General features: G+C 70.7%; 189 protein-coding genes, 5 tRNA genes and 7 pseudogenes (2 of these 201 cut by a window edge). 80 read left to right on the top strand and 121 right to left on the bottom strand.

Annotated elements, in window-relative coordinates; all coding sequences use genetic code 11:
- Positions 1 to 244 (top strand): annotated as a pseudogene (locus IG99_RS20200) (PIN domain-containing protein) (its annotated part extends 80 nt beyond the left edge of the window); the annotation flags it as partial.
- 583 nt (positions 245 to 827) lie between these two features.
- Here IG99_RS20200 and IG99_RS20195 read toward each other — a convergent pair.
- Entirely contained in the window at positions 828 to 1,550 is a 723-nt protein-coding gene (locus tag IG99_RS20195; RefSeq protein ID WP_158973208.1) for a hypothetical protein, read from the bottom strand.
- Positions 1,547 to 2,929 (bottom strand): right-handed parallel beta-helix repeat-containing protein, encoded by a 1,383-nt coding sequence (locus IG99_RS20190; protein WP_199815560.1) that lies wholly within the window; start codon positions 2,927 to 2,929, stop codon positions 1,547 to 1,549. Before IG99_RS20190 ends, IG99_RS20195 begins: the two co-directional genes overlap by 4 nt.
- 53 nt (positions 2,930 to 2,982) lie before the next feature.
- Here IG99_RS20190 and IG99_RS20185 point away from each other — a divergent pair, with 53 nt between their 5' ends.
- On the top strand, positions 2,983 to 4,230 hold the full coding sequence (locus tag IG99_RS20185) for a Dyp-type peroxidase (protein ID WP_063768321.1): 1,248 nt from the start codon (positions 2,983 to 2,985) through the stop codon (positions 4,228 to 4,230).
- A 74-nt stretch (positions 4,231 to 4,304) separates the two neighbouring features.
- On the opposite strand, the gene IG99_RS20180 is transcribed toward IG99_RS20185, so the two are convergent.
- The 7 genes from IG99_RS20180 to IG99_RS20150 all read right to left on the bottom strand — a co-directional run bounded on the left by IG99_RS20180 (position 4,305) and on the right by IG99_RS20150 (position 18,844).
- Positions 4,305 to 6,440 carry an SdrD B-like domain-containing protein gene (locus tag IG99_RS20180; RefSeq protein ID WP_051865621.1) on the bottom strand — a complete coding sequence of 712 codons (2,136 nt, stop codon included), beginning with the start codon at positions 6,438 to 6,440 and terminating at the stop codon, positions 4,305 to 4,307.
- Positions 6,441 to 7,578: 1,138 nt separating this feature from the next.
- On the bottom strand, positions 7,579 to 10,263 hold the full coding sequence (locus tag IG99_RS44235) for a glycosyl hydrolase family 65 domain-containing protein (protein WP_158973207.1): 2,685 nt from the start codon (positions 10,261 to 10,263) through the stop codon (positions 7,579 to 7,581).
- A gap of 392 nt (positions 10,264 to 10,655) precedes the next feature.
- Positions 10,656 to 12,920, bottom strand: a complete 2,265-nt coding sequence (locus IG99_RS49615) for a discoidin domain-containing protein (protein WP_051865616.1) — start codon at positions 12,918 to 12,920, stop codon at positions 10,656 to 10,658.
- A gap of 107 nt (positions 12,921 to 13,027) precedes the next feature.
- A complete protein-coding gene (locus tag IG99_RS20165) occupies positions 13,028 to 13,897 on the bottom strand; it encodes a carbohydrate ABC transporter permease (RefSeq protein WP_037675877.1) in 870 nt (289 codons plus the stop codon).
- Between the two features lie 7 nt (positions 13,898 to 13,904).
- A complete protein-coding gene (locus tag IG99_RS20160) occupies positions 13,905 to 14,882 on the bottom strand; it encodes a carbohydrate ABC transporter permease (protein WP_037675875.1) in 978 nt (325 codons plus the stop codon).
- 31 nt (positions 14,883 to 14,913) lie between these two features.
- Positions 14,914 to 16,212 carry an extracellular solute-binding protein gene (locus tag IG99_RS20155; RefSeq protein WP_037675874.1) on the bottom strand — a complete coding sequence of 433 codons (1,299 nt, stop codon included), beginning with the start codon at positions 16,210 to 16,212 and terminating at the stop codon, positions 14,914 to 14,916.
- 76 nt (positions 16,213 to 16,288) lie between these two features.
- Positions 16,289 to 18,844, bottom strand: coding sequence for a beta-glucosidase family protein (locus tag IG99_RS20150; RefSeq protein WP_037675872.1), 2,556 nt, complete (start codon positions 18,842 to 18,844; stop codon positions 16,289 to 16,291).
- A gap of 155 nt (positions 18,845 to 18,999) precedes the next feature.
- On the opposite strand from IG99_RS20150, the gene IG99_RS20145 reads away from it, so the two are divergent.
- Positions 19,000 to 19,656 carry a TetR family transcriptional regulator gene (locus tag IG99_RS20145; protein ID WP_267882543.1) on the top strand — a complete coding sequence of 219 codons (657 nt, stop codon included), beginning with the start codon at positions 19,000 to 19,002 and terminating at the stop codon, positions 19,654 to 19,656.
- Between the two features lie 73 nt (positions 19,657 to 19,729).
- Here the strand turns inward: IG99_RS20145 and IG99_RS20140 are convergent, their stop codons facing one another.
- The 3 genes from IG99_RS20140 to IG99_RS20135 all read right to left on the bottom strand — a co-directional run bounded on the left by IG99_RS20140 (position 19,730) and on the right by IG99_RS20135 (position 21,233).
- Positions 19,730 to 20,107, bottom strand: coding sequence for a hypothetical protein (locus tag IG99_RS20140; protein ID WP_037675870.1), 378 nt, complete (start codon positions 20,105 to 20,107; stop codon positions 19,730 to 19,732).
- A 28-nt stretch (positions 20,108 to 20,135) separates the two neighbouring features.
- On the bottom strand, positions 20,136 to 20,318 hold the full coding sequence (locus tag IG99_RS48775) for a hypothetical protein (RefSeq protein ID WP_158973206.1): 183 nt from the start codon (positions 20,316 to 20,318) through the stop codon (positions 20,136 to 20,138).
- Positions 20,319 to 21,014: 696 nt separating this feature from the next.
- On the bottom strand, positions 21,015 to 21,233 hold the full coding sequence (locus IG99_RS20135; RefSeq protein WP_158973205.1) for a hypothetical protein: 219 nt from the start codon (positions 21,231 to 21,233) through the stop codon (positions 21,015 to 21,017).
- Between the two features lie 240 nt (positions 21,234 to 21,473).
- On the opposite strand from IG99_RS20135, the gene IG99_RS20130 reads away from it, so the two are divergent.
- Positions 21,474 to 21,989, top strand: a complete 516-nt coding sequence (locus tag IG99_RS20130) for a MarR family winged helix-turn-helix transcriptional regulator (protein ID WP_037675867.1) — start codon at positions 21,474 to 21,476, stop codon at positions 21,987 to 21,989.
- A 78-nt stretch (positions 21,990 to 22,067) separates the two neighbouring features.
- Here the strand turns inward: IG99_RS20130 and IG99_RS20125 are convergent.
- Positions 22,068 to 22,492, bottom strand: a pseudogene (locus IG99_RS20125) (PPOX class F420-dependent oxidoreductase).
- Positions 22,493 to 22,567: 75 nt separating this feature from the next.
- Positions 22,568 to 22,960 (bottom strand): nuclear transport factor 2 family protein, encoded by a 393-nt coding sequence (locus IG99_RS20120; protein ID WP_037675866.1) that lies wholly within the window; start codon positions 22,958 to 22,960, stop codon positions 22,568 to 22,570.
- Positions 22,961 to 23,718: 758 nt separating this feature from the next.
- Between IG99_RS20120 and IG99_RS20110 the strand changes: the two genes are divergently transcribed.
- Positions 23,719 to 24,600 carry an SPL family radical SAM protein gene (locus IG99_RS20110; RefSeq protein WP_037675864.1) on the top strand — a complete coding sequence of 294 codons (882 nt, stop codon included), beginning with the start codon at positions 23,719 to 23,721 and terminating at the stop codon, positions 24,598 to 24,600.
- Positions 24,601 to 24,753: 153 nt separating this feature from the next.
- On the opposite strand, the gene IG99_RS20105 is transcribed toward IG99_RS20110, so the two are convergent.
- The 3 genes from IG99_RS20105 to IG99_RS20095 form a co-directional block, all read right to left on the bottom strand.
- Positions 24,754 to 27,912 (bottom strand): DUF1349 domain-containing protein, encoded by a 3,159-nt coding sequence (locus IG99_RS20105; protein ID WP_078947797.1) that lies wholly within the window; start codon positions 27,910 to 27,912, stop codon positions 24,754 to 24,756.
- A 326-nt stretch (positions 27,913 to 28,238) separates the two neighbouring features.
- On the bottom strand, positions 28,239 to 31,382 hold the full coding sequence (locus IG99_RS20100; protein ID WP_051865611.1) for a hypothetical protein: 3,144 nt from the start codon (positions 31,380 to 31,382) through the stop codon (positions 28,239 to 28,241).
- 211 nt (positions 31,383 to 31,593) lie between these two features.
- The gene (locus tag IG99_RS20095; RefSeq protein WP_037675863.1) at positions 31,594 to 32,361 is read right to left on the bottom strand and encodes a FadR/GntR family transcriptional regulator; all 768 of its coding nucleotides are present in this window, start codon (positions 32,359 to 32,361) and stop codon (positions 31,594 to 31,596) included.
- A gap of 128 nt (positions 32,362 to 32,489) precedes the next feature.
- Between IG99_RS20095 and IG99_RS20090 the strand changes: the two genes are divergently transcribed.
- The 11 genes from IG99_RS20090 (at position 32,490) to IG99_RS20040 (ending at position 43,328) form a co-directional block, all read left to right on the top strand.
- On the top strand, positions 32,490 to 33,605 hold the full coding sequence (locus IG99_RS20090) for an enolase C-terminal domain-like protein (RefSeq protein WP_037675861.1): 1,116 nt from the start codon (positions 32,490 to 32,492) through the stop codon (positions 33,603 to 33,605).
- Between the two features lie 107 nt (positions 33,606 to 33,712).
- Complete coding sequence (locus IG99_RS20085) at positions 33,713 to 35,077, top strand: ABC transporter substrate-binding protein (protein WP_037675860.1); 1,365 nt, start codon at positions 33,713 to 33,715, stop codon at positions 35,075 to 35,077.
- A 12-nt stretch (positions 35,078 to 35,089) separates the two neighbouring features.
- On the top strand, positions 35,090 to 36,010 hold the full coding sequence (locus tag IG99_RS20080; RefSeq protein WP_037675858.1) for a carbohydrate ABC transporter permease: 921 nt from the start codon (positions 35,090 to 35,092) through the stop codon (positions 36,008 to 36,010).
- 77 nt (positions 36,011 to 36,087) lie between these two features.
- Entirely contained in the window at positions 36,088 to 36,972 is an 885-nt protein-coding gene (locus tag IG99_RS20075) for a carbohydrate ABC transporter permease (RefSeq protein ID WP_037675855.1), read from the top strand.
- A 113-nt stretch (positions 36,973 to 37,085) separates the two neighbouring features.
- On the top strand, positions 37,086 to 37,424 hold the full coding sequence (locus IG99_RS20070; protein ID WP_078947796.1) for an L-rhamnose mutarotase: 339 nt from the start codon (positions 37,086 to 37,088) through the stop codon (positions 37,422 to 37,424).
- 67 nt (positions 37,425 to 37,491) lie between these two features.
- Positions 37,492 to 38,343: a fumarylacetoacetate hydrolase family protein gene (locus tag IG99_RS20065; protein ID WP_037675851.1), complete on the top strand. Its 852-nt coding sequence runs from the start codon at positions 37,492 to 37,494 to the stop codon at positions 38,341 to 38,343.
- A gap of 67 nt (positions 38,344 to 38,410) precedes the next feature.
- Positions 38,411 to 39,169: an SDR family NAD(P)-dependent oxidoreductase gene (locus IG99_RS20060; RefSeq protein WP_037675850.1), complete on the top strand. Its 759-nt coding sequence runs from the start codon at positions 38,411 to 38,413 to the stop codon at positions 39,167 to 39,169.
- Entirely contained in the window at positions 39,166 to 40,233 is a 1,068-nt protein-coding gene (locus tag IG99_RS20055) for an aldo/keto reductase (protein ID WP_051865607.1), read from the top strand. Before IG99_RS20060 ends, IG99_RS20055 begins: the two co-directional genes overlap by 4 nt.
- Positions 40,205 to 41,116: an amidohydrolase family protein gene (locus IG99_RS20050; protein ID WP_234311899.1), complete on the top strand. Its 912-nt coding sequence runs from the start codon at positions 40,205 to 40,207 to the stop codon at positions 41,114 to 41,116. The genes IG99_RS20055 and IG99_RS20050 overlap by 29 nt, the downstream gene beginning before the upstream one ends.
- Positions 41,107 to 41,847, top strand: coding sequence for a (Fe-S)-binding protein (locus IG99_RS20045; protein WP_037675849.1), 741 nt, complete (start codon positions 41,107 to 41,109; stop codon positions 41,845 to 41,847). The genes IG99_RS20050 and IG99_RS20045 overlap by 10 nt, the downstream gene beginning before the upstream one ends.
- Positions 41,844 to 43,328, top strand: coding sequence for a LutB/LldF family L-lactate oxidation iron-sulfur protein (locus tag IG99_RS20040; RefSeq protein WP_037675848.1), 1,485 nt, complete (start codon positions 41,844 to 41,846; stop codon positions 43,326 to 43,328). Before IG99_RS20045 ends, IG99_RS20040 begins: the two co-directional genes overlap by 4 nt.
- 423 nt (positions 43,329 to 43,751) lie before the next feature.
- Here the strand turns inward: IG99_RS20040 and IG99_RS20035 are convergent, their stop codons facing one another.
- Positions 43,752 to 44,450: an ABC transporter permease gene (locus IG99_RS20035; protein ID WP_234311894.1), complete on the bottom strand. Its 699-nt coding sequence runs from the start codon at positions 44,448 to 44,450 to the stop codon at positions 43,752 to 43,754.
- A 146-nt stretch (positions 44,451 to 44,596) separates the two neighbouring features.
- Between IG99_RS20035 and IG99_RS50370 the strand changes: the two are divergent.
- The 5 genes and pseudogenes from IG99_RS50370 to IG99_RS50360 all read left to right on the top strand — a co-directional run.
- A pseudogene (locus IG99_RS50370) lies at positions 44,597 to 45,217 on the top strand (glycoside hydrolase family 32 protein); the annotation flags it as partial.
- A gap of 580 nt (positions 45,218 to 45,797) precedes the next feature.
- On the top strand, positions 45,798 to 46,958 hold the full coding sequence (locus IG99_RS50365; protein ID WP_051865599.1) for a glycoside hydrolase family 32 protein: 1,161 nt from the start codon (positions 45,798 to 45,800) through the stop codon (positions 46,956 to 46,958).
- 147 nt (positions 46,959 to 47,105) lie between these two features.
- Entirely contained in the window at positions 47,106 to 47,831 is a 726-nt protein-coding gene (locus IG99_RS20025; protein WP_037675846.1) for an alpha/beta fold hydrolase, read from the top strand.
- Between the two features lie 39 nt (positions 47,832 to 47,870).
- Positions 47,871 to 48,851, top strand: coding sequence for a transposase family protein (locus tag IG99_RS20020; RefSeq protein ID WP_051865596.1), 981 nt, complete (start codon positions 47,871 to 47,873; stop codon positions 48,849 to 48,851).
- 388 nt (positions 48,852 to 49,239) lie between these two features.
- Positions 49,240 to 49,492: pseudogene (locus tag IG99_RS50360) on the top strand (PfkB family carbohydrate kinase); the annotation flags it as partial.
- Between the two features lie 271 nt (positions 49,493 to 49,763).
- Here the strand turns inward: IG99_RS50360 and IG99_RS20015 are convergent.
- The 3 genes from IG99_RS20015 to IG99_RS20005 all read right to left on the bottom strand — a co-directional run bounded on the left by IG99_RS20015 (position 49,764) and on the right by IG99_RS20005 (position 50,177).
- Positions 49,764 to 49,837, bottom strand: a tRNA-Ile gene (locus IG99_RS20015).
- Positions 49,838 to 50,026: 189 nt separating this feature from the next.
- Positions 50,027 to 50,099 (bottom strand) — tRNA-Asn (locus IG99_RS20010).
- Between the two features lie 5 nt (positions 50,100 to 50,104).
- A tRNA-Asn gene (locus tag IG99_RS20005) sits at positions 50,105 to 50,177 on the bottom strand.
- 158 nt (positions 50,178 to 50,335) lie between these two features.
- On the opposite strand from IG99_RS20005, the gene IG99_RS20000 reads away from it, so the two are divergent.
- The 4 genes from IG99_RS20000 (at position 50,336) to IG99_RS19985 (ending at position 55,915) form a co-directional block, all read left to right on the top strand.
- Positions 50,336 to 50,641 carry a hypothetical protein gene (locus IG99_RS20000; RefSeq protein ID WP_037675950.1) on the top strand — a complete coding sequence of 102 codons (306 nt, stop codon included), beginning with the start codon at positions 50,336 to 50,338 and terminating at the stop codon, positions 50,639 to 50,641.
- A 51-nt stretch (positions 50,642 to 50,692) separates the two neighbouring features.
- Positions 50,693 to 52,147 carry an FGGY family carbohydrate kinase gene (locus IG99_RS19995; protein WP_078947795.1) on the top strand — a complete coding sequence of 485 codons (1,455 nt, stop codon included), beginning with the start codon at positions 50,693 to 50,695 and terminating at the stop codon, positions 52,145 to 52,147.
- 106 nt (positions 52,148 to 52,253) lie between these two features.
- Positions 52,254 to 53,987 (top strand): ABC transporter ATP-binding protein, encoded by a 1,734-nt coding sequence (locus IG99_RS19990; protein ID WP_037675842.1) that lies wholly within the window; start codon positions 52,254 to 52,256, stop codon positions 53,985 to 53,987.
- The gene (locus tag IG99_RS19985) at positions 53,987 to 55,915 is read left to right on the top strand and encodes an ABC transporter ATP-binding protein (protein ID WP_037675840.1); all 1,929 of its coding nucleotides are present in this window, start codon (positions 53,987 to 53,989) and stop codon (positions 55,913 to 55,915) included. Before IG99_RS19990 ends, IG99_RS19985 begins: the two co-directional genes overlap by 1 nt.
- A 47-nt stretch (positions 55,916 to 55,962) precedes the next feature.
- Here IG99_RS19985 and IG99_RS19980 read toward each other — a convergent pair whose 3' ends face one another.
- Entirely contained in the window at positions 55,963 to 57,156 is a 1,194-nt protein-coding gene (locus IG99_RS19980; protein WP_037675838.1) for an RNA polymerase sigma factor, read from the bottom strand.
- Positions 57,157 to 57,377: 221 nt separating this feature from the next.
- On the opposite strand from IG99_RS19980, the gene IG99_RS19975 reads away from it, so the two are divergent.
- Positions 57,378 to 58,010: a hypothetical protein gene (locus IG99_RS19975; RefSeq protein ID WP_051865647.1), complete on the top strand. Its 633-nt coding sequence runs from the start codon at positions 57,378 to 57,380 to the stop codon at positions 58,008 to 58,010.
- Positions 58,007 to 59,023, top strand: a complete 1,017-nt coding sequence (locus IG99_RS19970; protein ID WP_037675836.1) for a nucleotidyl transferase AbiEii/AbiGii toxin family protein — start codon at positions 58,007 to 58,009, stop codon at positions 59,021 to 59,023. Before IG99_RS19975 ends, IG99_RS19970 begins: the two co-directional genes overlap by 4 nt.
- On the opposite strand, the gene dnaG is transcribed toward IG99_RS19970, so the two are convergent.
- The 4 genes from dnaG to IG99_RS19950 form a co-directional block, all read right to left on the bottom strand.
- Complete coding sequence (gene dnaG / locus IG99_RS19965; RefSeq protein ID WP_037675834.1) at positions 58,994 to 60,895, bottom strand: DNA primase; 1,902 nt, start codon at positions 60,893 to 60,895, stop codon at positions 58,994 to 58,996. The genes IG99_RS19970 and dnaG overlap by 30 nt on opposite strands.
- A gap of 43 nt (positions 60,896 to 60,938) precedes the next feature.
- Positions 60,939 to 62,204, bottom strand: coding sequence for an NAD(P)/FAD-dependent oxidoreductase (locus IG99_RS19960; RefSeq protein WP_037675832.1), 1,266 nt, complete (start codon positions 62,202 to 62,204; stop codon positions 60,939 to 60,941).
- A 135-nt stretch (positions 62,205 to 62,339) separates the two neighbouring features.
- Positions 62,340 to 63,593, bottom strand: a complete 1,254-nt coding sequence (locus tag IG99_RS19955; RefSeq protein ID WP_037675830.1) for a deoxyguanosinetriphosphate triphosphohydrolase — start codon at positions 63,591 to 63,593, stop codon at positions 62,340 to 62,342.
- A 163-nt stretch (positions 63,594 to 63,756) separates the two neighbouring features.
- Positions 63,757 to 64,596 carry a sirohydrochlorin chelatase gene (locus tag IG99_RS19950; protein ID WP_037675829.1) on the bottom strand — a complete coding sequence of 280 codons (840 nt, stop codon included), beginning with the start codon at positions 64,594 to 64,596 and terminating at the stop codon, positions 63,757 to 63,759.
- Positions 64,597 to 64,806: 210 nt separating this feature from the next.
- Between IG99_RS19950 and IG99_RS19945 the strand changes: the two genes are divergently transcribed.
- Positions 64,807 to 65,490 carry a SanA/YdcF family protein gene (locus tag IG99_RS19945; RefSeq protein WP_037675828.1) on the top strand — a complete coding sequence of 228 codons (684 nt, stop codon included), beginning with the start codon at positions 64,807 to 64,809 and terminating at the stop codon, positions 65,488 to 65,490.
- A gap of 30 nt (positions 65,491 to 65,520) precedes the next feature.
- Here the strand turns inward: IG99_RS19945 and IG99_RS19940 are convergent, their stop codons facing one another.
- From IG99_RS19940 to IG99_RS19930, 3 genes are read right to left on the bottom strand one after another with little or no spacing between them, the layout of a single operon-like run.
- The gene (locus tag IG99_RS19940) at positions 65,521 to 66,288 is read right to left on the bottom strand and encodes an enoyl-CoA hydratase-related protein (protein WP_037675826.1); all 768 of its coding nucleotides are present in this window, start codon (positions 66,286 to 66,288) and stop codon (positions 65,521 to 65,523) included.
- A gap of 42 nt (positions 66,289 to 66,330) precedes the next feature.
- Positions 66,331 to 67,578 carry a ferredoxin reductase domain-containing protein gene (locus IG99_RS19935; RefSeq protein ID WP_037675825.1) on the bottom strand — a complete coding sequence of 416 codons (1,248 nt, stop codon included), beginning with the start codon at positions 67,576 to 67,578 and terminating at the stop codon, positions 66,331 to 66,333.
- On the bottom strand, positions 67,575 to 69,101 hold the full coding sequence (locus tag IG99_RS19930) for an amino acid adenylation domain-containing protein (protein ID WP_037675823.1): 1,527 nt from the start codon (positions 69,099 to 69,101) through the stop codon (positions 67,575 to 67,577). Before IG99_RS19930 ends, IG99_RS19935 begins: the two co-directional genes overlap by 4 nt.
- Before the next feature lie 366 nt (positions 69,102 to 69,467).
- On the opposite strand from IG99_RS19930, the gene IG99_RS19925 reads away from it, so the two are divergent.
- Entirely contained in the window at positions 69,468 to 71,612 is a 2,145-nt protein-coding gene (locus IG99_RS19925) for a molybdopterin oxidoreductase family protein (RefSeq protein ID WP_037675822.1), read from the top strand.
- A 43-nt stretch (positions 71,613 to 71,655) separates the two neighbouring features.
- On the opposite strand, the gene IG99_RS19920 is transcribed toward IG99_RS19925, so the two are convergent.
- Entirely contained in the window at positions 71,656 to 72,066 is a 411-nt protein-coding gene (locus IG99_RS19920; RefSeq protein WP_037675820.1) for a gamma-glutamylcyclotransferase family protein, read from the bottom strand.
- Between the two features lie 153 nt (positions 72,067 to 72,219).
- On the opposite strand from IG99_RS19920, the gene IG99_RS19915 reads away from it, so the two are divergent.
- Both IG99_RS19915 and IG99_RS19910 read left to right on the top strand, forming a co-directional pair.
- Positions 72,220 to 73,872: a M4 family metallopeptidase gene (locus IG99_RS19915; protein WP_037675819.1), complete on the top strand. Its 1,653-nt coding sequence runs from the start codon at positions 72,220 to 72,222 to the stop codon at positions 73,870 to 73,872.
- A gap of 91 nt (positions 73,873 to 73,963) precedes the next feature.
- On the top strand, positions 73,964 to 74,698 hold the full coding sequence (locus IG99_RS19910; protein WP_037675817.1) for a TetR/AcrR family transcriptional regulator C-terminal domain-containing protein: 735 nt from the start codon (positions 73,964 to 73,966) through the stop codon (positions 74,696 to 74,698).
- A gap of 36 nt (positions 74,699 to 74,734) precedes the next feature.
- On the opposite strand, the gene IG99_RS19905 is transcribed toward IG99_RS19910, so the two are convergent.
- Positions 74,735 to 75,325, bottom strand: a complete 591-nt coding sequence (locus tag IG99_RS19905) for an NADPH-dependent FMN reductase (protein WP_037675814.1) — start codon at positions 75,323 to 75,325, stop codon at positions 74,735 to 74,737.
- A 253-nt stretch (positions 75,326 to 75,578) separates the two neighbouring features.
- Here IG99_RS19905 and IG99_RS19900 point away from each other — a divergent pair, with 253 nt between their 5' ends.
- Positions 75,579 to 76,103 (top strand): hypothetical protein, encoded by a 525-nt coding sequence (locus IG99_RS19900; RefSeq protein ID WP_037675812.1) that lies wholly within the window; start codon positions 75,579 to 75,581, stop codon positions 76,101 to 76,103.
- A 120-nt stretch (positions 76,104 to 76,223) separates the two neighbouring features.
- Positions 76,224 to 76,841 carry a class F sortase gene (locus tag IG99_RS19895; protein WP_037675810.1) on the top strand — a complete coding sequence of 206 codons (618 nt, stop codon included), beginning with the start codon at positions 76,224 to 76,226 and terminating at the stop codon, positions 76,839 to 76,841.
- Here IG99_RS19895 and IG99_RS19890 read toward each other — a convergent pair.
- The gene (locus IG99_RS19890; RefSeq protein ID WP_037675809.1) at positions 76,779 to 77,192 is read right to left on the bottom strand and encodes a winged helix-turn-helix transcriptional regulator; all 414 of its coding nucleotides are present in this window, start codon (positions 77,190 to 77,192) and stop codon (positions 76,779 to 76,781) included. The genes IG99_RS19895 and IG99_RS19890 overlap by 63 nt on opposite strands.
- Before the next feature lie 104 nt (positions 77,193 to 77,296).
- Here IG99_RS19890 and IG99_RS19885 point away from each other — a divergent pair, with 104 nt between their 5' ends.
- Positions 77,297 to 78,190 (top strand): NAD(P)-dependent oxidoreductase, encoded by an 894-nt coding sequence (locus tag IG99_RS19885; protein WP_037675806.1) that lies wholly within the window; start codon positions 77,297 to 77,299, stop codon positions 78,188 to 78,190.
- Here IG99_RS19885 and IG99_RS19880 read toward each other — a convergent pair.
- On the bottom strand, positions 78,187 to 78,969 hold the full coding sequence (locus IG99_RS19880; RefSeq protein ID WP_037675947.1) for a sulfite exporter TauE/SafE family protein: 783 nt from the start codon (positions 78,967 to 78,969) through the stop codon (positions 78,187 to 78,189). The genes IG99_RS19885 and IG99_RS19880 overlap by 4 nt on opposite strands.
- A gap of 219 nt (positions 78,970 to 79,188) precedes the next feature.
- On the opposite strand from IG99_RS19880, the gene IG99_RS19875 reads away from it, so the two are divergent.
- From IG99_RS19875 to nirD, 3 genes are read left to right on the top strand one after another with little or no spacing between them, the layout of a single operon-like run.
- Positions 79,189 to 80,403, top strand: a complete 1,215-nt coding sequence (locus IG99_RS19875) for an NAD(P)/FAD-dependent oxidoreductase (protein WP_037675804.1) — start codon at positions 79,189 to 79,191, stop codon at positions 80,401 to 80,403.
- Positions 80,403 to 83,012: a nitrite reductase large subunit NirB gene (gene nirB / locus IG99_RS19870; protein WP_037675802.1), complete on the top strand. Its 2,610-nt coding sequence runs from the start codon at positions 80,403 to 80,405 to the stop codon at positions 83,010 to 83,012. The genes IG99_RS19875 and nirB overlap by 1 nt, the downstream gene beginning before the upstream one ends.
- Positions 83,009 to 83,359, top strand: coding sequence for a nitrite reductase small subunit NirD (nirD, locus tag IG99_RS19865; RefSeq protein ID WP_037675800.1), 351 nt, complete (start codon positions 83,009 to 83,011; stop codon positions 83,357 to 83,359). Before nirB ends, nirD begins: the two co-directional genes overlap by 4 nt.
- A 106-nt stretch (positions 83,360 to 83,465) precedes the next feature.
- On the opposite strand, the gene IG99_RS19860 is transcribed toward nirD, so the two are convergent.
- The gene (locus tag IG99_RS19860) at positions 83,466 to 84,965 is read right to left on the bottom strand and encodes a sensor histidine kinase (protein WP_037675799.1); all 1,500 of its coding nucleotides are present in this window, start codon (positions 84,963 to 84,965) and stop codon (positions 83,466 to 83,468) included.
- Positions 84,962 to 85,876 carry a response regulator transcription factor gene (locus IG99_RS19855; RefSeq protein ID WP_037675798.1) on the bottom strand — a complete coding sequence of 305 codons (915 nt, stop codon included), beginning with the start codon at positions 85,874 to 85,876 and terminating at the stop codon, positions 84,962 to 84,964. The genes IG99_RS19860 and IG99_RS19855 overlap by 4 nt, the downstream gene beginning before the upstream one ends.
- Before the next feature lie 246 nt (positions 85,877 to 86,122).
- On the opposite strand from IG99_RS19855, the gene IG99_RS19850 reads away from it, so the two are divergent.
- Complete coding sequence (locus IG99_RS19850) at positions 86,123 to 86,728, top strand: carbonic anhydrase (RefSeq protein ID WP_037675797.1); 606 nt, start codon at positions 86,123 to 86,125, stop codon at positions 86,726 to 86,728.
- A gap of 404 nt (positions 86,729 to 87,132) precedes the next feature.
- Positions 87,133 to 88,809, top strand: coding sequence for a SulP family inorganic anion transporter (locus IG99_RS19845; RefSeq protein WP_051865644.1), 1,677 nt, complete (start codon positions 87,133 to 87,135; stop codon positions 88,807 to 88,809).
- Between the two features lie 133 nt (positions 88,810 to 88,942).
- On the opposite strand, the gene IG99_RS19840 is transcribed toward IG99_RS19845, so the two are convergent.
- The gene (locus tag IG99_RS19840; protein ID WP_037675794.1) at positions 88,943 to 89,869 is read right to left on the bottom strand and encodes an oxidoreductase; all 927 of its coding nucleotides are present in this window, start codon (positions 89,867 to 89,869) and stop codon (positions 88,943 to 88,945) included.
- Between the two features lie 216 nt (positions 89,870 to 90,085).
- Here IG99_RS19840 and IG99_RS19835 point away from each other — a divergent pair, with 216 nt between their 5' ends.
- A complete protein-coding gene (locus tag IG99_RS19835) occupies positions 90,086 to 90,511 on the top strand; it encodes a TIGR03668 family PPOX class F420-dependent oxidoreductase (RefSeq protein WP_037675792.1) in 426 nt (141 codons plus the stop codon).
- Between the two features lie 136 nt (positions 90,512 to 90,647).
- Here the strand turns inward: IG99_RS19835 and ppdK are convergent, their stop codons facing one another.
- Entirely contained in the window at positions 90,648 to 93,368 is a 2,721-nt protein-coding gene (ppdK, locus tag IG99_RS19830) for a pyruvate, phosphate dikinase (protein ID WP_037675790.1), read from the bottom strand.
- 407 nt (positions 93,369 to 93,775) lie between these two features.
- Positions 93,776 to 95,005: an ROK family protein gene (locus IG99_RS19825; RefSeq protein WP_199815559.1), complete on the bottom strand. Its 1,230-nt coding sequence runs from the start codon at positions 95,003 to 95,005 to the stop codon at positions 93,776 to 93,778.
- Positions 95,006 to 95,125: 120 nt separating this feature from the next.
- Here IG99_RS19825 and IG99_RS19820 point away from each other — a divergent pair, with 120 nt between their 5' ends.
- From IG99_RS19820 to IG99_RS19810, 3 genes are all read left to right on the top strand, one after another.
- Complete coding sequence (locus IG99_RS19820; protein ID WP_051865594.1) at positions 95,126 to 96,583, top strand: MGH1-like glycoside hydrolase domain-containing protein; 1,458 nt, start codon at positions 95,126 to 95,128, stop codon at positions 96,581 to 96,583.
- Entirely contained in the window at positions 96,580 to 98,523 is a 1,944-nt protein-coding gene (locus tag IG99_RS19815; protein WP_037675785.1) for an amylo-alpha-1,6-glucosidase, read from the top strand. The genes IG99_RS19820 and IG99_RS19815 overlap by 4 nt, the downstream gene beginning before the upstream one ends.
- 597 nt (positions 98,524 to 99,120) lie before the next feature.
- Positions 99,121 to 100,683: an LTA synthase family protein gene (locus IG99_RS19810; protein ID WP_051865642.1), complete on the top strand. Its 1,563-nt coding sequence runs from the start codon at positions 99,121 to 99,123 to the stop codon at positions 100,681 to 100,683.
- Between the two features lie 12 nt (positions 100,684 to 100,695).
- Here the strand turns inward: IG99_RS19810 and dusB are convergent, their stop codons facing one another.
- Positions 100,696 to 101,862 (bottom strand): tRNA dihydrouridine synthase DusB, encoded by a 1,167-nt coding sequence (gene dusB, locus IG99_RS19805; RefSeq protein ID WP_037675784.1) that lies wholly within the window; start codon positions 101,860 to 101,862, stop codon positions 100,696 to 100,698.
- A gap of 96 nt (positions 101,863 to 101,958) precedes the next feature.
- Between dusB and IG99_RS19800 the strand changes: the two genes are divergently transcribed.
- On the top strand, positions 101,959 to 103,404 hold the full coding sequence (locus IG99_RS19800) for an MFS transporter (protein WP_037675782.1): 1,446 nt from the start codon (positions 101,959 to 101,961) through the stop codon (positions 103,402 to 103,404).
- Positions 103,405 to 103,517: 113 nt separating this feature from the next.
- Here the strand turns inward: IG99_RS19800 and IG99_RS19795 are convergent, their stop codons facing one another.
- Positions 103,518 to 104,666, bottom strand: a complete 1,149-nt coding sequence (locus tag IG99_RS19795; RefSeq protein ID WP_037675781.1) for a hypothetical protein — start codon at positions 104,664 to 104,666, stop codon at positions 103,518 to 103,520.
- 111 nt (positions 104,667 to 104,777) lie between these two features.
- Here IG99_RS19795 and IG99_RS47650 point away from each other — a divergent pair, with 111 nt between their 5' ends.
- The gene (locus IG99_RS47650; RefSeq protein ID WP_037675779.1) at positions 104,778 to 105,062 is read left to right on the top strand and encodes a hypothetical protein; all 285 of its coding nucleotides are present in this window, start codon (positions 104,778 to 104,780) and stop codon (positions 105,060 to 105,062) included.
- A 428-nt stretch (positions 105,063 to 105,490) separates the two neighbouring features.
- Here the strand turns inward: IG99_RS47650 and IG99_RS19785 are convergent, their stop codons facing one another.
- The 3 genes from IG99_RS19785 to IG99_RS19775 form a co-directional block, all read right to left on the bottom strand.
- Positions 105,491 to 105,751, bottom strand: a complete 261-nt coding sequence (locus IG99_RS19785) for a DUF6221 family protein (RefSeq protein WP_037675778.1) — start codon at positions 105,749 to 105,751, stop codon at positions 105,491 to 105,493.
- A gap of 71 nt (positions 105,752 to 105,822) precedes the next feature.
- On the bottom strand, positions 105,823 to 106,041 hold the full coding sequence (locus IG99_RS19780) for a bacteriocin immunity protein (RefSeq protein WP_037675777.1): 219 nt from the start codon (positions 106,039 to 106,041) through the stop codon (positions 105,823 to 105,825).
- The gene (locus IG99_RS19775; RefSeq protein ID WP_051865581.1) at positions 106,038 to 106,943 is read right to left on the bottom strand and encodes a helix-turn-helix transcriptional regulator; all 906 of its coding nucleotides are present in this window, start codon (positions 106,941 to 106,943) and stop codon (positions 106,038 to 106,040) included. The genes IG99_RS19780 and IG99_RS19775 overlap by 4 nt, the downstream gene beginning before the upstream one ends.
- A 111-nt stretch (positions 106,944 to 107,054) precedes the next feature.
- Here IG99_RS19775 and IG99_RS19770 point away from each other — a divergent pair, with 111 nt between their 5' ends.
- From IG99_RS19770 to IG99_RS19760, 3 genes are all read left to right on the top strand, one after another.
- Positions 107,055 to 108,485, top strand: a complete 1,431-nt coding sequence (locus tag IG99_RS19770; protein WP_107055972.1) for an MFS transporter — start codon at positions 107,055 to 107,057, stop codon at positions 108,483 to 108,485.
- Positions 108,486 to 108,568: 83 nt separating this feature from the next.
- Positions 108,569 to 108,787, top strand: a complete 219-nt coding sequence (locus tag IG99_RS19765) for a hypothetical protein (protein ID WP_037675935.1) — start codon at positions 108,569 to 108,571, stop codon at positions 108,785 to 108,787.
- 66 nt (positions 108,788 to 108,853) lie between these two features.
- Positions 108,854 to 110,008 carry a serine hydrolase domain-containing protein gene (locus IG99_RS19760; protein ID WP_037675776.1) on the top strand — a complete coding sequence of 385 codons (1,155 nt, stop codon included), beginning with the start codon at positions 108,854 to 108,856 and terminating at the stop codon, positions 110,006 to 110,008.
- Here the strand turns inward: IG99_RS19760 and IG99_RS19755 are convergent.
- Together IG99_RS19755 and IG99_RS19750 are read right to left on the bottom strand one after the other, a co-directional pair.
- Positions 110,005 to 110,598: a TetR/AcrR family transcriptional regulator gene (locus IG99_RS19755; protein WP_037675774.1), complete on the bottom strand. Its 594-nt coding sequence runs from the start codon at positions 110,596 to 110,598 to the stop codon at positions 110,005 to 110,007. The genes IG99_RS19760 and IG99_RS19755 overlap by 4 nt on opposite strands.
- A 25-nt stretch (positions 110,599 to 110,623) precedes the next feature.
- Complete coding sequence (locus IG99_RS19750) at positions 110,624 to 111,640, bottom strand: aldo/keto reductase (protein ID WP_037675772.1); 1,017 nt, start codon at positions 111,638 to 111,640, stop codon at positions 110,624 to 110,626.
- 179 nt (positions 111,641 to 111,819) lie between these two features.
- Between IG99_RS19750 and IG99_RS19745 the strand changes: the two genes are divergently transcribed.
- Positions 111,820 to 112,926: an endonuclease/exonuclease/phosphatase family protein gene (locus IG99_RS19745; RefSeq protein ID WP_037675769.1), complete on the top strand. Its 1,107-nt coding sequence runs from the start codon at positions 111,820 to 111,822 to the stop codon at positions 112,924 to 112,926.
- A 111-nt stretch (positions 112,927 to 113,037) separates the two neighbouring features.
- On the opposite strand, the gene IG99_RS19740 is transcribed toward IG99_RS19745, so the two are convergent.
- Positions 113,038 to 114,420 (bottom strand): glycine--tRNA ligase, encoded by a 1,383-nt coding sequence (locus tag IG99_RS19740; protein WP_037675768.1) that lies wholly within the window; start codon positions 114,418 to 114,420, stop codon positions 113,038 to 113,040.
- A gap of 184 nt (positions 114,421 to 114,604) precedes the next feature.
- Here IG99_RS19740 and IG99_RS19735 point away from each other — a divergent pair, with 184 nt between their 5' ends.
- The 4 genes from IG99_RS19735 (at position 114,605) to IG99_RS19720 (ending at position 117,729) form a co-directional block, all read left to right on the top strand.
- Positions 114,605 to 115,561, top strand: coding sequence for a metal ABC transporter substrate-binding protein (locus tag IG99_RS19735; protein ID WP_037675765.1), 957 nt, complete (start codon positions 114,605 to 114,607; stop codon positions 115,559 to 115,561).
- 17 nt (positions 115,562 to 115,578) lie between these two features.
- Positions 115,579 to 116,355, top strand: coding sequence for a metal ABC transporter ATP-binding protein (locus IG99_RS19730; protein WP_037675764.1), 777 nt, complete (start codon positions 115,579 to 115,581; stop codon positions 116,353 to 116,355).
- Complete coding sequence (locus tag IG99_RS19725) at positions 116,355 to 117,257, top strand: metal ABC transporter permease (RefSeq protein ID WP_037675762.1); 903 nt, start codon at positions 116,355 to 116,357, stop codon at positions 117,255 to 117,257. Before IG99_RS19730 ends, IG99_RS19725 begins: the two co-directional genes overlap by 1 nt.
- A gap of 61 nt (positions 117,258 to 117,318) precedes the next feature.
- A complete protein-coding gene (locus IG99_RS19720; protein ID WP_037675761.1) occupies positions 117,319 to 117,729 on the top strand; it encodes a Fur family transcriptional regulator in 411 nt (136 codons plus the stop codon).
- 30 nt (positions 117,730 to 117,759) lie between these two features.
- Here IG99_RS19720 and IG99_RS44210 read toward each other — a convergent pair whose 3' ends face one another.
- The 4 genes from IG99_RS44210 to IG99_RS19700 form a co-directional block, all read right to left on the bottom strand.
- Positions 117,760 to 118,581, bottom strand: coding sequence for a glycosyltransferase family 2 protein (locus IG99_RS44210; RefSeq protein WP_267882545.1), 822 nt, complete (start codon positions 118,579 to 118,581; stop codon positions 117,760 to 117,762).
- 91 nt (positions 118,582 to 118,672) lie between these two features.
- Complete coding sequence (locus tag IG99_RS19710; RefSeq protein ID WP_037675759.1) at positions 118,673 to 119,548, bottom strand: isoprenyl transferase; 876 nt, start codon at positions 119,546 to 119,548, stop codon at positions 118,673 to 118,675.
- A 29-nt stretch (positions 119,549 to 119,577) separates the two neighbouring features.
- Positions 119,578 to 120,327 carry a DNA repair protein RecO gene (gene recO, locus IG99_RS19705; RefSeq protein WP_037675758.1) on the bottom strand — a complete coding sequence of 250 codons (750 nt, stop codon included), beginning with the start codon at positions 120,325 to 120,327 and terminating at the stop codon, positions 119,578 to 119,580.
- Positions 120,328 to 120,353: 26 nt separating this feature from the next.
- A complete protein-coding gene (locus IG99_RS19700; protein WP_037675757.1) occupies positions 120,354 to 120,980 on the bottom strand; it encodes a DUF1266 domain-containing protein in 627 nt (208 codons plus the stop codon).
- A gap of 144 nt (positions 120,981 to 121,124) precedes the next feature.
- Between IG99_RS19700 and IG99_RS19695 the strand changes: the two genes are divergently transcribed.
- Complete coding sequence (locus IG99_RS19695; protein ID WP_037675756.1) at positions 121,125 to 122,615, top strand: alpha/beta hydrolase; 1,491 nt, start codon at positions 121,125 to 121,127, stop codon at positions 122,613 to 122,615.
- 25 nt (positions 122,616 to 122,640) lie between these two features.
- Here IG99_RS19695 and IG99_RS19690 read toward each other — a convergent pair whose 3' ends face one another.
- Positions 122,641 to 123,072, bottom strand: a complete 432-nt coding sequence (locus tag IG99_RS19690; protein WP_037675755.1) for a protein-tyrosine phosphatase family protein — start codon at positions 123,070 to 123,072, stop codon at positions 122,641 to 122,643.
- A 79-nt stretch (positions 123,073 to 123,151) separates the two neighbouring features.
- Here IG99_RS19690 and IG99_RS19685 point away from each other — a divergent pair, with 79 nt between their 5' ends.
- The 3 genes from IG99_RS19685 to IG99_RS19675 all read left to right on the top strand — a co-directional run bounded on the left by IG99_RS19685 (position 123,152) and on the right by IG99_RS19675 (position 125,855).
- Complete coding sequence (locus IG99_RS19685) at positions 123,152 to 123,700, top strand: SigE family RNA polymerase sigma factor (RefSeq protein WP_037675753.1); 549 nt, start codon at positions 123,152 to 123,154, stop codon at positions 123,698 to 123,700.
- On the top strand, positions 123,697 to 124,710 hold the full coding sequence (locus IG99_RS19680) for a hypothetical protein (protein ID WP_234311892.1): 1,014 nt from the start codon (positions 123,697 to 123,699) through the stop codon (positions 124,708 to 124,710). The genes IG99_RS19685 and IG99_RS19680 overlap by 4 nt, the downstream gene beginning before the upstream one ends.
- Before the next feature lie 209 nt (positions 124,711 to 124,919).
- Entirely contained in the window at positions 124,920 to 125,855 is a 936-nt protein-coding gene (locus IG99_RS19675) for a dihydrodipicolinate synthase family protein (protein ID WP_037675752.1), read from the top strand.
- A 17-nt stretch (positions 125,856 to 125,872) separates the two neighbouring features.
- Here the strand turns inward: IG99_RS19675 and IG99_RS19670 are convergent, their stop codons facing one another.
- The 5 genes and pseudogenes from IG99_RS19670 to leuA all read right to left on the bottom strand — a co-directional run bounded on the left by IG99_RS19670 (position 125,873) and on the right by leuA (position 132,015).
- Positions 125,873 to 126,535, bottom strand: a complete 663-nt coding sequence (locus tag IG99_RS19670) for a response regulator (RefSeq protein WP_037675750.1) — start codon at positions 126,533 to 126,535, stop codon at positions 125,873 to 125,875.
- Positions 126,532 to 127,779 (bottom strand): sensor histidine kinase, encoded by a 1,248-nt coding sequence (locus IG99_RS19665; protein WP_037675749.1) that lies wholly within the window; start codon positions 127,777 to 127,779, stop codon positions 126,532 to 126,534. The genes IG99_RS19670 and IG99_RS19665 overlap by 4 nt, the downstream gene beginning before the upstream one ends.
- A gap of 265 nt (positions 127,780 to 128,044) precedes the next feature.
- Positions 128,045 to 129,175, bottom strand: a pseudogene (locus IG99_RS19660) (MMPL family transporter); the annotation flags it as partial.
- Between the two features lie 224 nt (positions 129,176 to 129,399).
- Positions 129,400 to 130,095 carry a TerB family tellurite resistance protein gene (locus IG99_RS19655; RefSeq protein WP_037675745.1) on the bottom strand — a complete coding sequence of 232 codons (696 nt, stop codon included), beginning with the start codon at positions 130,093 to 130,095 and terminating at the stop codon, positions 129,400 to 129,402.
- 198 nt (positions 130,096 to 130,293) lie between these two features.
- Complete coding sequence (leuA, locus tag IG99_RS19650; protein WP_037675744.1) at positions 130,294 to 132,015, bottom strand: 2-isopropylmalate synthase; 1,722 nt, start codon at positions 132,013 to 132,015, stop codon at positions 130,294 to 130,296.
- A gap of 319 nt (positions 132,016 to 132,334) precedes the next feature.
- Between leuA and IG99_RS19645 the strand changes: the two genes are divergently transcribed.
- Genes IG99_RS19645 through IG99_RS19630 form a run of 4 tightly spaced genes read left to right on the top strand, consistent with a single transcriptional unit; the run spans position 132,335 to position 136,330 of the window.
- Positions 132,335 to 133,405, top strand: coding sequence for a M4 family metallopeptidase (locus IG99_RS19645; RefSeq protein ID WP_037675741.1), 1,071 nt, complete (start codon positions 132,335 to 132,337; stop codon positions 133,403 to 133,405).
- Positions 133,406 to 133,426: 21 nt separating this feature from the next.
- Positions 133,427 to 133,693 carry a protealysin inhibitor emfourin gene (locus IG99_RS19640; protein ID WP_037675740.1) on the top strand — a complete coding sequence of 89 codons (267 nt, stop codon included), beginning with the start codon at positions 133,427 to 133,429 and terminating at the stop codon, positions 133,691 to 133,693.
- A gap of 58 nt (positions 133,694 to 133,751) precedes the next feature.
- The gene (locus tag IG99_RS19635) at positions 133,752 to 135,074 is read left to right on the top strand and encodes a GH1 family beta-glucosidase (RefSeq protein ID WP_037675737.1); all 1,323 of its coding nucleotides are present in this window, start codon (positions 133,752 to 133,754) and stop codon (positions 135,072 to 135,074) included.
- Positions 135,071 to 136,330: an MFS transporter gene (locus tag IG99_RS19630; RefSeq protein ID WP_037675736.1), complete on the top strand. Its 1,260-nt coding sequence runs from the start codon at positions 135,071 to 135,073 to the stop codon at positions 136,328 to 136,330. The genes IG99_RS19635 and IG99_RS19630 overlap by 4 nt, the downstream gene beginning before the upstream one ends.
- A gap of 14 nt (positions 136,331 to 136,344) precedes the next feature.
- Here the strand turns inward: IG99_RS19630 and IG99_RS19625 are convergent, their stop codons facing one another.
- Positions 136,345 to 137,199, bottom strand: a complete 855-nt coding sequence (locus IG99_RS19625) for an NAD-dependent epimerase/dehydratase family protein (protein ID WP_037675733.1) — start codon at positions 137,197 to 137,199, stop codon at positions 136,345 to 136,347.
- A 119-nt stretch (positions 137,200 to 137,318) separates the two neighbouring features.
- On the opposite strand from IG99_RS19625, the gene IG99_RS19620 reads away from it, so the two are divergent.
- From IG99_RS19620 to IG99_RS19605, 4 genes are all read left to right on the top strand, one after another.
- Positions 137,319 to 138,191, top strand: coding sequence for a helix-turn-helix transcriptional regulator (locus tag IG99_RS19620; protein ID WP_037675731.1), 873 nt, complete (start codon positions 137,319 to 137,321; stop codon positions 138,189 to 138,191).
- 192 nt (positions 138,192 to 138,383) lie between these two features.
- A complete protein-coding gene (locus IG99_RS19615; protein WP_037675728.1) occupies positions 138,384 to 138,860 on the top strand; it encodes a hypothetical protein in 477 nt (158 codons plus the stop codon).
- Between the two features lie 197 nt (positions 138,861 to 139,057).
- The gene (locus IG99_RS19610; RefSeq protein WP_037675727.1) at positions 139,058 to 140,386 is read left to right on the top strand and encodes a WxL domain-containing protein; all 1,329 of its coding nucleotides are present in this window, start codon (positions 139,058 to 139,060) and stop codon (positions 140,384 to 140,386) included.
- A 94-nt stretch (positions 140,387 to 140,480) separates the two neighbouring features.
- Positions 140,481 to 141,494, top strand: coding sequence for a WxL protein peptidoglycan domain-containing protein (locus tag IG99_RS19605; protein ID WP_037675724.1), 1,014 nt, complete (start codon positions 140,481 to 140,483; stop codon positions 141,492 to 141,494).
- On the opposite strand, the gene IG99_RS19600 is transcribed toward IG99_RS19605, so the two are convergent.
- Entirely contained in the window at positions 141,388 to 141,726 is a 339-nt protein-coding gene (locus IG99_RS19600) for a P-II family nitrogen regulator (RefSeq protein WP_037675722.1), read from the bottom strand. The two genes, IG99_RS19605 and IG99_RS19600, sit on opposite strands and share 107 nt — an antisense overlap.
- Positions 141,723 to 143,033 (bottom strand): ammonium transporter, encoded by a 1,311-nt coding sequence (locus IG99_RS19595; RefSeq protein ID WP_037675720.1) that lies wholly within the window; start codon positions 143,031 to 143,033, stop codon positions 141,723 to 141,725. Before IG99_RS19595 ends, IG99_RS19600 begins: the two co-directional genes overlap by 4 nt.
- A gap of 165 nt (positions 143,034 to 143,198) precedes the next feature.
- On the opposite strand from IG99_RS19595, the gene era reads away from it, so the two are divergent.
- Positions 143,199 to 144,167, top strand: coding sequence for a GTPase Era (gene era / locus IG99_RS19590; protein ID WP_037675719.1), 969 nt, complete (start codon positions 143,199 to 143,201; stop codon positions 144,165 to 144,167).
- Between the two features lie 584 nt (positions 144,168 to 144,751).
- Here era and IG99_RS19585 read toward each other — a convergent pair.
- Together IG99_RS19585 and IG99_RS19580 are read right to left on the bottom strand one after the other, a co-directional pair.
- Positions 144,752 to 145,105 carry a cytidine/deoxycytidylate deaminase family protein gene (locus IG99_RS19585; RefSeq protein WP_037675718.1) on the bottom strand — a complete coding sequence of 118 codons (354 nt, stop codon included), beginning with the start codon at positions 145,103 to 145,105 and terminating at the stop codon, positions 144,752 to 144,754.
- 28 nt (positions 145,106 to 145,133) lie between these two features.
- Positions 145,134 to 145,958 carry a helix-turn-helix transcriptional regulator gene (locus IG99_RS19580; protein ID WP_051865636.1) on the bottom strand — a complete coding sequence of 275 codons (825 nt, stop codon included), beginning with the start codon at positions 145,956 to 145,958 and terminating at the stop codon, positions 145,134 to 145,136.
- Between the two features lie 142 nt (positions 145,959 to 146,100).
- Between IG99_RS19580 and IG99_RS19575 the strand changes: the two genes are divergently transcribed.
- Positions 146,101 to 147,564: an MFS transporter gene (locus IG99_RS19575; protein WP_037675715.1), complete on the top strand. Its 1,464-nt coding sequence runs from the start codon at positions 146,101 to 146,103 to the stop codon at positions 147,562 to 147,564.
- Here IG99_RS19575 and IG99_RS19570 read toward each other — a convergent pair.
- The 7 genes from IG99_RS19570 to IG99_RS19540 form a co-directional block, all read right to left on the bottom strand.
- Entirely contained in the window at positions 147,526 to 147,885 is a 360-nt protein-coding gene (locus IG99_RS19570) for an MmcQ/YjbR family DNA-binding protein (protein WP_037675712.1), read from the bottom strand. The genes IG99_RS19575 and IG99_RS19570 overlap by 39 nt on opposite strands.
- Positions 147,882 to 149,192, bottom strand: coding sequence for a hemolysin family protein (locus IG99_RS19565; protein WP_037675711.1), 1,311 nt, complete (start codon positions 149,190 to 149,192; stop codon positions 147,882 to 147,884). Before IG99_RS19565 ends, IG99_RS19570 begins: the two co-directional genes overlap by 4 nt.
- Positions 149,189 to 149,686 carry an rRNA maturation RNase YbeY gene (gene ybeY / locus IG99_RS19560; RefSeq protein WP_037675709.1) on the bottom strand — a complete coding sequence of 166 codons (498 nt, stop codon included), beginning with the start codon at positions 149,684 to 149,686 and terminating at the stop codon, positions 149,189 to 149,191. The genes IG99_RS19565 and ybeY overlap by 4 nt, the downstream gene beginning before the upstream one ends.
- 13 nt (positions 149,687 to 149,699) lie before the next feature.
- On the bottom strand, positions 149,700 to 150,773 hold the full coding sequence (locus IG99_RS19555) for a PhoH family protein (protein ID WP_037675708.1): 1,074 nt from the start codon (positions 150,771 to 150,773) through the stop codon (positions 149,700 to 149,702).
- 138 nt (positions 150,774 to 150,911) lie between these two features.
- Positions 150,912 to 152,027 carry a carbohydrate kinase family protein gene (locus tag IG99_RS19550; RefSeq protein ID WP_037675928.1) on the bottom strand — a complete coding sequence of 372 codons (1,116 nt, stop codon included), beginning with the start codon at positions 152,025 to 152,027 and terminating at the stop codon, positions 150,912 to 150,914.
- Between the two features lie 103 nt (positions 152,028 to 152,130).
- Positions 152,131 to 153,426 (bottom strand): glucarate dehydratase family protein, encoded by a 1,296-nt coding sequence (locus IG99_RS19545; RefSeq protein WP_037675706.1) that lies wholly within the window; start codon positions 153,424 to 153,426, stop codon positions 152,131 to 152,133.
- Positions 153,423 to 154,370, bottom strand: coding sequence for a 5-dehydro-4-deoxyglucarate dehydratase (locus IG99_RS19540; protein ID WP_394298039.1), 948 nt, complete (start codon positions 154,368 to 154,370; stop codon positions 153,423 to 153,425). Before IG99_RS19540 ends, IG99_RS19545 begins: the two co-directional genes overlap by 4 nt.
- A gap of 94 nt (positions 154,371 to 154,464) precedes the next feature.
- On the opposite strand from IG99_RS19540, the gene IG99_RS19535 reads away from it, so the two are divergent.
- Both IG99_RS19535 and IG99_RS19530 read left to right on the top strand, forming a co-directional pair.
- Positions 154,465 to 155,247, top strand: coding sequence for an IclR family transcriptional regulator (locus IG99_RS19535; protein WP_037675704.1), 783 nt, complete (start codon positions 154,465 to 154,467; stop codon positions 155,245 to 155,247).
- Positions 155,248 to 155,447: 200 nt separating this feature from the next.
- Positions 155,448 to 156,776: an MFS transporter gene (locus tag IG99_RS19530; RefSeq protein ID WP_037675703.1), complete on the top strand. Its 1,329-nt coding sequence runs from the start codon at positions 155,448 to 155,450 to the stop codon at positions 156,774 to 156,776.
- A gap of 13 nt (positions 156,777 to 156,789) precedes the next feature.
- On the opposite strand, the gene IG99_RS19525 is transcribed toward IG99_RS19530, so the two are convergent.
- From IG99_RS19525 to IG99_RS19505, 5 genes are all read right to left on the bottom strand, one after another.
- Positions 156,790 to 157,782, bottom strand: a complete 993-nt coding sequence (locus IG99_RS19525; protein ID WP_037675702.1) for an adenosine deaminase — start codon at positions 157,780 to 157,782, stop codon at positions 156,790 to 156,792.
- 34 nt (positions 157,783 to 157,816) lie between these two features.
- A complete protein-coding gene (locus IG99_RS19520) occupies positions 157,817 to 158,722 on the bottom strand; it encodes a ribonuclease Z (protein ID WP_037675699.1) in 906 nt (301 codons plus the stop codon).
- A 6-nt stretch (positions 158,723 to 158,728) separates the two neighbouring features.
- Positions 158,729 to 159,082, bottom strand: coding sequence for an HIT domain-containing protein (locus IG99_RS19515; RefSeq protein ID WP_037675697.1), 354 nt, complete (start codon positions 159,080 to 159,082; stop codon positions 158,729 to 158,731).
- Positions 159,083 to 159,231: 149 nt separating this feature from the next.
- Complete coding sequence (locus IG99_RS19510; protein WP_078947792.1) at positions 159,232 to 162,447, bottom strand: S41 family peptidase; 3,216 nt, start codon at positions 162,445 to 162,447, stop codon at positions 159,232 to 159,234.
- Positions 162,448 to 162,540: 93 nt separating this feature from the next.
- Positions 162,541 to 163,086 (bottom strand): hypothetical protein, encoded by a 546-nt coding sequence (locus tag IG99_RS19505; protein WP_037675693.1) that lies wholly within the window; start codon positions 163,084 to 163,086, stop codon positions 162,541 to 162,543.
- 123 nt (positions 163,087 to 163,209) lie between these two features.
- Between IG99_RS19505 and IG99_RS19500 the strand changes: the two genes are divergently transcribed.
- Positions 163,210 to 164,724: a hypothetical protein gene (locus tag IG99_RS19500; RefSeq protein ID WP_158973203.1), complete on the top strand. Its 1,515-nt coding sequence runs from the start codon at positions 163,210 to 163,212 to the stop codon at positions 164,722 to 164,724.
- Between the two features lie 7 nt (positions 164,725 to 164,731).
- Here IG99_RS19500 and IG99_RS19495 read toward each other — a convergent pair whose 3' ends face one another.
- From IG99_RS19495 to hrcA, 5 genes are all read right to left on the bottom strand, one after another.
- Positions 164,732 to 165,124, bottom strand: a complete 393-nt coding sequence (locus IG99_RS19495; RefSeq protein WP_037675691.1) for a VOC family protein — start codon at positions 165,122 to 165,124, stop codon at positions 164,732 to 164,734.
- 21 nt (positions 165,125 to 165,145) lie between these two features.
- Positions 165,146 to 165,886, bottom strand: coding sequence for a 16S rRNA (uracil(1498)-N(3))-methyltransferase (locus IG99_RS19490; protein ID WP_037675690.1), 741 nt, complete (start codon positions 165,884 to 165,886; stop codon positions 165,146 to 165,148).
- The gene (locus IG99_RS19485; protein WP_037675688.1) at positions 165,883 to 167,010 is read right to left on the bottom strand and encodes a nitronate monooxygenase; all 1,128 of its coding nucleotides are present in this window, start codon (positions 167,008 to 167,010) and stop codon (positions 165,883 to 165,885) included. Before IG99_RS19485 ends, IG99_RS19490 begins: the two co-directional genes overlap by 4 nt.
- 150 nt (positions 167,011 to 167,160) lie before the next feature.
- A complete protein-coding gene (dnaJ, locus tag IG99_RS19480; protein WP_037675686.1) occupies positions 167,161 to 168,297 on the bottom strand; it encodes a molecular chaperone DnaJ in 1,137 nt (378 codons plus the stop codon).
- Entirely contained in the window at positions 168,298 to 169,314 is a 1,017-nt protein-coding gene (hrcA, locus tag IG99_RS19475; protein WP_037675682.1) for a heat-inducible transcriptional repressor HrcA, read from the bottom strand.
- A 161-nt stretch (positions 169,315 to 169,475) separates the two neighbouring features.
- On the opposite strand from hrcA, the gene IG99_RS19470 reads away from it, so the two are divergent.
- Both IG99_RS19470 and IG99_RS19465 read left to right on the top strand, forming a co-directional pair.
- Complete coding sequence (locus IG99_RS19470; RefSeq protein ID WP_037675681.1) at positions 169,476 to 170,201, top strand: MBL fold metallo-hydrolase; 726 nt, start codon at positions 169,476 to 169,478, stop codon at positions 170,199 to 170,201.
- Positions 170,202 to 170,232: 31 nt separating this feature from the next.
- On the top strand, positions 170,233 to 171,045 hold the full coding sequence (locus IG99_RS19465) for a DUF3097 domain-containing protein (protein WP_037675679.1): 813 nt from the start codon (positions 170,233 to 170,235) through the stop codon (positions 171,043 to 171,045).
- Here the strand turns inward: IG99_RS19465 and IG99_RS19460 are convergent.
- The 3 genes from IG99_RS19460 to IG99_RS19450 all read right to left on the bottom strand — a co-directional run bounded on the left by IG99_RS19460 (position 171,023) and on the right by IG99_RS19450 (position 175,102).
- Positions 171,023 to 171,613, bottom strand: a complete 591-nt coding sequence (locus IG99_RS19460) for a Uma2 family endonuclease (RefSeq protein ID WP_037675677.1) — start codon at positions 171,611 to 171,613, stop codon at positions 171,023 to 171,025. The two genes, IG99_RS19465 and IG99_RS19460, sit on opposite strands and share 23 nt — an antisense overlap.
- Before the next feature lie 103 nt (positions 171,614 to 171,716).
- Positions 171,717 to 172,949, bottom strand: a complete 1,233-nt coding sequence (gene hemW / locus IG99_RS19455; RefSeq protein ID WP_037675676.1) for a radical SAM family heme chaperone HemW — start codon at positions 172,947 to 172,949, stop codon at positions 171,717 to 171,719.
- A 41-nt stretch (positions 172,950 to 172,990) separates the two neighbouring features.
- Positions 172,991 to 175,102 (bottom strand): ATP-binding SpoIIE family protein phosphatase, encoded by a 2,112-nt coding sequence (locus IG99_RS19450; RefSeq protein WP_037675675.1) that lies wholly within the window; start codon positions 175,100 to 175,102, stop codon positions 172,991 to 172,993.
- A gap of 102 nt (positions 175,103 to 175,204) precedes the next feature.
- On the opposite strand from IG99_RS19450, the gene IG99_RS19445 reads away from it, so the two are divergent.
- Both IG99_RS19445 and IG99_RS19440 read left to right on the top strand, forming a co-directional pair.
- Positions 175,205 to 179,365: a HAMP domain-containing protein gene (locus tag IG99_RS19445; RefSeq protein WP_199815558.1), complete on the top strand. Its 4,161-nt coding sequence runs from the start codon at positions 175,205 to 175,207 to the stop codon at positions 179,363 to 179,365.
- Positions 179,358 to 179,801, top strand: a pseudogene (locus IG99_RS19440) (response regulator); the annotation flags it as partial. The gene IG99_RS19445 and the pseudogene IG99_RS19440, both read left to right, overlap by 8 nt.
- Before the next feature lie 103 nt (positions 179,802 to 179,904).
- Here the strand turns inward: IG99_RS19440 and IG99_RS19435 are convergent.
- Complete coding sequence (locus tag IG99_RS19435) at positions 179,905 to 181,779, bottom strand: AMP-dependent synthetase/ligase (RefSeq protein ID WP_037675672.1); 1,875 nt, start codon at positions 181,777 to 181,779, stop codon at positions 179,905 to 179,907.
- Between the two features lie 270 nt (positions 181,780 to 182,049).
- Complete coding sequence (gene lepA, locus IG99_RS19430) at positions 182,050 to 183,918, bottom strand: translation elongation factor 4 (protein ID WP_037675671.1); 1,869 nt, start codon at positions 183,916 to 183,918, stop codon at positions 182,050 to 182,052.
- 220 nt (positions 183,919 to 184,138) lie between these two features.
- On the opposite strand from lepA, the gene rpsT reads away from it, so the two are divergent.
- On the top strand, positions 184,139 to 184,405 hold the full coding sequence (rpsT, locus tag IG99_RS19425) for a 30S ribosomal protein S20 (protein ID WP_030042978.1): 267 nt from the start codon (positions 184,139 to 184,141) through the stop codon (positions 184,403 to 184,405).
- Positions 184,406 to 184,647: 242 nt separating this feature from the next.
- On the opposite strand, the gene IG99_RS19420 is transcribed toward rpsT, so the two are convergent.
- The 10 genes and pseudogenes from IG99_RS19420 to leuS all read right to left on the bottom strand — a co-directional run bounded on the left by IG99_RS19420 (position 184,648) and on the right by leuS (position 195,878).
- Entirely contained in the window at positions 184,648 to 185,046 is a 399-nt protein-coding gene (locus tag IG99_RS19420; protein ID WP_037675668.1) for a nuclear transport factor 2 family protein, read from the bottom strand.
- Positions 185,047 to 185,057: 11 nt separating this feature from the next.
- Complete coding sequence (locus tag IG99_RS19415) at positions 185,058 to 185,453, bottom strand: nuclear transport factor 2 family protein (RefSeq protein ID WP_037675666.1); 396 nt, start codon at positions 185,451 to 185,453, stop codon at positions 185,058 to 185,060.
- A gap of 67 nt (positions 185,454 to 185,520) precedes the next feature.
- Positions 185,521 to 186,510, bottom strand: a complete 990-nt coding sequence (gene holA, locus IG99_RS19410; protein WP_199815557.1) for a DNA polymerase III subunit delta — start codon at positions 186,508 to 186,510, stop codon at positions 185,521 to 185,523.
- Between the two features lie 84 nt (positions 186,511 to 186,594).
- Complete coding sequence (locus IG99_RS19405) at positions 186,595 to 186,840, bottom strand: hypothetical protein (RefSeq protein ID WP_037675923.1); 246 nt, start codon at positions 186,838 to 186,840, stop codon at positions 186,595 to 186,597.
- A gap of 155 nt (positions 186,841 to 186,995) precedes the next feature.
- A pseudogene (locus IG99_RS47640) lies at positions 186,996 to 187,127 on the bottom strand (arylamine N-acetyltransferase); the annotation flags it as partial.
- A 4-nt stretch (positions 187,128 to 187,131) separates the two neighbouring features.
- Positions 187,132 to 189,708, bottom strand: coding sequence for a ComEC/Rec2 family competence protein (locus IG99_RS19400; protein WP_051865575.1), 2,577 nt, complete (start codon positions 189,706 to 189,708; stop codon positions 187,132 to 187,134).
- Positions 189,705 to 190,505 carry a ComEA family DNA-binding protein gene (locus IG99_RS44815; RefSeq protein WP_394298038.1) on the bottom strand — a complete coding sequence of 267 codons (801 nt, stop codon included), beginning with the start codon at positions 190,503 to 190,505 and terminating at the stop codon, positions 189,705 to 189,707. Before IG99_RS44815 ends, IG99_RS19400 begins: the two co-directional genes overlap by 4 nt.
- A gap of 686 nt (positions 190,506 to 191,191) precedes the next feature.
- Positions 191,192 to 192,037 carry a DegV family protein gene (locus IG99_RS19390; RefSeq protein ID WP_037675660.1) on the bottom strand — a complete coding sequence of 282 codons (846 nt, stop codon included), beginning with the start codon at positions 192,035 to 192,037 and terminating at the stop codon, positions 191,192 to 191,194.
- A gap of 72 nt (positions 192,038 to 192,109) precedes the next feature.
- Complete coding sequence (locus tag IG99_RS19385; RefSeq protein ID WP_037675658.1) at positions 192,110 to 192,844, bottom strand: hypothetical protein; 735 nt, start codon at positions 192,842 to 192,844, stop codon at positions 192,110 to 192,112.
- Between the two features lie 163 nt (positions 192,845 to 193,007).
- Positions 193,008 to 195,878 carry a leucine--tRNA ligase gene (gene leuS, locus IG99_RS19380; protein ID WP_037675656.1) on the bottom strand — a complete coding sequence of 957 codons (2,871 nt, stop codon included), beginning with the start codon at positions 195,876 to 195,878 and terminating at the stop codon, positions 193,008 to 193,010.
- Between the two features lie 414 nt (positions 195,879 to 196,292).
- On the opposite strand from leuS, the gene IG99_RS19375 reads away from it, so the two are divergent.
- Positions 196,293 to 197,630 (top strand): cytochrome b/b6 domain-containing protein, encoded by a 1,338-nt coding sequence (locus IG99_RS19375; RefSeq protein WP_199815556.1) that lies wholly within the window; start codon positions 196,293 to 196,295, stop codon positions 197,628 to 197,630.
- A complete protein-coding gene (locus IG99_RS19370) occupies positions 197,627 to 199,237 on the top strand; it encodes an NADH-quinone oxidoreductase subunit NuoF family protein (RefSeq protein ID WP_037675654.1) in 1,611 nt (536 codons plus the stop codon). Before IG99_RS19375 ends, IG99_RS19370 begins: the two co-directional genes overlap by 4 nt.
- A 135-nt stretch (positions 199,238 to 199,372) precedes the next feature.
- Here the strand turns inward: IG99_RS19370 and IG99_RS19365 are convergent.
- The 10 genes from IG99_RS19365 to IG99_RS49600 form a co-directional block, all read right to left on the bottom strand.
- Positions 199,373 to 199,445, bottom strand: a tRNA-Ala gene (locus IG99_RS19365).
- Positions 199,446 to 199,552: 107 nt separating this feature from the next.
- Positions 199,553 to 199,786 carry a hypothetical protein gene (locus IG99_RS19360; RefSeq protein WP_003976229.1) on the bottom strand — a complete coding sequence of 78 codons (234 nt, stop codon included), beginning with the start codon at positions 199,784 to 199,786 and terminating at the stop codon, positions 199,553 to 199,555.
- Between the two features lie 3 nt (positions 199,787 to 199,789).
- Complete coding sequence (locus IG99_RS49610; RefSeq protein WP_199815555.1) at positions 199,790 to 199,963, bottom strand: hypothetical protein; 174 nt, start codon at positions 199,961 to 199,963, stop codon at positions 199,790 to 199,792.
- 325 nt (positions 199,964 to 200,288) lie between these two features.
- A tRNA-Ala gene (locus IG99_RS19355) sits at positions 200,289 to 200,361 on the bottom strand.
- Between the two features lie 119 nt (positions 200,362 to 200,480).
- Entirely contained in the window at positions 200,481 to 201,143 is a 663-nt protein-coding gene (locus IG99_RS19350; RefSeq protein ID WP_037675653.1) for a histidine phosphatase family protein, read from the bottom strand.
- A complete protein-coding gene (rsfS, locus tag IG99_RS19345) occupies positions 201,140 to 201,583 on the bottom strand; it encodes a ribosome silencing factor (protein ID WP_037675652.1) in 444 nt (147 codons plus the stop codon). Before rsfS ends, IG99_RS19350 begins: the two co-directional genes overlap by 4 nt.
- 69 nt (positions 201,584 to 201,652) lie before the next feature.
- Complete coding sequence (locus IG99_RS19340) at positions 201,653 to 203,377, bottom strand: LCP family protein (protein ID WP_037675650.1); 1,725 nt, start codon at positions 203,375 to 203,377, stop codon at positions 201,653 to 201,655.
- Positions 203,378 to 203,393: 16 nt separating this feature from the next.
- Positions 203,394 to 204,086, bottom strand: coding sequence for a nicotinate-nucleotide adenylyltransferase (nadD, locus tag IG99_RS19335; protein ID WP_037675648.1), 693 nt, complete (start codon positions 204,084 to 204,086; stop codon positions 203,394 to 203,396).
- A 79-nt stretch (positions 204,087 to 204,165) separates the two neighbouring features.
- Positions 204,166 to 204,330, bottom strand: a complete 165-nt coding sequence (locus IG99_RS49605) for a hypothetical protein (protein ID WP_037675646.1) — start codon at positions 204,328 to 204,330, stop codon at positions 204,166 to 204,168.
- 128 nt (positions 204,331 to 204,458) lie between these two features.
- The gene (locus IG99_RS49600; RefSeq protein WP_037675644.1) at positions 204,459 to 204,620 is read right to left on the bottom strand and encodes a hypothetical protein; all 162 of its coding nucleotides are present in this window, start codon (positions 204,618 to 204,620) and stop codon (positions 204,459 to 204,461) included.
- Positions 204,621 to 204,778: 158 nt separating this feature from the next.
- Here IG99_RS49600 and IG99_RS19320 point away from each other — a divergent pair, with 158 nt between their 5' ends.
- Positions 204,779 to 205,873 carry a M48 family metallopeptidase gene (locus IG99_RS19320; protein ID WP_037675642.1) on the top strand — a complete coding sequence of 365 codons (1,095 nt, stop codon included), beginning with the start codon at positions 204,779 to 204,781 and terminating at the stop codon, positions 205,871 to 205,873.
- 6 nt (positions 205,874 to 205,879) lie between these two features.
- Here IG99_RS19320 and IG99_RS19315 read toward each other — a convergent pair whose 3' ends face one another.
- The 16 genes from IG99_RS19315 to IG99_RS19240 all read right to left on the bottom strand — a co-directional run bounded on the left by IG99_RS19315 (position 205,880) and on the right by IG99_RS19240 (position 227,351).
- Positions 205,880 to 206,950 carry an SCO2583 family membrane protein gene (locus IG99_RS19315; RefSeq protein WP_037675640.1) on the bottom strand — a complete coding sequence of 357 codons (1,071 nt, stop codon included), beginning with the start codon at positions 206,948 to 206,950 and terminating at the stop codon, positions 205,880 to 205,882.
- Positions 206,951 to 207,039: 89 nt separating this feature from the next.
- Complete coding sequence (locus IG99_RS19310; RefSeq protein WP_037675639.1) at positions 207,040 to 207,606, bottom strand: SCO2584 family spore wall biosynthesis protein; 567 nt, start codon at positions 207,604 to 207,606, stop codon at positions 207,040 to 207,042.
- Between the two features lie 87 nt (positions 207,607 to 207,693).
- Positions 207,694 to 208,980, bottom strand: coding sequence for a glutamate-5-semialdehyde dehydrogenase (locus tag IG99_RS19305; protein WP_037675638.1), 1,287 nt, complete (start codon positions 208,978 to 208,980; stop codon positions 207,694 to 207,696).
- Between the two features lie 70 nt (positions 208,981 to 209,050).
- Positions 209,051 to 209,527, bottom strand: a complete 477-nt coding sequence (locus tag IG99_RS19300; RefSeq protein ID WP_078947789.1) for a hypothetical protein — start codon at positions 209,525 to 209,527, stop codon at positions 209,051 to 209,053.
- Between the two features lie 160 nt (positions 209,528 to 209,687).
- On the bottom strand, positions 209,688 to 210,791 hold the full coding sequence (gene proB, locus IG99_RS19295) for a glutamate 5-kinase (RefSeq protein ID WP_037675631.1): 1,104 nt from the start codon (positions 210,789 to 210,791) through the stop codon (positions 209,688 to 209,690).
- A gap of 123 nt (positions 210,792 to 210,914) precedes the next feature.
- Positions 210,915 to 212,147, bottom strand: a complete 1,233-nt coding sequence (locus tag IG99_RS19290) for a glycosyltransferase family 2 protein (RefSeq protein WP_037675629.1) — start codon at positions 212,145 to 212,147, stop codon at positions 210,915 to 210,917.
- A 178-nt stretch (positions 212,148 to 212,325) separates the two neighbouring features.
- The gene (locus IG99_RS19285; RefSeq protein ID WP_037675627.1) at positions 212,326 to 214,428 is read right to left on the bottom strand and encodes a hypothetical protein; all 2,103 of its coding nucleotides are present in this window, start codon (positions 214,426 to 214,428) and stop codon (positions 212,326 to 212,328) included.
- Between the two features lie 154 nt (positions 214,429 to 214,582).
- Entirely contained in the window at positions 214,583 to 216,082 is a 1,500-nt protein-coding gene (locus IG99_RS19280) for a bifunctional cytidylyltransferase/SDR family oxidoreductase (RefSeq protein ID WP_037675625.1), read from the bottom strand.
- A gap of 324 nt (positions 216,083 to 216,406) precedes the next feature.
- Positions 216,407 to 217,966: an alkaline phosphatase D family protein gene (locus IG99_RS19275; protein ID WP_037675623.1), complete on the bottom strand. Its 1,560-nt coding sequence runs from the start codon at positions 217,964 to 217,966 to the stop codon at positions 216,407 to 216,409.
- A gap of 184 nt (positions 217,967 to 218,150) precedes the next feature.
- Positions 218,151 to 219,587, bottom strand: a complete 1,437-nt coding sequence (gene obgE, locus IG99_RS19270; RefSeq protein WP_037675621.1) for a GTPase ObgE — start codon at positions 219,585 to 219,587, stop codon at positions 218,151 to 218,153.
- Between the two features lie 126 nt (positions 219,588 to 219,713).
- Entirely contained in the window at positions 219,714 to 219,968 is a 255-nt protein-coding gene (gene rpmA, locus IG99_RS19265) for a 50S ribosomal protein L27 (protein WP_030317577.1), read from the bottom strand.
- A 14-nt stretch (positions 219,969 to 219,982) separates the two neighbouring features.
- The gene (rplU, locus tag IG99_RS19260) at positions 219,983 to 220,303 is read right to left on the bottom strand and encodes a 50S ribosomal protein L21 (RefSeq protein ID WP_007381993.1); all 321 of its coding nucleotides are present in this window, start codon (positions 220,301 to 220,303) and stop codon (positions 219,983 to 219,985) included.
- 203 nt (positions 220,304 to 220,506) lie between these two features.
- Entirely contained in the window at positions 220,507 to 220,746 is a 240-nt protein-coding gene (locus tag IG99_RS19255) for an SUKH-3 domain-containing protein (RefSeq protein WP_037675617.1), read from the bottom strand.
- Between the two features lie 125 nt (positions 220,747 to 220,871).
- Positions 220,872 to 225,200, bottom strand: a complete 4,329-nt coding sequence (locus IG99_RS19250; RefSeq protein WP_037675616.1) for an Rne/Rng family ribonuclease — start codon at positions 225,198 to 225,200, stop codon at positions 220,872 to 220,874.
- Positions 225,201 to 225,472: 272 nt separating this feature from the next.
- Positions 225,473 to 226,237 carry a TIGR03936 family radical SAM-associated protein gene (locus IG99_RS19245; RefSeq protein ID WP_037675615.1) on the bottom strand — a complete coding sequence of 255 codons (765 nt, stop codon included), beginning with the start codon at positions 226,235 to 226,237 and terminating at the stop codon, positions 225,473 to 225,475.
- Between the two features lie 46 nt (positions 226,238 to 226,283).
- Positions 226,284 to 227,351, bottom strand: coding sequence for a hypothetical protein (locus IG99_RS19240; RefSeq protein ID WP_037675613.1), 1,068 nt, complete (start codon positions 227,349 to 227,351; stop codon positions 226,284 to 226,286).
- 275 nt (positions 227,352 to 227,626) lie between these two features.
- On the opposite strand from IG99_RS19240, the gene IG99_RS48770 reads away from it, so the two are divergent.
- On the top strand, positions 227,627 to 227,845 hold the full coding sequence (locus IG99_RS48770) for a hypothetical protein (RefSeq protein WP_037675612.1): 219 nt from the start codon (positions 227,627 to 227,629) through the stop codon (positions 227,843 to 227,845).
- A 217-nt stretch (positions 227,846 to 228,062) separates the two neighbouring features.
- On the top strand, positions 228,063 to 229,070 hold the full coding sequence (locus IG99_RS19230) for a hypothetical protein (RefSeq protein ID WP_037675610.1): 1,008 nt from the start codon (positions 228,063 to 228,065) through the stop codon (positions 229,068 to 229,070).
- A gap of 18 nt (positions 229,071 to 229,088) precedes the next feature.
- Here the strand turns inward: IG99_RS19230 and IG99_RS19225 are convergent, their stop codons facing one another.
- Positions 229,089 to 230,540 (bottom strand): Yip1 family protein, encoded by a 1,452-nt coding sequence (locus IG99_RS19225; RefSeq protein ID WP_037675608.1) that lies wholly within the window; start codon positions 230,538 to 230,540, stop codon positions 229,089 to 229,091.
- Between the two features lie 72 nt (positions 230,541 to 230,612).
- A protein-coding gene (locus IG99_RS19220) for an ATP-binding cassette domain-containing protein (protein ID WP_037675607.1) crosses the window boundary here: on the bottom strand, positions 230,613 to 230,686 show its 3' end. It continues 2,305 nt past the right edge of the window; 74 of the gene's 2,379 nt are visible here — the last part of the coding sequence; its start codon lies off the right edge, out of view; it ends in the stop codon at positions 230,613 to 230,615.

Below are 230,686 nucleotides of genomic sequence, written 5' to 3'. Positions count from 1 at the left end.
GGAGAACGAGTTCGACCCCATCCCCTTCGACTCCGACGCCGCCCGCGACTACGGCCGCGTCTGCGCCGCCGTCATCAGCACCGGCCGCCAACCCCGCCGCCGCATCGCCGACCTGATGATCGCCTCGATCGCCATCGCCGAAGATCTCCCTCTGTTCACCACCAACCCTGACGACTTCAAGGGCCTGGACGACCTCCTCACTGTCGTCCCCGTAACTCACCCGAAGGTGCTCCACGACCGGTAGAGGCAGACGTGAGCCGTGCGTTCGCTCCGACCATCACGACCAGCAACCACCGCTCTCGAGACGTTGGGGTGAGCGCCGCGGGCATGCCCAGGGTCCAGCAGGGGGCCTCACTCCGACCGGCCACCCTTCGCAATGCCTGCGTCCCCACAGCGTCCTCAAGTTCGCCTCCGGCTCCCTCGCGGAGGCCGTTGGTGCGACTCGACCACACCATGGTCCGACACATTCACGCTGGTCAGCGCAGTGCCGAACCTCACCGGCGCAGGAACCCTGAACTCATGAGCAGCGGATTCGATCCGTCGAGCCCGAGTGGGGGTTTTGGCGCCCCGGAAGGGACGATTGCGCAGGTCAGAGACATGCACTGGTGGGGCGGGTGGGACTCGAACCCACGGCCGACGGATTATGAGTCCCTTGGGGATCTTGGCGGTCCTTGCGTTTGTAGGCCGATCCATGACGTTCTTGCAGGTCAACTGGGTGGAGCGGGGTCGGCACTCTCCCGTCTTTGTCAGTCTGTTCCTGTCCTTGTGTCCCCAAACCGTCCCCAACAGGCCCTGACGCGGGCCTGCGGAGGGAGGGCGGCAAGAGGTCATGCAGTGAACGTCGCCACCAACCAGCCGCCGGCGCCGCCCGGTCGGGCGGAGAAGCGGCGCAGTCCTCCGTTCCCGTCGATCCAGTAGAGGGTGCGTCCAGGTGTGGAGCGCACTGCACCAGGGGCGGTGACGGACGGGCCCGCGAAGACCGTGACGGGGACGCCTGCCACTTTCTCCTGGCTGAGACGGCGTGCACCGCTGTGGAGCAGCAGTTGGGCGTTGTCGGGCCGGTCTGCGGCCAGGTTGAGCAGCAGGAGCAGGCTGGTGTCCATGGGGGACGCGTGGGCGGTGAGCGCGCGCTCGGTCCAGCCGTCGCGGGGTGGATGCGTGGGGAGGGGGCCGGTCCAGTCGTACTGGACCGAGACGGTGCTGCGGTCCCAGCGCAGCAGGTGGCGTCCGTGTTCCAGTACGCCACCCTTGCCTTGAAGGACGGCGAGCCCGGTCCCGTGGCGCCAGTCGAGGCGGCCGGTGAGCTGGGCGGAGTGTCCCTGGACCGGGATGTCGGCTGTGACCTGGGTGGAGCCGCGCCGGTAGTTGGTGAACCGGGTCAGGGCGAGCAGTTCGGCCTGAGGGATGGTCAGGGCGGGGGTGGTCGTCGCGGAGACGGGGGCGGGGGGCTTGTCCTTGGTGCAGGCTGTGCCGCCGAGGAAGACCATCAGGGTGAGCGCGATACCCCAGGCGGAAACGGCGTGCGGAGCGTGTCGGCGTGGAAGTCTCATCGGGCGGTCGCGTCGTGGCGGGGGCGTGTGGCGAGCAGATCCGGGGCGGGGAGTGGTACGTGGTCGGTGTGGACATCGCCGGGCAGGTGAAGGGCGGGGTCAGGGGGTGCGCTGCGGGCGCGCGGGAGTTGTGGCTGGGCGGGGGGCGGGGCCACGTCCAGGAAGGCGATTCCGGCTGGCGGCGGTGCGGTGCGAGTGGAAGACGCCGTTGCGGAGGTCCGGCTGTTTCCAGCGGGGCAGGGCGCGGTGCGGGTGAGGTCTTCCGGGAGGGTCCGGTGGAGGGTGTTGCCGTGCAGGCAGTTTCCCTGGCCGGGGGCGCGGGCGGAGGCCTGGTAGGTGATGTCGACCGCGTTGGCGGACAGGCTGTTGTCCTCCAGCCTGTTGCCGAGAGGAGGTACGTCCTCGTGCGAGGTGAGCACGATGCCGGCGTGTGAGTTGCCGGTGACGCGGTTGCGGAGAAGCGTGTTGTGCTGGCCGCCGGCGATGCCGATGCCGATCCCGAATCCGCCGTCGGCCTGCTCGGGGGTGTCGGGGGCGTTGTTGTCGGAGACCAGGTTGCCGGCGACCACGCCGCCGGTTTGCGGTACGTAGGCTTCCTGGTAGTCGGTGTCGACGGTCATGCCGACCCGGTTGCGGGTGAAGCGGTTGCGCAGTACCCAGATGGGTCCGCTGGCGTTGGTGCCTTCGTAGCCGATGGCGTTGTGGTCGGCGATGTTGTCCTGGACGAGGATGTGGCAGGGCTTGCACTGGCCCACGTAGAGGCCTGAGTCGGCGCTGCCGGAGGCGTAGTTGCGCTCGAGCACCCCGTGCCGGGCGTTGAAGGCGTAGATGCCGTAGAGGCCGTTGGCGTGGGCTGTGACGTAGCGGACGCGGAAGCCGTCGAGGGGAGGGAAGCGGGCCGGGTCTAGGTGCTGGTAGCCGTCGCTGCCGCGGGCGAGTCCGCCGGCGGCGTCGCTCATGCCGGTGACCAGGACTCCGTTGAGGAGGTGGTTGCGGACAGTGAGGTTCTCCACGGAGACGCCTTCTGCGGTGACGACGATGCCGTTGGAGCGTCGGCCCTGGCCGTCGATGACGACGCGGTTGCGGTCGGTGCCCCGGAGCACCACGCGGTCGGTGCGCACCTGGACGCTCTCGTGGTACACGCCCGGTGAGACGAGCACCAGGTCGCCAGGGCGGGCCCGCGTGAGGGCGGCGCTGATCGTGGCTGCCTGCGCAGGCACGCGGATGGTGGCGGGCCGGGCCGAGTGGGCGGGAGCGTGACCGTCGTCGGTTGTGGACGGTCCCGAGCAGCCGCCGCACAGGAGCGCGGCAGCCAGCGCGCCGCCCAACGTCGCGGCGCGCCAACGGCCATGCGCCCGGCGGGCGATGAGCGGCATCATGTGCGGTTTCTTCCGATCCGTAAGGACAGCGACCTTTAGCTTAAAGTGCTCGAATGACCACTGACAGTACTCGCCTGGGTGAATCAGGTACGCAACAGCGGCTGCCGCGGCGCAGGGCACTGGTGAGGGCCACGGCGGCCACGGTGGCTGCCGGGATCACCGGATTCGTGGTCGGTGCGCGCGGACGGCCAGCCGCTTCCCCGGACGACGCCTCCCCGGCGTCTTCCGCGCCGGAGATGACCGTGTCCGCTCGGGGCAGCCGCCAGGCCGGGGTGGACCGTCCGGTACAGCCCCAACAGCACGTGGCCCTGTCGGTGTACGACCTGCCCGCAGCCGCACACCCGAACGCGCCTGGCAGTGACTTCGTGCGCCGGAACGGGAGGCTGCTCGCCGAGCTCGGCACCCGCGTCCTCACGCTCACCACGCACGGCGGCGATGCCGCCCTCGGCGGCTTCCCGCCAGGGGACCTGACGGTCACCGTCGGGGTGGGTCCACGCGTCGTGACCGCCGTGGACAAAGGCCTGCCCGGAGCCCGCGAACTCCCCCGTTTCACCCGGGAGGAGATGCCGGACTCGGCCCGGGGCGGGGACCTGATGGTCCAGGTCTGCGGGTCCGACCCGCAGGTGGTGACGCTGGCCGACGGCGCCCTGAGAGCCTGGCTTGTCAAGCACTCGGCGGCACCGAGCTGGGCCCAGCACGGTTTCCGGCCTTCCGCCCGGCCCGGACGTGCCGGGCAGCGGGTGCTGATGCGCAACCTGCTGGGCTTCCTGGACGGGATCGTGGTGCCGCGCACCCCTGCGGAGTTGGAGCGAGAGGTGTGGCTGCCCGGCCCGGCCCGGGTGCGGGGCGGCACGGTCGCGGTTGTGCGACGCCTGCGGCTGGACGTGGCACGCTTCCTCGCCCAGGACCTCGCGCACCAGGAACGGGTGATCGGTCGGCGCCGCGAGGACGGTGCGCCGCTCAGTGGCGGCGGCCCGGATGCGCCCATGGATCTGGGCGCGAAGTCCGCGCAGGGCCGGTACCTGGTGCCGGCCATGGCGCACGCGCGCCGCGCCAGCCCGAACGGCACGGGCAGCGGGCTGATGCTGCGGCGTGGCTACAGCTACGCCAACGGGCCGGAGGACCGCGGGCTGCTGTTCATCTGCTTCCAGCGTGAACTGCGCACCTTCGTGGCAACGCAGCAGCGGCTGGACGACGGCGACGACCTGTCCGCCTTCGCCACGGCCACCGCCTCCGGCACCTTTCTCGTGCTGCCGGGCTTCTCGGCCGAGCGTCCGCTCGGCGCCTCGCTGTTCCCATGACCGGGGAGAACCGGAGGATCCGGGCCGCGCCGGTACTCGCGCGGCCCGGAGCTCCCGGCTGACGTGGGTGGCTATCAGGTGCCCGCCCACATCCCGGCGTCCAGGTCGTGGTCGACCGAGCCGGGCGGACCGGTCGTCACCTTCGCCACGGCCGTCGCGGCTTGTTCGTCGCCGCCGGCCGGCTCGGCGTCCGAGTTGGTCGCCGGGTCACGGCCCGTGGTGCGCGTCCACATCAGGTCGGCGATGGTGATGCCGCCCGGCAGGTTGCTGGTGTCGGCGGTGGTCTTGTCGAACTCGACCGTGTAGTCGGTGTTCGGCAGGAGTCCGTCGCGGTGATCGAAGTAGTACTCGCCCTTGACGTCGGTCTTCTTCGTCGCGATGACCTTGCCGGACGCGTCCTTGAGGGTGACGGTCACGCCGGGGATGCCGAGGGTTTCGTCGTACCTGGCGTTCTGGCTGCCGCCACCGTCATCCAGCCAGACCCGGTTGCCGATCTGCACCGGCGGGTCGTCACACAGCAGTTCCAGGTCGCCCAGACCATTGGCCTTGCCGAAGCCGCCGTCCGTGGCGTAGACGACCCCGAACCCGTCCCGGGTCGCGTCACGGTGGCCCGTCGTGCGGTCGAACCACCCGGTCCCGCCGGAGTTGACGGTTCGATACGGGTCCAGGAAGGTGCTGGCGATCGTGTCCTGCTGCAGCGGCAGCGCGAGCGCCCCCCACGCCGCCTCCCGATGGCCGGTCCCGGTGTGATAGGTGTCGCCGGTGAACCACTCGTTGCCGCCGCGGGGACGGGGACAGTCGGTGCTGCCCTCCCAGTGGTAGGTGCTGTCGGACTTGCGGCAGACCTTGATGATGTCGCCGCCGGTGACGGTGCTCTCGACGGGTCCGCTGGGGTTGGCGTTGGGAATCACCAGCCCGGACTGGTCGCCGAACCGGTCGCGGAAGCCCAGGACCAGGCCGCCGTCGCGCTCGATCTCGATGTCGCTGAGCATCGGCTGCGGGTAGGCCACGTTCCCCATGGGGAACTGGGCCAGGTTGTCCCGCGTCCACGGCTTCCAGTCGCCCGGCGTGGGATCGTTGGCCGGGTCGCGGGGAAAGTTCAGTGGTTCGTCGACGATGGGTGCGGCGCCGAACGTGGCAGTGGCCGGGTTGTACGTCCACACCACCGCCCGCAGCTTGGTGACATCCTGCGTGCTCTCGGCGGAACAGACGCCGCCCACATACACCACACCGTCGCGCACACCCAACCCCATCGGCCGCCAGTCACCGGGAGGAGAACAGGCGGAATCCGGGATCTGGATCGGCGCGCGCTTGGGTGCGCCGGCGGTGGCCTGCGTCGCGTCGTAGGTGTAGAGGTTGCCGTCGTTCATGTTGACGACGTACAGCTCGGAGCCGTCCGAGGACATCTCGATGTCGCCGAGGGACTCCTTGCCGGGCCGGTTGGCGAACGGGGCGTCCACCCGGTTGCCCTGGTTGTGGGCGGTGGTTCCCGCATTCGGCACCCTCGTGAACACACTGGTGGCGCCGGTGGTCCGGTCGGTCACGTAGATCGCGCCCTGGCCGCCGGGGCCGTACTCGGTGTGGCGCTTGGCGTAGGCGCCGGAGAAGATCCGCTTGTCCTTCTTGCGGTAGGCCAGCCCGTACACGGCGCCGGTGTCCTGGACGGTGGCGATCGGCTTCGGGTTCGTGGTGCTGCCCTGGGTGTCACCGCGGGAGTTGTACGGGAAGGTGACCAGGGTCTTCTGGCCCGGCTTCGTCGCTGCCTGCTGGCAGGCCGTGACCAGGGTCGGGTTGTCCTGGCAGTAGTCGTCGGGATTCCACACGGCCAGGTTGAGCGTGGCGTCCTGCCCCTCTTCCAGGTTCACGTAGTTGAGGTGGGAGGACAATCCCGTGCCGGCGAACGCCGGTTGCAGGAACCCGGTGCCGGTGGCCGGGTCGTACTTGTTCGGCCAGTCGATCAGCTCGACCTTGTACTTCCCCCTGGAGCCCGGCCAGTTGGTGAAGTCGATGGTGATGGTTCCGTTGGGACCGACCGTGTAGGTCTGTGGCGGCACCCTGCCGTGGTCGCTCGTCACGCGAATGGTCGCGCCGGCCAGGGCGGTCTGGATCTGCGGATCGAGAGTGCCCTTCGCGGCGAACTCCCTGAACACATTGACCGTCAGCTTGCCATCGCCAGGTTGGGCGGAGGCCGGGGTAACGGGGGCCAGCATGAGGCCGGCACAACTCAGTGCCAACACCGCCCGCCAGGCTGTTCGTCTGATCACGTAGTTCCCATCTCTGCCTCGCACTTGCCATGGAGCGGGACCCAAAGCGGCTTGCGCTCGGAGCACCGGGTTTCAGTGGCCTTCGGCAGGACAGGAGCAGGTCAGGCCTCCGATTCCAGGCCGGTCATACGCCCCGGGACAACGCGACCACTCGCGCCCCACCACAGCCGCATCGCTAGCTCAGAGTAACAAGACGCATACAGATTGCGACTATAGGCCGGGTGGGTGACGCATTGCCGTGTTGAGCTGAAGGGTGCCAGGGGCGACTGCCCGACGCCTTATAGATCACGCGCCTCTTCACGACCGTGTCTCATGGTCCTCGCGCGCCCGCCGAACCGGAACTGGCCGACCCGCCGGGTCTGCAGTGTTCTGGCGGTGCGCACGGACGCAGCTCCTTGCTGAACGGGCTGTGAGGAACGAGAGGGTGGCGGAAATGAAAGGGATGGGACCGGTGGGTGGTCGAGGCCGTGCCCTGGCTTCCCGTGCCTCGCTGGGAGCGGTCCTCAGCGGTCGGCCCTTCGCCGGCAGGGAGTTCTGCCGAACCGCGAGCGAGGTCATGTGCAAGGCCACCGACCATCGACCACAGACCACAGACCAGGCAGACCACCGCATCGGCAGTGAGGAGGTCGAACGCAGCTCTGCCATCGTCGCGTTCGACGTCGTTCAGGCGGCAGCCGCCATCGACTGCGAAGGCGGCTGCCGGAGGCGAACACGTGTGGGGAGAACCAGGCGAGCCGGTCGCCGACGGGCGATCACCTGTCGCTCGTCGCACGACGCTGTCCTCGGTGGTGACCGGTTCGCTAACCACCGCAGATGCGGCTGGCCGCCGGGCAGGGCGGTGGCCCAGTGCGGAGACGCGCTCGCGGTCAGGTCGCCACCGAGTCTGCAGCGGGCTGAGGACCGGCGGGCACTCGCGGCGCGGACGCCGTGGTCGGACACCGAGCCCTCAGCATCCCCCACGGCCGGAGAGCGGGGACGCTACCGGCCGAGGGGGACGGTTCTGGCCGGCCCGGTCTGCCCTGACGTACAGACCGGGCCGACGGTTACGGCGACTGCGCGTCGGTTGGATACGCGCTCGCCATGTTTACGAGTCGCACTGCGTCGCGTCGCCCGCCGGATGCCTGGTGGGCACGTTCAGCGGTGTGCCGGACTTGACCTCGCGCACGTCACCGCTGCCGACGCGTACCGGGAGTGACTTGCCGGAGCGCAGGGTCAACTTGGTGGTCTGCCGGCCGACGGTCACGTCGAAGGTGCGTCCGTGCCACTTCACCCCGGTGATGTTCACCCCCGGCAGCTGCGGCGGCAGGAACGGGTCGATGGTGATCACGTTGGTTCCCCAACGCATCCCCGTGAACCCGTACAGGAACTCCTGCAGGTAGCCGCCTTGGCCGGTGGTGAAGTTGAACGCTCCGCCGTTGCGGGTCTCGTACCACTGGTTGAACGGTGCGGCCTGGTACGGGTCCGCGCTGTTGCGCAGGTAGTCGTAGACCTGGCAGCCGGGCGATCCGAGGGCCGCGCCGTTGATGGCGGCGATCGCGTCCGTCATGGACGGGCCGCCCGGGTCGGTGCGCTCCTTGTAGTAGTCGAGGTCGTTCTGGGCCAGGCTCGGCGACATCGGCACAGCCCAGGGGTACTGCAGCAGGGTGACGTCGGCCTGCTTGACGGTCCGCCCGTCGTAGCCGTCGAACTCGGGGTGGATGTTGTTCTTGGTGTCCACCGGGATCTTCAGGCCGTCGGCGACCTTCTTCCACGCCGGGTCGGCGGTCCGGCCCACGAGTTGGGCGGCGCGGATCGCGATACGCAGTGACGCTTGCGCGCCGGCGTTGGTGGTCGCGCTGTTGTCGACCGGGTAGTTGTACTCGTCCGGCCCCATGACGTCGTTGATGTCGTAGCCGCCGGAGGAGTTGGGTACGGCGCGGGTGGCCCAGTAGTCGGCGATGCCCTTCAGCACCGGCCAGGCCTTGTCCCGCAGCCACGCCGTGTCGCCGCTCGCCTGGTAGTACTGCCACTGCGCAAGGGCGATGTCGGAGTTGATGTGGATCTCGTATGTGCCCCAGGGGTCGGGGGCGGTCTCCTTGCCGGTCAGCGCGCTCTCCCAGGCGAACTTGGCGCCCTTGATCGGCTGGCTGGGAGTGGACAGTTTGGCGGCGTTCGCCTCGGCCGCGGACAGCAGCTTCTGCCGGTAGGTGTTTGCCCCGTTGGCGATGTCGGGGTACTGGGCGAGCAGCGCCGGGTACATCCAGGTCTCCATGTCCCAGAACACGTGACCGCTGTAGCCGTCCGAGGACAGCCCGCCCGGGCTGGTGCTCCAGGTGACACCGGGTCGCATGCTGGCGAGCAGGTAGAACATCGACGCGTGGATCTGCGCGGTCATGGCGCTGTCACCGGGGATCGAGATGCTCGACTGCCACAGCCGTGACCATTCCTTGTTGTTGCGGGCGAGCAGCTGCTGGTAGCCGGTCTCGGCGGCGCGGGCCGCGGTACTCGCTGCGGCCTGCTGCGGGGTCGCGTCCTTGAGCGATCGGTCGGTGTCGACGCTGGAAGCGATGCCCACGTACTTGGTGATCCGGTACGTCCGACCGGCGCGGACCGGGAACACGGCGCGCTGTGCGGCGCTGCCGTCGGGTACGTCCATCGACTTGGTCGGCACGGCCTTGTCGTTGACGCGCAGTACCGAGTTGAGCCCGGCGGTGGCGAGTTTTCCGTCGGTGACGACGGTCTGCGAGAGGGCCGCGTTCTTGCCGTCCACCTGCGGGTCGGTGGTGGAGGCGCGGTGCAGGCCCCGGCCGTCGAACTCGTCCACGACGGTGGCCGTTCCGCTCCAGTGCGGTACGGCGCGCACGGTCACCGTCCCCAGATGGCCCTCCGCGCGGTTGGCGTTGACCTCGTAGGCGAAGCTGGTCGTGTCGCCCGCGGGCGAGGTCCAGTCGAACGACGTGCTCAGCACGCCGGTGCGCAGGTCCAGCGACTGCCGGTACTTGCTGGTGGTGCCGACCGTCCGGGGGGCGATCTCCGTAGGTGACTGTGAGCCGTCCGGATACGCCGCGAGGTAGTCGACGTTCACCCGCGCCGTGTCACCCTCCTTGACGGTGATCTCGAGTGTGTTGTCACCCGCCGTCAGCGTCACCGGCACGGTCATCACCGCCCAGTCGTCCCAACTGCCCGTGCTGGGCACGGTGAGTTGCTGGAGCGTGCCGTTGACGCCGAGGTGGATCGTCTGCGGGTCGCCGCTGCCGTTGGAGTACCGGATGGCCAGCGTGGCCTTGCCGGCCGGCGCGTCACGAATCGGAACGACGCCGGTGCCGCCGACCGTCGGCCCACCGGTGTTCAGGCCGGCCAAATAGCCGCCCACGATCCCGCCCGGATGGGAGTTCTCGACGAACGCGCCGCCGGAGATCTTCCCGTACGCGGCCGGGCACAGCTGGTTGAATCCGCAGGACCAGCTCCCGATCCCGTAGACACCGCCGCTGCCACTGCCGCCGAAGCCGAGCGTGGTCCAGCTCGGCAGGCTGGCTCGCTCCTCGGCCCCGCTCCAGGGCGCGCCGTAGAAGCCGGCCAGCTGGGACTGGGTGACGATGGGCGTGCTGCTGTATCCGTGACCCGCTGCAGGCACCCGCGCGGCAAGGTAGCCGTTGCCGACGAACGTCGGAGAGTAGTTCTTCGAGGTGTCGGTCGTGCTCAGCACCCAGCCGTCGTTCCCGCCGGTCTTACCCGGTTCGGGGGTGGACGAGGCGGGCACGACTGCCGTGCCCAGGAGCAGGCCGGCCAAGGCCAGCCCGATCGACGCTGTCCTCCCGAGGGTGCGTGCGCGGGCACCTGGCCGGACGGTCGCCGACGGGATCGTGGACTGTACGGTCCGCGAGTGGACCGGGGCGCCGGCTCTGGCACGGGCATCCGGGCCGATCACCACGGAAACCGCTGACACGACGGATGTCGCCGCGCCCGTGAAACGAGCCCAGGCCGACCTGCGGCGCGAGGTACCGAGCCTCATTCCCATGTCGCCTTCGGCCTCGCCGTATTCCTTTTCCTTCATCGAAACGCCACCTCCTCGGGGTGGTATGCGTGGCTGGTTCACGACGGCCTGCCGATGCGGCTCGCAGAGCGGCGTCGCGGTGTATGACCCAGATCACGAGGGGGAGTTGTGGGGGGTGAGGTTCGGGTTCAGGCCGAACGGGCGGTGAAGATCGCTGCGGCACCGGCGGGCAGGCGGTAGCTGTACGTCGTGTCGCCCCACGGGACGTCGAACGTGGCGATGCTGCCGCCGGAGTTGTAGACGGCTGTCAGCCGGGTGCCGTCGGGCATTGCCGCGCTCTTGCGCTGAACGCCCCCGGTCTCGCTCGCACTTGTGGTGGCCTTGCCGTAGGGAGCGAGGACGGTCAGGTCGTGTATGGACCACCAGCTGCCGGAGCCGGCCTCGTTGGTCACCCGGATGTAGCGAGCGGTGGTGGTGGGCAGCAGGATCCGGGCCACGGTGCTGCCCGCCCCGGTCGCGATCGGCTTGCTCCACGTGATGCCGTCGTCGGAGGTGGACACCTCGTACTGGCGGACGTAGTCGCCGGACGAGGTGGTGGTGTCCAGGACGACCTGGTCGAAGGTCTGGGTGGAGCCGAGGTCGACCTGGAACCAGTCGCCGGGCTGCATGCCGTGGCCCAGGCTCCAGCGGGTGGACGCGTCGCCGTCGATGGCCTTGGACGGCGGGTCGTCCGAGCTGCTCGCGGACGCCGAAGCCTGCCAGCCGTCGCGGGACAGGGCCACGTCGCCGGTGGGCGGGGTGAGCGAGGCACCGGTGGGCAGGGTGTAGCCGAGCCACTGGTCGCCGACGCGCACCTGGGGCTGCTCGGCGAGCATGCTGCTGTCGTAGCTGATCAGGGCCTGGCTGCCGTCGGAGTTGCGGAAGGGGATGTCGACCGAGCCGATGGCGGACGGCGCGGTGCTGCCACGCTGGGTGCCGTTCCAGGTGAAGGTGACGGCTGCTCCCGCGGCGAGCGTGTAGGTGAAGGCGCGGTCGCCCCAGCTGACGGTGAAGGTGCGCTCTGCAGTGCCGGAGTTGTAGGCGATCAGCGCGGTGGAACCGTCGGGGTTGGTGAAGGCGACGTCCTCGAGGTCGCCCTTGCCGAAGGAGTTGGAGGCGACTCGGCGGGCGCCGGGCTGGACGAACTTGCTGGCCTGGGCGAGGCCCCAGTAGTCGGCCGTCGGCTTGTACGAGTAGGTGCCGTCGGCGTTCTGGGAGACGGTCACCACCGGGCGGCAGCCCTGGCAGCCGTTGTTCGTCGGGCCGCTGGAGCCGTCGAGGGCGATGTTCCAGCGGATGATGCTCTTCGCCCAGTTCCGCGGGCCGTTGATGATGTTGTCCATCGTTCCGGCGAAGGTGGCGCCCGCGTCGGTGCCCTCCCAGCTGCCGCCGGAGCACTCGCTCTGGAAGGCGGGCTTGTTCGGGTAGTCGTTGTGGACGACGGACTGCGCCGAGACGTCACCGGCATAGCAGTGCCAGGCCGTTCCGGCGACGTTCTTCGCGCTCGCCGCGTCGCTGTACAGGGACTCGGGGTAGCTGGTGACGTCCCAGTTGTGGTCGTAGCCCAGGATGCCGGTGGACAGGTGCTGCTTGCGCAGGGTCGGGGCGAGGTAGTCGTTGATGAAGGTCTTGGCCTGGTCCGCCGTCAGGCTCGTGCTCGGGTAGGCGGAGGTGTTGTTCAGCGGCTCGTTCTGCGGGGTGACGTAGCGGACCGGGACCCCGGCCGCCTTGTACGCCTTGAGGAACTTGGCGAAGTAGTCGGCGAGTTGCTGGTAGGCAGCGGGCTTGATCTGGCCGCCGTTCATCGTGTCGCCGGTCTTCATCCACCCGGGCGGGCTCCACGGGGTGGCCATGACGGTCAGCTGCGGGTTGAGCTTTCGGGCCTGCTTCAGCAGGGGGATGGTGTACGACCGGTCCTGGTCGATGGAGAAGTTGGCGAGCGTGGGGTCGCTCCCGCCGGTCGGCATGTCGTCGTAGGAGTAGTTGCCGTTGACCGTGAAGTCGGTGGCGCCCATGGGCTGGCGCAGGAAGCTCAGACCGATGCCGTCGCTGCGGCTGAACAGGTCGCGCATCAGAGCGTTGCGCTGCTTGGTGGTGAGTTTGGTGCCGACCAGCCAGGCGGAGGAGTCGGTGAAGGAGGCTCCGAAGCCGGTCATCTGCTGGTACTTGCGGGTGGTGTCGACCGTGATGGTCTTGGTGCTCGTGGATGCCGCGCTGGTCTTCCAGGTCACCGGCGACTGCTTGGAGAGGTAGGTGCCGGTGGACGGGTCGGTCAGCCAGACCGACGCCGTGCCGGACGTGGGGGTGGCGGAGGCCGGGGTGGCGGCCGGAAGGGCGGGGAGGGTCGCGAGCACGGCGGCGGCGACGGTGGTGGTCAGGGCGGTCCGGCGCCATTGCCGGGTGGTGCGGTTCATGGTGCGGCTCCTTGCGGGCATGACGGCCATGCACGGCGGCGCGCGTGCATGACGGGGGTGGTGCGGAACCGGCGCGTGGGGCCCGGGTAAGGGCGCCGGGGCTGATGTCACTTCAGACCGGTCGTGGCGATGCCGGCCACGAAGTGGCGCTGGAACAGAAGGAAGACGATCGTCACCGGCAGCAGGACGACCACGGCTCCGGCGAGCAGGACGCCGAAGCGGGTGAAGTCCTGTCCGCTGCTGGCCAGAGCGAGGCCGACGGGGAGGGTGTACTGGCTCTCGTTCTGGGCCACGACCAGAGGCCACAGGAAGTTGTTCCAGGAGCCGAGGAAGGTGATGATCCCCAGGGTGGCGAGGGCCGGCCTGGTCAGCGGAAGAATGATCTTCCAGAAGATGGCCAGTTCACGGCAACCGTCGACGCGGGCGGCGTCGATGAGTTCGTCGGGCAGGGTGGAGATGAACTGCCGCATCAGGAAGACCCCGAACGGGGTGGCCAGGAACGGCAGGATCAGCCCGAGCAGGGAGCCGGTCAGCTTCATGTTGGCCACGAGTACGTACAGCGGTACGAAAGTGACCAGGCCCGGCACCATCAGCGTGGCCATGACCAGGCCGAACACCGCGCGCTGCCCCCGGAACTCCAGTTTGGCCAGGGCGTAGCCCAGCATGGAGCAGAAGATCAGGTTCCCGGCGGTGACAGCCAGGGCCACGATCACGGAGTTGGCGAACATCGTCGTGAAGTCGAGGCTGCTGAACAGCTCGCGAAAGTTCGCGAGCGTGGGGCTGGTGGGAATCAGGTCCGGCGGAACTCTGCGGATGTCGCCCTCGGACTTGAACGCGCTGGACAGCATCCACAGGAACGGCGTGATCATGAGCAGCAGCAGGCCGGTGAGCGGCAGGTAGAGCCAGGGGCGACCCCATTCCTGCCGGATGCGGCGGCGTCGTAGCACCTTGGCGGTGTTGATCGTGGTGGTGGTCATCGGGGCATCAGTCCTTGTCCCGCAGCATGCGGAACTGCAGCACGGTCAGGGCGATGATCAGGACGAAGACGACGTAGCCGGCGGCCGAGGCGATGCCGTAGTTGCCGTTGCCGAACTGCTTGTAGGCGTACAGCGTGGCCGACAGCGTGGAGTCCAGCGGTCCGCCGTCGGTCATGACGAAGGGTTCGTCGAAGAACTGCAGGTAGCCGATGCCGGTGGTGACAGCGGTGAGGAGGAGGGCGGGACGCAGGAGCGGGAACGTGACCCGCCAGAACCGCTGCCAGGCCCCGGCGCCGTCGAGTTCGGCCGCCTCCATCAGGGACTGGGGGACGGACTGGAGCCCCGCCAGCATGATGATCATGACGGTGCCGAGGTTGCGCCATACGGCCAGCACGATCATGACGGGCAGGGCGAAACGGGTGTCGGCCAGCCAGGCCGGGCCGTCGATCCCGAACCAGGCGAGGACGGTGTTCACCAGGCCCGCGTGGGGTTCGAGGAGGGTCTTCCACACCACGGCGACGGCCACGATGCTGGTGATCACCGGCAGGTAGAAGCCGACCCGGAAGAGGGCACGGAAGCGGCGGATGCCGCTGTCGAGGGCGACCGCCGCAGCGAGTCCGGCGGCCAGCGTCAGAGGCAGGGCCACCAGGACGAACACACCGGTGTTGCGCAGGGCGGTGAAGAACTGAGGGTCCTCAAAGAGCCGTACGTAGTTGTCGAAGCCGGTGAACGACACGTTCAGCGGTGTGCGCAGGTCGGCGCTCTGGGTGTCGGTCAGGCTCATCAGCGTCGACCAGACGACCGGCAGCAGCATGAAGGCGAGGAACAGGGCGAGGAACGGGGCGGCGAGGACCCAGGCGGCGCGGGTCTGGCGGCCTCGCGCGGTGCTGCGCCGCAGCGAGGGAGTGGCCGCCGGCCGCTTGCCGACGGTGTCTCCCTCCTGGGCGCCCTGCCCCGCGAGAGTGGTCGTGGGCATCGTGGTCATCCGTCCGTACGAGGGATGCGGGCGTCGGCGCTCAGCGGCCGGCGCCGATGCTGGTGGCCTTGGACTGCAAGGTCTTCTGCACGTCGGCGACGGTGGTCTTGCCGTAGGCGAGCTTTTCCAGCTCGGAGTCGATGGCGTCGGCGACCTGCTGCCAGGTCGTGATGGCCGGCGGGGCCTTGGTGACCTTCAGCTGGGTCTCGAAGGCCGCCATCTTGGTGTTCTCGCTCAGCTCGCCCTCCGACCAGGACTGGACGGCGGCGGGCAGGTTGCCGGACGCCTGCCCGTACGCGGCCAGGTTCTTCGGCTCGGTCAGGAACTGGACGAACTTCCAGGCCGCGTCGGCGTTCTTGGCGTCCTTGAAGACCGCCAGGTCGCTGCCGCCGGCCAGGCCGGCCGCCTGCGTGCCCTTCGGCAGCGGCATGGTCTGCCACTTGCTGTCCAGGTCGGGGGCGTTCTTGTGGAGGTCGCCGCCGGTGCTGGCGCCCTGCTGCACGGTGCCGATCAGACCGTTCTGGATGTTCTGGCGGGCGTCGGTCTTGTCGTTCGGCGAGAGCTTGTCCTTGAAGACGCCGCTGTAGTACTCCAGGGCCTTGGTGACCGCGGGCGTGTCGAACGTGAACTTCTTCGCGTCGGCGTCGTAGATGTCGCCGCCCTGCTGCCAGACCATCGGCAGCCAGAACAGCCAGGAGTTGAAGCCGACCTGGAGCTGGGTGGCGTTGCGCAGCTTGGGGTTCTGCTTACCCGCGGTGGCCTGGATGGCCTTGAGGTCCCTCAGATATCCGGCCCAGTCGCCGGCGGGAGCGCCCTTGATACCGGCCTTCGTGGTGATGTCGCTCCGGTAGTAGATCACCGACGTGTCGGCGATGAACGGGACGCCGTAGGAGGTGTCCTTGTACTTCGTGGTGTCCCACTGGCCCGGGAAGAACGCGGACGACTTGAAGGACGCCGGGGTGGCCTGGAAGCCGTTCATGGCGGCCATCTCGGCCATCCAGGTGGAGCCGATCAACGACATGTCCGGGGTGTTGCCGCCGGCGATCGCGGTGGTCAGCTTCTCGTGCGCGGCGTCCCACGGCACCGCGGTGATCTGCACCTTCACGCCCGGGTTCTGCTGCTCGAACTTCTTCGCCAGGCTCTGCAGGTCCTTGTCGGCCTTGTCGCCCATGGACCACATGACCAGCGTGCCCTTGGCCTTGCCGCTGCCGATCTTGGCCGGGGCGTTGTCGGCGGCCGAGGAGTCGTCGCTGCGGCCGCAGCCGGTGGCCAGCAGAGCCGCCGCGATGGTGGCACAGGCGATCTGAAGGGTTCTGGTGGCGGGACGGATGGTGCTCATGGTTGCGGCTCCTTGCGGTCGTGCTGATGAGGGTGAGGCCGGGGCGGGGCAAAAGGGTTGAGCAGCCGGGGGTGGCTCAGACTGCGGGGTGCCGGCGGCCGTCGTCGACGGTCACTTCGGCGGTGAGACGCGGCTCACGGCTGGAACGTCCGACATGCAGGCGGTAGCGCCCCGGCGGAGTGCGCCACGCACTCGCCTCGCCGTCCCAGATCTCGAAGGCGCGGGCGGGCACGCGTACCTCGGCGGTGACGCGTTCGCCGGGCGCCGCCTGGATCGTGGCGAAGCCGGCGAGCAGGCGCACCTGCCGGTCGGAGCCGTCCTGCGGTGGCTCCAGGTAGACCTGGACGACCTCACGGCCGGCCCGGGGGCCGGTGTTGGTCAGTGCCACGGTCAGATTGAGCCCGTCTCCGCCTGCGGGGCTGGTCGGGGAGGCGGCGGAGACGGGAGTCGGGGAGAGGGTCACGGACTCGTACGCCCATCGGGTCCAGCCCAGACCGTGACCGAACGGGAAGGCGGGGACGAGCCCGTCCCGGTCCCAGGCCCGGTGACCGACGTGGACGCCCTCGGCGTAGTCCACGATTCCGTCGCGGGGGCGGGCGTCGGGAACGGGGACGTCCTCGGCGCGGGCGGGCAGCGTCCACGGCAGTCGGCCCGACGGCTCGGTACGGCCCAGCAGCACATCGGCGAGCGCGTGACCGGCCTCCTGGCCCGGCAGCCACGCCCACAGCAGGGCGGGGGCTTCATCGGCCCAGGGCAGCAGCACCGGGGCACCGGCGTTGACGACCACGATGGTGCGCGGGTTGGCGGCGATCACCTTGCGGACCAGTTCGTTCTGGTGGCCGGGCAGGTCGAGGCCGGTGCGGTCCCAGCCCTCGGACTCGACCTCCTCGTTGGTGCCCACCACGACGACGGCCACATCGGCCGCCTGAGCTGCCGCGGCGGCTTCGGCGATCTCCTCGTACGGGGTCGGGCCGGGCGGGGCGTGCCGGACCTGGGCGGTGACGAAGCGGCCGTAGCCACCGGCGTCCACGACGGTGAGGTCCAGGGCGAGGGCGAGCTTGCGCCCTTCCGGCCCGGCCTCGATGTCGATCCCCCGCTGGGGCGGGTGGTTGTGGCTGGACTCCAGCACCAGCTCCACTCCCCGGTCGTCCTCGCCGGCCAGGACCTCCTCGCCGTCGACGCTCACGCTGAAGCGTCCTGAGCATCCGAATTCCAGGCGGTGCGTGCCCGGTTGGGTGAGGGTCAGCTCCGTGCGCAGGAGCACCCGGTCGATCGCCGGGCCGAAGCCGTCGTACGTGGTCCAGTCGCCGGTGGCACGGATCTCGCCGCCGATGCGGTTGCCTTCGGCGTCCAGGTGGTCGGCGCGTATGCCCGTCGCGCCGCTGTCGGGGTCGGTGAGCAGCTCGGCGGAGGCGTACGGCAGGCGCAGGCGGGCGTCGCCGCCCCGGTGCACGGTCAGCTGGACGTCCTCGGGGAGTGCGGCGCGCAGTCCTTCCTCGTAGGACACGGTGCGTACCGCGGGGACGTAGGCGCTGCCGCCGCCCTGGAGGTACGGTGCGACGGCGTTGGGGCCGATCAGCGCCACGCTGCGGATGCCGTCCGAGGTCAGCGGCAGCAGGTCCGCCTCGTCGCGGAGCAGCACCGTGCCCCGTGCGGCGACCTCGCGCAGCAACCGGAACTCCTCCGGAGTGGGCGCGGTCGAGACGGGGGGCGCGGTCGGGACGGAGGCCGGCCCCGGCTCGTCGAGCCGGCCGACGCGCGAGGCCAGCCGCAGCAGCCGGAGCACCTTGTCGTCGACGAGTTGCTCGTCCACCTCGCCCGCACGCACGGCCTCGGCGAGAGGGCGGCCCCACAGGGGCTCGGGGCCGGGCATCGCCAGATCCAGTCCACCCACCGCCGAGGCCACGGTGGAACGGGTCGCGGCCCAGTCACTGACCACGGGCCCGTCGTACCCCCACTCCCCCTTCAGCACCTCGCGCACCAGCCGTGTGTGCTCGGTCATCCGCGCGGACTCGGTCCCGTCGTCGACGCCCGAGTACGCGGCCATGACGCTCCACGGCTCGGCCTCGGCGAGGACCTGCTGGAAGGGGGCCAGGTAGACCTCCCGCAGCGTCCGCTCGTCCAGCCGGGCTCGGTACTCGGTGCGGTCGGTCTCGGAGTCGTTGGCCACGAAGTGCTTGAGGCACGCGCCCACGCCCCGGCTCTGCAGACCGCGCACGACGGCGGCGGCCAGCGTGCCGGTGAGCAGCGGGTCCTCGGAGAAGTACTCGAAGTGGCGCCCGGCGACCGGCGTGCGCTGGAGGTTGACCACCGGCGCCAGCACCACGTCGACCCCCTTCCGGCGGGCCTCCGTGGCGAACAGCTCCCCGAGCCGCTCCGCGAGCTCGGTGTCCCAGGCCGCCGCCAGCGCACTCGGCGCGGGCGCCAGCAGGCCGGTCTCGTCCGGGTCGTCGCCGGTCCCCCGTACGCCCTGCGGGCCGTCGGACATCGTCACCGCGGACAGACCGAGCCGGGGCTCTGCCGGGAGTCTCCACAGGCCGGCGCCGGTCAGCAGCCGGACCTTGGAGTCCAGGTCCAAACCGCGGACGCGGTGACGGAGTTCGGTGTCATCGGGGAGGGCGGGGCGGCTCATGCTCGTCCTTCCAGGCCGGGGCGCGGCACGAATCGGGCGGAACGGAGAGCAGAAAAGCACACTTACTAAGTACTTAGTAAGCCCTTGTGCGTAAGTTCTTTCTCGGGTTTGATCGGAAGGTGACCACTGACAGACAGCCCCGTAGACTCCGCATGATGAGCGAGAGCACGCCGAACGGGGAGCGGCAGCCCCGCGCGGGAAAGAGCCTCAAAGCCCAGCAGCGACGGCAGGAGATCCTGCGGATCGCCATGGACACGTTCGCGGCGCGCGGCTACAACAACGCCTCACTCCAGGAGATCGCCGACCGCGCCGGAGTCACCCAGGCCGGCGTCCTGCACTACTTCCGCTCCAAGGCCCAGCTGCTCACCAGCGTGCTGGACCTGCGCGACGCGACCGACATCGAACAGCTCGGCCCCGACCGCCCCCGCGGCCTGGCCTTTCTGCGCCACCTCGTCGACACCGTCCGCCGCAACACCGAACGCGAAGGCATCGTCCGGCTGTACGCGGTCCTCTCGGCGGAGAGCGTCACCGAAGGCCACCCCGCCCAGGACTACTTCCGCGACCGCTACACCGGCCTGCGCACCTTCGTCACCGACGCTCTCGCCGAAGCGTGCGAACTCGGCGAGACGCGCCCCGACCTCGACCTCGAAGACGCGGCCAACGCCATCATCGCCGTCATGGACGGCCTTCAGATCCAGTGGCTCCTCGCCCCCGACTCCGTCGACATGGCCGCCTCCACCGAGCGGGCCATCAACGCCCTCTTGGGCGGCTTGGCCGACAAGCCCGATCAACAGCGGTCAGAGGCCTTGTGAGGGGTCGCGCATGCACGTGCGCGGACACGGAGACTCTGCTGATGCCCTCCGTGCCCGCGCTCGGGTGGCCTGTTCAGGGGGTGGCCACGAGTGCGTAGTCGTTCGTGTACGCCTGGAGTTGGTCGCTGGTGCCGGTGTACAGGAGTTTCGTCTTGGTGGTGGAGGAGTCGAGGACGATCTTGACGTCGAGGTTGGCCTTGATGTTGTTGGTGGCCAGGTAGTTGCGGTCGCCTCCGGCGACGAGAACGAGTGTGGGGTCGGCTCCGGACGGCGTGATGTTGCCGGCCGGGACGGAGAAGGAGAACTGGTTGGCGGTCACGCCGGGTCTGGTGCTCTGGGTGGTCTGCTTCGACTTGATGCCGGCGATGATCTCGTTGATCACCTTGCCGACGTCCTTGTACGGGGAGACGCTGCCCTTGAAGGTGGTGACGTCGTAGACGGTGTGCGCCACGGACGTCCTTCCGGTTGAGGGTTTCTGCTCAGAGGAGGCCGACGATCGGGGCGTAGGACGGATGCGGCTCGTCGCCGGGCTCTGCGGATCGCGGGCCTTCCGGGACGGCTGCGGCGGCCTGCTGCGGCGGTGCGGCATCGGGATGGCGCCCGCATGGATGAACGGCCACCGGCTGATCTTCGAGATGTCGAAGCTCGAAGGAGATCAGCACGATGACCGCACCAGACAGTCTGCCCCTGCACGCCCTCGCCGAGGACAACCTCGCCGCGGCGAGTCCCGACCTGCCATGGGCTGCTCGGGGCGACGCCGGCACCCCACTCGAGCAGCTCATCGAACAGACCGGGCCGTTTTCTGTTCGGGCAGTTCCCGCGCACCGCGTACCGGACCCTCACGCCCCGGTGCCGACGCGATGGAGTACCTCGAAGGTGCGGCCGAACTCGGTCAGCAATCCCGCACGGAAGCTCCCGGGCGGCCGGACAGAGGGTCATCGCGGACGGTTGTCAGCAGGCCCCTTCGGAACCCCGCGTCCCCAACACGTCCCCAGGATCATGAAATGAAGCCGAGGGGATGCTGCCAGCTCGCCGACACAGTTGCTGATCATCAGCATTACCGCAGGTCAGCGCGGCATCTGCTCGGCATGGGAGTAAGAGTCTCGCCCCGCTCAGAAGTCGCGAGCAGCGGATTCACTCCGTTCAGGCGAAGTTGACGCGCCGACAGGACAAAATGAACGTTTCCGCAGGTCAGAGACATGCACTGGTGGGGCGGGTGGGACTCGAACCCACGGCCGACGGATTATGAGTCCTTTGAGGATCTTGGCGGCCCTTGAGTTTCTACGCTGATCCGTGACGTTCTTGCAGGTCAGATGGGGTGAACCGTGTTGACGCTCCCCTACCTTTGTCGGTCTTTCCTATCCTTGTGTCCCCAACGGGTCCAGATTGGACGACTTCACGGGGCGTGAGGCCGATCCCGCCAGGCCGGAAACCGGTCTTGAACCCACCCGCAGCGGATTGCCCTTCCATCGCGCAGCGGCCAGCATGTCCAGCAGCAACTGGCCCCACTCGGCGCGCGCTCCGACGGCCAGCCTGTCCAGGTCGGAGAGGAGCAACTGTCGATTGGGCTCACTCATCTGGGATTGGATGGCACTGCTGGCGACATCCTCCAGGACGATCCGCATGACCCTCTGAGCATGGTCCGACCCCACCGGCGCCTGCGGGAGCAGCGGCGTCGAGAGCACCGCCCAGCCCGGCAACGTCGGAGTTCAGCAACCAGGTCGGGCCGCACGGGGAGGGACTCCGGTCCGCAGGACGGGGACGGCAGTAGCCTACAATTTACTGTCCATGGAAGATGGTTCTTCGGAAGATGAGTGATGGCTGACGCTGACCTGAAGCTGCTGTACCGGGAGCTGGTTTCCCTGGAGATCGAGCTGTGGGATGGCATCGAGGGGCGATTGAGGGCGGAGTACGACCTGCCGCTGACCTCGTTCGAGGTGTTGCACCTGCTGCTGCAGCACCCAGGGCGGCGGATCCAGGACATCGCGGAGGAGTTTTCGATCACGGTGGGTGGAACGAGCAAGGTGGTCGATCGCCTGGAGGCGGCGGGCCTGTGTGGGCGGCGGGCCAATCCGAACGACCGCCGTTCCTCGATCGTCGAGCTCACGCCCGAGGGGCGGAAGCTGGTAGACGGGGCGTTGAAGGTCTTCGAGGAGGAGCTGGAACTGCGTATCGGGTCGGTGATTCCTGAGCAGTCCGTCCGCGAGGTGACTGCGGTCCTCAGCACGCTGCGCGCGGCCGGGCGCGCCTTGGAGGCGGAACGGAAGGCCGCCGCACAGACGCCGGTGCCGGCCAAGCGGGCGCCGAGGCAGCCTGGCCGACCGGCATCGTGAGGCGCGACGGCTCGGCAGTGCTCATGGGTTGATCGGCCAGGCCGGATGATCGCAGTCCCCGGCCCGTCGGCAAACGCTTCAGTCGGCGATACCGGCGAAGGCGATCACCTTGTCGATGCAACCCCGGACGAGGAGGTTGCCGGGGCCGCCGTTTCGTGCGGCGTACTCTTCGGTGCGGTCGTCGCCCATGTACCGGGTACCCAGAAGGCCGCTCCAGCGCAGCATGTCGTCCGGGTCTTCGGAGATCGTCGCGCGGCCTTGGAGGAGGACGAACGCGTACGGGGCCGGTCCTCGTCGACGCACAGGGCGAACCGTCCGTCGCGGGCGAGGTTGCGGCCCTTGACCCCGTTCTTCTCGGTGGTGAGCACGATGTCGTCGCCGTCGAGGAAGAACCAGACCGGTGTGACATGGGGGCTGCCTTCGGCGCGGGCGGTGGACAGCTTGCCGGTGCGGGTGCCGTACGTGACGAACGCCCGCCAATGCTGCTCGGTCATCTTCCGCATGCGGGTGCCTTTCGCGTGTGTACGGATCGGTTCATGGGTGTCCGGGGCCGAGTTCAGCCCCGGACACCGCGGGTTCTAGCCCCAGAAGGCGTCTTCGGCGGCCGGGTCGGCGGAGAAGAGCCACATCTCGGTGATCTTGCCGTTCTCGATACGCAGGAGGTCGACGCCGTCCATGCTCATCGACGCGTCGTCGCGGCGGCCGGTGAAGTGGATGGTGGCAGCAACCAGGTCGCCGTTGCCCGTGAGGCTATGGATCTTGTCGATGGCGAAGGTGCCCTGGCTGGCCTCCATCATGCTGCCGAGCATCTGGAAGACGGCGCCTTGACCCTTGTGTTCGCCGGAAAACTGGTTGGCACCGGGCTGGTGCCAGACGATGTCGGCGTCGAGGAGTTCTCCGAGAGTGGCCATGTCTCCAGTCTGGACGGCCTGGAAGTAGGTGCGGGCGATGTCGATGTGTGAACTGGTCATGTCGCTTGCTCCTTGGGTTCTTGCGCGGGGCAGTGGTGAGCGGGCGAAGTCGAGGCGATCGGCGAGGCCGGCTTCGGTGAACGCGGCCTCGACCTCGTTTCGGCCTTTTTGGAGTGGTCCCAGCTGTCGAAGCGGGCGGGGACGGCCTGGCGGGCGCCGAGTATCTGTGCGGTCTCGGCGCCCTGGGCGCTGTCGAGGGCGAACAGAGCGTTGTCGAAGGCGAAGGCCATGCCTGCGCCGCCGAGGACGGGGGTCGCGGTGTCGACTCGAGCGAACCTCCCAGGAATCTTCTCGACGTGCTCCAGGACGGCGTTGTCGCCGCTTACGTCAGGGCGGTCGGGCGGCCGTAGACGTGGGCGGGGATCTCTTCGCGCTGGTGCCGGGCATCGAGCCTCCCGGTCGGGGAACAGTGGGGGCCCTGCGGGAGTGGGCGACCGAGTTGAAGGCGGGGACCGTCATCACACCCGCTCCTTGAAAGTCTCGTATCTGGACAAAGTAACCCTTCGGAGTGCGCTCGATCAGGAGGTCGATGGCCGCGCTCCGCCGGAACGGCTCACGGGGCCCGCCTGTCGGAGGCGGGCAATCAAGGGACCGGATCAGCCGCCCATCCAGCAAACCATTTAGATTCCATGGAATCAACTTCCAGAGATTATTGTTCCATGTGATGCAGGTTAGGCGTCCAGTCGCCTCGCCCCGCGCACAGCACAGGAACGAGGCCGCCCGCGCGCGGGCGGCCGACACCGGAGAGGACTCCCGTCATGGAACCGGTCGAGATCGAGGCGAAGACCCTGATCCAGAAGTCGAAGACCCCGTCGAACGACTACGTGATCAACCCCTACACCGGCTGCGTTCTGGGCTGCGCGTACTGCTTCGCCTCCTTCGCGGGGCGGCAGTTCGGCCGGTCGGTCACGGAGTGGGGCGACTACCTGTACGTGAAGAAGAACGCCGTCGAGCTGGCCCGCAAAGAACTGGCCAGGATGCCTGAGCACAAGCGCCACGGCACGATGCTGCTCAGCTCGGTCACCGACCCCTACCAGGGCCACGAGACCAAGTACCGGCTCACCCGCGGCATCCTGCGCGAACTGAAGACCGTCGAGTACCCGGGCCTGGTCCGCATCCTGACCAAGTCGCCCGTCGTCACCCGCGACATCGACCTGCTCATCAGCCTGCCCCGGGCGGAGGTCGGCATGACCGTGACCACCGCGGACGACAAGGTCAGTCGCTGGCTGGAGGTCCGTGCCCCGCTCGCCTCCCGCCGCCTGCGCACCCTCACGGAACTACGCGAGGCCGGCATCCCCACCTTCGCCTTCGTCGGCCCGCTCCTGCCCCACTTCGCCGCCCAGCCCGAACTCCTGGACCAACTCTTCGGACAGCTCGTCGAAGCGGGCATCACCGAGGTGTTCATGGAACACATCAACCTCAAGCGGTACATCCGCGAGCGCATGGACCAAGTCCTCGCCGACGAACCCGACGAGGTGCGCGAGGCGTACGTACAGGCCCGATCCAACGAACACCGCGAACAGCTCGACGCGATCGTGGCCGGCCTACTGGCCAAGCACGGGCTGCGGCTGCGTTTCGACGAGGTCGTCCACCACGACGACAATGACGCCCTGCGGCAGAGGCTGGCCGGCTCGGCGTGAGCGCGTCGCAGTGGCAGCGTTCAGGCGATGGAGCGCCAACCAGGTACCCAACTGGCCACCCTTCATGTGGACATGGCGAGTCTCCGTGTGCCGGTGAGGAGGCCGCACCGGCACACAGAGCTCGTTTCGGAGATCGTGACCCGGACCGCTTCGTCAGCTGACGGAGAACTGGCTGAAGTTGGTGGTGCCGATGGTTCCGGCGTGGGCCGTGGAGAACATGCCCGCGTCCTCCGTGCTGTTCGCCCCGGTCAGTGTCGCGGTGCCGACAGTGGTCCAGGTGGTGCCGTCGACGGAGTAGGAGCCGGTGACCGACGTACCGCTCCTGACCAGGCGGAGCCAGACCGGTGCGACCGTGGCGCTTCCGGTTTTGATGGTGTTGGCGTCGAGGTAGCCGTCACCGTTGGAGTCCGACGACAGGGCGATTCCGTTGCCGGGGGTGGTGGCGAGGACGAGGTACCCGGCGGACGAGCCGGCGGAGGCGATGTTGTTGCGCAGCATCAGGCCGGCTTTGGCCCAGCTGTTGGTCTTGTCCTGACTGGCGACGCGGACGGTGACGGTCGAGGACGTTCCAGCGGCCCCCGTCTGGTAGGCGGCGGCATACTCGTCGTCGTATGCCGTGCCGGAGCGCCATACGTCGATGCCCGCGCTGGTCAGGGAGGTCACTCCGCCGCTTTGGCTGACGGCGGCCGGAGTCGAACTGTAAGCCCTGAAGGGAGAGGTGACGATCTGCAGGTTGCTGAATGTCGCGCTGCCGGCGGCGGTGCTGTGGGCCGTGTGGATGACACCGGCGTCCTGGGTGGACGCCATGGACGGCAGGGTCACCGTCGAGCCGACCTGGGTGAAGGTGGATCCGTCGGTGGAGTAGTAGGCGGACACCGTGGTGGCGGTGCGGGTGAGCCGCACCCAGACCGGCGCTTTGACGGCGGAAGCCGTGGAGGTGAGCTGGTCGAGGTAACCGTCGGCGTTGGAGTCCCACTGGAAGTTGACGCCGTTGCTCGGAGTCGCCGTGACGACCGTGTATCCGGCGGAAGAGCCTTTGCCCGGTAGGTCGTTGCGCAGGACGACGCCGGCTTTGGCCCAGCCGTTGCTGTTGTCCAGGTTGTCGACCTGGGCGGTCACCGAGGTCCCGTTGGCGGCCGCCCCGTTTCGGAAGACGGTGCCGTAGGCGTCGTCGTGCTGTCCGCCGGCTCCCCAGATGTCCGCGCCCGCGTCGGTGATGGTGAAGCGGCCGCCGCTCTGGCCGGTGTTGGCCGGAGTGGAGGAGTAGGCGCTGTAGGGCGAGTTGACGGGATCGGTGGCCATCGGACGGTACAGCGGCTGGATACCGGCACTGTCCATGACCGTCTTGGCACCTGACGGCCAGCTGCCGTTGCTGACGACGACGGTGCCGCTCACCACGTCACCGCGGCCGTTGGTGTTGGTGATGTTCGCGGAACTGTTGTTCGTCCAGTTGTCGGTGAGGGTCAGGGCGCCGGTGTTGTTGGTCGAGCTGGCGTTCTCGTGGCCCCAGCTGCCGGTGTTGCGGAAGACGTTGTTGGTGTCCGTGAAGTTCCGTGAGCCCTCGTCGTGGTAGAAGCCGAAGTAGCCGTTGTTGGTGTGGCAGTAGTTGCGTTCGAAGGTGCTGCCCGGTGACGCCGACAGGGTGTACATGCAGCCGCCGTCGGTCATCTGCTGCATGATGTCGTGGATGTAGTTGTCGGTGACGTGGTTGTTCGCGGCGGTGGTCGCCGTCGTGTAGGTGGGCTGGTAGTTGTACAGCCCCCGGTTGACGTAGTCCTGGCTGCCGCCGACGTCGTTGACGCCCCAGCCGTAACCGATGGTGAGGCCGGAGTAGGGCAGGTTGTACACCTCGTTGTGCGAGACGGTCGCGCCGTTCACGTACGTGACGAGGATGGCCGACATGTCGCGGTACTCCAGCGCCACGTCGTGGATGAGGTTGTTGCTCAGCGTGATGTTCCGGTTGGCCATCCGGCTGTCACCGGGGTGGTGCGCGTCCGCCTGAAGACCGCCGACGACGATGCCGCCGCCCGCGTCCTGGGTGAAGACGTTGCCGGTCGCGGTGACGGTGTCGGCGCCGAGACCCACGCCGGTGGTGTGGGCGTTGGCGTCGTTGCCGATACCGAGGCCGCTCTGTCCGAGCTGGGTGAACCGGTTGCCGGTGAACGTGATGTGGTCGGCGGCCGAGACCTGGACGGCGGAGGGCATCTGCTCCCAGTGAGGGCGTGTTGCTTCGAAGAGCTGGCAGCCGCTCTGGCAGGAGGTCAGCGCGTCCGACGGACGGTCCCAGGTACCGGTGAGGTAGGCGCCGGTCTGCTGGCTGGCGTAGCCCTGGGTGGTGGGGTCCAGCCAGCTGGTGCCCGAGAACTGAAGCCCTGAGAAGGCGATGTGGGTGGCGGGTGAGGAGTAGGTCCCCCCGACGTTGATGATCGACTGCAGCTTCGGCACCTCGACATCGGCCGTGCTCATGTCCTGCCCGGAGAGCGGCTTGTAGTACAGGGTGCCGGTGGTGGTGTCGAGGTACCACTCGCCGGCCGCGTCGAGGAACTCGTAGGCGTTCTCGATGTAGAGAGGGCCGGACCGGAAGGGGCTTGTCAGGGTGTCGTAGCCGAACGTGTTGTTGTCCCACGAAGGCTGGGCCATCGTGATGGTGCCGCTGCTGATGCCAGTCACCGGCGCATAGCGGTCGGTGAAGGATCCGATGCCGTGGATCTCGGTCCGGCCGGGCTGGGCAAGGCTGTTGAGGTAGCTCAGCGAGCTGTTGGTGAACGTGTAGCCGCTGCTGGTCGCGGTCAGGTAGGAGCGGGTGAGCGCGGTGCGGGCCCGGGTGGCCAGGACGCCGTCGACGGACAGATGGCGCGCGTCGAAGCCGGTGCCGACGTTGGTCTTCCAGATGTTCTTGGCCGAGTCCTGCACGGTCCAGCCGGTGGCCTTCTGCGCTCCGGTGATGACGGGACGGGCGCCGAGCGCGGCCTTCCAGTTCACCGTGTAGCCGCCTGTGCCCGAGTCCGCCGAGGTGAAGGTGAGCGGCGCGGAGAGCCGGTAGGTGCCGTCGGCGAGCTCGACGGTGATGTCGGCCGTCATGGAGCTGTTGATCGCCCGCACATTGGTCTTGGCCTGGGTGATGGAGCACGGCTGGCTCGCGGAGCAGGCGGTGCCGGAGCCGCTCGGCGCGGCGTAGAGCGTCGTGCCGGCCGCGAAGGCCGGTCCGGCCTGGACGAGGACCGCGGCGGTTGAGGCGGTGAGCACGGCGGCTGTGGCCAGCCATGATCTGAGCCGGTTGGGAACCGAGGGACGAATGCGGGTTGTTCGCACGTGACACCTTCCGGGTGGTTCAGGGAGCCTGCGGTGCCCATCGCGGGCGGGGGAGAGCCCAGCGGCACAGGAGGGGAAGGGAAATAGGGCTGTAACATTAGACGTCATATGAATTTCGTCAATAGATTGCGCACGCGGAATTGGCCGGGGGTCAGCACGGCCATGCGAACGCCCCCGGGCCGGTCGGCGCGGGGGCGAGGCGATATCGCGGCTCAAGGTTCGCTGGCGTGATCCCCTTTTGCCGAGCCTGCAACGTTGGTGGCCGGCCGCCGACCAGTATCTGGTCGGCCGCCGCCGTCGGGGCTCCGCCCCTGTCCACGGTCGGTTCAGGTGATGGTGAAGTGGCTCATGTCGGCGGTACCGGCGACACCGCTGTGCGCGGTGAAGAACATCCCGGCGTCCTGCGTGGCCGCCGCTCCGGTGAGGGTTGCCGTCGAGGACATGGTGGTCCACGAGGTGCCGTCGGTCGAGTACGAGCCGGTCAGGGTGGTGCCGTCGCGGGTCAGCCGGAGCCATACGGGTGCCGTCGTGGTGGACGCGGCAGAGGTGTACTGGTCGAGATAGCCGTCGGAGTCGCTGTCCCACTGGAGAGTGACGCCGTTGCCGGGGGTGAGGGCGAGCACCGCGTATCCCAGCGAGGAACCCGTGCCGCTGACGCTGTTGCGGATCATGATGCCGGCCTTGCTCCAGCCGCTGCCGCTCTTCTGGCTGTCGACGCGAACCGTCACGGTGTTGCCGCTGGCGAAGGCCGCCGGACGGTAGATCGCCCCGTACTCGTCGTCGTACTGGGTGCCGTATGCCCAGGTGTCCACTCCCGCGCCGGTCAGCGAGTAGCTGCCGCCGTGGTCGACGAGGGTCGCAGGGATGGAGGAGTACGCCTGGTAGGGGGAGGTGGTGACGGTCAGGTCGCTGAGTACCGCACTGCCCACAGTGCTGGAGTTCGCCGTGTGGATCACGCCGGCGTCCTGAGCGGTGGCCGCCGAGGCGAGGGCGACGGTGCGGCCGACCTGGGTGAACGTGGTGCCGTCTGTCGAGTAGAACCCGCTGACCTTGCTGCCGGTGCGGGTCAGGCGGACCCAGACTGCGGTCGGGGTGCCGGAGACCGTGGCTCTCTTGTCGAGTCGCCCGTCGCCGTTGGAGTCGTACTGGAAGGCGACTCCGTGACCGGGGGTCGACACCATGACCGCGTAGCCGGAAGCGGAGCCGCTGCCGCGCAGGTTGTTGCGCAGGACCACACCTGCCTTGGCCCAGGGATCGGTGGCATCGAGGTGGTCGACCCGAGCGGTGATCGTGGTGCCCGAGGTGGCGGCCTTCTTCAGGTACGCGGTGCTGTAGGAGTCACGCTTCGCCCAGATGTCCCTGCCTGTGTCGGTGAGGGTGAGGGTGGTGCCGGACTGGCCGATGTCGGCGGGTACGGAGGAGTAGGTGGAGTAGGGGGTGGTGACGGGGCCCGCGGTCATCGCCCGGTAGGCGGGCTGGACTCCGGCCGCCGCCATGGCGGCCCTGGCGCCGCTGGGCCAGTTGCCGTCGGTGACGTTCACGGTCCCGGTGACCGTGTTGCCGCGCTGCCCGTCGAAGACGTCGGTGCCTGTGTTGGAGGTCCAATTGCCGGTCAGTGTGAGGGCACCGGTGTAGTTGCCGCCCTGGTTGTTCTCATGCGCCCAGGTGCCGGTCTGGCGGAAGACGTTGCCGCTCGCGCTGTAGTGCCGGGAGCCTTCGTCGAAGTAGAACCCGAAATAGTTGTCGTTGATCGTGCAGTAGTTGCCATCCAGGGTGCTGCCCGGCGAGTCCGACAGGGTGTACATGCAGGCGCCGTCGTTCATGGACTGCATCACGTCATGGATGTAGTTGCCGTCGATGTGGTTGTTCTTCGCCGTGGTGGGCGTGGTGTAGACGGGCTGGTAGTCGTACAGGCCCCGGTTCTGGTAGTCGGGACTGCCGCCTGGGTCGTTGGAGCCCCAGCCGTAGCCGATGGTGATGCCCGAGTAGGGCATGTTGTAGATCTCGTTGTGCGTGATGTCGATCGTCGAGACGTAGGTGGCCAGCACCGCCGACATGTCGCGGTAGTCCAGCGCGATGTCGTGGAAGACGTTGTTGGAGACGGTGATGTTCTGGTTGGTCATCCGGCTGTCACTGGGGTGATGGGCGTCGGCCTGTACGCCCCCCACGGCGACCCCGCCGCCCGCGTTCTGGGTGAAGACGCTGCCCGTGACACTGACGGTGTCGGCGCCCAGCCCCACTCCTGAGGCGTGGGCATTGGCGTCGTTGCCGATGCCCACCGCGACCTGGCCGAGCTGGGTGAATCGGTCACCGGTGAAGGCGATGTCGTGGGCGGCCGAGACCTGCACCGCGGCCGGCATCTGGTGCCAGCGCGGGCGGGTGGCCTCGAAGAGCTTGCAGCCGGACTGGCACGAGGCCAGCGCGTCCGAGGGCCGGTCCCAGCTGCCGTAGATGAAGGCGCCGGTCTGCTGGCTGGCATAGCCCTGAGGGCCACTTGGCTGCAGCCAGCTGGTGTGCGAGAACTGGATTCCGGAGAACGCCAGGTCGTGCGCCGGTTTCGCGTACGTGCCGCCGATGTCCAGCAGGGACTCGAGCCGCGGCAGTTCGACGTCCGCGCTCGACATGGTCTGCCCGGGCAGCGGCTTGTAGTACAGCGTGCCGGTCGTCGGGGCGAGATACCACTCACCGGCCGTGTCGAGGAACTCGTAGGCGTTCTCCAGATAGAACGCGGTGTCCTGGTACGGGCTCGTGATCGTGTCGTAGCCGAAGGTGTTGTTGTTCCAGGCCGGCTGCTCCATCGTGATCACGTTGTCGCTGATGCCGGAGACAGGCGAATACCGGTTCGTGAAGGAGTCGGCGCCCTCCACCTCGACCCGGCCGGGCTCGGCGAGGCTGTTCAGGTAGCTCAGCGAACTGCTGGTGAAGGTGTAGCCGGTGGTGGTGGGCGTCAGACTGGAGCGTGGCACAGCGGTGCGGGCGCGAGTCGCCAGGAGCCCGTCCACGAAGAGTTGCCGGGTGTCGATCCCCTGGCCGACCGAGGCCTTCCAGATGTTCTTGGTGGAGTCCTGCACGGTCCAGCCGCCGACCTTCTTCGCTCCGGATATCACCGGGTGCGCGAAGGGTGCGGCCTTCCAGGTCACCGTGTGGCCGCCGGTGCCGGAGTCCGCCGAGGTGAAGGTGAGCGGCGCGGAGAGCCGGTAGACGCCGTCGGCGAGCTCGACGGTGATGTCGGCCTTCATCGAGTGGTTGATCGCCCGCACGGTGGTCTTGGCCTGGGTGAGGGAGCACGGCCGGCTCGCGGAGCAGGCGGTGCCGGAACCGCTCGGCGAGGCATAGAGCGTCGTGCCGACGGCGAAGGCGGGACCGGCCGGGACGAGGACCGCGGCGGCCGAGGCGCCGATCAAGGCGGCCGCGGCCAGCCATGATCTGAAACGGTCGGGAACCGCGGGGCGGAGGCGGTCTGTTCGCACGTGACACCTTCCTGGTGGTTCAGAGGGACTGCCGTGCCCATGGAGCCAGGGGAAGAGCCGAGGACCCAGAGGGGAAGGGAAATAGGGCTGTAACATTAGACGTCATACGAATTTCGTCAATAGATCGCGCGCACAGAGGGAGGCCGCAGTCGGCTCGGGTACGCGAAAGCCCCCGGCCGATCGGCACGGGGGCGGGGTGGGCGGAGTGCCCTCAGGAGACGGGGGAACTCACATTCGGCAAGCGGCGGCGGCTCCACGCGGTCTGGATGTGTGCCGCCATGGCCTGCGCGGCGCCGTCGGAGTCACGGTCCAGCAGCCGCTCGGCGACCGCGCGGTGCTCCGCGTTGGCCCGCTCGCACGCGGTCGCGTCCGGTGTGCCGTTGTAGAGGTACGTCGTGCGCGCCTGGGCGTGCAGGATCCGGATGATGGAACGCCCGAGCCTGTTGCGGGATGCCTGCATGATCCGGTCATGGAAGACCACATCGGTCTCGATGAAGCGTGCCGGGACGGTGGCCTCCTCGTCGAGCCGGGCGAGCAGCCGCTCGATGGCGCGCAGGTCGTCGTCGGTGGCCAGCTCCGCGGCCTGTGCTGTCATTTGGGCTTCCAGCGTCGAGCGGATGTCGACCAGTTGGTCGAGGACGACGAGCTGGTCGTCGTGCTGGACGGTGGCGGCGAGCACGACGGGGTCGAGGAGGTTCCATTCCTCGGGCGGGGTCACGGTGGTGCCGGAGCCCTGCCGGGCGAGGACCAGCCCCTTGGCCTCCAGGGACTTGACCGCCTCGCGGATGGTGATTCGGCTGACGCCGAACGTCTCACAGAGCTCGGGTTCGACCGGCAGGGTCGATCCGGGAGGAATGGCGCCCGACACGATCGCGTCGGTAAGGCTTTCCATGACGGCCTGCGCCAGCCGGGCCGGACGCTTGGGCCAGGGCTTGAGAACGGCTGGCTCCTCTGCTCTGCCGACGTTGTCCTTGGCCATGCGGACCCCCTTGCTGCTGCGGATGACGGCGAGTCTACTGGGCGGAACTTCTTGACAGCATTCGTATGACGACTTACGTTACACGAAAATTTCGCAGCAGTACTTCCCGCTCCCAAGGAGTGCAAGCCGTGCACATCACCGCAGTCGAATGCCATCCGGTCCGGGTGCCGGGAGCCAGCCCGTCCTTCGTCTGGCGGGACGGACTCCTGGGCAGCCCGGCCGACGGTGAGGCCGCGGTGCTGCGCATCCGCACGGACGACGGGGCCGAGGGGGTGGCAATGGCCCCCCGGCGGGGCAGCGGGGTCATCCTGGCGGACCTGCTGAACCGGGTGCTCCGCAATGAGCTGGTGGGGCAGGATCCCCTGCAACGGGAATGGCTCTGGCACCGCATGTGGGAGCTGGACCGCACGGAGGAGCTACCGCTCTACCTGCTGGGACTGGTCGACACCGCGCTGTGGGACCTGGCCGGACGGCTCGCCGACCGGCCCACGTGGCAGATGCTCGGCGGCTACCGCACCTCCATACCGGCGTACGCCTCCACCGTCACGTACTCCTCGGTGGAGGAGTATCTGGACATCGCCGACCAGGCCCTGGAGCTCGGCTACCCCGCCATCAAGCTCCATGCCTGGGGTGATGCCCGCCGAGACGCCCGCCTGTCGGTGGCACTGCGCGAGCATGTGGGCGACGACGTCCCGCTGATGTTCGACGGGTCGGCGGGCTTCGACCTCCCCGACGCCATCTATCTCGGGCACGCCCTCTCGGACGCCGGCTACCTCTGGTACGAGGAGCCGATGAGGGAGTTCAGCGTCACCGCGTACAAGCGTCTCGCCGACGCGGTGGCCGTTCCCCTCCTCGTGGCGGAGACCTCCGACGGGGCGCACATGAACTCGGCCGATTTCATCCAGGCCGGCGCCGCCACTTTCGGAGTCCGCGCCTCCACCCAACTGCGCGGCGGCTTCACCGGCGCGATGCGCACCGCCCACCTCGCCGACGCCTACCGGCTGCGCGCCGAGGTGCACGGGCCGGAGATCCCCAACCGGCACCTGTGCATGGCCATCTCGAACACCACCTACTACGAGTCACTGGTCATGGGCAATCCCATCAGCCGTGAAAGCGGCATCGACGCCCATGGCCTCGTTCACGCTCCCACCGGTCCGGGCGTCGCCCTCCCGGCGGGGTTGGATTACCCTCCCGCCCTCCAGTCATTTGTCGACAAGGAGACCGTCACTCCACCCCGGGCATGACGACCGGAACTCCAGGCCCGAACTCCAGGCCGACCGCCCGTCCCCAACACCCCGAACGCTGCGCCCCTCACCGCAGTGCGCCACTTTTCCAAGATCCGAGGTCAGTCATGAACAACGACGTTCCGGTTTCCTCCCGCCGTCAGCTCAGACACGCAGCCGTCGCCGTCCTCGGCGCCGTCTCCCTGCTCGGGCTCGCCGCCTGCGGCAGCGCGGACCCCACCCCCGCGGCGACTTCCTCCCCGGCGGCCTTCAAGCCCGTCGCCCAGGAGAAGGGCAGTGAGATCACGGTCTGGGCCGACGCCACCCGCGTGCCGGGCGTGCAGGCGTACCAGAAGACGCACCCGGACGTGAAGCTGAAGATCGTCACATACAGCGGGGACGCCAACGGTGCCAACGACCTGCAGACCAAGGTCCAGCTGTTCGATCGCACCGGCAGCGGGTGGCCCGATGTCGCCTTCAGCGCCAACGTCAACGACGGCACCTGGGCATCCCAAGGCAAGACCCCCTACGCCGCGCCCGTCAACCAGGACGTGATCCCCCAGTCCACGCTGAAGGGCTTCGCGGACGGCGCGCTGAACCCCTGCACCTTCAACGGCAACACCTACTGCGTTCGCAACGACCTGGCGCAGAACGTGCTCTGGTACAACAAGAAGCTCATGGACGATTTCGGGTACTCCGTCCCGACCACCTGGGAGGAGTACCAGGCACTCGGCGAAAAGGTCGTCAAGGAGCACCCCGGCTACCTGGTCGGAACCGCCGGGGACGCCTGGAGCGCCGAGGTGTACTTCTGGGCGAGCCAGTGCCCTGCCAGCACGGCGACCGGCGCCAGGAAGGTCAAGGTCGACCTGCGGGATTCCAAGTGCACCCGGATGGCCAAGCTGCTCGACAGCCTGATCGCCAAGGGCTCGGTCTCCAAGGACACGGTCTTCAGCGCCGGCTTCGTCAAGAACGAGGCGAGCAAGGTCCTCATGCTCCCCGGCCCCTCCTGGTTCGGCCAGGTGCTCTTCAACTCCACCTTCAAGATCCCCAAGGGGCAGATCGCCGCCGCCTCGCCACTGAAGTTCGAGGGCGACACCAAGAACTACACCGGCAACGTCGGCGGTGGTCTGTGGTTCGTCTCCTCCCACAGCAAGAACCTCAAGGCAGCTTCCGACCTGGTGACCTGGATGGCGACCTCCGACGCCTACCAGGGCACCGCGGGCACCTACCCCGCGTACAAGAAGGCCGCGGTCACCTGGCTCGCCAACCAGAAGAAGACTGGCTACTTCGCCGAGGACGTCAGCCCCGTTTTCATGGAATCCGCGGAGCTGATCTGGCCCGGCTGGTCCGCCACCCAGTACAGCCAGGAGGCGATCTACTCCTCCACCGTGATCCCGGCCCTGAACTCCGGCAAGACCCTCACCGACACCCTGGACACGTGGCAGACGGCCATCACCGACAAGGCCAAGTCCCTCGGATACACCGTCAACTAGCGAAGCGGACCGATGACCACCCACCCCGCAACGGAGCGGAGCGGCGGCCGCGGCGGCCGCTCGGCCCGCAACCCGGTCGGACGCGCCGGTTACGTCTTCGTCTCCGGCTACGTCCTTCTCCTCCTCGCCTTCGGCGTCCTGCCCACCGGTTACGCGGTATGGCTGGCGCTGTCCAACTCCCGCAACCAACTCGTCGGAATGGGCAACTTCACCCGGACGTTCGCCGACTACCGCTTCGGACCGGCCTTCCTCCACATCGGCCTGTACCTGGTGGTGTGGCTGGCCAGCCTGATGATCCTGGTCGTGCTGCTCGCCCTGATGCTGCACGGCCGCATGCGCAGGACCTCCACCAGCCTGCGGTTCCTGTTCTACCTGCCGGGTGCCCTCGCCGGAGTGGCGAGCGTACTGCTCTTCCTGATCCTCCTCGACCCGGCCGCCAGTCCCGTCGGATGGCTGCTGAAGAGCTTCGGCTGGAACACCCTCGCCCAGGTCAACGCCCCCGGTCACCTGCCGGTGCTCTTCACCATCATCGCCTTCTGGACCGGAGCCGGCGGCTGGATCGTGGTCATGTACGGCGCGCTCAACAGCATCCCCGACGAGATCCTGGAAGCCGCTCGCATCGACGGCGCCAACACGCTCCAGATCGCCCTTCGCATCCAGATCCCGATGATCACCAAGTGGATCGCGTACATGCTGATCCTCGCCTTCGCGGCCGGCACCCAGCTCTTCGTCGAGCCGCAACTGGTCTCCCTCGCCAGCTGGGGCATGATCCCCGACAGCTGGTCACCGAACCAGCTCTCCTACCAGTACGCCTTCCAGGCAGGCGACTTCAACGGCGCGGCGGCGCTCTCCGTCGACCTCCTCGTCCTGGGCCTCGCCTGCGCGGCACTCGTCGTCTTCCGCACCGGCCTGTTCGACAGGGACAAAGGATGACCACAGCTCCCACCACCACAGCCCGCCGAACCCCGCCGGGCCACCGTGCCGACGACCGCACCAGCCCGAGGAAACCCATGCGCCGGACGCGCCGCCCACGCTCACTGGCCGCCCGGCTTGCCTGGCTCATCGTCATGGGCCTGTTCACGCTGTTCTTCTGCGTACCGGTGGTGTGGCTCCTGCTGGCCACGACCAAGACCGACAGCCAGATCGTGCGGGACAACCCGTTCTCGTTCGGCTCGCTCGGCGAGGTCGCCGACGCCTGGCACCACCTGTACGCATTCCAGGACGGCGCGATCCTCACCTGGCTGCAGAACTCGGCGCTCTACACATTCGGCGCACTGGCCATCACCCTGGTGACATCGATCCCCGCCGGGTACGCGCTGGCCCTCACCCAGTTCATCGGGCGCCGGATGCTGCTGACCATCACCATGCTCGTGATGCTCATGCCGACGGCCGCGATGGTGTTGCCCCTGTACCTGGGGATGAACGCCGTGCACCTGGACGGCACGATCTGGTCGGTGATCCTGCCCTTCTCCTTCTTCCCGTTCGGGGTCTACCTCACCTACATCTACTTCTCCTCCAACGTCCCATCCGACCTGCTGTCCGCCGCACGGATCGACGGCTGCTCGGAATGGCAGGTCTTCCGTCTCATCGCGATGCCGCTCGCCAAGCCCGTGATCGCCCTGGTCGGCTTCTTCAACTTCGTCGGCAACTGGAACAACTTCTTCCTGCCGTTCGTGATGCTGCCCGACAGCTCCCAGTATCCGGCGCAGGTGGGGCTGAACAACCTGCTCGCCGCCTCCCCGCTGTTCAACACCTCCAGCGGCACGGGAAACCAGATCATGCGGCCCGAACTGGCCCTGGCCACCCTCGTGACCATCGTGCCGGTCCTGATCGTCTTCCTCTTCTCCCAGCGAGCCCTGGTGGCCGGCATGCTCGCCGGCGCGACGAAGGAGTGAACGCGACCAAGGACTGAGGCAGCGGCCACTCCCCTGGCGCCGCCCCTGTATGCGACCGGCGTTCCGCGGCGGGCTGCCCGGCAACGCCGCCCACACTCACCGGAAGGAACCTGATGAAGCGGGTTGCCCAGACGGTCCGCCTGCGGCCCGAGCACCGTGAGGAGTACCTGCGCCTGCACTCAGCGGTCTGGCCGGGCGTCGAGGCCGCGCTGCGGGCCGCGAACATCCGCAACTACACCATCTTTCTGCGTGAGGACACGCTGTTCGGCTACTTCGAGTACCTCGGCGACGACTTCGAGGCCGACATGGCCACCATCGCCGCCGATCCGGCGACTCAGGCGTGGTGGAAGCTCACCGACCCCTGCCAGGAGTCCTGGGCCGACACCGGCACCGGGGGCACCTGGTCGGACCTGACCGAGATCTGGCATCTGAGTGAGTCCGGCACATCGTGACGGTCGTCCCCTGTCCTCCGTCTCTCGCCCGAGCCACCTGACACCCACCCATGGCAAGGAACACCCAGTGAGACTTGTACGAGTCGGCGCGCCCGGCGAGGAGCGGCCCGCCGTCCGCACCGAGGAGGGCCGGCTGTTCGATCTGTCCTCCGTCACCTCCGACATCGACGGCGCCTTCCTCGCCTCGGACGGAATCGAGCGGGCCCGGGCGGCGGTCGTGGCGGGAAGTCTGCCCGAGCTGGACACGGCCGGTGTACGGGTCGGAGCACCCGTGGCTCGCCCCGGCAAGATCGTCTGCATCGGGCTGAACTACCGCGACCACGCCGCCGAGACGGGCGCGGCGATCCCTCCACGGCCGGTGGTGTTCATGAAGGACCCGGGCACGGTGGTCGGGCCGTACGACGAGGTGCTGATCCCCCGCGGCTCCGTGAAGACCGACTGGGAGGTCGAGCTGGCGGTCGTCATCGGACGGCGGGCCCGTTACCTCGGCGGTCCTGAAGCGGCGCGGTCCGTGATCGCGGGGTACACGATCAGCCACGACGTCTCCGAGCGCGAATACCAGCTGGAGTACTCCTCGCAGTGGGACCTGGGCAAGTCCTGCGAGACCTTCAACCCGCTCGGCCCGTGGCTCGTCACCGCCGACGAGGTCGGCGATCCCCAGGATCTCGGACTGCACCTGAGGGTCAACGGCGTGAAGCGGCAGGACGGGCACACCGGCGACATGATCTTCCCGGTGGAGTACCTCGTGTCGTACCTGAGCCAGTACATGGTCCTGGAGCCGGGCGACGTGATCAACACCGGGACGCCCGCGGGCGTGGCCCTCGGCCTCCCCGGCACCCCCTACCTCCGTCCCGGCGACACCGTCGAGCTCTCCGTCGACGGCCTCGGCGCCCAGCGCCAGACCTTCGGCCAAGGGTGAAGGGCGCCCCGTGAGCAACTCGAGCAACGTGAGCGGTGCAAGAGGCATGAGCGGCATAAGGGGCGGCATGAGCGGTTTGTCAGGGCTCAAGGCCGTCGTCACCGGTGGCGCGTCCGGCATCGGGCTGGCCACGTCCCGGATGCTGGCCGAGCAGGGAGCCACGGTGGCCGTCATCGACCTCGACCCCTTCGGCGTTCCCGAGCCGCTGATCGCGCTCCAGGCCGACCTCCGCGACGACGCCTCGGTGTGCGCCGCCGTGGAGGCCGCTGCCGGGCAGCTCGGCGGCTTGGACATCCTGGTGAACAACGCGGGCATCGGCGCCGTCGGTACCGTCGAGGACAACCCCGACGAGGAGTGGCACCGCGTCCTGGACGTCAACGTCCTGGGAACGGTGCGCACGACGCGCGCCGCCCTGCCGTACCTACGGCGTTCTTCGCACGCAGCGGTCGTCAACACATGCTCCATCGCGGCCACCGCGGGCCTCCCCCAGCGCGCCCTGTACTCGGCCGGCAAGGGCGCCGTGCTGTCGCTGACCCTGGCGATGGCCGCGGACCACGTCCGTGAGGGCATCCGCGTCAACTGCGTCAACCCCGGCACCGCCGACACGCCCTGGGTGACCCGGCTCCTGGACGCCGCCGACGACCCGGAGGCGGAACGCGCCGCCCTCGACGCACGCCAGCCTCTGGGCCGCCTGGTGACCGCGGACGAGGTGGCGGCGGCCGTGGTCTACCTGGCGAGCCCGGCGGCTGGGTCCGTCACCGGCATCGCCCTGGCCGTCGACGGTGGCATGCAGGGGCTCCGGCTGCGCCCGGCGGCCGGCGCATGAGAGAGACGACGCTGGGCAGCACCGGTGTCAAGGTCACCGAGCTGTCGTTCGGGGCCGCCGGCATCGGCAACCTCTTCCGCCCGGTCACCGACGAGGCCGCATTCGCCACGGTCGAGGCGGCCTGGGACGCGGGTGTACGCACCTTCGACACCGCCCCCCACTACGGACTCGGGCTGTCCGAGCAGCGCCTGGGTGCCGCGCTGCGCGGACGCGACCGCGACGCGTACACCGTCTCCACCAAGGTCGGACGGCTGCTCGAACCCAACCCGGAAGGCGGCCGCGGCGACGATCTCGCCCACGGCTTCGTCGTGCCCGACGCCCACCGGCGGGTCTGGGACTTCAGCCGCGACGGAGTCCTGCGCTCCCTGGAGGCGAGCCTGGACCGGCTCGGTCTGGACCGGGTGGACATCGCCCTGCTGCACGACCCGGACCATCACGCCGAGCAGGCGCTCACCGAGGCGTACCCCGCGCTGGAACGGCTGCGCGGTGAAGGCGTCGTCAAGGCGATCGGCATCGGCGTGAACCAGTGCCCACTCCCCGCCCGTTTCCTGCGTGAGACCGACATAGACGTGGTCCTGCTCGCCGGCCGTTACACCCTGCTGGAGCAGGAGGGGCTTGTGGAGGTGCTGCCGGAGGCCGCTGCCCGGGGAAAAAAGGTCATCGTCGGCGGGGTGTTCAATTCGGGCCTGCTCACCGACCCGAAACCCGGGTCCATGTACGACTATGCGCCCGCCCCCCAGCAGGTACTGGACCGGGCCCTGCGGATGAAGGCGGTCACCGAACGCTACGGCGTACCGCTGCGCGCTGCCGCTCTGCGCTTCCCGCTCGGCCATCCCGCGGTCGCGAGCGTACTGTCCGGCGCGCGTTCCACCGAGGAGGTCCGCGACACGGTGGACCAGATGCGGCGACCGGTACCGGCCGCGCTCTGGGACGGACTGAGCGCCGAGCGACTGCTGCCGCCGCACGTCCCCGCCCCCGTATCCACACCGGTCGGCGAAGCCGGTCGCCCGGCGCAGGAGTCGAGCAGTCGTGGAGGTGACCGCTGTGGAGGAGACCATCGCTGAGGGTGTCATCGACGCGCACCACCACGTGTGGGACCTCTCCGTCCGGGACCAGGGCAGGATCACCGGACCGGAACTCGCCCCGCTGCGCCGCGACTTCCTGCTCGCCAACCTGGAGCCCAAGGCCCGGGCGGCCGGCGTCACCGCGACGGTCCTGGTCCAGACGATCGACGTGCCGGAGGAAACGCCCGAGTTCCTGGCGTTGGCGAAGAACAGCGACCTGGTGGCCGGCGTCGTGGGCTGGACCGACCTGACCTCACCTGATGTCGCCCGCGCGCTCGCGGCGCTGCGGGAGGGGCCGGGTGGCGAGCACCTGGTGGGCATCCGCCACCAGGTACAGCAAGAATCCGATCCACGCTGGCTGCTGCGGCCGGACGTACTGCGCGGGCTCGCCGCGGTGGCCGAAGCGGGACTCGTGTACGACCTCGTCGTCAGGCCTTACCAGCTCCCGGCCGCCCATGACGCCGCCCGACTGCTTCCCGGTCTCACCTTCGTGCTCGATCACGCGGGCAAGCCCCCCATCGCGTCGGGCGAGCTGCGGCCATGGGCGGACGCGGTGCGCCTGCTGGCCTCGCTGCCCAACACCGTCTGCAAGCTCTCCGGCCTGGTGACCGAGGCCGACCCGGACCGGTGGAGCGTCCAGGACCTCCGGCCGTACGCCGACACGATCCTGGATGCTTTCGGACCGCGGCGGCTGATGTTCGGCTCCGACTGGCCGGTCTGCCGACTGGCCGCCACCTACGCCGAGGTCATCGCCGCGGCAAAGGAGTTGACAGCCTCCCTCGCCCCCTCCGAACGACACGAGATCTTCACCGGAACCGCCCTGCGGACCTACGGTCTGACCGTCACCGGCCCCCCGGCCACCCAGGAAGCACCATGCGCATAGCTCTCTTCATCACCTGCTTCAACGACATGATGTTTCCCCGCACCGGCCAGGCGGTGACCGAACTGCTGGAACGGCTCGGCCACACCGTGGAGTTCCCGCAGGGCCAGACCTGCTGCGGCCAGATGCACTTCAACACCGGCTACCGCCCCGAGACGCTGCCGATGGTGCGCCGATTCGCTGCGGTGTTCGCGGGTTACGACGCCGTCGTCGCCCCCTCGGGGTCCTGCGCGGGGATGGTGCGCGACCACCATCGCGTGGTGGCGGCCCAGTACGGCGACGCCGCACTCGCCGAGGCGGTCGAGCAGGTGGTGCCGACGGTGTACGAGCTGTCGGAACTCCTCGTGGACGTCCTCGGCGTCACCGACGTGGGCGCCTGTTTCCCGCACCGCGTCACCTACCACCCGACCTGTCACTCGTTGCGTATGCTCCGCGTCGGCGACCGACCGCTCAGGCTGCTGCGCGCCGTGAAGGGCATCGACCTCGTCGAACTGCCCGCCGTGGAGTCCTGCTGCGGCTTCGGCGGCACCTTCGCGCTGAAGAACGCCGACGTCTCCAACGCCATGCTGGCCGACAAGATGCGTCATGTACAGGAGACCGGCGCGGAGTTCCTGTGCGCGGGCGACAACTCCTGTCTGACGCACATCGGCGGCGGCCTGTCCCGGCTGCGTACCGGCGTCGCCACTCTGCACCTGGCCGAGATCCTGGCCTCCACGGAAGGAGACGGACGATGAGCGGCGCGGACAACGTCGTATGGCTGGGTACCCCGGCCTTCCCCGAGGCGGCACGCACCGCGCTCGCCGACAGGCGTCTGCGGGCGAATCTGCGCAGGGCTACCGGCACCATCCGGGACAAGCGGCTGGCGGCCACCGCCGAGCTCGACGACTGGGAGGAACTGCGGGAGACTGCGGCAGCCCTCAAGCGCCGCACCCTGCGTCACCTCGACCAGCATCTGCTTCGGCTGGAGGAGACGGTGACCGCCGCCGGCGGCACGGTCCACTGGGCGTCGAACGCGGCCGAGGCGAACGCCATCGTGACGCGCCTGGTTCAGGCGACCGGCGAGAGCGAGGTCGTCAAGGTCAAGTCGATGGCCACACAGGAGATCGGCCTCAACGAGGCGCTCGCCGAAGCGGGCGTCCGCGCCTACGAGACCGATCTCGCCGAACTCATCGTGCAGCTGGGCGGCGACCGGCCCTCGCACATCCTCGTACCGGCCATCCACCGCAGCCGCTCCGAGATCCGCGAAATCTTCCAGCGGCAGATGGGGAAATGGGGCCGACCCGCCCCCGAGGGACTCACCGACGACCCACGCGACCTGGCCGAAGCGGCCCGTCTCCATCTGCGGGAGAAGTTCCTGCGGGCCAAAGTGGCTGTCTCCGGAGCAAACTTCGCCGTCGCCGACACCGGAACGGTGATGGTCGTGGAATCGGAGGGCAACGGGCGGATGTGCCTGACCCTGCCGCAGACCCTGATCACCGTCATGGGCATCGAGAAGGTCCTGCCCTCCTTCGCCGACCTGGACGTCTTCCTTCAACTGCTGCCCCGCTCGTCCACCGGCGAACGGATGAACCCGTACACCTCGCTGTGGACCGGCGTCACCGACGGGGACGGGCCCCAGGACTTCCATCTGGTCCTCCTCGACAACGGCCGTACCGCGACCCTGACCGACGAGGTGGGCAGGCAGGCACTGTCCTGCATCCTCTGCTCGGCCTGCCTGAACGTGTGCCCGGTGTACGAGCGCACGGGCGGCCACGCCTATGGCTCGGTGTACCCCGGCCCGATCGGCGCCGTACTCACCCCGCAGCTCGTGGGCGTGGAGAACGCGGCCTCGCTGCCCTTCGCCTCCACTCTGTGCGGGGCGTGCTACGACGCCTGCCCGGTCAAGATCGACATTCCGGAGGTGCTGGTCCACCTGCGGGCGAAGGCCGTGGAGGCCAAGCGGCGGGACCGGCTACTACCCACCTCCGAGGCTCTCGCCATGAAGGCCGCGGGCGCGGTGCTGTCCTCCCCCAGGCTGCTGGCGGCCCTCGAGCGACTCGCCGCCTCGGGTGCCCGGCTGGTGGCCCGCGACGGCCGGATCGGAGTGCTGCCCGGCCCGTTCGCCCGCTGGTCCGGCACCCGCGACACCCCCGCACCGGCCCGCGAGCCCCTGCGCGCCTGGTGGCGACGGACCAGAGGAGAAGGCCGTACGACGACGGAAGGGACGGGTCGATGAGCGGCCGAGACACCGTACTGCGCGACATCCGGAGCGCGCTGGCCGACGTACCGGATTCCGAGGCCGGCGCCGAAGACGCCGTCGCGCAGGATCCGCGCTCCCACCCGGCAGGGCCGGACGTCGTCGAGCTGTTCATCGAACGCGCGACCGACTACCGCCATCGTCGTCCGTGTTCCGGCGTCCGACGCCGTGGCCGCCGTGGCCCGCGCGCTGACGCGCACCGGAGCGAAATCCCTCGTAATGCCCCCGGGATACCCCGCAGACCTGGTGCCCGAAGGACCCTGGTCCCGCAGGATCAGCCCGGCAAGCGCCTTCTTGCTGTCGATGAGCTGGCGCAGCAGTCCGCGCCGGCGGGACGTGGGCGTGGTGGCGGTCGGCGTGGTGGCCGTCGCGATCTCGATGGCGGTCATGTCGGCAACCTCCTCAGCGGACGCGGACGCGCGGGTCGAGACGGACGTAGACGAGGTCGACGAGAAAGTTCGCGAGCAGCACCGCCGCCGTGATCGTCAGGAAGATGCCCTGCATCAACGGGTAGTCCAGGCCCTGGACGGCCATCAGCAGCTGGTAGCCGATACCGGGGTAGGCGAACACGACCTCGGTGAGCAGGGCACCGCCGACGACGAAGCCGAGCGCCATGCCGAAGTTGGTGACGGACGGCAGCAGCGCGTTGCGGGCGGCGTAGCGGAACATGATCCGCGAGGGGCTGAGCCCCTTCGCCTCGGCCATCGTGATGTAGTCCTCGGCCGCCGTTGCGATCATGGTGTTGCGCATGCCGAGCATCCAGCCGCCGATGGAGACCAGCACGATGGTCAGCGCGGGCAGCACCAGGTGGGTGACGACGTTCGAGAGGAACTCGCCGTTGAAGCCGGGGGTCAGACCGACGTCGTAAGCGTGCCGCATGGGGAACCAGCCCAGGCTCACCCCGAACAGGTACAGCGCGCCCATGGCCAGCCAGAAGTACGGGAACGAGCCGACGAAGATCAGCAGGGGCGGGAAGGCGGAGTCGAGGACGCCGCCGCGCCGCCAGGCGGCGACGATGCCGAGCAGGTTGCCGAGGACGGCGGCGATGACCAGCGCGACCCCACCGAGGAGCAGGGTCCAGCCGATCTGCGAGCCGATCACGTCGGAGACCGGGGTCGGGAAGCGGCTGATGGAGATGCCGAGGTCGCCGGTGAAGACGCTCTTGACGTAGGACGGCCGCGGCCGACACCGGGCTCTACCACGAGCAGTACCGGCCCCAGTTCCACTTCACCCCGGCGGAGAACTGGATGAACGACCCCAACGGCCTGATCTGGTACAAGGGTCAATATCACCTGTTCTTCCAGTACAACCCGTCGGGCGACACCTGGGGCAACATGTCGTGGGGTCACGCGGTCAGCACCGACCTGGTGCACTGGAAGCAACTCCCGCTGGCCATCCCCCAGGACGACGACGAGATGGTCTTTTCCGGCAGCGTCGTACTCGACAAGAACAACAGCACCGGCTTCGGCACCAAGTCCAACCCGCCGCTCGTCGCCGTCTACACCAGCCAGCAGAAGGCGACCGGCAAGCAGGAACAGGCCCTCGCCTTCAGCACCGACGGCGGCACCACCTGGACCAAGTACTCCGGCAACCCGGTCCTGGACATCGACTCGACGAACTTCCGCGATCCCAAGGTCTTCTGGTACGCCCCCACCAAGAGCTGGCTGATGGCCGTCGCCCTCGCGGACCAGCGCAAGGTCTCCTTCTACTCCTCGCCCGACCTCAAGAAGTGGACCCACCAGAGCGACTTCGGCCCCGCGGGCGCCACCGGCGGCGTGTGGGAGTGCCCCGACCTGTTCCCGCTTCCGGTCGACGGCAACCCCAAGAAGACCAAGTGGGTGCTGGTCGTCGGCACGCAGTCCATCGCCGGCGGCACCGGCACCCAGTACTTCACCGGCGACTTCGACGGCAAGCACTTCACCTCCGACGACCCGTCCGGCTACACCGCACCGAGCGGCACCACCCTGAACGATTTCGAATCCCTCCTACGGCGACTGGACCACCACCGGCACCGCCTTCGGCTCCGCCCCCGCCACCGGCACCCTGCCCGACCAGCAGACCGTCACCGGCTACCAGGGAACCGGCCTGGTCAACAGCTACAACGGCGGCGACGGCACCACCGGCGCCCTCACCTCACCCGACTTCATCGTCAGCAAGCGGTATCTGAACTTCCTTGTCGGCGGCGGCAACCACCCCTACATCGAGGGCGCCGGCGACGGATCGGCACCGCCCGGGCAGGTCTTCGCCGACTTCTCCGGGGACACCTACGGCGACGGCTGGACCGCGACGGGCTCGTTCGCGAACTCCGGACCCACCACCGAAAGCCTCCCCGGCCAGCTCGGCTACAAGGTCCTCGACACCTACAACCCCGACGGCGACCCCGGCACCGGCACCATCACCTCGCCCACCTTCACCATCACCAGCAAGTACATCGACCTCCAGGTCGCCATGGGCCGCCACCCGAACGACCAGCCGGCCCCGACCGCCGTCAACCTCATCGTGGACGGCAAGGTCGTGGCCACCGCGACCGGCGCCAACAGCCCCGACCTCATCTGGAACTCCTGGGACACCAGCGCCTACCTCGGCAAGGAGGCGCAGATCCAGGTCGTCGACGACAACAGCGGCGGCTGGGGCCACATCGCCGTCGGCAACATCGTCTTCTCCGACCAGCCCGCGGCTCCCCTCGACAACCAGACCGCCGTCAACCTCCTCGTCGACGGCAAGGTGGTGCGCACCGCGACCGGCTCCAGCAGCGAGACGCTGGACTGGAACTCCTGGGACCTGCGCGACCTGATCGGCAAGAAGGCACAGATCCAGGTCGTCGACCACAACAAGGGCGGCTGGGGCCACATCCTCGCCGACGACTTCACCCTCGCCGACGACCCCGCCCGCAACAGCCTGCAGCGCGCCCACTGGATCGACTACGGCGCGGACTTTTACGCCGCCGGCACCTTCAACGACGCCCCCGGCGGCCGCCGCGTCATGCTCGCCTGGATGAACAACTGGAACTACGCACAGGCGATCCCCACCTCCCCGTGGCGCAGCGCCGACACCTTCCCACGCCAGCTCGCCCTGAAGACGGTCGACGGCCGGGTCCGGCTGGTCCAGCAGCCCGTCGGCGAACTGAGCACCCTGCGGGGTAAGGAAACGGCCCTCGGCGCCACCACCATGGACAACGCCGTCACCGCGCTCTCCGTCTCCGGCGGCACCCTGGAACTCCAGGCCGACCTCACCGCGGGCACCGCCGCCCGCTTCGGCCTGGACGTCCGCACCGGCGGCAAGGAGCGCACCCGCATCGGCTACGGCACCGCCACCGGCGAGGTCTACCTGGACCGCACCGCCTCCGGCAAGGTCGACTTCGACCCCAGCTTCCCCGGGGTCCATCGGGCCCCCCTCGCGCTCAAGGACGGGCGGCTGCATCTGCGCGTGCTCGTCGACGAGTCTTCCGTCGAGGTCTACGCCGACAACGGGCACGGTGGCCAGGTCGTCCTCACCGACCAGATCTTCCCCGACCCCTCGAGCACCGGTGTCGACGTCTTCGCCGAGGACGGCACCGCGACCCTCAGCAATCTGCGGGCCTGGAATCTGAACTCCGCATGGAAGAAGTAGCCGCAGTGGGTAACGACGTGGTCGGCTATTGAAGACCGGAGGCCGGGCCGTGCGGCTCAGTCCCCCGAGGTCTCACCGTGGTTGGTGTTTTCGGCCGTTGGTGAACGTCGGAACTCCGGCAGGACTGTTCCGCATATCGTCCGGGACATGGTTGATCAACGCTCGGTCGACGTAGGAGGGGTCCGGCTGGCCTATCAGGTGTCGGGTCCGTCGGATGTTCCGCCGCTCGTCCTGTTGCACGCGCTGGGCGAGGATGCCACCGACTGGGAGACGGTGGTGCCCGTCCTCGCCCGCAGCCGACGGGTGTACGCCCTCGATCTTCGCGGTCATGGCCGAAGCGACTGGCCGGGGGATTACTCGCTCGAACTCATGCTGGCCGACGTGCTTCGGTTCCTCAACACGCTGGGGCTTGGTCAAGTGGAACTGATTGGGCACTCCATGGGCGGGATCGTGGCCTACATGCTCGCGGAGGACCATCCGCAGCGGGTGAGCCGGCTCGTCCTGGAGGACGTTCCGATCCCGCGCCCCCGGGAGCAGACCACCCCGACCAGGCCGGACGGGGACCTGACCTTCGACTGGGAGATGGTGCTGGCCATCAGGCGCCAAATCGACATGCCTGACCCCAGGTGGCTGGAGCGACTCAGCGAAATCACCGCCGAGACCCTGGTGGTGGCCGGCGGCCCACGCAGCCATGTGCCCCAGGACGGTATCGCCGAGCTGGCCCGGCGTATCCCCGGCGCGCACACGGTCACCATCCCGGTTGGCCACCTGATCCACCGCGCGGCGCCGGAGGCGTTCTTGGAAGCGATTTCAGCGTTCCTGCTGACGGAGCAGGAACGCCGCCCAGGCCCGCCGACCAAGGACGCACAGTGACAGGCCGTGACGTGAGACAGCCGCACGGGTTCTTCGGGTGTGAGTACGAAGTGGGCCCGTGCGGCCTCGTCCCATCCTGTCTTCACCGGCATCTCCCGTGCACATCTCGGCGGTTTGATCGAGGAGTTGGCTCCTGCCTGGCGGGCCCGTCGGGAGTCCGCACTGCGTGAGCGTCGGGGCGGCGCGCGGCGCCGTGCCGCCGGGGCCGGGCGCAAGCACGAGCTGGTCTTCACCGACCGGATCCTGGTCACGCTGGTCCATCTGCGCACACAGCTCCCGCATGCCGCGCTCGCCGAGCTGTACTCGGTGGGCCGTCCCACCGTCACCGAGGCCATCGGAGAGATCCGTCCTCTGCTCGCCGACCGGGGCTTCGCCGTCCCCGACCGGCCCGGCCTGCGGCTGTGCACTCTCGCGGATGTGTTCGCCTATGCCGACGCTGAGGGCGTGAAGCTGCGGATCGATGGCACCGAGACCCAGGTCCGGCGCCCGAAGGCCCACCACCCCGGCCGCTGTGCGTTCGTCTCCGGCAAGAAGAAGCAGAACACCATCAAGACCACCACGATCAGCGACCACCAGGGCCGCACCCTGTGGTCCGGCGCCGACCGGCCCGGAAGAATGCACGACCAGACGGCCATGCGCACCGAGGGAATCGCCGAACAGTTCCGCCTCCATCCGGCCGTGAAGGCCGAGGTCGACGAGGGCTACCGGGGCCTGGCCAACGAGTTTCCCGAACAGATCAGCGCGCCGCCGAGGAAACCGAAGGACAACGACCCACCGCTCGGCGAGCAGTACGCCTGGCGCGAGTGGCGCCGCCGCCAGTCCTCACGCCGGACCTGCGTCGAACACGCCAACGCCGAGCACAAGCAATGGCGTCCGCTGCAACGCTTCCTCGGACGCCGCGAACACTACGCAGCCACCCACCGGGCCGTCGCCAGCCTGATCTCGGACCGCGCCGCCCAGCGGCCCACCCGGCACAAGCCGAGCACCGAACTCGTGCCCGTCAGCCCGATGGCCTGCTGAATCACCTACCAGCCGAACCCCCGGGCCAGCACGCCTCAACATCAACTGCCGACAAAGCCGTAAGCCCTCCGGAGGATGATCAAGGGAGTCCTCCACCGCCAGGACAACATCGACTGATCCATGGAGCACACCAGCCCCGCCCCGGCGAACGACTCGCACGCTCCCGGGGCGAGCTGAGCTTCCTCCTGCCGTACGGCTGGCCGCGCCCCTGTGCCTGCGCGAGTACCGGACCACTCTGGCTCGCGATCCACCCCGCCAGACCGTCTTCCTCACGAGTGTTCTCACGAGCCGCCGGTGAGTACGACGTGGAACGCGCCGTCGCCGAGGATCTTCGTGTCGATGGAGCAGAAGTCGCGGACGATCTTGACGTCGAGGTCGGCCTTGGTGTCTCTTGCCGGGCATCCCGCCCGAGCAGGCGTGCAGCACCTGGCACACAGCCGGCGGTACGGCTCGCGGTGATCACCCTCGGCGCCGACGGCACCCTGGCCTCACTCGACGGAGAACGGATGCGCGTGCCCGCAGTGACCACGAAGGTCGTCGGCACGGTCGACGGGGGCGACTCCTTCGCCGCCAGGCTGCTCCACGTTTTGGCGCCCGTGGGCTTGCTCGGAGGTCGGCTTGTCGGCCTCGGGCTCCTTGATCGCAGAGCTGGGCCGTATCAGCCGGAGGTAGCCGCTTCCGCTTCCCTGCGTCCCATCAGCGTCCCAACCATCGCTCTCGCCCGCCGATCAGACCGCCCGCTCCAGCCCACAAGGGCCACCGCACAATTCATAACCGCAGGTCAACGAAGCGCCCAACTACTCGTCACCACATCAGTGTTGAACTCACGAGCAGCGGATTCAGTCCGTTGTCCCAAAGTCCTGAATCTGCACGCCCGAAGAGACGTTTCCGCAGGTCACAGCCCTGCACAGGTGGGGCGGGTGGGACTCGAACCCACGGCCGACGGATTATGAGTCCGCTGCTCTAACCGGCTGAGCTACCGCCCCATAGCGGCGTGTCGCGTACATGCGTGCGCGCCGTCTGCCGCAGCATAGCCGCTCATACGATCTCCTGCTTCGGATGGTCGGCTTCGTGCGGCCTTCATGACCTTGAGGACTGCGTCGCACGTCGGCGCGGTTCCCAGGACATGAGGTCGGACATGAAAAAGGACCCCCAAGGGGTCCTCGTTCAGCATGCTCCCCCGACTGGACTCGAACCAGTAACCTGCCGGTTAACAGCCGGCTGCTCTGCCAATTGAGCTACGGAGGACCGAGCTCCCCCGACTGGACTCGAACCAGTAACCTGCCGGTTAACAGCCGGCTGCTCTGCCAATTGAGCTACGGAGGAATGCCTCGTTGCATCGAACGTACCCACCTGGGTATCTGCCAGGGGGCGGGCGCTCGCTGCGACACATACATTAGCGCAAGCAGGGGGGTGCTTTGCCAATCGGCTCCCCCGGCGCCGACGCCGCACCAGATATCTACACAAGGGAGAGGGTGGCCGTCATGCGCTACCGGCTCACATTCGTCGCCGGAATCGTCCTGGGCTACGTGCTGGGCACACGGGCCGGACGCGAGCGCTACGAACAGTTGAAGAAGTCCGCACGCCGGGTCGCCGAGAACCCCGCGGTCCGCAACACCGCCGAGTCGGCGGCCCAGCAGAGCCGCCAGTTCGCGGGCAAGGCGTACCACGCGGTGAGCGACAAGGTCGGCGACAAGGTCCCGGAGTCGGTCGCGGGCCGGGTGCGTTCGCTGCGGGAACGCAGCGCGCACGACGGCGGCGCGGACGACTGGGGCACGAGCAACACCTAGCGGCCGACGAGCCGACACGCTCACCCCCCGAAGTGCGGCAGAATTTTCGCCATGGGGATAGTCGCCGGGTTGGACAGTTCGCCCGATTTCACTCGTATCGTCGTCTGCGACGCGGACACGGGGGCCGTGCTCAGGCAGGGCTACGCGCCGCATCCGCTGGAGGGTGCCGAGGGTGCGGGCCGTCCCTCCGATGTCGATCCGCAGGCCTGGCTGCTCTCCCTCGGGGAGGCGGCCGGCGGCGGGCTGCTCGAGGGCGTGCAGGCCATCGGCGTGTCCGCGCAGCAGAACGCGGTCGTGCCGCTGGACTCGCAGGGCAACACCGTGCGGCCCGCCCTGGTCGGCGGTGACAGGCGGGCGCAGGTCGCGGCCGCGGACCTGGTCGACGCGCTCGGCGGGCGTGAGGCCTGGGCGCAGGCCGTGGGATGCGTGCCGCAGGCCGCGCAGCCGGTGACGAAGCTGCGGTGGCTGGCGAAGAACGAGCCGGACGCCGCCCTGCGCTCGGCGATCCTCATGCAGGCCCACGACTGGCTGGTGTGGCAGTTGCTCGGCCGGCCGGTGCGCAGGACCACCGATCGCGGTGGTGCCTCCGGGACCGGCTACTGGTCGGCGGCGACCGGCGGCTACCGGCCCGACCTGGTCGAGCTGGCCCTCGGGCACCAGGCCATGCTGCCCGAGGTGATCGGGCCGTCCGAGGCGGCCGGTACGACGCCCGAGGGGCTGCTGATCTCCGCCGGGACCGGCGAGACCATGGCCGCCGCTTTCGGGCTCGGCATCGGGCTGGGTGACGCGGTGGTGTCCCTGGGCGCCTCCGGGTCGGTGATGGCCGTCCACCCCGAGGCCCTCGTCGACAACACCGGCATGATCACCGCTCTGGCCGACGCCACCGGCATGCACCTGCCGGTCGTCACCACGTTGAACGCCGTACGGACCCTGCGCGGCACCGCCGAGCTGCTCGGCGTGTCCGATCTGGAGAGCCTGTCCGACCTGGCGATGAAGTCGACGCCGGGGTCGCACGGGCTGGTGCTGCTGCCCTATCTGGAGGGTGAGCGCACGCCGAACCTGCCGCACACCGCCGGCACCCTGGCGGGGCTGCGGCGGGAGTCGATGCGGCCCGAGCACCTGGCCAGAGCCGCGTTCGAGGGCATGCTGTGCGGGCTCGCGGACGCACTCGACGTGCTGCGCGGCCGGGGCGTGGAGGTGCGGCGGATCTTCCTGCTCGGGGCGGCCGCCGAGCTGCCCGCGGTGCAGGCGGCGGCGCCCATGCTGTTCGGCGCGCAGGTCGTGGTGCCGCAGCCCGCGGACTACGCGGCCATCGGCGCCGCCCGGCAGGCCGCCTGGGCGCTCGGCGTCTCCCAGGGCACCCTCGACCCGCGCAACCCGCCGCCCTGGCAGGGCGCGGCCGCGCAGGTCCTGGAGCCCGGCGAGGAGCTGGCGGTGGGGCAGGCCGTACGGCAGCAGTTCGTGTCGGTACGCGAGCAGACCCACCCGGGGGCGTTCCGGGCGTAACCGTCACCGCTCTCGGCTTAATCGGTTGAGGTAACACGGGTGGAGTGTCCGACGATAGGGGCCAGGGGCAACCAATCGCCCCACCGCCGACTCCGAGAGACGCAGCGTGCTGATACGACTTCTGAGGACCTACCTCAGTCCCTACCGAAAACCCATCGCCCTGCTGGTACTGCTGCAGTTCCTGCAGACCTGCGCCACCCTCTACCTGCCCACGCTGAACGCGGACATCATCGACAGCGGTGTCGTCAACGGTGACACCGGCTACATCCTCAGCTACGGCGGCCTGATGATCGGCATCTCGCTGGCGCAGGTCGTGTGCAACATCGGCGCCGTGTATTACGGCGCGCGGACCGCTTCGGCGCTCGGCCGGGACATCAGGGCGGCCGTCTTCGACCGGGTGCAGTCGTTCTCGGCGCGTGAGGTCGGCCAGTTCGGCGCGCCCTCGCTGATCACCCGGACGACGAACGACGTCCAGCAGGTGCAGATGCTGGCTCTGATGACATTCACTCTGATGGTGTCGGCGCCGATCATGTGCGTGGGCGGCATCGTGCTGGCGCTCGGCCTGGACGTGCCGCTGTCCGGTGTGCTGGTCGCGGTCGTGCCGGTGCTGGGCATCAGCGTGACGCTGATCGTGCGGCGGCTGCGGCCCCTGTTCCGGGCGATGCAGGTGCGCCTCGACACGGTGAACCGGGTGCTGCGCGAGCAGATCACGGGCAACCGCGTCATCCGTGCCTTCGTCCGCGACGAGTACGAGGAGCAGCGCTTCCGCAAGGCCAACGCGGACCTGACCGAGATGGCTCTGGGCAGCGGCAATCTGCTCGCGCTGATGTTCCCGATCGTCATGACCGTGGTGAACCTGTCGTCCATCGCGGTGGTGTGGTTCGGCGCACACCGCATCGACAGCGGCGGGATGCAGATCGGCGATCTGACGGCGTTCCTCGCCTACCTCATGCAGATCGTCATGTCTGTGATGATGGCCACCTTCATGTTCATGATGGTGCCGCGCGCGGAGGTGTGCGCCGAGCGCGTCCACGAGGTCCTGGACACCTCGTCCAGCGTGGTGCCGCCGGTCAGCCCGGTCACGGAGCTGCGCCGGCACGGCCACCTGGAGATCCGGGCCGCCGGCTTCCGCTACCCGGGGGCCGAGGAGCCGGTGCTGAAGGCCATCGACCTGGTGGCGCGGCCCGGCGAGACGACCGCCGTGATCGGCTCGACCGGCAGCGGCAAGTCGACCCTGCTGGGGCTGGTCCCGCGGCTGTTCGACGCGACCGACGGCGAGGTGCTCGTCGACGGCGTCGAGGTCTCCGAGGTCGACCCGAAGCTGCTGGCCAGGACGGTCGGCCTGGTGCCGCAGCGGCCGTACCTGTTCGCGGGGACGGTGGCGACCAACCTGCGCTACGGCAACCCGGACGCCACGGACGAGGAACTGTGGCACGCGCTGAAGGTGGCCCAGGCCAAGGACTTCGTCGAGCGTCTCGAGGGCGGGCTGAACGCGCCGATCGCACAGGGCGGGACGAATGTCTCCGGTGGTCAGCGCCAGCGCCTCGCGATCGCCCGCACCCTCGTGCAGCGGCCCGAGATCTACCTCTTCGACGACTCCTTCTCCGCGCTCGACTACGCCACCGACGCGGCCCTGCGGGCGGCGCTCGGCCGGGAGACCGCCGAGGCGACCGTCGTGATCGTCGCCCAGCGGGTGGCGACCATCCGGGACGCCGACCGGATCGTGGTCCTGGACGAGGGCCGGGTCGTCGGCACCGGCACCCACCGGGAGCTGATGGCGGACAACGAGACATACCGGGAGATCGTGCTCTCCCAGCTGACGGAAGCGGAGGCTGCCTGATGGCGGGGCCGATGGGGCGGATGATGGCCGGGGGCGGCCCCGACAGCCGTTCGCTGGACTTCAAGGTGTCGGGCAGGCGGCTCGTCGCCCGGTTCAAGCCGGAGCGGCTCACCATCTACGCGCTGCTGCTGTGCGTGGTGGTCAGCGTGGGCCTGAACGTCGTAGGGCCGAAGATCCTCGGCAACGCGACCGACCTCGTCTTCTCCGGCATCATCGGGCGGGAGATGCCGGCCGGGGCGACCAAGGAGCAGGTCCTCGACTCCATGCGGGAGCGCGGTGACGGCGGGGTCGCCGACATGCTCCAGGGCACGGACTTCACCCCCGGCAAGGGCATCGACTTCGGTGCCGTCGGGCACGTCCTGCTGATCGCGGTCGGGGTGTTCGCGGTGGCCGGGCTGCTGATGGCGGTGGCGACCCGGCTGGTGAACCGGGCGGTCAACCGCACGATGTACCGGATGCGCGAGGACGTGCAGACGAAGATGTCGCGGCTGCCGCTGTCGTACTTCGACAAGCGGCAGCGCGGTGAGGTGCTCTCGCGCGCGACCAATGACATCGACAACATCGGGCAGACGCTCCAGCAGTCGATGGGCCAGCTGATCAACTCGGTGCTGACCATCATCGGTGTGCTGGCGATGATGTTCTGGGTGTCGTGGATCCTGGCCCTGGTCGCCCTCGTCACCGTGCCGCTGTCGGCGGTCGTCGCCACGCGGGTGGGCAAGCGGTCGCAGCCGCACTTCGTGCAGCAGTGGCGCTCCACCGGCAAGCTGAACGCGCACGTCGAGGAGATGTACACCGGGCACACGCTGGTGAAGGTCTTCGGGCGCCAGGACGAGTCGGCGCAGCAGTTCGCCGAGCAGAACGAGGCGTTGTACGAGGCCGGGTTCAAGGCGCAGTTCAACAGCGGGGTCATGCAGCCGCTGATGATGTTCGTGTCGAACCTCAACTACGTGCTGGTCGCCGTGGTCGGCGGTCTGCGGGTGGCGTCCGGTTCGCTGTCGATCGGTGACGTGCAGGCGTTCATCCAGTACTCGCGGCAGTTCTCGATGCCGCTGACGCAGGTCGCGTCGATGGCGAACCTGGTGCAGTCGGGTGTGGCGTCGGCCGAGCGGATCTTCGAACTCCTCGACGCGGAGGAGCAGGCGGCCGATCCGGTGCCGGGAGTCCGGCCGGAGGAACTGCGCGGGCGGGTCGCGCTGGAGCACGTGTCGTTCCGGTACGACCCCGAGAAGCCGCTCATCGAGGATCTCTCGCTCACTGTGGAGCCGGGGCACACGGTGGCCATCGTGGGACCGACCGGTGCCGGCAAGACGACGCTCGTGAACCTGCTCATGCGGTTCTACGACGTCACCGGCGGGCGGATCACCCTCGACGGCGTCGACATCGCGCGGATGTCGCGGGACGAACTGCGTGCCGGGATCGGCATGGTGCTCCAGGACACCTGGCTGTTCGGGGGCACGATCGCCGAGAACATCGCGTACGGGGCCTCGCGGGACGTCAGTCGCGGGGAAATCGAGGAGGCAGCCCGGGCGGCCCACGCGGACCGGTTCATCCGTACGCTGCCCGACGGGTACGACACGGTGATCGACGACGAGGGCAGCGGGGTCAGCGCGGGTGAGAAGCAGCTGATCACGATCGCTCGGGCGTTCCTGTCCGACCCGGTGATCCTGGTGCTGGACGAGGCGACGTCGTCGGTCGACACCCGCACCGAGGTGTTGATCCAGAAGGCGATGGCGAAGCTCGCGCACGGGCGGACGTCGTTCGTGATCGCGCACCGGCTGTCGACGATCCGGGACGCGGACACGATCCTGGTGATGGAGAACGGGTCGATCGTGGAGCAGGGCGCGCACGCCGAGCTGCTGGCGGCCGACGGGGCGTACGCGCGGCTGTACAAGGCGCAGTTCGCCCAGGCCGTGGCCGAGGTGGACTGAGCGGTTGCCCGGCGTCGGGGTGCCGCTGCCGCGGCGGCACCCCGCGTTCAGTCCAGGTAGCCCCTCAGCTGGTCCGCGAAGGCGTGGTCCCTGAGCTTGTTCAGGGTCTTGGACTCGATCTGGCGGATGCGTTCGCGGGTCACGCCGAAGATGCGCCCGATCTCCTCCAGGGTGCGTGGGCGGCCGTCCGCGAGTCCGTAGCGGAGTTGGACCACCTTGCGTTCGCGTTCGCCGAGGGTGGAGAGCACCGCTTCCAGGTGCTCGCGCAGGAGCAGGAAGGCGGCCGACTCCACCGGGCTCGCCGCGTCGCCGTCCTCGATGAGGTCGCCCAGGGCGACGTCGTCCTCCTCCCCCACCGGCGCGTGCAACGACACCGGTTCCTGGGCCAGCCGCAGCACCTCGCTGACGCGCTCGGGCGGGAGTTCGAGGTGGGCGGCGACCTCTTCCGGCGTCGGCTCGTAGCCCCGCTCCTGCAGCATGCGGCGCTGGACGCGGACGACCCGGTTGATGAGCTCGACGACGTGGACCGGGACGCGGATGGTGCGGGCCTGGTCGGCGAGCGCGCGGGACATGGCCTGGCGGATCCACCAGGTGGCGTACGTGGAGAACTTGTAGCCGCGGGCGTAGTCGAACTTCTCGACGGCCCGGATGAGGCCGAGGTTGCCTTCCTGGACGAGGTCGAGCATGGTCAGGCCGCGGCCGACGTACCGCTTGGCGACCGACACGACGAGGCGCAGGTTCGCCTCGATGAGGCGGCGCTTGGCGACGCGGCCCAGGACGACCAGCCGGTCGAGGTCCAGCGCGAGCCGGGTGTCCAGGTCGGGCGTGCGCAGCAGTTTCTCCTCGGCGAACAGCCCGGCCTCGACACGGCGGGCGAGGTCGACCTCCTCGGCCGCCGTGAGCAGCGGGATGCGGCCGATCTCCCGCAGGTACTGGCGGAACAGGTCGGAGGACGGGGCGCCGTCGGCACGGGCGGGCCGCGCCTCGACGGGCTCGGGGGCCTCTTCGGCCTCGGCGGACGCCTCGGCGGGCACGGCCTCCACGGCCTCCAGCGCCTCCGCCGACGGCTCGGCCGGCTCGGCCGGGACCTCCGCCTCCGTCCCGGGCTCGGGCTCCGGCTCCGTCTCGGGGTGGTGCGAGAGACGGCTCTGTGGGGGCACCGCGGGGAGGACGTCGGTCTCGGCGTCCGGATCCATGCCGTCCGTACTGATGTCGGTCTGTGTGAGCGTCTGGGTCTGCACGGGGGCGACCTCCAGGATGATCGCTGCGAGGGGGTAGCGGCAGCGGCACTTCGGGGGCGGAGTCGGCGGCGAGGACTCAGGCACCGGAACCCAGTGTGGAGTACGACACATCGCCGCCACGAGGGGCGTGCGGTGACTTTTTGCGCCCAGCCCGTGACCACTTGGTGATCCGGGCGGAAACCGAGGTGCCCGTCCCGCCCCTGATCTGGCACGATCCCCGGGTGTCCGGATCTTTGTACGAAACCCATGTGACCGTCCGCTGCGACGGCCCCGACGAGTCCGAGCGGTTGGGCCGTTGGGCTGCCGGGGCCGGTCTCAAGCTGACGCACATCGTGCTGGCCCGGGGGAAGACGCGGGATCAGCCGATGCTCACCCTGCCCGGTTCACCGTCGTACGCCGAGGAGTTCGCGCAGGCCGGTGAGGTGGCGGCGCGGCTGCGGGCGGACGGCTTCGAGCCGCTGCGGGTGAAGATCGAGTCGGCGCCGTGGGCCCCGGAGGTCCCACTCCGGCCGTGCACGGACGAATACGACGAACGGTACTTCGAGCACCACGTGAAGCTGCTGCTCCCCGCCGGCACCGATCTGGCCGGCCTGGCGGCACGGGTCGTACCGCACGGCGCGCATCTGTCGTGGAACGCGCGGCGGGTGCGGGACGGCGGACGGCACGAGCGGTTCGTGACGCAGCGCTGCCGAGGGGTGGACGCCGAGGGCGCGGGCCGGGTGCTGGAGCGGTTGCTGGCGGAGCTGGACGGCTTCGAGGTGCTGGGCGTGGAGCGGGAGTTCGTGCTCCACGACAGTGACGTGTCGGTGGACGACGGATGGCTCGACGAGAAGACGGTGGGGGCGGGAACATGACCGGGCAGTGGCGGGGACACCGCTGGATGGGCACGGAGATTCCCAGGGAGCCACTGGACGACGCCACGCGTGCGGCGGCCGATCTGCCGCGCACGCTGCGTCCGGTGCCGGGCGACGACGTCGTGCAGCGCCCCGTGTTCGACCCGGCCCTGAAGCACCGTCGGAACGCCTACCGGGCCACCGACCCCGCCTTCGCCGATCCCACCCGCGGTGACGCCTGGCGGGCGGCCCGGCGCCGGGCCCTGGACCTGGTGCTGGCAGCGGTCGCGGGATCGGAGTGGGTGGAGTCGCTGGTCCTGCGGGGCAGCGTGCTGATGTCGGCGTGGTTCGGGGAGGCCGCGCGCGAGCCCGGCGACCTGGACTTCGTCGTCGTACCGCAGGACTGGAACATCGACGAGCCGCAGACGGAACGGATGCTGGCGGGGATCGCCGAGGCGGCCCAGGCGCTCGCCGACGCGCGCGGGCAGGGCATCCGGATCTCGGCGGCCGGCGCGGTGGCCGAGGACATCTGGACGTACGAGCGGGTGCCGGGGCGGCGGATGGTCCTGCCGTGGGACGCGCCGGGGCTGCCGGGCGGCCATGTCCAGCTCGACTTCGTCTTCAACGAGCCGCTTCCGGCCGAGCCCGTCCCGGTGGAGGTGGCGGGCGGCGCGGTCGTGCACGGGGCGACACCCGAACTGTCGCTGGCATGGAAGCTGATGTGGCTGATCAACGACATGCACGGACAGGGCAAGGACCTGTACGACGCCGTGTTGCTGGCCGAGCGGCACCCGCTCCCCCACGCGCTGCTGCACGAGGTGTTCCGGATCTCGGGCGAGTGGCCGTACCCGTACCGCCAGAGCGTCCTGCTGGAGGACGTGGTGGAGGGGGTCGGGTTCGTCGAGTGGGATCACTTCGTCACCGAGTACCCGCAGTTCGCGGACGCCGAGCAGGAGTTCGTGGAGCGGCTGGTGCGGGCGGTGACGCCGAGCTTCGCGGGGCGGTCAGAGGGCGGCGGCGCCGTGCTCCCGTAGCGCCTGGTCGTACTGCTGCAGCACCCACAGCTCGTTCTGTACGGCGGCCAGCTGGGCGGGGTCACCGCCGGCTGCCAGGCGGGTGAGCTGGGACTGGATGTCGCGGATGCGGCGCTCGACGGCGCGGCGGCGGACGGTGACCAGCTGTGCGCCGGCGTACACCTCGTCCACCGTCTTGCGCATGATCGCCTCGACCGCCAGCTCCGTCACCATCGCGCGGACGGTGTCGTCGGGGGCGGCCTCGCGGACCCGGACGAGGTAGTCCTGCGGGTCCTGAAGGCCGTACTCGGCGCCGCCGGCGTCCAGGATCGCCTGGCGTACAGCGGCGTACGGGACGGCGGTGAACTCGTCGGCGCCGTACGCGTCGAAGGCCGGGGAGACCAGTTCGGGGCGCTGGAGGGCGAGCTTGAGCAGCTCGCGTTCGGTGGCGTAGACGGGGTTGCGCAGTTGCAGGGCCGGGCCGGAGTTCGCGGGCCGGGGAGCGGCGTCGTAGTGCTGGGCGCCCCGGGCGGACGGCGTGGGGGCCTTGCCGCCGCGCTCGCGGGCCCAACGGGCCAGCTGGGCGACCCGCTTGACGACGAACTGGGTGTCGAGGATGCCGAGCATGCCCGCGAGCTGCACGGCGACCTCGTGCTGGGCGCCGCTGTTCTTGATGCGGGCGACGATGGGTGCGGCCTCGTCGAGGGCGGCGGCGCGTCCGGCCGGGGTGTCGAGGTCGTAGCGGACGACCATCTGGCGCAGCGCGAACTCGAAGAGGGGCGTGCGCGGTTCGACCAGGTCCGCAACCGCCTCGTCGCCCTTCATCAGGCGCAGGTCGCAGGGGTCCATGCCGTCGGGGGCGATGGCGATGTAGGTCTCGGCGGCGAACTTCTGGTCGTCCTCGAAGGCGCGCAGGGCCGCCTTCTGGCCGGCCGCGTCGCCGTCGAAGGTGAAGATGACACGGGCGGAGCCGTTGTCCATGAGGAGACGGCGGAGGATCTTGATGTGTTCGCCGCCGAACGCGGTGCCGCAGGTCGCGATCGCGGTGGTCACACCGGCGAGATGGCAGGCCATGACGTCCGTGTAGCCCTCGACGACGACCGCGCGACTGGACTTCGCGATCTCCTTCTTCGCGAGGTCGATGCCGTACAGGACCTGCGACTTCTTGTAGATCGCCGTGTCGGGCGTGTTGAGGTACTTGGGCCCGTTGTCCGCCTCGTACAGCTTGCGAGCGCCGAAGCCGACCACGTCGCCGGCGATGTCGCGGATGGGCCACATCAGACGGCCCCGGAAGCGGTCGATGGGCCCCCGGCGCCCCTCCTGGGAGAGGCCGGACAGCAGCAGCTCCTTGTCGGTGAACCCCTTGCCGCGCAGATAGCGGGTGAGGTGGTCCCAGCCCTGGGGGCTGTAGCCGACGCCGAAGTGGACGGCGGCGGCCTGGTCGAAGCCGCGTTCGGCGAGGAAGACCCGGCCCGTGTCGGCCTCGGGGCCGGCGGCGAGCTGTTCCGCGTACCACTCGGCGGCGATCTTGTGGGCCTCCACCAGACGGATGCGTTCGCCGCGCTGGTGGGACGGGTTGTACCCGCCCTCCTCGTACCGCAGGGTGATGCCGGCCTGCGCGGCGAGGCGTTCGACCGCCTCCGAGAAGGAGAGGTGGTCGACCTTCATCACGAACGTGATGGTGTCGCCGCCCTCCTGGCAGCCGAAGCAGTGGAAGAGCCCCTTGCTCGGGCTGACCTGGAAGGACGGCGACTTCTCGTCGTGGAACGGGCACAGCCCCTTGAGGTTGCCGCCGCCCGCGTTGCGCAGCTGGAGGTACTCGGACACGACGGCGTCGATCGGAACCGCGTCCCGAACCGCCTTCACATCCTCATCATTGATCCGTCCAGCCACGCGTGAATTCTACGGGGGCCGGCTGACATCCCCGGGCGACCGGTCAGGCGCCGAGGCTCTCCAACGGCACATGAGGATCCGCCAGAGCCTCCGTGTCCACCGCCGCCCCCGACCGGATCAACGCCTGAATCCCCTCTGTGACATCCCACACGTTCACATTCATCCCGGCCAGCACCCGCCCCTCGCTCACCCAGAACGCGATGAACTCCCGCTTCCCCGCGTCCCCCCGGATCACCACCTGGTCGTACGTCCCCGGCGGCGCCCACCCGCTGTACTCCATCCCCAGGTCGTACTGGTCGGTGAAGAAGTAGGGCACCCGGTCGTAGGTGACGTCCTGCCCGAGCATCGCCCGCGCCGCCGCCGGTCCGCCGTTCAGCGCGTTGGCCCAGTGTTCGACCCGCAGCCGGGTGTCGAACAGCCCGTGCGGGAAGGACGCGACGTCCCCGGCCGCGTAGATGTCGGGGTCGGACGTGCGCAGCCGCGCGTCCACCACGACACCGCCGCCGTGCGCCCGGTCGGCGATCTCCAGCCCCGCCGCCTCCGCCAGCGCCGTACGGGGAGCCGCGCCGATCGCCGCCAGGACGTCGTGCGCCGGGTGCTCCTCTCCGTCGTCCGTGCGCGCCGCCAGCACCATGCCGTCCTGGCCGACGATCTCCGTCAGCCGGGCGCCGAAGTGGAAGCGGACACCACGCTCGCGGTGCAACTCGGCGAAGACGTTGCCGAGCTCCGGGCCGAGGACGCCGTACAACGGGGTCGGGTGGTGCTCGACGACGGTGACCTCCGCGCCGTACCCACGGGCCGCCGCCGCGACCTCCAGGCCGATCCAGCCACCGCCGGCGATCACGATGTGGCCGTTGTCACGTCCGAGTGAGGCCAGGACGCCTTTGAGGCGCTCGGCGTGCGCGAGGCGGCGCAGATGGTGGACGCCCGCGAGGTCCGTGCCCGGGACGTCCAGCCGGCGTGGCTCGGCGCCGGTGGCGAGGAGCAGCTTGTCGTAGTGGACGAGGGTGCCGTCGTCGCCGAAGCGGACGGTCTTGGCCGTACGGTCGATGACGTCGACCGTCTGGCCGAGGTGCAGCTCGATGTCGTTGCGCGCGTACCAGGCGGGCTCGTGCACGAAGACGCTGTCGCGGGCCTCCTTGCCGAGCAGATAGCCCTTGGACAGCGGCGGTCGCTCGTAGGGGTGGTCGCGTTCGTCGCAGATCAGTATCACGCGGCCGGTGAAGCCCTCCGCCCGGAGCGTTTCGGCCGCCTTGGCGCCGGCCAGGCCTCCTCCGACGATGACGAATGTCTGATCCGCGTCGACCACTTGATGCCTCCTCTTGAGGGTGTCGCCACATGCGAGCGTCCCGCACGGAGCGTGATGGGGGAAGAGGGAGTGGCCCGATCAGGCCACGGAGGGTCACCTTGGCACCCGTTTTTCGTCACCTCCGCCCCATGAGACTCATGCATTCCCCGTAAGGCGCGCGTGAAGCGAGCGGGCCGAGGCGTCGGTGAGCGACGCGATCTGGTCGACGATCGCGCGCTTGCGGGCACGGTCGTCGGGGGCCGCGTCGAACAGGGCGCGGAACTGGGGGTCCAGCCCCTCGGGGGCGCGGGCGGTGAGCAGCTCGGCGAGCTCGGTGACGACGATCCGCTGGTCGGCGCGGAGCCGGGCCTGCTCGGCGCGCTGCATGACATACAGGTCGGCGACCGCCTTGAGGACCGCGCACTCCAGGCGGGTCTCGTGCGGTACGACGAGTTCGGCGCCGTAGCGGGTGAGGCGGCCGTTGCCGTACGCCGCTCGGGTGGCGCCCTCGGCGGCGAGGCAGAAGCGGCCGATGAGCTGGCTGGTGGCGTCCTTCAGGCGGGCCTGGGCCACGGCCGAACCGTCGTAGCCGTGCGGCCACCACGGTTCCTGCTGGAGCCGGTCCAGGGCGGCGGACAGTTCGGCCGGGTCCGTGTCCTCGGGTACGTACCGGCCGAGGGCCACCGCGAAGACCTGCAGGCGTTCCGGTTCGGCATGCAGGCAACGGGGGTCGATGTGGCCCGCGTGCAGGCCGTCCTCGACGTCGTGCACCGAGTAGGCGACGTCGTCGGACCAGTCCATGACCTGGGCCTCGAAGGTGGTGCGGGTGCCGGGAGCGTCCTTGCGGATCCAGTCGAAGACGGGTCTGTCGTCTTCGTACACACCGAACTTCGGGGACTTGCGGTCGGTGGGATGCGCGCCTCGGGGCCAGGGGTACTTGGTGGCGGCGTCGAGGGTGGCGCGGGTGAGGTTCAGGCCGACGGAACCCTCTTCCGTGAACCGTTTGGGTTCGATGCGGGTGAGGAGCCTGAGGGACTGGGCGTTGCCCTCGAAGCCGCCGCAGTCCTCGGCGAATTCGTTGAGGGCCTGTTCGCCGTTGTGGCCGAACGGGGGGTGGCCGAGGTCGTGGGAGAGGCAGGCGGCTTCGACGAGGTCGGGGTCGCAGCCGAGGGCCGCGCCCAGCTCGCGGCCGACCTGGGCGCATTCCAGGGAGTGCGTGAGGCGGGTGCGGGGAGTGGCGTCCCAGGCCGGGCTGTGTTCGCCCGGTGTGACGACCTGGGTCTTTCCGGCGAGTCTCCTCAGGGCGGAGGAGTGCAGGATGCGGGCCCGGTCGCGTTGGAAGGCGGTGCGGCCGGGGCGTTTGTCGGGTTCTGGGGCCCAACGTTCTGTTGACGGCAGGTCATAGGGCATGTGTCGACAGTAGGCGGCGGTGGTGACAAATGGGTGCCTACTGGGGTGGCGGGTTCTCAGGTGCGGCGCGTGCGGGTGGTGTGGGGCTGGTCGCGCCCACGCTGCGGAGCCGCATGTCGATACAGCCCCGCGCCCCTGAAAAGCGACTGGGCGCCCCACGTTCTCAAGCTGACGCCAGCTCCGGAGTCGTCGTCGCCGGCGTCGCCAGGCTCTGGTCGTAGCGGTGCAGGAGCAGGTGGGCCATCGCCGGGTGCGTGCCCAGGGGGGCCGCGGCTATCCACGGGGACCACTCCGCGCACTCCGTCGCGAAGCGGCCCGGGGCCGTGAAGTAAGAGGCGATGGCCACTCGGTCTCGGCCCCTCGCTGCCAGCGCCTGGATCGCCGTCGGGACGGTGGGGGTGGCTGTCGAGGCATACGCGGGAACCACCGGCACTCCCAACCGCTCCGACAGGAGGTGAGCCGTGCGGGCGGTGTCGACGGCCGAGTCCGGGTCGCGGGAGCCCGCCGCCGCGAGAACCACCGCGCTGGAGCGGCGCTCGGCATCGGCCATACGTGTGCGCCAGCCGGCCTCGACGAGACGGGCGTGGAGGGTCTCCGCGAGGAGGGGGTGCGGGCCGAGGGGCGCCGCGACGCGGGTGCGGACGCGGGCCGCCGCCGCCATCTCGGGGATGTCGCGCTTCACGTGGTAGCCGCGGCTCAACAGCAGGGGGACGAGGACGGCGTCCCGGGTGCCGCGGGCGTCGAGGTCGGCGAGGGTGTCCGTCAGCAGGGGCTCGTTCAGCTCGATGTGGCCGAGGTGAACGGGCAGGCCGGGGCGGAGCGCGCGGACGCGGTCGAGGAGCGTACGGACGGTGCTCAGTGCGCGCGGGTCGCGGCTGCCGTGGGCGACGACGACGAGGGCGGGCGGCTCGGGGCGGCGCCTGCCGTCGAGGGAGACGAGGCTGAGCCGGCCGGCCGGGTGGCTGCCGATCCGGTTCATGGGGTGCGCCGTACTGTCCGTCATGCATCGATGGTGGAGGCAGGACGTTGCCTTCCCGTTGCGTGAGAATGACGGGTGTTTTCCGGGGGTTCACCGTGGGGTGCCATGGGTGTGTGAGGTGCGTTGACCTGCGGCTTCATCGGGACGAGTGAAGCTGGTCACATGGCTCGGGACGAACCGGGGGGCCCGACGGCACGTCCCTGAGGGCGTGAACCGAACGGGGAGGGCCGTCCGATGCGCCAGTTCAGACCGGGCAGACCGCGGCTGCCGCGCACCCGCGCCGGGCAGCGGAGGCTGGTCCAGGTGGTGATGGCGGTGTGCGTGCTCGCGCTGCTGCCGTCGACGTGGATGTACGTCGTGACGGCCGGCCGGCTGCGCACCACGGCCGACGCTCCGCGCACCGACGTGGCCGTCGTCTTCGGCGCGGGTCTGTGGGACGGCGAGCCGTCGCCGTACCTGGCGCACCGGCTGGACGCGGCGGCCACGCTGTACCGGGAGGGGCGGATCAAGGTCGTCCTCGTGACCGGTGACAACAGCCGCGAGGACTACGACGAGCCCGACGCGATGCGTGCCTATCTGACGCGGCACGGGGTTCCCGACGCGCGGATCGTCAGCGACTACGCCGGGTTCGACACCTGGGACTCGTGCGTGCGGGCACGGAAGATCTTCGGCGTGGACCGGGCGGTGCTGATCAGCCAGGGCTTCCACATCCGGCGGGCGGTGGCGCTGTGCCGGGCGGCGGGCGTGGAGTCGTACGGCGTCGGTGTCGACGCCAAGCACGACGTCACGTGGTACTACGGCGGCGCCCGGGAGATCTTCGCGGCCGGCAAGGCGGCCCTGGACGCGCTGTTCGAACCCGACCCGCGCTTCCTCGGCCCGAAGGAGCCGGGAGTGGCGCGGGCCCTCGCCGCCAGGTGAGCCTCTCTCCCCGGCCGGTCACCGTCGCCGTCACCGCCCCCGGAACACCGGCGGGCGCTTCTCCATGAAGGCCGTCATGCCCTCCTTCTGGTCCTCGGTGGCGAACAGGGCGTGGAAGACCCGGCGTTCGTAGAGGATGCCGTCGCGCAGCCCCGTCTCCAGCGCGCGGTCCACGCACTCCCGGGCCGCCGTGACCGCCGCTCGGCCGTAGGAGGCGATCGTCGCCGCCGCCTCCAGCGCCTCGGGCAGGACCCGTTCGTCCGGTACGACCCGGGAGACCAGGCCGCTCGCCTCCGCCTCCCGGGCGTCCATCGTGCGGCCGGTCAGGATCAGGTCCATCGCCTTGGCCTTCCCGACCAGGCGGGTCAGGCGCTGGGTGCCGCCGATGCCGGGGATCACGCCCAGCTTGATCTCCGGCTGGCCGAACACCGCCGACTCACCCGCGATGACGAGGTCGCACATCATGGCCAGCTCGCAACCGCCGCCCAGCGCGTACCCGTTGACGGCGGCGATCTTCGGGGTACGCAGGGCCGTGAAGTCCTGCCAGGCGGCGAAGTAGTCCTCGGCCGCCATCTCCGCGGCCGTCCTCCCGGACATCTCCTTGATGTCGGCGCCCGCCGCGAACACCTTCTCCGAGCCGGTGACGACGAAGCAGCCCACCTCGGGATCGGTGTCCAACGGGCGCAGGGTGTCGAGGAGTTCGTCCAGCAGTTCGCAGCTGAGGGCGTTGAGGACATGCGGGCGGTGCAGCCGTACGGTCACTACGCCGCCGTCGCGCTCGATCTTGAGGTTGTTCATCTTCCGCTCCCCTGCTCGAGGTTGATCGGAGGTTGCCCGGAGTCACGAGTCCCAGATCGCGCCGTACGCCGGTATGCCGCGCCGCTCCAGGCCGTGGACCACCTGCCAGGTCAGTTTCTTGTTGGAGATGCAGATCACGGCCTCCGCCCCGAAGTCCCGGTACACGGCGCAGGCGAGCGCGACCATGTCGGGCTTGCCGTCGCGGGAGGTGTCCCGGATGACCGCGTGCGGCTGGACTGCGAGGATCTCGTCGACGAGGGCGTCCCCGTAGGTGGCGCGCGGGTCGCGGGTCGCCCAGACCAGTCGGGAGGGCACCTCGGCGGCGAGGAGGTGCGGCAGACAGGGGCCTATGCCGCTGCCGGTGGCCACGTAGACCACCTTCCTGAACAGGACCTCGATGTTGGCCACTCCGGCCGTGGTGATGCCCTTCGTCCACACCTTCGCGGGCAGGTCGTCGATGAAGGCCCCGGTCCAGTCTCCGGCCCGGGAGATGGTGAGCCGGAAGCCGGACTCGCCGGGGGCGGGGACGTTGGCGAAGGAGTGCCACTCCGTGAGCGGGCTGCGGCTGATCGCCGTCGAGGAGCCGGCGAACGGAGTCTCGCCGAAGTCGAAGCGGGCCAACGCCACGTGTCGGGAGGGGCGTTCGGTGCGGACGTCGACCTTGCGCAGCCGCAGCCAGGGCAGCGCGACGCTGAACGTGACCAGGGCCAGCACGAGGAGCGGGAGGGGGCCGGGGCCGGAGAGCAGGGTGTGGGTCCAGAAGAGGGCCAGGGCCGTCCAGCCGCCGAAGCGGTGGATCTTCTCGAAGTGGTCGTGGTGGCGCGAGCGGAAGGGCGGCAGGGCCGTGCCCACGATCACCGCGAGGAGGGCGATCAGGGTCCAGCCGACCACCAGGCGAGGTGGGTTCGTGGTGCTCAGCGTCAGCACCAGGAACCAGACGGATCCCGCCAGCGCCCCGCCCATGTGCAGTCCGCCGAAGTGGTAGACCTTGCCGAGCGTCCAGCGCAGCCGCAGCGGCCAGTGCACCGGGGCCGAAGTCGCCAGCCGGAAGAGGAGGTTGACGACGTACTGCTGGCGGATCAGCACGGCGAGGGCGAGGTTGGCGAGGGCGGCGTGACCGAGACCGCGGTCGGTCAGCGGCCAACTCGCCCAAGCCCATGACACGTTGACGGCGATCACCAGCGCCGCCAGGCGGTTGTAGTGCATGAGGCGGGGGTGCTTGAGCAGGCGGCGGGGAGCGGACAGCAGGGGCGGGAGCCCGACGGACGTGCGGTCCAGGGACGTTGTCACCGGGCCACCGCCGGGCGCTCCTGGGCGAGCCTGAGCAGCGCCTGTTTGTCGATCTTCCCTCGGTCGGTCTCCGGTAGCATTGTCAGAGGCATGACATCGTCGGGCACGCAGTAGTAGGGCAGCTCGTCGGCGACCGCCCGGCGGGCCGCGTCCGGGTCGACCTCCGCCGGGGAGACGAAGGAGACCAGACTGCGGGAGTCCCGCTTGAGGGTCACCGCGCGGGTGCAGCCGGGGAGCCGCTCCAGCACCGAGGAGACGGAGTCGAGTTCGACACGGAAGCCGCGCACCTTGACCTGGTCGTCGGTACGGCCGAGGTGTTCGAGGGTGCCTTCGGGGGTCCAGCGGCCCAGGTCGCGGGTGCGGAACATCCGGCGGTCGCCACCGAGGAAGGGGTCCGGGGCGTAACGCTCGGCGTTCAGGGGCTCGTTGTCCAGGTACCCGGCCGAGACGCAGTCGCCGCCCGCCCACATCTCGCCCACCTCACCGATGGGCAGCGGACGGTGGTCGGCGTCGAGGACGTAGACGGTGTTGTTGGGGGTGGGGCGGCCGATCGTGAGGAGCGGGGCGGCGGGGTCGTGGCGGGCCATGGTGTTGACGATGGTCGTCTCGGTCGGGCCGCAGCAGTTGAAGAAGGCCGCTCGGCGGGCCCATGCGTCGGCCAGCGGGCGCGGGCAGGGTTCCCCCGCGACGGCCACCGCGCGCACCCGGGGGCAGCGCGCCGGGTCGATGCCGGACAGCACGGTCGGGGTGGCGATCAGCACGCTCGCGGTGTGCGCGGCGGCCGCGACGTCCTTGCCGCGTACGACGAGCGTGGCGCCGTGCGCGAGCGCGCCGAGGATCTCCCAGGCGGCCATGTCGAAGGCGACGTTGAGGAGTTGGGCGACCCGGTCGCCGGGGCGGATGCCGAGGGCGCCTGGTTCGGTGAGGAGGATGTTGGCGACGTTGCGGTGGGTGACCTTCACCCCGTTGGGGCGGCCGGTGGTGCCGGAGGTGAACAGGACGTAGCAGCCCGCGCCGGCGTCGACAGCGGCGTCGAGGGGCACCCGGGGAGCCGGGGTGGTCGGCAGCGGGTCGTCCAGGGCGATCACGCGAGGGCCCTCCGGCACCCGGGCCGTGTACGCGCGCTGGGTGAGGACGACGGCGGTGGCGGCCGTACGGACGACATGCGCGAGCTGGACCGGCGGCGCGAGGCCGATGTCCTGCGGGACGTAGGCCGCGCCGGCCTTCAGGATGCCGAGCAGACCGGCCAGCATCGGCAGGGAGCGCCGGACGAACAGACCGACATGGTCACCTGGGCGGACGCCCTCGCGCACCAGACGTGCGGCGACGGCGTCGGCGTACCTGTTCAGCTCACCGTAGGTGAGGGACTCGCCCTGGTGCTCGGCGGCGATGGCGTACGGGGTGGCCGTGGCGTGCCGTTCGACGGCGTGATGGATCAGCGGATCCGGGACGGAGACGACGGGACCGTGGCCGTAGCGCCGAAAAAGGCGCTGGTGGTGAGGGGTGAGATGACGCAGAGGCATGTCGGGAGGACCTCCGGGCTGCTTCGAGGGATTCGAACGCCGTGCGGTCGTGCGATGCCGTGCGGTCGTGCGATGCCGTGCGGGGGTGTCTCGCGGAGTGTCTCGCGGGGTGTCTCGCGAAGTGGTGAGCGTCGACTGTACTGCCGGTTCTTCAACTCTCAACCGCGCGCATTCGGCCAACAAAAGGTGCTGAATGAGTCACATGTGACGTCTTGGGCACCAGAGGCAACTCTGTCCGGACCTGTGGCGACTCCATGTGGGGGCGTACGTCCTCACGTGGGCCGGAGCACGGCCGGGAGCGGACGAGCACACCCCCGTAACAGGAGACCTCGCCGGGTGTAACACGCCGGAAGCACGCTGAACGGTATGAAGACCGCCTCGACGCCCACCCACTGCCCGTACTGCGCCCTGCAGTGCGGGATGAACCTGTCGCCCTCGCCACAGGGGGGCGTCGAGGTGCAGGAACGCGCGGACTTCCCGGTGAACCGCGGCGCGCTGTGCGGCAAGGGCCGTACGGCGCCGGCGGTCCTTTCGTCGAGCGTCCGCCTGACGTCCCCATTGGTGCGCTCCGGGGGCACGCTGGTGCCCGCGACCTGGGACGAGGCGCTCGACCGGATCGTCGAGGGGCTGGGCGCGGCGCGCGCCGCGCACGGGCCGGACGCGTGCGGGGTGTTCGGCGGCGGCGGACTGACGAACGAGAAGGCGTACACGCTCGGGAAGTTCGCGAGGGTCGTGCTCGGCACCTCGCAGATCGACTACAACGGCCGCTTCTGCATGTCGTCGGCGGCGGCCGCCGGAACGAAGGCGTTCGGTCTGGACCGGGGGCTGCCCTTCCCGCTGGAGGACATCCCGAAGACGGGGTGCGTGATCCTCGTCGGGTCGAACCTGGCGGAGACCATGCCGCCCTCGCTGCGGTTCTTCAATGAGCTGCGGGAGAACGGCGGCACGCTGATCGTCGTCGACCCGCGCCGCACGAAGACCGCCGAGCAGGCCGACCTGCACCTGGCGCCCCGGCCCGGCACCGACCTGGCGCTGGCCCTCGGGCTGCTGCACCTGGTGGTCGCCGAGGGGCGGGTCGACGAGGAGTACGTCAAGGGGCGCACGGTCGGCTGGGAGGACGCCCGGGCCGCCGCGATGGCGCACTGGCCGGAGTACGTGGAGCGGATCACGGGGGTGTCCGTTCCTCAACTCCGGGAAGCCGTACGGCTGTTCTGCGAGCCGGAGGCGGCGATGGTGCTGACCGCGCGCGGGCCCGAGCAGCAGTCCAAGGGCACCGACACGGTGAGCGCCTGGATCAACCTGTGCCTGGCGACCGGACGGGCGGGCCGCCCGCTGTCCGGGTACGGCTGCCTCACCGGGCAGGGCAACGGGCAGGGCGGCCGCGAACACGGCCAGAAGGCCGACCAGTTGCCCGGCTACCGCAAGCTGACGGACCCGGCGGCGCGTGCGCACGTGGCCGAGGTGTGGGGCGTGGACCCGGACAGTCTGCCGGGGCCCGGACGCAGCGCGTACGAGCTGCTCGACGCGCTGGGCACGGACATCCGGGCGCTGCTGCTGATGGGGTCCAACCCGGTGGTGTCGGCGCCGCGCGCGGCGCATGTCGAGGAGCGCGTCAAGTCACTGGACTTCCTCGCGGTGTGCGATGTCGTGCTGTCGGAGACGGCGGCCCTCGCGGACGTCGTCCTGCCCGTCACGCAGTGGGCGGAGGAGAGCGGCACGACGACCAACCTGGAGGGGCGGGTGCTGCTGCGGCGCCGGGCGATCAGCCCACCCGAGGGGGTCCGAAGCGACCTGGAGGTCATGCACGAACTGGCCGCCCGCCTCGGTGTGGAGAAGGGCTTCCCGACCGACCCCGAGGAGGTCTTCGAGGAGCTGCGCCGGGCCAGCGCGGGCGGGCCGGCGGACTACTCCGGGATCACCTACCGCAGGCTGGCGGAGGAGAACGGGGTGTTCTGGCCGTGTCCGGCGCCCCCGCGGGACGCGGAGGGCGCGGGCCTGGACGTGCCGCCTGACGCCCCGGTGCGGGACGACGAGACCGCGGTCGCCCACCCCGGCACCCCCCGCATCTTCCTCGACCGGTTCGCCACCGAGGACGGCAGGGCCCGGTTCGTCACCGTCACCCACCGGGCGATCGCGGAGGAACCCGACGACGAGTACCCGGTGTTGCTGACCACCGGGCGGGTCGTGGCCCAGTACCAGTCCGGTGCGCAGACCCGCCGCGTCGACGAGCTGAACGCCGCCGCGCCCGGCCCGTTCGTGGAACTGCACCCGCGGCTGGCGGCGCGGCTCGGGGCGTCGGAGGGCGATCCCGTCGCCGTGGTCTCCCGGCGCGGCCGCGCGGTGGCACCGGCACGCATCACCACCGGCATCCGCCCGGACACCGTGTTCATGCCGTTCCACTGGCCGGGCGAGGGCCGCGCCAACACACTGACGAACCCGGCCCTGGACCCGACCTCGCGGATGCCGGAGTTCAAGGCGTGCGCGGTGCGGCTGGAGGCGGTCGAGGGCTGAGCCGCCGGTTCAGCGAGCCGCCCCATCCCCGCACTCGGTCCGCTCACCCCGCCGACCAGTCCCCGCCCTCGATCCGCTTGCCGCGGGCCCGGAGCCGGGCGGCCACGGCGGGGGCGGCCACGTACACCCAGGCCCGTGCGGGCTCGCCGTCGCCGACGAGGGTGACCTCCCGTTCGACACGCTCGTAGAGGTTGCGCGGATCGCCGGGCGCGTAGTCCTCCAGCCGGTCGAGGGTGCGGAGCAACTCGCCGTACTCCTCCGGTCGTGCGGTGACGATCTCCCCGTACACCGTGCCGCCGGGCTCCTCCACAACGTAGGGATAGCCGGGGCCTTCGTACAGCACCGCCCCCCGCATGACGGCCGGTTGCTCGGACAGGGTGCGGCCGCGCAGGAAGAGGTCGTGGTTGGGCCGGCCGGGGCGGAGGGTGCCGTAGACGAAGAAGGGGAGCGTCACAGAAACGATTCTCACCCCTCACACACCTCCTCGAACGCGCTATGGACATGACACGTTCGGGGCGCCTTAGATCTTGTTCAAGATCAGCGCCGCCCTCACACACCCCTGGCGCCCCTCCCCCACGCGCCCCATGGCGCCGCCCCGAGGAGACCGATGAGCCGGATACGGCCGCACATCCGAGGTACCCGCCGTCTCGCCACCGCCGCAGTGGCCGCCACCACCGCCACCCTACTGGCCGCCGCACTCACCCCCACCGCCGAAGCGGCCGAGCGGCCGACCCGCGCCAGTGCGATCGAGAACGCCGCGTCAGTCCTGGCGGACTACGCCAAGAGCCTGGGCCTGACCTCCGCGCAGGGCACATCCGTTCGTGACGTCGTCGTGGACGCGGACGGCACGCAGCATGTGCGCTACGACCGCACCTACCGCCGACTTCCCGTGCTGGGCGGCGACTTCGTGGTCCACCTGGCCAAGGACGGCGCGTACCGCAGTACGGACCGGGCCACCCGCGCCGACATCTCCCTCGCGAGCATCGTCCCCGCGCTCTCCGCCCCGAAGGCCGCCGACATCGCGACGAACGCGCTGCGTGCCGCGAACCTCGGCGAGACGCTGAAGAAGCTGACCGCCAAGCCGGAGCTGGTCGTCGACGCCCTGCACGGCCAGCCGCGGCTCGCCTGGCGCACCGATGTGGCCGCCCAGGACTCCCTCGGCAACCCGGTCTCGCGGACGGTGCTGACGGACGCCCGCACCGGCACGCAGATCGACGCGTGGGACGACATCGAGACCGCGTCGGGCGACGGCAAGTCGCTGTACGGCGGCACGGTTCCGGTGCGGACGACCCTGTCGGGATCGACGTATCAGCTCAAGGATCCGACGCGCGGCGGCACCTACACCGGGGACGCCGCGAACAAGACGGACCTGTGCTTCCTGGGCAACGTCTGCGTCAGCCGGGCACCCTCGACGGTGTTCACGGACACCGACAACCACTGGGGTACGGGCGCGACGTCCGACCGCTCGACCGTGGCCGTCGACGCGCAGTACGGCACCGACACGACGTGGGACTACTACAAGAACGTCCATGGGCGGAACGGCATCGCCGGTGACGGCAAGGGCTCGTTCAACCGGGTGCACTACGGCACCCGGTACAACAACGCCTTCTGGGACGACACCTGCTTCTGCATGACGTACGGCGACGGTGACGGCACCCAGCTCGGGCCGCTGGTGTCGCTGGACGTGGCCGGCCACGAGATGTCGCACGGCGTCACCTCGAAGACGGCCGCGCTGACGTACTCGGGCGAGTCGGGCGGTCTGAACGAGGCGACGTCCGACATCTTCGGCACGCTGGTGGAGTTCTACGCGAACAACGCGTCGGACAAGGGTGACTACCTGATCGGCGAGAAGGTCGTCCGCTCCGGCTTCGGCCGGGACGCCCTGCGCTCCATGGACAAGCCCTCCAGGGACGGCAAGTCGGCGGACTACTGGAGCAGCAAGCTCGGCGACCTCGACGTCCACTACTCCTCCGGTGTCGCCAACCACTTCGCCTACCTCCTCGCCGAGGGCAGCGGCACCAAGACCATCAATGGCGTCACCTACAACTCCCCCACCTACGACGGCTCCACGGTCACGGGCATCGGCCGGGACAAGCTCGGCAAGATCTGGTACCGGGCGCTGACGGTCTACATGACGTCCTCGACGGACTACGCGGGCGCCCGCAAGGCGACCCTCGACGCGGCGAAGGACCTGTACGGCGGCGGCAGCACCGAGTACAACGCGGTCGCGGCGGCGTGGAAGGCAGTGAACGTGAACTGAGCCGAGGTCGCCCCCTCCGCTCGCCCCTCCGTCGCGAACACTGTACGCTGATGCGTACGCTGTACGCGAACCAGGAGGAGGGGCGAGCGTCATGGCCGCCGCGAAGTCGAAGCAGAACCCCATCCCGTCGGTGTGGGCCCGCACCCGGCGCGAACCCGACCAGCCCGCCCTCAGCCGTGCGGCGATCGTCCGGGAGGCGGTCGCGATGCTGGACGCCGAGGGCATCGAGGCGCTGAGCATGCGCAAGCTGGGCGCCCGTCTGAACGCGGGCGCGACCTCGCTCTACCGGCATGTCGCCACCAAGGACGAGCTGATGGAGCTCGCCGTGGACGAGGTCGCCGCCGAGATCCACGTCCCGGACGCGGACAGCCCCGACTGGCGCGCCGCCGCCGCCGAGGCCGCGCACTCCTTCCGCGCCACGGCGCTGCGGCACCCCTGGCTGTCCTCGGTGCTGGGACAGGCGGGCCTCGCCTATCTCGGCCCCAACCTGATGACGTTCTCCGAGCGGCTGGCCGCCCTGTTCACGGCGGCGGGCTTCCCCGAGCCGAGCCGGGCGATCGACGCGGTGCTGTCGTACACGATCGGCATGAGCACCACGGAGGCCGCCTGGCTCACCACGGTCGCGCGGTCCGGCGAGAGCGAGGCGGACTTCATCGCCCGCCTGCTGCCCGCCGCCCAGGAGGCGGCCGCCGCCCACGACCACCTGGCCGGCGCCTACACCGACGCGCAGGCCGCGACCACCGACCCGGTCGCCCTGCGCGACGACAAGTTCGCGGGCTCCCTGGAGATCGTCCTGGACGGACTGGCCATGCGACTGCCGCACTGAGCCTGCCACGAGGCCGGGGCACCTGGCGCGGCGGCCTCAGGACCCGTACGGCCGCCGCTCCCTCGCCTCCCGCAACGCCAGCCCCCACCACACGAGTTGGTCCAGCATCGTCTTCGCCGCCGCGTCCGGTGCCGAGGGCTCCAGCAGGCGGCCCTCGTCGTCGAAGGAGGCGCCCGCGTTGTGGAAGGAGACGGTGTCGCGGAGGGTCACGGCGTGCAGCTCGGCGAAGACCTGCCGGAGGTGTTCGACCGCGCGCAGGCCGCCCGAGACGCCGCCGTAGGAGACCAGGGCGACGGGTTTGGCCTGCCACTCGGCGTAGTGCCAGTCGACGAGGTTCTTCAGGCCCGCCGGATAGGAGTGGTTGTACTCGGGGGTCAGCACGATGAACGCGTCCGCCTCCGCGAGTTTGGGGCTGACCGACTTCAGGACTCCGGCCGCCTCGTCGGACCGGGCGAAGGTGGTCGGCAGGTCGGTCTCGGCGACGTCGACGACCTGGACGGCGAGGTCGCCCCGGGACCGGGCGCGGTCGAGGAGCCAGTCGGCGACCACGGGGCCGAAGCGGCCGTGACGGTTGCTGCCGACGACGACGGTGACGTTCAGGGGCGCGGAAGCGCTGCGTGTCTTCATGCGGCACAGCGTGGTACCTCAACCTTTGTTGAGGTCAAGCCATGGCCCGCGCGGCCCCGGTCACCCGTTCTTCCCCTCCCCGGACCGCTTTCCGCAGTCCGCTCCGCACACGGCGGTGACCTGCTGAAACGGCGGCTGACCCGGTCGCCCTGACACCCGTTCACCACACTCCCGGCGCCTTCTCGGGAAGCGGGCGCGGCCCGGTGCCCCTTACCTCGGAAGGACAGGGCAACCAGAGCTCGAGGGAGCACCCATGCGACGTACCGTCCGGCTGCTGACCGGTACCGCGCTCGCCGTCGCCGCGGCCGGCGCGGCCGCCGCGCCCGCGCACGGCGGTGACACCGGCGGCCGTCTGGAGGTGTTCCCCGCCACGGTGGTGCCGGGCGGCGACGTCACGGTGACCAGCACCTCGTGCGGTGACAGCGGTACGGCGACCGGGGACGCCAGCGCGGTGGGCGCCGGTCACTTCACGCTCGCGCCGACCGCGCACGAGGGCGAGGCGACCGGGCACTTCCGGGTGCCGCCGAGCGCGCAGCAGGGGACGTACGAGATCGACGTGATCTGCACCGAGGGCGACGACTGGGCCACCGGCGACCTGGTGGTGACGTTGTCCTCCGAGCGTGCCCAGGTGTCCCCGCGGGGAAGTGTGAAGACGGGGGTCGGCGGCGCCCTGGGCCCCGATCCCGTACAGACCGCGGGCGGTGTGGCGGCTCTCGCCGTCGCCGCCGCGGGCGGTACCTGGCTCCTGCATCGCCGGGCGAGAGGCGACGGGATCTGACGGACACCCTCCGCTGTCCGTCCGCCGGTACCGCAAGTCCCCTCCCCCTCCGGGTCCGACGCCCCTCGCGGCCCGGGGGGGGGCACGGGGCTCCGTCACGCAGGAGGAGGGTGCTCGCAGATGCGCAGAGTCGGCAACACCGCCATGGCGGCCGTCACCGCGGCCGCCCTCCTCTCCGGCGCCTGGCTGCTGCGCAACGGCTCCGAGACGCACGCCCCGCCGCAGCCCACGGCGGCCGAGGCCCACTCCGGGCCGTCCGACCCGCGCTCGGCCCCGCCGCTGCCACCCTCCCCGCCCGACCGGATCCGCATCCCCTCCCTCCGCGTGGACGCCCCCCTCATGGGCCTGCGCCTGACCGGTGCCGGCAGCCTGGACGTCCCGCCGGCGCGGGAGAAGAACCTGGCCGGCTGGTACGAGGCCGGCACGACCCCGGGCGAGACCGGCACCGCGATCGTCGCCGGGCACGTCGACAACGCCGACGGCCCCGCCGTCTTCTACGGCCTGGGCGCGGCGAAGAAGGGTGCCGTCATCGAGGTGGCCCGGCGCGACGGCACGGTCGCGCTGTTCTCCGTGGACGCGGTCGAGGTCTACGACGCGCGGGACTTCCCCGACGAGAAGGTGTACGGGGCGGCACGGCGGCCGGAGCTGCGGGTGATCACCTGCGGCGGGGGTTTCTCACCGGGCACCGGTTATCAGGGCAACGTGGTCGTCTTCGCGCACCTCACGGGGAGCCGGTGAGTCGGCGGGAGGGCCGCTCAGGCCGTTCACGACGTTCTCCCTGCCCCACGCGCCGAGCGGGGCCAGCGCCTCGTTGAGGGCGGTGCCGCGGGGCGTCAGCGAGTACTCCACGCGCGGCGGCACCTCGTCGTAGGCCTCCCGGTGGACGATGCCGTCCGCCTCCAGCTCCCGCAACTGCGCCGCCAGCACCTTCTCGGTCACCCCCGGCAGGCCTCGGCGCAGCTCGCCGAAGCGGCACGGGCGCTCGTGCAGCGCCCACAGGATCAGCACCTTCCACTTGCCGCCGATCACGTCCATCGCCGCGTCGATCCCGCAGACGTACGCCCCCGGCCGTCGCCCGGTCGTCCCCATGCCCGCCCCTCCCCTTGCGCTGCCTGCACCCTTCCCCCGGAGTAACCACCCACTCCGAAGTGCGTACTTGAGCGGGTGCTTCCCCTGCGACGAGCCTAAACGCCATGACCGACACCGCAAATGCTCCCCGTACCCCTCTGACTCTTCTCGGCACCGGTGCCATGGGCACCGCCCTCGCCCGTGTCTGGCTGGCCGCCGGGCACGAGGTGACCGTCTGGAACCGCACCGCTGCCCGTGCCGAGCCACTCGCCGCCGAGGGCGCCACCGTCGCCGCGAGCGCCGCCGAGGCCGTGGCCGCGAACCGGCTCGTGATCGCCTGCCTGCTGGACGACGCCTCCGTGGGCGAGGCCCTCGACGGGACCTCACTCGCCGGGCGGGACCTGGTGAACCTCACCACCGGCACCCCGGCCCAGGACCGTGCGCGCGCCGCCTGGGCCGGGGAACGCGGCGCCCGCTTCCTGGGCGCCGGGATCATGGCCGTCCCCCCGATGATCGGCGCCCCGGGCTCTGGCGGCTACGTCTTCTACAGCGGCTCCGCCGAGCTGTTCGAGGAGCACCACGAGACGCTCGCCGTCCCGTCCGGCACCCGTTACGTCGGGGCCGACCCGGGCTTCGCCGCGCTGCACGACGTGGCGCTGCTGAGCGCGATGAGCGGCATGTTCGCCGGCATCGCCCACGCCTTCGCGCTGATCCGCCCGGAGGACATCGCGCCGAAGGACTTCGCACCGCTGCTCGTGGACTGGCTCACCGCGATGGCCCCGGCCGCGCACCAGAGCGCCGAAGGGCTCCAGAGCGGCGACTACACCCGCGACGTCGTCTCCAACCTCGCGATGCAGGTCGCGGGCAACGCCACGCTGCTGCGCACGGCCGGGGAACAGCGGGTCAGCCCGGAGCTGCTGACGCCGTACATGGAGCTCATGGAACGCAGGCTGGCGCAGGGGCACGGGGACGAGAACGGGACCGGTGTGGTGGAACTGCTGGACCTGCGAGGGCGCTAGGCGATCCACTGTTCGTACGCCAGGTTCGCCACCAGGGCGAACACCACCGTCAGCAGCACGACCCGGACGAAACCGCTGCCCTTTTTCAGGGCGGTACGGGCGCCGAGAGTGCCGCCCGCGAGGTTGAAGAGGGCCATGAGGGCGGCGAGCTGCCACAGGACCACGCCCTGCCAGGCGAACATCGCCAGCGCGCCGGCGTTGGTGCAGCAGTTGACGATCTTGGCGGTGGCGGAGGCGGTCACGAGGTCGAGGTGGAGGACGGCGGTGAGGGCGAGGACCAGGAACGTGCCGGTGCCCGGTCCCACGAGACCGTCGTAAAAACCGATGCCCAGGCCCGCGAGGGCGATCGCGGCGAGGATGCGGCGCGGTGTGGCCGGGCCGGGAGCGGGGGCCGTACCGAAGGCCGGGCGCAGGATCACGAAGGCCGCGACCGCGAGCAACACGACCATGATCACCGGCTTGAGCACGTCCGTACTCATCCCGGCCGCGAAGAAGGCCCCGGCGGACGAGCCGGCGAGGGCGGCCAGACCGATGCGCACTGCCGTCGGCACGTCCACCGGGGCCCGGCGGGCATAGGTGACCGCCGCGCCGGCGGTGCCGACGATGGCGACCGCCTTGTTGGTGCCGAGGGCGGACACGGCCGGGGTGCCCCCGGGCAGCCCGAGCAGCAGGACCGGGAGCAGCAGCAGACCGCCCCCGCCCACCACCGCGTCGATCCAGCCCGCCGCGAGGGCGGCCACGCACAGGACGGCGACCATGGTCAGCGGTATGTCGGGCATGATCGCGACCGTACGGACCGGATACATGGTCAGTCCATCGACCTGAGCGACTTCTGAGCTTCGCCCGCCCCGGACCCCCGCACACCCCGACCTCACAGCGCCCTTCAGGCGCGGGCCGGGAACCCTCACACTCCTGCCCCGGGCCCGCTGAGGGCAGCGTTCCTCGCGGGAAACAACCGTGATGCGACCGGGAAACCTCGGCACCGCACGCTCAATGGCATGACCTCGAATACGCGTGTGGTGGTGATCGGCGCCGGCCTCGCGGGCGTACGTCTCGCCCGGCGGCTCGGTGAGCTCGGCACGCCCGCGCTGCTCGTCGGCGAGGAGGAACACCGGCCGTACAACCGGGTCCTGCTCGCCGAGGTGCTGGCCGGACGATACAGCCCGGACGTGATCGCCCTCCCGGCGCCCGCCGGGCTGACCCGTTCCCGGGTCACCGGCATCGACCGCGAGGCACGGACCGTGACCTGCGCGGACGGCTCGCTGATCGACTACGGCACGCTGGTCCTGGCCACCGGTTCCAACCCCGTGCTCCCGCCGCTGCGCGGCCTGTTCACCCCCGACCACGTCCTGCCCGAGGGTGTCCACGCGTTCCGCACGATGGACGACTGCCTCGGCCTGTCGAAGGCGGTGCGCCCGGGAGTGCGGGCGGTCGTCATCGGCGGCGGACTGCTCGGCGTCTCCGCCGCCCGCGCGCTGGCCCAGCGCGGCGCCCAGGTCGTCCTCGCCCAGCAGGCCGAGCGCCTGATGGAACGTCAACTCGACCCGGCGGCCTCCAAGCTGGTCCGGCGCCATCTGAAGGACCTGGGCGTCGAGGTGCACACCGAGTGCCGCGTAAGGGACGTGCGCTGCGTCGGCGGCGCGGTCCGCTCGGTGGAGATGGCCGACGGCTACGCCCTCGACGCCGACCTCGTCGTCCTGGCCTGCGGGGTCCGCCCGCGCGCCGGAATCGCCAAGGAGGCGGGACTCGCCGTCCACAAGGGCATCCTCGTCGACGACGAACTGCGCACCTCCGACCCGCACATCCGGGCCATCGGCGACTGCGCCCAGCACGAGGGCACCCTCTACGGCCTGGCCGCGCCCGCGCTCGAACAGGCCGACGTGCTGGCCGAGCTGCTGGCCGGCAGCGCCACCGCCCGGTACACCGGCACCCGTTCCCTGACCCGGCTCACCCTCGCCGGTCAGGACTTCCTGGACCTCGCCGCGTTCGGCGAGACCGAGGCCCTCCCCGGCGACGACGTCGTGCAGCTCACCGACGCCACCCGGGGCACCTACCGCAAGGTCGTCGTCCGCGACGACCGCCTGGTCGGCGGGGTCCTCGTCGGCGAACTCGGCACCGTCGGCGCGCTGGCGCGCGCCTGGGAGGGAGCAGAGCCGCTCCCGTCCGACGGCGGCCCCCTGCTCCACCTGCTCACCAACGATGGAGGCTCCTGATGACGGCCACCCCGGGGACGACCCCCACGATCGTGCTCGTCGGCCACGGCATGGTCGGCCAGCGCTTCCTCGAAGCGCTCGCCGAGCGCGGCCTGACCGCCACGCACCGCGTGGTCGTGCTCTGCGAGGAGCCGCGTCCGGCCTACGACCGTGTGGCGCTCACCTCCTACTTCTCGGGCAAGACGCCCGAGGACCTCTCGATGACCGACATGGCGTTCATCGAGAAGGAGGGCATCGAGCTGCACGTCGGCGACCCGGCGGAGACCATCGACCGTGACGCCCGCAAGGTCACGTCCCGCTCCGGCCTCGTCGTCGACTACGACGTCCTCGTCCTGGCCACCGGCTCGTACCCGTTCGTGCCGCCGGTCCCCAACAAGGACGCCGAGGGCTGCTTCGTCTACCGCACGATCGACGACCTGCTCGCGATCGAGGAGTACGCGAAGTCCAGGGCGACGACCGGCGCGGTGGTCGGCGGCGGTCTGCTCGGCCTGGAGGCCGCGGGCGCGCTGAAGGGCCTCGGGCTCACCAGCCACATCGTGGAGTTCGCGCCGCGGCTGATGCCGGTGCAGGTAGACGAGGGCGGCGGCGCGGCCCTGCTGCGCACCATCGAGGAGATGGGCCTGGCCGTGCACACCGGCGTGGGCACGCAGGAGATCCTCGTCGGCGAGGACGGCGCGGTCACCGGCATGAAGCTGTCCGACGGCTCCGAACTCGCCACCGACCTGGTGGTGTTCTCCGCCGGTGTCCGCCCCCGCGACCAGCTGGCCCGCGACTGCGGTCTGACGGTCGGCGAGCGCGGCGGCATCACCGTCGACGAGCAGTGCCGCACGGTCGCCGATCCGCACGTCTTCGCGATCGGCGAGTGCGCGCTGGCCGCCGACGGCCGCGTGTACGGCCTGGTCGCGCCCGGTTACGAGCAGGCCGAGACGGCCGCGGCGACCATCGCGAAGGACGAGTCCGCGTTCACCGGCGCCGACCTGTCCACCAAGCTGAAGCTGCTCGGCGTGGACGTGGCGTCCTTCGGCGACGCGCACGGCACCGCCGAGGACTGCCTCGACGTCGTCTACTCAGACTCGCGTTCGGGCCTGTACAAGAAGCTGGTCATCGGCCGCGACGGCACCCTGCTCGGCGGCATCCTGGTCGGCGACGCGGACGCCTACGGCACGCTGAAGGCCTTCACCGGTTCGGTCCCGCCGGTCTCGCCCGAGTCGCTGGTGCTGCCCGCCGGAGCGGGGGAGAGCGTCCAGCTCGGCCCGTCCGCGCTGCCGGACGAGGCGGTCATCTGCTCCTGCCACAACGTCACCAAGGGCGCGATCCGCGGCGCGGTCACCGACCACCAGTGCACCACGGTGCCCGAGGTCAAGAAGTGCACCAAGGCCGGCACGGGCTGCGGCTCCTGCGTCAAGGTGCTCGGCCAGCTCGTCACCGCCGAGCTGGAGGCCGGCGGCGTCGAGGTCGACAAGGGCCTGTGCGCCTGCTTCTCGCAGACCCGCGAGGAGCTGTACGAGATCGTCCTCGCCCTGCGCATCAACACCTACCAGGACCTCCTCGACCGCTACGGCCGCGAGGACGCCCGGGGTGGCGACGGCTGCGACGTCTGCAAGCCCGCGGTCGCCTCGATCATCGCCTCCCTCGCCCCGACGATCGGCGCGAGCGGCTACGTCCTGGACGGCGAGCAGGCGGCGCTCCAGGAGACCAACGACCACTTCCTCGCCAACCTCCAGAAGAACGGCTCGTACTCGGTCGTGCCGCGCATCGCCGGCGGTGAGATCACCCCCGAGGGGCTGATCGTGATCGGTGAGATCGCCCGGGACTTCGGCCTCTACACGAAGATCACCGGCGGCCAGCGCATCGACATGTTCGGCGCGCGGGTGGAGCAGCTTCCGCTGATCTGGACCCGCCTGGTGGACGCGGGCTTCGAGTCGGGCCACGCCTACGGCAAGTCCCTGCGCACCGTGAAGTCCTGCGTGGGCCAGACCTGGTGTCGCTACGGCGTCCAGGACTCCGTGCGCATGGCGATCGACCTGGAGCTGCGCTACCGGGGCCTGAGGTCCCCGCACAAGCTCAAGTCCGCCGTCTCCGGCTGCGCCCGCGAGTGCGCCGAGGCCCAGTCGAAGGACTTCGGCGTGATCGCCACCTCCAACGGCTGGAACCTGTACGTCGGCGGCAACGGCGGCGCCACCCCACGCCACGCGGACCTGCTCGCGCAGGACCTGTCCGACGCCGAACTGATCCGCCTGATCGACCGGTTCCTGATGTTCTACATCCGCACCGCCGACCGCCTGGAGCGCACCTCCACCTGGCTGGAGCGGATCCCCGGCGGCCTGGACCACGTACGGGACGTGGTCGTCGAGGACTCGCTCGGCATCTGCGAGGAGCTGGAGTCGCTGATGACGGCCCACGTGGCGCACTACCGCGACGAGTGGGCGGAGACCATCAACGACCCGGAGAAGCTGGCCCGGTTCGTCTCCTTCGTCAACGCGCCCGACACGCCCGACCCGGTCGTCGGCTTCGTCCCCGAGCGCGACCAGATCAAGCCCGACCTGCCGCTGCTCAGCATCGGCATGCGACCCACGCACGACGTCCTGGAAGGGAGCGCCCAGCGATGACCCTGGCACCCGAGACCACCGACCTCAAGGTTCAACTCCACCTCGACGACGACTGGTTCACCGTCTGCGACCTCAGCCGGCTGCTCCCCGGCCGGGGCGTGGCCGCGCTGCTGCCCGACGGTCGCCAGGTCGCGTTGTTCCGCGACCGCGGCGGCGAGCTGTACGCCATCGACAACCGCGACCCCTTCGGCGGCGCGGCGGTCCTCTCCCGCGGCCTGACCGGCTCCGACCAGGGCCGCCCCTTCGTCGCCTCGCCCCTGCTCAAGCAGCGCTTCGACCTGCAGAGCGGGCAGTGCCTGGACGACGAGACGGTCAGGGTGACGACGTACGCGGTGCGCGTCGGCTGACGCGTACGCAACGGTCCCGCAGTCGGAGACCGGCGCCCGAAGCTCCAGAGCCGCGGAGTTTCGAAGCGCCGGTCTCCGGCTCTTTCGTGCTCGTCGTTCCGTGTCCTCAGCGGGTGGTGACCTCCAGGGGTCTGGCGGGCCGGTGGGACGGTGGTGCGGGGACGCCGTCGGCCCGTTCCGGGGCGGGGGGCAGGAGGATCACCGCGTCCAGGCCGCCGCGGGGCGCCGGACGCAGCACTGCCTCCCCACCGCCCGCGTGCGCGAGCCGCTGGACGAGGGCGAGGCCCAGGCCCGTACCGCCCTTGGGGGCGTCGGGAGCGCGCCAGAAGCGGTCGAAGGCGCGGCGGCGCTGTTCCTCGGTCATGCCGGGGCCCTCGTCCATGACGTGCAGCTCGACCCGGGCGGGGCCGGACGGGCGGTGGTGGTGGAAGTGGTGCGGGAAGCGGCGCTCGTGCGGGGCGGGGCGGCGCAGGTCGACGGAGACGGTGGAGCCGGGCGGTGCCACACGCAGGGCGTTGGAGAGCAGGTTGTCCAGGATCTGCTCCACGGCTCCGGGCACCGCCAGCACCTCCCCCGCGTAGTCGCCCACCAGGACGAGCCGGACGCCGTGCTGCTCGTAGAGCGGGGTCCAGGCCCGGTACCGCTCCGCGCACACCCCGTCCAGGTCCACCGGCTCCCGCGCGGCGGCGCTCTCGTCGAGCCGGGCCATCGCCAGCAGCCCCTCGACCATCCGGGCCAGCCGGTCGGTCTCGGTCATCGCCGCGGTGAGACTCCCCCGGGCGTTCAGGGCGATGTCGGACTCCAGGTTCTCCAGGCGCAGCCGCAGCGCCGCGAGCGGGGTCTTCAGCTGGTGCGAGGCCTCGCCGGCGAAGGCCCGCTGGGAGGCGAGGAGGTGTTGCAGCCGGGCGGCGGTGTGGTTGAAGGCGGCCGCGAGGCTGCGGACCTCCGGCGGGCCCTTGGTGATGCCCACCGGTGTGGCCGTGCCGCCGTCGGCCAACTCGCGGGTGGCGAGCTCCAGCTCCCGGATGGGGCGGCCGGTCCAGCGGGCGATCGCGAACCCCACGACGGCGACGGCGCCGAGGACCGCGAGCCCGCCGAGGACGAGCAGCAGCCAGACGTGCTGGACGCGTTCGACCACCCTGTGCGTCGGCACGGTGATCCGGACGGCGCCCTGCTTCAGCGCTCCGTGCTGCACCGGCGCCGCCACCGCGATGTACTCGACACCGCCGATCGTGGAGGTGCGTACGTCGACCGAGGAGGTGCCCCGCAGCGCGGCCGCGATCCCTGGCCGGGCGGCGGGGTTCTCCGCCTCGGCCGCGTCCAGCCGGTGCGAGGTGGCCAGCAGCCGGCCGGAGCGGTCCACGATCAGCACCTTGCCGCCGATGCGCTCGGCGCAGTGGGCCGCCCGGTCGGGCAGGTCCTGTGCCTCGCTGCCGGCGGTGATGGACAGCGAGGCGTACGCCGACACCGACTCCGCTTCGTCCTTAGCCGCGTTGACCACCCGCTCCAGTTCGCCCCGTGAGTAGACGAAGCCCAACGGGATTTCCAGGCAGAGCAGGACCAGGGCGGTCAGGGCGAGGTAGCTGAGCAGCAGCCGACGGGTCATCGGAAGGCCGCCGGCCGACCGGACGCGGGGCGCGCGGCCGGCGGACCCGTCTGCACCGCGAGCCGGAAGCCGACCCCACGCAGCGTCCGGATCCAGGCCGGATTGCCCAACTTCCGCCGAAGCGTGGCCACATGGACGTCCAGCGTCTTGGTCGGCCCCTCGTAGTGCGGATCCCACACGCGGTCGAGGATCTGCTGCCGCGAGTACACCGCCCCCGGGTCCTCGGTGAGCAGCGCGAGCAGCTCGAACTCCTTGGGCGTCAGGGCGACGGGGGTCTCGCCGACCCACACCTGACGGGTACGGCGGTCCACGACGAGGGGGCCGGGGCTGTCGTCGGGGGCGGGGGCCGGGGCGGAGTCCATGGGGCCGGTGTCCACGGGGGAGCCGGTGAAGCCGGACTGGGGTGTGAACTGCCCGGCCGGGTCCGCCGGTTCGTACGGTGTTCCCCCGGGCGACTCGGGGTACCCGGCCCCGCCGTACCACTCACCACCGGAACTCCCCGCGTCCGGTGCCCCGTTCCAGGTCGCGTGCGCTTCACCCACGCCACCCGGTGCCCGCTGCGTCCGCCGCGTCACCGCCCGTACACGCGCCACCAGTTCACGCATGCTGAATGGTTTCGCCAGGTAGTCGTCGGCACCGAGTTCGAGGCCCAGGACGCGGTCGGCCTCCTCGCCTCGTGCGCTGAGGATGATGATGGGGACGTCCGAGGTCTGCCGGATACCACGGCAGACGTCGATGCCGTCCACGTCCGGGAGCCCCAGGTCGAGCAGGACCACATCGCCGTACGGCCCCCTCAGCCCCTCCGTGCCGGTACGGACGTGGTCCACCGCCAGTCCGAAGTGCCCGAGGCCTTCGGTGAGGGGTTCCGCGATCGTCTCGTCGTCCTCGATGAGCAGCACTCGTACGCCCATGCGTTCCCGTCTCTCCGTGAACCAATTCCGCCGTGGAGTTGACACGCTACAAGAGCAGTCAATAGCGCGTCGCACGGATCCGGTCGAATGTGAGCAGCCGCTCGGAAACCCCGCGGACAAGATTTGTTGCATTCCTGTCCGCACTTTAGTGTTCCCCTAACCTTCGCCTGGCGCACGCTCCTCTACGGTGATGAACACCTGGTCGCGTCCCCCTCTGACCTGGTCATACCCCTGCCGGGAGGAACCGTGAAGGCATTGCTGGACCGCGCCCGCTCGTTCAAGCGACGGGTCGACTTCGAAAGCGGCGAATACCGGAAACTGGCCGAGGGACAATATCCCGAGGCATTGTTCATCACATGCTCGGACTCACGGGTCATACCCGCCCTGATCACGGGCGCACGCCCCGGAGAGATATTCGAGCTGCGGAACGCGGGAAATATCGTTCCACCGCACGGCCGACCGGGCGCCTCAGGTGAGGCGGCCACCATCGAGTACGCGCTGGAGGTGCTCGGCGTTCAGGACATCGTCGTATGTGGCCATTCCCACTGCGGTGCGATGGGCGCCCTCAAGTCCGGCGACGACCTCTCCGCCCTGCCCGGCGTGGACGCCTGGCTCGAACTGGCCCGCCCGCGGCTGACGCCGGTCCTGGACGGTGACGTGCGGGATCCGTCCCTGCCGGACATCGCCCAGCTGAACGTCGTCAACCAGCTGGCGGTGCTGCGGAGTTACCCAGCCACACAGCAGCGCATCGAGGAGGACCGGCTGCGGCTGCACGGCTGGTACTACGAGGTGGACACGGGCCAGGTGCACGAGCTGGACACCGACGGTCGCTTCCGGGTGCACGCGGCATGAGCGGCTCGCACCGGAAACACGCCCGCGGCCGCCCTGGCCCCGGCGCGGGCGGCGGTGGTGGCGAGGGGGCCTGGGGGTGGGTGAACGACACCGGCCCCCAGCCGACAGTGGCCCCGCACCCTACGGACGACTGGGCCGCACCCGCACTGCAGGACAACTGGGCTGCTTCCGCGCCCCAGGGCGACTGGGCCCCCTCCACGCCCCAGGGCGACTGGGCCACCTCCACGTTCCAGGACGACTGGGCCACCCCCGCGCCCGAAGGCGACTGGGCCCACGACACGCGCCGGCCGCATCCCGACGCCGTACGTCCCGAGGCGCCCGCACCCAAGAAGACGGCACGGATGCCCAAGCTACCGAGGGCGCCCAAGATGCCGGGTGCGGCCAAGGTGCCGGGTGCGGCCAAGATGCCGGGTGCGGCCAAGGCGGCCGGCACGCAAAAGGGTGACCTCGCCACCGAGATCACCGCGTCCCTGGTCGTCTTCCTCGTCGCCCTCCCCCTGTGCATCGGTGTCGCCGTCGCCTCCGGTGTCCCGCCGGAGCTCGGCATCATCTCCGGTGTCATCGGCGGCCTGGTGGTCGGCGCGGCCAGGGGCAGCACGCTCCAGGTCAGCGGCCCGGCCGCAGGCCTCGCGGCGCTCGTCTCGGAGACCGTGCTGGAGCACGGCGTGGCGATGCTCGGCGTGATCGTCCTCTTCTCGGGCATCCTGCAGATCGTCCTCGGCCTGGTCCGCTTCGGCCGGTTCTTCCAGGCGATCTCCCTGGCCGTCGTGCAGGGCATGCTCGCGGGCATCGGCCTGCCGTTGATGTTCAGCCAGGCGTACCCGGTGGCCGACGCCAAGGCCCCGGGCACCCCCATCGAGAACATGCTCGGCGTCCCCGGCCTGCTCGCGGACACCCTCGCGAACCCGCAGACGATGATCGCGGCCGGTCTCGGCATCCTCACGGTCGTGCTCAGCTTCCTGTGGAAGAAGGTGCCGGGCCCGGTCAAGAAGGTCCCCGCCGCCCTGGTCGCCGTGGGCATCGGCATCGCGGTCGCCGCGCTTCCCGGCGTCGACGTGAAAACCCTTCAGGTCGGCAACCTGCTGGCCGCCGTCGACGTACCCGGCGCGGAGCAGTTCGCGGGTCTCGCCGACCCGGGCATCATCACCGCGATCCTCACCTTCACGGTGATCGCCTCGGCGGAGTCCCTGTTCACCGCGGCCGCGGTGGACCGTATGCACGACGGCCCGCGCACCCGCTACAACCCCGAACTCATCGCCCAGGGCGCCGGGAACACCATCGCGGGCCTGCTCGGCGCGCTGCCCATCACCGCGGTCGTGGCCCGCAGCTCGGCGAACGTCCAGGCCGGCGCCAAGACCCGGATGTCCCGCACCCTGCACGGCCTGTGGCTGCTCGCCTTCGCGCTGCTGCTGCCGCAGGTGCTGGCCCTGATCCCGATCTCGGTCCTCGCGGGCGTCCTCGTGCACAGCGGCTGGAAGCTCTTCTCGCCCGAACAGTTCCCGAAGATGTGGCGACAGGACCGGGGCGAGTTCGCGGTCATGACGATCACCACGGGCGTCATCGTGGCGACGGCCCTGCTGGAGGGCGTGCTGATCGGCCTCGCCGCGGGCATCGTCCTCGCCGCCCTGCGCATGTCGCAGACGGTCATCCGGCAGCACATCGAGGACGACACGGCGAAGGTGGTGATGGCGGGCAACGCGACGTTCCTCCGCCTCCCGCAGGTCATCGAAGCCCTGGAGGCGGCCGCCGAGTCCGGCAGGCCGCGCATCCGCCTCGACCTCACCGGGGTGACCCATCTGGACCACGCCTGCCGCAGCCAGGTCGAGGAGTTCACGGCCCAGCGGCGCGCCAAGGGCGTGCGCGTGGAGTTGCTGATGCCGGGCCCGGCGAAGCCGACGGCCGCCGACGGCCCGCCTCCCGAGGCGGGAGAGCAGTCCGCTCCCCTGCCCCAGCGCACCGCCCCTCAGCCGGCCGGCACCGGCACCCGCGCCGGCCAGTTGCCTGGCCCCACGGCCGAGTGGTTCTACCTCGACACCCGTCCGCTGCCGGACGAGTACGCGGACCAGTACGTGTCGCGCTGAGGGCGGCCCCCCGAGCGGCCGGGGGGAGGCGGCACCGGGCGCGTGCGTGACCTGCCTCGTCCCAGCGGATCACGTACGCGCCCACCGTCACGCGCACGCGCACACACGCCTACCGTCCGGACGAGCGGCGGTTTCACACCTTGAGCGCGTCGTAGGACACCCCGGTCAGCCGCTCGGAGGCAGCCCACAGCCCCCGGGACGCCTTGTCGTCGCGCGTCCAGCGGGCCCGCGGAGACGGTGCGGGTGCCCCGCGCCACATGGCGACGGACGGTCCGGTGAACGAGTCGGGGCGTACGCCGGGCGCGGTCGCGGCGTAGAGGGTGGGCAGCGCGCCCGCCTCCGCGGACTGGGCGACGATCCGGTTGCCGATCTCCACGAGCCGCTCGGCGGCCCGGCGCCCTTCCGCGCGTACGCCGGCGGTCTGCAGGTTGGTGGCGGCGTACCCGGGGTGGGCGGCGGCCGCGACCACGTCCGCGCCGGCCGCGTCCAGCCTGCGCGCCAGCTCGTGCGTGAAGAGCAGGTTGGCGGTCTTGGACCGGCCATAGGCGATCCAACGCCGGTAGCGGAGTTCGCTGTTGAGGTCGCGCGGGTCGAGGTTGCCGAGCAGGTGCATCATGCTGGAGACGGTGACGATCCGCGCGCCGGGCGTGTCGAGGAGCGTGGGGAGCAGTAGCCCGGTGAGGGCGAAGTGGCCGAGGTGGTTGGTCCCGAACTGCGTCTCGAACCCGTCCGCGGTCGTCCCGTACGGCAGCGCCATCACCCCGGCGTTGTTGACGAGCAGGTCGATCCGCTCGTAGGGCAGTGAGGCGGCGAACTCCCGTACCGACGAGAGGTCCCCGAGGTCCAGTCGCCCCAACTCCACCTCGGCGCCCGGGACTTCCACGCCCAACCGGTCCACGGCCTCCCGGCCCCGCGTCTCACTGCGGCAGGCGAGCACCACGCGTGCCCCCTTGCGCGCCAACTCCCGCGCGGTGATGTACCCGAGGCCGCTGTTGGCCCCGGTGACGACGGCGGTACGCCCGCTCTGGTCGGGGATGTCGTGCGTGTTCCAGCCGGCCATGAGTGCACTCCCTCGGTTCGTGACCTTCAGCCTAGGGCGCCCGTAGTTCTTTCCCTGTTTCCCCCGTCCTCGCCGCCTCCATCGAGACGGGCACGGTCCCACGCCTCACCACGGTCATGCGCATGCGCCAGGAACGCCCTCGACGAGGCGGGAAATCATCCCCACGGATCCGTTCCGGGCCTCGGTGGTATGACCGTCCCCGCTACGGTGAAACGCATGGACCTCTCCCCCGCCGTAGCCCGGGAACGTTTCGCCGGGGCGGCCGTCGCCCGGCTCGCGACGGCCGACGGGGAGGGGGTGCCGCACGCGGTGCCGGTGGTCTTCGCCGTCGTGGGTGACGTGCTGTACTTCGCGGTGGACCACAAGCCCAAGAGCACATGGAAGCTGCGGCGCCTGCGCAACATCCGGGAGAACCCGACGGTCGCGGTCCTGGTCGACCACTACGACGACGACTGGTCGACGCTGTGGTGGGCCCGGGGCGACGGCCGGGCGGAGGTGCTGGAGGAGGGGCCGGAACGGATCCGTGCACTGGAGGCGCTGTGCGCCAAGTACCGCCGGGACGGCCAGTACGCGGACTCCCCTCCCGCGGGCCCTGTCGTCGCCGTCCGGGTGGAGCGGTGGAGCGGCTGGGCCTCGGCGTAGGGCGCCGGACACGAAAGGGGCGGTACCCCCGCACAGGGTGCCGCCCCTTCTCTTGCGTGCCGGAGCCGCCGCGATCGGTGAGGGTCGGGGACCGACGGCGGCTCCGGGGTCTGGGGCGATCGGCGTCGCCCGGGGGTCAGCGGTGGTCGCTGCCCGCCGACTGGGAGGCCGCCCGGCCCGCTTCCAACCGCGCCACGGGGATGCGGAAGGGGGAGCAGGAGACGTAGTCGAGGCCGACCTCGTGGAAGAAGTGGACGGACTCGGGGTCGCCGCCGTGCTCGCCGCAGACACCGAGCTTCAGGTCGGGGCGGGTCGCACGGCCCGCCTCCGCCGCCAGCTTCACCAGCGAACCGACGCCGTCCTTGTCGATCGTCTCGAACGGGGAGACGCCGAAGATGCCCCTCTCCAGGTACGCCGTGAAGAACGAGGCCTCCACGTCGTCGCGGGAGAAGCCCCACACCGTCTGGGTCAGGTCGTTCGTACCGAAGCTGAAGAACTCGGCCGCCTCCGCGATCTGGCCCGCCGTCAGCGCGGCACGCGGGAGTTCGATCATCGTGCCGATCGCCAGCTTGAGCCGCGTACCCGTCGCCGCCTCGACCTCCGCGACGACCTGGTCCGCCTCCTCACGGACGATCTCCAGCTCCTGGACCGTGCCGACGAGCGGGATCATGATCTCGGCGCGCGGATCGCCCTTGGCGTTCTTGCGCTCCGCCGCGGCCTCCGCGATGGCGCGGACCTGCATCGTGAACAGGCCCGGGATGACCAGGCCGAGGCGCACACCGCGCAGGCCCAGCATCGGGTTCTGCTCGTGCAGGCGGTGCACCGCCTGGAGGAGCCGGAGTTCGTTCTCGTGGGGCTCCTGACGGGACTCCGCGAGGGCGACACGTACGGACAGCTCCGTGATGTCCGGCAGGAACTCGTGCAGCGGCGGGTCCAGGAGACGGATGGTGACCGGCAGGCCGTCCATCGCCGAGAACAGTTCGACGAAGTCCTTCTTCTGGAGCGGCAGCAGCGCCTTCAGTGACTCCTCGCGTTCGGCCTCCGTGTCGGCCAGGATCAGGCGCTCGACCAGCTCACGGCGATCGCCGAGGAACATGTGCTCGGTGCGGCACAGGCCGATGCCCTGCGCGCCGAAGCGACGGGCGCGCAGGGCGTCCTCGGCGTTGTCGGCGTTGGCGCGCACCCGCAGGCTCCGCTTGCGGTCGGCGAAGGCCATGATCCGGTGGACGGCCTCGACCAGCTCGTCGGCGTCGTCGGCGCCCGCGTGCATCCGGCCCTCGAAGTACTCCACGACCGGGGACGGCACGACGGGTACCTCACCGAGGTACACCTTGCCGGAGGAGCCGTCGATGGAGATGACGTCGCCCTCCTCCACCACGTGGCCGCCCGGCACCGTCATCCGGCGGCGCTTGGTGTCGACCTCCAGCTCCTCGGCACCGCACACACAGGTCTTGCCCATGCCCCGGGCCACGACGGCCGCGTGGGAGGTCTTGCCGCCGCGCGAGGTGAGGATGCCCTCGGCCGCGATCATGCCGTCCAGGTCGTCGGGGTTGGTCTCCCGGCGGACCAGGATGACCTTCTCACCGGAACGCGACCACTTCACGGCGGTGTACGAGTCGAAGACCGCCTTGCCGACCGCCGCACCCGGCGAGGCGGCGATGCCCCGGCCGACCCTCTCGACCTTCGCGTCCTCGTCGAAGCGGGGGAACATCAGCTGGGCGAGCTGGGCGCCGTTGACGCGCTGGAGCGCCTCCGCCTCGTCGATCAGGCCCTGGTCCACCAGCTGCGTGGCGATACGGAAGGCCGCGCCCGCCGTCCGCTTGCCGACGCGGGTCTGGAGCATCCACAGCTGGCCGCGCTCGATGGTGAACTCGATGTCGCAGAGATCCTTGTAGTGGTTCTCCAGGGTCTCCATGATCTGCATCAGCTGGTCGTACGACTTCTTGTCGATCGACTCCAGCTCGGCGAGCGGGACCGTGTTGCGGATGCCCGCGACCACGTCCTCGCCCTGCGCGTTCTGCAGGTAGTCGCCGTAGACGCCCTGGTGGCCGGAGGCGGGGTCGCGGGTGAAGGCGACGCCGGTGCCGGAGTCGGGGCCCAGGTTGCCGAAGACCATCGAGCAGACGTTGACGGCCGTGCCGAGGTCGTGCGGGATGCGCTCCTGGCGGCGGTACAGCTTCGCCCGGTCCCCGTTCCAGGAGTCGAAGACCGCCTTGATGGCGAGGTCCATCTGCTCGCGCGGGTCCTGCGGGAAGTCGCGGCCGGCCTCGGTCTTGACGATCTTCTTGAACTTGGTGACCAGCTTCTTGAGGTCGGCCGCCTCCAGTTCGGTGTCGACGGTGACCTTCTTGGCCGCCTTCGCCGCCTCCAGCGCGTCCTCGAAGAGGTCGCCCTCGACGCCGAGGACGGTCTTGCCGAACATCTGGATGAGGCGGCGGTAGGAGTCCCAGGCGAACCGCTCGTCGCCGGCCTGGTCGGCCAGGCCCTTCACCGACTTGTCGGAGAGGCCGATGTTCAGGACCGTGTCCATCATTCCGGGCATCGAGAACTTCGCCCCGGAACGGACGGAGACGAGGAGCGGGTTGTCGGCCTGGCCTAGCTTCTTGCCCATACGGGCCTCGAGCGCGTCGAGGTGCGCGCTCACCTCGTCACGCAGTGCCGTCGGCTCCTCGCCGCTGTCGAGGTAGACCTTGCAGGCTTCCGTCGTGATCGTGAAGCCCGGGGGAACGGGGAGCCCCAGGTTGGTCATCTCGGCGAGGTTGGCACCCTTGCCACCCAGGAGGTCCTTGAGTTCCTTGTTTCCCTCGGTGAAGTCGTAAACGAACTTCGCTCCGTGGAGTTCTTTGTTTTCCGACACGGTCTCGACTCCCTCGAGGACGCGGTGGCTGCCCTGACGGCGAGGAACATACCCAGATCCAAGGCGCCTGGGTATGTCTACTCACGCGTCATGCGCCCGTAACCACCCGTCCGCCAGGAGATCGAAATTCAAAGCTTGGCAAGCGCTCACGGGCTGATGTTTTCACTTCTTGAACGCCAAGGTGCGCACAGGTGCAGGTTTTCGCTCAAATGAGCAGGCTTACCGCACGTCTGATTTCGATCGATGAACGATCAAGCGGTGGCACTGAGTGCCACCCCTTGGAGAAGTGCAGTTGATCAAGATCCGCTCATCTGAGCGCAACCCTTATCAGGGGTGGTGAGAATCACGCTGCCACAGGCGACCGGATTTCACCATGCGGACCCGCCCCGAAGGCCGGAACGCGCCCGTCACACACCCATCGCCAGCAGGCGTTCCTCCACCCGCTCGGGCGCGTACAGGTGCTCCACGACCAGGGCCCCGGCGCCCACCAGACCGGCCCGCTCCCCCAGCCGCGAGGTCACCACCTCCAGATGCCCCGTCGAGCGCGGCAGCGCCCGCTGGTACAGCAGCTCCCGCACCCCCGTGAGGAAGGCCGTCCCGGCCAGGTCCCCCGCGATCATCAGCACCCCGGGGTTCAGCAGCGTCACGACCGTCGCCAGCACGTCCCCGACCCGGCGCCCGGCCTCCCGGGCCAGCGCGGCCGCCTCCGGATGCCCGGCCGCCAGCAGGTCCCGCACGTCCGAACCCGACGCCGCCCGCACCCCGCTCTCCGCCAGCCGCCGCGCCACGGCGCCTCCACTGGCGACGGCGGCGAGACAACCGTAGGAGCCGCACCGGCACAGCGCCTCCGTGCCCACCCGGATGTGCCCGATGTCCCCCGCGCCCCCGTCGACACCCCGGTAGACGGAACCGTCGACGACCACGCCCGCGCCGATGCCGGTGGATACCTTGACCAGGACGAACGCCGAGCAGCCCGGGTAACCGGTGCGCTGTTCGCCGTACGCCATCAGGTTCGCGTCGTTGTCGACCAGGACCGGCACTGCGCCGGCCCCCGTCCGCTCGGTGAAGGCTCTGGCCAGGCGGCCCCTTATGTCGTAGCCGTCCCAGCCCGGCATGATCGGCGGCTGGACGACCCGGCCGGTCTCGCTGTCGACCGGGCCCGGCACCGCCAGCCCGATGCCGCACACCTCGTCCGCCCGGTGCCCCGCCTTCTCCAGCAACTCGGCGAACCACCCGCCCAGTTCGTCCAGGACCACGTCCGGTCCGTCCTCGACGACCAGCGTGCCGCCGTGCTCGGCGAGCATCTCGCCGGTCAGTGACAGCACCGCCGCGCGCGCGTGCCGGGTGTCGAGGTCGGCGGCGAGGACGACCGCGTGGGCGTCGTCGAACTCCAGGGTGATCGAGGGGCGGCCGCCCAGCGGCGAGTCGACCGGGCCGCCCGCGCCCTCGCGCAGCCAGCCCGCGCGGAAGAGCCGCTCCAGGCGGTGGCCGACGGTCGCACGGGAGAGCCCCGTCACCTGTTGGAGTGCGCCGCGTGTCGTCGCCCGGCCACTGCGGACGAGTTCGAGCAGGTCGCCGGCGCTCGCCTGGCTCCCGCCCCTGGTGGTCCTCCCGGTCCTGCCCGGCCTTCCGGTCATGCGCACCCCCTTGTGTTTCTCAAGCCTGCATTACATATTGGGTTTTGCGTGTTAAATAGACGTAACCCAACGGTAGTCGCTGCCGAACCGGTCGGCCGAACGTCTTTCGGGGAGTCCCGAGTGGATCGCACCGCCCAACTCACCGCCCCTCCAGCGGAGCGCGCCTCCGCATACGATCCGGCGATCCGGCCGGGTTCGCCGCACCTCGGTGCCGCGCGCGTACTGGAGGACAACTGGACGGGCACTTCCACGGTGCCCTCGCGGGGCCTGTACCCGCACCAGTGGTCGTGGGACTCGGCGTTCATCGCGATCGGACTCAGGCACGTCTCGCCGTTACGGGCCCAGACGGAGCTGGAGACACTGCTCGACGCCCAGTGGGGTGACGGGCGCGTCCCGCACATCGTGTTCAACCCCTCCGTACCGCTCGACGCGTACTTCCCGAGCCCCGACTTCTGGCGCTCCTCGACCGCGGGGCGCGCTGCGGGCGCCCCGCGCACCGTACAGACCTCGGGCATCGTGCAGCCACCGGTGCACGCGCTCGCCGCCTGGCAGGTGCACCGCGCCGACCCGGGGCTTTCGCGGGCGCGCGGCTTCCTCGCCCGCGTGTACCCCCGGCTGGCCGCCTGGCACCGCTATCTGCTGCACCGGCGGGACCTGGGCGGCGGCGGCCTGGCGTCGATCGTGCACCCGTGGGAGCAGGGCATGGACAACAGCCCCTGCTGGGACGCCCCGCTCGCCCGCGTCACCCCCGCCCCGGCCCGCTCCTTCCGCCGCGCCGACCTCGATCACGGGGCGGCCGAGGACCGGCCGACGGACCTGGACTACGGGCGGTACGTACGGCTGGCGACGGAGTACCGGGACGGCGGTTACGCGGACGGCGGCGGGGAGTTCGCCGTCGAGGATCCCGCCTTCAACGCCCTGCTCATCGCCTCCGAACTCGCCCTCGCCCGCATCGCGCACGAGCTGGGGGCGGCCGGCACCGCCCGCCGCGCCCGCGCGGAACGCCTGACGGCGGCGCTGGTGGAACGGCTGTGGGATCCGGCGGAGGGGATGTTCTTCTGCCGGGACCTGCGCGGGGGCGTGCCGGGCGGGGAGCTGATCCCCGAGCGGGGCGTCTCCGGGCTGGTCCCGCTGCTGCTGCCGGGGCTGCCTCGCGAGGTCGTCGCGGCTCTCGTCCGCACACTGTCCGGCCCGCACTTCGGACTCGGCACCACCACCCGCCTCGTCCCGTCCTACGACCTCCTCGGCGAGGCCTTCGATCCGCACCGGTACTGGCGCGGGCCGGCCTGGTTCAACACGAGCTGGCTGCTGGAGCGGGGCCTGCGCCTGCACGGCCGGCTGGCCCGCGCGGACGCGCTCCGCGAGGCGGTGCTGGAGATCGCCGGCACCTCCGGTTTCGCGGAGTACGTCGATCCGTACACCGGCGAGGCCTGCGGCGCGACGGACTTCAGCTGGACGGCCGCGCTCACGCTCGACCTGCTGCACGGCGAGGATCTGCCGCACGGCGGCACACCAGTCACCGAAAGCCCAGTCAGGGGAAGCTCAGCCAGGGGAAGCCAGGGAGGGGACCGGGGATGACGGAGCGGCATCATCTGCTCGCGTACGGCGGTACGTTCGCCGCGGTGGGCGACCGCGGGGACATCAGCGGCGTACGGGGCGCCACCTCCCCCGACGGGCTGTTCGTACGGGACGCGCGGCACCTCAGCCGCTGGCAGCTGACGGTCGACGGCGCGGTGCCGGAGGCGCTGACGCCGGTCGCGGACGGGGACAGCGCGCGCTGTGTCCTCGTCCCGCGCGGGGGCCGCGACGAGCCGCCCGCATACACACTCTTCCGTGAACAGGCCGTCGGCGACAGCTCGTTCGTCGAGTCGCTGCGCGTGGCCAGCAACCGCCCGGTGCCGACGACGGTCCGCCTCGCGGTCACCGCGGACGCCGACTTCACCGACCAGTTCGAACTCCGCTCCGACCACCGCACCTACACCAAGCCCGGCGCCGTCCGCCGCCGCCAAGTCCTCGACCACGGCGTTGAGTTCACCTACCAGCGCGGCGAATGGCGCTCCCGCACCACGGTGTCGGCCGAGCCCCCGCCGGACGCCGTCGAGGAGACCGGCACCGGCGCCCGGCGCATGGTGTGGACCCTGGACCTGGAACCGCACGGCACGGCCGAGCTGACGCTACGGGTCATCGCCCGCCCGCACGGCGAGAAACGGGCCTTGCGCGTCCCCCGCTCCCCGGCCGCGCTGAACGAACAACTCATCGCCGCCGAGGGCAGGTTCGTGGAGGGTGTGCCCTTCCCCACGGGCTGGCCCGAACTGGCCGCCGCCTGCGCGCGGGGCCTCGCCGACCTCGCGTCCCTCCAGGTGTCGGCGACGGGCCCGGACGGCGAGGGACTGCGCGTCCCGGCCGCCGGAGCCCCCTGGTTCCTGACCCTCCTGGGCCGCGACGCCCTCCTCACCTCGCTCTTCGCGCTCCCCTACCGTCCGCAACTGGCCGCCGCCACGCTCCCCGCGCTCGCCGCCACCCAGGCGACCGCGACCGGCTCGGACACGGACCCGGTCGCCCAGCCCGGCAAGATCGTGCACGAGGTACGGCACGGCGAGCTCGCGCACTTCGGCCAGGTCCCGTTCCGGCGCTACTACGGCTCGGTGGACGCCACTCCGCTCTTCCTCGTCCTGCTCGGCGCGTACGTCGACTTCACCGGTGACACGGCACCGGCCCGCCGCCTGGAGTCCCACGCCCGCGCCGCCATCGCCTGGATGCTCGACCACGGCGGCCTCACCACCCGCGGCTACCTGGTCTACCGCGCCGACCGGGGCGGCCTCGCCAACCAGAACTGGAAGGACTCCCCCGGCGCGATCTGCTCGGCCGACGGTACGCGGGCGAGCGGCCCGGTGATGGCGGCGGGCGCCCAGGGCTACGCGTACGACGCCCTGCGCCGCACGGCGTGGCTCGCGCGCACGGTGTGGCAGGACGAGACCTACGCGGCGCTGCTCGAGCAGACGGCCGCTGATGTGCGTGACCGCTTCCAACGGGACTTCTGGATGCCGGAGCACGACTTCCCGGCCCTCGCGCTGGACGGCGAGGGCCACCGGGTCGACGCGCTGGCCTCCGACGCGGGGCACCTGCTGTGGTCCGGGCTGCTGGACAAGGAGTACGGCGAACTGGTCGGCCGGCGCCTGCTGGAGCCCGACTTCTTCTCCGGCTGGGGCGTCCGCACGCTGGCGGCGGGCCAACCGGCGTACCACCCGCTGTCGTACCACCGCGGCTCGGTCTGGCCCCACGACAACGCGCTGATCGCCCTGGGCCTCGCCCGCTACGGCCTCCACGACGAGGCCCGCACCATCGCCCACGGCCTGGTCGACGCGGCGAACGCGACCGGCCACCGGCTCCCCGAGGTCGTCGCCGGCTACGGCCGCGACACCCACGCGGAGCCGGTGCCCTACCCGCACGCGTGCGTACGGGAGTCGAGGTCGGCGGCGGCGCCGCTGGCGCTGCTCACGGCGGTGGGCGGGGCGTAGGCGGGGCGCCTTCCGGTCCGTTGACGAGGCGTTTGCCGGGTGTTTGCCGTGAGCTGTGAACGGGCGTGCGGGGCGGACCGTACGCAATGATGGCGGGCCCAGTTCCCCTAGGGGGCCCGCGTACCATCACGGGTCTCGCACGGAAGGACCTCCGTTGCCTCAGCACACGAGCACGCGCCAGTCACCGGGCTCGGCCGGGACGGCCGAGCCCGAGGAGACCAAGGCCGACGATACGGAGACCGAGGTTACTGAGGCGCAGGCCCAGGAGACTGAGGCACAGGCCGAGGAGACTGAGGCACAGGCCCAAGAGGCCGAGGCGCGGGCCCAGGAGACTGAGGCACAGGCCGAGGAGAGGCCCAGGAGACTGAGGCACAGGCCGAGGAGACTGAGGCACCGGCCCAAGAGGCCGAGGCGCGGGCCCAGGAGACTGAGGATCGGGAGAAGACGCCCACCACCCCTTCACCCACCCGTCGCTTCCCCCTCCCCCGCCCCCTCCGCCTCTGGCGCGGCCGGCGTGACCGGCACCCGCGGGCGGCCCGCGTCCTCGCGCACGTGCTCACCGCCCTCGCCGTCCTCCTCGTCCTCGCCGCGCTGGTGATGCCGAACCGTATGGAGAGCCTCCGGCTCGCGGAGTTCGCGCGCATCCCGGTGGAGGGGCTGCTCGGAGCTGCCGTACTGGTGGCGTTGCCGCGGCGGCCGCGGATCGTCGTGGGGGTACTCGGCGGGATCACGCTCGGTGTGCTGACGGCGCTGAACGTGGCGGACATCGGCTTCAACGAGTACCTGGGCCGGGGCTTCAACGTGATCCTCGACTGGCAGTTGCTGGACGACGCCAAGTCGTACCTCGCGGACACGATGGGCGGCACCGTCGCCCTGCTGGCCGCCGTCGGAGTCGTGGCACTCATCGTCGTACTGCTCGCCCTGATGGCCCTGGCGGTCGTCCGGATCGGCACGGTCCTCGGCCGTAACACCGCACGTTCGACGCGCGGTCTGCTGATCCTCAGCGCGGTCTGGATGACGTGTTCGTCCCTCGGTCTGCAGGTCTCCGGTGTGCCGGTGGCGTCCGAGCGCACCGTCGCGGTGGCCAAGGACCGTGTGGAGCGGGTGCGCGAGACGATCCGGGACGAGCGGGCGTTCGCGAAGGAGGCGCGGGCGGACGCGTTCGGCGCGACCCCGGCCGACCAGCTCGTGCCGGACCTGCGCGGCAAGGACGTCATCTTCACGTTCATCGAGAGCTACGGCCGCAGCGCCATCGAGGACCCGGTCATGGCGCCCGGCGTCGACCGAACCCTCGCCTCCAGCACCGCCGCGCTCGCCAAGGCCGGGTTCCACGCCAAGAGCGGCTGGCTGACGTCTGCGACGTACGGGGGCAGCAGCTGGCTGGGCCACTCCACGACCCTGTCCGGCCTGTGGATCGACAACCAGAGCCGCTACCGCACGGTCACCGCGGGCGACCACCTCACCCTCACCAAGGCGTTCCAGAAGACCGGCGCCTGGGACACGGTCGGCGTCATGCCCGGTGTGCAGAAGGGCTGGCCGGAGTCGAAGTGGTACGGCCTCGACAAGGTCTACAACGCCTTCCAGATGGGCTACAAGGGACCGAAGTTCAGCTGGTCGACCATGCCGGACCAGTACGCGCTGGAGGCGTTCCAGCGGCTGGAGCACGGCAAGAAGCGCGACAAGCCGCTGATGTCGGAGATCATCCTGACCTCCAGCCACCAGCCGTGGGCGCCGATCCCGAAGATGGTCGGCTGGGACGAGCTGGGCGACGGCTCGGTCTTCCAGGGCATCGAGAAGGCGGGCAACAAGGCGGCCGACGTCATCGCCGACAGCGACAAGTCGAAGGAGGAGTACGGCAAGTCGATCCAGTACTCGGTGACCAGCCTCACCCAGTTCATGGAGCGCTACGCCGGCGACGACACCGTTCTCGTCTTCCTCGGCGACCACCAGCCGATCGCCCGGGTCAGCGGCGACCACGCCAGCCGTGACGTGCCGATCTCGATCGTCGCCAAGGACCCGAAGGTCCTCGACAAGATCGCCGACTGGAACTGGACGGACGGCCTGCGCCCGGCGCACGACGCGCCCGTGTGGAAGATGAACCTCTTCCGCGACCGCTTCCTGACGGCGTACGGCTCGACCCCGCACCCCACGAAGGACTAGGGGGTGTCCTGGTCAGCCCCCTGACGTGTCCAGCTCCGCGTCCTCGCCGACGCCCGCGCAGTCGTAGGGGTCCTTCAGCCAGCCGTCCGGCAGCACCACCCGGTTGTTGCCGGACGTACGGCCGCGGGGCCCGTCCGCGCCGGCGGGCCAGGGCTGGTCGAGGTCGAGCTCGTCGAGCCCGGCCCGCAGCTCCTGGAGCGAGGACGTGATCGCGAGCCGCTTGCGCATCTCGGAACCGACGGCGAAGCCCTTGAGGTACCAGGCGACGTGCTTGCGGAAGTCGACGACGCCCTTCGACTCGTCGCCGATCCACTCCCCGAGCAGCGTGGCGTGCCGGACCATGACGTCGGCGACCTCTCGGAGCTGCGGCGTACGGAAGTCGTCACGCCCCTCGAACGCGGCCACGAGGTCGGCGAACAGCCACGGCCGCCCGAGGCACCCGCGCCCCACGACCACTCCGTCGCAGCCGGTCTCCCGCACCATCCGCAGCGCGTCCTCGGCCGACCAGATGTCGCCGTTGCCGAGCACGGGGATCTCCGGCACGTGCTCCTTCAGCCGGGCGATGGCGTCCCAGTCGGCGGTGCCGCCGTAGTGCTGGGCGGCGGTACGGCCGTGCAGGGCGATGGAGGCCACGCCCTCCTCGACGGCGATGCGGCCGGCGTCGAGGTAGGTGATGTGGTCGTCGTCGATGCCCTTGCGCATCTTCATGGTGACGGGCAGGTCCCCGGCGCCGCTCACGGCCTCGCGCAGGATCGCCCGCAGCAGGTTCCGCTTGTAGGGGAGTGCGGAGCCGCCGCCCTTGCGGGTCACCTTGGGCACCGGGCAGCCGAAGTTCAGGTCGATGTGGTCGGCGAGGTCCTCCTCCGCGATCATGCGGACGGCCTTGCCGACGGTGGCGGGGTCGACGCCGTAGAGCTGGATGGACCTCGGCCGCTCCGTCTCGTCGAAACGGATGAGCTGCATGGTCTTCTCGTTGCGCTCGACCAGCGCCCGGGTGGTGATCATCTCGCTGACGAACAGCCCCTTGCCACCACTGGCTCCATCCTCTGATTCGCCTCCGGCGAAGTGCCGGCACAGGGTGCGGAAGGGCGCGTTGGTGATCCCGGCCATGGGGGCGAGGACGACGGGCGGCTGAACGGTGTGCGGGCCGATCTGCAGGGGCGTGGCGGTCGTGGGCATTCCCCCATTGTGGCGCACGCGGGAAAGGGCGAGACGCAATGATCATGTAATGGTCATTAGTTAACCGCACTATCGATTGGGCGTACGATGGAACCCATGCCCGAGCTCAGCCCCCGCCGCCGTCTGCTCGTCCTGCTGATCTGCTGCATGAGTCTGCTGATCGTGAGTCTGGACAACACGGTCCTGAACGTGGCCCTGCCCTCCCTGCAGCGCGACCTGGGCGCGTCCACGTCGGGCCTGCAGTGGACGATCGACGCGTACACCCTCGTCCTGGCCTCCCTGCTGATGCTCGCGGGCTCCACGGCCGACCGGCTCGGCCGCAAGCGGATCTTCATGGCGGGCCTGGTCGTGTTCTCGGTGGGTTCCCTGCTGTGCTCCCTGGCACCGAACCTGGACCTGCTGATCGCGGCCCGGATGGGGCAGGCCGTCGGTGGTTCGATGCTCAACCCGGTCGCCATGTCGATCATCACCAACACCTTCACGGACCCGCGTGAGCGCGCGAGGGCGATCGGCGTGTGGGGAGCGGTGGTGGGCATCTCCATGGCGGCGGGCCCGCTGGTGGGCGGCCTGCTGGTGGAGTCGGTCGGCTGGCGCTCGATCTTCTGGCTCAACCTGCCGGTGGGCCTGGCAGCCCTCCTCCTCACCCTCCGCTACGTCCCCGAGTCCCGGGCCCCGAAGGCCCGCCGCCCCGACCCACTGGGCCAGCTCCTGGTGATCGTCCTCTTCGGCTCTCTGACGTACGCGATCATCGAGGCGCCGAACGCGGGGTTCGCGTCGGTCGCGCCGTACGCGGCGCTGGCGCTGGCCGCGCTGCTGGGCCTGCTGGCGTACGAACCCCGCCGCCCTGAACCTCTCATCGACCTGCGCTTCTTCCGCTCGGCACCGTTCAGCGGGGCGACGGTGATAGCGATCAGCGCGTTCGCCGCGCTGGGCGGCTTCCTCTTCCTCTCCACCCTCTACCTCCAGAACGTCCGCGGCCTGGACGCACTGCACGCCGGCCTGTGGATGCTCCCCATGGCGGCGCCGACGTTCCTCTGCGCACCCCTCTCCGGCCGCCTGATCGGCACCAGGGGCCCCCGTCTGCCGTTGGTCGTCGCCGGCTTGGCCATGACGACGAGCGGCGTCCTCTTCGCCGCCTTCGACGCCGAGACCTCCAACACCACCCTCTTCCTCGGCTACGTCCTCTTCGGCATCGGCTTCGGCTTCGTCAACGCCCCCATCACCAACACCGCGGTCTCCGGCATGCCCCGAGCCCAGGCCGGCGTGGCGGCGGCCGTCGCCTCCACGAGCCGCCAGCTCGGCCAGACGCTGGGAGTCGCGGTGGTCGGCGCGGTGCTGGCGGCGGGCGTGGGGTCCTCGTCGTACCGGGAGACGTTCGTCTCGGCGGCGACGCCGGGTTGGTGGATCCTGACGGCCTGCGGAGCCGCGGTGCTCGCGCTCGGCACGCTGACGACGGGGCCGTGGGCCCGACGTACGGCCGAGCGGACGGCGGAGCGGCTGGAGTCGGCGGAGGTGCGGGAGGCGGCGGGGGTCAGCGCGTAGGTGGGGCCGGGGACGCCGGACGGGTACCGTCTTTCAGTGCGCCCCGGAGCCGGAAGGCGTCCCGCAGGGCGCGGCGGGTCGCCCTCGCACACCTCCCGGCAGTCAAAGCCGCTCTACCTGGTCAGGATGGCGCCGCTCGCGAACGAGTCGCCATCGTCGCCGGACAGGTAGTGCCAGCCGCCAACGGTCAAGTGCGTGCCGGAGGACACCACAGAGTTGACGCCGAGGGGGAGTTGCGGATCGTTCTCCGGCAGGCCGAGCGACCGCCAACCCGCAGCGGGCGTCCAGGTCATGCCGACAGCCGCGTCGTCGTTGCCGCCCACGACGGCGAGTCCGCCGTGCGGGCGCAGGGTCACGGCCTGCAGTGAGAAGGTGCCTGCGGGCAGGGGAACCTGCGTCCACGAGGTGCCGTCCCAATGCAGGGCCAGCCCCGCCGGGCGCTGCTTGTCGGTGTCGCGGGACCACCCCACCGCCCAGACGTCCGTCGGTGTGCGGGCGGCGACGTCGAAGAGGATCGCCGAGTCGGGGAACGCCGGGGTGGGCGTCCGCGTCCACCGGTGGCCGTCCCAGTGCACGGCGACGGACTGACCGGTGTCGTAGTCCACGCCGACTATCCATACGTCGTTCGGCGTCACCTCCTTGACCTGGTTCAGGCCCCAGTTCGCCGACCCCGGGATCTGCACGGACCGCCACCGCCGGCCGTCCCAGTGCTGTACGACCGGGAACTGGGTGTAAGTGTCCTGCGTATAGCCCTGGCCCACCGCCCAGGCGTCCCGGCCGGAGGCCGCACTCACCGAGAGCAGACTGGCCTCGACCGTCCCGGCAGGCAGACCCGTGCTGGGAGTCAGCTGCCAGGCGCCCGCCACATAGCGCCCGACCAGGACGCCTTGGCCGTCTCGTCCCTGGTCACCGACGAAGAACGCCGAGCCGTCGGCCGCGGTGGCGATGTCGTTGATTCTGCTGTTCCACGCTTCGGCGCCCTGGAGCACTGTCTGCTTCCATGCCCCGCCTCGGGCGAGGTCGCGCTCGTACATGGTGGGCGTGAACCGGACCGTGCCGTCCGGGGGCTCGACGATCACGGCACCTCCGGCCCAGGTCTTGGACGGGCTCGGCTGAGCCACGGTCATCACCGAGACCCGGCCCGTCGACGTTTCCACCCACGCCCCGTCACCTGTCGGCCCGGCCGCGGCGGGTCCGCTGATGACCATCGTGATCGCCCCAACCCCCGCCAGGAGCGCGGCGATCCTGCGTTTGACCGTCACTGTGCACTCTCCCATCCCGGAGGAACCACTCCCCCGTATGCATTGATGCGATGGCGAGCGCGTTTTGTTTCGCACACGCTGGGCGGTCGTCCGTGCGGCCGACACGACCGGATGTCGACGGTCAGTCAACTCCCCACCCCGAACGTCACGAAATTCCGCACCGAGCGGCTGGAGTTCCTGCTGACCGGGGTGGGCTGGGCCTCCGCCAGCCGGATGACCGCGATCGTCCGCGGTGACGTGGCCGAGCGGCGCGGTGTCGGAGCTGTTCCTCACCCTGAAGGACCCCCGCCGGCCCGGCCTGTACGGCGAGTACGGCAAGCCTGCGTCGGCAGGCGCGTCAACGCCTACCTGTGCACGGGGCGGCTCCCCGCGCACGACCTGGCCCGCGAGGCGTAGCCCTGGTAGCGGCTGACAGCGCGGTACCCGGCGACGCGGGCGGTACCGACGCCGGCCGGGGGAGCCGGACGGGTACCCTGATCGGCGCATTGGTGCAGGTGAGCCGGAGTCCCTCCGTTCACGCGGTAGGTACGTTCACCGCCGGGCGCCCCGTCCCGCATGACGTACAGGTGCCGGCTGAGTGCGTTGCAGAACTGCCGTGCGTCACGGTGCGGTTCCGTATAGCAGCGCCGCCGCGAATCACGGCTCTCGCAAGCCTCCTGAAGGGCGTGGGCCATCTCCGACTCGCGCCCTCTTGGCCCTGTCCGCACCCCGCTGGGTGAGAAGCGCGCCCCCGAGCGTCCCCGCCACACCGGCCATCGCGATCAGCACCGCCCCGAGGTCCATCGGATCACCCTGGGCGGTGTCGCACGACCATCGCGACCCGGCTACGGGCGCCACTCCTCGCGGTAGTCGGGGTGCTCGGCGTACGCCTGAGCGAGTACGCGGAGGGTGTAGGTGGTGCCGTCGAAGCGGGAGTCCGCGGGATCCATCGTCGCGTGGTCCCGGGCCGGCATGTCGATCAGGTCGAGCGTGGGCAGGTGGCTGTCCAGCAGAGCGTCTTCACCGAAGGTGTGCGCCACGTAGGCATAGGCGTGGTTGTCGTCCATGGTGCGGGCGCGGAGGAACCTCACGAGATCGTCGGCCATGGGGTCATCCTCCGCTGCCGCCCCCACGGTGACTGATGGGCCGGTCCTGTCTCGCCGCTCACGTCCCTCACTCACAGCGCGATCGGTCTGTAGGCCAGCGCGGCGTCCACGATCTGCTCAGGCGTGGGGCCGTCCGGTAGGCCCTCTGCCCGCGGATGGAAGATGAGGTTGAGCGCGCGAGGATGCAGCACGTTGCTTTCGAGGGTCTCGATCATCTCGGTCTCCTCCTCCTCGGTTCCCTCCGCGGACATGATCCTTCCGACCAGCTCCACGAGTTGCTCACGCGTCACGCGGGCACCCCCGGTTCAACCGAGGCCACCGACACCAACTCCCGCAGCTTCTCCAGGCGTTCCCTCGACTCCGCGTCCACCGGTACGTACGTCACCATGCGCGCGCCGAAGTCCGGGCTGAGCCACAGGTCGGTGTGGTCGAGGGTGAGGAGGCCTACGGAGGGGTTGAGGAACTGTTTGGTCTTGCCGCGGTTGACGACCACCTCGTAGCGCTCCCAGTTCTCGCGGAACTCGGGGGATTCCGTCTTCAGGCGGTTGACCAGCATCTTCCAGGCCGGCTCGGTCAGGTGGCCCGCCATGGAGGCGCGGAACTTCGCTGCCATGAGCCGTCTGGACTCGTCGAGGTGGAGGATCGCCGCGCGCCAGGCGGGGTCGGTGTGGATGAGGACGAGGCAGTTGCGGTCCTCGGGCGGCACCGCGTCCAGGTCGCCCAACAGGCGGGCGTAGGTGCGGTTGTAGGCGAGGATGTCGTACCGGCTGTTCTGGATGCACGCCGGGATCGGCTCCAGCTCGCGCAGCATCCGGCGGAGCGCCGGTGTGACGCTGGGGCACTCCGCGGCGGGCGTCGGGTCGGTGGAGCCCGCGAGTTGGAAGAGGTGGGCGCGTTCGCCGGCGTCCAGGCGGAGGGTGCGGGCGAGGGCGTCCAGGACCTGGACGGAGACCTGGATGTCCCGGGCCTGTTCGAGCCAGGTGTACCAGGTGACGCCGACCGCCGAGAGCTGGGCCACCTCCTCGCGGCGCAGGCCGGGCGTGCGCCGGCGCCGGCCGCGTGGCAGGCCCACCTGCTCGGGGGTGATCCGCTCACGGCGGCTGCGCAGGAAGACGGCCAGTTCGTGCCGCCGTATCTGCGTCTCGGCGCCGGCCATGTGGCGCGGGGGCGTCGCCTCGGACATCGTGGTCATGCCCTCCAGACTGCCGTCCGCCGGACCCTGTTGCCAGGTACTCGTTCTACCAGGATAAGGAGACTCTGGTACCAGGCTCCGGCTGAGCGCAGGGTCGTCCTCGTGACCGACATCCATACCGAGATACCTGCCCGCACGTCAGCCCCGGCACCGGCCGGCTCCCCCACCCTCACCGGCCCCGGCCTTTTCACCGTGCTCCTCGCCGCCGCCCTCCCCCTCATCGACTTCTTCATCGTCAACGTCGCCCTGCCCACCATCGGCGCGGACCTCTCCGCGAGCGAGGCGGTCCTCGAACTCGTCGTCGCCGGGTACGGCGTCGCGTACGCCGTGCTGCTCGTGCTCGGCGGCCGGCTCGGTGACCTGTTCGGGCGGCGGCGCCTGTTCCTCGGCGGGATGGCGGCCTTCGGCGTGACCTCGCTGGCGTGCGGGCTCGCGCCGGACGCCTGGACGCTGGTGGCGGCGCGGGTCGCGCAGGGCGCGTCGGCCGCGGCGATGCTGCCGCAGGTGCTGGCCACCATCCAGGCGACCACGTCCGGGGCGCGCCGCGCCCGGGCGATGGGACTGTACGGTGCGACCGCCGGGCTGGCCATGGTGGCGGGGCAGATCCTCGGTGGCGTGCTGGTCGCCGCCGACCTCGCCGGTACGGGCTGGCGCGCGGTGTTCCTCGTCAACGTGCCCGTCGTCGTGGTCGGACTGGTTCTCGCCGCGCGTGTCCTGCCGGAGACCCGCTCCGCGCGTCCCGAGCCGGTGGACGGGCCCGGCACCGTCCTGCTCGCCGTGTCGCTGCTGACGCTGCTCGCCCCGCTCACCGAGGGGCGGGCCGCGGGGTGGCCGCTGTGGACGTGGCTGTCGCTGGCGGCGTTCCCGTTCGCGGCGGCGGCATTCTACGCGGTGGAGCGCCGGGCGGACCGGAGGGGCCGTACGCCGCTCGTGCCGCCGAGCCTGTTCGCGCTGGTGTCGCTGCGGCGGGGTCTGGTGCTGCTGGTGCCGTTCGGGATCGGCTTCAGCGGGTTCATGTTCGTGATCGCGGTGGCGTTGCAGCGGGGCGCCGGGCTCGGTCCGGTCGCGGCGGGACTGGCGCTGGCGCCGATGGCGGTGGTGTTCTTCTTCGTCTCGCTCGCCGGGCCCCGGCTGGTCGCCCGGTACGGCACGCGGGTGGTGCCGGCGGGTGCCGTGTTGCAGGGGATCGGTGTGGCCCTGATGGCCTGGGCGGCCTGGCATTCCTGGCCCGACCTCGGCCTCGTCGAGCTGTTTCCCGGGGCGGCCGTCGCCGGTGCCGGGCAGGCGCTCCAGCTTCCCGTCGTGCTGCGGATCGTGCTGTCCGAGGTGCCGGCCGCTCGTGCCGGGGTGGGCGGCGGCGTGATGATCACCACCCAGCAGTCGGCGCTGGCGCTCGGCGTGGCCACGCTGGGCACCCTCTTCCTCTCCCTGATCCCCGGCCTGGGCATGCGGGATGCCCTGGTCACCACGCTCCTGGTGCAGCTGGCGGGAGTGGTCCTGACCGGACTGCTGAGCCTGCGGCTGCCGCGTACGACGAGCTGAACGGGCCACCATTCCGGCTACGACTTGGTCAACTCGTCACCCGCGACATCCCCTTGATGTCGATCGGGCCCCACACTGCTCGCATGCCACAGATGTCCACGAGCAAGGTGAGCCGCTGGGACCAGCACGGCCGCGAGCACATAGTCCGGGTGCAGCGCACCGGCGTGCAGCGCACGATCCGGTGCGAGACGTGCGGCTGGCGCAAAGGGGCGCAGTTCCTGCCCTGGCTGAAGGCCGAGGAGCACCTGGCGGAGGCCCATCAGGCGACGGTGAATCCCTCGGAGGGGTCTCGGCCGCGATGAGTTCCGGGGGGCCGGGGAGTCATAGCCGGGGAGAGTGACGACTCGTACGCATCGGAGAGGCCCGCCATGAGCGTTCTGCACGAGACCCTGCGACGGCGCGTGGACGACGGCACGGTGCCGGGGGCGGTGGGCCTGGTGGCCCGCGGCGACGAGGTGGAGGTGGTGGCCGTCGGTTCGGTCGACGCCGAGGGCTCCGCCCCGATGACCCGGGAGTCGCTGTTCCGGATCGCCTCGATCACCAAGCCGATCACGGCGGCGGCGCTGCTGATGCTGGTGGAGGAGGGGCGGGTGGCGTTGGAGGCGCCGGTGGCGGAGTGGCTGCCGGAGCTGGCGGATCCGGTCGTGGTCCGTACGCCGTCCGCTCCCGTGGACGACGTGGTCCCGGCGGACCGTCCGATCACCGTCGCGGACCTGCTGAGCTCCCGGCCCGGGTGGGGGTTCCCCTCGGACTTCTCGCTCCCGGCGGTGCAGGCCCTGTTCGGGGTGCAGAAGGACGGGCGGGGCCCGCAGGCGTTTCCCGACCCGGACACCTGGCTGGCCGATCTCGCCCGGGTGCCGCTGCTGTACCAGCCCGGTGCGGCGTGGCTGTACCAGACGGCGTCCGACCTGCAGGGCGTTCTGATCGCGCGGGCGTCGGGGCGTACGCTCCCCGACTTCCTGGCGGAGCGGCTGTTCGAGCCGCTGGGCATGAAGGACACGGCGTTCGAGGTGCCGGAAGACAAGCGGGACCGGTTCACCACCGCTTACCGGCCCGATGGGGTGGGGGCGTTGGAGGTGACGGACCGGCCGGACGGGCAGTGGAGCCGGGTCCCGGCCTTCCCCGCCGGCGGCGGTGGGCTGGTCTCGACGGCCGACGACTGGCTGGCCTTCGCCCGGCTGCTGCTGGACGGGGGCGGCGGGCTCCTCTCCCCCACGTCGGTGAGCCGTATGACGAGCAATCACCTCAGCGCGGAACAACGGGAGCTCGGGCGCCTCTTCATGGAGGGCCAGGGCTGGGGCTACGGCGGCAGTGTGGATGTCGCTCCGGTGGACCCGTGGAACGTGCCCGGCCGGTACGGCTGGGTCGGCGGCACCGGGACCACGGCCCATGTCGTGCCCACCAGCGGGACGGTCACCATCCTGCTGACCCAGGTGGCGATGGAGAATCCCACGCCGACTCCGCTGATGAAGGAGTTCTGGCACCGCACGGCGACCGGCCCGTCCCGGGGCCGGGAGTCCTAGGCCGCCCGCAGCCCCCGTACCACCAACTCCACGACCGCCTCGAACTCCGCCTCGATGCCCGGCTGTTCCCAGGCGCGGGCGTGGCAGGGGTCGTGGAAGCGGTCGGTGGCGTGGAAGACGGCGCCGGCGGCTGCCGCGGGGTCGGGGGCGGTGAAGACGCCGGACTCGGCGCCCGCGCGGACGATTCGTTCCAGTTGCCCGGTGAGGTCCGCGAGGTGCTCGGCGACCGCCTCGCCGCTCTCGCCGGCCAGTACCGAGTACGTGGCGAACAGCTCGGGGTCGAGGCCCGCCTTGCGGCGCTTGGCGGCGAAGAGGGACGCGAGCCAGTCGCGCAGTCGGGCCTCGGGAGTGCGGTCCTCGTCGGCGGCGATGCCCGCCAGCGCCTCGGACGTACGGTCCAGCCAGCGTTTGGTCACCGCTTCCCGCAGCGCGGCCTTCGTGCGGAAGTGCCGGTAGACACTGCCGTGGCTGACGCCGAGCGCGCGGGCCACGTCGACCACGGTGGCCTTGGCCGGGCCGTGGCGGCGCAGCACCTCCTCGGTCGCCACGAGGATGCGCTCGGCGGTCAGGGTCTCGCTGGTCGGTGCCATGGGACAGACCGTACCCGGCGCGGGATCAGCGTTCGACGTGTGCCATCTGGGCGGCCGGGTAGCGGTCGCCGGCGGCGGCCCCGGCGGGCACGGCCTCCTCGATGGCGGTGAGGTCGGCCGGCTCCAGCGTCACCTCCAGCGCGCCCAGCGACTCCGCCAGCCGCTCCCGGGTGCGGGCGCCGACCAGCGGCACGATGTCGTCGTTGTGCTGCGAGCCCCGCGAGAGCACCCAGGCGATGGCGATCTGCGCGACGCTGACGCCCTTCTGTTCGGCGATCTTCCGCAGCGCCTCCACCAGGTTCAGGTTGTGCTGGAGGTTCTCGCCCTGGAAGCGCGGGGCGAAGGCACGGATGTCGTCTGCGGCGAGCTGCCGGTCGGCGGTGAAGTGGCCGGAGATGAGTCCGCGGGAGAGGACGCCGTAGGCCGTGACGGCGATGCCCAGTTCGCGGGTGGTCGGCAGGATCGACTCCTCGATGCCGCGCGAGATGAGGGAGTACTCGATCTGGAGATCGGTGATCGGGGCGGTGGCGGCGGCCCGGCGGATCGTGTCGGCGCCGACCTCGCTCAGGCCGACATGGCGGACGTACCCCTTCTCGATCAGTTCCGTGATCGCGCCGACCGTCTCCTCGATGGGGACGTCGGAGTCGAGCCGGGCGAGGCGGTACACGTCGATGTGGTCGACGCCGAGGCGCTGGAGCGAGTAGGCGGCGAAGTTCTTCACGGCGGCCGGGCGGCCGTCGTAGCCGAACCACTGGCCGTCCGGGCCGCGCAGCGCGCCGAACTTCACGCTGATCAGGGCCTGTTCGCGGTGGGCCGCGGGTGCGGTGCGCAGGGCTTCGCCGATCAGCAGCTCGTTGTGGCCCATGCCGTAGAAGTCGCCGGTGTCCAGCAGGGTCACGCCGGCCTCCAGGGCGGCGTGGATCGTGGCGATGGACTCGGCCCGGTCCGCGCCGCCGTACAGCGCGGACATGCCCATGCAGCCGAGGCCGAGGGCGGAGACCTGGGGGCCGGTCGTTCCGAGAGGACGGGTTCGCGGTGTCATGGCTCCACCCTCGCACGGCGTGCTGACAGATTTCAATATCTGTCAGCTGTTATTTGTCATCTGTCCGGTCGAGCGGCCCTGGCACCCCGAGGACAATGAGAGATGTCGGCGTGCAGTCACCTCGGCGGCGCCTGCCGCCGGCCGAGCGGACCTCTGCGCCGTCGTGTGGGAGGCGAGCGATGACCATCCGTATCGGCACCTTCAACGCGGAGAACCTCTTCCACCGCCCCAAGGTCTTCGCGCTCCAGGACGACACCGAGCGCGACAGAGCCCTCGACGACTTCAACGAACTGGTCGCCCTTCTCGAGAAGGACACCTACACGCCGGCGGACAAGGACCGGATCGCCGAGCTGATCAAGGAGAACCAGGCCCACAACGGGGAGCCCGACAGCCCCCGGCCGTTCTTCATCAACGAGCTCAAGGGAACGGGCGCCAAGCTGTTCACGGTGAGCGGGCCCGTGGCGAACCCCACCATCAAGATCGTGGCCAAGGGGCGTGGCGACTGGCCCGGTTGGGCCGAGCTGGTGCGCGGCGACCTCAGCTGGCAGGCCGTGCAGAACACCGGACGCGTGGTCGTCGAGGTGAACGCCGACGTCCTGCTCATGGTGGAGGTCGAGGACCGTCTCACCCTGGAGCGCTTCAACGAGCACGTCGTCGGCGAGACGCTGGGGCACCAGCCGTACCCCTTCAACCTGCTGATCGACGGCAACGACCCCCGGGGTATCGACGTCGGGATCCTCAGCCGCCACCCCGTCACGTCCGTGCGGTCGCACCTCTTCGACCCCGGGCAGGGCGGCCGGCGCCTGTTCAGCCGGGACTGCCCGGAGTTCGAGATCGCCGTCAACGGCACGCCCCTGTGGATCCTCGGCAACCACTTCAAGAGCAAGAGGGGCGGCGGCGCAGGGCTGCGCGCGGCCCAGGCCAAGCGTGTCCGCCAGCTCTACGAGGCCGCCCTGCAGCGCTCGGACCACGTCGTGGTCGCCGGCGACCTCAACGACTTCATGGCCAGCCCCCCGGTCAAGACCCTCCTGGACGCGGGCCTGAAGGACGCGATGACCCACCGCACCTACACGGGAGACCCCGGCACCCACGGCCCGGGCACGGGCGAGGAGGACAAGCTCGACTACGTGATGTTCTCCCCCGCCCTGTGGGACCTGGTCGAGCACGTCGAGGTCGAACGACGGGGCATCTGGGCCCCCAGGACCTTCAAGTCCTTCCCGACGGTGACCTCACACGCCACCCAGGCCTCGGACCACGCGTCTGTCTACGCGGACGTGGACCTATAGACGCAGAGTTCCCCGAGCCCCTTCAGGGGCGCGGGGAACTGCGCGACAAGCCACAACGAACCCGCGGCCGGCCGAAAACGGAACCAGGCAGACCCGGCCCCGCAAAACCACCTAGCAGCCGACGAGCCGCCCAGCCAGGTACCCCTCGATCTGGTCCAGCGACACGCGCTCCTGCTTCATCGTGTCCCGCTCCCGCACCGTGACCGCGTTGTCCTCGAGCGTGTCGAAGTCGACGGTCACGCAGTACGGCGTCCCGATCTCGTCCTGGCGACGGTAGCGGCGCCCGATCGCACCGGCGTCGTCGAACTCGATGTTCCAGTTCTGACGCAGCGCCTGCGCGAGCCCCTTCGCCTTCGGCGACAGCTCCGCGTTGCGCGACAGCGGCAGCACGGCGACCTTCACCGGGGCCAGGCGGTGGTCCAGGCGCAGCACGGTGCGCTTCTCCAGCTTGCCCTTGGCGTTGGGCGCCTCGTCCTCGACGTACGCGTCCAGCAGGAACGCCAGCATCGCGCGGCCGACACCGGCCGCCGGCTCGATGACGTACGGCGTCCAGCGCTCGCCGGCCTCCTGGTCGAAGAAGGACAGGTCCTGGCCGGAGGCCTTGGAGTGGGCGCCGAGGTCGTAGTCGGTGCGGTTGGCCACGCCCTCCAGCTCGCCCCACTCGCTGCCGCCGAACTGGAAGCGGTACTCAATGTCGGCGGTGCGCTTGGAGTAGTGGGAGAGCTTCTCCTTCGGGTGCTCGTACCACCGCATGTTCTCTTCACGCAGGCCGAGACCGGTGTACCAGTTCCAGCGCTGCTCCATCCAGTACTCCTGCCACGTCTCGTCCTCGCCCGGCTTGACGAAGAACTCCATCTCCATCTGCTCGAACTCGCGGGTGCGGAAGATGAAGTTGCCGGGCGTGATCTCGTTGCGGAAGGACTTGCCCATCTGGGCGATGCCGAACGGCGGCTTCTTGCGCGAAGCGACCTGCACCTGGGCGAAGTTGGTGAAGATGCCCTGGGCGGTCTCGGGGCGCAGGTAGGCGACGGAGCCGGAGTCCTGCGTGGGACCGAGGTGGGTGGAGAGCAGACCGGAGAACTGCTTGGGCTCGGTGAAGGTGCCCTTGTTGCCGCAGTTGGGGCAGTTCAGGTCCGCCAGGCCGTTCTCCGGCAGGCGGTTGTGCTTGGCCTCGTAGGCCTCCTCCAGGTGGTCCGCGCGGAACCGCTTGTGGCAGGAGGTGCACTCGGTGAGCGGGTCGGTGAAGGTGGCGACGTGGCCGGAGGCGACCCAGACCTCGGGGGCAAGGATCACGGACGAGTCGAGACCGACCACGTCCTCGCGCGACGTCACCATGTAGCGCCACCACTGGCGCTTGAGGTTCTCCTTGAGCTCGACACCCAGCGGTCCGTAGTCCCAGGCGGCGCGCTGACCGCCGTAGATCTCACTGCAGGGGAATACAAAGCCACGGCGCTTGCTCAGGCTGACGATGGTGTCGATCTTGTCGGCGGCCACGGTGCTCTCTTCATTACGACGACGGGCGATCGAAGCGAGATGCTTCCAGCGAATGCTTCAGCGTACCGGCGGGGACTCCCCCTCATCCAAATCGGTTGACCCCGCGGACCTCCCACCGGCTTCTTACCGGCCCCCGCACGAGGTTTGTTGACAACGGTTTCCATATTTGTTGAAAATGACTGTCATGAACGTACGACGACTCATACCGGCGACCGCGGTCGCGGCGACCACCGCACTCGGCCTCGCCACCCTCTCCGCCTGCTCCGGCGAGAGCGCGGCCGCGGGCAACACGGACAAGTTCGACGTCGTCGCGTCGTTCTACCCGATGGCCTTCCTCGCCGAGCAGATCGGCGGCGACCACGTCCATGTCACCAGTCTCACCGAGCCCGGCCAGGAACCGCACGACCTGGAGATCAGCGCCAAGCAGACCGCCCAGCTCCAGGAGTCCGACGCGGTCCTGTACCTGAAGAACCTGCAGCCCTCCGTGGACGACGCCGTCGCCCAGTCCGAGGTCAAGACGAAGATCGACGCGGCCTCCCTGACCTCGCTGGAGAAGCACGGCAACGAGGTCGGCGGGCACGCGGCCGAGCACGACGACCACAAGAACGAGGAGCTCGCCGGTCTCGACCCCCACATCTGGCTGGATCCGGTGCGCTACTCCCAGGTCGCCGAGGGCGTCGGCAAGGCCTTCGAGAAGGCCGACCCCGACCACGCGGCCGACTACAAGAAGAACACCGCGGCCCTCGTGAAGCGGCTCGGCGACCTGAACACGCAATTCAAGGACGGGCTGGCGAACACGAAGACCAAGGTCTTCGTCACCACCCACGCCGCGTTCGGCTACCTCGCCGAGCGCTACGGCCTGACCGAGGAGGCCATCAACGGCCTCGACCCCGAGTCGGAGCCGAGCGCCGCGCGCGTGAAGGACCTTGAGAAGATGGCGAAGGCCGACGGCGTCACCACCGTGTTCTACGAGACGCTCGTCAGCGACAAGACCGCGAAGACCATCGCCGAGGACTCCGACCTGAAGACGGACGTCCTCGACCCGATCGAGGGCATCACCAAGAAGTCCCGGGGCAAGGACTACTTCTCGGTCATGGAGTCCAACCTCAAGGCACTGCAGAACGCCCTGGGAACCAAGTGATCGTTACGGAGGGCGTCATGGACGCGAAGGCCGAGCCCGTCATTTCGCTGCGCGGTGTCCGCGCCGAGCTGGGTTCGCGCCCCGTCCTGCGCGGCATCGACCTCACCGTGCACCGCGGTGAGGTCGTCGCGCTGCTCGGCGCGAACGGCTCCGGCAAGTCGACCGCCGTACGCAGCGTCATCGGCCAGGTGCCGATCGGCGCCGGCGAGATCGAGCTGTTCGGCGCCCCGCACCGGCGCTTTGGCGACTGGGCGCGGGTGGGCTACGTACCACAGCGCACCACGGCCGCGGGCGGCGTACCGGCGACCGTGACCGAGATCGTCACGTCCGGGCGGCTGTCCCGGGCCCGCTTCGGCGTGCTCCGCAAGGCCGACCACGCCGCCGTGCGACGGGCCCTGGAGCTGGTCGGGATGGCGGACCGGGCCAAGGACTCGGTGGACGCGCTGTCCGGCGGCCAGCACCAGCGGGTGCTGATCGCCCGCGCGCTCGCCGCGGAACCCGAACTGCTGATCATGGACGAGCCGATGGCGGGCGTGGACCTGGCGAGCCAGGAGGTGCTCGCGCAGACGCTCAGGACCCAGGTGGCCGGCGGTGCGACGGTCCTGCTCGTCCTGCACGAACTGGGCCCACTGGAGCCCCTGATCGACCGGGCCGTCGTCCTGCGCGACGGCTGCGTGACGCACGACGGGCCGCCCCCGCGCGCCGTCGGCCAGCACGCGCTGCCCGGCCACGACCACGTACACCCGCACGCTCCGGCGGGCGCCGAACCGATCCGCACGGGACTGCTGAGCTGATGGACTTCCTCGACTACGCCTTCATGCAGCGGGCGCTGCTCGCCGCCGTCCTCGTCGGCATCACCGCCCCCGCCGTCGGCATCTACCTCGTCCAGCGCCGCCAGGCCCTGATGGGCGACGGCATCGGTCACGTCGCGATGACCGGCGTCGGCCTCGGCTTCCTGCTGTCGGCCTCCCCGGTGTGGATGGCCACGGCCGTCTCCGTCCTCGGCGCGATCCTGATGGAGCTGATCCGCTGGTACGGCCGCACCCGCGGCGACATCGCCCTCGCGATGCTCTTCTACGGCGGTATGGCCGGCGGTGTGATGTTCATCAACCTCGCGCCGACGGGCTCCAACGCCAACCTCACCTCGTACCTCTTCGGCTCCCTCTCGACCGTCTCCGAGGAGGACGTGACCTCGATCTGCCTGCTCGCGGCGTTCGTGGTCGTCGTCACCCTGGGCCTGCGCCGCCAGTTGTTCGCGGTCAGCCAGGACGAGGAGTTCGCGCGGGTGACGGGCCTGCCGGTGCGGGCCCTGAACCTGCTCACTGCGGTCACGGCGGCGGTGACCGTGACGGTCGCCATGCGCGTGGTCGGGCTGCTCCTCGTCTCCGCGCTGATGGTCGTCCCCGTGGCGGCCGCACAGCAGCTCACCCGCAGCTTCGCCGCGACCTTCGCGGTCGCCGTGGCCATCGGCGTGAGCGTGACCATCGGCGGCACCGTCACCTCGTACTACCAGGACGTGCCGCCCGGCGCGACGATCGTGCTGCTGACCATCGGCGCGTTCATCGTCATGACGGCCCTCGCCGCTCCGCTGGCCCGGCGCAGGGCGCGTGCGCTGGCCGCCGCGCAGACCGCCGGGGATCCCGGAGAATGCACGATTCCGGCCACCCGGGAGGCCGGCGACGGAGTCGGCGTCTGACCGCGCACAGGCCGGGCTGGCACAATGGCCCGGCAGGTGCAGACGTGTGAGGAGGCAACCGGTGACGACCGCTGGACCGCCCGTGAAGGGCCGCGCCACCCGGCAGCGGGCCGCCGTGGCGGCGGCCCTCGATGAGGTCGACGAGTTCCGCAGCGCGCAGGAACTGCACGACATGCTCAAGCACAAGGGCGATTCCGTCGGCCTGACCACGGTCTACCGCACGTTGCAGAACCTCGCCGACGCAGGCGAGGTCGACGTCCTGCGCACCTCCGACGGCGAGTCCGTCTACCGCCGCTGCTCCACCGGCGAACACCACCACCACCTCGTCTGCCGCGGCTGCGGCAAGGCGGAGGAGGTCGAGGGCCCGGCCGTCGAGAAGTGGGCCGAGGCGATCGCCGCGGAACACGGGTACGTCAACGTGGCCCATACGGTGGAGATCTTCGGCACCTGCGCGGACTGCGCGGCGAACTGAGCGGGGCGCGGGAACTTCGCCCCGGCCCCTTTACCGGCTCGTGGAGTGGGCCGGTGTCTGCGTGCCGCCGGTCGGCATCGGCCTGCGGACCGTGCTGAACAGGCGGGACAGGATGGCCGAGCGGCCCTGGTCGGCGGTGTTCGGCGCGATGGCGGCCACGCCCGCCGCGAGCCACTGGTCCCACTCCGGGCGGTCGGCCGGGTCGAGGCGGCCGTGGGCCTCGGCCAGGTCCAGGATCCTGGTGCCTATCTCCGTCGCCATCGAGCCCCCGTGGAAGCGGTAGCGGCTGCCTATGACCCCGAGGTGACACACGTCCGCCCGACCGCCGGACAGGGCGAGGGAGATGTTGAGGAAGGTCTCCACGCCGAAGTCCGGCGGCAGTTCGACGTCGCGCAGGTATCGAGTGCGCACGGCACGGAAGCCGCTGAGGGCGTGCGCCCCGTGGTAGCCGACCTCCGGGAAGAACCGTGAGGTGAGCGGCTCGTAGATGGTGAAGGTGGACGCCAGGATGGTGCCCGGGTGGTCGTACTCGAAGTCGCCGACCACCTGGTCGGCCGTGCCGCCGGCCGCGGTCTCCCGGAGCAGTGCAGGAACGTTTCTCTCGGAGGTGACGACATCGGAGTCGAGGAAGCACGTCCACTCGTGGTCCACCGTCGACACGGCCAGTTGCATGGCCGCGCCCTTGCCGAGCGGCCCGTCCAGCACCTCCGCACCCGCCTCGCGTGCCCGCCGGGCCGTGTCGTCGGTCGACCCGCTGTCCACGACCAGGACCCGGTCGCCGGGCTGCGCCGCCTGAAGGGCCTGACCGACGATCGTGGCCACCGTGGCCTCTTCGTTGTGTGCCGGAATCACGAACGCGAACAAGCGGAACCCCTGTTGAGATCGAGAGCAGTCGCTCACGATCTTAAATCGCACACCGGCGACGGGCTGTTCCCGCCCGCGGCTACGAGGTGGCCTGCCGGTCCGGCGTCTCCCCCTCCACGGCCCCCTGCATGGCCTGCTCCATGGCCATGAGTTCCTCGTTCGGGATCGCGCCGCCGAACCGCCGGTCCCGCGAGGCGAACTCGAGGCACGCCCGCCACAGGTCACGACGGTCGAAGTCCGGCCACAGGACGTCCTGGAAGACCATCTCGGCGTACGCGCTCTGCCAGAGCAGGTAGTTGGAGGTGCGCTGCTCGCCGCTGGGCCGCAGGAAGAGATCGACGTCCGGCATGTCCGGGTAGTACATGTACTTCGCGAAGGTCTTCTCGTTGACCTTCGACGGGTCGAGCCGTCCGGCCCGGACGTCCTCGGCGAGGGCCTGAGCGGCGTCGGCGATCTCCGCGCGGCCGCCGTAGTTCATGCAGAAGTACAGCGTGAGCCGGTCGTTGTCCTTCGTCTGCTCCTGGGCGATCTGGAGCTCCTTGGCCACCGACTTCCACAGCTTGGGCATACGGCCCACCCAGCGCACCCGGATGCCCAGCGCGTCGAGCTGGTCGCGGGTCTTGCGGATGAAGTCGCGGTTGAAATTCATGAGGAAGCGCACCTCGTCCGGCGAGCGCTTCCAGTTCTCGGTGGAGAAGGCGTACAGCGAGATGGCGCCTACGCCGATCTCGACAGCGCCCTGCAGGACGTCCAGCACGCGCTCGGCGCCGACCTTGTGGCCCTCCGTGCGCGGCAGCCCGCGCTCCTTGGCCCAGCGTCCGTTCCCGTCCATGACGATCGCCACATGGTTGGGGACCAGCTCACCGGGGAGCTTCGGCGGGCGGGCGCCGGACGGGTGCGGCTCCGGCGTCCGGTACTCGCGGCGCTGGCGTCCCAGGAACCCGCGTACGACCATGGTGCTTCTCGTCTCCTCGTGCTTGCTTGCTAGGACTTTTCGACGTAACGAAGGGAGCGCAGCCCGCGCTCCAGATGCCAGTGCAGGTAGGCGGACACCAGCCCGCTGCCCTCCCGGACGTACCGCGGCTCCGACGCGTCCGCGGTCTCCCAGTCTCCCGTAAGCAGCGCGCCGAGGAGTTCCAGGGTCTGCGGCGACGGTACGACACTGCCGGGCGCCCGGCAGTCGACGCAGACCGAGCCGCCGGAGGCGACGGAGAAGAACCGGTTGGGTCCGGGCAGGCCGCACTTCGCACAGTCGCTGAAGGTGGGGGCGTACCCGTTGACGGCGAGGGAGCGCAGCAGGAAGGCGTCGAGGACGAGGTGGGGCGCGTGCTCGCCGCGGGCGAGGGTGCGCAGCGCGCCGACGAGCAGCAGATACTGCTGCACGGCGGGCTCCCCCTCATGATCCGTGAACCGCTCGGCGGTCTCCAGCATGGCCGTCCCCGCGGTGTACCGCGCGTAGTCGGCGACGATCCCGCCCCCGTACGGCGCGATGGTCTCGCTCTGTGTGCACAGCGGCAGGCCGCGCCCGATCAGCTCGCTGCCCCGGGCGAAGAACTGCACGTCGACGTGGGAGAAGGGCTCCAGCCGCGCCCCGAACTTCGACTTGGTCCGCCGCACTCCCCTGGCCACGGCCCGCACCCGCCCGTGCCCCCGTGTGAGCAGCGTGATGATCCGGTCCGCCTCACCCAGCTTCTGGGTGCGCAGCACGATGCCGTCGTCGCGGAACAGACTCATGGCCCCATTCTCCCGTACGCGCGAAGTCAGCGTGCCCGGTCGGGCCGGCCGATGGCGTCCCAGGGGTCCAGATTCCAGGGGCTGGCCCGGTTGGCGGGATCGAGCAGGGAGCGCAGATGGGTGTCGGCGGCGGCCTGCGGGGCGGGGAGGTCGCCGTCGGAGACGCCCTTGAGGTTGTCGCGCCACACCTGCCGCCCCAGCAGATAGTGATCGGCGTACTCCTGCCAGGAGGCGTACGTCCCCACCAGCGCCGGCACGATGTTCTTCAGCGCGGTCCAGGCCTCGGTCTCGGTGAGCATCCCGCAGCCGAAGCCGCGCCGCGAGATGTCGACGTACAGGGCGGCGTCCCAGGCGAGCGGCGAGACCCCGAGCACCTGCCGCGCCCGCGCCCGGTACCCACTGCGCGCCAGCCCGTCCAGCCGCCGGGCCAGATCGTCCCGCGAGGTGATCTCCCACTGCTCGGCCAGCCAGCGCCGGGCACTGTCGTGGTCGATCCGCGTGAACGGGTACAGCGTCGTCCGCGACGCGTTCCGGTCCCGGCTCACCGGCGCACTCAACGACACCATCCACAGCTGGTGCGCGCTGAGGGGAACGGGGTACTCGCGTTCGGCTCTTGCCCGCCTTCGCCATCTCCACATGCTCGACAAGCGCATGGGGCCGCACCCTATGTCGCACCGGCACGGGCCGCCGGACCTCCTTCAGGGGGTGTCCCTGGGCGAGGCCAGGGGTAAACCCCCGCACAAACAGGGGCGTTGCCCGGATGTGGCACGTCGGCGTGATCCACGAGGCTCGTGTCCATGAAGCAGATCGCGAAGATTCTCGCCGCCTCCGTCACTGTTCTCGGCCTCGCCGCACCGCTCACCGGCTCCGCGTCGGCGTCGTCCCCTTCGGCTCTCGGCGCCGCCCCCGCCCTCCGCTGGACGGCCTGCGCGGGCAGCGCGCCCGATGCCCGTCAGCGGTGCGCCACGCTCAAGGTGCCGATGGACTACGCACGGCCCGGAGGCCGGACCATCGACCTCGTCGTGTCCAGGATCCCGAGTGAGAGGCCCTCGGCGCGCCGGGGCGCGTTGGTGCTGATTCCCGGTGGGCCAGGCGGGTCGAGTCTCAACGACCCCTCGGGGAAGGGGCAGAAGTTGCCGCAGGACGTGCGGGACGCGTACGACCTGATCGGGTTCGCACCTCGTGGGCTCGCGCCCTCCACCTCCGTCAGCTGTGGGCTCGACCACGCCGACCTCGCCCTTTCCAAGCTGCGCCCGTGGCCCGCGGCCGACGGATCCGTCAGGGACAACCTCGTCACCGCGCGGCGGACGGCGGACGCCTGTGCCCGCGACGGTGGGGAGTTGATGCGCCACATCAGTACGGTCGACAACGCACGTGACCTGGACCGTATCCGGGCCGCGCTGGGTGAGCGGAAGATCTCGGCGTGGGGGGTGTCCTACGGGACGTACGTCGGGGCCGTGTACGGCGAGATGTTTCCGCACCGGACCGACCGGGTCGTGCTGGACAGCAACGACGACCCGGACCCGACCCGCGTCGCCCGTGGTTGGCTCGCCGGGCATGAGCGGGGCGTGGAGGACACGTTCCCCCACTTCGCCGCGTGGGCGTCGGCGCCGGGCAACCCGGACCGGGTGGCGGGGACGGCGGCGGAGGTACGGCCACTGTTCCTGCGGTTGGCCGCTCGGTTGGACCGGAAGCCGATTCCGTGGCCCGGCGCCAACCCCGAGGAGCTGAACGGGAACGTACTGCGGCAGACGATGCTGGACAGCCTGTACAGCCCCGGCCGCTATCCCACGCTCGCGCGGCTGATGCTCGCCGCCCGCGACCGCACCGTGCCGCCCGTGCCCGCCTCGCCGCCGGAGCCGGTGCTGCAGAACGTCACCGCGGTCGGCGCCGCCACGCTGTGCAACGACGTGGCGTGGCCCAGGTCGGCCGGCGCGTACCAGAAGGACGTGGACGCGAGCCGCAAGGCCTACCCGCTGACCGCCGGCATGCCGAGGAACGCGATGGTGTGTGCGGCCTGGCCGTACCCGCCTCGCCAGGCACCGGTACGGATCACCGACCGGGGGCCGTCCGACGTGCTCCTCGTGCAGAACGAGCGGGACGTCGCCACCCCGTTGAGCGGTGCCCTGCGGCTGCGTGCGGCCCTCGGTGGGCGTGCCGTCATGGTGACCGTGAACTCCACCGGTCACGACGCCTACCTCGCCAACGGCAATCCCTGCGGCGACGCCACGGTCTCCCGCTTCCTGGCCACGGGCGAGCGTCCCGGCGGAGACGTCCGCTGCCCCTGACCCCGACCCCGCCCCGAGCGACCCCTCAGACGAACCGCCGTACGTACCTCCGCTGCCACGGGGTCTCCACCGCGCCGCGTGCGTAGTGGCGCCGTACGTAGGCGACCGCCTCCTCGGCGGGTACGCCGTCCAGCACGGCGAGGCAGGCCAGTGCCGTCCCCGTGCGTCCACGGCCGCCGCCGCAGGCGATCTCCACGCGCTCGGTGGCGGCCCGCTCCCAGGCCTCGGCGAGGACGGTGCGGGCGGTCTCGCGGTCCGTGGGGAGGCGGAAGTCGGGCCAGCGGAGCCAACGGTGCGTCCAGGGCACGTCGGCGGGCGGGCGGCCCAGGAGGTAGACGCCGTACGAGGGGGCGGTCGCCATCGGGTCGAGGGGGTGGCGCAGGCCGCGGCCGCGGACCAGACGCCCGGACGGCAGCCGGAGTACGCCCGCCTCCTCGGTGCTCCACGCTCTCTCCATGGCCCCATTCCAAACCCGTTCCGCGACCGGGGCAACCGATTCGGCGCAACCGGTGGTCTGGAGGGCGAGGGGGTGCTTGATGCAGGCCGAACTAGAGGCCCAGTTCCAGGAATTCGTCAGGGCGCGGTGGTCCCGTCTGGTGCGGACGGCGTATCTGCTCACGGGGGACGCGCACCACGCCGAGGACCTGACGCAGACGGCGCTGGCGAAGGCGTACCGGTCGTGGCGGCGGGTCGCGCGCACGGACAGTCCGGAGGCGTACGTGCGCCGGATGCTGGTCAGCTGCAACAGCGACCGGTTCCGCAAGCGGCGGGTCAAGGAGGCGCTGACCGCGGCGCCCCCGGAGACGGCGGGGCGCGAGGAGGACGTGCTGCGCGTCGACGAGCGCGGTGCGCTGATCGCCGCGCTCGCGGAACTGCCGCCCAGGCAGCGGGCGGTGGTCGTGATGCGCTACTGGGAGGACCTGTCCGAGGCGGAGGTCGCCGGCGTGCTCGGCTGCTCGCCCGGCACGGTCAAGAGCCAGGCGTCCAAGGGCCTGGCCAAGTTGCGCGCGTACCCGGGTCTGGGCTGGGCGGTGGACCGCCCGGTGCCGAGCCGCACCCCGTCGAAGCAGGGAGGCAGCAGGTGAACGAGGAACGGGACGGAGGTTTCGGGGAGCGGATGGACACGCGGCAGGGGGACCACACGGGCCGGGCGGGGCCGGGAGAGTCCGGGGAGCACGCGGACGGCGAGCAGCACGGCTTCGAGGAGCAGCTGCGTGATCTCCTCGCCGGGGACGCCTACGCGATCCGGCCGTCACCGGCGCCGTATCCGGCGATCCGGCGGCAGGGTGTGCGGGAGCGGCGCCGAAGGTTCGCGGCGGGCGGCGCCGCGCTGGTGGCGCTGGCCGCGCTGCCCGTGGGGGCGCACGCGCTGACCGACGGGGACCGGGGCGTGGACACGGCGTCGGGCCCCACCCCTTCCGTCAGTGCGACGCGGGCGGCGACGCCGTCACCGGCCGCCTCTCCGTCGGGTCCCACGCGGCCGGCCACCTCCGGGCAGCTCCTCGACGGGGTGACCTTCCAGCAGGCGGCGCGGGGCCTGGAGATGTGCCTGGCCTACGACAAGCAGCACGCCGGTAGCCGCGTGGGCAGCTCGGACCTGGGGAAGCCCGCCGACTACCGGATCATCCTGGCGATGCACAGCACCGGCGACTCGAACGCGCCCGGTGACGGCATCCACGTCGTCGCCGTCAAGGAGAAGCCGAAGCAGACCCGGCTGATCTGCAACATCAAGGACGGCGAGACCCAGGGCCTGAACGTCAGTGTGGGCGGCACCTCGGCCCCCGAGGACGGCGCGGCGGTGTACGCCGACATCAACAGCGGCAAGCTGTACCAGCAGTCCTTCCTCGACAAGGGCAACTGGAAGCTTCCATTCCGCTGGGGGATCATCGGCACGGTGCGACCCTCGGTCGCCAAGGTGACCGTCTCCTACGGCGACAGCAGCGCCACGGCCGTTCTGGACCACGGCTGGTTCGTCGCCGACGGCACGCTGAACCAGCAGGTCACGCTGGCGCCGCACATCAAGGGCTACGACGCGGGCGGCAAGCTGGTGTACGACTCCGACAACGACAAGACGTACGAGCGGACGCTGCCGTAACCGACTGACCACCACCACGCGCTGCGTGCCTCTGCGGGGGGAGGCACGCAGCGCTCTTTTCGCAGCGTGGCGCGACCCGTGCCGTTCCGGCGTCGCACACCCGTACGCCCGCGCGGAGTGCACGGCCGACATGGTCAACGCTGCCACCATCCTGTGGAGGAGGACCGCTCGACCCGTGACCCCCCACGCCAGCAGCCGAAGGAGCCTCGATGACCTTCCCCGCCCCGCTTTCCGGTGTCGTCCCGCCCGTCTGCACCCCCCTGACCCCGGACCGTGAGGTGGACGTCCCCTCGTTGCTCAGGCTCCTCGACCACCTGGTGGGGGCCGGTGTGCACGGTCTGTTCGTGCTGGGCTCGTCGTCGGAGGCCGCGTTCCTCACGGACCGGCAGCGGGTGCGGGTCGTGGAGGCGACGGTCGCCCATGTGGCGGGCCGGCTCCCCGTGCTGGCCGGGGCGATCGACATGTCGACGCCCCGCGTCCTGGACCATGTCGCCTCGGTGACGGCGGCGGGCGCGGACGCCGTGGTCGTCACCGCGCCCTTCTACGCCCGCACCCATCCGGCGGAGATCGCCCGCCACTACCGCCTGATCGCGGAGGCCAGCCCTGTCCCCGTGGTGGCCTACGACATCCCGGTGGCCGTCCACACCAAGCTGCCCTCGGGCGTGGTGCTGGAGCTGGCCGCCGAGGGCGTGCTGGCCGGGCTGAAGGACTCCAGCGGTGATCTGGCCGCCTTCCGCGAGGTCGTGACGGGGGTGCGCGAGCAGCAGGGCATCACCGACTTCAGTGTGCTGACCGGCTCCGAGCTGCTCGTCGACGCGGCGCTGGCGCTGGGGGCGGACGGGGCGGTGCCGGGTCTCGCCAACGTCGACCCGGACGGCTACGTCCGCCTCGACCGGCTCAGCCGCGCGGGGGACTCGGACGGGGCCCGCGCGGAACAGGAGCGGCTGTGCGCTCTGTTCGGGCTGGTGGGTGTGGGGAACCCGGGTCGTATGGGCGGGAGTTCGTCCGCGCTGGGGGCGTTCAAGGCGGCGCTGCATCTGCGGGGGGTGATCGACTGTCCGGTCACGGCGGAGCCGCAGGTGCAGTTGTCCGCCGACGAAGTGGCGGGGGTACGGACGTTCCTCGTGGCGGGGGGACTGCTGTAGCGGCCAGCTGGGGTGCCTCACCTCTCCCCGGGCGCGACCAGCCCCGACTCGTACGCCACCACGACCAGTTGGGCCCTGTCCCGCGCTCCCAGCTTGCCCATGATGCGGCTGACGTGGGTCTTCGCGGTGAGGGGGCTCAGTTGCAGGGTCTCGCCGATCTCGGTGTTGTTGAGGCCCCGGGCGACCAGGGTCAGGACCTCGCGCTCCCGTTCCGAGAGGTTCTCCGGGCCGGCCTCGGAGGGCGGGGCGGTGTGGGTGCGCAGGAAGCGGGCGATCAGGCGGGACGTGGGACCCGGGGACAGCAGGGCGTCGCCCGCCGCCACCGTGCGGATGGCGTCGAGGAGTTCCGCCGGGCGGGTGTCCTTCACCAGGAAGCCGGAGGCGCCCGCGCGCAGCGCCTCCACGACGTACTCGTCGGTGTCGTAGGTGGTGGGGACCAGGACGCGTAACCCGGTCAGGTCCTCGTCGGCCGCGATGAGCCGGGTCGCCTCGATGCCGTCGAGGTCGGGCATGCGCAGGTCCATCACCACGAGGTCGGCGCGCTCGGTGCGGGCCAGCGTCACCGCCTGACGGCCGGTGCCGGCCTGGCCGACGACCTCCATGTCCGGCGCGGACTCGACGAGCATCGCGAACGCCTCCCGTACGAGGGTCTGGTCGTCGGCGAGCAGGACGCGGATCATGCGGCCCCTTCCCCTGTCGTGTCTCGTCTCATCGGCAGCACGGCACTGACCTCGTAGCCCTCCCCCGGCAGCGGACCGGCGTCCACCGTGCCGCCCACGCTGCGCGCCCGTTCCCGCATGCCGACGAGCCCGAAGCCGGGTGTGCCCTGACCGGCTCCCGCCCCGTCGTCGGTGACCTTCACGCGCAGGGCGCCCTCGCCGTCGTGCACAGCGACCCGCACGGTCAGGACCTCGCGCCCGCCGTGCCGTACGGCGTTCGTCAGGGCCTCCTGCACGATCCGGTAGGCGGCCGCGCCCACCGCGGCGGGCACCTCACCGGCGTCCACCGACAGGTCGACCTTCGCTCCGGCGGCCCGGGCGGTCTCCACGAGGTCCGCCAGGCCGTGCAGTCCGGGCAGCGGGCCGCGGCCCTCCCCGGCGTCCTGCTCGCGCAGCACCTCCAGCGTCGTACGCAGTTCACCGCGGGCCGAGCGGCAGGTGTCGGCGATGTCGTCGAGGGCCTTGGCGACGGCGGCGCGGTCGAGGCGGGCGGGGTCGGCGGTGAGGACATGGGCGGCGACGGAGGTCCGCACGCCGATGAGGGTGATGCTGTGCGCGAGCAGGTCGTGCAGGTCGCGCGCGATGCGCAGCCGTTCCTCGGCGACTCGTCGGCGGGCCTCCTCCTCGCGGGTGCGTTCGGCGCGTTCGGCGCGTTCGAGGGCGGCGGCGATGTACTGGCGGTGGACGCGGATGTAGCCGCCGAGCAGCAGTACGGAGACGATCCAGCCGGAGATCCGCAGGATCTCGGTGATCTGGTGCGGGTCTTCCAGGGCGTTGACGACGAGGGTGACGCCGACGACGGAGGCGCCGGTGAGCACGGTGCGGCGGGCGGTCCCGTTCGCGGCGACGGTGTAGAGGGCGATCATGGCGACCGGCACGGCGGCGCTGTGGTTGTAGTCGAGGCCGTGGTAGGGCGCGACGCACAGCACCACCGCGAGCAGCGCGAGCAGGGGGTGGCGGCGGCGCCAGACGAGGGGGACCTGCGCGGCCAGCAGCAGGGTCCAGCCGACGGCGCCCAGGTGGCGGCCGTCCTCGACGAAGGTGCCGAGCGCGACGGCCAGCAGGGCGGCCGTCGCGGCGAGCCAGGCGTCGGCACGCAGCGGGGAGCGTCCTGCGGCACGGGCGTCACCCGCGCTCCCCGTACCCGCCGGCACGCCGTTGACGACGGTCAGCGTCCGCTCGACCAGGGCACGATGCCGCCCCATGGTTCCCCCCTCCGCCACGGCACCATCCTCCATCAGGAGGCGCCCCCTCCGCGTGGGAAGGGGCGCCCGGGGTTCACCGGCCGACCGGCTCACGTTCCCTCGTGACTTCCGGCTCCGGCACCTTCGACAGCCGCCCGGGCCACCACACCTTGCGCCCCAGTGCCACGCTCGCGCTGGTCACGAGGTAGGTGCGGACGAGGAAGGTGTCGAGGAGCACGCCGACGGCGATCACGAAGCCCAGCTCCACGAGTTGGACCAGGCCCATGGAGTCCTGCTCTTTGACCGCGCCGGGCAGGTTGAGCGTGCCCAACGCGAGCGTGCCGAGCAGCACCGCTCCCCCGGCCAGCACCGTCAGGGGGCGTCGGCCCGCCGACGTGCCCATCGCGGCGAACAGCGAACGGCGGGCCCTGGGGGTGCTGCCGTAGGCGGGGACGAGTGGCCAGAAGACGCGGCGGCCCAGCAGGACGAGCAGTGCGGGCAGCAGCGTGAGCATCGCGACGAGGGCGCACAGGACGCCGACCGTGCCGAGGGGGCCCATGCCCCGGTTGGAGTTGAGGTCGGCGGCGAGCAGGCCCAGCAGCCCGGCGGCGACGGTCCCGGAGGAGGCGAGCACGGCGGGCCCGCAGCCGCGCAGGGCGGCGGTCATGGCGTCGTACGGGCGCTCGACGCGACGCAGTTCCTCGCGGTAGCGGGAGACGAGCAGCAGGGCGTAGTCGGTGCCTGCGCCGAAGACGAGGATGGTCATGATGCCGGAGCTCTGCCCTGACACGGAGGTGCCGAAGGCCTGGTTGAGGCCGTAGGCGACGCCCATGGAGAGGTAGTCGGCGACGCAGGCCACGACGAGGGGGACGAGCCACAGCACGGGGCTGCGGTAGATGAGGATCAGCAGGACGGCGACGACGCCGACGGTGGTGTAGAGCAGGGGCCCGCCGAGCGCGTCGTACACCTGGGCGGCGTCGGTGGCGAGCGCGCCGGGTCCGCCGACCTCGACGCTCAGTCCGCCTTCGCTGTGGGCGAGTTCGCGTACGTCGTCGACGAAGGCGTCCCGTTTCTCCTCGTCGGTGCCGGGCGCGTTGCTGGCGACGGGGTACATGAGGGTGGTGCCGTCCTCGGACGGGACGCCCCGCGGCTTCGCGCTCAGGGCGTGCCGGTCGGCGACCTCGGTGACCTGCCGCCGGGCGGTCGCCTTGTCGGCGGCGGTGAGTCCGCCGTCGCGGTGGTACACCAGCACCAGTTCGGTGGTCTCGCCGCCGGGCAGGCGGTCCTGGATCTCGGCGACCTGGGTGGAGTCGGCGTTCGCGGGCCGGTAGTCGGTCACCCGGTCGCGCTGTACGTCGGCGAGTTTCGCGGCGAACGGCGAGACGACCGCGAGCACGCCGACCCACAGCGCCAGCACCAGCCAGGGGACGGCACGCCGCTTCCCCTCTTTCCTGTGATGTTTCCGGCCCCCATGGAACGGACCCTCCCTCTTGGACGGATGTCTGGGTACGGCATCCAGACTTCCGGCGCGGCGGGCTCGTGACGTCGGGCGCCAGGGCGAGTTCGGGGGTACTGCGTGGGGTGGCCGGGCGGGGTGGTTACTCCCCAGGGAGTACCGGGGGCCGGGGGCGTCCTGGGCTGTCAGGACGGTGTGCGGGCCGCCTCCAGCACGCGGGACACCTCGTCGGCGCCGATGGTGAGGGCCGCGCCCACGGTGGCCAGGACGTCGCGTTCGGCGGGGGTGTAGGGGCCGTCGGCGAGGGCGATCCTGGCGCCCTGGAGCAGGATCGATTCGCGGCCGACCTGGGCGAGGTGCGGGGCGAGGGGGTCCAGGGCCTCGTGGAGCTCTATGGCGAGGCCCGTGCAGGAGGCTTCCCCGAAGGCGCGTCCGGTGTCCGAGGCGAGGGCGTCCACCAGGGCGGCGAGCTGGTCCTCCGTGCAGTCCTCGAAGCCGGCGGCGCGCACCGCGGCCGTGGCGGCCTCCAGGGAGGCGCGGGCGCAGGTGCCGCCCGCCGCGAGCACCGCGAGGGCGACGGTGTGCACGGCGTCGCGGAGCATCGCGGAGAAGCGGATGGTGGTGGGGTGGTCGAGGACCTCGGTGCCGAAGTGGCTGCGGCAGGCGGCGCACTCGACGGCGGGGCCGGTCTCGCCGCGCGGCAGCACGGGCACGCCGAGGACGGTGAAGCGGCGCCGGCCGGTGAGCCGCTGGTAGTTGCGGTCGCCACCGCAGCCGGGGCAGAAGAACTCGCCGTCTCCTACCGGTGTCCATGCGGTGCGGGTGCCCATGATGCGCGCACGCCTGTCGGCACGGCCGTTTCGTCCCCGTCCTGGCAGCACGTCGCACCTCCCACTCGCCGCGGCATCATCGCCACACGCTTGCGTGATGTTAGCCACAGAGGCGAGGTGGAGTCAGTACCTTGGACGAGACCTTTCCGTGACCTGCACACGGGCGTGGCCGATATGTGACGGGGCCCCGGTCGCCTTCGGTGGCGGCCGGGGCCTCGATGTGCCCGATCACGGGCGGGTTCCGGAGCGTCAGCGGGTGGCGCGGTTGACGGCGGAGACGACCGCCTTCAGCGACGCGCGCGTCGTGTTCGCGTCGATGCCGATCCCCCACAGGACCTTGTCGTCGATCGCGCATTCGATGTACGAGGCGGCCTGCGCGGAGGCGCCCTCGCTCATCGTGTGCTCCTGGTAGTCCAGCAGGCGTACGTCGACGCCGATGGACTGCAGGGCGTCGAAGAAGGCCGAAATAGGACCGTTGCCCGTGCCGGACAGGACGGTGTCCTCGCCGTCGACGGTGGCCTCCACGGTGAGTCGGTCCACGCCGTCGGTGTCGGTCGTCGACTGGCCGTTCCTGACCTGGATGCGGCCCCAGGGGTTCTCCGGGTTCGGCAGGTACTCGTCCTGGAACGTCGACCAGATGTCGCCCGGGGTGACCTCGCCGCCCTCGGCGTCCGTCTTCGCCTGGATGAGCTTGGAGAACTCGATCTGCATCCGGCGGGGCAGGTCCAGCTTGTGGTCGTTCTTCAGGACGTACGCGATACCGCCCTTGCCGGACTGCGAGTTGACGCGGATGACGGCCTCGTAGGAGCGGCCGACGTCCTTCGGGTCGATCGGCAGGTACGGCACCGCCCACTCGATGTCGTCGACGGTGACGCCCTTGGCGGCCGCGTCGGCCTCCATGGCGTCGAAGCCCTTCTTGATGGCGTCCTGGTGGGAGCCGGAGAAGGACGTGTAGACCAGGTCGCCCACGTAGGGGTGGCGCGGGTGGACCTCCATCTGGTTGCAGTACTCCCACGTACGACGGATCTCGTCGATGTCGGAGAAGTCGATCTGCGGGTCGACGCCCTGGGAGAACAGGTTCATGCCCAGGGTGACCAGGTCGACGTTGCCGGTGCGCTCGCCCTGACCGAACAGGCAGCCCTCGACGCGGTCGGCGCCGGCCATCAGCGCCAGCTCGGCGGCGGCGACTGCCGTACCGCGGTCGTTGTGCGGGTGGATCGACAGGACGACGTGCTCACGGCGGGACAGGTTGCGGCCCATCCACTCGAAGCGGTCCGCGTGGGTGGACGGCGTCGAACGCTCCACGGTGGCGGGCAGGTTGAGGATGATCTCGCGGCCCGGGCCGGGCTGGTAGACGTCCATGACCGCCTCGCAGACCTCCAGGGCGAAGTCCAGCTCGGTGTCGGTGAAGATCTCCGGGCTGTACTGGTAGCCGAACTCGGTCTCGGGGCCCAGCAGCTTCTCGGCGTACTCCATCACCAGGCGGGTGCCGTCGACGGCGATCTGCTTGATGTCGTCCTTGGAGCCGCGGAAGACGACCCGGCGGAAGACCGGGGCGGTGGCGTTGTAGAGGTGGACGGTCGCGCGGCGGGCGCCCTTCAGGGACTCCACGGTCCGCTCGATCAGGTCCTCGCGGGCCTGGGTCAGGACGGAGATCGTCACGTCCTCGGGGATCGCGCCCTCTTCCTCGATGATCGAGCGCACGAAGTCGAAGTCGGTCTGGCCGGAGGCGGGGAAGCCGACCTCGATCTCCTTGTAGCCCATCTTGACCAGCTGGTCGAACATCCGGCGCTTGCGCTCGGGCGACATCGGGTCGATCAGGGCCTGGTTGCCGTCGCGCAGGTCGGTGGAGAGCCAGCGGGGGGCTACGGTGATCCGGTTGTTCGGCCAGGTGCGGTCCGGGATGTCGACCTGCTCGTAGCGGCCGTACTTGTGGATCGGCATGGCACTGGGCTGCTGGCGGTTCGCCATGATGCGGGGGCTCCTCAGGGTGTCCGGATGGACGGCCGACGACGCAACGCCAAGCTCCGCGGGGAGGGAGTCGACCTGGACTACAGGCCCTCGCCGCGGCAGCTAAGAAGAAGCAGCCCGAAACGCATGATGCTCCGTAGCGTAGCCGAGCCGCTCCTGCAGCGCGGGGTCGTATCAGTATGCGGGACCGCGAGGACGAACAGGACAAAAAGTGCGCCATACCACTCGCACAAGGATTCCAGGGCGCCGTATCCATATATTTCACCAATCATGGTTGCGGGTAGTGACACCGGCATAACTGAGTGCAAAGGTGCCGGGCATGACGACGAACGGGGGCTTCGAGCCCGTCTTCTGCACCGTCGTGCCGCCCTACGTCCTGGACAAACTGGCACAGCACGACGACCCCGCACTCTCCGGACCCGCCCAGCGCACCCTGGTGCGCGACAGCGAGCTGCGCGCCCGCCGGCGCGTCACCGCCGAGTTCCGCCTGGCGGCCGCCCCGACGGCGAAGGCACCGTCGGACCAGCCGCTGCGCACGATCTACGACGCCGAGCACCGCACCGAGCTGCCCGGCACGAAGGTCCGCGGCGAGGGCGACGACCCCGGCCGGGACGCCACGGTCAACCGCGCCTACTCGGGCCTCGGCGCCACCTTCGACCTCTACCTCAAGGCCTACCTGCGCCACTCGATCGACGGCGACGGCCTGCCCCTGGACGCCACCGTCCACTACGACGAGGGCTACAACAACGCCTTCTGGAACGGCGAGCAGATGGTGTTCGGCGACGGGGACGGCGAGATCTTCGTCGACTTCACCAACTCCATCGACGTCATCGGCCACGAGCTCACCCACGGCGTCACCCAGTACACGGCGAACCTCACGTACTACGGCCAGCCGGGCGCCCTGAACGAGTCGATGTCCGACGTCTTCGGCTCGCTCATCAAGCAGTACTCCCTCGGCCAGACCGCCGCCGAGGCCGACTGGCTCATCGGCGCCGGAATCCTCGCCCCGGGCGTGACCGGCACGGCCCTGCGCTCCATGAAGGCGCCGGGCACCGCCTACGACGACGACGTGCTCGGCAAGGACCCGCAGCCCGCGACCATGGACGACTACGTCCGCACCGGCCGCGACAACGGCGGCGTCCACATCAACTCCGGCATCCCCAACCACGCCTTCTACCTCGTCGCCACCGCGCTCGGCGGCCACGCCTGGGAGAAGGCCGGCCAGATCTGGTACGACGTCCTGACCGGCGGCAAGCTCAAGGAGCGGGCGTTCTTCAGCGACTTCGCCAAGCTGACCGTCAAGGCCGCGCGCGAGCGCTACGGCGACGGCGGTGACGAGTTCCAGGCCGTGCAGAAGGCCTGGGAGCAGGTCGGGGTGCGGATCCTGTGACGGCGTACTAGACAGGGACCCATGCGTATTCAGGTGACCCGTACGGGTGGGTTCGCGGGTATCGAGCGCCGCGCCGAGGTCGACACCTCGGGGCGGCCCGACGCCCCCGAGTGGCACGCCCTGGCCGAGAAGGCACTCGCCGACGGCCGGGGCGCGCCCACGACCGGCGTCCCGGACGGCTTCAGCTACGAGATCACCGTGGACGGCCGCACGGTGTACACGGCGGATCCCCGACTCACGGAGGAGCAGCGCAGGCTGGTGTCGAGGGTCCTGAAGGAGGGGGCCTAACTGGTGTTTCATGCTTGGGCGTTGACTTCCTTACCCATCGGTAAGGATGATCCCGCCCATGGCGAACGAACCGCGCGACGCGGCGCACCCGATCCCCCAGTTCCCGGACGGCTTCCTGTGGGGCGTCTCGACCTCGGCCCACCAGATCGAGGGCGCGGCGGACGCGCGTGAGGCGTCCGTGTGGGACGTCTTCTCCGCCGAGCCGGGGCGGGTGAAGGACGGCTCGACGGCGGCGGTGGCCTGCGACCACTACCACCGCTACCGCGAGGACGTGGCCCTCCTCAAGGGCCTCGGCGTGGACGCCTACCGCTTCTCCGTCTCCTGGCCCCGGGTGAACTCCCCCGGTGGCCTGGACTTCTACGACCGTCTGGTGGACGAGCTGTGCGCGGCGGGCGTCCGCCCCGTCCCGACCCTCTTCCACTGGGACCTGCCGGTCACGCTGGACTGGCTGGAGCGGGACACGGCGTCACGGTTCGCGGAGTACGTGTCCCTGGTCGCCGAGCGTCTCGGCGACCGCGTGCAGAAGTGGATCACGCTCAACGAGCCGGCCGAGCACACGCTGTTCGGGCACGCCCTGGGTGCGCACGCGCCCGGCAAGCGGCTGATGTTCGACGCGCTGCCCGCCGCCCACCACCAGCTCCTCGCCCACGGCCTGGCCGTACGGGCCCTGCGCGCGTCCGGTGCCACGGACATCGGGATCGCCAACTCGCACGGGCCGACCTGGCCGGCGTCGCGGGAGCAGGCGGATCTGGACGCCGCCGACTTCTACGACCTGCTGCTGAACCGCCTGTTCGCCGACCCGGTCCTGCTGGGCGAGTACCCCGAGGGCATCGCCGAGTTGATGCCGGGGGACGTGGCAGCCGACCTGAAGGTCATCGGGGAGCCGCTGGACTGGTACGGCGTCAACTACTACTCCCCGACCCGGGTGGGCGCACCGCAGGGCGCGGACATCGAGTTCGGCGGTCTGACGATCCCGGCGGAACTCCCCTTCTCCGTCCAGGAGATCGAGGGCGTCCCGGTGACGGACTTCGGCTGGCCCGTGGTCCCCGAGGCACTGACCGAGCTGCTCACCGGCTTCCGGGAGCGCTACGGCGACCGGCTCCCCCCGGTCGTGATCACCGAGAACGGCTGCAGCTACGAGGGCGTCGACGACCAGGAGCGCATCACCTACCTGGACGGCCACATCCGGGCCCTGCACCGGGCGGTGGAGGCGGGCGTGGACGTGCGCGGGTACTTCGTCTGGTCGCTCATGGACAACTTCGAGTGGGCGGAGGGCTACGCCCGCCGGTTCGGCCTGGTGCACGTGGACTTCGAGAGCCTCGCCCGCACCCCGAAGGCGTCGTACGCCTGGTACCGGGACGTGCTGCGGGCCCAGAGATGACGACGGCGGGCCGGGTCCCGGCGGCCGCCCTCGCCGAGCCGGTCGAGCGGGTGGGCCGGGGCTGGACCTCGGCCCTCTCCCTGGCCAACGGGGCGATCTGGGTGGGCTGGTACGGCCCCCTGCAGATCCTGCTCGCCTCCCAGGCCAAGGACTTCGCGCCCGGCTCCGGCATGTCCAAGGAGACGATGCTGGCCTTGGTGACGGGCATCGGCGCGGTGGTGTCGCTGGCGGCGAACCCGCTCTTCGGAGCGCTGTCGGACCGTACGACCTCCCGCCACGGACGCCGTACGCCATGGATCGTGGCGGGTACGGCGGGCGGGGCCCTGTCCCTGCTGCTGCTCTCGGCGGCGGACGGGGTGTGGACGATGGCGCTGGGCTGGTGCCTGGTCCAGCTCACCCTGAACGCGGCCTTCGCGGCGGTGACGGCGGCGGTCCCGGACCGCGTGCCCCGGCTCCAGCGGGGCTCGGTGGGCGGCTTCCTGGGCGCGGCGCAGATCCTGGGCGTGGTCGGCGGGACGGGTCTGGCGACGGTCGCCGGGGGCGTCGGGGCCGGGTACGTGGCGTGCGCGGTGTTCACGGCGGTGGGCGTGCTGCCGTACGTGCTGCGTCACGCGGACCTGCGGCTGGCGGAGGCGGACCGGCCGCCCTGGTCCTGGCGCGGCTTCCTGGCGGGCTTCTGGCTCAGCCCCCGCCGCCACCCCGACCTGGGCTGGGCCTGGCTGACCCGGTTCCTGATGAACCTGAGCAACGCGCTCGTGCTGCTCTACCTGCTGTACTACCTGCGCGACCGGCTGCACTACGGCGACCCCGACGAAGGCGTGCTGATCCTGACGGCCGTGAACGGCGTGACACTGCTCGCCACGGTCGTGGTCGGGGGGGTCTGGTCGGACCGGGTGGGGCGGCGCAAGCCGTTCGTGTTCTGGTCCGGGGTGCTGATGGCGGCGGCGACGGCGGGGCTGACGGTGTGGCAGACCTGGCCGGGCGCGATCGTCGCGGCGGCCGTGCTGGGCGTCGGCTTCGGGGTGTTCACCTCCGTCGACTTCGCCCTGATGACGGACGTCCTGCCGCGGGCGCTGGACCGGGGCAAGGACCTCGGCGTCATCAATGTCGCCAACTCCCTGCCCCAGGTCGCGGCGCCCGCCCTCGCCGCGCCGATCGTGAGCCACCTGGGCGGTTACCGGGTGCTGTACCTGGTGGCGGCCCTGATCGGGCTGGCGGGGGCGGTGCTGGTGGGGCGGATCCGCGGGGTGGACTGACCTGCCGGACGGAGCTACAGGGCCCCGGCCTCGCGGGCCGCGTAGACGCTGGGGTACAGCGGCCGGTAGCCGAGTTCGCGGCGGATGCGGTCGGTGGACGTCAGCTGGAACCAGGGGTCGGGGTCGGCGCGGTCGTGGAGCTCGGCCGGGACGTCGACCCCGTTGAGCTGGTGCAGCTCGACCGCCGTCACCGGGGCGTCGTCGGCGATGTTGTAGATCCGGCCGTCGACGCCCGGTGCGTGCAGGAGACGCAGCAGCCCCTGGGCGACGTCGGCGTGGTGGACCATGTGCAGCTTCTGGGTCGCCGCCCAGTTCCCGGCCCACATCAGGGACTGGGCGAGGTGCGGATCGCCCTCGCCGTAGACGAAGGCGAGCCGGCCCACGCGTACGTCCAGGCCCTCCAGCGCGAGCAGCTCCCGCTCGGCGATCCCCTTCGACTCGGCGTAGGCGCCCCACATGGAGCCGCCGGGCCGGATCTCGTCATCCTCGGTGAGTGGGCGGCCCCGTCCGACGCCGTACACCAGACCGGTGCTGACCTGCACGAAACGGCGTACGCCGGAGGCCAGCGCGGCGCGGCCCAGCTCCAGTGCCGCGTCCCGGTTGACGGCCCACGCCTCCTCGTCCGGCACCCCGCGGAAGGCCGCCGCGACGTTCACGACCGCGTCCACCCCGGCCACCGCCTTGCCGAGTGCCTCCGCGTCCCGCAGATCCCCGATCACGACCTCGGCGCCCAGCTCGGCGAACCGCTCCGCCCGCGCCGCGTCCCGCACCAGGACCCGCACGCCCTCGCCCGGCCGCGCCTGTGCCAGCAGCCTCGGCACGAAGCGCCGCCCGACCTGTCCCGTCGTACCCGTCACCAATGTCAGCATGATCTGCTCCTCTCGTCGCCGACCAGCCTCGGGCCGTGTGGCCGCGACCGGGAGAGACCTCCGGATCAGGGGATCGGCAGTCCCTGGATAAGCCGGGCGGCCTGCCCCAGGCTGGAGAGGTGAACCGCACCGAACTCGCCGATTTCCTGCGCCGTGGCCGGGCCCGCCTCACCCCGTCGGACGTGGGTCTGACGCCTGGCGCCCGCCGCCGTACGCCCGGGCTGCGGCGTGAGGAGGTGGCGCAGCTGGCGGGGATGTCGGTGGACTACTACACGCGGCTGGAGCAGTGCCGTGGGCCGCGCCCGTCCCGGCAGATGCTGACGGCGCTGGCCCGGGCCCTGCGCCTCACCGACGACGAGCGCGACCACCTGTTCCACCTGGCCGGCGAGGAGCCGCCGCGCCGCGAGACGGCGTCGGCGCACGTCCCACCGGGGCTGATGCTGATCCTGGACCGTCTGCACGACACACCGGCGCAGGTGGTGACCGACTGCGGCGAGGTGCTGGCGCAGAACGCGATGGGCCGGGCGCTGACCCGTGATGTGCTGTCCCGCCCGCGCCGCGAACGGAACCTGGTCCGCCTGTACTTCCTGGACCCGGACGCGCGCACCCTGTTCCCGGAGGAGGACCGGGCGGAGCACGCCCGGGCCCATGTGGCCAACCTGCGCGCGGTGGCCGCCGCCCGCCCCGACGATCCGGAACCGGCCGCGCTGGTCGCCGAACTCCGTGCGGCGAGTGAGGAGTTCGCGCGCCTGTGGGACGAGCACCAGGTGGCCCTGCGCAACCGGGCGACGAAGCGGTTCCTGCATCCCCAGGTGGGGCTGCTGGAACTGGACTGCCAGGTCCTGCTCAGCCACGAGCACCACCAGCTGCTGATCATCCACACGGCCCGCCCGGGCACGGAGTCGTACGAGCGGCTGGAGTTGCTGCGGGTGGTGGGGCTTCAGGATCTGTCTCCGGCGGAGTACGGGACGTCGTGGGACAGGACCTCGTAGGGCGGCCCTCGTAGGAAGCCCTCGTAGGACTAGTCCGGAATTCACCCTTGCCGCCCCCTCTCCCCCGCGCATCAATGAAGCCATGGATCCGACGGACCGTCAGTTTTCCGGCCGGTCGAGCAGCGTGTCCGCACCCACCTGCTCAGGGGCCGCCGTCCGTCGACGCTCACCCGCGAAGGGAGCTCGAAGCAGATGAGAGGCAAGCGAATAGGAACAGGTGCGGCAGTGGCGGTCGGGGTGCTCGCGCTCGGCGGGCTCGCGCTCGCCCCCGCGGCCGTCGCCGTCACCCCCCAGGCGGCGACGATCACCGCGGACTGCGGGATCTTCGGCGGCGGAGCGGCGACGCTCACCGCCACACAGGACGGCACCGCCGCCACCCTCACCCTCACCTCCACCGCGATCAAGGCACCGATCGCGCTGGCGAAGGACTCGATCACGTCCACACTCACCCTGGTGAAGACCGGTGGCGGCAACGCCGTCTTCAGCGGGAAGGTGAACCCGGCGATGGCCGTCGGCGCCCCCATCACCGTCGGCCCCCTCTCCGGGACCGTGGCCTCCGGCGACACGCTGGAGATGTACGGCGGCTCGCTGAAGATGGTCGTCTGGGGCATCACCATCACCTGTACGGCCAAGGCACCGCAGGCGCCCGGGCCGTTCGTGTTCGACTGAGCGAAGGCTGAACGAAGGCCGAGCGCAGCTTGAGCACAGGCCGAGCCCAGTGAGCACAGAGCGCGCGCGGCAGGGAAGGTGACGACCCGTCAGTTTTCCTGCCGCACTTCCATTGACTTCTCACACCGCCTCCACGTCAATGCCCCTTGTCGGCGCAGAAGAGCCGCTGCGCCCGCATCCCTCAGGAGGGGGCACCCATGGGTCAGACCACCCGAAGACGCCGCCTGGCGTCGCTGCTCGGGGCGACCGCGCTCGCGGTCACCGCGGGTGGCGCGCTGGCCGCCCCGGCCGGCGCCGTGTCCGCGCAGTCCGCCGACGTGGACTACATGACGCACTGCATCCCGCCGCCCATGGCGGGCATCCCGCCGATCGACGGCACCACCACCGGCCGCATCACCGTAAACAACACCAGCCCCAAGGTCGGCGACACCGTCACCGTGACCTACACGGTGGTCAAGCCCGCCGCCAGCAATCCCACCGACCTCGCCCTGCCGGCCGACATCATGACCCCGACCGGCAAGGTCACCCTCGGCGGGGCGCAGACCGGCGACGTCACGGTCACGGGCCCGAGGAAGAACGACCCGGTGCCGGGCAAGGGCGCCTTCCCGTCGTTCTCGATGACCGGCACCTTCACGGTCACCAAGTCCGGCGCGATCACCCTCTCGCCCGGCGACTACAACATCCACACCAGCTACATCCTGGAGCTGGACACCCCCTGCACGGTCACCAACCCGCCCGCGCCGGTCTCCGAGACCGTCACGGCGGCCGGCGACCCGCCCGCCAACACCCGGGCGATCACCCTGGGTTCGGCGTCCGGCAAGCCCGGTGACAGCGTGACCGTCACCGGCAGCGGCTTCACCGCGGGCGCCACGGTGACCCTCGCCGGGCGGTCCGGGAGCACCCAGACCGCGGACAAGGCGAGCGTGACGGCCAATGCCCAGGGCGCCATCAGCGGCGCGCTGGTCGTCAGCGACAAGACGACCAGCGGGGTCGTGGCGTACGAGGGTTCCGCTTGGAACGCGGAGAAGGGGGCCGGACCGGTCGCGTACGTCGTCATCGACGACACGCCCGTCCCGGACGGCAGCCAGAAGCTCACCACCACGGTGAAGGCGGGCTCGCTGTCCATGTCGCAGGCCGGGGACGCCGTCCAGCTGTCGTCCGTCGACTTCGGCAAGGGCGGGGCCTCCAAGGGCGACCTGCGCACGGTGACCGTCAAGGACTTCCGCGGCGGACCCGCGGGCTGGTCCCTGACCGGCAAGGTCACCGACTTCACCGGTCCCGGTGCCAAGATCGACGCCGGGAAGCTGAGCTGGACGCCGGCCTGTACGACCAAGGCGGGCAGCCCCAGCACCTGCCGGGCCGGTTCGCCGGGCACGGTGGGCGGTTCGGGGGCGACCCTGGCGTCCACGCCCGACGGCACGCTCACCGGTGGTGAGTTCACGGTCGACGCCGGGCTGTCGCTCGACGTTCCCGCGTTCACGCCTCCGGGGTCGTACTCGGCGGTCCTGACCCTCACGCTCAGTTGATCAGCGGACGGGCGCCCCGTCGCCACGGGTCCGCACCCGCCCGTCCGCCCCGTTCCTTCCGTCACCGCCGTCCGGTCCGTGGGGGTCCGCACCCATGCGCAAGCCGTACGTCCTCCTCCTGCTGCTCCTCTTCCTCGCCGCCCCGACCGCCCCCGCGCACGCCGCCGACAACGGCAGCTGGTCCGTCTACCCGGTGTCCTCCGGGGTTTCCGAGCGGCCGTACTTCTACCTCTCCGCCGACCCCGGGCAGACGATCGAGGACAAGGTCGTCGTGGCCAACAAGACCGGTGAACCGCTGACTTTCCGCCTGTACGCGGCCGATGCGTACAACACCGAACGCGACGGCGGGTTCGCCGTGCGGACGGAGAAGGAGCGGATGCGGGGCGTGGGCGCCTGGGGCAAACCCGACAGGGCTCGGATCACCGTCCCCGCGCACAAGTCGGTCACCGTGCCGTTCACGCTGCGCGTGCCCGAGGGCGCCGAACCCGGCGACCACCCCGGCGCGCTGGTGGCCCTGGACGAGCGCGTCGCCCCCGGTGACGGCTCCCTCGCCGTGGGGGTACGGCGGGCCGTCGGCGCCCGTGTCTACCTCCGGGTGAACGGTCCCGCCCTGCCCGCGATCTCCGTCGAGGGCGTCCGTGTCACCCACCACCAGCCCCTCGTCCCCGGCCTGGGCGACAGCACGGCGACCGTCTCCTACACCCTGCGCAACACCGGCAACGTCACCCTCAACCCGAGGGTGGAGCTGCGCGCCCAGGGCCTGTTCGGCCGTACGCTCCTGGCCCGCGACCTGACCGGGATCCCCTCGGAGCTGCTGCCCGGGCAGCGGGTACGGCTCAGTGAGCCCTGGCGCGGGGCGCCCCAGCTCGACTGGGGCGACGTGACGCTCACGGCGAGCGCGAAGGACACCCGCGAGTCGGCCGGGGCGTCCTTCTTCGCGCTGCCGTGGCTGGTGGTGGCGCTGGCCTTCGCCGCCGGGGTGGTGGGAGGGGTGCTGCTGGTCAGAGCGCGTCGGGGCCGCGCTCGCCCGTCCGCACCCGCACGACCGTCTCGACGGGCAGTGCCCACACCTTGCCGTCCCCGATCTTCCCCGTCTGCGCGGCCCTGACGATCGCGTCGATGACGGCGTCGGAGTCGGCGTCCTCGACGACGACCTCGATCCGGACCTTCGGCACCAGGTCGACCTGGTACTCGGCGCCGCGGTACACCTCGGTGTGGCCTCGCTGCCGGCCGTACCCGCTGGCCTCGGTCACGGTCAGACCGTGCACGCCGATCTCCTGGAGGGCGGTCTTCACCTCTTCGAGGCGGTACGGCTTGACGATCGCGGTGATGAGCTTCATGCCTTGGTCTGGGCCTTCTGCGCGGAGGGGAGGACGGACGCGGTGACCGGGGCGCCATGGCCCAGGACGCCGTGATCGTATGCGGTCTCGGCGTGCACCGTAAGGTCCAGGCCCTTGTACTCCTGCTCCTCGTCCGCCCGGAAGCCCATCGTCTTGTCGATCAGCTTGCCGATGCCGTACGTCACGGCGAAGGCGTACGCCCCCACGGCGACCACGCCCACCAGCTGCTTGCCCAGCTGCGCGAGCCCGCCCCCGTAGAGCAGTCCCTCCGCGCCGCCGGTCATGGTGTCGACCGCGAAGACGCCGATCAGGAGGGTGCCGATGACCCCGCCGACCAGGTGGACGCCGACGACGTCGAGGGAGTCGTCGTAGTTCAACTTGAACTTCCAGCCCACGGCGTACGAGCAGACGACACCGGCGGCGAGGCCCACGACCAGCGCGCCGAGCAGGGACACCGACCCGCAGGACGGCGTGATGGCGACCAGACCCGCGACCGCGCCGGAGGCCGCGCCCAGCGTCGTCGGGTGACCGTCGCGCTTCTGCTCGACGAAGAGCCAGCCCAGCAGGCCGGTGCAGCCGGCGGCGAGGGTGTTGAGGAACGCGACGGCGGCGAGACCGTTGGCGCCGAGGGCGGAGCCGGCGTTGAAGCCGAACCAGCCGAACCAGAGCAGACCGGCGCCCAGCATGACCATCGGCAGATTGTGCGGACGCATCGCGTCCTTCTTGAAACCGAGCCGCGGCCCCAGCACCAGGCACAGGGCCAGGCCCGAGGCGCCGGAGGTGATCTCGACGGGCATGCCGCCCGCGAAGTCCAGGGCGCCGAGCTTGTCCAGGATCCAGCCACCCGGGCCCCACACCCAGTGGGCGACGGGAACGTATACGAGCAGCGCCCACACCGGCACGAAGACCAGCCACGCCCCGAACTTCGCCCGGTCGGCGACCGCGCCGCTGATCAGCGCGGCCGTGATGATCGCGAAGGTGAGCTGGAAGGTGGCGAAGAGGACGGTGGGCACGGTGCCCTGCACGCTGTCGGGCCCGAGACCGGACATGCCGGCGTGCTCCAGGCCACCGATCAGACCACCGCCGGCGTCGTCGCCGAAGGCCAGCGAGTACCCGGCGGCCAGCCACACCACCGTGACCAGGGCGATCGACACGAAGCTCATCATCAGCATGTTGAGGACGCTCTTCGTGCGGACCATGCCGCCGTAGAAAAGGGCCAGGCCCGGGGTCATCAGCAGGACGAGAGCGGTGGCGGCGAGCAGCCAGGCGGTGTCGCCGGTGTCTGCGTGCGCGGCGGCGAGGGTCACGGGAGTCTCCAACGGTCCGGGGGCTCGTCAGAGGGTCACCGGCGTGCGTTTCCGGTCGCCTACAGGGATGTTTCCGTGACGTTTCGTTGCGTGGAGGTTTCCGGGAGCTCACGGGAGGGGGGACGCACGGACTCTTGTGCGGTGGGGCCTTGTGGATCAGGGAGAATGGTCGCCATGAGCGTTCGCAGCCAGTCATCCAAGCCGTCCGATTCGTCGGAGGCTGCCCACCGCGCCGGCTTCGCCTGCTTCGTGGGCCGCCCCAACGCGGGCAAGTCCACCCTCACGAACGCTCTGGTCGGGCAGAAGGTGGCGATCACCGCCAACCAGCCGCAGACGACGCGGCACACGGTCCGCGGGATCGTGCACCGGGAGGACGCCCAGCTGATCCTGGTCGACACCCCCGGCCTGCACAAGCCGCGCACGCTGCTGGGCGAGCGGCTGAACGACGTCGTGCGGACCACCTGGGCCGAGGTCGACGTGATCGGCTTCTGCCTGCCCGCGAACGAGAAGCTCGGCCCCGGTGACCGGTTCATCGCGAAGGAACTGGCGTCCATCAAGAAGACGCCGAAGATCGCGATCGTCACCAAGACCGACCTCGTCGACAGCAAGACGCTCGCCGAGCAGCTCATCGCGATCGACCAGCTCGGCAAGGAACTGGGCTTCGAGTGGGCCGAGATCGTGCCGGTGTCGGCTGTCGGCGACAAGCAGGTCGACCTGCTGGCCGACCTGCTCGTCCCCCTCCTGCCGGAGGGCCCCGCCCTCTACCCCGAGGGCGACCTGACGGACGAACCCGAACAGATCATGATCGCGGAGCTGATCCGCGAGGCCGCGCTGGAGGGCGTGCGCGACGAACTCCCGCACTCCATCGCCGTCGTCGTCGAGGAGATGCTCCCCCGCGAGGACCGCCCCGCCGACAAGCCCCTCCTCGACATCCACGCCTTCGTCTACATCGAGCGCCCCAGCCAGAAGGGCATCATCATCGGCCCCAAGGGCAAGCGCCTGAAGGAGGTCGGCATCAAGTCCCGCAAGCAGATCGAGGCACTGCTGGGCACGCCGGTCTTCCTGGACCTGCACGTCAAGGTGGCGAAGGACTGGCAGCGCGACCCGAGGCAGCTGCGCAAGCTGGGCTTCTGAGACAGGCCGAGGCCACCCTCGGCACGCCGCCACGCGACGGAAGCCGCACATCGATACAGCCTGGACCTGCACGTCGAGGTGGCGAAGGACTGGCCAACATTCGCCGAGACTCCAGGGCCGAAGCTCGCCCGCGACCTGTGCTGTCGCACTCGTCATCCGGCTCACGACGCGATCGCCGGTTGTAGGAGGGCTGGACGTTGGTGACGCCCGCCGACAGGAGTGAGGCCGGCGGCCCTCCGTCGGCTCCGCTGTGTGGCTTGCCGTTGTGCCGTGGGGTGTATGGCTTGGTCTTCTTGATGCCGCGTTTGGGTGCCGACGATGCGGGCGAAGTCTCGCCACCAGTTGGCCGACCGGTCCTTGTCGGACGTGGAACTCACCAGTGATCTTGACGCTGTGCCGATGACGGCCAGAGTTGTCCTGGGACACGCGCAGGTGCTCACGGCCCGTGAGTACCTGCCGTGCGTGTGTCCCTGGCGACGGGTGCGGCGGTCAGGGTGACGTTTGCGCTGTTGGATGGCATGCGAGCAGGATGCACAACCACCCGCACCTGAGAAGTCGCATCGGGCGGAGCCCCCAGCGGCACATCAGCCCGCCGGAACCGTCACCCGGACCACCCCGTCCGGCCCAGCCACCAGCACCGGCGTCTCCGGCCCCCCGAGGTCCCGCACAGCCGCCCGGTCCTCCGCGGACACGCCCTCCGCCTCCGTGACGACCGCCGCCGCCTCCAGCGACTTCGCCCCGGACGCCACGGCCGTCGCGACCGCGGTCCGCAGCGCGCTCAGCTGCAGCGATTCCAGGGCGACGGTGCCCGCCACATACGTACGGCCCGTCTCGTCCCGCACGGCGGCCCCCTCCGGCACACCGTTGCGGGCCCGGGCCGAACGGGCCAGGGTGACGATCTTGCGGTCCTCAGGGTCGAGCGCGTTGCTGTCGGTCATGGCACGAGCATACGAACAAGCACCGCCGCTATCCCGCCACGGGGTACATCGCCCCGCGCCGCCCCTCCGGTGACGCCAGCCACTCCAGCTTGGCCGCGGTGTCCGCCTCGTCCAGCGGTGTGTGCAGCACGATCGACAGGTCCGGCCGGGCCGGCAGCCTCATCACGCTGGACTCGAAGCACAGCAGCCCCACCACGGGGTGGTCCATCTCCTTGCGGATCTGTCCGGCCTCCTCGATGTCCCGCCGCTCCCACAGCTCGCTGAACTCCACGCTCGCCGCCTTCAGTTCGGCCACCACCGCCTGGAATCCCTCGTCGTCCGGGCTGGCCAGGCAGGCGGCCCGGAACTGCGCGACGACCGTGCGCGCGTTCTGCTCCCAGCTCCGCGAACGGGAGCGGTACATCGGGTCGGTGAAGAAGTCGACGATGCAGTTCTGCGTGATGCCGGGCCGCATCCCGAGGACCATCGCGGCCGCGTCGTTGTAGAGCACGCAGTTGTAGTACAGGTCCATGATGTGCGCCGGAAACGGCATCCACGCGTCGATCAGCCGCTGCAGCCCCTCGCACATGGCACGCCGACTGTCCGGTTCGACCTCGGGCACGGGCGGGTTCATCCCGGCGAGGACGTAGAGGTGGCGACGCTCGGCGTTGCTCAACCGCAGGACGCGGGCGACGGAGTCCAGGACCTGCGGGGAGACCGAGATGTCCCGGCCCTGCTCCAGCCACTGGTACCAGGAGGCGCCGACACCCGCGAGCACCGCGACCTCCTCGCGGCGCAGCCCCGGGGTGCGGCGGCGGGCGCCGCCGTCCGGGAGTCCGGCGTCGGCCGGGCTGACCCGGGCCCTCCTGCTCATCAGGAACTCGCGCAGCTCGCTGCGCCGCCGGGTCTTGAGCGCGTCCACGGGCACGGACCGGTCCCCCTCGTGTCTGGTGGTGTCACCACCAGGACAACCTGCCGCTCCCCACGGCTATTCCGCCGGCCGCAGGCTCTTGCCCATGGCGATCGACACCACTCCCGCACCCTCCCCTTCACCCTCACCGCTCGGCACCCCGCGGCTGTCGACGCGCGACAAACTCGTCCTGTTCGTCCTGTGCGCCGCCCAGTTCATGGTGGCCCTCGACTTCTCCGTGCTGAACGTGGCGCTGCCCGTCCTCGGCGCCGACCTCGGCATGAGCCAGTCGGCGTTGCAGTGGGCGGTCACCGCCTTCGCGCTGCCGTCCGGCGGCTTCCTGCTCCTGTTCGGCCGTATCGGCGACCTGTACGGCCGCCGGCGGCTGTTCCTGACCGGGCTCGCCCTGTTCGGGGCGGCCTCGGTGCTGGCGACGCTCGCCTGGGACCCGGCGTCGTTCCTCACCGGACGCGCCCTGCAGGGGATCGGCGCGGCGGCCATCGTCCCGACCGGGATGTCCCTGCTCACCACGACGTTCGCGGAGGGACCGGCCCGCGATCGCGCCCTCGGTGTCTCGGGCACGCTGCTCTCGCTCGGCTTCACCGTCGGCATGGTGGCCGGCGGTGTCCTGACCGACTCCCTCGGCTGGCGCTCGACGATGGGCCTGCTCGCCGTCTTCGCGCTGATCGTCCTGCCCCTGGCCCCCGGTCTGCTGCCGGAGTCCCGCACCCCCGAGCGTCCGCGCTTGGACGTGCCCGGCGCGGTCACCGTCACCGGCGGTCTGCTGTCGGTGATCTACGCCCTGTCGACGGCCGCCGACCTCGGTTTCGGTCACGTCGACGTGATCGCGACCCTGGTCGTGGGCCTGGCGCTGCTCACGGCGTTCGTGCTCGTCGAGTCCCGCACCGAGGCGCCGTTGGTCTCCCTACCGATGCTGCGCCGACGCACCGTGGCCTGGGGCAACGTGGGCGGCCTGGTCACCTTCTCGATGATGTCTACGGTGGTGTTCGTGCTGACCCTGTACTTCCAGGAGACCCTGGGCCTGTCCGCCTTCGAGACGGGGCTGGTCTTCGGGTTCCAGGGCGTGCTGTCGGCGGTCGCCGGGGTCTACGCCCCCAAGGTCATCGGCCGCTTCGGCGCCCGCCGCACGCTCGTCGGCTCGCTCGCCGGGCAGGGTGTGCTGACCGCCGCGCTGCTGGGCCTGAACTCCCACGTCTGGTCGGTGTGGCTCGCCACGGCCGCCGTCTCCCTGGCGAGCATGTGCCACCTCGGCGCGATCGTCTCCTACGGCCTGACGGTCACGTCCGGTGTGCCCGACGCGGAGCAGGGCCTGGCGACCGGTCTGGTCACCTCCACCCAGCAGGTCGGCCTCACCATCGGCATCCCGCTGCTGGGCGTCCTCGCCACCACCTCGTCAGACCTGCTGACGGGCCTCCACACGGTCTTGGCGGTGGACACGGCGGTCGTGCTGGCGGCGGCCGTCCTCGTCACCCTCGGCCTCCGGGGCCGCGCGGCGGTCGCGGAGGCGGTCTCAGGGGCGGTCGAGGCGGAGCCGCTCCGCGCGCGGTAGGCCCGCCACGACCAGGTCGTAGGAGTCCTCGATCAGCTCCCGGACGAGCTGGTCGGGGAGTCCGGCGTCCACCGTCACCGTGTTCCAGTGGCGCTTGTTCATGTGCCAGCCGGGGACGATCAGGCCGGGGTGGTCGGCGCGCTGCCGGACCGCGTCCTCCGGATCGCACTTGAGGTTGACGGTCAGGGGCCGCGCGTCGAGGTTCGTCAGGGCGAAGAGCTTGCCCAAAACCTTGAACACGGAGATCTCCGGCCGGAAGGGGAAGTCCTCCGTCGCCGCGTTGAAGGACAGGCAGAAGGCGCGCAGCTGCTCGGGGGTCACTCGGCTTTCGCCTCCTGCTGCTCCGGCGGCTCCACCTTGCCGTCCGGCTCCACGAGCACCGTCACGATCTTGTTCCGGCGGCCGGCCGCGGCCTCCGCGGTCAGCCGGACCCGGCGCCCGTCGGGCAGCTCGACGTGCGAGGACGCCCCGGCGATGGGTACGCGGCCCAGGGCCTTCGCGAGGAGTCCGCCGACGGTCTCCACGTCCTCGTCGTCGAACTCCTCCAGGCCGTACAGCTCGCCGAGGTCGGTGATGTCGAGGCGGGCGGTGACCCGGTAGCGGTCCTCGCCGAGGTTCTCGACGGGCGGAAGCTCACGGTCGTACTCGTCGGTGATCTCGCCGACGATCTCCTCGAGGATGTCCTCGATGGTGACGATGCCGGCGGTGCCGCCGTACTCGTCGATGACGACGGCGACGTGGTTGCGCTGTTGCTGCATCTCGCGCAGCAGGTCGCCGGCGTTCTTGGTGTCGGGCACGAAGGCGGCGGGGCGCATGGCCGTCGAGACCAGCTCGCTCTCGGCGTCGCGGCTGATGTGCGTCTTGCGGACCAGGTCCTTCAGGTACACGATCCCGACGATGTCGTCCTCGCTCTCCCCGGTGACCGGGATGCGCGAGAAGCCGGAGCGCAGGGCGAGGGTGAGGGCCTGACGGATCGTCTTGTAGCGCTCGATGACGACGAGGTCGGTGCGCGGGACCATGACCTCCCGGACGAGCGTGTCGCCCAGCTCGAAGACGGAGTGCACCATGCGGCGCTCCTCGTCCTCGATGAGGGACTCCTGCTCGGCGAGGTCGACCAGCGCCCGCAGCTCCGCCTCGGAGGCGAACGGGCCGCGTCGGAAGCCCTTGCCGGGGGTGAGCGCGTTGCCGATGAGGATCAGCAGCGGCGGGATGGGGCCCATGATCCTGGCGAGCGGCAGCAGCACGTACGCGGCCGCCGTCGCCGTGTTCAGCGGGTGCTGGCGGCCGATGGTGCGCGGGGAGACCCCGACGGCGACGTACGACACCAGGACCATGACGCCGATCGCGACGAGGAGGGCCTCGGCGGTGCCGTCGAACTCCCTCAGGCAGCCGTACGTGATGAGCGCGGCGGCGGCCATCTCGCAGGCCACGCGGACCAACAGGGCGACGTTGAGGTAGCGGGTGGGATCGGCGGCGACCTGGCTCAGCTTGGCGCTGCCGCGCCGCCCGGACTTGACGGCTTCTTCGGCGCGGAAGCTGGAGACGCGCGCGAGGCCCGCCTCCGCGCAGGCGGCGAGCCAGGCGACGACGACGAGGGCGATCGCGCCGGCGACGAGGGGGAGGCTCATGAGACGGTCGGGGCCGGGGACGGGCCGGTCAGGCCCTTCTCCGCGCGCCAGCCGTCCACGATGGCCGCCTGGAGACCGAACATCTCGGCCTTCTCGTCGGGTTCTTCGTGGTCGTAGCCGAGCAGGTGCAGCACTCCGTGGACGGTGAGCAGCTGGAGCTCCTCGTCCATGGAGTGCTGCGTCTCCGCCTCGGCGCCCTGCTTGGTGGCCACCTCGGGGCACAGCACGATGTCGCCGAGGAGGCCCTGCGGGGGCTCGTCGTCGTCCTTCGACGGCGGACGCAGTTCGTCCATCGGGAAGGACATGACGTCCGTGGGCCCCGGCAGGTCCATCCACTGGATGTGCAGCTGCTCCATGGCGCCTTCGTCCACGACGATCACCGAGAGCTCGGAGAGCGGGTGGATGCGCATCCTCGCGAGTGCGTAGCGGGCGATGTCGAGGATCGCCTGCTCGTCGACCTCGGTTCCGGACTCGTTGTTGACGTCGATCGACATGGTGCTGCTGTGTCTACTTCCCCTTGTGCCCGGACTGCCTGCCCCGGCCGCCCTTGTGGGTGCCGTTCTCGGTGCCGTGCGTGGTGTCGTACTTCTCGTACGCGTCGACGATACGGCCGACGAGCTTGTGCCGTACGACGTCGTGGGACGTGAGGCGGGAGAAGTGGACGTCGTCCAGGCCCTCCAGGATCTCCTGCACCTGGCGCAGACCGGACTTGGTACCGCTCGGGAGGTCGACCTGTGTCACGTCACCCGTGATCACGATCTTCGAGTCGAAGCCGAGACGGGTGAGGAACATCTTCATCTGCTCCGGGGAGGTGTTCTGTGCCTCGTCCAGAATGATGAAAGCATCATTGAGGGTGCGACCCCTCATGTATGCCAGCGGCGCGACCTCGATCGTCCCCGCTGCCATGAGGCGCGGGATCGAGTCGGGGTCGAGCATGTCGTGCAGCGCGTCGTACAGCGGGCGCAGGTAGGGGTCGATCTTCTCGTAGAGGGTGCCGGGGAGGAAGCCCAGGCGTTCTCCGGCCTCGACCGCGGGGCGGGTCAGGATGATGCGGTTGACCTGCTTGGACTGCAGGGCCTGCACCGCCTTGGCCATGGCGAGGTAGGTCTTGCCGGTACCGGCGGGTCCGATGCCGAAGACGATCGTGTGCTTGTCGATCGCGTCGACGTACCGCTTCTGGTTGAGGGTCTTGGGCCGGATGGTGCGGCCCCGCGAGGACAGGATGTTCTGCGTCAGTACCTCGGCCGGGGTCTCCTGGCCGTCGCTCTCCCCGTTCTCGCTCGCCCTGAGCATGGCGATCGAGCGTTCCACTGCGTCCTCCGTCATCGGCTGCCCGGTGCGGAGCACCAGCATCATCTCGTCGAACAGGCGCTGGATGAGGGCCACTTCAGCGGGTGCGCCGACCGCGCTGATCTCATTGCCCCGGACGTGGATGTCGGCCGCCGGGAAGGCCGTCTCGATCACGCGCAGAAGGGAGTCACCGGATCCCAGGACGGTCACCATGGGGTGCTGGGCGGGGACGGTGAACTGTGCTCTCGCCTGCCCCTGCGCGGGGGTGTGAGCTGTGGGTGTCTGAGTCATGGGCCGGCGCTTAAGGCCTGCGGTTCCTCCTCTTCACGGCCGCGTAGCTGAGAGCGGCCTCGCGCTATCCAGAGTACGACGGTCCACTGACAACGCCGTAGGGCTTTTCGGTGCCGATGCCTGTGATCGCCGCGAGCCTCACGCCGACCTGCGGAACCCGATCGTCGGCACGGCCCTCCGCAACGGCCACGGCCTCGCCGCCTCCTCGTCCCGCACCAACGCCCCCAGGAACGCATACCGCTGCAACGCCACCGGATCCTGCCCCTCGACGGACTGCACCCTCCGCCACCACCCCGCGATCTCCGCCCACCCCGGCGCCGACAAGGACCCCCCGAACTCCTGCACGGACAGCGCCGCCGTCAGCCCCGCGAAGGCCAGTCGGTCCTCGAGCGGCCATCCCGCCAGCGTGCCGGTGACGAACCCGGCGACGAAGACGTCCCCCGCCCCCGTCGGATCGAGCGCCTCCACCGCGATCGCCGGGACCTCGGCCGTCTCCCCCGTCCGCCGGTCCACCGCGTACGCGCCCTCGGCACCGAGGGTGACGACGGCGACCGGCACGTGTGCGGTGAGGGCGTGCGCGGCGGCCCGGGGGCAGCTCTCGCCCGTGTACCGCATGGCCTCCCCCGCGTTCGGCAGGAAAGCCTCGCAGTGTTCGAGGTCGGCGAGACCCGCCAGGTCCCACGCCCCCGTGTCGTCCCAGCCGACGTCGGCGAAGACGCGCGTGCCGTGGTGCGCGGCCTGGGCGATCCAGGGGGCCCGCCGGCCGGGGGTGAGGGAGGCGACGGCGGCACGGGCGAGGGGCGGGTCCTCGGGGGCGGGCTCCTCGGGGGGCGGTTCGTGGCCGTGGGAGACCATCGTGCGCTCGCCCTCGTAGGCCATGGAGACGGTGACCGGGGAGTGCCAGCCCGGGACCGTGCGGGACGGGGTGAGATCGATGCCCTCGCCCTGAGCGAGGGCGTCCCAGCAGTAGTCGCCGTAGTGGTCGTCGCCGAAGGCGGCCGCGAGGGACGTGCGCAGGCCGAGGCGGGCCAGGGCGGTGGCCATGTTGGCGACACCGCCGGGGCTCGACCCCATCCCGCGCGCCCAGGACTCGGTCCCGCGCACCGGGGCGGAGTCGAGCCCGGTGAAGATGATGTCGAGGAAGACCGTACCGATGAGGTAGACGTCCCACGGCGGGTCGCCCGGTGTGCGCAGGTCGGCCAAGGGGTCGACCTGCGGCCGGTGGCGAGGGTCCTCTCCGATGGACGGGGTCACGGTGCGCTCCCTGACGGTGGTGCGGATCACAGCCAGTGTGCACCAGACCAACGACAAGGGGGGACGGTCCGGCTCCGGCCCCCCTCGCGTCAGGCGGTCGGACTCACCAGCGGGGAACGACAGGCGTGACCCAGTCCGGCTCGGCGACCCGCATCGCCGCCGCGTCGTCGCGGTCCTTCAGCGTGCCGTCGTCGTCGAGCCAGCGCTGGTGGAGGAACCGCAGGCGGTCGCGGTCGAGCTCGACGCCGAGGCCGGGGGCGTCGGAGACCCGGACCTTGCCGTCCTCGAAGGTCAGCCGCTGGGTGAGGACGTCCTCCGACTGCCAGGGGTAGTGGGAGTCGCAGGCGTGGTGGAGGTCGGGGACGGTGGACGCCACGTGGGTCATGGCGGCCAGGGAGATCCCCAGGTGCGTGTTGGAGTGCATGGAGACGCCGACGCCGAAGGTGCGGCAGACGGCGGCGAGCTGCTGGGTGTTGCGCAGGCCGCCCCAGTAGTGGTGGTCGGAGAGGACGACCTGGACGGCGCCCTTCTGGAACGCCTCCTTGATCTCGGCGAACGTCGTCACGCACATGTTGGTGGCGAGGGGGACGTCGGTCCGCGCGGCGACCTCGGCCATGGCGGGGGTGCCGAGGGCGGGGTCCTCCAGGTACTCGAGGACGTCCCCGAGTTCCTTCGCCACCGTCAGTGAGGTCTCCACCGACCAGGCGCCGTTGGGGTCGAGGCGCAGGGGGTGGCCGGGGAAGGCCTCGGCGAGGGCGCGGATCGCAGCGATCTCCTCCTCGGGCGGGAAGACGCCGCCCTTGAGCTTGAAGGAGGTGAAGCCGTAGCGCTCGGTGAACCTGCGGGCCTGCTCGACGACTCCGGCGGGGTCGACGGCGGCCCCCCAGTCGTCCTTCTCGGAGGCGACGCCCTCGGGGTGGTCGGCCCACTTGTAGAACAGGTACGCGCTGTACTCGACGGCGTCGCGGACCTTGCCGCCGAGCAGGGCGTGCACGGGCAGGCCGAGGGCCTTGCCGAGGGCGTCGAGGCAGGCGACCTCGAAGGCGGAGATGACGGACAGCCGCAGCTTGTCGGCGGTCTGGACGCCGCGCAGTCCTCCGACGTCGACCTGGCCGGAGACGCGGGAGCTGTCCACGGCCACCTCCTCGGCGACGACGAACAGTCCGTTGAGGTCGCCGGCCTGGCGGCCGACGAGCTTGTCCGCGAACGGGCGGGCCAGTTCCAGGTACTTGGTGTCGCCGTACGTCTCGCCGACGCCCGTGGTCCCGTCGGCCGTGACGACCTCCACGATGAGCCGGGGGGTGTACGGCTGGTGCACGCCCTGGGTGTTGAGCAGCGGGGGGTCGGCGACCAGGATCGGCGTCAGTCGGACCTCGGTGATCGTCAGGTCACGGGTCACAGTGCGGCTCCTACGAGGTCGAGTCCGGTGGTCAGGACGGTCTTGAGGGCGGCGAGGTCGGTGGCCGAGGGGTCGGTGAGCGGGGCGCGTACCGGGCCCACCGGGCGGCCGCGCAGCCGGGCCGCCGCCTTGACGAGGGACACGGCGTACCCGGGCACGCGGTCGCGGAGTTCGACGAGCGGGACGTAGAAGTCGCGCAGCAGCCGGTCGGTGGTCTTGTCGTCGCCCGTGTGCAGGGCGGTGAAGAAGGCGTTCGCGATCTCGGGGGCGAAGGCGTGCACGGCGGAGGAGTAGGCGGGGACGCCGACGGTGGCGTAGGCGCGGGCCTGGATCTCGGCGGTGGCGGCGCCGTTGAAGAAGAGGAAGCCCTCCGGGGCGGCGAGGGTGAGGCGCTGGAGGCGGTCGAGGTCGCTGTGGCCGTCCTTGAGGCCGATGACGTTCGGGATCCCGGTGATGCGCCGGAACGCGCTCGCGCCGAAGGTGACCTGGCCGCGCTGGTAGGCGATGAGCGGCAGCCGGGTGCGGGCGGCGATCTGCTCCAGCTGGGCGACGAGGCCGTCCTGCGGGGCGGCGACGAGGTAGTGCGGCAGGACGAGGAGGGCGTCGGCGCCCGCGTCCTCGGCGATGCGGGCGAACCGGGCGGCCTGCGCCCAGCCGTAGCCGATGCCGGCGACGACGGGCAGGCGGCCGGCCGCCTCCTCCACCGCGATGGTGACGACCCGGCGGTACTCGTCCTCGTCGAGGGAGAAGAACTCGCCGGTGCCGCAGGCGGGGAAGACGGCCCCGGGGCCGGTGGCGATCTGGGCGGCGACATGGGTGCGGAAGCCGCCGGGGTCGAGCGAGCCGTCCTCGTGGAAGCTCGTGAGCGGGAACGACAGCACGCCGCCCGCCATGCCGTCCCGCAGTCTCCGGGTCGTGTCCGGATCGAGGGTCACCCTCGTCATCTCCCTATGTAGACGTCATCCACGTATGAAGATGGAGGTTAGGTACGCGCACACCGGTCGTCAATGGGGCCGCGCCCACCTCTACGATCGGCACATGTCGGAGACAGGGGGCGTCCGCGAGGTGAAGTCGGCGGCGCGCACGGTCGAGCTGCTGGAACTGCTCGCAGAACGCGGTGACCGCCCCGCGCGGCTCCAGGAGCTGGCGGACGAGCTGGGCGTGCCGCGCAGCTCGATGTACGCGCTGCTGCAGACCCTGATCTCGCGCGGCTGGGTCCGCACGGACACCACCGGCTCCCTGTACGGCATCGGCATCCACGCCCTGCTGACCGGCACCAGCTACCTCGACTCCGACCCGCGCGTACGACTGGTGCGCCCCTACCTCGACGAGGCGTCCGAGGCGCTGGGCGAGACCATCCACCTGGGGCGGCTCGACGGGCGGAACGTGGCGTACCTGGCGACGCGCGAGTCGCACGAGTACCTGCGGACCATCAGCCGGGTGGGGCGGAGGCTGCCGGCCCACGCGGGCGCGCTGGGCAAGGCGCTGCTCGCGGAACGCCCGGACGAGGAGCTGCCCGGGGGGCCGTACGAGGCGCTGACCCCGAACACCCACACCGACCGCGCGCCGCTGGCGGCGGACCTCGCCGCCGTACGGGCCCGCGGCTACTCCGTGGACCGCGAGGAGGGCGTCCTCGGCATCGTCGGCTTCGGGTTCGCGCTGCGCTACGACGCTCCCGCGCAGGACGCCGTCAGCTGCTCGGTGCCGGTGGCGCGGCTGACGCCGGAGCACGAGGAGCGGATCGTCGCGGTGATGCGGGAGATCCGGGCGAAGATCGAAGCGACGGCACCCGGAGCGGGTGGAGCCGCGAACTGGCGCTAGCGGGCGCCCTGTTCGAGCCGCGAAGGACGTTTTGACTACCCGGTTCATCCGAGCCCAAACGTAAAGTGATCCACATCACCCGGCTCGCGTTTCTTTCCGGAACCATGTGCTTGATACAAATTTCCAGCGCGTTCCCGTCCGTCGACGGCCGTCGCCATCCCCCTCTTCTTGAGCCGCTTTCGCATGCCCTGGGAACGCCCGTGTTCGCCCCCCGCACCACCCCCTGGCCCCTCGTCGCCCTTTTCACGGCCGGGTACCTCGCCCCCTATCTGCTCCCGACGGTCGTCGGCCGACTCGACGCGGGACTGCCCCTGTCGGCCACCCAGGCCGGTGCCGTCGGCAGCGCGCTACTGCTGAGTTCGGCATCCGCCGGCTTCGTCCTGGCCTCGCGCGTCGAGCGCATCGGCGCCCGCACCCTGGCCCGCCTCGGGCTGCTCCTCGCCGTCCTCGGCTACGGCGGCGCCGCCCTCACCGGCAGCGTCCCGGCCGTCATCGCCGGTGCCATGGTCGGTGGCTTCGGATCGGGTACGGCCACCACGGTCGCCGCCACCCGCATAGCCGCCCACCGGGACCCGCACCGCGCCTCCACGCTGGGGCTGCTCGCGGTGTCCGCGCTGGCCGGAGCCGTCTACCTGACGGTCCCCCGCCTCGGAGCCGGGCACGGCCAGCCGCTCGCGGCGATCGCGCTCACCGCGCTCGCCGTCTGGCCGCTGACGGGCCGCCTCCCCGGCCCCACGGCCGCGCCGCACACCCGTCGTGACCGCGAGCCCCTGCCCCACCTGCGCTCCGGGCTGCTGCTCGCCGCCGCCATGCCGTGCTGGTCCCTCGCCCAGAACGCCCTGTGGGGCGTGAGCGGCCGCATCGGGCTCACCCAGGCGCACCTCACGGAGGCGACCGTCGGGGCCGTGTTCGCGGTCGCCCTGGGCACCGGGCTGCTCGGCGTTCTCGGCGCGGGCGCGCTCGGAGCGCGGTTCGGGCGGGCGCTGCCCATCGGCGCGGGTACGGCGCTCATCGCCGGGTGCATCGTCGTCAGCGCCTCGGCGACCGGCCTGGGCAGCTTCGCGGCGGGCGAGGTCGCCTGGAACACCTTCTACCCGGTCGTCCTGTCGTACCTGATCGGGCTCGCCGCCTCCCTGGACCCGCGCGGCCGCTGGGCGGTGCTCGTCGGCTCGGCGTCCTCACTGGGCACGGCGGCCGGGCCGCTGACCGGGAGCGTGCTGTCCGCGCAGGCCGGCTTCCCGGTCATGGGCGCGGTGCTCGCCGCCGGGCTGCTGGTCATAGCCGTCCCCATGACCGTCGTCGCCCTGCACACCGGCGGCCGCCCGCTGCTGCCCGGCGCCGTCCGCCGGCGCGGCGGCACCCCGGCCGCCGTGGTCGCCGCGGCCACCGGCACACCCACGCGCGCGGTCCCGCGGGTCGGCGCGCCGGAGCAGCCGGTGGTGGAGATCGAGGTGGACACCCCCGCCGTACCGACCCGGGGCGCCTACGACACGGCGGGCCCCCGACGGGCGGGCGTCGGAGCCGAGTAGCTCCGGCTCCGCGTCACTGGAAGGTGTACGCCTCCACCTCGGCCAGGTAGCGGGCCCGCCGTTCCTCGTCGTGCTCCAGGAAGGAGGCGAGGAAGGAGTTGCGGGCCAGCTCGCGCAGCCGGTCCTCGCCCAGGCCCAATGCCTGGCGCACGGCATGGAAGTTGTCGTCGGCGTAGCCGCCGAAGTAGGCCGGGTCGTCGGAGTTGACCGTGCACAGCAGGCCCGCGTCCAGCATGGCCGGCAGGGGGTGCTCGGCGAGGACGTCCACGGCGCGCAGCCGGACGTTGGACAGCGGGCACACGGTGAGCGGGATCCGCTCCCGCACCAGCCGCGCCACGAGCGCCGGGTCCTCCATGCAGCGCAGCCCGTGGTCGACCCGCTCGACGCCGAGCACGTCCAGGGCCTCGGTGATGTACTCCGGCGGCCCCTCCTCACCGGCGTGCGCCACGCGTCGCAGACCGAGGGCGGCGGCCGCCTCGTACACCTCGCGGAACTTCACGGGCGGGTGGCCGACCTCCGCCGAGTCGAGGCCGACGCCGGTGATCCGGTCGAGGTACGGCCGGGCTGCCTGGAGGGTCTCCAGCGCCGACGCGGCCGACTCGTCGCGCAGGAAGCACAGGATGAGCTGGGTGGAGACGCCGTGGTTGGCCTCGCTCGCGCCCAGCGCCCGCCACAGCCCCTCGACGACGGTGCCCATCTCCACCCCACGGGAGATGTGGGCCTGCGGGTCGAAGAAGATCTCCGCGTGCCGCACCCCCTGCGCGGCGGCGCGGGCGAGGTAGGCGTTGGCGAGGTCCTCGAAGTCCCGCTCGGTGCGCAGCACCGCCATGAGCTCGTAGTACAGGTTCAGGAAGGACTGGAGGTCCTCGAACTGGTACGCCTTGCGCAGCTCGTCGGTGTCCGCGTAGGGCAGCTCGACACCGTTGCGCGCGGCGAGCTCGAACGCCAGCTCGGGCTCCAGGGTGCCTTCGATGTGCAGGTGCAGTTCAGCTTTGGGGAGGGGCATCAAAGCATGGTACGGATGTTTTGTCTGTGCTTCGTCATCGGCGCTTCGGTACCGGCACCCGCAGCAGATCGTGCGCCACGGTCAGCTCCCCCTCGAACCCCGCTGCCCGTGCCTGCCGTTCGAACTCCTCGGGCTCGGAGTAGCGCTGGCTGAAGTGGGTCAGCACCAGATGCCGTACGCCGGCCTCCCGTGCCACCAGCGCGGCCTGACCGGCGGTCAGGTGGCCGTGCTCCACGGCGAGTTGCAGGTCCTCCTCCAGGAAGGTGGACTCGATGACCAGCATGTCGCAGCCCTCGGCGAGGGCGTGCACGCCGTCGCACAGCCGGGTGTCCATGATGAACGCGAACCGCTGTCCGCGCCGCACCTCGCTGACCTCTTCGAGCGTCACCCCGCCGACGGAGCCCTCGCGCTGGATCCGTCCGATGTCCGGCCCCTTGATCCCGCGCGCGGCGAGCCGGTCGGGCAGCATGCGGCGGCCGTCGGGCTCGACGAGCCGGTAGCCGTAGGACTCCACGGGGTGGGAGAGCTTGCACGCCTCCAGCGTGTAGCCCTTGGTCACGGCTATCACCCCGTCCGCGGCGACCGGGGCCTCGGCGAGATCGACGGTCTCACGGTAGGCGGTGGCGTACCGCAGACGCTCGAAGAAACGGCGGCCGGAGCGCGGGAAGTGGGCGGTGACGGGGTGCGGGACCTTGTCCAGGTTGATCCGCTGGATGACCCCGGCGAGGCCCAGCGAGTGGTCGCCGTGGAAGTGCGTGACGCAGATCCGGTTCAGGTCGTGCGCGGCCACCCCGGCACGCAGCATCTGACGCTGCGTGCCCTCCCCGGGATCGAACAGGATGCCCTCGCCGTCCCAGCGCAGCAGGTAGCCGTTGTGGTTGCGGTGCCGGGTCGGGACCTGGCTCGCGGTGCCGAGGACGACCAGTTCACGTACGGACACGACGCCTTACCCGGGAGGCCATTGCAGGCCCCGCCCGCCGAGGACGTGGGCGTGCGCGTGGAAGACGGTCTGCCCGGCGCCGCTGCCGGTGTTGAAGACGATCCGGTAGCTCTCCAGCTTCTCCTCGTCCGCGATCACCTGCGTCTCCCGCAGAACGTCCGCGGCGAGTTCCGGCGCGCCGGCGGCGAGCGCCGCGGCGTCCGCGTAGTGCGCCTTGGGGATCACCAGGACGTGCGTCGGCGCCTGCGGATTGATGTCCCGGAACGCGACGGTCGTCTCCGTCTCCCGCACGATCGTCGCCGGAATCGCCCCCGCCACCACCTTGCAGAACAAGCAGTCGCCCTGCGGTTCTCCTGCCATGCGTGTGCCTCCTCACGCCGTTGATCTCTTTCTGAGCATGCTATCGAGGTCGGGTTTCCCGTCGCCGGTCGGCACGATCCAGCCCGTCCGGCGTTCGAGGACGAGGCCGTCAGGCCGATGGGGGGCTGGGGCGCAGCCCCCAGGGACGGTCACGGCAGAGCGGGCGGCACCTTCGCCGGCGTGGACTCCAACGCCGCCAACGCCAACCGCACAGCCTCGTCCAGCTGAACGTCCCTCCCGTCCCTCCAGTCCTGCGGCGCCTGCACCACCTCCACATCCGGGTCCACCCCGTGGTTCTCCACGCCCCACCCGTAACCCTCGAGCCAGAAGGCGTACTTGGGCTGCGTGACCAGGGTTCCGTCCACCAGCCGGTACCGGCTGTCGATCCCGACGACCCCACCCCACGTCCGCGTCCCGACCACCGGCCCGATCCCGAGCGCCTTGATCGCCGCGTTCACGATGTCCCCGTCCGACCCGGAGAACTCGTTCGCCACCGCCACCACGGGCCCGCGCGGCGCGTCCCGCGGATAGCTCTCCGCCCGCATCCCGCGCGGCAGGTCCCACCCCACGATGCGCCGGGCCAGCTTCTCGATCACCAGCTGGGACGTGTGCCCGCCCCGGTTCTCGCGCAGGTCGACCACGAGTCCCTCGCGCGCCACTTCCACCCGCAGGTCACGGTGGATCTGCGCCCACCCGGGCGCCTGCATGTCGGGGACGTGGAGATACCCGAGCCGCCCGCCGGACCGCTCGTGCACGTACGCCCGCCGGTCGGCGACCCACGCGTGGTACCGCAATGCCTCCTCGTCGGCGATCGGCTGGACCACGGCATGCCGCAGCTCGCCCCCGCCGGACGGCGACACCGTCAGCTCGACCGTCCGTCCCGCCGTGCCGACGAGCAGCGGTCCGGGCCCGGCCACCGGGTCCACCGGTACTCCGCCCACCGCCACGATCGCGTCCCCGGCCCGCACCGCGACACCGGGCGCGGCGAGCGGGGAGCGGGCGTCGGGGTCGGAGGTCTCGGAGGGCAGGACGCGGTCGATGCGCCAGCTGCCGTCCTCGTGCCGGGAGAGGTCGGCGCCGAGCAGACCCTGGCGGGGCCCACGGCCGTATCCGCCGCGCGGGACGACGTAGGCGTGCGAGGTGCCGAGTTCACCGTGCACCTCCCAGAGCAGGTCCACCAGGTCGTCGTGGGTGGCGACGCGCTCCACGACGGGCCGGTAGCGGTCGAGGACGGCGTCCCAGTCGACGCCGTTCATGCCGGGGTGCCAGAAGTGGTCGCGCATGACGCGGCCGGTCTCGTCGAACATCTGCCGCCACTCGGCCGCCGGGTCGATCGTCTGCCGGACGCGGCCGAGATCGACGGTGATGTTCGAGTCGCTGTCCTCGTCGCCGGAGGCACGCCGGTCGCTGGGTACGACCTTGAGCTTGCCGTCCGTCCACAGCAGCAGGCGTTTGCCGTCGCCGCTGACCTCGAAGTGGTCGGCGTCGGCCGCGAGGTGCTCAAGGCGGTGCTGGGCGAGGTCGTAGCGCTCCAGCTCGGTGTCGGGGTCGGGGTCGTCCGGGGTGGCCCGGGAGGCGCCGAGAACGCCCCGCACCGGGTGGCGCAGCCACAGCACGCCGTCCTTCGCGGCCCGCAGGTTGCTGTAGCGGGCGGCCTCCACGGGGAACGGCACGATCCGGTCGGCGAGGCCGTCGAGGTCGATACGGGTGGCCGGGGTGCCCTCGCTGTCGGGGGTCTCGTCCTTGTCGGGCGCCTCGAAGGGCCGGCCGTGCCGCTGCGGCCCGAAGGGGGACGGGGTGGTCGCGGCGAGGGTGATCAGGTGGGGGCGGGTGCCGACGACGAACGCGAGGTCGAAGACGTGCTCGTCGTAGACGGGGTCGAAGGAGCGGTTCGACAGGAAGGCCAGGTGCTTGCCGTCGGGTGTGAAGGCGGGGTCGTAGTCCTGGAAGCGCAGCGGGGTCGCCTCGGTGACCGACAGGTCGGTGGTGTTGGCGAGTCTGAGCTGGCTGAGGGGACGGGGCCCGGGGTGCGACCAGGCGAGCCAGGCCGAGTCGGGCGAGAAGACCAGGCCGGTGACGTCCCCGTCCTCGCTGCGGTCGACCTCGCGGACCTCGCCGGTCTCCCGTTCGACGAGGAGGAGGCGTCCGTCGTGGGCGGCGACTGCGGCACGGCTGCCGTCGGGTGCCATGGCGAGCTCCAGGACCCGTCCGAGGCGTCCGACGGCCAGGCGGCGCGGGGTGGCACCCGGCGCGAGGCCGGTGGCGGGCGCGAACTCCAGGGCGTCCTCGCCCTCGGCGTCCGTCACCCACACCACCCACTCCTCGCCGTCCGCGCGGAAGGTGCGCGGCGACCGGGCCCGTACGCCCGGCTGAGAGGCGAGCGCGCGGGTGGGGCCCGAGCGGTGAGTGACCCAGTGCACGGAGCCGCGCACCGAGACGGCGCTGCCGCGCGCGGTGTGGTCGGGGGCGCCGGACTCGACCCAGCGGCCGGCGGTCACCTGGAACGGCCGCCGGTCGGTGCGCTGCCCGCCGAGCCGGACGTCGAGGCGGCGCGGCTCGGCGCCGTCGAGGTCGTCGAGGATCCACAGCTCACCGGCGCTCGCGTACACCACCCGGGTGCCGTCGCTCGCCGCGTGCCGGGCGTAGAAGCCTCCGAGGGGCGTGTGCCGGCGCAGGTCGGAGCCGTCGGCGAGGGAGGAGTACAGCGCGCCGGTGCCCTCGTGGTCGGAGAGGAAGGCGATTCGGTCCCCGACCCACACCGGGTACTCGAGGTTGCCGTCCAACTCCTCGTGCAGACGGGTGAATTCGCCGGTGTCCTCCCGGTCGATCCACAGCTTGCCCGCCGTACCGCCCCGGTAGCGCTTCCACCAGGCGGCCTCGCGGCCCATCAGGGCGGACAGCAGCACGGTGTGCGGGCCGTGGGCGACGTCGCCGACGGGCCCGTAGGGCAGGGTGGTGGCGGGTCCGCCGTCGAGCGGGAGGGCGCGGGCCCAGGTGCGGCGGAGGCTGGCCTCGCCGTGGGCGGTGACCGCGAGGACCCGCCCGTCCGGGGTCCAGCCGCGCACCTGGGTCTTGGCGTTGCCCCAGTACGTCAGCCGGGTCGTGGGACCGCCGTCGACGGGTGCGATGTGCACCTCGGGGGCTCCGTCGCGGGTGGAGGTCCAGGCGACGGTGGTGCCGTCGGGCGAGACGCGCGGGTGGAAGACCGGCATGTTGTCGGCGCTGACCCGCCAGGCCCGGCCGCCGTCGAGGGGGGCCAGCCAGACGTCGTCCTCGGCGGTGAAGGCCACCAACTCGCCGTGCGCGTGCGGGAAGCGGAGATAAGCCGATGAGGCGGCTGATGCCGCGGTCGCGGACTGTGTCACGGGATCACCCTATGCAGGGGCGATGTCCGGGGACAGGGTTTCGGATCACTTGGCGTGAGCTTCCCGCGGTCGCTTGCCCTCTCGATTGCCCTGTCACTTGCCCTGGACGGGACGGCAGTCCGGGTACTGGTCGCACCAGATGGTGGTGGTGACGGTCACCGTGACGGTGGGGGCGGGCCGCCCGCCGTTCCCGGGCCCCGGGGCGACGGGCGAGGGCGTGCCCTCGCAGTCGCCGAGCCCGCTCACGTGGAAGCGGACCTTGCCGCCCACCTTGGCGGTGAGATCCCCGCGCACACAGGCGCCGTTGACGGCCCGCGTGACCTTGCCGGTGACGGTGATGTCCTTACCGTCACCGGTCTCCCCCTGGCAGTCGACCTTGGCGACGGTGTCCTCGCTCGCGGAGGGGGACGCCGAGCGGTTCCCCTTGTAGTTCGCCGTGCACGTCAGCCAGCGCACGTCGATCTTCTGCCGCTCGAGTTCCTTCGTCGCGGTCTCATCGGTGGTGTACGCCACCGTCGCCGCACTCAACCCACCCGGATCACACGCCACGGCTCCACCGACGGCCACCACGGCAAGCCCGGCCAGGGCCACGACCCGCCGTCCCCGCGGGTGACCCCAAAACGACCCCAATACCCCCATGGGGGGCAGCCTGCCACTTGGCGGCGTGGCGCGGTAGACCACAAGCGGTCAGGATGTGCGCGGTGATTAAGACGGAATGCGCTCATCTGCGTTCCGGGTCAACTGTTGTCGGGGGGTGGGGACTTGTCCGAGACGGGGTGGTTCGCCGTACGTCCGCGCGATCGTCGTGTCTGCTTGCGGGTCGTCATGCCGGGCGGGCAGCGCGAGGAGAACGCGGTCATCACACTCTTCGAGCGGCAGGGGTGGGTGGTGGAGCGTCCGGCCGACGGTGGTGGAGAGATGCTTGTCGAGGCGCGCGTGCAGGGGGCACGACGGGGTGCGTTGGAGCATGCCGTGCGGGACACCGAGTTCCTGGTGCGACATGCGGGGTTGGGGGCGTGGGTGCGGGAGGCTGCGCTGGTGGACCCGGAGGTGCCGACGCGGGTGGTCTACCACGTGTACCGGGACGAGTCGGGAGCGGACGGGGTGGGCCGGTTCTCGGCCGCTCTGCGCGTACTGACCGGCCAGAGCGCCGATCACCGGCTGGTCGCCGTCCCGGTGGGCACGGATCGGGAGACGGTGCGGCAGGAGCTCGCGCGGGACGACTTCGCGGGCCACCGCTTCGATTCGGCCCGCCACACCCTGCGGCTGGACTGGTCGTCACAGGAGCAACCGCCACCGCCGGACTCGGTCGCGGACACCCGTCGCCTGCTCTTCGGGGGGTTGCTGGCACTGGCCCCGGGGCCGGCGGCACTGGCAGCGACCTGGCTGGTGCCCGGCTCCCGGCTCCTCTGGTTCGTGCTCGTCCTGGTGGGTACGGCGCCCCTCACCCTCCGGCCGGAGTTCACGAAGCGGATGGGACGCACCCTGTGCACCGGGGAGCGCCACCCGCCCGTGGACTTCATCATCGTGGGCACGATCCTCACACTCGGCCTGACGGTGGCCGGAGCGGCGGCCACTACCGTCCTCGCACCCGTCGTGTGGCTCATGGTCGCCCTGGCCGCCGTGGTCGGTACCTGGTTCGCCGTACGCGACACGGTGTTCACCCGACACGCCGCGTGGATCCTGCCGTTGGCGGTCCCAGCGCTGTGGCCGATCACGGCATGGCTGGGCGGTCAGGTCCAGGCGGCCTATCTGAAGCACTTCGACATACCCGCAGACAGTGTGCCGGTGCGCTCCCTGTCCACGTACGGGGCCGCCCTGCCCGTCCTCTGGTCAGCGTCTCTCAGCCTGCTGATCACCATCGGGCTGCTCGGCTGGGCCCGCCATCTCCATCTGATCGACAGGTCCACCGGTCCGGCCATCCGGTCGCTGGTCTGCCTCGCGTCGGCGCTCGTGGTGGTGTGGGTGGTCGCCACGGGCCTGGACGATGCCGGCTGGGCCGCCGAGGATGCCAAGTTTGACGCCTTCCACTACCTGACGCCCGCCCCGTACCACGGCCTTCAGGGCACTTTCGTCTGTGTCCTCGCCGTCGAACGGGGCAAGCCCATCCCCGTGGACAACGGCCCCGTTCCGGACGTGCCCGTGCTGTCCTTCGGATCGTCGGACGACTGGGTGCACCTGTGGTCCCCGCGCGCCTACCGCTCCTTCGCCGTCCGCCGCGAAGACGTCCAGATCCTCTCGCTGGACGACGACAGCAAGGGCTGTCCGCCCGGCTGACGAGTCCTCAACCCCGCAACAGCAGCCACTCCTGCAGTTCCACCAAGTTGCCCTCGGGGTCCTTGAGATGGGCGACCCGCATACGGTCAGTCATCGGTGCCGGACCGTGCAGCAGGGTGGCTCCCCGGCCCGCGATCTCCGCGCAGTAGGCGTCCAGGTCGTCGACGCGCAGCACGACCAGGGAGCGGTGGCCGGTCGCCGTGTCGCCGAGTTCGTCGAGGACCCCGGCCATCATGGCCCGGTCCTGGAGGGCGACGCCGGCCGATCCGGTGGCGGGACTGAACTTCTCGTACGGCCCCCGCGCCGCCCCGGACTGCGGCTTCAGGCCGAGGACGTCGGCGTAGAAGCGGTAACAGGCGTCGAAGTCGGTGACGAGGAGCCTTACCTGAGCCAGTTCCATGTGGTGCCCTCCGGTGTCGGGTCAGGACCAGCGGCCGGTACGGCCGAGGAGCAGGGCAGCGGCCGCCGTGCCCGCGGTGGACGTGCGCAGTACGGTGCGGCCGAGCCGGTAGGGCCGGGCGCCGGCCTCCTCGAAGAGCGCCAACTCCTCGGGTGACACGCCTCCTTCGGGGCCGACGACCAGCACGATCTCGCCCTTGGCGGGCAGTTCGGCCGTGGCGAGCGGGGTGTCGCCGCTCTCGTGGAGTACGGCGGCGAAGTCGGCGTCGGCGACCAGTGCCGCGACCTGCTTCGTCGTGGCCGCGTCGGCGACCTCGGGGAAGCGGACCCGTCGGGACTGCTTGCCCGCCTCCCGGGCCGTCGCCCGCCACTTCGCGAGCGCCTTCAGCCCGCGCTCGCCCTTCCACTGGGTGATGCAGCGGGAGGCGGCCCACGGGACGATCGCGTCGACACCGGTCTCGGTCATGGTCTCGACGGCCAGTTCCCCGCGGTCGCCCTTGGGCAGGGCCTGCACCACGGTGATCCGGGGTGACTCGGCGGGCTCCGCGACGACGTCCTCCAGGGTCACGACCAGCCGGTCCTTGCCCTCGGCAACGACGACCTCGCCCCGCGCCCAGTGCCCGGCGCCGTCGGTGAGGACGACGGCCTCACCGGGCCGAAGGCGCTTCACGGAGACGGCGTGCCGCCCCTCGGGCCCGTCCAGCACGAACTCCCCCGCGCCCGCGGCACCGAGGGCGTCGACGACGAAGACCGGCGCGGTCATCGGCCCGCACCCCCGCCCGGGAACGCCGACAACGCTGTCCTGGCCGCGGCCAGTTCACCGGCCAGCACCTCGACGAGTCGCCCCGCGGGCAGGTCGCGGGCCAGCCGGTGGCCCTGCCCGGCCCACAGCGCCATGCCCTGCGCGTCGCCCGCCTTGGCGGCCGCCTTGCGCAGCGGGGAGGTGAGGTGGTGGACCTCCGGGTACGCGGCGGGGGCGTACGGGCCGTGCTCGCGCAGGAAACGGTTCACCAGGCCGCGGGCGGGGCGCCCCGAGAAGGCGCGGGTCAGCTCCGTCCGTACGAAGAGCGGGTTGGTCAGCGCCTCCTTGTGCACGGCCTGCGCGCCGGACTCCGCCGTGGCGAGGAACGCCGTGCCGAGCTGTGCCGCGCTCGCGCCCGCGGCGATCGCGGCGGCGATCTGGCTGCCGCGCATGATGCCGCCGGCGGCGACGAGGGGGAGGTGCACGGCCTCCCGGACCTGGGCGAGCAGCGACAGCAGCCCGAGGCCGGAGCCGTCGTTCTCCGGGACGTCGCGGTGGCTGCCCTGGTGGCCGCCGGCCTCCACGCCCTGCACGATCACCGCGTCGGCGCCCGCCCGCTCGACCGCGAGGGCCTCGTCGGGGGTGGTGGCGGTGACGAGGGTGAAGGTCCCGGCCCGGCGCAGCGAGTCCAGTACCTCGGGGGTCGGCACGCCGAAGTGGAAGGACACCACCGGCACCGGGTTGTCGAGGAGTACGGCGAGCTTGGCGTCGTAGCCGTCGTCACGGCCGCTGTCGGGGTCGCCGAGCTCCGTCTCGTACCAGGCGGCCTCACCGGCCAGCTGGTGGGCGTAGACCTCGACGGCGCCAGAAGGGGGCGCGGCGTTGGCCGCTCCAGTGGAGCCGGTGCTTGCACCGGGATACTCCGGCTGCGGCATGAAGAGGTTCACGCCGAAGGGCCGGGAGGTGAGGCTCCGCAGCTGTTTGATCTCCTGGTACATCCCGTCGGCGGTCTTGTACCCGGCGGCGAGGAACCCGAGCCCGCCCGCCTCGCAGACGGCGGCGGCGAGCTGCGGCACGGAGACACCGCCCGCCATGGGGGCCTGCACGATCGGCTGGGGAAAGAGATCGGTCAGCTCGGAGGACATGACGGCATGTTGTCACGTCCTCCGAACAGGACCGAATCGGGCCTTCCCCTTGGCACCAGCCAAGGGGACCGCCAGGATCAGCGACCGTTGAACGCGTCCTTCAGCGCCCGGGGGCAACCCCCGGACCCCCGGCAGCAGCCACCAGTCCCGTCAGCGACCGTTGAACGCGTCCTTCAGCCGCGAGAACAACCCCTGCTGCCCAGGCTGGAACTGGCCCTGGGGCCGTTCCTCGCCGCGCAGCTTGGACAGCTCGCGCAGCAACCGCTCCTGCTCGGGGTCCAGCTTGGTCGGGGTCTGGACCTCGACGTGGACGATGAGGTCGCCGCGGCCGCCGCCGCGCAGGTGGGTGACGCCACGGCCGTGCAGCGGGATCGACTGGCCGGACTGGGTGCCGGGCCGGATGTCGACCTCCTCGAGGCCGTCCAGCGTCTCCAGCGGCACCTTCGTGCCGAGGGACGCCGCCGTCATCGGGATCGTCACCGTGCAGTGCAGATCGTCGCCGCGCCGCTGGAACGTGGAGTGCGGCAGCTCGTGGATCTCGACGTACAGGTCACCCGCGGGACCGCCACCGGGTCCGACCTCGCCCTCACCGGCGAGCTGGATGCGCGTGCCGTTGTCGACACCGGCCGGGATCTTCACCGTCAGGGTGCGGCGGTGGCGGACCCGGCCGTCACCGGCGCACTCCGGGCAGGGAGTGGGGACCACGGTGCCGAAGCCCTGACACTGCGGGCACGGCCGGGACGTCATGACCTGGCCCAGGAAGGACCGCGTCACCTGCGACACCTCACCGCGGCCGCGGCACATGTCACACGTCTGGGCCGAGGTGCCCGGCGCCGCGCCCTCACCACTGCAGGTGGAGCAGACGATCGCCGTGTCGACCTGGAGGTCCTTGGTCGTGCCGAAGGCGGCCTCGTCGAGCTCGATCTCCAGCCGGATCATCGCGTCCTGCCCGCGCCGCGTACGCGACCTCGGGCCCCGCTGGGACGCCGTACCGAAGAACGCGTCCATGATGTCGGAGAAGTTGCCGAAGCCACCGGCGCCGAAGCCGCCCGCGCCACCGCCGCCGGCCTGCGAGAGCGGGTCGCCGCCGAGGTCGTAGACCTGCTTCTTCTGCGGGTCCGACAACACCTCGTAGGCGGCGTTGATCTCCTTGAACCGCTCCTGGGTCTTCGGATCGGGGTTGACGTCCGGGTGCAGCTCGCGCGCGAGCCGCCGGAAGGCCTTCTTGATCTCTTCCTGCGACGCGTCGCGGCGCACGCCGAGAACGGCGTAATAGTCCGTGGCCACTTACGACTCCGCCAGGATCTGTCCGACGTACCGTGCCACTGCGCGTACCGCTCCCATCGTTCCCGGGTAATCCATGCGGGTCGGTCCGACCACGCCGAGCTTGGCGACTGCCTCGCCGCCCGAACCGTAGCCGACCGACACCACCGAAGTGGAGTTGAGTCCCTCGTAGGCGTTCTCGTGACCGATGCGTACGGTCATGCCCGAATCCCCCGCCTCGCCCAGGAGTTTGAGGAGCACGACCTGCTCCTCCAGGGCCTCCAGGACGGGCCGGATGGTGAGGGGAAAGTCATGTCCGAAGCGAGTGAGATTGGCGGTACCGCCGATCATCAGCCGCTCCTCGTTCTCCTCGACGAGTGTCTCCAGCAGAGTGGAGAGCACCGTCGAGACCGTACCGCGGTCCTCGGCGTCGAACCCTTCCGGCAGGTCCTCCACCAGCCGCGGCACGTCCGCGAAGCGACGGCCCGCGACCCGGCTGTTCAGCCGTGCCCGCAGGTCCGCCAGGGACGCCTCGCCGAACGGCGCCGGACAGTCGACCATACGCTGCTCGACCCGGCCGGTGTCCGTGATCAGCACGAGCATCACGCGCGCGGGGGCGAGTGAGAGCAGCTCCACGTGCCGCACGGTCGAACGGGTCAGCGAGGGGTACTGCACGACGGCCACCTGCCGCGTCAGCTGCGCGAGCAGCCGTACGGTACGGGCCACGACGTCGTCCAGGTCGACGGCGCCCTCGAGGAAGTTCTGGATGGCGCGCCGCTCGGGCGCGGTCATCGGCTTCACGCCGGCCAGCTTGTCGACGAACAGCCGGTAGCCCTTGTCCGTGGGGATGCGCCCGGCACTGGTGTGCGGCTGGGCGATGTACCCCTCGTCCTCCAGGGCCGCCATGTCGTTGCGGACCGTCGCCGGGGAGACGCCGAGGTTGTGCCGTTCGGTGAGCGCCTTCGAGCCGACCGGCTCCTCGGTGCCGACGTAGTCCTGGACGATCGCGCGCAGCACCTGAAGCCTGCGTTCACTCAGCATCCGCGCGCACCTCCGAACTCGTCCCCTTGACAGCCACCTGGCACTCTGTGCGTGCGAGTGCCAACGTTCCCCGGCCCAGTGTACGGCTGGGGGGTACACCCGGGGCAAGGCTGGTCCCCGGCACCCCGCACCCGCCCCTTCTCCCCCGCTAGCGTCGCGGTATGACCGTTACTTGGGAAGAGCTCGGCTGGGAGCGGGTGGCGGCCGGGGTGGGCCGGTGCCGGCTGCCCGGGTGGGACTGCACGGCGGGGCTGGTCGTCGGGCCGGGCGCGGTCCTCGTGATCGACGCGGGGGCCAGCCTGGCGGAGGGCGCGCGGCTGCGGTACGCGGCGCAGGAGCTGGCGGGCCGGCGTGTGACTCATCTCGCTCTCACCCATCCCCACTTCGACCATGTCTTCGGGGCGGCGGCGTTCGCGGGCGCGGAGGTCTTCGGCGCGGTGGGCATCGACACGGTGTTCGCGCACGGGCGTGAGGAGCTGCGCCGGGACGCCGTGGCCAACGGGCTGGACCCGTGGGTGGCGGACGAGGCGGTGGAGACGCTCGTCCGCCCGCACCACCACGTCTCCGGGGAGTGGACGCTCGACCTGGGCGACGGCCGGCAGGCGCTGCTCGCGAACGTGGGCCCCGGGCACACCGCCCACGACCTCGCGGTCCTCGTCCCCGGTGACCCGGAGATCGTCTTCTGCGGCGACCTCGTCGAGGAGTCCGGCGATCCCCAGGCGGGGCCCGACGCCGTACCGGACCGGTGGCCGGCCGCCCTCGACCGGCTCCTCGACCTCGGCGGCGAGGACGCGCTGTACGTGCCGGGTCACGGAGCGGTGGTGGACGCGGCGTTCGTACGGTCGCAGCGGGACGCGCTGGCGGCGCGTTTCGGCGTGTCGCCGTGACGGCGCGGCGGGTTCTCCTATCGTCATCCGAATGCGCCAGTACTCCGCCGACCTGACCCCTCCCTGGAAGAAGCCCCAGCCCGTCCCCGAGGTACCGGCGGAGCCCGGTCTGGTGATCGAGGAACCCGGCACGGGTTTCTGCGGCGCGGTGATCCGCTGCGAGGCGGGCACGGTGACCCTGGAGGACCGCTTCGGCAAGCACCGGGTGTTCCCGCTGGAGCCGCGTGGGTTTCTGCTGGAGGGCAAGGTGGTGACGCTCGTACGTCCCACTTCATCGGCTCCGGTACGGCCCACCCGTACGGCGTCCGGTTCGGTGGCCGTCCCCGGCGCACGCGCGCGTGTCGCCCGAGCGGGGCGCATCTATGTCGAGGGCCGGCATGACGCCGAACTGGTCGAAAAGGTGTGGGGCGACGACCTGCGCATCGAGGGCGTGGTGGTGGAGTACCTGGAGGGCGTGGACGACCTCCCGTCGATCGTGGCCGAATTCGACCCGGGCCCGGACGCACGGCTCGGCGTGCTGGTGGACCACCTCGTGCCGGGGTCGAAGGAGTGGCGCATCGCGGAGTCGGTGACGAGTGAGCACGCGCTCGTGGTGGGCCACCCGTACATCGACATCTGGGAGGCGGTGAAGCCGGCAGCGCTGGGGATCGAGGCGTGGCCGCGCGTACCGCGCGGGCAGGACTGGAAGACGGGGGTGTGCCGGGCGCTGAGGTGGCCGGAAAACACCGGGGTGGCTTGGCAGGGGATCCTGGGGCGGGTGCGGTCTTACCGGGACCTGGAGCCGGAGTTGCTGGGGCGGGTGGAGGAGCTGATCGATTTCGTCACGGGTAGCGGTGGGGCCTGACGTTGGGGAAGGTGCCGAAATCCTTGGTGTCCAGTTCGATGCCCAGGATGTCCAGCGGCAGCGGCTCACCGAACTTCACGAGGAACTGCTTCCGATAGTCGGCTTCCTCGCCAGCTCCGACCGGGTTGGTCAACAGGACGCACTGGGCCATGACCGGGTCGATGATCAGGTAGGCGGGGACCTTCGCGGCCGCGTAGATCGAACGCTTGACACCGAAGTCCCGATCGACGCTGGTCTTCGAAACGACCTCAACCAACATCGTGATGACCTCGGAAGGCATCAACCTTCCGTGATCCGGCCCGTTGCCGCGCTCGATCACCACGAGGTCCGGCTGTGGCTCACTCGTCTGTTCGAGGATCGCGATGTCCTGGGTTTGCAGCCTCCGCCAGCGGCGCCGGGGAATCTGGTCCTGGATCGCCTCCACGATGTCATTGTGGATCACGTCCGGCCCCGCCATCATCACGATTTCCCCCCGGAGGAGCTCGACCTTGAATCCCTCGGGAACCGCAAGGTTCTCGAAGATCTCCACGATGCCGGGGGTCATCCGTCGGTCGTCCACAGCGGTCATCTCCGCAGCCTCCGGTTTTCCGCCACCGCTATTTACGGCAGCAGCCTACGAACCAGGTTAGGGACCGAACCGGAGTGCCGGGGCGATTCACTCGCCGGAGTGATCAATCCACCAGGTCCCTGACCACCGCGTCCGCCAGCAACCGCCCCCGCAGCGTCAGCACCGCCCGCCCCTCCTCGTACGGCCCCTCCTGAAGCAGCCCCTCCCCCAGCGCCCGCCGTGAAGCCGCCAGCCCCTCCTCCCGGAGCAACGACAGCGGCACCCCCTCCCGAAGCCGCAGCTCCAGCAGGATCCGCTCCACCCTGCGGTCCTCCTCCGACAAGAGCTCCCGCCCAGCCCCCGGAGAACGGCCGGAGGCCAGCGCCGCCGCGTACGCCCCCGGATGCTTCACGTTCCACCACCGCACCCCGCCCACGTGCGAGTGCGCCCCCGGCCCCGCGCCCCACCAGTCGGCGCCCCGCCAGTACAGCTCGTTGTGCAGGCAGCGCCCGGCGGGCGAAGTGGCCCAGTTCGACACCTCGTACCAGTCGAAGCCCGCCGCCGACAGCATCTCCTCCGCGATCAGGTACCGGTCGGCGTGCACGTCGTCGTCGGTCATCGGCACCTCGCCCCGGCGGATGCGCCGCGCGAGCTGTGTGCCCTCCTCGACGATCAGGGCGTACGCCGAGACGTGGTCAGGGCCCGCCCCGAGCGCCGCCTCCAACGAGGCTCGCCAGTCGTCGTCGGACTCCCCCGGCGTGCCGTAGATCAGATCCAGGTTCACGTGCTCGAAGCCCGCCGCCCGCGCCTCCGCGACGCACGCCTCCGGGCGGCCCGGGGTGTGCGTCCGGTCCAGTACGCGCAGCACGTGCTGCCGCGCGCTCTGCATCCCGAAGGAGATCCGGTTGAAGCCGCCCTCCCGCAGGCGCGCGAGGTAGGCCGGGTCCACCGACTCCGGGTTCGCCTCCGTGGTGACCTCCGCGTCCGCGGCCAGCCCGAACTCGTCGCGGATCGCCCCCAGCATCCGTACGAGGTCGTCCGCGGCCAGCAGCGTGGGCGTACCGCCGCCGACGAAGACCGTGCGGACCTCGCGCGGGTCGTCGCCGAGAACCTTGCGGGCCAGGCGGATCTCGTCGACGAGGGTGTCGGCGTAGTTGTCGCGGGAGGCGAGGACACCGCCGGTGCCGCGCAGCTCGGTCGCGGTGTACGTGTTGAAGTCGCAGTAGCCGCAGCGGGTCGCGCAGTACGGGACGTGCAGGTAGAACCCGAGGGAGCGCGCGGCGGCTCCGGTGAGCGCGTGCGCGGGGAGTGCGCCGTCGGAGGGGACGGGCTCGCCGTCGGGGAGTGCGGAAGGCATGCCTTCCATTGTCCAGCACCCACGGACCGTCCCACGCGGCTCTACTCGGCCTGCAGCACCAGCAGCGCCAGGTCGTCCTCCGGCGGCTGCCCGCCGAACTCGTGCACCAGCCGCTTGATCCGCTCGGCGATCAGGTCCGCGTCCAGCCCCGCGCAGCCGGCGAGCACGGTGGCGAGTCCGTCGCCGTCGTCGAACTGGCGCGAGCCGCAGCGGCGCTCGGTGACCCCGTCGGTGACGCACAGCAGGCTGTCGCCGGGCCGCAGCTCGACGCTGTCGCAGGTGTACGTGGCCTCCTCGATGACGCCCAGGAGGGTCTGTGGTTGCGCGGCCGTACGGACGCTGCCGTCGGGGCCGAGGAGTAACGGCAGCGGATGTCCGGCGGAGGCGAGGGTGCAGCGGACGCCTCCCTCGAAGGGGGCCAGTTCGCCGTAGAGGAGGGAGAGGAACCGGGTCTGCGGGCCGTCGCCGGGGACGGCGGGGCCGACGAGCGCGCGGGCGGCCGCGTCCGCGGCCTCCGTGGCGTCGTCGAGGAGGAGCTGGTTGAGGCGGTCGAGGACGTCGGCGACACCGTAGCCCTCGCGGGCCAGCAGCCGCAGCCAGGGCCGGGCGAGCCCGATGACGACGGCCGCCTCGGGGCCCTTGCCCTGGACGTCGCCGACCGCGAAGCACCAGCGGCCGTCGCCGGCCGGGAACAGGTCGTAGAAGTCGCCGCTTGGCCCGCCCTTGTCGCAGGGCTCGTAGACGAGGGCGCTGCGCACCCCGGGTATCTCGGCGACGGCACCGGGCAGCAGGCCGCGCTGGAGCACGGCGCTGATGGTGGCCTGGCGGGCGTACTGGCGGGCCGCGCCGATGGCGAGCGCCACCCGGCGGCCGAGGTCCTCGACGAGGCCGGTGACCTCGTCCGGAAAGCGCGGTATCGCGGCCCGTCCGATGACCAGCGTGCCCAGCGGCCGGCTGCCCGCGACGAGGCGGTACGCGAGGGCGGCGCCGTCCGCCCCGGCCGCGCCGAGCGCCGCGCCGGGCCAGGGGAACGGCACGGGTCCGGACCGTAAGGTGTCGGGCGGTCGCGGCGGGTCCTTCTCCAGGGCCCGGCGCAGTTCCTCGATGCGGTTCTCGCTGCCGTGCCAGACCCGGGCGAGGCGGGCCCCCGCGCCCGCGGTGCCGTCCGCCGTCCAGCCGCCGCGGCCGCTGAGCTCGTCCTCCAGCCACACCGCGCACCAGTCGGCGAGGCGCGGTACGACCAGCTGGGCGGTGAGCGAGGCGACGAGGTCCTCGTCGAGCTGGCCCGCGAGGAGGTCGGAGGCCTCGGCGAGGAAGGACAGGGCGCCCCGGTTGAGCCAGTCGCGCTCCCCTCCGGCCCGCCGGTCCTCGTAGGCCTCCTGAACCGCCGGAAACGCGGGGGCCGCGGGGCCCTCCGGGATCGCGGGGACTGCGGGTGTCTCCGGGGCCTCGGGGGTGTGCGGGTCGGCGCCGCTCCAGGCGTACAGCGGGATGTGCGCGGCGCTGTACAGCTCCATGGCACCGGCGTGCGCGCCGCTCAGCCGGCTCGCTCCCGCCCCGTACCCCTCCCTGGCGTGCGCGCCGTACCCCTCCCTGGCGTGCGCGCCGTATCCCTCACCGGCGTGCGCGCCGTATCCCTCACCGACGCCCCCCACTTCCGCGCCGTATCCCTCCTCCCGCGCCGGTATCCGCGCCCACACCGTCTTGGCGCCCCGGCGGAACGTGACGCCCCAGGTCTCGGAGAGCGCGGAGACGAGCCGCAGGCCGCGCCCGTACTCCGGTGTCTCGTACGGCGTTTCGGGGGTGCCGTCGCGCGGAGGGCGCGAGGGGTGGTGGTCGGAGACCTCCACGACCACCGCGCCCGTCTCCTCCAGGCCGCACACCAGCTCCACGTCGGTGCCGGCGTGCACAACGGCGTTGGTGACGAGTTCACTGACGACGAGCATCGCGTCCTCGGCCAGCCGGCCGGTGACGTGTTCGGTGCCGGGCAGGCCGAGGTCGGTCCACTCCTCCAGGGCCGCGCGGAGCAGCGCGCGGGCGGATCCGGGCGCGAGGGAGCTTCCGGACAGGGCCGTACGCGCCTGCGCGCGCGAGTGCGCAGGCACTTCAGAAGCAACGGAATCGGTCTCCCGTTGCGTCGGAATGGCCCTCATGGACAGCTCCCCGAGCAGTTCGGACGAATACGCCTCGGTCGATCCCGACAGAGTGACAGACTGGCCACGCCCATAAGCGCCGAGTTACCGAAGTGGGCCGCCATGAGTGAGAACAGTGCTACGGGTGTGCTCGAAGACGGACAGAAAGAGGACCGGATTCGAGCATCCGACCTGCGTCCACTGCTCGCCGCGATGACCGCCGCCCGGGACGGGGACTTCACGAAGGCCCCGGAGACGGGCGAGGGGATCGTGGCCGAAATCACCGCGGTGTTCAACCAGATAGTCGACCGCAACACCCACTTCAATGGTGAGGTGCGGCGCGTCAAGCGCGAACTGGTGCGCTACGGCCGGCTCGACGAACGGGTCTCGGCCAGCCCGGGGCAGGGCGGCTGGACGTCCAGGGTGGACGACGTGAACCAGTTGCTCGACGCCCTGGTGGCGCCCGCGGCCAACGCGACGCGGGTCCTGGACGCGGTGGCCGGCGGTGATCTGACGCAGCGGGTCGACCTGCACGACGGCAGCCGGCTGCTGCGCGGTGATCTGCGGCGGCTGGGCCGGGCCGTGAACAAGATGGTCGACCAGTTGTCGCTGTTCACCGGTGAGGTGACCCGGCTGGCGCGCGAGGTCGGCACCGACGGGCGGCTCGGCGGGCGGGCCAAGGTGCAGGGCCTTTCGGGCAGTTGGCGGGACGTGACGGAGGCGGTCAACACCATGGCGTCCCGGCTGACCGCGCAGGTCCGGGACATCGCGCTGGTGACCACAGCGGTGGCCCGCGGTGACCTGACCCGCACGGTGACCGTCGAGGCGACCGGTGAGCTTCTCGAACTGAAGCTGACGGTGAACACGATGGTCGACCAGCTCTCCGCGTTCGCCGACGAGGTCACCCGCGTCGCCCGTGAGGTCGGCACGGAGGGTCGGCTCGGCGGCCGCGCCCAGGTCAGAGGCGTCTCCGGCGTCTGGAAGGACCTCACCGACAACGTCAACTTCATGGCCTCGAACCTGACCTCCCAGGTCCGCAACATCGCCCAGGTGACGACGGCCGTCGCCAACGGCGACCTGAGCCAGAAGATCACGGTGGACGCGCAGGGCGAGATCCTGGAGCTGAAGTCGACGATCAACACGATGGTCGACCAGCTCTCCGCCTTCGCCGACGAGGTCACCCGCGTCGCGCGCGAGGTCGGCACCGAGGGCAACCTCGGCGGCCGCGCCCAGGTCAGAGGCGTCTCCGGCGTATGGAAGGACCTCACCGACAACGTCAATTTCATGGCCGACAACCTGACGTCCCAGGTGCGGAACATCGCGCTGGTGTCCACCGCGGTCGCCCAGGGCGATCTCGGTAAGAAGATCACGGTGGAGGCCAAGGGCGAGATCCTGGAGCTGAAGTCCACGATCAACACGATGGTCGACCAGCTCTCCGCCTTCGCCGACGAGGTCACCCGCGTCGCGCGCGAGGTCGGCACCGAGGGCAACCTCGGCGGTCAGGCGCAGGTGCGGGGCGTGTCGGGCGTCTGGAAGGACCTCACGGACAACGTCAACTTCATGGCGCTGAACCTCACTTCGCAGGTCCGCAACATCGCCCAGGTGACGACGGCCGTCGCCAACGGCGACCTCTCCAAGAAGATCACGGTCGACGCGCGGGGCGAGATCCTGGAGTTGAAGGACACCGTCAACACGATGGTCGAGCAGCTGCGTGCCTTCGCCGACGAGGTGACCCGGGTGGCCCGCGAGGTCGGCACCGACGGCCGGCTCGGCGGACGGGCGCAGGTGCTGGGCGTATCGGGCGTGTGGCGGGACCTCACCGACAACGTCAACTACATGGCGGACAACCTGACCTCCCAGGTCCGCAACATCGCGCAGGTGGCCACCGCCGTCGCCCAGGGGGACCTGTCGAAGAAGATCGACGTGGACGCGCGCGGCGAGATCCTGGAGCTGAAGACCACCATCAACACCATGGTGGACACGCTCTCCTCGTTCTCCTCGGAGGTGACGCGCGTGGCCCGCGAGGTCGGATCGGAGGGACAACTCGGCGGCCAGGCACGGGTGGAGGGTGTCTACGGCACCTGGAAGCGGCTGACGACGAACGTCAACGAGCTGGCGTCGAACCTGACCACCCAGGTCCGCGCGATCGCCGAGGTGGCCTCCGCGGTGGCCCAGGGCGACATGTCCCGTTCGATCACGGTGGCGACGCGCGGCGAGGTCGCCGAACTGAAGGACAACATCAACCTGATGGTGGCCAACCTGCGGGAGACGACACGCGCGAAGGACTGGCTGGAGTCGAACCTGGCCCGCCTGGCGGCGCTGATGCAGGGCCACCGCGACCTGATGGAGGTCGCCGACCTGATCCTGCGCGAGCTGACCCCGCTGGTGAACGCGCAGTACGGCGCGTTCTACCTGGCCGACCCGGACGAGGACGGCGCGGCCCTGCGGACGACGGTGCCGACGAAAGGGCTCGCGTTCATAGCGGGGTACGGCGCGGCGCAGGGCGCGACCGTGGAGACGGGCGGGCTGCCCGTGCACGGGCTGGTGGCGCAGGCGGCCCGGGAGAAGAAGCGGATCCTGGTGGAGGAGGCACCGCCGGACTACATCAAGATCAACAGCGGTCTCGGGGAGGCTGCCCCGACGACGATCGTCATCATCCCGATCCTCTTCGAGGACAAGCTCCTGGGCGTGATCGAACTCGCCTCCTTCTCCCGCTTCTCCGACGTGCACCTGGCGTTCTTCGACCAGTTCGTCAGCACCATCGGCGTGGCGATCAACACGATCATCGCCAACTCCCGTACGGAGTCCCTGCTCGGCGAGTCCCAGCGCCTCGCCATGCAGCTCCAGGAACGCTCGGACGAACTGCAGAAGCAACAGGCCGAGTTGCAGCACTCCAACGCCGAACTGGAGGAGAAGGCGGCCCTCCTGGCGACCTCCTCGCAGTACAAGTCGGAGTTCCTGGCGAACATGTCGCACGAACTGCGCACCCCGCTGAACTCACTCCTCATCCTGGCCCGCCTCCTGTCCGACAACCTCGACGGCCACCTCACCGACCAGGAGGTGCAGTTCGCGACGACGATCCACCGCTCGGGCTCGGACCTGCTGCAACTGATCAACGACATCCTCGACCTGTCGAAGATCGAGGCGGGCCGGATGGACGTACGCCCGAAGAAGCTGCCGCTGATCAAACTGCTCGACTACGTCCACGCCACCTTCCGCCCGCTCACCATCGACCGGGGGCTCGCCTTCGAGGTGGCGGTCGGTGAGAGCGTGCCGCGGGAGATGTACTCCGACGAGCAGCGCCTCCAGCAGATCCTGCGCAACCTGCTCTCCAACGCGATCAAGTTCACCGCGAACGGCCGGGTGGAACTGCGGGTGCACCGGGTCAAGGACCCCGAGCACCGGTGGGGGTCCCCCCGCTCGAGCGAGAGTGGGAGAGTCCAGGGCAGCGACGACGTCATCGCGTTCGTCGTCTCCGACACCGGTATCGGCATCGCCGCCGAGAAACTCCCGGTGATCTTCGAGGCGTTCCAGCAGGCCGACGGCACCACCAACCGCAAGTACGGCGGCACCGGCCTCGGCCTGTCCATCAGCCGGGAGATCGCGGGCCTGCTGGGCGGCCGTATCGTCGCCGAGAGCGAACCCGGCAAGGGTTCCACCTTCACGCTGTACGTCCCCGTGATCAGCCCCGGCCACACCGCGACCGGCCCGGCCGCGGAGGCCCGGACCACGCTGACCCTGCCCGAGCTGCCGACGGCGGAGCCCTTCCCGTCCGCCCAGGACACGGACGAGGCCTGGCCGGTCCCGGCCCGGCTGGAGGCCTGGCAGACGGGTCGCGCGGGCCAGGTGCTGCCCGGGCGGCGGGTGCTGATCGTCGACGACGACATCCGCAACGTCTTCGCGCTCACCCATGTCCTGGGCCGCGTCGGCATGCCCGTGCTGTACGCGGAGAACGGCCGGGAGGGCATCGAGACACTGGAACGGAACCCGGACGTCGAGCTGGTCCTGATGGACATCATGATGCCGGAGATGGACGGCTACGAGACGATCGCGGCCATCCGCCGCACTCCCCGCTGGGCGGGCCTGCCGATCGTCGCCCTGACCGCGAAGGCGATGCCCGGCGACCGGGAGAAGTCCATCGCCCGCGGCGCCCACGACTACGTACCGAAGCCCGTGGACGTCGACCGGCTGCTGACCGTCGTCTGCGCCCTCCTCGACCCGGAGCGCGCCGGGTCGGAAGGGAGCGTCGGGAGCCTGGAGGGAGAGGTGACGTCCGATGAGTGAGGGCAGGGGCGACGACCGCGCCGGGATACTCCTGGTCGACGACATGGAGGACAACCTGTTCGCCCTGGAGGCGGTCCTCGCGTCCTTCAACGAGCCTCTCGTGCGCGCCCGTTCCGGCGAGGAGGCCATGAAGGCCCTCCTGCGCCGCCGCTTCGCCCTGGTCCTCCTCGACGTCCGCATGCCCGGCATGGACGGCTTCGAGACCGCCGCCAACATCAAACGCCTCGACCAGACCAAGGACGTCCCGATCATCTTCCTGACCGGCGCGGACGACGACTCCGGCTACGCCTTCCGCGGCTATGCCACGGGCGCGGCCGACTTCGTACGCAAGCCGTTCGACCCTTGGGTGCTGCGGGCGAAGGTGAGGGTGTTCTTGGAACTGGAGGAACTACGCCAGGAGGTCAGGCAACTCCGGCAACTGACAAGCAGGGCGCAGCTGGACTGACCTAGGGGCGCGGGGCCGTATCGATATGCGGCTCCACCGCGTGGGCGCGACAAGCCACGACGGACCGTGAGACGCCACACAGCCCCGCCACCCCCTACGCCTCGCGCGACCCCGCGTACATCTCGTCGATCAAGTGCTTGTACTCCCGCTCCACCACCGGCCGCTTCAGCTTCAGACTCGGCGTGATCTCCCCGTGCTCCACATCGAGATCCCGGGGAAGCAGCCGGAACTTCTTGATCGTCTGCCACCGCTGAAGCCCCGCGTTGAGCTCCGTGACGTACCCCTCGACCATCGAGACCGTCACCGGCGCCGCCACGACCTCCGCGTACGACTTCCCCTCCAGCCCGTTCTCCTTCGCCCAGTCGAGGATCGCGACCTCGTCCAGCGCGATCAGCGCGGTGCAGAAGTTCCGGTCGGCCCCGTGCACCAGGATGTTGGACACGTACGGGCACACGGCCTTGAACTGCCCCTCGACCTCCGCGGGCGCGATGTACTTGCCGCCGGACGTTTTGATGAGGTCCTTCTTGCGGTCAGTGATCTTCAGGTACCCGTCGGGCGAGAGCTCACCGATGTCCCCGGTGTGGAACCAGCCGTCGGCCTCCAGCACCTCGGCGGTCTTGTCGGGCAGCCCGTGGTAGCCCTCCATGATGCCGGGGCCGCGCAGCAGGATCTCGCCGTCGTCGGCGATGCGCACCTCCGTACCGGGCAGCGGCTTGCCGACCGTGCCGGTGCGGTAGGCCTCGCCGGGGTTGACGAAGGAGGCCGCCGACGACTCCGTGAGCCCGTACCCCTCGAGGATGTGGATCCCGGCGCCCGCGAAGAAGTAGCCGATCTCCGGCGCGAGGGCCGCCGAACCCGAGACACAGGCGCGCAGCCGGCCGCCGAACGCCTCCCGGATCTTCGCGTAGACCAGCGCGTCGGCTGCCTTGTGCTTCGCGCCGAGTCCGAACGGCACGGAGGCCGCCCCGGTCCGCCGGAAGTTGTCCTGGCTGACCTTGGCGTACTCGCGGGCCACCTCGGCCGCCCACTGGAAGATCTTGTACTTGGCCCCGCCGCCGGCGCGGGCCTTGGCGGCGACGCCGTTGTAGACCTTCTCGAAGATGCGCGGCACGGCCGCCATGTACGTCGGCTGGACCACCGGAAGGTTCTCGATGATCTTGTCCACGCGGCCGTCGACGGCGGTGACGTGGCCGGCCTCGATCTGACCGGAGGTGAGCACCTTACCGAAGACGTGCGCGAGGGGCAGCCACAGGTACTGCACGTCCTCGCCGCTGATCAGCCCGGTCGCGGCGATCGCCTTCGCCATGTACGACCAGTTGTCGTGGGGCAGGCGCACACCCTTGGGGCGGCCGGTGGTGCCGGAGGTGTAGATGAGGGTCGCCAGCTGCTCCTTGGTGATCGCGCCGACCCGCTCCTTGATCAGCTGGGGGTCCTTCTCCAGACGGGCGGCGCCGCGCTGCTCCAGCTCGTCCAGGGTGATGATCCAGTCGGCGGTCTCCACCCCGGCTCCGTCGATCACCACGACATGGGTGAGCTCGGGCAGCTCGGCGCGCTTCTCGACGGCCTTGGCGAGCTGGGCCGCGTCCTCGGCGATCAGCACCTTGCTCTCGGAGTCGGAGAGGATGAACGCCGACTCCTCGGCGTTGGTCTGCGGGTAGACGGTGGTCGTGGCGGCGCCGGCGCACATGATGCCGAGGTCCGCGAGGATCCACTCGATGCGGGTGGAGGAGGCGAGGGCGACGCGCTGCTCCGGCTGCACACCCAGTTCGATCAGGCCGGCGGCGATCGCGTAGACCCGCTCGGCGGCCTGCGCCCAGGTGAGCGACTTCCAGTCGTCGGGGCCCTCGCCGGAGGCGGGGGGTACGGGATAGCGGTATGCCTCGGTGTCCGGCGTGGCTGTCACACGCTCCAGGAAGAGGCCCGCGACGGACGGCGGACGGTTCTCGATCAGTGTCTGTGTGTCGCTCACGACATCCTCCGGGGGCCCGCGGCGCTGCGGCTGGCTCACAATGCGGCTGGTTTCACTCACACGCGCTTACGCTGTCACGCGCCTTGTTTAACTCGCGAGTAACTAGCGAGCAGGCATCAGCGTAAAGCGCGACCGGCCGGTGCGTAAGTCTTCGCGCCCTGTCACTTTCTACAGAGAGCGACCACGCACACGCACAGGGGCCCGCCGCACTTTTCGCACGACGGACCCCTTTATGACCATTTTGCCGATGCCGCGACGTGTAACCGTCGGTTACTTCTTGCCCTTGCCCGACCCCGCGCTGTCATCACTGGAGAGCACGGCGATGAAGGCCTCCTGCGGAACTTCCACGGAACCCACCATCTTCATCCGCTTCTTGCCCTCCTTCTGCTTCTCCAGCAGCTTCCGCTTACGGGAGATGTCACCGCCGTAGCACTTGGCGAGGACGTCCTTGCGGATCGCGCGGATCGTCTCACGGGCGATGACCCGGGAGCCGATCGCGGCCTGGATCGGCACCTCGAACGCCTGCCGCGGGATGAGCTCGCGCAGCTTGGCGACGAGCCGCACACCGTACGCGTACGCCGCGTCCTTGTGGGTGATCGCCGAGAACGCGTCCACCTTGTCGCCGTGCAGCAGGATGTCGACCTTGACCAGGCTGGACGTCTGCTCGCCGGTGGGCTCGTAATCGAGGGAGGCGTAGCCGCGGGTCTTGGACTTCAGCTGGTCGAAGAAGTCGAAGACGATCTCCGCGAGCGGAAGGGTGTAGCGGATCTCGACGCGGTCCTCGGAGAGGTAGTCCATGCCGAGGAGGGTGCCGCGCCGGGTCTGGCACAGCTCCATGATCGAGCCGATGAACTCGCTCGGGGCGAGGATCGTGGCGCGTACGACCGGCTCGTACACCTCGCTGATCTTGCCCTCGGGGAACTCGCTCGGGTTGGTGACCGTGTGCTCGACGCCGTCCTCCATGAGCACGCGGTAGACCACGTTCGGCGCGGTGGCGATGAGGTCGAGCCCGAACTCACGCTCCAGTCGCTCACGGATGACGTCGAGATGCAGCAGCCCCAGGAAGCCGACGCGGAAACCGAAGCCGAGCGCGGCGGAGGTCTCCGGCTCGTAGACCAGTGCGGCGTCGTTGAGCTGGAGCTTGTCGAGGGCGTCGCGCAGCTCCGGGTAGTCGGAACCGTCGAGGGGGTAGAGGCCGGAGAACACCATCGGCTTGGGGTCCTTGTACCCGCCGAGGACTTCGGTGGCGCCCTTGCTCAGGCTGGTGATCGTGTCACCGACCTTGGACTGGCGAACGTCCTTCACGCCGGTGATGAGGTAACCGACCTCACCCACCCCGAGCCCGTCCGCGCCGAGCATCTCCGGCGAGTTGGTCCCGATCTCCAGCAGCTCGTGGGTGGCGCCGGTGGACATCATCCGGATCCGCTCACGCTTGTTGAGCTGCCCGTCGACGACACGAACGTACGTCACGACGCCCCGGTAGGAGTCGTACACCGAGTCGAAGATCATGGCGCGCGCGGGCGCGTCCTTGACCCCGACGGGGGCCGGGACCTCGGCGACGACCTTGTCGAGGAGCGCGTCGACACCCACGCCCGTCTTGGCGGAGACCTTCAGGACGTCCTCGGGGTCGCAGCCGATGAGGTTGGCGAGCTCCTCGGAGAACTTCTCCGGCTGGGCCGCCGGCAGGTCGATCTTGTTCAGTACGGGGATGATCTTGAGGTCGTTCTCCATCGCCAGGTAGAGGTTGGCGAGGGTCTGGGCCTCGATGCCCTGGGCTGCGTCGACGAGGAGCACGGTCCCCTCGCAGGCGGCGAGCGACCGCGAGACCTCGTAGGTGAAGTCGACGTGCCCCGGGGTGTCGATCATGTTGAGGATGTGCGTGTTGCCGGGCTCCGTGGTCGGAGCCCACGGCAGCCGCACAGCCTGGGACTTGATCGTGATGCCGCGCTCACGCTCGATGTCCATGCGGTCGAGGTACTGAGCACGCATCTGCCGCTGCTCGACCACACCGGTCAGCTGGAGCATCCGGTCGGCGAGCGTGGACTTGCCGTGGTCGATGTGCGCGATGATGCAGAAATTGCGGATCAGAGCCGGGTCGGTACGGCTCGGTTCGGGCACATTCTTAGGGGTCGCGGGCACGCAGGGTCCTGTCTCTTGAGGCGCCTTATGCCTCGGGTCGGATCGATACGTAGCCTCCATGGTCCCACGGGCGGGGACCTGCGACCGGTTTGGGCCAGGGGACGGCCCACTGGTAGCCTGGGTGGCTGTGCCTCATGCCCTCTCAGCGCGAGGCACTCCTCAGAAATCAAACGGCGCGGGACCCGTGCGGCCCCGTGCCTGAACCTGCAAAGGCTCATCAGTGGCGAACATCAAGTCCCAGATCAAGCGGATCAAGACCAACGAGAAGGCCCGGCTGCGCAACAAGGCCGTCAAGTCCTCCCTGAAGACCGCGATCCGCAAGGCCCGTGAGGCCGCTGCCGCGGGTGACGCGGAGAAGGCCACCGAGTACCAGCGCGCTGCCGCGCGTCAGCTCGACAAGGCCGTCTCGAAGGGCGTCATCCACAAGAACCAGGCCGCCAACAAGAAGTCGGCGCTTGCTTCCAAGGTCGCGTCGCTCAAGGGCTGAACCCCTTTCTGATCTGACCGCCGGAAGGACCCAGAGCGGGCCCTCTCTCATCCGCTCCCGACCGGCACCCACGGATCCGCGCGCGGCCTGCGTTCGCCACGCGGGCGCGGATCCAGCAGCGTGAACCGAAGGCCCCGAGCCCCAGCCCTTCCCCAGGGCGGGCACCGGGGTCTTCGGTATGTGCGGGGTCTGTATGTGCGGGGTCTTCGGTATGTGCGGGGTCTTCGGTGTGTCCGGGGCCTTCACGACCAGAACTCGTCGACCCTGTCGATGTCCGCGACACACTCGTCGAGGTCGGTGATCTTGTCTCCGACGATCCGGAAGACGATGCCTCCCATCTCGTCGATGTGCTTGCCGCCCCGGTCCGCCGTGAAGTGGTGCACGGAGACGGCGTGACCGCGGCCGTCGACGAATATGTTGCGCACCTCGACCCGGAAGGTCCCGTCCGTCTCCGAACCGAGCCGGCGGTAGTACCCGTCGAAGATCGAGTCGATCCCCTTGAAGTCTCCGGAGAGCGGGTGGGAGCCGGGTACGTGGTGCTTGCAGTCCCCGGTCATCAGCCCGCGCAGGGTGTCCATGTCCCCGCGCTGGAATGCCTCGTAGCCCTTGCGGACGAGCGCTGCGTGCGGGTGTTCAGTCACGACGGCTCCTCCTACGCCCAGAACTCGTTGTTCTTGTCGATGTCCTCGACGCATTCGTCGAGGTCGGTGACCTTGTCCCCGACGATCCGGAAGATGATGCTTCCGGTGTCGTCCAGCTGCCTGCCCTGGCGCTCTGCCATGACGCGGCACATGCCGACCGCGTGGCCGCGGCCGTCGACACAGATGCCGATGAGGTCGAGACGCATCGTCCCGTTCGTCTCCTGGCCGAGCCGCTCGTACATGTCGATGATCGCGTCCTGGCCCTTGAAGTCCCCCGAGAGTGGGTGGTTGCCGGGCACATGGTGCGTGGCGTCGCTCGCTATCAGTTGCCGCAGGGCGTCCATGTCCCCGTGCATGAAGGCCTCGAAGCCCTTGCGGACGAGCGCTGCGTGCGGGTGTTCAGCCATGGCGATCGCCACCTTCCCGATGTCGGCGAGGTACGGCTGATACGCACGATTCTCCTCCCGGGGAGGTCTATCCGCGTCCTCGGGAGCGGGCCGCCCGCGCGATGGTCACGACCGCCTTCTCCAACGCGTACCCGGGATCGTCCCCACCGCCCTTCACTCCCGCGTCCGCCTCGGCCACCGCGCGCAGAGCGACCGCGACCCCGTCCGGAGTCCAGCCCCGCATCTGCTGGCGCACCCGGTCGATCTTCCACGGCGGCATCCCCAGCTCCCGCGCCAGGTCCGCCGGCCGGCCGCCTCGGGCCGAGGACAGCTTGCCGATCGCCCGCACACCCTGGGCCAGCGCGCTGGTGATCAGCACGGGCGCCACCCCGGTCGCCAGCGACCAGCGCAGCGCCTCCAGCGCCTCCGCCGCGCGCCCCTCGACGGCCCGGTCGGCGACCGTGAAGCTCGACGCCTCCGCCCGCCCCGTGTAGTACCGCCCGACGACCGCCTCGTCGATCGTCCCCTCGACGTCCGCGACGAGCTGGGCCGACGCCGACGCCAGCTCCCGCAGGTCGCTGCCGATGGCGTCCACCAGCGCCTGGCACGCCTCGGGCGTGGCCGACCGCCCGAGCGTACGGAACTCACCCCGCACGAAGGCCAGCCGGTCCGCCGGCTTGGTCATCTTCGGGCAGGCCACCTCCCGCGCGCCCACCTTGCGGGCGGCGTCCAGCAGCCCCTTGCCCTTGGCACCGCCCGCGTGCAGCAGCACGAGGGTGATCTCCTCGGCGGGCGCGCCCAGATAGGCCTTCACGTCCTTGACGGTGTCGGCCGACAGGTCCTGCGCGTTGCGTACGACGACGACCTTCCGCTCGGCGAAGAGCGACGGACTCGTCAGCTCGGCGAGCGTCCCGGGCTGCAACTGGTCCGGGGTCAGATCACGTACGTCAGTGTCGGCGTCGGCGGCCCTGGCGGCGGCCACCACCTCCCGCACGGCACGGTCGAGCAGGAGGTCCTCCTGGCCCACGGCGAGCGTCACCGGGGCGAGAGGGTCGTCATTCGCAGTCTTCCTGGCCATCGCGACAAGCATCCCACGGGCCACTGACAACGGGGCCCGCGACGAGCAGCCGCATCAGCTGCCCGCCTCCGGTTCGCGGCTCGGCTACGGCTCCTCGCGCCAGCCGTCCCACTCCCCGGCGAACGCGTCCAGCTCGCCCGGGTCCAGCCGCTCGTCCTCGTCCCGCAGGACGACGAGCCACTGCGCGTCCTCGGCATCGTCCTCACCGGCCAGCGCGTCCCGCACCAGCCTGGCCTCCTCCGTGATGCCGAACCGCTCCCCGAGCGCCTCCGCCGCCTCCTGAGCGGCATCGCGGTCGGGCAGCACCAGCACATGTCTCACATCGCTCACCGGGCCATTGTCGGCCACACCTCTCCTGCCACTGTCACGCGGTCCGCACGACCGGCGCCGAGGTCAGCTCGATCCCGAACAGGTCCCGGCACGCCGACAGCACCGCGCGGTGAGCAGCGGACGGAGGAGGCGAAGTACCGCCCGGCCGCGCCCTGGATCCAGAGGTTCTCGAAGGGCACGGTCTGCAGGTGGCGCAGGTGCGGTCCGGGCAGGACGTCGATGGTGGGCCACGCCGGGCGGGCAACCCCCAGGCGGCGGAGGTAGGCGTGAACCTGTGCGCGGTTCATGCCCTCAGTCCCGCGCCACCCGCAGCTCGCCGCCCAGGGCGGTGACGGCCACCGCGCCGTCCTCATCGGTGCGCAGCACGGTCGCGCCCCCGGCCCGCAGCGCCGCGACCGTGCTGGGCGCGGGATGCCCGTACGGGTTGTCCGCGCCGCACGAGATCAGCGCGAGCCGGGGAGCCACCGTGCGTATGAGGTCCGGGTCCTGGTAGGCCGAACCGTGGTGGGCCACCTTGAGCACGTCGACACCGCCCAGCAGCCCGGCCACCGGTGACCGCAACAGGGCCCGCTGGGACGGGGGTTCGAGGTCGCCGAGCAGCAGCAGGCGCAGCCCGGCCGAGCGGGCCAGCAGCGTGACACTGGCGTCGTTGGGGCCCTCCGGTTCCGGCACCGGGTGGGGCGGCGGCCACAGCACCTGCCAGGAGAGGGCGCCGATCCGACGCCGCTCCCCGGCACCGGCCCGGGTGAGGGGAACGTGGTGTGCCGCCGCCTCCTTCCGCACGAACTCCGCCTGGTCGACGGGCTCTTCCAGGCCGGTCGTCTCGATCGCGCCCACCGCGCGTCCCCGCAGCACGCCCGGCAGCCCGGCCACATGGTCGGCGTGGAAGTGGGTGAGGACGACGAGGGGGACTTTGGTGATGCCGAGGTCGCGCAGGCACCGGTCCACCAAGCTCGGGTCGGGCCCGGCGTCCACCACCACGCCGGTGCCCTCGCCCGCCGCGAGGACGGTCGCGTCGCCCTGGCCCACGTCGCACATCGCGAACCGCCAGCCGGGCGGCGGCCAGCCCGTGATCACACGCGTCACCGGGGGCGGCTGCACCACCACCAGCAGGAGCAGCAGCCCGCACGCCGCGCACAACCAGGGGTGCCCGAGCAGTCGCCTGCCGACGAGCACGACCGCGGCCGTGGCGAGGGCCAGCAGCAGCGCGCCCGTCCAGCTGCCCGGCCAGTCCATCCCCGCGCCGGGCAGCGCCGCCCCGGTCCGGGCCACGTCCGCGATCCAGCCGGCGGGCCAACTCGCTCCCCACGCCAGTGCCTTGGCCACCGGCATGGCCGCCGGCGCCGCCGCCAGCGCGGCGAACCCGAGCACCGTGGCCGGTGCGACCGCGAACTCCACCAACAGGTTGCACGGCACCGCCACCAGGCTCACCCGGGCCGACAGCACCGCCACGACCGGCGCGCACAGTGCCTGCGCGGCGCCCGCGGCTGCCAGGGCTTCCGCCAGCCGGGGCGGGACTCCGCGGCCGCGCAGGGCGGCGCTCCAGCGGGGAGCCAGCGTGAGCAGGGCGCCGGTCGCCAGGACGGAGAGCAGGAAGCCGTAGCTGCGGGCCAGCCACGGGTCGTACAGCACCAGCAGCAGCACGGCCGTCGCCAGCGCCGGGATCATCGAGCGGCGGCGGCCTGTCGCGAGGGCGAGCAGGACGACCGCTCCGCAGGCCGCGGCCCGCAGCACGCTCGGGTCGGGCCGGCACACGACCACGAACCCGAGGGTGAGCGCTCCGCCGAGCAGCGCGGTGGCCCGCAGGGGGATGCCGAGGCGTGGGGCGAGGCCACGGCGCTCGACGCGCTGGGCGAGGCCGGGCGGGCCGAGGAGCAGGGCGAGGATGATCGTGAGGTTGCTGCCGGAGACGGCCAGGGTGTGCGCGAGGTCGGTCTCCTCGAAGGCCTCGTCCAGCTCGGGGGTGATACGTGCCGTGTCCCCGACGACCAGCCCCGGCAGCAGCGCCCGGGCGTCCGCCGGGAGCCCGTCGGTGGCCTCCCGCAGCCCCGCCCGCAGCCGGCCCGCCAGCCGTTGCGCGCCCGACGGCTCCCCCACCACCTCCGGTGCCGCCCGCTCCCGCACCCTCAGCACGGCCGCGACCCGGTCACCGCCGACCAGCGCCGGAGCGAACCGCCCGGTCACCCGCACCCTCGTCGAGGGCAGCAGGGCGAGCCACGGAGAACGCCGCGACCCGGTGGTCGCCTCAGCCTCGCCACCCTGCCTGCGCATGTCGACGATCACCAGCACGGGCGTGCGCGTGGCCACCTGCCCGACTGCCCGCACCCGCGCTTCGATCAGCACGGCGGACGGGGCCGCGTGATCCCCGGTGACGTGTGGCCGGCTGAGCCGTGGATCGGCGGTGACCTCCACCTCGGCGGTCACCGTCGCGGACTGCCGCGCCAGCGACGGCACCGGCCCACGACGCAGATCCGCCCCGTGCAGCCCGGCCGAGGCGGCCGCGGCTGCCGCACAGAGCAGTACCGCGGCGATCGTCGTAGGCGCCCACACCGGTCCGTGCCGCGGCCCCGGGACACCTCGCACTCCCCGCCGCCACGCCACCACCAACAGCCCGACAGCCAGCCCCAGACACACCCCGCCGACAGCGACAATCGCCCCCGGCGAGGCGGTCAGCACCGACGCCGCCGTCCCCCAGGCCGCCAGCGCCGGCACCACGAGACGCAGATCCACCGGTCCTTCCTGCCGGGGCCGGGCAGCCCCGAGCCGATGCCCGGAGGCGGCGTGGACGGGGGGCCGGGCGGGAGTGGGGGATGCGTCGGGGCCGGCTGGTGTGTCGCGACCGAGCGGCTCGCCCTGGGTGCCGCTCATGGCCGTACGAGGTTTCGCAGATCGGCGAACCGGCGTTCGCCGATGCCGTTGACTTCGCGCAACTCGTCGACCGAGCGGAAGCCGCCGGCTCGGGTGCGGTAGTCGATGATGTGCTGGGCCAGCACGGGCCCCACGCCCGGGAGGGTGTCGAGTTGGTCCGCGGTGGCCGTGTTGAGGGACACCGGACCCGCGGGCGCCGCGGCGCCGGGCGCGCCCCCGGCCGTACCGGCGCCCGACGGCTGCTGCGCGGGTCCCTGAGCAGCGGCGGGGCCTCCGACGATCACCTGCTCCCCGTCGACGAGGAAGCGGGCGCGGTTGAGGCCGTCGGTGTTCGTGCCCGGCCGTACTCCGCCGGCCGCGCGCAACGCGTCGGCCACGCGCGAGCCGGCCGGAAGGCGGTGGATCCCGGGCTCCCGCACCTTGCCGCTGACGTCCACCACGATCTGCGCGCCTGCCGTGCCCGCGCCCGCCGGCCCCGTGTCGGCAGACGCGCGGCCCGACGCACCGACCGACGCACCCCCGGAGCCGGCCGCCGCCCTGCCCGGCGCACCCGCCTCGTAGGGGGCCGCCGCCCGCACCACCTCAGGTGCCTGTACGGGCCGGGTCCGCCCGGTCCAGAAGTGCTGGGCGGCGAAGGCCGCGGCCACGACGAGCAGAGCCGTGAGCGCCAGCATGCTCCGCCGCTCCAGTCCGCACCGCGCCTGCAACCACACCGGCATCCGCTCCCGCAGAGCGAGCCCGACGCGCATCCTCACCCAAGCAGGGGGCGCCGCACCGGAGTTCTCGGTCTCACCCACCCGCGAGGCTCCTACGGAGTCAGGGGGCCCGGCCGCGCCCACGGTCGCCCCCGCCCCGCCAGGCGCACCATCCACCTGGTCAGACACAGCCCTGGCCCAACGAGGGACACCGCCTCCCCCGTCCAGGGCACCAGCCGCCCGGCGAGAGAAGCCCGCGTCCTCCTCAGGCGCACCTCCCTCCCCGCCAGGCGCACCGCCCTCCCCACCAGGCGCACCCCCCGCCCCGTCAGACCCGCCGCCCACCCGGTCGGGCCCGCAACCCACCCGGTCGGGCCCGCCATCCACTCGGTCGGGCACACCGCCCGCACCCCGGTCCACCCCCGCATCCCGCCCGGCCCCCGGCGGCCCGCTCCCCGACTCACCCGGATCCGCCGCCCGTTGGGCGAACAGCGTCTCCGCACGGCGGCGGAGCTCCTCCGCCGAGGCATGCCGGTTCCGGGCGCCGCGCCCCCGCGTGGGCGGGCGGCGGTGGGCGCGGGCACGGCCGTCGGAGGCCGGTGCGCGGCCCGGTCCACTCGTCGCGGGCGATGTACGTGAGCGTGATCGAAGTGCCATGGCAGGAGGATCGACGAACAGCGCCGACCCGCGATGATCTTGCTCAGTTCCCGGGGATTACCCCCGGGTTGTGGACAACTCCGCCACCCACACGAGTGACGGCCATCGATCCCCGGCCCATGACCCCACCCTCACCGCGGCGAGACCACAACCCCCAACAGCCCCGGGCCCGTATGCGCCCCGATCACCGCTCCGACCTCGCTCACATGCAGGTCGGCCAGACCGGTCACGCGTGCCCGTAGGCGGTCCGCGAGGGCCGACGCGCGGTCGGGGGCGGCGAGATGGTGGACGGCGATGTCGACGGCGGCGTTTCCCGCACGGTCGGCGACGAGTTCCTCGAGGCGGGCGATCGCCTTGGACGCCGTGCGCACCTTCTCCAGCAGGTCGATACGCCCGTCGTCGAGTTGCAGCAGCGGCTTCACCGCGAGCGCGGAGCCCAACAGGGCCTGGGCGGTGCCGATCCGGCCGCCGCGGCGCAGATAGTCGAGGGTGTCGACGTAGAAGTAGGCGGAGGTGCCGGCGGCGCGTTTCTCCGCCGCCGTGACGGCCTCGTCGACCGTGCCGCCCGTCTCCGCCGCCGCGCACGCGGCGAGCGCGCAGAAGCCGAGTGCCATCGCGACCATCCCGGTGTCCACCACCCGCACCGGCACCGGCGCCTCGCGCGCCGCGACGACCGCCGCGTCGTACGTGCCGGAGAGCTCGGCGGACAGGTGCAGGGAGACGATGCCGGTGGCGCCGGCCTCGGCGATCTTGCGGTAGGTCTCGGCGAACACCTGGGGGCTGGGGCGGGAGGTGGTGACGGGGCGTCGTTTCTGGAGCGCCTGGGCCAGGGAGCGGGTCGAGATCTCGGTGCCCTCTTCGAGCGCCCGGTCGCCGAGGACCACGGTCAGGGGTACGGCGGTGATGCCGTGGCGCTCCATCGTCCACTGCGGCAGGTAGGCCGTTGAATCGGTGACGATCGCGACATGGCGGGACATGAGCTGGAGGTTACCTGGCGTAGTGCCTCCGCGGCAGCCCGGCCCCTCTCACCTGGGACGGGTGTGGCGGGATCATGTGGTGCTCTCGGGGCGGGGCTTCTTCTGCCAGGGGTAGGTGGGGCGGACCGACGGGGGCGTGATGGCGGGTCGCGTCGGCTCCTGGGCCTGTCGCGTCCGGGAACTCCCGGGCCGGGTCTGCTCGTCGGCCGTGGCGTCGGCGGTGGGCGCCTCCGGCCAGGAGGGCGGCGGTGTCGAGGGCTCCGACGTGGTCCAGTGGCGCAACGCGCCTGCCTCCACGTCGATCTGGGTGCTCAGGGAGTCGAGGTCGTCGCCGGCGAAGTGGCGGGCCCGGTCGCGGGCCGCCCAGCGCAGGGAGTCCGCGGACGTGGTGATGCGCTCCGTACGCTCCCGCAGCTCGGGCAGCCGCTTGGTGAGCGTCACGCGGTCCGGCTCGGACTCCAGGCGCTTGAGTTCGCCGTCCAGTTCGTGGCCGTGCGCGCTGAGCCGCTGGAAGAGGCCGAGGGACTCCCTGAGGGACTCGTCGTGGGTCACGCCCGCGTACAGCGCGTCCTGGGTGGCGCGCATCGAGGTGCGCAGCTTCAGGCGGAGCTGGGCGATCTCGCCCGCCGGACCGGTCTGGGCGAAGGACTTGGCGCGCAGGGTGTGGTCCTCGACCGTGCGGCGGGCCTGCTCGATGGTGCGGTCGACTCCGCGCTTGGCGGCGCCGACGGCCTTCACCGTGGCGTACGCGCCGAGCACCAGGACGAGCACGAAGAGCAGGACGATGACGGCGATCACTGCTTCCACGGCGCTCCTCCTCAGAACGGGCACGGCACGTCTCGCGCCGCCCTTCCACGGTAAACGCAAAGGGCAGGTCCGGAGTTCCACAAGGACCCCGAACCTGCCCGTAAGGGACTACCCGGAGCACCAGCCCCAGCCCTGTCCCCCACTCACCTCAACGGGCGACAGCTCACGCCGGGACGATGTTCACCAGCTTCGGCGCGCGCACGATGACCTTGCGGATCCCCGCCCCGTCCAGCGCCGCCACGACCTTCTCGTCGGCCAGCGCGACCTTCTCCAGCTCGTCGTCGGAGATGGCCGGCGAGACCTCCAGGCGGGCCTTGACCTTGCCCTTGACCTGCACCACGCAGGTCACGGTCTCGTCGACGACGTACGCCGGGTCGGCGACCGGGAAGTCCTGGTGGACGACCGAGTCGGTGTGGCCCAGCCGGCGCCACAGTTCCTCGGCGATGTGCGGGGCCAGTGGGGCGGCCATCAGCACCAGCGGCTCGGCGATCCGGCGCGGCACCGCCCCGCCCGTCTTGGTCAGGTGGTTGTTCAGCTCGGTGACCTTGGCGATGGCGGTGTTGAAGCGCAGGCCCTCCAGGTCCTGGCGGACCCCGTCGATCGCCTTGTGCAGCGCGCGCAAGGTCTCCTCGTCGGGCTCGGCGTCCACCACCGTGACCTCACCGGTGGCCTCGTCGACGACGTTGCGCCACAGCCGCTGCAGCAGCCGGAACTGGCCCACCACCGCGCGCGTGTCCCACGGCCGGGAGACGTCCAGCGGGCCCATCGCCATCTCGTACAGGCGCAGGGTGTCGGCACCGTACTCGGCGCAGATCGACTCGGGGGTCACCGCGTTCTTCAGGGACTTGCCCATCTTGCCCAGCAGGCGGCTGACCTTCTCGCCCTGGTAGTAGTAGGCGCCGTCGCGCTCCTCCACCTCGGCGGCCGGTACCGCGAAGCCGCGGCGGTCGCGGTAGACGAAGGCCTGGATCATGCCCTGGTTGAACAGCTTGTGGAAGGGCTCGGCGGAGGAGACGTGCCCCAGGTCGTACAGGACCTTGGACCAGAAGCGGGCGTACAGCAGGTGCAGCACCGCGTGCTCCGCGCCGCCGACGTACAGGTCGACGCCCCCGTGCGGCTGACCCTCGCGCGGGCCCATCCAGTACCGCTCGATCTCGGGGTCGACCAGCTGCTCGCTGTTGTGCGGGTCCAGGTAGCGCAGCTCGTACCAGCAGGAGCCGGCCCAGTTGGGCATGGTGTTGGTCTCGCGCCGGTACTTCTTGGGTCCGTCGCCCAGGTCCAGGGTGACGTTGACCCAGTCCTCGTTGCGGGACAGCGGCGTCTCGGGCTCGGTGTCGGCGTCGTCCGGATCGAAGGTGCGCGGAGAGTAGTCCTCGACCTCGGGCAGCTCCAGCGGCAGCATCGACTCGGGCAGGGCGTGGGCGACGCCGTCCTCGTCGTAGACGATGGGGAAGGGCTCGCCCCAGTAGCGCTGGCGGCTGAACAGCCAGTCGCGCAGCCGGAAGTTGACGGTGCCCTGACCGATGCGCTCCCGCTCCAGCCACTCGGTGATGCGGGCCTTGGCCTCGACGACGCCCAGGCCGTCCAGGGAGACGCCCTCACCGGCGGAGTTGACGATCTTCGCGTCGTAGGACACGAAGGCGTCGTCCCACGTCGAGGTGTCGGTGCCGCGGCCGTCGGTGGGCTCGACCACGCACGCGATCGGCAGCTGGAAGGCGCGCGCGAACTCGAAGTCGCGGGAGTCGTGGGCCGGGACGGCCATGATCGCGCCGGTGCCGTAGCCCATCAGCACGTAGTCGGCGATGAAGACGGGGACCTGCTCGCCGTTGACCGGATTGGTCGCGTACGCGCCGATGAAGACGCCGGTCTTGTCCTTGGCCTCGGCCTGGCGCTCGACGTCGGACTTGGAGGCGGCCTGCGCGCGGTAGGCGGCGACGGCCTCGGTGGGGGTCGTGTGACCGCCGGTCCAGGCGTCGTGCGTGCCCTCGGGCCAGGTGTCCGGGGTGAACTTCTCGACCAGCGGGTGCTCGGGCGCCAGCACCATGTAGGTGGCGCCGAACAGGGTGTCGGGGCGGGTGGTGAAGACGGTGATGCTCTCGCCGTCGATCGGGAAGTCGACGCGGGCGCCCTCGGAGCGGCCGATCCAGTTGCGCTGCTGCAGCTTGATCGCCTCGGGCCAGTCCAGCGCCTCCAGGTCCTCCAGCAGCCGGTCGGCGTAGGCCGTGATGCGCATGTTCCACTGGCGCAGCTTGGCCTTGAAGACGGGGAAGTTGCCGCGCTCGGAGCGGCCGTCGGCGGTGACCTCCTCGTTGGCCAGGACCGTGCCCAGGCCGGGGCACCAGTTGACGGGCGCGTCGGAGGCGTAGGCCAGGCGGTACTCGCCCAGGACGTCGGCGCGCTCGGCGTCGGTCAGCTCGCTCCAGGAGCGTTCGCCGCGCACACCGCGCTCACCGGCCTCGAACTGCGCGACCAGTTCGGAGATCGGGCGGGCCCTCTTCGCCTCGTCGTCGTACCAGGAGTTGAAGATCTGCAGGAAGATCCACTGGGTCCACTTGTAGTAGTCCGGGTCGATCGTGGCGAACGACCGGCGCTTGTCGTGGCCCAGGCCCAGCCGGCGCAGCTGGGACTTCATGTTGGTGATGGCCGCCTCGGTGGTGACCCGGGGGTGCTCGCCGGTGGCCACGGCGTGCTGCTCGGCGGGCAGACCGAAGGCGTCGAAGCCCAGGGTGTGCAGGACGTTGTGGCCGGTCATGCGCTGGAACCGGGCGAATACATCGGTGGCGATGTACCCCAGAGGGTGGCCGACGTGCAGGCCCGCACCCGAGGGATAGGGGAACATGTCCATGATGAACTTCTTGGGACGGGCCGCCAGGGCCGGGTCACCGGCCAGGTCACCCTTGGGGTTCGGCGCCGCGTAGGTGCCCTCGGCGTCCCAGAAGTCCTGCCAGCGTGCCTCGATCTCGGCTGCCACCGCGGCCGTGTAGCGGTGCGGCGCGGCCGCCTCGGGGGTGGCAGCGGGGTTCGTCTCGCTCATGATCCTCAAAGCTCCATAGATCGTCTCTACCAGCGGCTGTGTCTCTCGGGAAACGAAAAATCCCCTCACACAGGAGGGGACGCCGCGCCGATTCCGACCCGCTCTCACCGGGGGGTCGGGACTGATCAGCGCGGCCCGCTAAGCAGAAGGCGTACGGCACGCATGGCGCTAGGGTACCGCAGCCCCTGAGCAAGCCGCGACGCGCTTACGTATGACTCTGTGACACCGTATGCACCCGGCGAAAGCTGAACCAGGTTCAAAGATTACTTCGCGTAACAGCCACTAAGGGACATCACAACAGGCGCATTGTCCTTTGATAACAACGCAATAACTCAAACCTCGTACCGACCGGTATGGCGCCGCTTAGAGTTCGGCATCGGGACCGCTTTCCCGAAACTGCTCGGAGTTGCCCCCATGAACGCTCGTCGTAGTAACAGCTCGCTCCCCGCGACAGGCCGGTCGGCCTACGGGTTGGCGTCGGCTGTCGTCCTGCTCCTCATACCCGTGGTCGTGCTGGTCGGAGGTGACACGTTTCGCGACTTCCTGAACTTCGGCGCGGGCGTGCTCTCCCTCGTCTCGCTCAGCTGTTCGGTGATCTGGGGCCTGGTCGCCCAGGACCGGATCTTCCTCAACACACGCCAGCGGATCGTCGGCCAGGCGGTGCACAGGTCGACGGCGGTCGCCTCGATCGCGTTCCTGCTGCTGCACGTCACCACGAAGGTCGCGCTGGACCACACCCAGCTGATCGCCGCGATCATCCCGTTCTCGCTCGGCGTCACCGGGATCGAGGGCCTGGTCGGCCTCGGCTCCCTGGCAGGCCTGCTGATGATCTTCGTGGGCATCACCGGAGCGCTGCGCAGCCGCTTCGCCTCCCCGGCCCCCGTCGCGGCGCGCTGGCGCGCCATGCACATGCTGGCCTACCCGGCCTGGTGTGCCGCCCTGGTGCACGGACTCTACGCGGGTCGCGCCGTGAAGAGCCCGATGTTCACGTACCTGTACATGGCGTCCCTGATCGTGGTGATGGGCGCCCTGGCGCTGCGCGCGGCGCCGCGCCCGATCAAGCGCCAGGTCGCCGACCGGATCGCCATGATCATGGGCGTCGTGGAGCCCATGGGCCGCGACGCGCTGGAGGAGAGCCGGGCCCGCATGAGCGAGGGATCCGGCCGTATGGGCGAGGGTGCCGGACGCAGGGGCGAGGGTGCCGGACGCAGGGGCGAGACCTCGTCGTCCTCGCTGCCGGGCTACGAGAACCGGGGCTCGTCGCGCACCTCGCCGTTCGAGACACCCGCTCCCGCGCCGGAACCCTCGAACGGCTTCGCGGCCGCCTACCGGGCCGTCAACACCCCCCGCGGCCAGCAGTCCTACGGGGCGGCCGACCAGACCGCGCGCATGGACATGCCGTTCGACATGCAGGCCACGGAGGCGATGCCGCGCGTCGACAACGGCGGCAGCACCTCGGGCAGCTGGCCGATCCCGTCCCCGCCGCCGGTCGGCGAGGCGCCCCCGTCGGCGTACGACCCGCTCCAGGACACCGGATTCAACATCCCGCCCTACGGCGGCGCGGGCGCCGGCGGGTACGGCGGGAGTGATGTGTACAACACCGGTGAGACGATCGCCCCCTTCGGTACGTACAACTCGAACGACACGTACAACAGCGGTCCCGCCACTGATTCACGGCCCGGCGCGTCCTACGACTTCGACGCGCCGGGTTCGGGTGAACCTTGGAACACGCCTTCCGGAGGCTTTAAGTGAACGAGGCCCTGCCCGACGTCCCAGAAGTCCGCGTGGTCGGCCTTCCTCAGCTCACGTCGGGCTTCGACCTTGTCGAACGACTCGATCTGCCCATGCACCTCAAGGTGCACGGGCCGCTCGAACCCATGGGCGGGGAGGCGCTCGCCAAGCTCTCGGAGAACATCAACCTCAAGGGCCGCGGCGGCGCGGGCTTCCCGTTCCACAAGAAGCTGCGCTCGGTCGCGGAGGCGGCGATCAAGCGCGGCGTACGGCCCGTCGTCGTCGTCAACGGCAGTGAGGACGAGCCGGCCTGCCGCAAGGACACGGTGCTGATCAACCGTGCCCCTCATCTGATTCTGGACGGCGCGCTGCTCGTCGCCGAGGCCCTGGGTGCCCGCACGCTCGTGGTGGGGGTCACCCGGGAGTCCACCCAGCGCTCCATGGAGGCCGCGCTGTCGGAGCGCGGCCTGAGCAACAGCCGTAGGTCGGCGCTGCGCGCGTTCGTGCAGCGCAACCCGATCCGCATGGTCACCGGGGCCGCCGCCTCGCTGATCCGCTCGATCGACGGCGGCCCGGCGATCCCGCCCGGCCGCAAGGTCAGCGCCTCGCAGACCGGCGTGGGCGGCGCGCCGACCCTGCTGTCCAACGCGGAGACGTTCGCCCAACTCGCGATCGCCGCCCGCATCGGCCCGGAGCGCTACGGCAACACCGGTCTGTACGACGAGCCGGGCACCGTCATGCTGACGGTCTCCGGCGCGGTCGCCCGCCCCATGGTCATCGAGGTGCCCACGGGCGTCCCGCTGCGCTACGTCCTCCAGCTCGCCGGCGCCCCGCCGGTACCGCAGGGCGTCCTGACGGGCGGTTACCACGGCAAGTGGATCGACGCGGCGACCGTGAACGAGGCCGTCGTCTCCCGCAACTCCCTGGACGCCGTGGGCGGCGCGCTGGGCGCCGGCGCGATCCTGCCGATCAGTCAGGACACCTGCCCGCTGGGCGAGTCGCTGCGCGTGGCGCAGTGGCTGGCGGAGGAGAGCGCGGGCCAGTGTGGTCCCTGCTACCTGGGCCTGCCGGCCGCCGCGCGCGGCATGGAGGACATCCTCAACGGCGGCGGCCCGGCCGCCCTGGAGGCACTCAAGCAGGTCGCCAAGAACGTCAAGCGGCGCGGCGCGTGTTCGCACCCGGACGGTTCCGCGATGTTCCTGGAGTCGACCGTCAAGGCGTTCACCGACGACCTCGCCGCGCACGTCCTCGGCAACGGCTGCGGACGGCGCGTGGAGGGCGTCCTGCCACTGTTCGAGGGCGGCAGGGCCCCGACGGGCATCCCGGGCGGCGGGGCGGAGGAGGAGAGCGGCGGCAGCCGCCAGAAGATCTTCGTCGACTGGACGCTGTGCCGGGGCCACGGCCTGTGCGCGGACATCCTCCCGGAGGTCTTCCAACTGGGCGCCGACGGCTTCCCGACCGTCGCGCAGGCGAAGGTGCCGCAGTACGCGGAGGCGAAGGCGCTGCGCGCCGTACGGCGCTGCCCCGCGCTCGCGTTGCGCATCGAGGAGGACACCCGCTCGCAGGCGCCCGCCCGCAACCTCCCGGTCGTCTCCCAGGGCCGCGGCCGACGCGCACTGGGTCGCTGACCCGTTCACACGACGAGGGGCCGCCCGGTTTCGGGCGGCCCCTCGTCGTTGTCCCCCTGGACGCCTGGCGCGACCAGGAACGTCCGGCGACACAAAAAGATCCCGCCGGATCGTCCGATCCGGCGGGATCTGCTGTGGAGCTAAGGAGAATTGAACTCCTGACCTCCTGCATGCCATGCAGGCGCTCTACCAACTGAGCTATAGCCCCGTGTTGTGGTCCGCCCGGTCTCCCTGGCGGCGACGCCAACATTACCGGTCCATCGGCTCCAGAACCAAATCGATTTCGTTATGTCCGGATAGGCACTCTTGCGCCCCTTATGCCGTGACGAACGAGTAGAACCTCTTGAGCGTGCAGTGCTCTTCGAGGAGACGGCCGTAGATCGGCTCACCCTCCAGCTCACGGTACGTCTCGATCGGGTCGCCCTTTATGATCAGCGCCCGCGCGCATTCCTCGCACCAGTACTGGTAGTCGGGGTTGACCGGCTCCATGTCGCGGACGATCGGCGTACCGCTGCCGCACCAGTCGCACTTCCGCCTGTGTGCACCCATCGCTCAGCTCCAGATGTGGCCGCAGGCCGTGCACACGTAGGAGATTCCGCCGTTGTCCCCGAGGACCTGGGCAACGTGCGCCGAACCGCAGGAAGGGCAGCCGAGGGGGGACGTCCAACCCCGTGTCATAGCCCCGTCGAAGAGGTGGTCGACCTCTCCGAGGATGCTCGCAGGCATCGCTACTCCCTCCCGTCGGGCCGCGCCCCCTTCCGGCCGTTTGATTCTGCCACGGCCGGACCAATACGGTCAGCGACGCCTCAGTACCAGTCCGGACACGGCCGCCGAGGTGGCCGTGGCATACCCGCACGCCAAGAGCGCTTGCGCAGAGGTATACGCCTCCGGGGTGCCGAGTGACTCAAGTCCCCGGCGACGTTCTTCCCGCTGCCGGCACCGCCCCGCACCCAGAGTCTCCTTCCCCCAACGGGCCGCGCCTCACCCATGGGACAACACGAGAACGGTCCGTACGGATGACCGTACGGACCGTTCTTCTGCGGGTCTTCTGTGGAGCTAAGGAGAATTGAACTCCTGACCTCCTGCATGCCATGCAGGCGCTCTACCAACTGAGCTATAGCCCCTTGCCGCCACGCGGTCGAACCGCTTGGCTTTCGCCCCGCTCGGCGGGGCGAACAAGAAGAACTTTAGCCTGCGACCTGCCGGAAAGTGAAATCCGGGTCCGGGGCCGCCCCCGGCGCGGTCAGTCGTCGTCGCCGAGCACCGGCTCCGGCAGGGTGCCGGCGTTGTGCTCGAGCAGGCGCCAGCCGCGCGCGCCCTCGCCGAGGACGGACCAGCAGCAGTTGGAGAGGCCGCCGAGGCTCTCCCAGTGGTGGGCCTCGAGGCCCAGGAGGCGGCCGATGGTGGTGCGGATCGTGCCGCCGTGGCTGACCACGACGAGGGTGCCGTCCTCCGGGAGCTTCTCGGCGTGCGCGAGCACGACGGGGGCGGCGCGCTCGGCGACCTCCGTCTCCAGTTCGCCGCCGCCTCGGCGCACCGGCTCGCCGCGCTTCCACGCCGTGTACTCCTCGCCGTGCCGGGCGAGGATCTCCTCGTGGGTCAGGCCCTGCCAGACACCCGCGTACGTCTCGCGCAGGCCCTCGTCGTGGGCGATGTCCAGGCCTGTGAGCGCGGCGAGCTCAGCGGCGGTGTGGGCGGCCCGCTGGAGGTCGGAGGCGACGATCGCGTCCGGCTCCAGGGAGGCGAGCAACCGGGCCGCGCGGCGGGCCTGGGAGAGGCCGGTCTCGGTCAGCGGGACGTCAGTGGTGCCCTGGAAGCGGCGCTCCACGTTCCACGAGGTCTGCCCGTGCCGCCAAAGGATGACCCGGCGCCCCCGGCCGACCCGGCGGCCCGAGGGTGCGCTCACCGCAGGTCCCCGAGCCCGGCCGTGTCCTCGGCCGCCTGGAGCTTGGCGTGCTCCGCCGCCTTGCCGCGGGTCGCCTTGGCGTCCTCGGGCAGCACCAGCTCGGGGCAGTCCTTCCAGAGCCGCTCCAGAGCGTAGAAGACGCGCTCCTCGCTGTGCTGGACGTGGACGACGATGTCGACGTAGTCGAGGAGGACCCAGCGGGCCTCACGGTCGCCCTCGCGGCGCACCGGCTTGGCGCCGAGCTCCTTCTGCAGCCGCTCCTCGATCTCGTCCACGATGGACTTGACCTGGCGGTCGTTGGGCGCGGAGGCCAGCAGGAAGGCGTCCGTGATCGACAGCACGTCGCTGACGTCGTAGGCGATGATGTCGTGCGCGAGCTTGTCGGCGGCCGCCTGCGCGGCGGTGTTGATGAGCTCGATGGAGCGGTCGGTGGCGGTCACTACGTGGCTTTCCGTCGGCGGTCACTTGACACCAAGGGTCTCACGGACCGCCGACGGCACCTCATGGGATTACGACGACGAGGGCTTGTAGTCCTGGCCGAGGACCACCGCGACGTCCGCGTTCCCGGGGACGCTGCCCTTGGTGACGCTGCTGTCGGGCAGCCCCAGGGTCTTGGCGACCTCGGTGGCGTTCTCCTTGTTCTTGGCGTCGGAGTACGTGACCTTGGAGGTGGCCTGCGCACTGGACGCCGTACCGGCCTCCAGGAAGGTGAACCCGCCGTTCAGGAGCACAACGCGCGCGTCCTCGGTCTCTGCCTTGCTGCCGCTGGCGTTCTGGACGGAGACGCTGACGGCCGCGTCCTGGTCGGGGCTCTTCGCGGTGCCGCCGAGGACGTTCTTGACCACGCTCGCACTGGCCTGGGCACTCAGGGTGCCGTCGGTCCGCACCGGCAGCAGGGTCGACTTGTAGTCGCCGCCCTTGGCGAGGTCGGCGAGCTTGGCGAGGAAGGTGCCGAGGTCCTTGTCGGTGAGGGACGGGTCGAGGATCTGGGCCAGCGTCTGCACCGTGGTCGTCGCCGCCGTGGGGTCGGAGGACATCTTGCGCAGCACGCCCTGCATGACCTGCCCGAACCGCTCCAGCTGGGCGTCCTGGGCCTCGCCGGCGGCGCGGTAGGTGGCGTAGGCGACGGCCGTCTTGCCGCTGAGGGTCTGCTCCCGGCCCTTGTGGACGAGCGGGGCGGCGCCCTTCTTCTTGGCGCTCGGGTCGGGCACGTCGGTGTCGGTGTCGACCTCGATGTTGCCGATGAGGTCGACGAGGTTCTGCAGGTAGGGCGTGTCCAGGCGCCAGGTGCCCTGGATGTCGGTGCCGAGGACGGTGTCGATGGCGTCCCGGGTGCCGGAGGAGCCGTCGTCCTCGACGGACTTGGCGAGGGTGGTCGTGGTGCCGTCCTCGTCGGTGAGGACGAGGGAGTTGGGCAGCAGCACGGTGGTGCCCTGCTTGGTGGTGGTGTTGTCGACGAGCAGCGCGGTGGAGGTGCCCCCCTTGGCGGTGTTGTGCAGGTGGACGACGATCACGTCACGCTTCTGGGCGCCCGTGGCCGTCGTGGTGCCGGTCTTGGTCTCCGACGACGACAGGCCGGGCAGCTTCCCGGCGTACCAGAGGTAGCCGACCCCGCCGACCGCGACCAGCGCCAGGACCACGGTGAGGGCGACGAGGCGGCTGCGGGCGCGGCGCTTGGCCTCCTCGCGGCGCTCGGTGCGGTTCTCGGTGAAGTTCAGCCAGTCGATGACGTCCTCGGAGTCCGAGTCGGGATCCTCGACGAACGCGAACTGCTCGGTGTGGTACTCCCGCTGTTCCTCGCCCCGCTGTTCCTCGCCCCGCTGCTCCTCGCCGGTCTCTCGCGGCGGGCCGGCCTGCTGGGGGATGTGGGCGGTCTGCTCGGCGACCCGAGGCTGCTGCCCGCTCGTGGCGGTCTGCCCGTACGGGTCGTAGGGGGCCGCAGTGCCGTAGGTACCGGTGTCGTAGGAGCCCGTGCCGTACGAGCCGGTGTCGTAGGTGCCCGTGTCGTAGGAGCCGTAGGGCTGCTGTTGCGCCTGCTGCGATCCCGTGTGGTACGGGTCGTAGCCGTAGCCCTGCTGCCCGTAGCCGTCGTACGACTGGTGCGGCACCTGCTGCTGTGCCTGCTGGTGGGCCGTGACCTGCCGGTAGACCGGCTGGCCGTACTCGTCGTAGCCGACGAGCTCGTACTGGTCTTCCTGGCCGCCGCCGTGTCCCGCGTCGTATCGGTCGTTCACCGGTGCCCCTCTCGGTTCACTCGCCGCGGTAGAGCTCGCGCTTGTCGATGTAGCGCACGACGCCGTCCGGCACCAGGTACCAGACGGGATCGCCCTTGGCGACTCTCGCACGGCAGTCGGTCGAGGAGATGGCCAGGGCGGGAACCTCGACGAGCGAGACGCCGCCCTCCGGGAGCCCGGGGTCGGCCAGGTTGTGGCCGGGGCGGGTCACCCCGATGAAGTGCGCGAGGGAGAACAGTTCCGCCGAGTCCCGCCAGGTGATGATCTGGCCGAGGGCGTCGGCGCCGGTGATGAAGAACAGGTCCGCGTCCGGGTTGAGCGCGCGCAGGTCGCGCAGGGTGTCCACGGTGTACGTGGGGCCGCCGCGGTCGATGTCGATGCGGCTCACCGAGAACTGGGGGTTCTCGGCGGTCGCGATGACCGTCATCAGATAGCGGTCCTCGGCCGGGGAGACCTTGCGGTGGCTCTTCTGCCACGGCTGCCCGGTCGGCACGAACACCACCTCGTCGAGGTGGAACTGCGCGGCGACCTCACTGGCCGCCACGAGGTGCCCGTGGTGGATCGGGTCGAACGTTCCGCCCATGACGCCGAGGCGGCGCTTGCCGGGGTTCGACGGGCCGTTGCGGGGGTTCCCCGGGCGGTTCGCCGCGGTGTCGGCGGCGTCGGCGGTTTCCTCCGCCGGGCCGGTAGGCATGTCCTGCTCTCCCATGCGTGCAGACCCTACCGGCCCGGCCGGGGGGCTCCGGCAGCCGGATGCCCGAGGTGCCCCGGTATGGGCCGGCTGCGACTCAGCGGTCGCGGTTGAAGCGTGTGGTGATCCACAGCAGGAGCAGCAGGATGATGAACGCGCCACCGCCGGTGACCAACGGGTTCAGGCTCTCGTGGTTGCCGCCGCGCTCCTCGCCCTCGGCGGCGAGGGTGACCAGCTGGGCAGCGGCGCTGTGAAGGCTCATCTTCGGCAGGACCTATCCGGTGGGCGGGATAAAGACGTCGGCCCATGGTAAGGGGGCGACCCGGCGGCGCTCACGCCGACTCCGCCGTTGGCGGATCACGGCGGGCCGGGGGGAACCTTCCCGGGCGCTCAGTCGTCCTTCCGCTTGTAGCCCCGCAGCAGGAACCAGGCGGTCAGCGCACAGCCGACGATCATGACCAGCAGGACGACCCGGAGCAGGTTGCCGGGCCCCTGCTGTTGTGCGGCGCTCGCTGCCTCGGTGAGCCAGGCGGACGCGGGGTTGTGCTCCATGGACGGGTCTCCTTCGCTGTACTGCCGGTCCACGCTATCTCCGCCTAGGCTGTGCTCCGCCTCGGGGGCGCAAAGGGCCACACAAGGGTCCGCAAAAGGGTCACAGACATGTAGTGGTCACAGACGCAGTGGTCACAGACACACAGTGGGGGGAAGACATGTCCGACGACGGCCATCAGCAGGGGAAGCAGGCGAACGTGCCGAGCAGGCAGCGCCGGCGCTTCCCGGGGATCTCCTCACGCGCGTACGAGCATCCCGCCGACCGTTCCGCCCTGGTGGCGCTGCGCAAGCTGAGCGGCTTCGACACGGTGTTCAAGGCCCTCAGCGGTCTGCTGCCCGAGCGCAGCCTGCGCCTGCTGTTCCTGTCCGACTCGGTCCGCGTCTCCGACCAGCAGTTCGCCCACCTCAACGACATGCTGCGGGACGCCTGTTACATCCTGGACCTGGAGAAGGTCCCGCCGATGTACGTCAACCAGGACCCGCAGCCGAACGCGATGTGCATCGGTCTGGACGAGCCGATCATCGTCGTCACCACGGGCCTGGTCGAGCTGCTCGACGAGGAGGAGATGCGGGCGGTCGTCGGCCACGAGGTGGGCCACGCGCTGTCCGGCCACTCCGTCTACCGCACGATCCTGCTGTTCCTGACCAGCCTGGCGCTGCGGGTGGCGTGGATCCCGCTGGGCAACCTCGCGATCATGGCGATCGTGACCGCGCTGCGGGAGTGGTTCCGCAAGTCGGAGCTGTCCGCCGACCGGGCCGGCCTCCTCGTCGGACAGGACGTGCAGGCCTCGATGCGGGGCCTGATGAAGATCGCGGGCGGCAACCACCTGCACGAGATGAACGTGGACGCGTTCCTCCAGCAGGCCGAGGAGTACGAGGCGGGCGGCGACCTGCGCGACTCCGTCCTGAAGATCCTCAACGTGCTCCCCCGCTCCCACCCCTTCACCACGGTCCGCGCCGCCGAGCTGAAGAAGTGGGCCGAGTCGCGTGACTACCAGCGCACCATGGACGGCCACTACCCGCGCCGCGCCGAGGACAAGGACACCTCGGTCACCGACTCCTTCCGTGAGTCGGCCTCGCACTACACCGACCACGTCAAGAACTCCAAGGACCCGCTGATGAAGCTGGTCACCGACCTCGCGGGCGGTGCCGGCGACCTCGGTGGCCGAGTCCGCCGGGGCTTCAACGGCTTCACGGCCCCCACGCCCCCGAAGGACGGCACCGGCGACGAAACACCCCGCGACGAGAACTGAGGCCGCTCACACCTTCGGCTGCGCACTCGCCGCCAGCGAGCCGCACAGCGCCGTCGCCCCGCCCGTCGCGTACGGGTCCGTCCCGGCCGGGCCACCGCTCTTCGCGGTCTGGCCGGCCAGCAGCGGACGCAGATGGTTCGTCGAGTCCTCCGCGCAGGACAGCGGTCCCGCCTGGACGTAGGAGACGGCGAGCTGCGCCTGGCGCAGCCGCAGGTCCTCGCGGTCGAAGCGGAAGTGCAGCTCGCGGCGGACGGTGAACAGGGACGCGTTCGCCTTGTCGTCGGAGCCCGTCGGCCGCAGCGCGTACACGAACGTGTGGTCCGCGGTGACCTCGAGGGTCGACGAGTCGGTCTCGGCGGCCTGCAGCGTGCCCTGCACGCGGATCTTCCGGTCGGCCAGCTCCGCCTGGGAGGGGTCGAAGCGCACCAGCCATCCCGTCGGCGCGTGCCTGCCGTCGGCGGTCGGCCGCTCGAAGCTCTCGTCGAACTGGTCCAGCTGGTCCGGGTCGAGCAGCACCCGGACGGGTCGCACCTGCTGCCCGACGAGCACCTCGGGGTACAGCGAGGACCGGACGATGTAGTCCTTCGCGGTGGTCAGGGCCGTGACGACCTGGCTGTCCGAGAAGTGCGCGGTACGGCGGGAGGCGGGCAGCGGGATGCCCTCCGCTCCTATGCGGAACTGCGCGGCGGGGCTGTGCGCGTACAGGTACGTGGTGTCGGTCGTCCCGGGCACCTTGCCCTGCGGGGCGAGCGGGATGACCGTCATCCGCAGCGGTTCCGCGGGCCGCTGCGCGGTGGAGCTCTGGTACGGGTGCCGGATGCCCATGTACACGGCCGTGCCGAAGGCGACGGCGACCAGCAGGACCAGGACCAGCGCCTGCCGGGACAGGCCCCGGCGCAGTGGGGGCCGGCGGCGCACGGCGGGCGCGTGGTCGGCGATCCGCTCCTGCGCGGAGTACTCCTGAAGGCGGGCAGCCCGAACGAACGATTCGTCGAACACGACGGATCGGTACTCGTCCTCGCCACCTCCGGGAGCGCCCTCGGGTGGCCCCTCCGGTGGGTCTCCAGGCCCGCCCATACCTTCAGGGTAGGTCTCAGCGACCTCGGGTAAACGCCCTGCCACGCGCCAAGTTCTGACAGGTGCTCACCAAGTCGGCGGGTGTTCGTTCAGGGCCTGCGCGGGTCCGCCGACACGGCTGGCTGAGAGTAGTCGGCGGAGGCCGAGGGCGCCGCCGCGCTGCCCTGTTCCAGGCCGGTCGAGGCGGGCGCCGGAACCTGGTCCCGGCTGCCCGAGGATGCGCCCCGGTACACCGCGGCGAAGGCCAGGGCGACCATGCCGACCCCCATCACCACGGCGAGCACCCAGGCGACGGGACGGTGCCAGCGGACCTGCTTGCCGTAGGCCCCGGGAGCGCCGTAGCGGCCCTCCAGGTCGTCCGGGTCGTCGAGGTCGTCGTCGAAGTCGGGATCATGGCCGAAAGCGCCGTACCCGTCGTCGTAGCGTTCGCCGCGGCCGCGGGCGGACCGGCGTGCCTCCGCCTCGGAGGCCTCGGCTCTCGCCTGGGCGGCGGCCAGGAGGCGTTCGACGGCGGTCGGCTCGTGCACCACGGCCGCCCGTACGAAGGCCTCGTCGAAGACCACGGAGGCGAACTCTTCGTCCGACACCCCGCGGTCGTGGTCGTCGTCGGGCTCCCAGCCGTCAGGGAACGGCGTGCCCCCCACGTCCTCCGGCACGGATCCAGAGTAGACCTGGGGGTTCGCTTTGGGCAGACGGTACGGGAATTCATCCGCCCCGTATCACCGCCGGCCTCACCGCCGGCCTCAGCGCCGGACGTGCCCGTCGCCGGTGACGATGTACTTGGTGCTGGTCAGTTCCGGCAGGCCCATCGGGCCGCGGGCGTGCAGCTTCTGGGTGGAGATGCCGATCTCCGCGCCGAAGCCGAACTGGCCGCCGTCGGTGAACCGGGTCGACGCGTTGACGGCGACGGTGGTGGAGTCGACCAACTGGGTGAAGCGGCGGGCCGCCTGCTGCGAGGTCGTCACGATGGCCTCGGTGTGCCCGGAGGTCCACAGCCGGATGTGCTCCACGGCCCGGTCGAGCGAGTCGACGACCGCGGCGGCGATGTCGTACGACAGGTACTCGGTCTCCCAGTCCTCGGTGGTCGCCTCCACGACGGTGGCCTTGGAGTCCTTGGCGTGGGCGAGCACCCGCTCGTCGGCGTGCACGGTGACCCCGGCCTCGGCGAGGGCGTCGAGGGCGCGGGGCAGGAACTCGGGGGCGATGTCCTGGTGGACCAGGAGGGTCTCGGCTGCGTTGCACACGCCGACCCGCTGGGCCTTGGAGTTGATCAGGATGTCGATGGCCATGTCGAGGTCGGCGTGGGCGTCGACGTAGACGTGGCAGTTGCCGGTGCCGGTCTCGATGACGGGGACGATCGACTCCGTGACGACGGCGTTGATCAGCGAGGCGCCGCCGCGCGGGATCAGCACGTCGACCAGGCCGCGGGCGCGCATCAGCTCGCGCACGCTGTCGCGGCTCTCCCCCGGCACCAGCTGGATCGCGTCGGCGGGCAGCCCGGCCCCGCCCACGGCGTCACGCAGCACCCGCACCAGCGCGGTGTTCGACTCGTACGCCGAGGAGGAGCCACGCAGCAGCACCGCGTTGCCGGACTTCAGGCAGAGGGCGGCGGCGTCGACCGTGACGTTGGGGCGGCCCTCGTAGATGATCCCGACGACGCCCAGCGGGACGCGGACCTGCCGCAGGTCGATGCCGTTGGGCAGGGTGGAGCCGCGGACGACCTCGCCGACCGGGTCCGGCAGCGACACGATGTCACGCACGTCGGAGGCGATCGCGCGCACCCGCTCCGGGGTGAGCGTGAGCCGGTCGATCATGCCCTCGCCGGTGCCGGCCTCGCGTGCCTTGGCCACGTCCTTGGCGTTCGCCTCGACGATCTCGCTCGTACGGACCTCCAGCGCGTCGGCGATGGCCAGCAGCGCGTCGTCCTTCGCGGCCCGCGGCAGTGGCGCGAGGTCGGCGGCGGCCCCCTTGGCCCGGTAGGCGGCCTGGGTGACCGGGGACATGGCGTCGTACGGAGAGAGCGTGGTCATGGGGGAAGCGTAGTGCGCGGGGCTCGGGCGTCGAGCGCTCATCCCACGACGCGAGACGGGATGAGACAGCTCAAAAGGGGTGAACTCCCACCGGGCTGGCGGGTGGTGGGCCGTATCCCTCGGCGATGCGCTGGTGGTAGGTCTGGCGGTCGATGACCTCCAGGCCGACGATCTCCCACGGCGGCAGTCCCGCGGTCTGGCGGTGCTCGCCCCACAGCCGCAGCGCCACCGCGGCAGCGTCGTGCAGGTCGCGGGCCTCCTCCCAGTAGCGGATCTCCGCGTGGTCGCGCGCGTAGCGGCTGGTCAGCAGGAAGGGGTGGTCGTGGGCCAGCTGTTCCAGGGCGCGCCGCACCTCCGGCAGCGGGGACTCCTCCCCGGAGACGCTGAGGGTGACGTGCCACAGCCGGGGCAGGTCGGCGGGCACTTCCGTGTCGTACCGCTCACCGGCGGCGACGCTGTTCAGCGCGCGCTCCTCGCCCGCCGCCCGCGCGGAGCCACCGCCGGTACCGGCGCGGGACGTCGCCGCCCCTGGGCGCACTCGTCTCACGACGGCCTCCTTTACGCATGGTCGAGCAGTGCTCGTGCGGAACGGGTCCCCTCGAGACACAGTTGAGCAGGCCGGAGGGGATCGTGGGGCGGTTTCACGGAACGTCCCCCACCGAGAGCGGGCGTTCGATCGCTGTTTACGCTGTCGGCTCCGCGCGGAGTCAGCGCAGGATCACCAGGTCGTCCCGGTGGACGACCTCGCGCTCGTACTCGGCGCCCAGCTCGCGGGCCAGCTCACGGGTGGAGCGGCCGATCAGCCGGGGGATCTCCTTGGCATCGAAGTTGACGAGCCCGCGCGCCACCGCCTGGCCCCGGGTGTCCCGCAGTTCGACGGGGTCCCCGGCGCTGAACTCGCCCTCGACGGCCGCGATCCCGGCCGGCAGCAGGGACTTGCGCCGCTCGACGACCGCCCGTACGGCACCGTCGTCCAGGGTCAGGGCCCCCTGCGGGGTGGAGGCGTGCTGGAGCCACAGCAACCGACCGCCGGAGCGTTTGCCGGTGGAGTGGAAGTAGGTGCCGGTGTCGCCGCCGGAGAGCGCGTCGGCGGCGTGCACGGCGCTGGTGAGGACGACGGGGATACCGGCGGCGGCCGCGATCCGGGCCGCCTCGACCTTGGTGACCATGCCGCCGGTACCGACGCCCGCCTTGCCCGCGCTGCCGATGTCCACGTGCGCGAGGTCCTCGGGCCCGTGGACCTCCGCTATCCGCGAGGTGCCGGGCTTGCTGGGGTCGCCGTCGTAGACGCCGTCCACGTCGGACAGCAGCACCAGCAGGTCGGCGTGCACGAGGTGGGCGACGAGGGCCGCGAGGCGGTCGTTGTCACCGAAGCGGATCTCGTCCGTGGCTACGGTGTCGTTCTCGTTGACGATCGGGAAGGCACCCATCGCCAGCAGCTTGTCGAGGGTGCGGGAGGCGTTGCGGTGGTGGGCGCGACGGCTCATGTCGTCGCTGGTCAGCAGCACCTGGCCGACGCGGACGCCATAGCGGGCGAAGGAAGCGGTGTAGCGGGCCACCAGCAGGCCCTGGCCGACGCTGGCGGCGGCCTGCTGGCGCGCGAGGTCCCTGGGGCGGCGGCGCAGGCCCAGCGGAGCGAGCCCGGCGGCGATGGCACCGGAGGAGACCAGGACGATCTCCCTCTCTCCCCCGCTGCGGCTCTTGGCGAGGACGTCGACGAGCGCGTCGACGCGGTCTGCGTCGAGGCCGCCGGACGCGGTGGTCAGCGACGAGGAGCCCACCTTGACGACGATCCTGCGGGCCTCGCTCACGGCCTGCCTTGCCCCTGCCACCTTGGTGTCTGTCCCCTCGCGCAATGACGGCTACCCGCCTGGCAATCTACGCGAAGGGGACCCCCGGGCGCGCGCCGGTCCAGCTCCCGGACAGCCGCCGCCCTACGCCGCGGTCGCGCCGCCCGGCCTGCTCCCGCGCGAGGGGAGCGCTCGGCGCAGCGTGCGCCGCACCTTGCGCTTGGCCCGGCGGAGGAACGTCTCCGCCGGTCCCTTGCGCCAGCCCGGGTAGCCCTTGGCCTCGCGCGCTTCGGCGAGGTAGACGCGGTCGGGGACGCCCGCCTTGCGGTCCCGGAAGTGGGGATAGGCGAGGTAGAGCCGGGTGTTCTGCTTCTTCAGGACCGGGTCGGGCTCGCGCTTGGCCTTGACGAACTCGAGGACGTCCTTGAGCAGGTCGGGGCGCTGCATGGCCACCAGGTGCAGCCGCAGCCGCTCCTGGACCTTGATGCGCTGCGCGACGCCCTCGTTCCAGTGGGCGTCCATCAGCGGCTTGGCCAGCTCCATCTTGGTGCGCCGGACCTCCTCGCTGTCCCGCAGGAACACCGGCCCGAACTGCGGCAGCAGGGTCACGGTGAAGGGGCGGACCATCAGCACGTCCCGCTTGGGGCCCGCCGGAACCATCCGCTCGATGAGGCCCATCAGGGCGCGTGCGGAGTCGAAGCGCAGGGTGTAGCTGCCGCTCTTGGTGACGTGCTTGCCGTCGTCGCGGCCCACCAGGTAGTAGCAGGTGTGGTCGGCGACGACGGAGATGCCGTCGGCCCGCAGATACGCCTCCAGCGTGAACAGCGCGTCCTCGCCGGTCCACAGGGACTCGTCGAAGCGCATGCCGTGACGTTCCAGCAAGGCGCGGCGGAAGAGCTTCTGGGCGCTGAGCGTGAACTTGATGTTGGAGGAGTAGACGTCGGTGCGCTCAAGCGTCTTGTTGAACATCGACTTGGGCGCGTTGCGGTTGACGCCCTCGACCTTGCCGAGCACCACGTCGGTGCCGGCCTTGTCGGCCATGGCGACCATGCGCTCCAGGGCCTCGGGGCCGAGCCGGTCATCGGCGTCGAGGAAGAAGACGTAGCGCCCGGCGGCCTTGCCGAGGCCGACGTTGCGTGGACCGCTGGGGCCGCCGGAGTTCTCCTGGCGGATCACCGTCACGGGCATCGGGGCACGTGCGGCGAACTCCTCCAGGTACTCGCCGGTGCCGTCCTTGGAACCGTCGTCGACGGCGACGACCTCGATGCGGGCCGGGTCCAGAGTCTGCGCTTCGACGGACGCGAGGCACTCGACCAGATACGGCATCGCCTCGTACGCCCCGATGACCACGGTGACGTCAGGCTGCGTAACGGCCACGTTTCCCCCTCATTACGGGGCGTTCACCCCGTATCAACTGCTTGGATACCAGGTAGACGGGTAACCGGAACATGCGGTTGCCTCCCCTCTTCAGTGATCCGCATCACAGGACTCAAACAGGTTCGGCCCCGAGGATCGCTCCTCGGGGCCGAACCCTGCTCACGGGCAAAACCTCAGGTCAGCCCGCCGTCACCCCCTCGGCGTCGCCGGAGGTCGTCACACGCTGCCCCGGGACCGCGTTCGCCAGTTCCGCCTGCTCGGCGGCGACCCGTGAGGTCTGGCCGACGTTGCGGGCCTCGGCCTTGAGCGCCAGGTTCGTCACGGCGGTGTTGAACTGCTGGATGGAGGTCGGCTCGTCCGGCCCCAGCAGGTACTGCTTCAGCTCCACCCGGTCCTCGGCCAGCGGGTCGGCGGCCGGGTCGCGTACGGCGTCCAGCAGCTCGCCGATCTCGACGGCGCTGTTGGACAGGATCACGGCCGCGCGCACCGCCGTGTTCTGCAGCTTGAACTCCTCCACCCCGAGCTCGGCGGAGTCCGTCACCGCGTACGGCTTGCCACTGGCGATGAAGTCGGAGACGACACTGGAGATGTCGGAGACCATCGCGTCGGAGACGTTGAAGCAGTCGTACAGGCGCGGCTGAGCGCCCGTGACGACGCGGTGCTCCCACGTCGGGATGGAACGCCAGTGGGCGTCGTTCCACTCGGCGCGCAGCCGGGCGATCTCCTGGTGCTTCCTGACGTCGACCATGCCGTCCCGGCTGCCCTCGGCCTCGTCGCCGTTGGCGCCACCGCCGCCGGACAGCTCGGCCAGGCGGGCCTCGACGCGGCTCAGCTCGGCCTTGGCCTCGGCCTGGACGGCCGCGTCGGTCTTGAAGGCGGGGTCGGCGGCGCGCTCGGCGGCGGCCTTCTCGATCAGGGACTTGATGCGCCGGTGGGCGGCGGCGGCCTTGGGGCTGCGGGTGCCGGTGAAGGGGTGCGGCTTGTACAGCACCCGGACCGGCGCGTCGGCCGTCAGCAGCCGCTTCACGATGTTCTCGCCCGCGAGCAGGATGGAGGTGTTGCCGGGGTTGTCGTCCCAGCCCTCCCAGGTCGGGGCGTACAGCACGGTGGGGATACGGCCCTCGGGCACGCCCTGCCAGGTCTCGATCGGCGCCAGCTGCGGGCGGCCGACCTCCACGATGTCCTCGTCGCGGACACCGACGTCGGCGATGGCGTAGCGGTCGCGGCCGGCCCGGCCGGCGGTCCACACCTCGTCGTACACCTTGCTGTACGGGTTGACGCTGGCGAGCTTGTCGCTGTCGCCGTGGCCGATGAAGACGTGCTTCATGGTGGGCACGCGCAGCATGTGGATGTTCTTGCCGACGTTCGCCGCGTACAGCGCGACCCGCACCGTGGCCAGGTTCATGTTCATCAGGTGCACCCCTCCGGGCACGCAGATGACGGGAACCGTGGTGGGCGCCAGGTTGGCCAGGATGACGCGCTCACGCAGGATGATCAGCGGCCGCGACTCCAGCTGCTCCATGGTCTCCAGCCACATGTTGACCTGGTAGGCGGAGTCCTTGGAGCCGGAGAAGTACAGCACCGTCTGCGGCTTGTACACGCCCAGCCAGTCGTCGACGGCGGCCAGCACCTGGTCGTCCCTCGGGGGCGTCTTCCTGCCGCGGGCGTACGGCATCAGCGCGACGACGTAGAGGCAGCCGAGCGCCAGGGTCAGGCCGATACCGACGAAGCCGGCCACGGAAGAGTCGGTGGCCGCCGAGACCAGGACGCCGATGACGGCCGCCAGGTCGAGGTGCAGGATCTTCTCCGCGGAGCGGCTCAGCAGCCGCTTCGGGGGCGCGTCCGGGATGCGGATGCGCGTCTTCAGGTCGACGTTGCGGGTGGCGACCGGCATCCGGCGGCGGTTGCGGATGAACGTGGTCAGCGCGCCGTGCGGGGCCTGGAGGCCGTAGAAGGCGATGAAGCAGGCGATCGCCGCGTAGAAGACCAGGTCGTCTCTGAGGTCCAGGCGGGCCAGCAGGAGCACCAGCAGCAGCTGTCGGATCAGGAAGCGGATCGACAGACCGGCCCGCACCTTGCTCAGGCGGCTGACGAGGTAGCTGCCCTTGCGGTGCAGATAGTGGTCCGACAGGTACGTCACGGCGGTCGCGGCCGCGAAGGCGGGGACGCTCGGGACGAGCGCGGCCAGCATGAGCGCCGGGAAGCCCAGCATCATGAGGACCGCCGCGGCCAGCTCGGCCGCGCTGCCGACCCGGGCGACGCGGATTGCGGTGGATATCACGGAGAACCTGCTCTTGGAGGGGGCCGGTTGCAAAGCTGAAAAGGTCCGGAAAATACCTTGTGAACGGTCTGGGAATTTTACGGACTCAGGCCTCTGCGAATGCCAGGTGAACCGGCAGCCACAGAGGCCTGAATAACAGAAGCTATTTAGATGATTATGCCACGCCGTCCTGGCGGTCCAGAACACTGGCGAGGGCCTGCTCGAACCCGGACGCCTTGCCCGCCGCCGCGGTCGGGTCCTGCTGGCGGACGTCGATGACGTGTCCCGTCAGCTCGGACAGCAGCACGTCCAGCGAGGTGCGGGCCACGGCCTCGGAGGAGAGCAGGCTGCCCGCGGGCTCCTGCCCGAAGGCCTTGGTGCGCATCGGGGTCGCCGTGCGCTCCGGGTTGACGCAGTTGACGCGGATGCCGTCGCCCGCCCACTCGTCGGACAGCGCCTGGGTGAGGTTCACCATCGCGGCCTTGGTCGAGGAGTAGAGGCTGTACTCGGCGCGGCCGCGGGTGTAGCTGCTGGAGGTGTACAGCAGCAACTGCCCCTTGGTCTCGGACAGGTACTTGTAGGAGGAGCGCGCGATCTGCACCGGCGCGAGGTAGTTGACCTTCAGCGCCTCCTCGATGGTGGCGTTGTCGGTCTCGGCCAACTTCCCTATGCGCAGCACGCCCGCGGTGTTGACGACGTAGTCGATGCGTCCGGTCTCCGCGTACGCCTTGGACAGCGCGTCGTCGACCTCCTCCGGGTTCTCCACGTGGGTGCCGGTGGTGGAGCGGCCCAGCGCGTACACCTTGGCGCCGTAGGACTCGGCGAGTTCGGAGATGTCCTTGCCGATGCCGTAGGAACCGCCGAAGACCACGACCGTCTTGCCGGTCAGCAGCTCGCGGTAGACCTCCTCGCCGTTCTGCTCGGGCGTGGCGGTGGAGGCGAGCTGGAACAGCTTGTCGGCGATGAAGACGTCGACGGGCTGGGTGACCTTCATGTTGTACTCGTCGCCCGCGACGACGTGGATCGGCACGTCCGGCAGGTACTTGAGCACGACGGAGCAGTCGTCGGTGGCCTGGAAGTTGGGGTCACCGGCGGCGACCTCGTAGGCCCGCTTGATCGTGGACAGCTTGAAGGCCTGCGGGGTCTGGCCGCGGCGCAGCCGGGAGCGGTCCGGGATCTCGGTGATGAACTCGCCGTCCTCGCCGTGGGTGCGGGTGACGATGATGGTGTCGGCGGACGGGATGGCAACGTCGACGGCCTGGTAGCGCTCCAGCGCCACGACGCAGTCGTCTATGACGCGCTGCGAGAGCAGCGGGCGCACGGCGTCGTGGAAGAGGACGTTGAGGTCCTCGCCCTCGCCCAGGCCCTCGCCGAGGGCGCTGATGGCGCGCTCGGTGGTCTCGTTGCGGGTGGTGCCGCCCTCGATGATCTTCTTGACCTTCGTGAGCCCGGCCTTGGCGACGATCTTCTCGATGTCGGGCACGTAACCGGGTGCCATCAGCACGATGATGTCATCGATGGAGTCCGCCTTCTCGAAGGTGGACAGGGTGTGCTCGATGACTGCCTTGCCGGCGATCTTCAGCAGCTGCTTGGGGATCGAGAGACCCACCCGCTGGCCGGTACCACCGGCCAGGATCACTGCGGTGGTACGGGGCTTGGCTATGTGCTGGGACACAGAGGACCTACCTTGGGGCGACAGGGAACGGGGGAATGGTCCCACTTGCGGCAACCGCAGTGCAAGGTGAGCGCCGTGCACCGCATATGTGCGCGCAACCCTGCATTCACCTTGCACTGCTGGTGATGGCCGAGGCCTTGTCGAACGCCCACTGGAATTGCTGTGAGTAACTCCACAAGTATCCGAGATTGCTCAAAGTGACGTCGGATGGACCCAGCGGCACCTTCGATGAACTGCTACCCCGGAAACGGCGAAAGGTGCCCGGAACGCGTCCCGGGCACCGCTCACACCAATTTCACGATCGTCGCGTCGGCCTTACGCGGGTCATACCACCCGCACACCCGGCTTCCCCGCGTCGACCCGCAACCGGGCCAGCGTGCCGGCCTTCGCGGTGGGCTTCAGCACCGTGTCCACGGTGCGCACCTGCGCGTCGACGCGGTCGCGGCGGATGTCGAAGAGGTGGTAGCCGCGGTGGGCGTCGACGAGCTTCCAGTGCGGGTTGTCCGCCCGGCGCGGGTCCCACTCCTTGCGGAAGGCGGCCTGGTCCTGGTCGCCGTTGCTGGAGATGGAGGTGCCGACGAACTCGGCACCGACGACGGCGGACTTCGGGTCGGCGAAGTCGGCCTTCAGGTCGCTGACCATCGTCAGGTGCCGGTCGCCGGTGAGCACCACCGGATTGCGCACGCTCCTGAACTCCTCCAGGAACTGGTTGCGTTCGGCCTGGTAGCCGTCCCAGGCGTCGTAGAACCACTGCTTGCCCGCGCCGACCAGCAGGTCCGTCTCGGCCATCATGATCTGCGAGGCGACGAGGTTCCAGCGGGCGGGCGAGTCGTGCAGCCCGTCGAGGAGCCACCGCTTCTGCGCGGCGCCGAGCATGGTGAGGGCCGGATTGCGGGCGCCCTCCTGGCTGGTGGCCTGGTCGCTGCGGTACTGCCGGGTGTCCAGCACGTTGAGCCGGGCCAGCCGCCCGAACTCCAGGCGGCGGTACATCCGGATGTGCGGCCCGTTCGGGATCGCCGCGGCACGCACCGGCATGTGCTCGTAGTACGCCTGGTAGGCCGCGGTCAGCCGGGCCACGAACGCGTCGTGCGTCTGCTTGTCGGGGTCCTGCGGAATCTCGCCGGCGAAGTCGTTGTCGACCTCGTGGTCGTCGAAGGTGACCACCCAGGGTGCGCCGGCGTGCATCTTCTGCAGGTGCGGGTCGGTGCGGTACTGGGCGTACCGGTTGCGGTACTGGGTGAGGGTGTACGGCTCGCCGCTCCCCTCGTGCTTGCGCAGCGCGGTCGCCGAGGGCGTCGACTCGTAGATGTAGTCGCCGACGAAGAGGACGACGTCCGGATCCTGGGCCAGCATGTCGGCGTACGCCGTGAAGTAGCCCTGCTGCCAGTTCTGGCAGGAGGCGAGCGCAAGGCGCAACGAACCGCCGGAGCTGCGCGGGGCGGGCGCGGTGCGGGTGCGGCCGACCCGGGAGATCTGCCCGCCGGCGCGGAAGCGGTACCAGTACGCCCGCCCGGGCCACAGCCCCCGTACATCCACGTGAACGCTGTGCCCGTACTCGGGCCGCGCCTGGGCGACACCGCGCCGCACTCCCGTGCTGAACTTCTCGTCCGCGGCGATCTCCCACTCCACCGGCACGGCCTGGTCCGGCATGCCGCCGCCGTGCAGCGGATCGGGGGCGAGCCGCGTCCACAGCACCACCCCGTCGGGCAGCGGGTCGCCCGAGGCGACGCCCAGGCTGAACACCCCGTCGGGCAGCGCTTTCCCGGCGGCCCGGGCGGTCGACGGCAGCCACAACTGCGCGGAGGCGGCCGCCCCCACCACAGCCGCGCCGGCGGTGAGAAAGCGACGACGGTCGGACGAAACGGCTCGGGTCACGCCGGTCATCGGGGAACTCCCTTGTGTGGGTGGCCTCTTGACCATCGGAAGCTCCCACGCCAAGCGGGTCCGCCCGCTGAACGCCGACGTTCACGTACATGACAAAAAGAGAGACAAGAGAAAACCCGTTGCCCCTGGGGGGCAACGGGTTGAACGCGACTTTACGTCAGGTGGTCCGCACCTGCGGATACCCCTAGAACGGCTCGAATCCCTCGAACTCCTCCGACGCCTCGTCCCGCGCGGCCTGGCGGTCGCGGCGACGCTGGGTCGCGGGCCGCGGAGCCTCGAAGCGGTGGTCCTCGCCACGCCGGCCGAGCATCTCCGCACCGGACATCATGGACGGCTCCCAGTCGAAGACGACCGCGTTGTCCTCCGGACCGATGGCGACACCGTCGCCGGACCGGGCGCCGGCCTTCATCAACTCCTCTTCGACACCGAGCCGGTTGAGCCGGTCCGCGAGGTAGCCGACGGCCTCGTCGTTGTTGAAGTCGGTCTGGCGCACCCAGCGTTCGGGCTTCTCGCCCCGGACCCGGAACAGCCCCTCGTCCTCGCGGGTGACCGTGAAGCCGGTGTCGTCCACGGCCTTGGGCCGGATGACGATCCGCGTGGCCTCCTCCTTGGGCTTGGCCGCACGGGCCCGGCCCACGAGGTCCGCCAGCGCGAACGACAGCTCCTTCAGCCCCATGTGCGCGACGGCCGACACCTCGAAGACGCGGTAGCCGCGCGCCTCCAGATCGGGGCGCACCATCTCGGCGAGGTCCTTGCCGTCCGGTACGTCGATCTTGTTCAGGACGACGATGCGGGGGCGATTGTCGAGGCCGCCGTACTGCCGGAGCTCCTCCTCGATGATGTCGAGGTCGGAGACGGGGTCGCGGTCGGACTCCAGCGTGGCCGTGTCGAGGACGTGCACGAGCACACTGCACCGCTCGACGTGCCGCAGGAACTCAAGGCCCAGGCCCTTGCCCTGGCTGGCACCCGGGATGAGACCGGGGACGTCGGCGATGGTGTAGACGGTCGACCCGGCGGTCACCACACCCAGGTTCGGGACCAGCGTGGTGAACGGGTAGTCGGCGATCTTCGGCTTGGCCGCGCTCAGCACGGAGATCAGGGACGACTTCCCGGCGCTCGGATAGCCGACCAGCGCCACGTCGGCGACGGTCTTCAGCTCCAGGACGATGTCGTGCAGGTCCCCCGGCTCCCCGAGCAGCGCGAACCCGGGCGCCTTGCGCCGCGCGGACGCCAGCGCCGCGTTGCCGAGGCCGCCCCGGCCGCCCTGTGCGGCGACGAAGGACGTGCCGTGCCCGACCAGGTCGGCCAGCACGTTGCCCGCCCTGTCGAGGACGACCGTGCCGTCCGGCACCTCGAGGACCAGGTCCTGCCCGTCCTTGCCGGACCGGTTGCCGCCCTCACCGGGCTTGCCGTTGGTGGCCTTGCGGTGCGGGGAGTGGTGGTAGTCGAGGAGGGTGGTCACCGACTGGTCGACGGTGAGGATCACGTCGCCGCCGCGTCCGCCGTTCCCGCCGTCCGGACCGCCCAGCGGCTTGAACTTCTCCCGGTGGACGGAGGCACAGCCGTGACCTCCGTTACCCGCGGCGACATGCAGTTCGACGCGGTCCACGAAGGTGGTCATGGTGGGGTGCCTCCAGCACTTCAGTACGTACGAGCTTGTCTATTGCGTAACACGCGAAAGGCGGACCCGCCTTCCCGCCCGGGAAGTGAGGTCCGCCTCGCGAAAGATTCCGATCTAAGCCTGACCTCAGGCGACCGGAACGATGTTCACGACCTTGCGGCCACGGTGGGTGCCGAACTGCACCGAACCGGCCTGCAGGGCGAACAGCGTGTCGTCGCCGCCGCGGCCGACGCCGGAGCCCGGGTGGAAGTGGGTGCCACGCTGACGGATCAGGATCTCACCCGCGTTGACGACCTGACCGCCGAAGCGCTTCACGCCGAGCCGCTGGGCATTGGAGTCGCGACCGTTCCGGGTGGACGATGCGCCCTTCTTGTGTGCCATTTCTCCTCAGTCCCTTACTTCGCAGCCGCGGGGATCTCAGTGACCTTGATCGCCGTGTACTGCTGGCGGTGGCCCTGACGACGGCGGTAGCCGGTCTTGTTCTTGTAGCGAAGGATGTCGATCTTCACACCCTTGTGGTGGTCCACGACCTCGGCCTGGACCTTGATGCCGGCCAGCACCCACGGGTCGCTGGTCACAGCGTCGCCGTCGACAACGAGCAGGGTCGAGAGCTCGACCGTGTCGCCAACCTTGGCGGTGGAAATCTTGTCAACCTCAACGATGTCGCCGACAGCAACCTTGTGCTGGCGACCACCGCTGCGCACGATGGCGTACACGCGGATCTCACTCTCTCGCTCGGGAACGGCACCCCCGCAGTCCAGCCGCCCGGGCATGAACACGAACGGCCTCTCCCAGCCACCGAAGTACCCGGGAGGAAGAGGTTTACGGGGATGTGGCGTGCCACTCGACACGCCGACGGTCAAGGTTACGGGGCTCGGCTTGAGGGGTCAAACCGGGCCCCGTGCTCTCAGTGTGGCGTTCAGCCGGGAAGCTGCAGCTTCTCCGCCTTCACGCCCCTGATCAGGTTCTCCAGCGCATCGTCCGAGGGTCCCAGACGGAACGCCCAGGCGGCGAGAAGGTACAGGACACCGTCTTCGTCGATCCCCAGGAAGAACTCCGTCCCCACCTCACCGAGGGGGTGGAACCCCCGGCCGAAACGCTCCGACAGGTCCTCGAACCTGTCCTCCTCGCCCACCGCCGAGGTGGCCTTCGTCGCCATGATGGAGACCAGAACCGGGCAAGGCCGAACGAACGCAGAAGCGCGGGACACGGTGTGATCCGGTGTCCCGCGCTTCTGTGTTCGCGGCGTCTGACGGGTGGAGGTCAGTCTCCCGTCGGCAGAGGTCAGTCCTCCGTGGTGGCGGAGACGGACGGCGCCGTCTGTTCCGCGGCCGACGTCTTCTTGGCCGTGGCCTTCTTCGCCGTGGCCTTCTTCGCCGTCGTCTTCTTCGCGGCCGTCTTCTTGGCGGCCGCGGTCTTCTTGGTCGCGGCCTTCTTCGCCGTGGCCTTCTTCGCCGTCTTGCGCGCGGCCGTCTTCTTGGCCGGCGCGGCGTCCTCGCCCGCCTCGTCGGCGGCCGGGGCCTCGGCGGCAGGAGCCTCCGTGGCCTCTTCCGCCGGGGTCGCGGGGACGACCACGACGGCCGTCTGCTCGGCCGCGGTGGGCGCGGTGGCCTTGCGCACGGCACGGCGTCGGGGGCGGGCCGGAGCGGCGCTCTCGGCGGGAGCCTCTGCGTCGACCGCGGCGGCCTCGGCGGCCGGAGCTGCCTCAGCCGGCTCCGCCGCCTTCGGCTCCGCGGGCTCGGCGACCGTCAGCACGGCGGCCTCCGCCCCCGCGGGCGAACCGGCGGGTGCGGACACCTTGCGGGTCGCACGGCGGCGCGTACGGCCCTTCGGCGCGGCTTCCTCGGCGGCCGGAGCCTCGACGACCGGGTCCTCGGCGGCGATCGGCTCGGCCTGCGCGGCGGTGGCCTCCTGCGGCAGCACCGGACGCTCGACCTCTTCCTCGGCCGTGACGTCCTGAGCCGTCGGCTGAACCAGCGGCTGACCCGGCTGCGAGGCCTGCGCTGCCTCGGCCTTCGCACCGCCCTTCGAGGCGCCGTCCCTCGACGCGCGGCCCTTCGGGGCTTCGGCCTTGGGCGCACCGGCCGGTGCCGACACCCGCCGGCTCGCCCGGCGCCTGCCGCGACCGCGACCGGCGGCGGCCTCCGCCTCCGCGACGCTGCTGTACAGCTCCTCGTCCGGCGCGAAGTCGGGGGCGCTGAGGGCCACCGGCTCGGCCACCTCGGCGACGATCTCGGCCTCGCTCTCCGCCTCCTCCTCGGCGGTCAGCACGGCCTCGGTGGTCTCGAGGGCCACGGCCTCGTGCTCGTGGACGTGTCCGTCGCCGCCCCGGCCGCGCTTCTTGCGCTTGCCGCCGCCTCCGGCGGAGGTCGGCTGCTCCATGTGGACGATGACTCCGCGCCCGTTGCAGTGCACGCAGGTCTCGGAGAACGACTCCAGCAGCCCCTGGCCGACCCGCTTGCGGGTCATCTGCACCAGCCCCAGCGAGGTCACCTCGGCGACCTGGTGCTTCGTACGGTCGCGGCCCAGGCACTCGAGGAGGCGACGCAGCACCAGATCCCGGTTGGACTCCAGCACCATGTCGATGAAGTCGATGACGATGATGCCGCCGAGGTCGCGCAGCCGCAGCTGGCGCACGATCTCCTCGGCCGCCTCCAGGTTGTTCCTGGTGACCGTCTCCTCGAGGTTGCCGCCCTGGCCGGTGAACTTGCCGGTGTTGACGTCGACGACGACCATCGCCTCGGTCCGGTCGATCACCAGCGAACCGCCGCTGGGCAGCCAGACCTTGCGGTCCAGCGCCTTGGCGAGCTGCTCGTCGATCCGGTAGGTGGCGAAGACGTCGACCTCGGAGGTCCACTTCGACAGGCGCTCGGCCAGGTCCGGGGCGACGTGCGAGACGTAGCCGTGGATGGTCGACCAGGCCTCGTCACCGCTGACGACGACCTTGGAGAAGTCCTCGTTGAAGATGTCGCGCACGACCCGGACGGTCATGTCCGGCTCGCCGTACAGCAGCGTCGGGGCGTTGCCGCTCTTCGCCTTCTTCTTGATGTCCTCCCACTGCGCCTGGAGCCGCTCGACGTCACGGCGCAGCTCGTCCTCGCTCGCGCCCTCGGCGGCGGTGCGCACGATGACGCCCGCGTCCTCGGGGACGATCTTCTTGAGGATGGTCTTCAGCCGGGCCCGCTCGGTGTCGGGCAGCTTGCGGCTGATGCCGGTCATCGAGCCCTCGGGGACGTACACGAGGTAGCGGCCCGGCAGGGAGACCTGGCTGGTGAGGCGGGCGCCCTTGTGCCCGATGGGGTCCTTGGTGACCTGGACGAGCACCGACTGGCCCGACTTCAGCGCCGACTCGATACGGCGCGGCCCGTTGGACATGCCCAGCGCCTCGAAGTTGACCTCACCGGCGTACAGGACGGCGTTGCGTCCCTTGCCGATGTCGATGAAGGCGGCCTCCATCGACGGCAGCACGTTCTGGACCTTGCCCAGGTAGACGTTGCCGACGTACGAGGTCGACTGCTCCTTGTTGACGTAGTGCTCGACGAGCACGCCGTCCTCCAGGACGCCGATCTGCGTGCGCTCACCGCTCTGCCGGACGACCATCACGCGCTCGACGGCCTCGCGGCGGGCCAGGAACTCCGCCTCGGTGATGATCGGGACCCGGCGACGGCCCTGCTCGCGCCCCTCGCGGCGGCGCTGCTTCTTCGCCTCCAGACGGGTGGAGCCCTTGATGGACTGCACCTCGTCGGACGGCTCGGCCTTCGGGCGGGGCTCGCGGACCTTCACGACGGTGCGCTCGGGGTCGCCCTCGCCGGGCTCGGCCTCGGCGGCGGAGTCACCGGCCCGACGGCGACGGCGACGGCGGCGACGGCTGCTGGAGCTGGACCCGCCGGCATCCTCCTCGCCGTGCCTGTCGTCGTCCTCGCCGTCCTCTGCGTCCTCGCCGTCCTCGGTGTTTTGCTCGGCGGTGTCCTCGGCGTCCTGCTCAGCCTGCTCGGCGGTGTCCTCGTCGGACTCGGCGTCACCGGACTCGCCGCCCTCGGCGTCACCGGAGTCGCCCCGACGGCGACGCCGGCCGCCACGCCGACGGCGACGCCGCGACCCGGTCTCCTCCGTGTCGTCGCCCTCGGCGCCGTCCTCGGCCGACTCCTCGGCCTCCTCCGCCTCAGCGGTCTCGACGGTCTCGGCGGTCACGGCGGCCCGGCCGGACTCGGCCTCCTCGCCGCCCGCACCCCGGCGCCTACGGCGGCGCCGCGACCCGGTCTGCTCCTCCGGGAGCTCTGCGGCGGCCTCGGTCTCCACGGTCTCCTCGGCCACGTCGTCGGCGGCCTCAGCGGCCGCCTCGGCGGCGGCTCGCTCCGGAGTCTGGAACCTCGGCTCGGCGAACACCGGCGCCTGGAACAGGGCGACAGTGGGACGCGCCGGCCGACGCGGTGCATCGGCCTCCCCGGCCTCCGCCCGCCCGGGCTCGGAGAACCCGACAGCGGCCTTGCGCACAGCCCGCCGCCGGGCACGGCGCGGCGAGCCGCCCTCGTCACCCTGAACACCGGCGTCCTCGGCGGACGCGGCAGCGGCGGCGGTACGGGTGCCCGCACCCTCGGCGGCCTCGGAAGGGGCCTCACCGTTCGCAGCGGGTGCCTCCGACGCCGGTGTGCCGGCGGACTCGCCCTCGGCCACGGTGGTGGTCGCGGAGGTCGGGGCCGTCTCGTCGCTCACGGACGTCTCGGCGGGAGCGGCGACGCGGCGCGTGGCCCGGCGACGCACCCGACGCGGAGCGTCCTCCTCAGCGGGGGCGACGGGCTCAGCGGGGGCGGCGGCCTCTCCGGCGACGGCGTCCACCGTCTCGGCGGTCTCGGCAGTCTCAGCGGCCTGAGCGCCCTCGGTCTCCTTGGGCTCACCCACGGGCGCGGACGCCCGGCGCGTGGCACGACGGCGCGGGCGCGCGGCCCCGTCGGCCTCGGCAGCGGCGGCCACCTCGGCGGTCTCGGCGGCGGGAGTGGCCTCCGCGGCACCGGATGCGTGGGCCGCGCTGTCGACCACCTCGGCCTGGGCGGGGGCCCCGGCGGGCGCTGACGCGCGGCGCGTGGCCCGACGGCGGGGACGGGCCGGAGCAGCCGGCTCGGCCTCTCCCGCCTGCGCCGATCCGTCGGCAGCGGGGGCAGCGGTCTCCTCCGGCACGACGGTCTCCGCGGCAGCGGCAGCGGCAGCCACCGGCACGACGGTCTCCGCGGCCTCGACCGCGGCCGGAGCCCCGGCGGGCGCTGACGCACGGCGCGTCGCCCGACGACGGCTACGTGCGGGCGCGGCCTCCTCGGCGGGAGCCTGAGACCCGGCGGTCACCGTCGCCTCAGAAGCTTCGGTGGCCTCGACGGCCTCGGTCGCCTCGACGGTCACAACCGTCTCGTCGAGCTTTTCTTCCTCGTCCTCCGCCGCAGCCGGTATGGCCGGCGCGACAATCTCCGCCTGCTCCTCCGCGGAGACGGCATCCGCACCGGTCGGCGGACCGGCCGGGCGGGACGCGGCACGGCGCCGGCGGCGCGGCGGCAGCGTGTCGCTGGGGCTGTTGTTCGATTCGGAATCCGTCACGGACTCGTTGGGTTCGGTCGGCTCGAGCATGCGGGCGTTTCTCCCGTCAGGCTCCCGGGCGCCGCGCCTGGTCCGGCGTCGATCACATCGATCGCCGTTGACGTCCGCGGCTCGCGCGATGCGCGGTGCCGCCGTCCGGGGCGCGGGCGCCACACGGGAGCTCTCTGTGTCCTGTCTCGCCGGTTCCGTACGCCGAATGCGTACGGCCTGGCGAAAGTCTTGTGGTCAGTGCGCTGCCCGACCCAGGTGGCTCCCGAGTCCGAGGGCGGCGCTACGACGTCCGTCCCTTCGCGGGACCTTCCTTACGCCGGCACCTTCGCGGCGGCAGTCGGGGCGGCCGTTGTGAGGGCCTCCGCTGCCTCGCGGTCGGGCGCGAGCGGGTCGGTCACCGTGCCGGTCTCTTCATCGAGCAGCCCCTGCGCCAGCCTGGTCACCGCTGCGGGGACCGGCGGCGCCAGGTCGGCCACGGCGCGGAGACCGGACAGGACGTCGTCGGGTCGAACGGCAGGCGTCACGTGCCGAACAACCAGCCGCAGTATCGCACAGGGCTGGTCGGTCGGCCTATCAGCCGGATCACTCTGCGTTTCAAGTTGTACGACCGCGGGTCGGGCGTCGAAGGTGCGGACGCCGTTCTTGGTCTTGCGCTGGACCTCGACGGCCTCGGCCCCGTTGAAGGCCTCGACCGCGCGGCCGGCGTCGGCGGGGTCCGCCCCGTCCAGCCGCAGCTCCCACACGGAGGCGGTCAGCCGGTCGGCCAGACCCGGAGTGCGGGCCTCGACCGCGTCGATGATGTCGAGCCCGGTGGGCATCGACTCGTCGAGGAGGAGCCTGAGTTTCTCGGGGTCGCGCGCCTCGGTGAGCGCGATCTCCAGGTACTCCGCCTCACTGCCCGTGCCGGTGGGTGCGGCATTGGCGTACGACACCTTCGGATGTGGCGTGAATCCCGCCGAGTACGCCATCGGCACCTCGGCACGACGCAACGCACGCTCGAAGGCGCGCTGGAAGTCACGGTGGCTGGTGAACCGGAGGCGGCCGCGCTTGGTGTAACGCAGTCGGATGCGCTGCACCGCGGGTGCGGGCGGCGGGCCTTCGGGCTGTCGCTTGCCCAGTGTCCTAGTCCTTCGTGAGAGCGGTCGTACTGCTACCAAGAGTACGTGTCTCGCGGCCCGAGGGTTCCCGCCGGGCCACCGCCTCCCGCTCCCGCGGCGCACCGAGGAGCATGCGGCGGAGGTCGGCGCGCGCCTGCCGTACCGAGTCGCGGGCGGCGGCGAGGGCCTGCCGGGTGGCCCGTCGAACGGCGCGGGCGGCCTCGGCGGCGGGCCGCAGCACCAGGTCCCGTACGACGTGCCCCACCGGGGTCAGCACCGTGCGGTACACCCACCGCACCGGCTCCACGAAGATCCACCGCAAGAGCGTCCCCAGAAACCGCCCCACGGCGCGCGAGACGTACCCCGCGATCCGCCAGGCGTGCCCGAGCGCGTCCCACACCTCGCGCCCGATCACCGCGAGGACGCGCCCGACGGGCGTGAGGATCCAGCGCCACGCGGCGAGCGCGGGCAGCACGATCAGGATGCGGGTGGTCCAGTACAGGACCATGCCGACCAGCCGCACGAGCCCGGTCACGCACCGGGCGACGGCCCGGCCGACGGGCGCGAGGATCCACTCGTACAGCCACATGGCGGGTACGACGACCAGATACCGGGCGAGCCGGGCCACGGCGGTGTACACGCCGAGGCCGAGGGCGGCGAACCCGGCTCCGATGCCCCTGAGCAGCCACATGATCCCGTGCCCGATGGGCGTCAGCCCGTGCGCGTACAGCCACGCGAGGCCGTGTCCGACCGGTGTGAGCACATACCGGTGGAACCACACGAGCGGCACGACGACGAGCACTTTCCCGAGCCAGGCCAGCGCCTTTCCGACGGGGACGAGGACGTAGCGCCAGAGGCCGACCACCGGCCACACGATCAGGGCCTTGCCGAGCCACAACAGCGCCCGCCCGAGCGGCCTGAGCACGGTGTCCCTCAGGACGCGCCCGACGACGACGAGCGCGTCCCACACCATCCGCACCGGCACGACGAGCACAAGCACCACGATCCGCACGGGAATCCGGATCGCGACGGTGAGACACCCTTCGGGCGGCGCCTGTCGCGGGGGCTGAACTGGTGGCTTTTCGAGGTCCATAACGGCGTAGACGCCACAGGCCCCCGTCCGGATCCCGTACGGCTCCGTCTGCTCCACTCGTCCTCGAACTCCCCACACCTGCGACAACACCGGGTCCGTCACCCGGGGTTCGCCTTGCGGGATGCGCCGACCGGGTGAAGAGTGGAGTCATAGGGCCGGGTCCGCAACGTATGAGGCAGCACACCTCGAAGCGCATCTGGAATCACCATGGCCAGAACCACCCGGCGGCATGCCTTCCACAGGGTCAACGCGTCCCTCTTGGCTGCGGCGCTCGCGTGTCCGGCAGGTCTGACGACTGCGGTGACAGTGTCTCAGGCCCACGGCGCGAGCAGGGCCGGCGTACCCGCGCAGACGACACCGCCTCCTTCGCCCCCGCCGACCCTCGAGTCGCCGTCCCCGTCGCCTCCCCCGTCGCCTCCCCCGTCGGCGCCGAGTGTCACGCCGACGCCCACACCCACCCCGTCGACATCGGGTGGTACGACGTCTCCGGGTGATACGGCGACTTCGGACCGAACGCCGTCATCTGACGGATCGTCAGGTTCCCATGACACGGGCACGGAGTCGGACACGGGCACGGGCACGGGCACGGGCACGGACCAAGGGACGACCGAACCTCCGGCGGAGCAAACGGAAGCAATTGAAGGCGTAACGACCACACTGGAGGAGAAGAAGGAACACGTACCCGCGGAACTCGTCCCGACCGTTGAAAAATTGACGGACACACTGCGGGCGGTCGAGGCCCCAAAGACGTCACCGCAGGACAGGCAAGGAGTCATCGAGAGCGTAGAACAGCTGACCATCGCGCTGGTGGCCATCAGCGCCCGCGGAACACCCGGCGAGCTGCGGGAACAGTTGATGGCGCTCGTGAAACAGGTGACTTCCACACTGGAGGTGGGCCACGACGAGAGCGTGCCGCCCGAGGAGCGGTCCATGCTCATCCTGGTGGTGAAGCGGACGACCTCCACGCTGCGCATGATCTGCGACCCCAAGACGCCACCGAAGCTGCGGGGTCATCTGATCGCGATCGTGCTGCAGGGGAACGACGCCTTGAAACGGAGTCACGGCTCGAACAAGTGGCGTTGGGCCATGATGCCGATGAGCAGCTCGGCCGACATCATCCAGGGCTACAAGTCGCCCCGGACGCAGCAGAAAGAGCTCGCGCAGCCGGACGGGGAACAGGAAGAGCTTGCCGAGACCACGCATCGAGTCAGTTCGATGGTGCAGAAGGTCAACGACCCCAGGACGTCAGAGGCGGACAAGGCGAAGGCCACGAAGGACGCCAAGGCAGAGACCGCTCGGATGAGGGAGCAGCAGGAGGAGGTCGCGGCGACTCAGGACCAGCCGAAGGACCCCCTCGGCAAGGCGGCCGAAACATGCACCAATGCCATATTCGATTCCACCGTGGAGCATGACCTCAGCGAGGGTCTGAAAGACCTGACCCCCAAGAGGTGGAACAGCGAAGGGGTCAAGGACTTCTGGAAGAGCAAGGAACAGGGCGACGAGTCGCTCGACGTCCTCGCCCAGTTGCGGAACGACGAGAGCACGCACGCGTCGTTCGAGATCACATCGCTCATCATCAAGCTCGCCGAGATACTGCCGGAAAAGGATCTGGTCGCGAACCTCGGTATGGGGTCCCTCTATTGCCAGAAGACCGCCGCGTATCTCGACGAGCTCGGGGTCACCGCGGGGTCCTGGCTTGCCAACAGCGGCGAGGAGTAGAGCCGCCTGGACTGCGTCTCAAGTGTCGGAAGGGCTCAGCAGTTCCGCGACGGGCACCTCTGCACTGGCACGGGCCTTGGCGGCACCATAACGGTCCGCCTCTCTTTTTTCTTCCCGGGGATCTCTCCTCCATACCTCAAAAGAGAACGAGGAGATCGAGGATATGATGCGTCGGCGCCCGGGAGACCAGATCGCTGTCACATAGCGCGGTTTGCGCGTCACGTTCACGAGGTTGTTGTTGTGCCGTATGAGCCCGCGATATATGAGCTGCTCTCCGCACAACGCCGGGGGGCAGTAATACTTCCGATCACTCACATTCCAGGTAGGATGAGGAGACCTGAACTCATCCACGTCGAGCTTCCCACGGTCCTTCCTGAGGTACGCGATCTGCAAGTCGACGCTCACCGTGTCATAAAGGGTATCCTCAGGAATTTCGAACACTTTCTTCAGCGTGTATTCCTGCCCGACGTCGAGCCAGTTGCCAGGACCGTAGAAATGACCGCTGCTTATAGGTGTGTACTTGATATTACCGACGTTCAGTTCCGCCTCCCCCTCACGTTCACCCCGCCTGCCCGAGCTCTCTCTCCATCCTGCGGACAGGTCCCCGGTCTGGAAATATTCAGCACTTCTTCCACGAACCGTGTAAATGTCGTTGATGATGTACACCGGAATCCCTCCAGTGTTTTTCATGTAAAGAGTCAACGGGACATGGACAAAGGGAAGATGCTGGTCCGCCCGAGACCTCCCGAACTCCGCTCTCAGGGAGAAGTGCATGGGCGCCGCAGCAGGCTGGTACATGGTGGAATACGCCAGGCTGACGCCGGTCAGGAGCGCTGTGGCGACCACTCCGGCCGCAAACCTTTTGGGTTGTGGAATACCCATCCACGACTTTTCGCGCACCAGAAGGAGGAGTGCCCAGAGAGACCAGCACAAGAGAGGAAGAAACACCAGCAGGTAGTACGTGAACTCCCTCTCTTCGAGCCACATGGACAGGAGGAGACTGTCAGTGGCCAGCGCGATGAGCACCCCGAGCAGAACAATCGCCCCAGAGGTCTTGTGCTGTCCTCTCCCCCAGTAGTCGAGTACCGCGATCGCTGCCGCACCTTGCACCACGCCAGACAGGACGAACAGAGCGCCACTGATCCGCTGCGCGAAAGTCAGGGCGCCGGAGGCGTCCGGCCATCCGATCACCGCGTTGAGGACCGTGGACGCGAGCAGTCCGGTCATCATGACCACGATGACCGACCGCCTTACCCAGGCGCGGTCGGGCCATGTCCTGCTGTCACCCCCGCGCCAGCAGAAGGACACCGGATCCTCCAGATCCATGTCCGGCGGACAGCCGTGGCGTGCGAGCAGCTTGCGCAACTCCCCCGATGACCAGGCGCTGCCCACCCTCTCGCCGCCCAGGGTGACCTGCCGCAGGCCACGCCTGTCCGGCGCCTCGACGACGACCCAGGGACGCAGACTCATGGATCCAGGCTCGAGCCGGAGCCGACGAGGCGCACGCGGAGCTACCCCGTTCGGCGCCCGCGAGAACCCCGGTCAGGCACCGACGTACGCCGCGAGGTGCTCCCCGGTGAGGGTGGAGCGGGCGGCGACGAGGTCGGCCGGGGTGC

Source organism: Streptomyces griseus subsp. griseus (assembly GCF_000720255.1).
Lineage (GTDB): Bacteria > Actinomycetota > Actinomycetes > Streptomycetales > Streptomycetaceae > Streptomyces > Streptomyces griseus_I.
Note: the sequence above shows the minus strand (reverse complement) of the source record. Positions and strands in the feature narration are given on the sequence as shown.

Coding starts and splice junctions, on each gene's coding strand:
- IG99_RS20195 (WP_158973208.1), bottom strand. CDS start 1,550: ATGAGACTTCCACGCCGACACGCTCCGCACGCCGTTTCCGCCTGGGGT.
- IG99_RS20190 (WP_199815560.1), bottom strand. CDS start 2,929: ATGATGCCGCTCATCGCCCGCCGGGCGCATGGCCGTTGGCGCGCCGCG.
- IG99_RS20185 (WP_063768321.1), top strand. CDS start 2,983: ATGACCACTGACAGTACTCGCCTGGGTGAATCAGGTACGCAACAGCGG.
- IG99_RS20180 (WP_051865621.1), bottom strand. CDS start 6,440: ATGCTGGCCCCCGTTACCCCGGCCTCCGCCCAACCTGGCGATGGCAAG.
- IG99_RS49615 (WP_051865616.1), bottom strand. CDS start 12,920: ATGAACCGCACCACCCGGCAATGGCGCCGGACCGCCCTGACCACCACC.
- IG99_RS20165 (WP_037675877.1), bottom strand. CDS start 13,897: ATGACCACCACCACGATCAACACCGCCAAGGTGCTACGACGCCGCCGC.
- IG99_RS20160 (WP_037675875.1), bottom strand. CDS start 14,882: ATGACCACGATGCCCACGACCACTCTCGCGGGGCAGGGCGCCCAGGAG.
- IG99_RS20155 (WP_037675874.1), bottom strand. CDS start 16,212: ATGAGCACCATCCGTCCCGCCACCAGAACCCTTCAGATCGCCTGTGCC.
- IG99_RS20150 (WP_037675872.1), bottom strand. CDS start 18,844: ATGAGCCGCCCCGCCCTCCCCGATGACACCGAACTCCGTCACCGCGTC.
- IG99_RS20145 (WP_267882543.1), top strand. CDS start 19,000: ATGAGCGAGAGCACGCCGAACGGGGAGCGGCAGCCCCGCGCGGGAAAG.
- IG99_RS20135 (WP_158973205.1), bottom strand. CDS start 21,233: ATGAGTGAGCCCAATCGACAGTTGCTCCTCTCCGACCTGGACAGGCTG.
- IG99_RS20130 (WP_037675867.1), top strand. CDS start 21,474: ATGGCTGACGCTGACCTGAAGCTGCTGTACCGGGAGCTGGTTTCCCTG.
- IG99_RS20120 (WP_037675866.1), bottom strand. CDS start 22,960: ATGACCAGTTCACACATCGACATCGCCCGCACCTACTTCCAGGCCGTC.
- IG99_RS20110 (WP_037675864.1), top strand. CDS start 23,719: ATGGAACCGGTCGAGATCGAGGCGAAGACCCTGATCCAGAAGTCGAAG.
- IG99_RS20095 (WP_037675863.1), bottom strand. CDS start 32,361: ATGGCCAAGGACAACGTCGGCAGAGCAGAGGAGCCAGCCGTTCTCAAG.
- IG99_RS20085 (WP_037675860.1), top strand. CDS start 33,713: ATGAACAACGACGTTCCGGTTTCCTCCCGCCGTCAGCTCAGACACGCA.
- IG99_RS20080 (WP_037675858.1), top strand. CDS start 35,090: ATGACCACCCACCCCGCAACGGAGCGGAGCGGCGGCCGCGGCGGCCGC.
- IG99_RS20075 (WP_037675855.1), top strand. CDS start 36,088: ATGCGCCGGACGCGCCGCCCACGCTCACTGGCCGCCCGGCTTGCCTGG.
- IG99_RS20070 (WP_078947796.1), top strand. CDS start 37,086: ATGAAGCGGGTTGCCCAGACGGTCCGCCTGCGGCCCGAGCACCGTGAG.
- IG99_RS20060 (WP_037675850.1), top strand. CDS start 38,411: ATGAGCGGTTTGTCAGGGCTCAAGGCCGTCGTCACCGGTGGCGCGTCC.
- IG99_RS20055 (WP_051865607.1), top strand. CDS start 39,166: ATGAGAGAGACGACGCTGGGCAGCACCGGTGTCAAGGTCACCGAGCTG.
- IG99_RS20045 (WP_037675849.1), top strand. CDS start 41,107: ATGCGCATAGCTCTCTTCATCACCTGCTTCAACGACATGATGTTTCCC.
- IG99_RS20040 (WP_037675848.1), top strand. CDS start 41,844: ATGAGCGGCGCGGACAACGTCGTATGGCTGGGTACCCCGGCCTTCCCC.
- IG99_RS50365 (WP_051865599.1), top strand. CDS start 45,798: ATGGGCCGCCACCCGAACGACCAGCCGGCCCCGACCGCCGTCAACCTC.
- IG99_RS20025 (WP_037675846.1), top strand. CDS start 47,106: ATGGTTGATCAACGCTCGGTCGACGTAGGAGGGGTCCGGCTGGCCTAT.
- IG99_RS20000 (WP_037675950.1), top strand. CDS start 50,336: ATGCGCTACCGGCTCACATTCGTCGCCGGAATCGTCCTGGGCTACGTG.
- IG99_RS19995 (WP_078947795.1), top strand. CDS start 50,693: ATGGGGATAGTCGCCGGGTTGGACAGTTCGCCCGATTTCACTCGTATC.
- IG99_RS19985 (WP_037675840.1), top strand. CDS start 53,987: ATGGCGGGGCCGATGGGGCGGATGATGGCCGGGGGCGGCCCCGACAGC.
- IG99_RS19970 (WP_037675836.1), top strand. CDS start 58,007: ATGACCGGGCAGTGGCGGGGACACCGCTGGATGGGCACGGAGATTCCC.
- IG99_RS19955 (WP_037675830.1), bottom strand. CDS start 63,593: ATGCCCTATGACCTGCCGTCAACAGAACGTTGGGCCCCAGAACCCGAC.
- IG99_RS19950 (WP_037675829.1), bottom strand. CDS start 64,596: ATGACGGACAGTACGGCGCACCCCATGAACCGGATCGGCAGCCACCCG.
- IG99_RS19945 (WP_037675828.1), top strand. CDS start 64,807: ATGCGCCAGTTCAGACCGGGCAGACCGCGGCTGCCGCGCACCCGCGCC.
- IG99_RS19940 (WP_037675826.1), bottom strand. CDS start 66,288: ATGAACAACCTCAAGATCGAGCGCGACGGCGGCGTAGTGACCGTACGG.
- IG99_RS19930 (WP_037675823.1), bottom strand. CDS start 69,101: ATGCCTCTGCGTCATCTCACCCCTCACCACCAGCGCCTTTTTCGGCGC.
- IG99_RS19925 (WP_037675822.1), top strand. CDS start 69,468: ATGAAGACCGCCTCGACGCCCACCCACTGCCCGTACTGCGCCCTGCAG.
- IG99_RS19915 (WP_037675819.1), top strand. CDS start 72,220: ATGAGCCGGATACGGCCGCACATCCGAGGTACCCGCCGTCTCGCCACC.
- IG99_RS19910 (WP_037675817.1), top strand. CDS start 73,964: ATGGCCGCCGCGAAGTCGAAGCAGAACCCCATCCCGTCGGTGTGGGCC.
- IG99_RS19905 (WP_037675814.1), bottom strand. CDS start 75,325: ATGAAGACACGCAGCGCTTCCGCGCCCCTGAACGTCACCGTCGTCGTC.
- IG99_RS19900 (WP_037675812.1), top strand. CDS start 75,579: ATGCGACGTACCGTCCGGCTGCTGACCGGTACCGCGCTCGCCGTCGCC.
- IG99_RS19895 (WP_037675810.1), top strand. CDS start 76,224: ATGCGCAGAGTCGGCAACACCGCCATGGCGGCCGTCACCGCGGCCGCC.
- IG99_RS19890 (WP_037675809.1), bottom strand. CDS start 77,192: ATGGGGACGACCGGGCGACGGCCGGGGGCGTACGTCTGCGGGATCGAC.
- IG99_RS19885 (WP_037675806.1), top strand. CDS start 77,297: ATGACCGACACCGCAAATGCTCCCCGTACCCCTCTGACTCTTCTCGGC.
- IG99_RS19880 (WP_037675947.1), bottom strand. CDS start 78,969: ATGCCCGACATACCGCTGACCATGGTCGCCGTCCTGTGCGTGGCCGCC.
- IG99_RS19875 (WP_037675804.1), top strand. CDS start 79,189: ATGACCTCGAATACGCGTGTGGTGGTGATCGGCGCCGGCCTCGCGGGC.
- nirB (WP_037675802.1), top strand. CDS start 80,403: ATGACGGCCACCCCGGGGACGACCCCCACGATCGTGCTCGTCGGCCAC.
- nirD (WP_037675800.1), top strand. CDS start 83,009: ATGACCCTGGCACCCGAGACCACCGACCTCAAGGTTCAACTCCACCTC.
- IG99_RS19860 (WP_037675799.1), bottom strand. CDS start 84,965: ATGACCCGTCGGCTGCTGCTCAGCTACCTCGCCCTGACCGCCCTGGTC.
- IG99_RS19855 (WP_037675798.1), bottom strand. CDS start 85,876: ATGGGCGTACGAGTGCTGCTCATCGAGGACGACGAGACGATCGCGGAA.
- IG99_RS19845 (WP_051865644.1), top strand. CDS start 87,133: ATGCCGGGTGCGGCCAAGGCGGCCGGCACGCAAAAGGGTGACCTCGCC.
- IG99_RS19840 (WP_037675794.1), bottom strand. CDS start 89,869: ATGGCCGGCTGGAACACGCACGACATCCCCGACCAGAGCGGGCGTACC.
- IG99_RS19835 (WP_037675792.1), top strand. CDS start 90,086: ATGGACCTCTCCCCCGCCGTAGCCCGGGAACGTTTCGCCGGGGCGGCC.
- IG99_RS19825 (WP_199815559.1), bottom strand. CDS start 95,005: ATGACCGGAAGGCCGGGCAGGACCGGGAGGACCACCAGGGGCGGGAGC.
- IG99_RS19815 (WP_037675785.1), top strand. CDS start 96,580: ATGACGGAGCGGCATCATCTGCTCGCGTACGGCGGTACGTTCGCCGCG.
- IG99_RS19810 (WP_051865642.1), top strand. CDS start 99,121: ATGCCGAACCGTATGGAGAGCCTCCGGCTCGCGGAGTTCGCGCGCATC.
- dusB (WP_037675784.1), bottom strand. CDS start 101,862: ATGCCCACGACCGCCACGCCCCTGCAGATCGGCCCGCACACCGTTCAG.
- IG99_RS19800 (WP_037675782.1), top strand. CDS start 101,959: ATGCCCGAGCTCAGCCCCCGCCGCCGTCTGCTCGTCCTGCTGATCTGC.
- IG99_RS47650 (WP_037675779.1), top strand. CDS start 104,778: ATGTCGACGGTCAGTCAACTCCCCACCCCGAACGTCACGAAATTCCGC.
- IG99_RS19785 (WP_037675778.1), bottom strand. CDS start 105,751: ATGGCCGACGATCTCGTGAGGTTCCTCCGCGCCCGCACCATGGACGAC.
- IG99_RS19775 (WP_051865581.1), bottom strand. CDS start 106,943: ATGACCACGATGTCCGAGGCGACGCCCCCGCGCCACATGGCCGGCGCC.
- IG99_RS19765 (WP_037675935.1), top strand. CDS start 108,569: ATGCCACAGATGTCCACGAGCAAGGTGAGCCGCTGGGACCAGCACGGC.
- IG99_RS19760 (WP_037675776.1), top strand. CDS start 108,854: ATGAGCGTTCTGCACGAGACCCTGCGACGGCGCGTGGACGACGGCACG.
- IG99_RS19755 (WP_037675774.1), bottom strand. CDS start 110,598: ATGGCACCGACCAGCGAGACCCTGACCGCCGAGCGCATCCTCGTGGCG.
- IG99_RS19750 (WP_037675772.1), bottom strand. CDS start 111,640: ATGACACCGCGAACCCGTCCTCTCGGAACGACCGGCCCCCAGGTCTCC.
- IG99_RS19745 (WP_037675769.1), top strand. CDS start 111,820: ATGACCATCCGTATCGGCACCTTCAACGCGGAGAACCTCTTCCACCGC.
- IG99_RS19735 (WP_037675765.1), top strand. CDS start 114,605: ATGAACGTACGACGACTCATACCGGCGACCGCGGTCGCGGCGACCACC.
- IG99_RS19730 (WP_037675764.1), top strand. CDS start 115,579: ATGGACGCGAAGGCCGAGCCCGTCATTTCGCTGCGCGGTGTCCGCGCC.
- IG99_RS19725 (WP_037675762.1), top strand. CDS start 116,355: ATGGACTTCCTCGACTACGCCTTCATGCAGCGGGCGCTGCTCGCCGCC.
- IG99_RS19710 (WP_037675759.1), bottom strand. CDS start 119,548: ATGGTCGTACGCGGGTTCCTGGGACGCCAGCGCCGCGAGTACCGGACG.
- recO (WP_037675758.1), bottom strand. CDS start 120,327: ATGAGTCTGTTCCGCGACGACGGCATCGTGCTGCGCACCCAGAAGCTG.
- IG99_RS19700 (WP_037675757.1), bottom strand. CDS start 120,980: ATGCGCTTGTCGAGCATGTGGAGATGGCGAAGGCGGGCAAGAGCCGAA.
- IG99_RS19695 (WP_037675756.1), top strand. CDS start 121,125: ATGAAGCAGATCGCGAAGATTCTCGCCGCCTCCGTCACTGTTCTCGGC.
- IG99_RS19690 (WP_037675755.1), bottom strand. CDS start 123,072: ATGGAGAGAGCGTGGAGCACCGAGGAGGCGGGCGTACTCCGGCTGCCG.
- IG99_RS19685 (WP_037675753.1), top strand. CDS start 123,152: ATGCAGGCCGAACTAGAGGCCCAGTTCCAGGAATTCGTCAGGGCGCGG.
- IG99_RS19675 (WP_037675752.1), top strand. CDS start 124,920: ATGACCTTCCCCGCCCCGCTTTCCGGTGTCGTCCCGCCCGTCTGCACC.
- IG99_RS19670 (WP_037675750.1), bottom strand. CDS start 126,535: ATGATCCGCGTCCTGCTCGCCGACGACCAGACCCTCGTACGGGAGGCG.
- IG99_RS19665 (WP_037675749.1), bottom strand. CDS start 127,779: ATGGGGCGGCATCGTGCCCTGGTCGAGCGGACGCTGACCGTCGTCAAC.
- leuA (WP_037675744.1), bottom strand. CDS start 132,015: ATGGCGAACCGCCAGCAGCCCAGTGCCATGCCGATCCACAAGTACGGC.
- IG99_RS19645 (WP_037675741.1), top strand. CDS start 132,335: ATGACGACGAACGGGGGCTTCGAGCCCGTCTTCTGCACCGTCGTGCCG.
- IG99_RS19640 (WP_037675740.1), top strand. CDS start 133,427: ATGCGTATTCAGGTGACCCGTACGGGTGGGTTCGCGGGTATCGAGCGC.
- IG99_RS19635 (WP_037675737.1), top strand. CDS start 133,752: ATGGCGAACGAACCGCGCGACGCGGCGCACCCGATCCCCCAGTTCCCG.
- IG99_RS19630 (WP_037675736.1), top strand. CDS start 135,071: ATGACGACGGCGGGCCGGGTCCCGGCGGCCGCCCTCGCCGAGCCGGTC.
- IG99_RS19625 (WP_037675733.1), bottom strand. CDS start 137,199: ATGCTGACATTGGTGACGGGTACGACGGGACAGGTCGGGCGGCGCTTC.
- IG99_RS19615 (WP_037675728.1), top strand. CDS start 138,384: ATGAGAGGCAAGCGAATAGGAACAGGTGCGGCAGTGGCGGTCGGGGTG.
- IG99_RS19610 (WP_037675727.1), top strand. CDS start 139,058: ATGGGTCAGACCACCCGAAGACGCCGCCTGGCGTCGCTGCTCGGGGCG.
- IG99_RS19605 (WP_037675724.1), top strand. CDS start 140,481: ATGCGCAAGCCGTACGTCCTCCTCCTGCTGCTCCTCTTCCTCGCCGCC.
- IG99_RS19600 (WP_037675722.1), bottom strand. CDS start 141,726: ATGAAGCTCATCACCGCGATCGTCAAGCCGTACCGCCTCGAAGAGGTG.
- era (WP_037675719.1), top strand. CDS start 143,199: ATGGTCGCCATGAGCGTTCGCAGCCAGTCATCCAAGCCGTCCGATTCG.
- IG99_RS19585 (WP_037675718.1), bottom strand. CDS start 145,105: ATGACCGACAGCAACGCGCTCGACCCTGAGGACCGCAAGATCGTCACC.
- IG99_RS19580 (WP_051865636.1), bottom strand. CDS start 145,958: ATGAGCAGGAGGGCCCGGGTCAGCCCGGCCGACGCCGGACTCCCGGAC.
- IG99_RS19575 (WP_037675715.1), top strand. CDS start 146,101: ATGGCGATCGACACCACTCCCGCACCCTCCCCTTCACCCTCACCGCTC.
- IG99_RS19565 (WP_037675711.1), bottom strand. CDS start 149,192: ATGAGCCTCCCCCTCGTCGCCGGCGCGATCGCCCTCGTCGTCGTCGCC.
- ybeY (WP_037675709.1), bottom strand. CDS start 149,686: ATGTCGATCGACGTCAACAACGAGTCCGGAACCGAGGTCGACGAGCAG.
- IG99_RS19555 (WP_037675708.1), bottom strand. CDS start 150,773: ATGACTCAGACACCCACAGCTCACACCCCCGCGCAGGGGCAGGCGAGA.
- IG99_RS19540 (WP_394298039.1), bottom strand. CDS start 154,370: ATGACGAGGGTGACCCTCGATCCGGACACGACCCGGAGACTGCGGGAC.
- IG99_RS19535 (WP_037675704.1), top strand. CDS start 154,465: ATGTCGGAGACAGGGGGCGTCCGCGAGGTGAAGTCGGCGGCGCGCACG.
- IG99_RS19525 (WP_037675702.1), bottom strand. CDS start 157,782: ATGCCCCTCCCCAAAGCTGAACTGCACCTGCACATCGAAGGCACCCTG.
- IG99_RS19515 (WP_037675697.1), bottom strand. CDS start 159,082: ATGGCAGGAGAACCGCAGGGCGACTGCTTGTTCTGCAAGGTGGTGGCG.
- IG99_RS19505 (WP_037675693.1), bottom strand. CDS start 163,086: ATGGGGGTATTGGGGTCGTTTTGGGGTCACCCGCGGGGACGGCGGGTC.
- IG99_RS19495 (WP_037675691.1), bottom strand. CDS start 165,124: ATGGAACTGGCTCAGGTAAGGCTCCTCGTCACCGACTTCGACGCCTGT.
- IG99_RS19490 (WP_037675690.1), bottom strand. CDS start 165,886: ATGACCGCGCCGGTCTTCGTCGTCGACGCCCTCGGTGCCGCGGGCGCG.
- IG99_RS19485 (WP_037675688.1), bottom strand. CDS start 167,010: ATGTCCTCCGAGCTGACCGATCTCTTTCCCCAGCCGATCGTGCAGGCC.
- hrcA (WP_037675682.1), bottom strand. CDS start 169,314: ATGCTGAGTGAACGCAGGCTTCAGGTGCTGCGCGCGATCGTCCAGGAC.
- IG99_RS19470 (WP_037675681.1), top strand. CDS start 169,476: ATGACCGTTACTTGGGAAGAGCTCGGCTGGGAGCGGGTGGCGGCCGGG.
- IG99_RS19465 (WP_037675679.1), top strand. CDS start 170,233: ATGCGCCAGTACTCCGCCGACCTGACCCCTCCCTGGAAGAAGCCCCAG.
- IG99_RS19460 (WP_037675677.1), bottom strand. CDS start 171,613: ATGACCGCTGTGGACGACCGACGGATGACCCCCGGCATCGTGGAGATC.
- hemW (WP_037675676.1), bottom strand. CDS start 172,949: ATGCCTTCCGCACTCCCCGACGGCGAGCCCGTCCCCTCCGACGGCGCA.
- IG99_RS19450 (WP_037675675.1), bottom strand. CDS start 175,102: ATGAGGGCCATTCCGACGCAACGGGAGACCGATTCCGTTGCTTCTGAA.
- IG99_RS19445 (WP_199815558.1), top strand. CDS start 175,205: ATGAGTGAGAACAGTGCTACGGGTGTGCTCGAAGACGGACAGAAAGAG.
- IG99_RS19415 (WP_037675666.1), bottom strand. CDS start 185,453: ATGGCTGAACACCCGCACGCAGCGCTCGTCCGCAAGGGCTTCGAGGCC.
- holA (WP_199815557.1), bottom strand. CDS start 186,510: ATGGCCAGGAAGACTGCGAATGACGACCCTCTCGCCCCGGTGACGCTC.
- IG99_RS19400 (WP_051865575.1), bottom strand. CDS start 189,708: ATGAGCGGCACCCAGGGCGAGCCGCTCGGTCGCGACACACCAGCCGGC.
- IG99_RS19390 (WP_037675660.1), bottom strand. CDS start 192,037: ATGTCCCGCCATGTCGCGATCGTCACCGATTCAACGGCCTACCTGCCG.
- leuS (WP_037675656.1), bottom strand. CDS start 195,878: ATGAGCGAGACGAACCCCGCTGCCACCCCCGAGGCGGCCGCGCCGCAC.
- IG99_RS19375 (WP_199815556.1), top strand. CDS start 196,293: ATGAACGCTCGTCGTAGTAACAGCTCGCTCCCCGCGACAGGCCGGTCG.
- IG99_RS19360 (WP_003976229.1), bottom strand. CDS start 199,786: ATGGGTGCACACAGGCGGAAGTGCGACTGGTGCGGCAGCGGTACGCCG.
- IG99_RS49610 (WP_199815555.1), bottom strand. CDS start 199,963: ATGCCTGCGAGCATCCTCGGAGAGGTCGACCACCTCTTCGACGGGGCT.
- nadD (WP_037675648.1), bottom strand. CDS start 204,086: ATGGGAGAGCAGGACATGCCTACCGGCCCGGCGGAGGAAACCGCCGAC.
- IG99_RS49605 (WP_037675646.1), bottom strand. CDS start 204,330: ATGAGCCTTCACAGCGCCGCTGCCCAGCTGGTCACCCTCGCCGCCGAG.
- IG99_RS49600 (WP_037675644.1), bottom strand. CDS start 204,620: ATGGAGCACAACCCCGCGTCCGCCTGGCTCACCGAGGCAGCGAGCGCC.
- IG99_RS19320 (WP_037675642.1), top strand. CDS start 204,779: ATGTCCGACGACGGCCATCAGCAGGGGAAGCAGGCGAACGTGCCGAGC.
- IG99_RS19315 (WP_037675640.1), bottom strand. CDS start 206,950: ATGGGCGGGCCTGGAGACCCACCGGAGGGGCCACCCGAGGGCGCTCCC.
- IG99_RS19305 (WP_037675638.1), bottom strand. CDS start 208,980: ATGACCACGCTCTCTCCGTACGACGCCATGTCCCCGGTCACCCAGGCC.
- IG99_RS19275 (WP_037675623.1), bottom strand. CDS start 217,966: ATGACCGGCGTGACCCGAGCCGTTTCGTCCGACCGTCGTCGCTTTCTC.
- obgE (WP_037675621.1), bottom strand. CDS start 219,587: ATGACCACCTTCGTGGACCGCGTCGAACTGCATGTCGCCGCGGGTAAC.
- rpmA (WP_030317577.1), bottom strand. CDS start 219,968: ATGGCACACAAGAAGGGCGCATCGTCCACCCGGAACGGTCGCGACTCC.
- IG99_RS19255 (WP_037675617.1), bottom strand. CDS start 220,746: ATGGCGACGAAGGCCACCTCGGCGGTGGGCGAGGAGGACAGGTTCGAG.
- IG99_RS19250 (WP_037675616.1), bottom strand. CDS start 225,200: ATGCTCGAGCCGACCGAACCCAACGAGTCCGTGACGGATTCCGAATCG.
- IG99_RS19240 (WP_037675613.1), bottom strand. CDS start 227,351: ATGGACCTCGAAAAGCCACCAGTTCAGCCCCCGCGACAGGCGCCGCCC.
- IG99_RS19225 (WP_037675608.1), bottom strand. CDS start 230,540: ATGAGTCTGCGTCCCTGGGTCGTCGTCGAGGCGCCGGACAGGCGTGGC.